Consider the following 218,347-nt stretch of genomic DNA (forward strand, 5'->3'; position numbering starts at 1 on the left):
GCGACTTTATCGCGAAATCCTTGCACCAACCGGCACGGTTGTAGAGCGCGATCGGCACCGGCCGCTCCTCATGCATGTGATGCAGCTCTGACGTCACCCATACGGTCGGGTCATGCATCAGCACCTCACCGCCCGACAGATCCTGCCATTCGAACACCACCGCCAGATCGAGCTCGCCAGCGGCGAGCGCCGCGATCTGCGCACCGGAATGCGCGTAGCGGACGGTGATGTCGACCTGAGGATGGCGCTTGGCAAAGGCGCCGAGCGCGCGCGACAGGATCGCGTGGCCATATTCCTCCGGGATACCGATGCGCACCGGCCCGCCAAGCGGCGCCGCGACCATCGATGCCGCCGTCTCGTCGAGCAGTGAAACGATGCGCCTGGCGTTGGCGATGAGCTCGCCGCCGCGCCGTGTCAGCGCCACACCGCGCGAGCCGCGCTCGAACAGGCTGTCGCCGATCATGCCTTCAAGCTTCTTCATCTGCATCGAGACCGCCGACTGGGTGCGCCCGGCCCGCTCCGCCGCCTTGGTGAAATTACCACTGTCGGCGACCGCCACGAAGGTTCGCAACAGGTCGCTGTCGAGATTGGGTCGCATGTGCCCGCCATAAGAAAATCTGATTGCTGGCATCATTCCAATTCGTTTGCAACATGTCAAACGGCGGACAATAGTTCGCCTTACCCATTGGATATGCGGCCGCGAAATCGGCCGCGGACCAATCAAAAGTCCTCACTCGTACCCGCTGCCCGAAATGGCGGCGGGTTCTTTTTACCCGGATGCAGGCCTGTGTTCGGCCGCGCACGCGGGGACAGGAGCGCCTATGCAGAATCGGCTTGTGCTCGGCATCCTCAGCCTCTGTCTCGGCGTACTGGTCTTTTCGCTGCAGGACCCGCTGGTCAAGGCGGTGTCGAGCCACTATCCGGTCACCGAGGTGATGGCGATCCGCTCGATCGTCGCCCTGCCGATCCTGGTTTTCCTCGTCCACGCCGATGTCGGATTGCAGGCAATCCTGTCGAAGCGGTTCGGCATGCTGACGATGCGCGCCTTCATCCAGTTCACCTCCTACACGGCCTACTATCTGGCAATCGCCGCCCTGCCGCTGGCTGACGCGGTGGCGCTCTATTTCATGGCGCCGCTGTTCATCATGGCGCTGGCCGGCCCCTATCTCGGCGAACGCGTGTCCTGGCAGGCGCTCGCCACCGTCCTGGTCGGCATGCTCGGCGTGCTGGTGATGGTGCGCCCAGGCGCCGGCTTGTTCGACTGGGCGGCGCTGCTGTCGCTAGGTTCGGCTCTGCTCTACGGTTTCTCGCAGCTGATGGCGCGCAAGATCGGCGACACCGAATCCTCGACCGTCATGGCGTTCTATCAGAACGGCGCCTATCTGGTCGGCGCGGCCTTGGTAGCGGCATTGTTTTGGCTGGCAGGCATTGACCACGCCGTGCATCCGAGCCTCGAGTTCCTCGTCCGGCCATGGGCCTGGCCGGCGACGCCGGATCTCCTCAAGATGGGGGCATGCGGCTTCGTTGCCTCGGCCGGAATGATCCTGTTGTCGCAGGCCTACCGGCTGGCGCCCGCCAACAGCGTCGCCACCTTCGAATACACCGGTATCATCTGGTCGCCGCTATGGGGTTTTCTGTTCTTTGCCGAAATGCCGCGACCAGCGACGGCGGCCGGCGCAGCCCTCATCATCGGCGCCGGGCTTTTTGCGCTCAATGCCGGCCGGCGCCGGAGCGGCGAGCCAGCCATTGCGGCGACCTGCGACCCTGCCTGAAGGCGGTTGACCTTGGGCTTTAGGCGAAGCAGGCGAGCGCCTGTTCGACGCGGGCGCGGATTTCAGCCAGCGCGAACGGTTTTTGCACGACGTCGAGAATAATGCCGTCCAATTCCTCGGCGCGCTCGCGTTGGTCGGCATAGCCGGTCATCAGCACGATCTTCACCGCCGGGAACAGCGCCGCTGCCGCCTTGGCCATCTCGATGCCGTCCATCTCCGGCATGCGGATGTCGGACAGCACAAGGTCGTAGCCCCCCTGCGCCGCCCCGATCAGAGAAAGACCGTGCGCGCCATCGGCGGCAACAGTGACATTATGCCCGGCGCGTTCGAGCGCACGGGCGGCGAGGCTGCGGACGGATTCATCGTCCTCGACGATCAGGAGCTTTGCCATGGGCAGGATATTTGGCGAGGAAAAGTTGATGTTTCCTGAAGGCGCTGAGGGTCGATGAGGCCTTTTCAGAATTCGCTCTGGCGAGTCAGATGGCGTGGTTTTCGAGAACCGGAGCGGAGCGGACTGTCGACTCCGAGAGCACCGGAAGCGCTCAAAACTGCGTCAGGTGGCCGCCGGAGTAGAATTATCAAAAGACCTCAAGCGTCGCCCTTGACGATGCCGACGAACGGCAATTCGCGAAACGCGTGGGCGACGTCCATGCCATAACCGACGACGAAATAATCGGGGCAGTCGAAGCCGACATAGTCGGCGTTGAGCGTGGTCTGGCGGCGCATGCGCTTGTCGAGCAGCACGGCGATGGCACAGCTCCTCGCGCCGCGCGACAGCATGAGGTCGCGGGTGAAACTCAGCGTTTTGCCGGATTCCAGAATGTCGTCGATGAGAAGCACGTCGCGGCCGGCGACCTCGTTGTCGATGTCGCGCAGCACCCTCACCTCACCGCTGGTCGTGCCGGCGCCATAGCTGGAGATGAAGATGAACTCGACCTCCGGCGACAGGCCGACATCGTGCATGGCACGGATAAGATCGGCGGCGAAGATGAATGATCCTTTCAGCACCGAGATTACCAGAAGGTCGTGGTAGTCGTGCCCGGCGATCTCCTTGGCAAGTTCCAGGTTCCGCCGCGCAATGGCGGACGCTGAAAACAGGACTTCGATGTCCTTGCCGCGCACGACTGGCATTGGCTGCCCTTCCAGAAATGATCGCCTTGTAGGCGAAGCCGACCGAAACGGTCTTCAACCCCGTTTCTAGGCATGTCGAGCCGGCTGGCAAGGCCAATCTTTCGCAGGACGCCCGCGAACGGTCGGATGCCCCAGCGCGTCGCGAATCGTTTACTTGGTGACCCGTTGATTTTCCGGCGCCGTTCTAACGAATCAGCGCATGGCCGCCCGACATCCAGAAGGCGGCAAAGGCGGCACCGACGCCGACAATCCAGAAGATCGGCCCACCGTGCACCCACAACGGCCGTTCGACGGCGGTTTCGGGCTTGCGCAACATGTCCATGCCTTCGATGGAAGGCGTGGAAATCATGCGGGCAGGCGGCGGCGCAAAGTCTGGACGTGTAAAATGGCGGGGCAGCACCTCATAGTCGGCATCGATGACGTCGGCGGTCACGTCATGCATGATGCGTTCCGGCCCGGCGGCCGGATCGGTCATGATTTCGCCGGAAACCGGGCGCGCGGTTCGATCCTCAGCCATCATGGCCTGACACTACAGCACCTGTTCGCTGTTCGTTTCTTTTGGGTAAACGGAAATGGTTAACGCTTCCCCACCGGAACCCCTGGGACTCGCTCGAAAAGCCGCCAAATTAACCGTCGGTTAACCATGCCGGCCGATGGTCTTACCACAGAAAGGGCTGGCATCTTGCCGCCAAGAATTTCAGGTCGTCGAAAGTGATCCGCTTCGAAAATGTCGGCCTCCGCTATGGCATGGGTCCGGAGATTCTCCGCGACATCTCCTTGCACATTCCGGAGCGCTCCTTTCAGTTCCTGAGCGGACCTTCAGGCGCCGGCAAGACGACGTTGCTGCGGCTTTTGTTCATGTCGCTGAAGCCGACGCGCGGCCTGATCACCATTTTCGGCAAGGACCGTTCGCGCATCTCGCGCACCGAATTGCCGCATCTGAGACGGCGCATCGGCGTGGTGTTCCAGGATTTTCGTCTGCTCGACCATATGACCACCTATGAGAACGTGGCCTTGCCGCTACGCGTACGCGGCCGCGAGGAAGCGACCTACCGCACCGACGTCACCGAGCTGCTGAAATGGGTCGGCCTCGGCGAGCGCATGCATGTGCTGCCGCCGGTGCTGTCTGGCGGCGAGAAGCAGCGCGCCGCCATCGCCCGCGCGTTGATCGAGCAGCCCGAGATCCTGCTCGCCGACGAGCCGACCGGCAATGTCGACCCGCCGCTGGCGCGACGCTTGCTGCGATTGTTCATCGAGCTCAACCGGCTGGGGACCGCCGTGGTGATCGCCACACACGACCTCGGCCTGATGGAACAGGTCGACGCACGGCGAATGATCCTGGCCGGCGGAAGGCTGGACATCTATGACTGAGCTCTCCGTCGAACATTTCGAGGGTCAGGACGCCGCGGCAGCAAAGCCCCGCGTCCAGCGCAAGATGGCGCCGATCGTGCCGGCGCAGAACATCGCCGGCCGGGCGCTGGTGCTGGTCATCGCCATCATGACGTTTCTGTCCTGCCTGACGTTTGGCGCAGTCACGCTGGTGCGTGACACCGCCTCCGTCTGGGAGAACCAGATCTCGCGCGAAGCGACCATCCAGATCAAGCCGGTCGATGGCCTCGACATGGAGGCCGCACTTGCGCTTGCCTCGCAGATCGCCGGCGAGTTCCCTGGCGTGAAAAGCGCCAGGATCGTCGATCGCGAAGCAACGGCCCGACTGCTCGAGCCTTGGCTGGGCTCGGGCCTGAACATCGATGAGCTGCCGGTGCCGCGCCTGATCATCATCACCATTGACGAGAACAGTCCGCCCGATTTCGCCGCACTGCGTGCGGCAATCACGCCGAAGCTGCCGAGCGCCTCGCTCGACGATCATCGCACCTGGGTCGACCGGCTGGTTGCTATGGCCCGCACCACGGTAACGATCGGTATCGCAGTGCTGGCGCTGATGCTGTCTGCGACGGTGCTGACCGTTGTATTCGCGACGCGCGGCGCCATGGCCGGCAACGGCCACATCATCGAGGTGCTGCATTTCGTCGGCGCCGAGGCGCGCTTCATCGCGCGCGAATTCCGCCGGCATTTTCTGGTCACCGGCATGAAGGGCGCCGCGGCAGGCGGCGCCGCGGCGATCCTCGTCTTCATCGTCTTCTCCTGGTGGTCGTCACGCAATATGGCGACACCGCAGGCCGACCAGGCGACCGCCCTGTTCGGCAATTTCGCCATCGGCTCGGCGGGTTATCTCGGGGTCGCTGTCATGGTGCTGGTGATCGGCGCGCTGACGGCGGCAACCTCCCATTTCACCGTGGTTACCTATCTCAGCGACATCGATATTCGCCAGCCGGACGCCGGCTAAAGGAAAGATCGATCACGGATGAAAACGCCTCGTCACGAAAATTGCATTTTTTTCCTACCAAAGGCCGTATTTCGGGATTAACCATTTCATGATGGACGTTCGGGACTCGACCGATACCGCTGGGTGCATGCCAGTGCTGGTTGCGCGTCCGCATGAATTCGCCGGGCCTGATGAATTTGCCAAGCCGGATCAATCCGCCAAACATGGGCGGCTGCTGGCAGCCCGCTCCTTGCGCCTCTCGGCTCTCCTTCTGCTCGCCCTTGTGGCGTTGTTTGTCGCCGGCTTCGGCTGGTTCGCCAATACCGTCAGCCGTCTGACGACGCCCGCCAATCCGGCAAGGGCCGACGCTATCATCGTGCTGACCGGCGGCCAGTCGCGACTCGACGCTGCTATGGGCCTGCTTGCGTCAGGCAAGGGCGAGCGGCTGCTGATCAGCGGCGTCCATCCTTCCGCCAGCCGCCGCCAGCTTCAAGCCGCGACCGGTGGCGACAAGAGGCTGTTTTCATGCTGCGTCGACATCGACCGCGCTGCGCTCGACACGATCGGCAATGCCGAGGAAAGCGCCAAATGGGTCGAGGACCATGCCTACGGCACCGTCATTCTCGTCACCAACAATTATCACATGCCGCGCAGCCTGCTGGAAATGGGCCGGCTGCTGCACGGCGCAAGGCTCGAGCCCTATCCGGTGGTCAACACCAACCTCGAGAATGGCGGCTGGCTGACCAAGCCGGAAGCGCTGCGTGTGCTGTTCACCGAATATAACAAATACCTGCTGGCGCTGGCGCGCGGCATCATGCCGGTGAAGCAAACCGAGAGCGTCGCGCTGGCCGACGCCGCAGGCGGAAGCTGAACGGCACCGGCACTTTTTATTCCCTAGCTCTTATTCCCTGGCTGCTGCATCCGATCGCAAGCGTGCGATCTCCTGTTCGAGCCGTTCGATGCGCTTGTCGCGTTCGCCCAGCGCCGCCGCCACGTCGGCCGCTTCGAAACGCTGCGGGATGTGCTGCGAGCAATTTGAATCCCAAGCCGAAACCGTAAACAGGATGACCTGCTCGGGTCGCGCCTTATAGTCTTGCGGCATCAGCTTTGCCGTCAGCTCGGCATCGCCCTCGACGACTTGCGCTTTGCCCCAGATCTTGATGCGCTGCCGGTGCGCATAATCGATCAGAAACAGGAAAGCCTGTGGGTTGTCGCTGAGGTTGCCCTGGGTGATGAACTGCCTGTTGCCGGAAAAATCGGCAAAGCCGATCGTCCGTTCGTCGAGCACCTTGAGGAAACCGGCAGGCCCGCCGCGATGCTGGATGTAAGGCTGCCCGTCCGCATTGGCGGTCGACAGAAAGACGCTGGTCTGCGCCTCGATGAAGGCGGCGAGATCGGGCGTGATTGCCGCCTGCCAGCCGCCACGCTCCTCGACACGGGCATAGGCCTGGCGCGAGCCCTTGCGGGCCTGGATCGCCTTCACCGTCGGGGTGAAGGCGACATCGCTGGTGTGAGCGTTCATGAAGATCTCCTTAGGCGCCGCGTTGCGCTGCATTGTTCGCCTACGAGAATAGGGCCTTCCGTCTTCGAGATGCAGACGCCATATGTGCAACCTATCCTTCCGTTTTTCGGAAGGGCAATTTTTCGGTAGAGCTATGGATCGCCTCCAGTCCATGTCGCTTTTCGTTGCCGCGGCGGAGACAGGCAGCCTCTCGGCTGCCGGGCGTCGCTTCGGCATTCCGCTGACGACGGTCAGCCGCAAGGTTTCGGACCTGGAAAAGCACCTGAAGGCACGGCTGTTGAACCGCTCGGCACGGCAGCTGTCGCTGACCGATGCAGGCCACGCCTATCTCGCCGCCTGTCGTCGCATTCTCGATGAGATCGGCGAGGCCGAGCGAATGGCCGCCGGCGAATACAGCGCCCCGACCGGCGAACTGATCGTCACTGCGCCGATAGTCTTCGGCCGCCTGCATGTGCTGCCGGTCGTCACCGGCTTCCTCTCCGTCTATCCCGAGGTAAGTGTGCGGCTTACACTCGCCGACCGGATAACCCAGCTGGTCGAAGAGCACGTCGACCTCGCCATCCGCATCGGCGAGCTTGCCGATTCGAGCCTGATCGCCACCCGCCTGGGTTCAATCCGCCGCGTCGTTTGCGCGAGCCCGGCCTATCTCGCCGAGCACGGCACACCGAAAACGCCGCAAGACCTTGCAGGACACAGTGCAATCACCTTCGAAGGGCTCACCGCCGCCAGTTGGAGCTTCGCCACCGGCAAGACTGAATTCAGCGTGCCGGTCCGCTCCAGGTTACGGGTCAACACGGCTGAGGCAGCAATCGATGCGGCGATTGCCGGCGTCGGCGTGACGAGGCTGCTTTCCTACCAGATCGCCCCCGCCGTCCGGTCGGGTACGCTGCGCCCGGTGTTGCAGGAGTTTGAGCCGGACCCATGGCCGGTGAGCCTCGTGCATGCCGGCCAGGGTCTGCTGCCAGTGAAACTGCGTGCGTTTCTCGATTTCGCCGCCCCGCGCCTGAAGGAGCGGCTGGCACAGTCGACGTGGTAAATCCAGAGCAAAGGAGCGGACACCGGCTCATTGCCCGCCTCGCAGCGTTTCCTTTTTGCCGGCGCTTGGTGTAACCAACGCACACCTCCTCACCGGGCACTTGCTGTATGCTCTATTTCCGCTCGCTGGCGTTCAATCTCGCCTTCTACCTCAACTTGATCGTCCAGATGATCCTCTGGACTCCGTATTATTTTCTGTCGCCGCGCCATCGCGCCTGGTTTGTGCCGAAATTCTGGTCGCGCACCAGCATGTGGCTCTACGACAAGGTCGCCGGCACCAGAAGTGAGATCACCGGCCAGGAAAACCTGCCTGAAGGCTCCTTCATCCTGGCGCCGAAGCATCAGTCCTTCTGGGACACGATCGCTTTCCTGTCGTATCTCGACGATCCCGTTTACATATTGAAGCGGGAGCTGACCTGGATCCCGTTCTTCGGTTGGTACATCTTGAAGATGCGGATGATTCCGGTCGATCGCGGCAGCCGCTCGAAGGCATTGAAGATGGTGATCGCCGCGACCAAACAGGAATTGGCGCGCAATCCGCGCCAGCTCATCATCTATCCCGAGGGCACGCGCCGTGCGCCGGGTGACGAACCGGTCTACAAATACGGCATCGTCGAACTTTATGCGCAACTTGGCATTCCAGTAGTGCCCGTCGCTCACGTCGCCGGCCTCTATTGGCCGCGCCGCAAATTCCTGCGCTATCCCGGTACGATCAAGGCGCGCTTCCTGCCGCCGATTCCGCCGGGCCTCGGCAAGGAAGAATTCATGCACCGGTTGATCGGGGAGACGGAAGCCGCCTGCGACCAGCTCCTCGTCGAGGCGTCGCAGACGCCGAACCCGCCGCCGATGCCGCCGACGGCGGTGAAAAGGCTTGGTGAGCTGGACGCGAAACGTGAATTGAAAGGCTGAGACACCCCGCCGCGAACGCCAGAAGGGCTCACGGTAAGGCAGCCAGGGCGGCTGTTGCAATCAGCGTCACGGCAAACACCAGATTGATGATCCGCGACGCCAGCGGTTTGCGCAGCAAACGTGCAAAAGCCGTGCCGGCGAGAAGCCACAAGAGATGAATGGCAACGATCATCAAGGCGAGGACCGCCAGCTTGGCTGAAATAGCAAGACCGCCGGTGCCGGGCGACGCGCCAGCAAACACGGCGGCAATCGCCACATAGGCTTTCGGATTGGCAATGGCCAGAAGGAACCCGCCAAGGAAAGTGGGAAGCGCTGCCCTACCGACGCGTGCCGCCAGTGGCGGCGCCGTCGCTATCTTGAACGCCAGATAGAGGATGTAGGCTGCCGAGGCGACCGCCAACAGCGCTGCGAGCTTCGGCAGCGCGGTGAGAACGGCCATGATGCCCGTCGCCACCACCAAAAGCACGAGGACCGTGCCGACAACGATTCCCGAGGCATAACGGAGCGAATCGCGCAGGCCGAACGCGGCGCCGATCGCGGTGACACTTATCGTCGCCGGCCCCGGACTGCCCATAACGATGGCCGATCCCAGCACAAGCGCCAGCAATTGCTGCCATAGCTGCTGATCGAGAAGACCCTGTCCGGCCATGCGACGTCCCTGCATCCTGTGACGATGCAGGGACGGTAGGGCAAGGCAGCGGCGCCGGTCTTGAACGATCGTGCGCGGCTATGCGCTGCCCTTGTCGAGCTCGGCGATATCGTCCGGGCTGAGCTGCAACGACGCGGCCCGCACCAGGCTGTCGAGCTGGTCGAGCGTCGTCGCGCTGGCGATCGGAGCGGTGACGCCGGGCCGCGCCATCACCCAAGCCAGCGCCACTTCCGCCGGCCTGGCCGAATGTCTGGCCGACACGGCATCGAGCGCTGAGAGGATGCGCATGCCGCGCGTGTTGAGATAGCCTTTCACACCGCCACCGCGCGGGCTTTTGCCGAGGTCGGACTCGCTGCGGTACTTGCCGCTCAAAAATCCCTTGGCGAGGCTGAAGTAGGTGATGACGCCGATGTCCTCGGCCACGCACAGATCGCGCAGCGGACCATCGAAGGACGAGCGGTCGTAGAGGTTGTATTCCGGCTGCAGCACCTCGTAGCGCGGCAGGCCGCGCAGGCTTGCTACGTCGAGTGCGGCGCGCAGTTGGGCGGCGTCGAGGTTGGAGACACCGGCATAGCGGATTTTGCCCTTGTCGAGCAGTTTCTGATAAGCGCCTAGCGTTTCCTCATACGGCGTCGCCGGGTCGGGCCAATGCGACAGATAGAGATCGACGGTATCGACCTGCAGCCGCTTCAGGGAGGCGTCGACGGCCTTTTCGATATAGGCGGCGGACAGGTCCCTCTTGCCCTGCCCCATGTCCGAACCGACCTTGGTGATGACGACGACCTTGTCGCGGTTGCCGCGGCTCTTCATCCATCTGCCGATGATGGTTTCGGATTCGCCGCCCTGGTGGCCGGCAATCCAGCGCGAATAGGAATCCGCCGTGTCGATGGCGTTGAAACCGGCCTCAATGAAGGCATCGAGCAGGTCGAACGAGGTTTTCTCATCAGCGGTCCAGCCAAACACATTGCCGCCCAGAACCAATGGCGCGATGGATAGGTCGGTGCGACCGAGACGACGTTTCTGCAAGACTGATCTCCATGGTGATTCATGCTGGGGCGGATGGGAGCCGCCGACTGGGCTAACCTATGTCGCGCCGTGGCAACGTCAAACGCATAGCTTCTTTGCCAACCCGCCGGCGCTTCACAAAGCCGCGACCCGCCGCGCCGTGTCCGGCCTCAAGGCGCTGGTCCGGATGTCCAAACCAGCAGCCTCTGAAGAAACGATCTGGCAAGTTTGGCACATAGATTGTCAAATCTGCCAATTCTGACTTTTGCCGGCCGACCGTAGGTTCCGCCGCGCCGACGCGGTCGGGCCGGGCGCAGACTGTTGGCCTGGGATCATTTGTTATGGAGAACGGCATGAAAGTAATCGTATTTGACGCCATCGGTTCGCCGCGCGACGTGCTCTACATGGACGACCTGCCGATGCCGCGCATCGGCGACGGCGAGGTGCTGGTCAGGATGGTCTCGGCCTCGATCAATCCGGGCGACTTCCTGTTTATCCAGGACCTCTATCCCGAACCGAAGAAGCCGCATTTTCCCCGGCAGATCGCGGGAAACCAGGTGCCGGCATCGTCGAAGCCGTTGGCGCGAATGTCTTGCTGGAACCGGGCACGCTTGTCGCGTTCAGCTATTATGGCAGCTGGGCCGAGTACGCGGCCATTCCCGCCGAATGGCTGATCCCGTTGCCTGCGGACTATCCGGTCGAACGCGCCGGGCAGATGGTGAACCCCATTACCGCGTGGGATCTGCTGACGGATTCCCGTGTGCAGCCCGGCCAGTGGCTGGTCACGGCCGGCTATTCGTCGATTTCAACAATGGTGATGCAGTTCGCCCAACGACGCGGCATCAACGTCATCGCGCTTGTGCGGCGCTCGCACCAGAGCTTCGACCTGAAGACGCTTGGCGCCTCTGCCATTCTTGACCTTTCGGACTTGAAGGCAAGTATCCGGGAAGCGGTGATGGATATCACCGGCGGCGCCGGATTGAACGGGATTGTCGACAATGTCGGCGGACCTGTCAGCGGCGAATTGATCCGCACCCTGGCGCTCGGCGGGCAGATGGTGATCAATGGCGGAATGGGTGCTGAGCGCTTCGAACTGCACAATTTCGATGTGCTGCTGAGCGGCGTCGAAATCAGGGCAAATATCTATCGCTACTTCTTTTCGCCGCCTGCCGAAGCCGACCGGCCTGTCCTACGCGAGATCATCGACATCTTTGGCCAGCCGGGCTTCCACGTTCCTGTCGGCGGTCTCCACGCGCTGACCGAGTTCAAGCTTGCGGTGGCAAACAGCCTGGATCGCGCCGATCTTGGTAAACAGATTTTCAGGATGTAGCCCGCGTCACGGCACCGAAAACATCATAATAACGATAAAAGGCGCTACGTCGCCACCCGTCTCGTCACGTCTTCCAGCCAATGATCGCTTATACCCAGTGCTTCGAGGTGCTCCAGCGTGCTGAGCACGTAATCCTCATTCCTCCCCGACTGACCGACGGCGCCGCGAACGACGGACGCCGCCTCGGCCGGGTCGAGCGCACCGGCATATTGTTCATGGCTGCGATCCACGACATAGGCGATGGCGTCGACCGTCTCGCCCCCATCCGTTTCACTCTTGTCGAGGCGAATGCTGAGCACACGTTCGAGATAGACGTTGGTGACCAGCTCGCGTTCGCGCAGATAGGTGATGACCTCGTTGCGCAGCTCGCCTGGAACCCGGAACGCCAGCCCGATGCAGGAGCCGCCGCGGTCGAGGCCGAGCACCAGGCCCGGCCGTTCGCGCGTGCCGCGATGCACGAAAGAATAGACGCAGAGCGAACGGCGGTAGCCATGCAGGCGGGCACGCCGCGTCTCGACATGCGCAAATCCCGGCCGCCAGATCAGTGAGCCGTAGCCAAAAACCCAAAAATCGCCCATATCGCCAAGCCTGATTGTAACGAACCACTCCACCGGTGGTGTTTCAGTCCGTCTACCTGTTGTTGCCGCAAGCGACAGCCCGCCCGTGCCACCCGCGTTAACGAAAGCCGCAGCATGACGTCAAGTGACGAGCGCCCGCCGCCCAGCCAGCGTCGCCGCCTGTTGTGGCTTGCCGCTTTCATTCTCTTGCTGTTCGGCATCTACAGCGCGGGCTGGTTCTACCTGGCGGATCTGGTCGAGAGCGCCGCCGACAAGGCGGTCGCCGATCTCGATGACAAGGGCATCAAGGCCGACTGTGCCAATCTCGCGGTCAGCGGCTATCCCTTCAGCTTCACCCTTTCCTGCGACAGTCTGGCTTACGAGGACGACAGCCGCAACGTCGCGGCATCGACAGGCAAGATCAACGCTGCCACCCAGATCACGCGGCTTCTGTCGCCTGCCGCCGAGCTCAGGGGGCCACTCAGGACCTCCGTTCCCGGCATGACCCCGCTCTGGATCGACTGGGATGATCTGCGGGCCGACATGAAGCTGTCCTGGCCACTGCCGAGACGCCTCTCGCTGCAGGCAGAAGGCCTGTCCGGCCAGACCGATCCGACAGACGATACCGATCCCGTCTCGCTGTTCAGCGCCGGAACTGCCAGCGGGCAATTGCGCCCAAACGGTCCGGCCATCGACTATGCCGGCAATTTCACCGATCTCGAAATCGACGCGGCGGCCATCGACGGGCGCGTCTTGCCGCCGCTCGATGGCAGCGGCGATGTGACCCTGAAGAACGGCGTGACGCTGATCAAGGCAAATCCGAAGAGCCTGCGCGGCCTCACGGCCGAAATCCACGAGCTCGACCTGTCGTCCGGAACTGCGCGCATCACCCTTTCCGGACCGCTGTCGGTCGATGGCGACGGTCTCATAAATGCCGACTTGATGATCAAGCTCAATGATCCAAAGGCCGTGGCGGCGATCCTTGCCACCGCCATCCCCGAGCAGAAGAAAGAGATCCAAACCGGCTTTGCCGGACTGGCGATGCTCGGCAACCAGCCGTCGATGCCGCTGAAGATCGTCAAGGGCAAGGCCTCGCTCGGCTTCATCCCGCTCGGCAAGATCAAGCCGCTCGACTAGAGTAATTCCAGGAAAAGTGTGAACGGTCTTCCGTCCGGAGTTGCGCAAAAAACAAAGAGACCGAGCGGTTCGGCGTTTCCGTGAAACGATAAACCGCTCCAAGCCTGTCTGGCCTGCGATCGGCCTGCCGCGGCTTATCCCTTCGGCGGGTGTTCGACTGCCTGGCGACCGAAATCCGGTACGTCGATGTCCTGGCCGGCCTCGATGATCGAGCGGCGGACGGCGCGGGTGCGGGTGAACAGGTCGAACAGCTTTTCGCCGTCGCCCCAGCGGATCGCCCGCTGCAGCGAGGACAGATCTTCCGAGAATCGCGCCAGCATTTCGAGGATGGCATCCTTGTTGTGCAGGCAGACGTCACGCCACATGGTCGGGTCGGACGCCGCGAGACGGGTGAAGTCGCGAAAGCCGGAAGCCGAGTATTTGATGACCTCGGACTTGGTCACCGACTCCAGATCGTCGGCGGTACCGACGATGTTATAGGCGATGATGTGCGGCAGGTGCGAAACGATGGCCAGCGTCATGTCGTGATGCTGGGGGTCCATCGTGTCGATGTTGGAGCCGCAGCGGCGCCAGAATTCGGATAGCTTTTCCAGCGCATCGGCATCGGTGCCGGGCAGCGGTGTGAAGATGCACCAGCGGTTCTCGAACAGTTCGGCAAAACCGGCATCCGGTCCCGACTTTTCGGTGCCGGCCAAAGGATGGCCGGGGATGAAGTGCACGCCATCAGGCACATGCGGCTGCATCTGCGCGATCACCGATGCCTTGGTCGAGCCGACATCGGTGAGGATGGCGCCCTTCCTCAGCGCCGGCGCGATCTCCGCGGCGACGGTACCCGAAGAGCCTACCGGCACCGAAACGACGACCAGATCGGCATCGCGAACCGCCTCTTTCGCATCCGTCGTGTAGGTGTCGCCGAGGGCGAGTAGGCTCGCCCGCGCCAGCGTCGCTTCGCTGCGCGTCGAAATCGCGACTTGGCCGGCGAGCCCCTCGCGGCGGATGACGCGGGCCAGCGACGAGCCTATCAGGCCGATGCCGACCAGCGCGATCTTTTCGAACATCGGTGAGGTCATGGCGTTCTAGCTTTTCAGGAATGTCGCGAGTGCGGCGACAACGCCGCGGTTGGCCTCTTCGGTGCCGATGCTCATGCGCAGCGCGTTCGGAAAACCGTAGCCGGAAACGCGCCGCAATATGTAGCCGCGCGCACTGAGGTAGTCGTCGGCGGCCGCCGCCGAATGCTTTTTCTCCTCGGGAAAGTGGATAAGGATGAAATTGCCGACACTCGGCGTCACCCGCAGCCCGAGCCCGCTTAATTGCTCGGTCAGCCATGCCAGCCAGGTCTCGTTATGCGCCACGCTGCGCTCGATATGGACGCGGTCGCGGATCGCCGCGATACCGGCCTCGATAGCAGTCGCATTGACGTTGAAAGGCCCGCGCACGCGGTTGATCGCGTCGATGATATGCATCGGCGCATACATCCAGCCGATCCGCGCCCCGCCCAGGCCCAATTTGGAGAAAGTGCGGGTCATGACCACGTTTTCCGCGCTGCCCACCAACTCGACGCCGGCTTCATAGTCGTTGCGCCGGACATATTCGGCGTAAGCGGCATCCAGCACCAGAAGCACGTTTCGCGGCAGGCCGGCATGCAGGCGGCGCACCTCCTGGAACGGCACGTAGGTGCCGGTTGGATTGTTGGGATTGGCAAGGAAGATGATCCTGGTACGCGGCGTCACCGCGGCAAGGATTGCATCGACATCGGCGCGTTCATCGGTCTCCTTGACCGTAACCGGGACGGCACCGGCCGACTGTATGTAGATCTTGTAGACCATGAAGCCGTGTTCGGTGATGATCGCTTCGTCGCCGGGTGCGAGGTAGGTCTGCGCCAGCAGGCCCAGAATCTCGTCGGAGCCGTTGGAACAGACGATGTTCGCCGGGTTGAGCCCGTGCACCTCGGCGATCGCTTCCCTCAGGCGCCTGGCGCTGCCGTCGGGATAGACCGCGAGCTTGTCGGCGACCGCGCGCGCGGCCTCTATCGCCTTTGGCGAAGGGCCGAGCGGGTTCTCGTTCGACGACAATTTATGGACCTTGGCGACACCTTCAGGCGCCGCGCTCTTGCCGGGCACATAGGCTTCGATGTCCATGATGCCGGCGCGGGGCCTTGGACGTGTCTGATCCGGTATCTGGCTCATTCCATGAAATCCGTCGAGATTGCCTCCATCCGGAGGCCGCAGCGGAAATACAAGCCGTGGCCCGGAATGTCGAGGGGCGGCAATTCGGGATCAAGAACTTGCCGTTGACGAAGCCATGCGTCGGTCCTAGAAGAGCAGCGAAAGTCCCGTGGTGATTTGGCCGGTCGGCTTGCAGCCACGTTAAACAACTTGCTAAAGGGCCGTTTGCATCTTGTAACCGGCTTTGCGAAGGCATGGCCGGTTTTTTGTTGCCTGGCTGGTTGTTGCCCAGACCGGCGGTGGACAACTGAAGGCCGGGCAAGGAGATGTGATGGTCGCTTTGCGCGCGCGAAAAACCAACAACGAGGCCGACCAGCCGTCGAGCCCGGTGTTGCGTTTCGGCGCCGACAAGCCGCTCAAGCTCGACGCCGGCACGCTGCTGTCGCCCTTCCAGATTGCCTACCAGACCTATGGCACGCTCAACGACGCGCGCTCCAACGCCATCCTCGTCTGCCATGCGCTGACCGGCGACCAGCATGTCGCCAACACCAATCCGGTGACCGGCAAGCCAGGCTGGTGGGAAGTGCTGATCGGCCCCGGCAAGATCATCGACACCGATCGTTTCTTCGTCATCTCGTCCAACGTCATCGGCGGCTGTCTCGGCTCCACCGGCCCCGCCTCGACCAATCCCGCCACCGCCAAGCCCTACGGGCTCGACCTGCCGATCATCACCATCCGCGACATGGTGCGCGCGCAGCTGATGCTGGTCGAGCATTTCGGTATCGAACAGCTGTTCAGCGTGCTGGGCGGCTCGATGGGCGGCATGCAGGTGCTGCAATGGGCCTCGAGCTATCCCGAGCGCGTCTTCTCGGCGCTGCCGATCGCCACCGGCGCCCGCCATTCTTCGCAGAACATCGCTTTCCACGAGGTCGGCAGGCAGGCAGTGATGGCCGACCCGGACTGGCATGGCGGCAAATACTTCGAGCACGGCAAGCGGCCGGAAAAGGGGCTGGCGGTGGCGCGCATGGCCGCTCACATCACCTATCTGTCGGAAGCAGCGCTGCACCGCAAGTTCGGCCGCAACCTTCAGGATCGCGAAGCCCTGACCTTCGGCTTCGATGCCGACTTCCAGATCGAGAGCTACCTGCGCCATCAGGGCATGACCTTCGTCGATCGCTTCGATGCCAACTCCTATCTCTACATGACCCGGGCGATGGACTATTTCGATCTCGCCGCCGACCATGGCGGCCGGTTGGCCGATGCCTTCGCCGGCACCAAGACGCGCTTCTGCCTGGTTTCGTTCACCAGCGACTGGCTGTTCCCGACCGAGGAGAGCCGCTCGGTCGTGCACGCGCTGAACGCGGCCGGCGCCTCGGTATCGTTCGTCGAGATCGAAACCGACCGTGGCCACGACGCCTTCCTGCTCGACGAGCCGGAACTGTTTGCCGCCATCAAAGGCTTCATCGCCTCGGCGGCGCGGGCCAGAGGGCTCGGCGCATGACCCCGAAAAGTTGCAGGCTTTTCGGATCAGGCTCATGCGCCAGGCAAGTGACGAGCCCATGAGCGTCAACCGCGCCCAGCGCGTCGACCTCGAGGTCGTCGCCGATCTCATCCCGCCGCAGTCGCGGGTGCTGGACGTCGGTTCCGGCGACGGCCTGCTGCTCGAATTGCTGCAGGCGACCAAGAAGGTCGACGGTCGCGGGCTGGAACTGTCGCAGCGCGGCGTCAACGAATGCGTGGCGCGCGGCCTGTCGGTCATCCAGGGCGATGCCGACAAGGATCTCCAATTCTATCCCGATAAGGGCTTCGACTTCGTCGTCTTGTCGCAGACCTTGCAGGCGACCCGCAATCCGAAATTGGTGCTCGACGAACTGCTCAGGATCGGCAACCGCGCCATCGTCTCATTCCCAAATTTCGGCCACTGGCGGGTGCGCTTTTCGCTACTGTTCAACGGCCGCATGCCGGTGACCAAGGACCTGCCCTATTCCTGGTATGACACCCCCAACATCCATTTCTGCACCATTCGCGATTTCGTCAATCTGTGCGACGAGCTTGGCGCGACGGTGGAAAAGGCGACCGCGCTCGACGCCAATGGCCAGCGGATCGGCTTCTCGATGCCGTGGTGGTTCTGGAATTTTTTCGGCCAGCAGGCGGTGTTTCTGCTGAAACGATAAGAGCCAATCGTCGCAGATCGTCCCCTTATTCGAGAACGTCGGTGGCCTTATGCGGGTGCTGGACGCCATCGACCAGGACCACGTCGGACTGAGAATTCTCGGTGCGCAGCGGCAAGATCTCCTGATAGGCGGGCGAGCGGTACCATGCGCGCGCCTGCTGCATGTCTGGAAATTCGATCATGACGAGGTGGCCCGGCCAGGTGTTTTCAACGACTTCCACCTCGCTGCCATGCACGATGAAGCGCCCGCCAAACGGCTCCAGCGTGGCATCGATCTTGTGCAGGTACTCGACGATCTGCGGCCCCGGCGTGACCTGGCGCATATGCGCGACGGCGTAGGCGGTCATGGCTGTACTCCCTGGTGGTCGAAGCCGGACAACCGGCTTGATGGGAGCAGTTTGCCGAGACCTTGCACGCAGGTCGATTACCCCCGAGGTAATGACACTGAATACAAAACCGACGCGCCTCTGCCGTTGCTGCTCCGAACAGGGCCGTGCGCGAGCCCTGCTGTCACCTGAAAAATATTTCCGCCTGGCGCCGATGATTTCCGCACGCCTGCGCTGTCCTTATCGATGAGCGCGCCTGGATGGTCCGGCGGCCGGGAACAGAGAGGTGATCCATGGGATCGTTGCAAGGTCAGAATGTTGTAGTCGTCGGAGGCAGCCGTGGGGTGGGCCGCTCCATCGCGGAGGCCGCCCTCAAGGAGAGAGCGACGGTGCTGGCCGTCGCCCGCGGAAAACAGGCCCTGGCGCAATTTGCCTGGGAGGTCTCGGGCGTGACGACGCTCGCGGTCGATGCGACGGTGGACTCCGCCCCCGATAAGGTCTTCGCCGCGCTGGAGCCGGACGTGCTGGTAATCTGCGCAGGCGCGCTGGCCCCTTCCGCGCCGGTGCACGAACAGAACTGGAAGGCGTTCTCGGCAAATTGGGACACGGACGTCAAGGCATCGTTCCTGTTTTGCCGGGCCGCTCTGCGGCGTCCGCTCAAGCCGGGAACCCGTATCGTTCTGATCTCCAGTGGCGCCGCCTTAACCGGCGGACCACCCAATACCGGCGGCTATGCCGGCGCAAAACGTATGCAGATGTTCCTGGCCGGTCATAGCCAGAAGGAAGCCGACCGGCTCGGGCTCGGCCTTCGCTTCATGGCGCTCGCGCCGATGCGCATCATGCCGGAAACCGGCGTGGGCAAGGCCGGCGTCGACAGCGTCGCTGCCTATATGGGCATCCAGCCGGCGGACTTCATCGCCGCCATGACCGACATGCAAACCCCGGCCGACGTCGGACGGGCGGTGGTCGCGCTCGCCACCGGCCAGCCGCAAGGCAGTTCCTTCATGGTCAGCGGTAGCGGGCTTGCACCGGCCGCCTGAGGCGCGCGTAATGCAAAGCTCACTCGTAACCGCACAGCCCGCATGACAGACGCTCAACCACCCCTGGAACCAGCACGCCAGCCGATCCTCGATCGGCTGGCCTTCGAGAAGGTCACGGCCGCCCATCGCCGCGAGCTCAAGCTGCATTGCTATCGCATGATGGGTTCGCTGCACGAGGCCGACGACCTCGTCCAGGACACGTTGCTTCGCGCCTGGCGTGCCAGGTCGGAGTTCGACGGGCGAGGTTCGGTTCGTGGTTGGCTCTACATGATCGCGACCAACGCTTGCCTCAACGCCATCAAGGCGAGGTCGAGGGCGCATCGCATTCTCCGGGAACCCGGACGGCCGCCCTCGCACGGGGCGGCCATAGGCGGGCCCGTAGCCGACATCGCCTGGCTGGAGCCCTACCCCGACGCCGAGCTTCCAGACATTGCCGGCAGCGAGCCAGGTCCGGAAGCCCGTTACGAGAGCCGCGAGGCCGTCCAGCTCGCCTTCGTCGCAGCGATCCAGGATCTGCCACCCAGGCAGCGCGCCGCGCTGCTGCTTGCCGACGTCCTGGGATGGTCGGCCGTCGAGACGGCGCGTTTGCTGGGCGGATCGACGGCTTCGATCAACAGCGCGTTGCAGCGCGCCCGCGCAACGCTGGCGGCGCGCTATCCCCAGGGACGGCCGGCCAGCCGATCACGGCCCAGCCCCCAAGAAGGCCTGCTGCTCGAACGCTACATGCAGGCATGGCAGGCCGCCAATCTCGACAGCTTGATCGAGCTGCTGCGTGAGGACGCCATCTATACAATGCCGCCTTGGCGCGAATGGTATCAAGGCCGCGAAGCGATCCGCGGTTTCTTCGAGACCGTCTGGCCGAGGTTTGGCGGCTTCCGCACGCTGGCCACTCGGGCCAATGCCCAGCCGACGGTCGGAGTTTATTCCCGCAGCCACGATGGCCCTGAATGGCGGGCCCATTCCCTGCACGTGTTCGACGCAGCCGAGGGCGGGATCGCTTCCTTGACGATCTTCATAGGGCCGCTCGGGCCATCTCTGTTCCCGGCCTTCGGCCTGCCACCGGCCTAACCTACCCCTGGGCCAGCCTTATCGATCAAGTTCCGGGAAATATGGGTCCGAGAAAAACCGCCGGTCGCGCTCGCCTTGCAGGCAGTCGATCGGTGCCTCGATGCGGATCGTCCTCGGATCCACCTTGGGATACTCGATGCCGCTGACCTCGAGGATCAGTTTGCGGCGAGTGGCGGTGGCGAATTCGGAAGCAGCATAGATCGGCAGCACGAACGAGCCCGGCCCGCCGGTGACGCATTCGGCATAGTACCGGTCGAGATGGCTGAAGGTGGGTGACGGGCTGATCAGGATCGGCAGCCCGTTGATGACGATGCCCTTCGCCAGCGCCGCATCGCGTGCCGTCGTGACCGGCAAGCCGGTGTTGTTTGGGCCGTCGCCCGAAACGTCGATGACGCGGCGTTTGCCCGTGAAGGCCGTGCCGTTGAAAAGCTCGGCGCCGAAAGCCACTGCACCGGAAATCGAGGTGCCGCGAAAGCTCCTGAACGGGCGGGCCGCGATCTTGTCGGCGAAAGCGTTGGCGCTCTCCTTGCTGTCGACGACCTGCCAGGCAATGACCGCGTCGTCGCGGATGGTGCCGGCCCATTCGAAATAGGCGATGGCGATGCGGCCGGAGGTGCCGGCACGCACGGCGTTGATGAAGTCGGGATGGCGCAGCGCCGCGACATAGCCGGCGCGCTGCAGGGCAAACTCCCTTTCATCCATCGACTGCGAGATGTCGACGGCCAGCACCAGCTCGACATCGACGGCAAGTGCATTGGCCGGCGCGGCCGCAGGTGCTGCGGGGGCGCAGGCAAGGCAGGCGAGCAGGGCGAGAGCGTCAAGCATGGCCGATCGAAACGTTCCCATCTGAAACGATCGCGACAGTTTTTCGCCGCGATCGCGGCGAAATAAAGCTTGGTTTCTATTTCTTTCGGCCAGCCGAGGCGATGGCCGGGGGCGGTTCGATGGCCCCTGCCCTGATACGGGCCGGCTTGAGGGCCGGTTGGCCGGCATCCTTGACGATCGTCAACGCCCGCCGGAAGAAGCGGCCATTGTGCTGGCCGCGGCCGATATTGAGGATCGCGGCGTCGGGAAGGCGCTTCTCCAGCATCGACAGCACTTGCCTCAGCGTCGGGCCGTCGAACGCGTCCAGCGCCTCGTCGATGATCACCCATTTCGGCCGTCGCAAGGCGAGCCTGGCAAAGGCCAGCAGACGCTGCTCGTCGTCGCTGAGTTCACGCTCCCAGCGCGCCGAGCGATCGAGCGAGGACGACAGGCGCTGCAGCCCGACATCGGCCAGCACCTCCGAGATCTCGGCATCGCTCGCCTCCGCCGCGCCGTCTGCATGGTTGAGCACCTCGCGCAGCCTGCCGAGCGGGAAATAGGGCGTTCGCGGAACAAAGATCGGCGCTTCTCCGGCCGGCATACCGATGCGGCCGCTGCCCCATGGCCACAGACCGGCAATGGCGCGGAAGAACAGCGTCTTGCCGGCGCCCGGATCTCCGGTGATCATGACGCGGTCGCCGGCGCGGATTTCGACATGCGGCTCGGCAAGCTTGGTGCATCCCTCCGGCGAGGCGACCTCGAGTTTCTCGAACGTCAGGCTGCCGTCCGGGTTTTCGCCGAACGAAATGCGCCTTTCCGTATGGTGCAGCGCGTCGGTGTCGCCAAGCGCGATGCGGAAGTCGGCGACCCGCATCAGCGTAGCGCGCCAATCGGCGATGCCGCCGATATTGTTGATGAACCAACGCAGCGAAGAATGGACCTGGTTGAAGGCGCCGACTGCCATCATCAGACCGCCAAAGCTGATATCGCCGGCGAAATAGACCGGTGAGGCGACCAGGATCGGCGCGACGACAGTGATCCAGCCGTAGGTGTCGGTGACCCAGGAAAGATTGATCTGGGCGCGGTAGATGTGCCGCATGGCGCCCAGCACCATGCCGAGATCGAATTCGAGGCGGCGCCTGGCATCGGCCTCGCCATGCGCCAGCGCGATGGCATCGACATTCTCGTTGACGCGAACCACCGAAGAACGCAGCTCCGCTTCACGCGTATAGCGATCGTTGTTGAAGCGGATCAGCGGCCGCCCGACCAACCAGCTCAACCAGGAGGCGGTGCCCGCATAAAGGATCGCCGCCCAGACCATGTAACCGGGTATGGCCAGCGAATGGCCGCCTATGTGGAAGACGAAGCCGGAAGACAGCGACCACAAGACGCCGACGAATGAGGCAAGCAGGATGCAGGACTGCAGCAGGCCGATGCCGAGGCCGGTGGAAAGATCCGAGAGATGCGCGACATCCTGCTGCAGGCGCTGGTCGGGATTGACGCCGATGGCGCCGGCATGGGCCAGCCGGAAGGCGCGCGCCGGCCGCATCCACTCGCCGATCAGGTCGAGCGTCAGCGCCTCGCGCAGCTTCAGGCGGATCATCTGGTCGAGCCAGGTCTGGCCCACGTTAAACAGAAGCAGCCCGCCGGCTATTGCCGCAAAGACCAGAAGCTGATGCAGGAAGGCCGGCATGTCGCGCCGCGCCAGCGCGTCGAAGAACGGCTGGTTCCAGCGATTGAGCAGAATCTGCCCGACCGAGGTTGCGACAATGACGGCGACGATGCCGATCGCGGCCCAAAACAATTGCTTTCGCACCGGCGAGGTGGTCAGCGCTATCTTGATTGTTGCCAGCTGCTCACCCAGGCTGCTGGCTTCGATCGAGGTGGCAAGCTTCTGGGCGCTGGCCTCGACATCCGGATGATCATCCATTGGTTAAATCCTTGCATTCGGAGCGATGCCGAACCGGTCATAGGGATCGGCCGCACGGCCTTCAATCGGACAGCAAACCCGATCGCGTCAGATAGGCGTGAAAAAGCCTGTCCGAGATCACGAACGCGTCATCCTGCCCGCGCCGGATGTTCGGCCCGCGACAGCCGGCCGAGCGTCGGGGCGCCATGCGGCGAGAGAACCGGCACGAAGACGCGGCGGGACGCGCGCTGGGCAACCGGCACGCCTTGATAGAGCCGCTTCTGCGCCTCGACGACGATGACGCCCGAAAAGATCGGCCAGAAGCGCCGGCCGGCGCGTTCCAGCACATTGTGGAACTGCATCATGAAACGTCGCGGCGACGGCGGGAAGAACAGCGCATCGGACCATGCCGCCGGCGTGAAATTCGCTTCGCGTAGCAATTCAGTGAGCTGGCCGCGCGAGAACGGCCGGCCATTGCCGAAAGGCGTATGCTCGAAGCGCGCCCAGACGCCGCGCCGGTTGGGCACAACGATGACGACACGGCCGGCCGGCGACAGCACCCGCCAGATCTCGTTCAGCGTCTCGCGCGGGTTCTCGACATGTTCGAGCGAATGGACGAGCAGCATGCGGTCGATGCAGGAATCGACCAGCGGCAGTTCCTCGTCGAAGACCAGCGCGGTCGCCGTCGGCCCCGTCGCCGGCCAGACCACCGCGCCCTGTGTTGCCGGCATGAAGGCAAACACACGCTCGGCATCGCTGCCGAAGCGTTCCAGCCACGGCAAGGTATAGCCGAGACCGACCAGCCGCTCGTTGGGCACTACGGCCCATATCGAGGACAGCGCCATAGTGATCGAGCGTTCGGCCAGGCGGCCGAGCGTGGTCGAATAAAACGAACGGAGATCGACAATGTCTGAATGCATGCGCGGAACGGTAGCTTCGAAGCAGTCCAAGTTCAACAAAGGCAGATGACATCGGCTGGCAGGCGCCCTATGTCTGCGGCAATAAAGGGAGAGATGCGATGCCGGTCGAGATCGAACAATTCATGTGCCGCAGCGACAATTTCGGCGTGCTGGTGCACGACCCGAAAAGCGGCCAGACGGCGCTCATCGATGCGCCCGAGGAGGCGCCCATCCTGGCGGCCATCAAGCGCACCGGCTGGACCCCGACGATGATCCTGACCACCCACCACCATCTCGACCACGTCGAGGCCAATCTGGCGCTGAAGGAGCGTTTCAAGCTGCGCATTGTCGGTCCGGAAGCCGAAAAGGCAAAGATTCCCGGCATCGACGAAACCGTCGAACAGGGCTCGGTTGTCCGCCTCGGCGACGAGCGGATCGAGGTCATCGCCACGCCCGGCCACACGGCGGGCCATGTCACCTATCATCTGCCGGCGTCGAAAGTAGCTTTCGCCGCCGACACGCTGTTTGCGCTCGGCTGCGGGCGGCTGCTCGAATGCAAGCCGCCGGTGATGTACGAATCCCTGAAGAAGCTCGCGGCGCTGCCGGCCCACACGGTCGTCTATTGCGGCCATGAATATACGCTGGCCAACGCCCGTTTCGCGCTGACCGTCGACCCGACCAATTCGGCGCTGAAAGAGCGCGCCGCCAAGGTCGAGGCGTTGCGCGCCGACGGCAAGCCGACGCTGCCGACGACGATCGGCGAGGAACTGTCGACCAATCCGTTCCTGCGCTGGCACGATCCGGCGATCCGCAGACATCTCGGCCTGGAGAAGGCCTCCGACGCCGAAGTGTTCGCCGAGATCCGCAAGCGCAAGGACAATTTCTGAGCGGCGCCAGGAGCTAGGGTCATGACCAGTTCCGCCGAAATCATCGCTCTGCTCGGCCTGAAGCCGCATCCGGAAGGCGGCTGGTATGCCGAGACCTTTCGCGACGGCTCGGCAGGCACGCGCGGCCATTCGACGGCGATCTATTTCCTCCTCGAGAAGGACCAATTGTCGGCTTGGCACCGGGTCAAGGACGCGGCCGAGGTCTGGCATTTCTATGACGGTGCGCCGCTGGCGCTGTCGATACATCGAGAAGGCGGTCCCGGCATCGAGGAGATCCTCGGTACCGGGCTCGCTGCAGGCGAGCGGCCGCAGATCGTCGTGCCGGCAGGCTGGTGGCAGTCGGCACGCAGCCTCGGCGAATGGACCTTGGTCGGCTGCACTGTGGCGCCGGGTTTCGATTTCGCCGCCTTCGAACTTGCCGAACCAGGCTGGCTGCCGGGAACCCCATAGGCACCTAGCCCAGCAGGAAACCCAGCGTGATCGCCAGCTGGCCGACGTAATACAGCGCCCATGCCGCATGGCGCACCCAAATGCGGTGCGGCGAGATGGCGGGCAGCAGGAACTTTTCCGCGGCATGCAGCCCGTCGGACAGGATGAGCAGGACGATGCCGCCAATGACCCCGACGCTGTTCAGGGTGAGCGCCGCAATGCCCATGGCAAGCAGTGCCGCGGCATGCACGCCAATCGGCAAACGCAAGGCGGGGCCGACGCGGCGCCGGAGCGCGAAAACCATCGCCAACACCAACACGGCCATCGCCAGCACGATCGCTGCTCGCCACGGCTCGGCCAAAAGCAGCCCGAGGCCGCCGCCGGCACGCAGGAACAGCACGACGTAAAGCACGTGCGCGGCAAGAAAACTGGTTGCGCCGCCAAGAAATGCCTTCTCGCCGTCGCGCGACAGGAGGGCGTCGCCGACGGCGCTGACGCCGAGTGCGGCGACGAGCAGCCATGGACCGCCCTGCTGCACGACCAGCACCGCAAGCATCGCCACCGCCAACGTCCTTGCCGCCGACCGCGAAAGGCGCGGCGGCATGCCGAGGCTGAACGCGTAAATCACCGCCGCCGCCAGCGAAAACACCAGCGTCGCATTGGCATTGGCATCGATGCCGCCGGGAAACGGCATCAAGCGTTTGCCTCGCTCGTAGCCCTCTTGCGCAGGAACAGCGATTTCGCCGCGAGTGCCGCGCCGCCGGTGATCAGCACGCAGGCGGCGAGGATGCGCCATGACGGCTGGGCGAAGCCGGCGGCGATCAGCACCAGGGTGGACAGCAGCGGCGCGGCATAGCTCGCCGCCCCCAGCACCTGGATGTTGCCGCGCTTGACGCCGATGTCCCAGGCATAGAACGCCGCCCCCACCGGCATCAGACCGAGGCCGAGCACGGCCAGCCACTGGCCGGCGCCGGCGGGCAGCACCGTCTGTTCAAGCAATAGGTGGCAGACCAGCGAAAGGACCGCGGTGGCGGCGCAGAACCAGGTAACGATGCTGGTCGGCACCGACGGGAAGCGCCGCGACAACAGCGAATAGGACGACCACAGCACCGCACAGACGCCGGCCATGGCGTAGCCGAAGGCATAACGCGCGTCGAAGGCAAGCCCGCCACCTTTGGTGACGATCAGGACCGTGCCGGCAAGGCCGAGCAGCGCGCCGGCGACGTGATTCCAGGCCAGCCGCTCGCCCGGCATCAGCGCCGACCCCAGCACGATCAGCAGCGGCCACAGATAGGCGATCAGGCTGGCCTCGACGGCCGGCGCATTGCGCAGCGCGGTGAAGTAGAAGAAGTGGTAGCCGAACAGGCCGGCAATGCCGATCACCCAGACCTGGCGCGGTATCTTCGCGGCGCCATCGGCTGCCGGCATCAACAGCCGGGCAACCAGCCCGACGCAAGTGCCGATCGTAAAGGTGATTGCCGAAAGCAGGAACGGCGGCACGGCGCCCGAAGCATCCGTAAGCAGCGCCAGCAGCGCCCACATGGCGACCGCGGAGAAGCCGATCAGTGTTGCGCGCGCCATACCCGTCGCCCCGTGCCCCGTTGGCGGCGCACCATCACGCCTATTCGTTTGCTTCGAACCGCTCCGCGCTGATCGTCAACGGACCGATTTGCGTGCTGACCGTGGCGCGGATCGGCGCATATACGCCGCTTTGGCCGACTGGTGCAAACGTCACCATGATGCGGCTGCGTTTCTTCAGGTAGTTCAGCGCTTTGCGGTTCTTGCGGTAACCGGCCACCGGCTCGAAGCCCAGCCTGCAAGTGACCGTATCGCCCTTGTAGCCGGCCACCGAAATCGACCCTTTGGACTCGTAGGTCAATTTGAGATCGGCCCGCATTTCGCCGTCATAGAGCTTCACCGTGCGCCCGCAGACCTGGTCGAGGCTGTCGGCATGGATGACGGTCGCGGCCATGGGGTCGAGGACCGATACGAGATCGCTGCCGGCCAGCGGTATCCAGTTGTTGGGATTGCGCTTCTTCGGCTCAGGCACGACCTTGGTCGAGGTGACGACGCCGTTGGCAAACCGGATGTCGATCATCGATGCCTTCTTGCCGGAGGTGTAGTCGGCGTGGAACGCTTGCGGCTGCAACCGCTTGCCCGAAATCTTGCCCTTCGACGAGATCGTACCTCGCGTATCGTCGAACAAAGTGGCGAGGCCGGCAGCGGAGACGCTGCCCTCGATCGAATAGGTGTCGCCCTCGTAATGGCTGGAGAATTTCGCTTTGGCCACGGAAAGGCCGAGGAACGATACCGAATACTCGCCCGTGAAGGATTGCGGCTCAGCGGCCGAAACCGTCGTCGACAGCGCGACGGCCATCAGCACGACCAGGGCATGGAGGAAAGAACGAGGCATGGCGGGTCCTTGGTTGTCGACCGGACGGGCGGCTCCGGTCTGGCATGTCCCTGTGCGACCGCTTATAGGCTGAATTCCGGCCTTAATGTGAAAGGCGGCGTCGGCAGGGAACGCTGGGGAGGGTCCAGGGCCAGAAAAAAACCCGCCTCGGCGGGCGGGTCGTCGGTGCGAATCAGCACCATACCTAAATTAGTAGCATAGCTGCCGGCACAAAGCAAGAACAAAATGCGGCCATCGACGAATTTGCGGATCTGCCTCGGCCCGGATGAGGGAAAGGGTTGCGGCTTCACTCCGGCTTGGGCTCCTCGCCCCACGAAAGTGGGGAGAGCGCAACCATCATGCGGTGGGCGAGGAACCCAGGTCTTGAGAGAACTGCGGGACAGCAATATCTCCTCCAGAAGAGGGCGATCAGCAGCTTCACTGACGACACCTACTCCGAAAGTGCGATTCCCCATCCCCGAAGCAACCCCCAAGCTTGACGCCTCGGCGAAATGCAACTATGGAACGCCAACTTTTTCCATGAGGCCGCCTGACCGAAACCGCGCGCCACCCGGCGCGGGTCGAATGTTTGGCCAGGACCGAGAACCGAAGGTTAGTATCATGTCCCGCACTTGCGAACTCACTGCCAAGGCAGTCATGTCCGGCAACAATGTGAGCCACGCCAACAACAAGACCAAGCGTCGCTTCCTGCCCAATCTCGTCAATGTGACGCTGATCTCGGAAGCGCTGAACCAGAATGTGCGCCTGCGCATTTCGGCCAACGCGCTGCGTTCGGTCGAGCATCGCGGCGGTCTCGATGCCTTCCTGGCCAAGGCCGATGCCAAGGAATTGTCGCAGCGCGCCCGCCTGTTGAAGAAGCAGATCGCCAAGAAGCTCGCCGAACAGCCGGCCGCCTGAGTTTTTCGGCGGCAGCCGCCTTCCAGGGCGTGACCCGGGTTCCGGATCGCGTTCCGCTGGTTCCATTACCCAGGATAAAAAAATGATCTTCCTCTCGCGGTACCTGCCCTTCGTGGCGGCCATGGCGCTCGTCGTCGTGGCCTCGAACATCCTCGTGCAGTTCCCGATGCAGGGTGCTATCGGCGGATTGTCGTTGGCCGACATCCTGACCTGGGGCGCCTTCACCTATCCGTTCTCATTCCTGGTCACCGATCTCGCCAATCGCCGTTATGGGCCGGCGGTGGCGCGCAGGATCGTCTTTATCGGCTTCATGACAGCGGTGATCTGCTCGATCGTCATCCCGCCGCTGCTGTTTCGCCACGGCCTGATCGAATTCGAGACCGCCGCCGACCGGCTGGTGCGCATTGCCGCGGCCTCGGGCGCCGCCTTCCTCACCGCGCAGTTGCTCGACGTCACCGTGTTCAACCGGTTGCGCCGGCAGAGTTGGTGGCGCGCGCCGATTGTCGGCACGCTGGTCGGCTCTGTCTTCGACACGGTGGTGTTTTTCACCGTCGCCTTTGCGGCGGCTTTCGCCTTCGCCGGACCGAACGACGGCTTTGCGTTGGAAACCGCGCCGCTGATGGGTGTGTTGCCGGTCGAGACGATGCGCTGGGTATCCTGGGCGCTCGGCGATCTCAGCGTCAAGCTGGTCATAGCGGTGGTGGCGCTGATCCCCTACCGGCTGCTTGCCGCCCGCTGGAGCCAGCCGGCACTGGCAGCATGATCCCGAAAAGTGGGAACCGGTTTTCGGACAAGATCATGCTCAAAGACTATCGAGCATGATCCCCTGGCTTCAACTGGACTCGGCAAAAACGCCTGACGGCGGACAGGAACTCCGCCTGAAGCGGCGCGGCGGCGAATTCTCGATCATGCTTGGCCCGAACGAGCTGATGAACAGCCGGCTCAGCGGTTCCGAAGAGGCGCTTGCGAAACTGTCCTGCCAAAGGATTGCCGGCCGCCGGACCCCAAACATCCTGATCGGCGGCCTCGGCATGGGCTTTACCTTGCGCGCGGCGCTGGCCGAGCTCGGCGACGGTGCGCAGGTCGCCGTTGCCGAACTGGTGCCGGCAGTCGTGATTTGGGCGCGCGGCCCGATGGCCGAGGTTTTCGACGGCTGCCTTGATGACCGGCGCGTCAGCATTCGCGAGGCCGATGTCGGTCAGCTCATCCGTTCGGAAGCATCGACCTGGGACGCGATCCTGCTCGATGTCGACAATGGCCCCGAGGGCATCGTCTACAAGGCCAACGATGCGCTCTACAGCGCAGCCGGCCTGATCAGCGCGAGAGCAGCTCTCAAGCCCGGCGGTGTGCTGGCGGTCTGGTCGCAGGGCCCTGACGCAGGTTTCACCCGAAGGCTCAAGCAGGGCGGCTTCACGGTCGAGGAGGTCAAGGTGCGGGCTCACGGCAAGCGCGGCGCCCGGCACATCGTCTGGCTCGCGACCAAGGGGCAATAGGCCACCTCGCAATCCGGGCGGGCCTTGTGGTCGCCGCCCGCCACGCCGACGAACCTCTACTTCGCCTTCTGAAGCTCGGCGGCGAGCGCCTGCAGCAGCCCGCGTGTGCCCTCCTCGCGCCCTTGCGCTGAATCGACGCCATCGAAGAACGCACCCTGTTCGGTATAGGTCAGGCGGGTGCCCTCGCCGGAAGGTGCAAGCTCGACCGTGGTGAGCGACGCCGACAGCGGCTGCGCCCCGACCGCCATCCGGTATGAAAATACGATGCGCCGGTCAGGGACGATGTCCTGGAACTGCGCATCGAGCCTGATCTCCGGGCCGCCCTGGTAGCTGAACCGCGAAACCTCGCCACCGCCGACACGGAAATCGAAGGTGAATTCGGCGATGGTGAACCCGTCGCCTTCGACGCGCCAGCGCCGCACCGTCGCCTTGTCGGCAAAGGCGAAGAAGACGCTCTCGGGCGATTGCGGATAGGTCCGCTCGATCGTGAAGGTCGAATGGATGACGGAGTGCTCGTCGTTAACCGGGGCAATCTGGTTCATTTCTTGTCGTCCTTTTCCTGCTCGTGGAGTGTTGCTTTCGGTTGGTCAGTCTCCGCCAGGATCTGGCCGAGACGGTCGAGCTGGCGTTCGGCGGGCGTACGGCGCGCGGCGATCCAGTCGGCGAGCGGGGCTAGCCCGCCGGGCTCGATCCGGCAGGTGCGCACGCGTCCGACCTTCTCGCTGCGGATCAGCCCGCACGCTTCCAGCGCCTGGAGGTGCTGGAGCACGGCGGCGAAGGTCATGCCGAACGGCTCCGCCAACTGGCTGACGGTGGCCGGCCCGCGGCTCAGCCTTTCCAGGATTGCCCGGCGCGTCGGCTCGGCAAGAGCCCGCAGGATGCTGTCGATCTCGGAATACTTAAGCATGGACTTGAGTATTTCGCCGATGACACCAACTGTCAAGTCACGACTAAAGTATTTTTGCAAATGGTGAGAGCCGGCTGGAAAACCCGCGACGCGGGTCATTGCCAGAGAAAATCGCCAGGCGAAATTGCAAGGGAAATTGCCTGCGCTGCAAAACGGCGCGGAAACGCCAGCGATGCTGTCAGCCAGCAGGCCGGTCGCGCGTCAATCCTCGTGCAGCACAAATTCCAGGTAAAGATTGCGCTGCAGGATCGAGTGGTTGTCATCGGACATCAGCGACACGATCAGCGCGCCATCGTCGCGGGTCCAGACGTCGAGCGCTTCCATGTTATCGATCTGGTAGCCCATGTCGGCTTCGAGCAGCACCGGCCCGTCGGCGACGGCGCCCTTCTCGACGCCTTCGCCATAGATGCGCCGCAGCCGCATCTTGACGCCGCCGGCCATCGAAAAACTGCGCTCCAGAAGCAACAGGTCGCCGTCCGGCAGGAAGGCGCCGTCGGTGATGTCGAAATCGCCATTGCGCTTGACGGTGAAGACGCCCTTGTGCGGCCCTTCGATGATCGCGGCAAAGATGTTGCCGGCCTTGTCGAGGCTCTTTTCCGACACCACGACCAGTCCGCCCGCGTGCTGCCCGTTGGGACTGGCGCGGGTGACGGTCTCAAAGCCGCGATTGCGGCGAAGTTCCCAGGCTGGGATCAGGAAGTCCAATTGCCTGAACGGCACCTTCATGCCGTCCGGATCGATCTTGAACTCTGCGATACGGTGATCGCCCTCGAAACCGACCGTGGCAATACCGTCCTTGACCGCGAGGCCTTCGGCATCGACCGCCCATTTCTCGTCGATCGGCTGGCCGGCCGCATCGACCATCTGCTGCATGCGAAAATTCTGGATGCCGGAAGGCCGCTTCTCGGCATCGTGGACGAGGGTGCCGAAGAACCAGAAGCCGGTGTCGGCAACGCCGATGAAATCGCTGCCGGGCTTGAGGAACCGAAGCGCCGAGAGCGCGCCGAAATCGCGCGTCGACGAGGTCATTTCGAGCCCGCCGACGAATTCGAGCGGCCCGAACTGTTTGTCCGGCCGGCCGATATGGAATTCGCTGATCGGCCGTGCCGAGATTTCGGCCGGCTCGACCGAGGCCATAGCCGGCGCCAAACTGATGCCTAACAACGCACTGGCGGCCAAAAGCTTCTGCCAAAAGCCGCCGCGGGAAAAAATCATCCGGCGCGCCGCATGCCGCCGCGCCGCGTGTCCCGCACGGTTTCCTCGGCGAACAGCGAGGCCAGCTGCTCGGTCATGGCGCCGGCCAGTTCTTCGGCATCGACGATGGTGACGGCGCGGCGATAGTAGCGGGTGACGTCGTGGCCGATGCCGATGGCCAAAAGCTCGACAGGCGAGCGCGTCTCGATGAGCTCGATGATGGCGCGCAGATGCCGCTCGAGATAATTGCCCGGATTGACCGACAGCGTCGAATCGTCGACCGGCGCCCCGTCCGAGATCATCATCAGGATCTTGCGCTGCTCCGGCCGCGCGATCAGCCGGTTGTGCGCCCACAGCAGCGCCTCGCCGTCGATGTTTTCCTTGAGCAGGCCCTCGCGCATCATCAGCCCGAGATTGCGGCGCGCCCGCCGCCACGGGTGGTCGGCGGATTTGTAGATGATGTGGCGCAGATCGTTGAGCCGGCCGGGGTTCGGCGGTTTGCCTTCCTTCAGCCATTTCTCGCGCGCCTGCCCGCCCTTCCAGGCGCGGGTGGTGAAGCCGAGGATTTCGACCGAGACGCCGCAGCGTTCCAGCGTGCGCGCCAGGATGTCGGCGCAGGTCGCGGCGACCGTGATCGGCCGGCCGCGCATCGAACCCGAATTGTCGAGCACCAGCGACACCACCGTGTCGCGGAATTTGGTATCGCGCTCCTGCTTGAAGGACAGAGGCTGCATCGGGTCGATGACGACGCGCACCAGCCGTGCCGGATCGAGATAGCCTTCTTCGAGGTCGAAATCCCAGGAGCGGTTCTGCTGCGCCATCAGGCGGCGCTGCAGCCGGTTGGCCAGCCGCCCGACGACGCCGGAAAGGTTGGCGAGCTGCTTGTCGAGGAAGGCGCGCAGTCGGTCGAGCTCCTCCTCCTCGCACAGTTCCTCCGCACCAACGGTCTCGTCGAAGGCCGTGGTGAAGACCTTGTAGTCGATCTCTTTCGGCAGATTGGTGAAGGGATTGTCGTTGCGGCGCGCCTCGCCGGGCGTCTCCGCATCGGCGTCGTCATCGTCGGAGAGATCCTCGGCGGTGGCGTCGGAGGCTTCCGTCTCGGCCGATTGCTCGTCGTCCGACGATGCCTCGGTATCCTCGGACTGCGACTGCTCGGAGCCCGAATCGTCTTCGCCGCCCTCCTCGCTCTGCTCCTCGCCTTGCGGCTGGTTTTCGTCGTTGTCCTCGGAGTCTTCCGTCTCCTGGTCGTCGCCGAGCTCCTCCGCCATTTCCATGGAGGCGAGCATCTCGCGCACGACGCGGGCGAACGCCTGCTGGTCGTCGAGCTTTGCCGACAGCCCGTCCAGATCGGCACTGGCTTTTTCCTCGACCCAGGGGCGCCAGAGATCGACCAGCCGTTCGCCGCTCTTCGGCACAGTGCGGCCGGTCAGCTTTTCGCGCACCATCAGCGCCAGCGCTTCCTCGATCGGCGCGTCGGCCTTGTCCTTGACGTCGACGAGGTTGGCCCTGGCGTATTTGTCCTCGAGCATCGAGCCGATATTGTCGGCGACGCCCTGCATGGCGCGGCTGCCGATCGCCTCGACCCGGGCCTGCTCGACCGCGTCGTAGATGGCGCGGGCCTGTTTGCCTTCCGGCGCCAGCCTGGTGTGGATGCGCGTATCATGGCAGGCGCGCTTCAGCGCCATGGAATCGCCGAGCCCGCGGGTAATGGCGATATCCGCCTTCGATGCCTTCTTCGGCAGTTCGGGCAGCCGGGCGCGACTGCCGGCCAGCGCCGGCCGGTCCTTGGCGAAACCGACCTCGAGATCCTTGTCGCCGGCGATGGCGCGCATGCAGACGGTAACCGCGCGCTTGAAGCTGTCGGCCTCAGCGCCGGTCTTGGATTTGTTTCGTGTGTTGTCGCCCGGACCCGCCATCGAGACTCTGCTTAGCCCAGCACCACATTCGCCGCCGATTCCGGCAAATCTTCGCCGAAGGCGCGCTGGTAGAACTCGGCGACCAGCGAGCGTTCCAGCTCGTCGCATTTATTGAGGAAGGTCAGCCGGAACGCCATGCCGATATTGCCGAAGATTTCGGCATTCTCGGCCCAGGTGATAACCGTGCGCGGGCTCATAACCGTCGACAAATCGCCGTTGATGAAGGCCGAGCGCGTCATGTCGGCGACACGAACCATCTTGTTGACGATCTCCTTGCCCTTGCCGTCGCGATAATGCTTGGCCTTGGCCAGCACGATGTTCACTTCATTGTCGTGCGGCAAATAGTTCAGCGTAGTGACGATCGACCAGCGGTCCATCTGCGCCTGGTTGATCTGCTGGGTGCCGTGGTAGAGGCCTGTGGTGTCGCCGAGCCCGACCGTATTCGCGGTCGAAAACAGCCGGAAGGCCGGATGCGGGCGGATAACCCGGCTCTGGTCGAGCAGCGTCAGCCGGCCCGACGATTCCAGCACGCGCTGGATGACGAACATCACGTCCGGGCGGCCGGCATCGTACTCGTCGAAGCACAGCGCGACATTGTGCTGATAGGCCCAGGGCAGGATGCCGTCGCGGAATTCGGTGATCTGCAGCCCTTCCTTGACGACGATGGCATCCTTGCCGACGAGATCGATACGGCTGACATGGCTGTCGAGATTGACACGCACGCAGGGCCAGTTGAGGCGGGCGGCGACCTGCTCGATATGCGTCGACTTGCCGGTCCCGTGATAGCCCGACACCATGACCCGACGGTTGTAGGCAAAGCCGGCGAGGATCGCCATCGTCGTGTTCTTGTCGAACAGGTAGTCCGGGTCGATGTCGGGGACATGCTCGCTCGTCACCGCATAGGCCGGCACCACCATCTTGGAGTCGAAGCCGAATGTCTCCTTCACCGACACCGTGGTGTCGGGCAGGTTGGCGATGTCGCGATCGACCTTGTTCATCTCTATCAACGTCTCCACAAGCGAAACGCCGCGTTTCGCCGGCAATCGATTTTGTTCGGGGGCGGTCTTAGAGCCTTTTCCAACCTTATGAAAGTTGGAAAGCGACACGAACCGTATGGTCGCTCAGCACAAACCTGCCTGCTTGAGCACGCGATACGCCTGGAGCACATCGCGGAACCGGTCTTCCGAACCTCTGTCGCCGCCATTCGCATCCGGATGGTGGCGTTTCACAAGTTCCTTATAGCGCGCCTTGATATCCTTGCCACTTGCCTTTGTATCAAGGCCAAGCGTTTCCAGTGCCTTGGCCTCAAGCGGCTTGGCCTTGCGCTCGCGTGCTTCGCGCGGGTCCTTCGGGCCTTTGAACAGGTCGAAGGGATCGCGCATGCGATTGTAGTAGCCGGCACGGCCGGAACGCGCCTGGGCGAAGTCGGGCGAGGAGCGTGTCGAGGCGCCGTTGACGCCCATTTTCCAGGTCGGCCGGTGGCCGGTCATGGCTTCCTTCTGGAAGCGCGCGATCTCGGTATCCGGAACGCCCGAGAAATAATTGAAGCCCTTGTTGTACTCGCGCACATGGTCGAAGCAGAACTGGAAATACTCGCCTTCCTTCATCCGCCCGACCGGCGCGCGGTGGGTACCGGCCTCCTTGCAGCCATCCCATTGGCAGATCGGCGAACGCGACTTCAGCTCCGCGTCCTTCTCCGGGCGGATGCGAATCTTCTCGAAATATTTTGGGTACGGCTTCATCTCACCCATTTATGGGCCGTTCGCGGATGCGAAACAAGAATTGACATTTTCGCGATGATCGCCCTAACCGCTGAATCGCGGCATAAAACCGGCGAATGGCGAATTTTGTGCGATGACATAGATGTGGTGAAGGGAAGCGACGATGTCCATACAGGCAACGATGGAAGATAAGCTGAAAAAGGCGTTTTCGCCGGAACGGCTGGACGTCATCAACGAAAGCCATCTCCATGCCGGTCATCATCACGCGGATTCCGGCCATCACGCTGCCTTCGACGGCGCCGGCGAGACGCATTTCCGCATCCGCATCGTCGCGCCAGCCTTTGCCGGCATGAGCCGCGTCGAGCGTCACCGCGCCGTCAACGATCTGCTGGCCGAGGAGTTGAAGTCCGGCGTGCATGCCCTGGCGATCGAGCCGGCGGCGCCCGGCGAAAAGACCCGCTGGTAGATCAGCCGACGCTCGACCTCAAGAAGGCCATCACCGCTGTGGTCAATGCATCGCCCTCGGTGCCGAAGTCGCGATTGATCGACATGTGCGAATAGGCGCTGCCGTCGAACAGCGTGACCCTGGTTCCGGTGGCGCGCAGACGCCCGGCGAAGGCCTGCGCGTCCGCCGCGCGGGCTTTCGCCCGTGAATGGGCGATGAAGGTCGGCGGGTGCTTGCGGCCTTCCAAATAGGTGACAGGCGACAGCGCGCGCCACTGCGCCGGATCGGGAAAGGCGCGGGCATAGACCCCTGCCATGCCGCCGCTCCTGGCCAATGCCTCCAGGTCGTAAGCCCTGGTGTCGTCGAGGATCAGCGCCGCGACCCCGGGCAGGCCGCCGCGCAGGCCGGTCAATGCGACGAGATGGCAGCCGGCCGAATGGCCCATCGCGACGATCCGGTCCGGATCGCCGCCATGCCTGGCGATGTTGGCGCGGACGTAGCGATAGGCCAGTTCGACATCCGCCGCCTGGGTGGCGACGTCGGCCTCGGGCAGCATCCGGTAGTCGATCGAGACGAAGCAGAAGCCATTGTCGAGCAGGAATTGCGGCTTGGCATTGACGTTGCCGCGACTGCCGACCCGCCAGGCGCCGCCATGGACGAAGAAGACGACCGGCAGGCCGCTCGCGCCGTCGCGGGAATAGATGTCGAGCTTGGCCGGCCCATAGTCGAAGGTTTCGGGCGACGGCGAACGCAGCTGCAATGCCGCCGCCTGCCCCGGCAACAGCGCCGCCATCGACACCAGAAGCAGGCTTCGCCGATCGATTGTCATAGACTCCTGACTGCCCACGGCTGCCACACGGTGCGCACTGTCATTCGCCAAGCATCGCCGGCTTGATCCTCAGCCGCGCGATACGGTTCTTGTCGCGCTTCATGACGACGAAGCGCTTGCCGTGAAACGTAAAGGCCTGCTTTTCATCCGGGATCGACTGCGCCTCGTGGATGACAAGGCCGGCAATGGTGGTGGCTTCCTCGTCCGGCAGGTTCCAGTCCAGCGCCCGGTTAAGGTCGCGGATCGGCACCGTCCCGTCGACGACGACGGAGCCGTCGGCCTCCTGCTTGACGCCCTGGATATCGATGTCGTGCTCGTCGGCGATCTCGCCGACGATCTCCTCGATGATGTCCTCCAGCGTCACCAGCCCTTCGACCTCGCCATATTCGTCGACGACGATGGCGAAATGCGCCTTGCGGCGCAGGAAGGCGTTGAGCTGCTCCTGCAGCGTCGTGGTGTCGGGCACGAACCACGGTTTAGACGCGATCTTCATCACGTCGATCCGGGAGAAATCGTTGCCGACCTCGTTCAGCGCGCGCAGCAGATCCTTCGCGTGCAGCACGCCAACAATGTTGTCGAGCGAACCCTTCCACAACGGCATGCGGGTGTGCGGGCTCTGCAGGATCTCGCGAACCACCGCTTCGGGCGGGTCATCGGCATTGACCGAGCGCATATTGGTGCGGTGGACCATCACGTCCGACACTTCGAGCTCCTCGAGGTCGAACAGGCCGCCGATGCGGGCGCGGTCCTCGCGCACCACCTGGCCGTCGCGGCGGAAATCGTCGACGGCGCCGCGCAGTTCCTCGCGCGCCGAGCGCTGCGGCTCGATGCGCTGCAGCTCATAGCCGAAGGCGGCGAGCAGGTGCCGGCGCAGGACGAAGCCCAGCAGGCCTAGGCCGGCGAGCACTGCAGCCGCGATCCAGCCGGCCTGACTCATCCCGGGCGGCTTTCCTGCCGACCCGGATGGTTCTCCCTGAGGAACGCCAGCACTTCCGAGGCCGGCACATCCCTGGCGATGAAGGCCTGTCCGACGCCGCGCGTCAGGATGAAGGTCAGCGCGCCGCGCGACACCTTCTTGTCCTGGGTGATGAAGGAGAACAGCTGCTCGGCGTCGGGCAATTCGCCCGGAATGTCGGCCATGCGCCAGGGTAGGCCGACGGCGCGAAGATGCGCCTCGACGCGCGCCGCATCGTCGGGGCTCGCCAAATTGAGCCTTGAGGAAAAGCGGTGCGCCAGCGCCATGCCGATGGCGACGCCTTCGCCATGCACGAGCCGTGCGCCGTCATAGCCGGTCGCCGCCTCCAGTGCATGGCCGAAGGTGTGGCCGAGATTGAGCAGGGCGCGGTCGCCGGTCTCGAACTCGTCGCGGGCAACGACGTCGGCCTTGGCACGACAGGCCTCGGCGATGGCCGCAGCCCGCTCCGGCCCGCCGGCAAACACTTGGCGCCAGTTTTCTTCCAGCCAGGCGAAGAACTCCGGCCGGTCGATCAGCCCGTATTTGGCCAGTTCGGCATAGCCGGCGCGAAACTCGCGGATCGGCAGCGTGTCGAGCACTTCGGTATCGGCCAGCACCAGCTTGGGCTGGTGGAACACCCCGACGAGGTTCTTGCCGCGCTTGCTGTTGATGCCGGTCTTGCCGCCGACGGAGGAATCGACCTGCGCCAGCAGCGAGGTCGGAACCTGCACGAAATTCATGCCGCGCCGCGCGATGCCGGCGGCAAAGCCGGCCAGGTCGCCGATGACGCCGCCGCCGAGCGCGATGACGACGTCGCCGCGCTCCAGCTTGGCGGCCAACACGCCATCGACCACCTCTTCGAGATGCGCAAAGCTCTTGGTCTTTTCGCCTGGCGGCAACGTGATGACGGCATGTTGGATGCCACCGCTTGCCAGGCCGGCCGCAAGCGTCGCGAGATGCGCGGCCGCGACGTTTTCGTCGGTGACGACCGCCGCCCGCGTCCCCGGCAGACGGCGCGAAATCTCGGCGCCGGCGCGTGACAGCAGGCCGGGACCGATCAAAATATCGTAGGCACGCTCGCCAAGCCCCACTTCGACAGAGACCGTTGCATCGGCGCTCACGTCCGCACCTCGTCAATGTCGGCAACGCCGAGATGGCCGCGCAGCGCGTCCACCACCTCGGCGGCAATGATCTCCTTGCGGTCGTCGCGGGTCGGCACGGTGACATCGGCCGCGGCGTAAACCGGGTAGCGTTCCGCCATCAGCCGTTCCAGCACGGCGCGCGGATCGGCGCTTTTCAGCAGCGGCCGGTTCTGTTTCTTGGAAACGCGCTCCATCAACAGATCGATTTCGGCCTTCAGCCATACCGAAACGCCATGGCTGGCGATCGCCTCGCGCGTCTGCGCGTTCATGAAGGCGCCGCCGCCGGTCGACAGCACCTGCGGCCCGTGCTCCAGCACACGCAGGATGACGCGCTGCTCCAGTGCTCGGAACTCCGCCTCGCCATAGCGCTCGAACAGGTCCGGGACGCTCATGCGCGAAACAGTTTCGATCTCCTGGTCGCTGTCGATGAAGGGTAGTGCCAGCATCGCCGCCACCTTGCGGCCGATCGCCGTCTTGCCGGCGCCCATCAGCCCGACAAAGACGATGGAACGGCCGCCCAGCCGGCCGAGCAGCGCGGCATGGCTCTCGCCCGGAGGATTTGCTGGTAGCGCGTTCATGCTTCTAGGGCCTCTTTGGCGGCGTATCGACATCAAAAGCCTGTTTGCGTCAAGCGCGGCGCAACCGGGACTATGGGCTTCACCCTTGAATTGGCCGGATTGGCGTCTCATAAGGGCACAGGGTTGGAAATGCAGAATAAGACGACGGGCGAAAATTAATGCCAACACTGTTTCGCTTTGTCGTGACGCTCGCGATTCTGGCCGGCATTGTCTATGGCGCGATGTTCGCCCTGGTCATGTTCGTCGAGCCGAGAAAGGCGGAAATGAGCGTGCGTATCCCTCCGGAAAAGCTCAATCCCAAAAAATGAACAGCGCCGCCCGCATCGAAGCCTTCCTGGAGATGATGAGCGCCGAGCGCGGCGCGGCCGAAAACACGCTTTCCTCCTACCGCCGCGACCTCGAAGACGCTTCCGCCGGGATCGGCGGTGGGCTTGCCGCTGCCACCAGCGCCGACATCCGTGCCTATCTCGACGACATCGCCGCGCGCGGCTTTGCCGCCAGCTCGCAGGCGCGCAAATTGTCGGCGATCCGGCAGTTCTTCCAGTTCCTCTACGCCGAAGGCCTGCGCGGTGACGATCCGACCGGCACGCTGGACAGTCCGAAGAAAGGCCGGCCGCTGCCTAAGACGATGAGCGAGGCCGATACCGGCCGGCTGCTCGACCGCGCGGCGCAGGAGGCGATGGACCCCTCCATGCATGACGGCGACAGGCTGGCGGCGCTGCGCCTGCACGCGCTGGTCGAGGTGCTCTACGCCACCGGCTTGCGCGTTTCGGAGCTGGTCGGCCTTCCCGTGACGGTGGCACAGCGCGACGACCGCTTCTTCATGGTCCGCGGCAAGGGCAACAAGGAGCGCATGGTGCCGCTGTCGGCCAAGGCGCGCACCGCGATGCGGACATGGCTTGCCGCACGGGGGGCGGTGCCGGCTCTTGCCGACAGCCCGTTCCTGTTTCCGGCTGCCTCCGACAGCGGCTATCTCTCGAGACAGGTCTTTGCCCGCGAGCTGAAAGGGCTTGGCGCTCGGGCCGGCATTGCCGCGGCGAAGATATCGCCGCATGTGCTGCGCCATGCTTTCGCCAGCCATCTCTTGCAGAACGGCGCTGATCTCAGGGCCGTGCAGCAGTTGCTCGGCCATGCCGATATTTCAACGACGCAGATCTACACGCATGTGCTGGAGGAGCGGCTGATGCGTCTGGTCAACGATCATCATCCGCTTGCCGACTAGGCGTCATGTCGCTATGTGAGAACGACGTTCCACCGCGCCCAGCCTGCATTTTCAGGCTTGCGTCAGTCATTGCCTTCCGACTTGCCGGTCCGCCCAAGAATGTACAATTACCTCGATTTCGAAAAGCCTGTACAGGATCTCGAAGGCAAGATCCTCGAGCTGAAGAAGCTTGCCGAGAACGGCGAGGCGGTCGATGTCGGCGATGAGATCGCCCGTCTCGAGAAGCGCTCGCGCGATGCGCTGCGCGACGCCTACAAGGCGCTGACGCCGTGGCAGAAGGTGCAGGTGGCGCGCCATCCGGACAGGCCGCACTGCATCGACTACATCAAGGGCCTGCTTACCGATTTCACGCCGCTCGCCGGCGACCGCAACTTCGGCGAGGACCAGGCGATCGTCGGCGGCTTCGCCCGGTTCCGTGGCGAGCCGGTGGCGATCATCGGCCAGGAGAAGGGTTCCGACACGGCAAGCCGGCTGAAGCATAATTTCGGCTCGGTGCGGCCGGAGGGCTACCGCAAGGCGGTGCGGCTGATGGAACTCGCCGACCGTTTCCAAATCCCGTTGCTGACGCTGGTCGATACGGCCGGCGCCTATCCCGGCGTCAACGCCGAAGAGCGCGGCCAGGCGGAGGCCATCGCCCGCTCGACTTCGGCCTGCCTTGGCCTGAAGGTGCCGTCGATCTCGGTGGTGATCGGCGAAGGCGGCTCGGGCGGCGCCATAGCGATCGCCACCGCCAACCGCGTCTACATGCTCGAACACGCCATCTATTCGGTGATCTCGCCGGAGGGCGCCGCCTCGATCCTGTGGCGCGACACCACGCGGTCCAAGGATGCGGCGACCAATATGAAGATCACGGCGCAGGACCTGCTGGAGCTGAAGATCATTGACGCCATCATCGCGGAGCCGCTCGGCGGTGCCCATCGCGCCCCCGAAACGGTGATCGCCGCCACCGGCGACCTCATCGCCAGGACGATGAAGGAATTCTCCGGCGCCAACACCGACTTCCGCGAGCATCGCCGCGAGAAATACCTGGCGATGGGCCGCAATCTGTAACCAACCCAGGCACTAGGCCTGAAATGTGGCGGCGCGAACCAGTTTCGCCACAAAAATGCCGCTGCATTCGGCTCAGTGGGCTTGCCGTAAGGGGACGCGCCGCATTCTTGCGGTAAGGAATTTTCAAGGTTAACGGGCTTAGAGTCCGTCAGTGGTCGGTTTAGCAGCTGCGGCATCCGCGGCGCAGAGATGAAGACGATAGCCATATCCATGTTTGCCAAGCTTGCCCGCACCGGAGTCCTAATCGCTGCGATCGGCGTCGCCGGCTGCAATGACGCTTCGATGAAGGATTTTGCGCCGCAAGCCAACAAGCCGCTGCCGGACAAGATCCTGGCCGAAATGAAAGCCAAGGGGATGGTCCGCACCTCCTCGGTGATGGCCCGCATCTTCAAGGAAGAAGGCAAGCTCGAAATCTGGAAGGCCAAGACCAACGGCCGCTACGACTTGGTCGCGAGCTACGACATCTGCAAATGGTCGGGCAAGCTCGGGCCGAAATTCACTGAAGGCGACCGGCAGGCGCCGGAAGGCTTTTACACGGTCCGCCCGGCCCAGATGAACCCGCGGTCGAATTACCACCTGTCCTTCAATATCGGCTACCCCAACGCCTATGACCGTGCCAATGGCCGCACCGGTTCCAACCTGATGGTCCATGGCGCCTGCTCGTCGTCTGGCTGCTATTCGATGACCGACGCGCAGATCGAGCAGATCTACGCTTTCGGACGCGACGCCTTCCAGGGCGGCCAGACCGAGTTCCAGATCCAGGCTTTTCCGTTCCGCATGACTGCAGCCAATATGGCGCGCTATCGCAACGACCCGAACTACGAATTCTGGAAGATGCTGAAGGTTGGCTACGACAATTTCGAGGTCACCAAGGTGCCGCCGAAAGTCGACGTCTGCGAGAAGCGCTACGTGTTCAACCAGGTTGCAGCCGACGGCTCGACCTTCAATCCGACCGGCCCCTGCCCGCCGACCACTCAGCCCGATTCGCTGAAAAGCGCCATCAACGCCTATCAGAGCACCTATGAGGCGGCCTTCAACGGCGCCATAAAGGCCAGCGTGCCGGCGCCCAAGCCGACCATCGCCGGGATCAAGGAAGCCAGCATCGTTTCCGACTGGTCGAAACGGCGTGCCCGCGGCGAACGCGTGCCGATCGAGCCGCCCTCGCTCAACCCGGACGGCACTGTGACCGAAACAGCGCGCATGGGCCGCGTCGATTCGCCGGCGGGCCGCAAGATGGCGGCGCTCGACGCCGAAAAGGCTGCCAAGCAGAAGGCCGAGGAACAGCGGCTTGCCGCGATAGAAGCGGCGAAGGCAGCGAAAGCGGCAGCCAAGGCGCAAGCCCTGGCCGAGAAGGAAGCCGCCAAGGCGCAAGCATTGGCCGAAAAGGATGCTGCCAAGGCAGCGGCCGAAGCGCCTGTCGCGACCGCAACCGTCGCGCCATCCGCGGAGGCCGTTCCGGTCGCCGAAACGCAGGCTGCGGACGCCGAAAGCACGGCGACAAGGCTGAAGAAGAAACTGCTCGGCATGTTTGGCGGCTGAGGTTCATGCTTGAACAGGAAGATGGGGGCCAGGAAGACAGGCCCTCAACCAGCCCCGCCGCCGTCTACGACCTCAAAGGCTTGAACTGCCCGTTGCCCGTGCTCAAGGCAAAAAAGCGCCTGGCCGCAATGCAGCCGGGCAGCCGCCTGTGGCTCGAAACCACCGACCCGCTCGCCGTCATCGACATTCCCGCCTTCTGCGCCGAGAGCGGCCATCGGCTGGTCGAGACAACGGCGATGGCAGGCGGCCACCGCTTCCTGGTCGAGCGCGGCTGAGCGCGTGATCTCCCCCCTCGAGGGGGAGATGTCGCCGAAGGCGACAGAGGGGGTTGCCTCGGCTGGCGCGACGCCATGTACGACCAAAGAGAAAGTTGGCGCTTCACGCGCGGCAACCCCCTCTGGCCTGCCGGCCATCTCCCCCTCGAGGGGGGAGATCAGCCGCTTCACCGCCCGGCGATGGCCAGCGGATTGCTCTCCAGTGCCGCCCGGTCCGGCGTGTCGATCGACGGCTGGTTGGTGAAGGCGGCGAACAGCCGGCGGACATAGTCTTCCGGCATGTCGAGCGTGATCAGCACCAGCCTGGTGCCGCGCTGGCTGTCCGGCCAGGCCGGCAGTTGCACCGGCGGATGCAGGATCTTCTGCACGCCATGGATAACCAGCGGCCGCGACGGGTCTTCTGCAAGCTCGATGACGCCCTTCATCCGCAACAGGCGCTCGCCATGCGCCGAGCGCAGCAGATCGAGGAACATCTCGATTGCCGAAAACGGCACCGGCCCGTCGTGAACCAACGAATGCGAACGCACGCGGGAATCGTGCCTATGGCCATGACCATGATCATGGTGATGGTGATCGCCACCGTCATGCCCGTCGTCATGATGCCCGTCGTCATCATGCCCGCTGTGGTCATGCCGGCTATGGTCATGGTCGTCGCCGGCTTCTTCGCCCAGCCAACGCTGCACATCGACCGATTTGGTGGCCGGATTGTAGAGGCCGCAATCGAACAGAGTCGCGGCGCTTGCCTGACTCGCGTCGAGCACCACGGCGCCCGGGTTGAGCTGCCTGAGCCGCGCCCGCAACGCCTCGACATCGCCTGCATCCGTGGCCAGGTCGGCCTTGCTGAGCACGATACGGTCGGCGACCGCCACCTGCTTCACCGCCTCGACATGGGCATCGAGCGCCGCATTGCCGTTGACGGCGTCGACCAGGGTGATGACGCCGTCGAGCCGGAAGGCCTGGACCAGGGCCGGATGCGCCATGATCGACTGCAGCACGGGGGCGGGATCGGCGAGCCCGGTGGTCTCGACGACGACGCGGGCAAGCCGGTCGATGCGGCCGGTCTGCAGGCGGTCGACGAGGTCAGCCAGCGTGTCGACCAGCTCGCCCCGCACCGTGCAGCAGAGACAGCCGTCGGAGAGCTGGATGATGCCGTCGGAGGCCTGCTCGACCAGGAGATGGTCGATCGCCACCTCGCCGAACTCGTTGATGATGACGGCGGTGTCGGCGAGCGCGGGATCCCGCAGCAGCCGGTTGAGCAGCGTCGTCTTGCCGGCACCGAGAAAGCCGGTGAGCACCGAAACGGGGATCGGGAAGCCGGCCATGCGGCTAGTTCAGCGCCTTGGCCGGCTGCTGGACCTGCGCGGCGGTGGCGGATCCGGCCACAACTGGCTCGGCGCCGGCCGGCGGCGCCCGGTCCGGCCGCCATGTCGGCAGCGGCACGTCGGCATATTCCTGCCCGGAGGCGTCGAGCATCGCCTTCGGCTTCGGTCCCGTGGCGCCGCCAAGGCCGACGGCGATCAGCGTCGGTACATGGTCGAGCTTTTCCTGATAGGGCGATTTCGGCACGTCCTTGCCCTTGTCGCCGACGGCGGGTGCGGTTTCCGACTGCTCATCGACCGGCTTCTTCTTGCAGATTTCGTCATTCATGTCGTTGGCCGACATGGTGTCGCCATAGGCGGGCAGCGCCGCTACCGTCAGCCAGCTCGGCGCCGGCGTTGCAAAGCCCTGGTCGAGCAATTTTGCCGCCGCCTCGGCGCGGGTGACGGCCGATTGCTCGCCGAGCACCACGGCGACCAGGGTGCGGCCGTTGCGGGTCGCCGAGCCGACCATGTTGAACCCGGACGAGCAGACGAAACCCGTCTTCATGCCGTCGGCACCCGGATAGCGGCCGATCAGCAGGTTGTAGTTGGAGATCGCCTTCTTGCCGACGGCAAGGCCTTCGATCGAGAACCAGGGGGCATATTGCGGAAATTCCTTGCGAATCGCCATCACCAGCAAAGCGAGATCGCGCGCTGTCGTATACTGGTCCGGCGAATAGAGCCCGTTCGGATTGACGAAATGGGACCCGCTCATGCCGAGCCTCTGCGCTTCGGCGTTCATGCGTTCGGCGAAAGCCGCTTGCGAACCGCCGATATTCTCGCCGACCGCCATGGCGATATCGTTGGCCGATTTGACCAGCATCATCTTCAGCGCATTGTCCAACCGCATCACCGAGCCCGGCTTGAAGCCCATCTTGCTCGGCGGCTCGCCGGCGGAATGTTTCGTCACCTTGATCGGCGAATCGAGCTGGACCTCACCCGCGGCAATCGCACGAAACGCCACATAGGCGGTCATCAGCTTTGTCAGCGAAGCCGGGTACCAGCGCCTGAACGCCTCCTGGTGCTGCAGGATCTTGCCGCTGTTCAGGTCGAACAGGATTGTCGGATTGGCCAAGGCAGGCCCGGCCAGCGACGCAAGCGCCACCGTGCCCGCCACCAACAGTTTGAGGAAATGCCTGTAGCGCATCATGAAAACCGAAATAGCCTCTTGCCGCAGTCCCACCTGGCTCCGTAAGATTTCGTTACACGATCGCCAGGATAATGGTCCGGCCCTCTGTTCCCGGACCACAGTCGCGGTGCTATTTACTCTATGTGACGTCAACATGGCAAAGTGCTGCCGATCACAATGTGGAAGCAGCAGCACAATGCAAAGCAGCGTGCATGGTTGCAAGGCAACAGGCACAATTGCAAAGCAGCAGGCCAAGACCGCCTGCTCCAACAGCGAAATGGAACCATCATGCCGATCCTGAACCGAGCCGCCGAAATGCAGGACGAGGTGGCCGGCTGGCGCCGCCATTTGCACCAGACGCCGGAGCTGAATTTCGACGTCTTCAAGACCGCCACTTTCGTCACCGAGAAGCTGAAGGCTTTCGGCTGCGACGACATCGTGACGGGTTTGGGCAAGACCGGCGTCGTCGGCATCATCCGCGGCCGCCACGGCGAAGGCTCGACCATCGGCCTGCGCGCCGACATGGATGCCCTGCCGCTCAACGAGATCACCGGCAAATCCTATGCCTCGACCGTCCCCGGCAAGATGCACGCCTGCGGTCATGACGGCCACACCGCGATGCTGTTGGGTGCCGCCAAATACCTCGCCGAAACGCGCAATTTCGCCGGCTCCGTCGCGGTCATCTTCCAGCCGGCCGAAGAGGGCGGCGGCGGCGGCAACGAGATGGTCAAGGACGGTATGATGGAGCGCTTCGGTATCTCCAAGGTTTTCGGCATGCACAACATGCCGGGCCTGCCGGTCGGCCAGTTCGCCATCAGGCCGGGCCCGATCATGGCGGCGACCGCCGAATTCACCATCACCGTCAAGGGCCGGGGCGGCCACGCGGCGATGCCGCACGGCACCATCGATCCGATCGTCATCACCAGCCAACTCGTCGGCGCATTGCAGACGATCGCCTCGCGCAGCACCGATCCGGTCGAGGCGGTGGTCGTCTCGGTGACGAAATTCCACGCCGGCGATGCCTATAACGTCATTCCCGAGACCGCCGAGATCGCCGGCACCGTACGCACGCTGAAGAAGGAGGTCGCCAAGAAGGCCGAAGAGCGCATCCGCGCGCTTTGCCAAGGCCTGGGCGCTGCCTTCGGCGCGACAATCGAGGTTGATTACAATGCCAATTACCCGGTCACCTTCAACCATCCGGAAGAGACGGTCTTTGCCAGCGACATCGCGGCCGACGTCGCCGGCGACAGCTATGTGCACCGCGCGATCCAGCCGGTGATGGGCGGCGAGGATTTCTCCTACATGCTTGAAGCGCGGCCGGGCGCCTTCATCTTCATCGGCAATGGCGATACCGCCGGCCTGCACAACCCAGCCTACGACTTCAACGACGAGGTCATCCCGCACGGCATGAGCTATTGGGTGAAGCTGGCGGAAACAGCGCTGGCGGCGTAGCCGTTCGGCATTGGCTTACGGCCCGCTCTTCGGATCCTCGACCTCCAGCGCTTCCATGACCGGCGCCAGCTCGTTGTCGTCGGCGGGTTGCGGTTCTTCGCCTGTCCTCGCCTTCTTCAGGGCTGCCTCGATCGCCTCCTGGATATTGCCGAGTTCGTCTTCGCGAACCTCGTGGCCATAGCCGGCAGCGTCGGCGTCCTGCTCGAATTGCTGCGCCAGAACGGCGACGCTCACCTCGCTCTCGGCAGGCAAATTGCCGACATTCTCCTGCAGCCACGTTTGAAAGAACTCTTTGGTGGCGCTCATGCGGTGTCTCCTTCGGGACACTAAAGCGCGCCGGCGTCCCGAAAGTTCCGCTATCCCGACCTCTTTGGGGCCTGCTCCCACATTCGGCCAGGCGGCGTTGGCGCCGCCTGGCTCGGCTGCTTACTGGCTGACAGCAGTCGTCGGTTCGCACGACACGTTCGGGTTCATATCCGCGAACGCGCCGGTCGGGTTGCCCTTCCAGGCCCAGACATGCAGCTCATAGAACGGACCGAGGCCATAGCGATTGGGCGCGCTGTTGAAGTTGAACAGATGCCCATCGAGCGAGGCCGGGCCTTTCGAGGTGATGTATTCGACCGCGATCAGTTTTAGCGTGCCGTCGGCCATCGGCTCGTACATCACCGCTTCCGGCTTGGCGACATCGACAGCGTCGTCCTTGAGGTAGCCGGGATTGACGTAGTGGATGCCCATGGCGCCGCCGGTGATGCCGCTGGCGCAGGGGATCGGCGCATAGCCCTCGGCGGTCGCCGCCGCCACATTCTCGAAGCGGCTGTTGGCGGCGCGTACCTTGTCGGCCAGCGGATTGGGACCGGACGCGGGCGCTGCCTGATGCGCCTGCGCCAACGCAGTGCAGGCCGACAGCAGCGCCGCGGCAGCGAGAAGTCTATTGCGAAAGTTGATTGTCATAGTCATTCCATTCTTCTTGAAAAGCACAGCCCGGCTGGCCGCCGGAGGTAAGGAGGTCCGGCAGGTGGGCGCTGTGGCTGTTGTTGCTGGGAGATCCCTATCCCGATGCGACGAATGCAGGGGAAGATCATCCCTTCGGCAGATACGGGATCGTCCCAGCCAGATCGGAGTTGTCGATCAGCTGGAAACGGCTGTCGCTGCCGCCCTGACGGGCCGAAACGAACGGTGCGTAGGCAGGATCGTCGGTGAAGGCGCGCGCCGCTGCCTCGGTCGGGAACGCCATCAAGGCAATCAGCGTCGTGTCGAGCGGCTTGCCTTCGAGTGTCTTCACATTGCCGCTGCGCGACAGATATCTGCCGCCGTGCTTGTGAACGAGGTCGTGGACCGACGCGGCATAGGCCGGCATCCACTTCGGGTCCCTCACCTTGATGTCTGCGATAACGTAAGCGGTCATGGGTCATGTCTCCTGGTCGTGCACAGGGGTATCCCGTGCAGCGGCAGAGGGGTCGCACGGCAAGGGTCGCGCCAGCCAGTCCGCGATCTGTACTGGTGTGGTACAGTTTCTGTACTCGCCGCGTCGCTGGGAAAGGCCTATGGTTCCGGCGGAGTTTGAGGGGAAGGCAACATCGTGACCCAGTCCGGATACAAACAGTTCTGCCCGTTATCGATGGCCGCGGAGGTGCTGTGCACCCGCTGGACCATGGTTCTGCTTCGCGAATTGGTGGCGGGCTCGACCCGTTTCAACGATCTGCGCCGCGGCGTCCCCAAAATGTCGCCGACCCTTCTGTCGCAACGCCTCAAGGAGCTCGAGCTGGCCGGGATCGTCGAGCGCAAGGAGGTGCGCGGCGAGAAAGGCATCTTCGAATACCGGATGACCGAGGCAGGCAAGGATCTGCGTTCCGTTGTCGAGGCGATGGGCTTTTGGGGGCAGAAATGGGTCGAGTCGCGGTTGTCGCTGAAGAACCTCGATCCGTCGCTGCTGATGTGGGACATGCGGCGCAACCTCAATGCGTCGCCGCTGCCCGATGGCCGCACGGTGATACAATTTCTGTACCAGGAGCTCCCCGCCTCGAAACGGTCGTGGTGGCTGATCGTCGAGAAGCACGGCGAGGTCGACCTCTGCTGGTACGACCCGGGCTTCGATGTCGATCTCTACGTCTCGACCGACCTGCACACCATGACCGAAATCTGGATGGGACTGATCACCGTCGAGAAGGCCGGGCCGAAAGTCATCTTGACTGGCGACCAGGATATCGCGCGCAAAATGCAGACCTGGCTCGGCCTGAGTCCGTTCGCGGTGGAGCCGAAGCGAGCGGCCTAACTGCCTCTTGGCGAAACGATCCGAAGCGGTTATGTGTCGGGCCGCGTGGTCCCGTAGCTCAGTAGGATAGAGCGGCAGATTCCTAATCTGTAGGTCACAGGTTCGATTCCTGTCGGGATCACCACTCGCAAACCCATACAGCACAAGGCTTTGCGGAGATTTGGTGGCTCTTAAAATCTGATGATTTTATGTTGCGCGCCTACCGGCTACTACCGCGCATTACCGCGGTTTTGCACGTGCTAGCTGCGCTTACATGCAACAAATCATGCAACACCGATTCGGACCGTAGTACCGCGAACTTTTACGCACTTGCACGCACTTGCGATAATTACGCGGGCCGCTATAGTTGCCCCACGCCCATCCCTTTTGGGCGCCCAGACAGTCATATGGCCCGCCTCGAGCAAGGCCGCGCAACCCAAGCGCTGACTGTCTCAAGCCAGAACTGTCAGTGCTCAATTTCGGAGTACCGACACATGGCAAATACCGACCTTGATATTATCTGGGGTGCGAAGGCGATTGCCGACCTCCTCAACTGCGACGAGCGCAAAGCTTTCTACCTGCTGGAGAGCGGTTCGATCCCTGGCGCTCGCAAGCTTGCTGGGCGCTGGTGCGTCGCCCGCCAAAAGCTGCACGACCTGTTCCTCGGAACGGAGGCGGCGTGATGGATACGCCCGCACCTTTCCAGATCGTAGAACGACGCGGCATGATCGAGGAGCCTTGGTTCGACATATCGGTCAACGCAAGCCCAGGGCAGTTCAGCATCACGGACAGTAATCTCTTGTCCTTCGACGCCTTCCAACTGGAGCTTCTTCGGCACCGGAACATCGTTCTTCCCGCGATGACGCCCGATGAATGGACAGCAGCCGTCCGAAAGGCACTGCTCGCCTACAACGCGATGCGCGCCTACTTCAAAGAAAACGCCGGCCTCGGGGAAGAAGGCCGGCGTTCTGGAGAAGCATGAGCACTTAAAAAAGCACGTCCCGAGCTTGGGCAATGCTCGCAAAACGCTACCCTACTTCAACCTTGCGTTGCAACAGATTTTATTGGGTAGGGTAATGACACAACAGCCACTTGCCGTGGATATCGACGAGGCTGAGCGCTTTCTGAATATCATTGATCCAGAGGCAACATTCTTCACCTTCCAGACAATCGACGACAGTCCAAAGAAAGACCCGAAACTGGGGCGGGTGCTGAACGGCTCACTCCGCCAGTGCGCCCCCGAATTAATCAAGCTCAACAAGCTGGGTGCCGGTGTCTTCGTTACCATCAACGAGACGAATGGCGAGGGGCGCAAAACGGAAGACATTGTCCGTGTCCGCGCTGTCTTTGTCGATCTGGATGGCGCGCCACTTGACCCAGTGCTGAAGGATGTCTGCCCGCCGCAGGTGGTGGTAACGACATCCGAGGGCAAATGGCACGCGTACTGGTGCGTCGAGGGAATGGAGCTTGACGAGTTCCCTGCCGCCCAGCGCAAGCTCATCGCAAAGTTTGATGGTGACGAGGTGGTGAAGGATTTGCCCCGCGTCATGCGTCTGCCTGGTTTCTACCACCAGAAGGGCGAGCCACAGCTTGTCCGCATCTACAGGACATGGCTTGTCGAGACATACCCAGCAAGGCAGTTCAGGGGCGATCCGCCTGCCGCAGCCATCCCGCAAGTTGTGGACGCGGCGGACGATGACAATGGCGCGGCCATGCAGCTGGTGGAGAGTGAGTGTGCCAAGGTGGCGGCAACGCCAGATGGCAGCAAGAAGCGCAACGACAACTTGAACAAAGCTGCCTTCACGATAGGTGGGCTAGTCGCGAACGGCTACATTGATGAAGAGGACGCTCGGAAGCGACTTGAAGCAGCGGCGGATGAATGTGGCCTCGCTCGGAAAGAGTCGAGCAAATCAATTCAATCCGGACTGTCAGCTGGCAAGCAGCGCCCCATCACCCCCCGCTTGATCCTAGATCCGACAGACCCGATGCGTAGCGCGAGGAGCATGGTGCTTGCGCGCTACACCGACGACAAGGGGCTGCGCACGCTACAGCGCCACCGCAGCACCTTCTGGGTATGGAATGGCTCGCACTATGCAATTGCCGACGACGAGCAGATCGAGGCTGATGCGTGGGGCTTCCTCGCCGTCGCCTTTCAACCGGGCAAAGAGGGACTAGCACCGTTCAAGCCAAACTCTGCCCGCGTGGCTGATGTAACCAAGGCGCTGCGCGCCGCCGCGCGCCTACGCAACGACATTTCAGCGCCTGCATGGATGGACGCTGATCCCGACAAGCCGGCGTCAGAATTTATGGCAGTGAAGAATGGACTGCTTCACGTCTCGAGCGGCGAGATGTGGCAACCAACTGCCAGCTTCTTCAACACCAGTTCATCGGAAGTGTCGTTCAATCCCGACGCCTCCGCACCCAGCAGATGGCTGGCATTCCTGAAGCAAGTGTTTGTCGATGATCAGGAGGCGATAGACGCACTGCAGGAGTGGTTTGGCTATACGCTTCTGCCTGACACATCGCAGCAGAAAATACTCCTCATAGTAGGTCCACGCCGCTCAGGCAAAGGCACTATTGCCCGCGTGCTGACGCAACTGCTGGGACGCGACTCGGTCGCCGGTCCGACTGCATCGGGTCTTGGCGATACATTCGGGCTTGAATCGCTCATACCAAAGCCCCTCGCCATCGTGCCTGACATGCGGATTGGCGCAAGGACGGACAAGTCCACAGTGGCGGAGCGACTGCTGTCCATCTCCGGCGAGGACACGCTTACCGTCAATCGCAAGTTCAAGGACGCGTGGATTGGACGACTGAATACCCGCATCATGATTCTGACAAACGAGGTGCCCGCGTTCTCCGATGGTGCAGGCGCCCTCGCCAGCCGCTTCCTTGTCCTGATGATGGAGGTGAGCTTCCTCGGCGAAGAGGACAGAGGGCTGTTCGACAAGCTCAAGACTGAAATGGCTGGCATCCTGAATTGGGCGATGGAGGGGTATGAGCGTCTGCGACAGCGTGGGCACTTCATCCAGCCGTCACGCAGCGAGGCGGTGGTGGACGAGATGGAGATGCTTGCGTCCCCTGCCCGCGCCTTCGTGAAGGATTGCTGTGAGGTTGGTCCGGGGTTTGAAGTCACCATCGACGACTTGTTCGACGAGTGGGAGGCGTGGTGCCAGCGCTCCAATATCGACAGGGCAGGCACAAAGAAGTGGTTTGGACGCAATCTGCGCACAGCAGTTCCCGGACTGGGCAGTGGCGACACTGGCACGGGCAATGAACGCACTACCATCTACAAGGGACTGAGACTGACAGATGCTGTCGTGGAACGGCGGCACAGTGCCCAGCAGGCGCGATTAAATCGGGACGCGGTTGACAGTGGGAGGGACCCCTTTCACCCAGATGGCTATGGGCGGTGACGGTACACACCTCACAAACCGGGACATTTACACACCCCGTTGCGGCTTGCGCTTTTTCCCCAGTGCAAAATTTCCCACTCTAGGATCGGTAAATGTTGGGTGTTGTGCCGTGAGATGAAAATCTGGTCACTTCGCGCTTTTTATTGCAGCACTGGGCTTGATGCAGCTGGGCTAAAAGCTCTTGCTCGACCTACAGTTTTTGTATCCGTAGTACACATGTAAGCGATTCAAACTATTGCGGAAAAAGGTTCATGTTGCGTCGATGTTACAGCGCGCCCTAAGCATTGCACTACTTCAATCCACAGGCAAACTACACGGCAGATGCATAGTGGGCACACCCTATCCAGTCCCTAAGAAGACAAAAGGCAAAAGCGGCGTCGCAAACGGCAGCGCCCTGTTGCCTGGGGTCGATGGCCGGACGGCATGGTCCAAGCGCCTGTATGACGTCATCGCGCAGCACGTGGCTGATCTGGGCGGCCCCGACGCTATCGCCCAGAGCCAGTACATTATCATCAAGAGTGCCGCGCACATTGCCCTCGCACTGGAACAGATGGAAGTGCAGTTCGCCAACGAGGGCACGGTCAACACTGATGACCTCATGAAGTACCAGACATCGGCCAACTCGCTTCGCCGCCTACTGGAGTCGCTGGGCCTGAAGCGAGCAGCCAAGCCGCCCAAGACCATCGAAGACCACTTGGCGTCCAAGCGGCAGGGCGCAGCATGAAGCCTCTCATCTCCATGCGCGAAGCCCTTGCCGACCCGGACCTGTTCGGGACCATCCTCGAAGGCGACAGCTGGCAGGCATGGCGGATGCTCCTGATCGCCCTGCTGGGCGAACCGCTCACGGACGAAGAACGATCACTCTTCACGCAGCTGACGAAGCGCCACCACGAACCGCTGTCCCCTGTCGAGGAGTTCTGGGGCATCGTCGGACGCCGTGGCGGCAAGACGAGGGCGATGAGCGTCCTGAGCACCTACCTAGCCGGACTCTGTGACTGGAGCGACAAGCTGGTTCCCGGTGAAACCGGCAAGCTCCTGTACATGGCCTATAACGCCAAACAGGCCGGCATCGCTTTCGGCTATGCGCGGTCGACCTTCACCGACCTACCCCTGTTCCGGGAGATGGTGGAGAACGTCAGCGCCGATGTCATCAAGCTCAAGACCGGCATTGAACTGGAAGTGCGCGCCGCGTCGTGGCGCGGGCTGCGCGGCGTCACCAGTATCGGCGCAATTTTCGACGAACTGGCGTTTTTCCAGTCCGAGGAAAATAGCGCGAACACCGATACGGAAATCTTGAATGCGGTGCGCCCTTCGCTCGCGACGACATCTGGACCGCTGATTGCGATTAGCTCGCCGCACGCAAAGTCGGGTGAAGTGTTCCAAGCGGTTGAGCGCGACTTCGGTCCAAACGGTGATCCCCTTATCCTGGTCGCGAGGGGCGCGAGCCGCACCTTCAATCCATCATTGGCGCAGCGTGTCGTTGATCGCGCGCTGGAAAAGGATGAAGCCAAAGCGCGCGCCGAATATTTGGGCGAATTCAGGAATGATCTTGAGGCCTTTGTGAGCCTTGAAACAGTGCAGGCCTGCGTAGTTGCGGCACTGGCGGTCATCCTGCCCAACGCCCTGCGGCAACCTTACAGGGCATTCTGTGACCCGAGCGGCGGGTCAAGTGACAGCTTCACGCTCGCAATCGGTCATGACGGCTTAGACGATCAGCAACTGGGCAAGGATCTGATTGTTTTGGATCGGCTTGAGGAAGCGAAGCCGCCGTTTAAGCCTGAAGAAGTTGTCGCCAAGTTTTCGGCTATCCTGAAATCCTACGGCTGCGACAGCGTCTATGGCGATGCTTACGGTGGTGAATGGGTGACGGCTGCTTTTGAGCGGCATGGCATCCGATACCTGCGGTCGCCAATGACCAAGACCGAACTATTCCTCAACTTCCTGCCGATGCTGAACAGCCACAGCATTCAATTGCTGGACCACGGGAAGATGGTCGCGCAGCTCGTCGGTCTTCAGCGCCGCGTGACCAGCGCGGGGCGCGAAACAATCGATCACAAAGCCGAAGCGCATGACGACGTGGCGAACGCCGTCGCTGGGTGCCTGGCAGTGATCGCACAGGCTCGGCGTCAGACGAAAACCACCACCATAGCAATTCCGATGTGAGGCAGAAATGCGTAGCGGCGACATCATAAAATCACGGCGCGGGCACAAGTGGATCATCGGCTATGCGGTCGAGGAAGGCGCCTACGAACGCGCTCTCGGCAAGGGCCGTCACTTTTTTCTGATTCGCGCTATCGAAAGCGACGCCGGCCCGGTCTTGTTGTTCACCCTGCGCCCCCAATGCGACATCCGGAAGGGTTGGCAGCGCAACGACTTTGAAGTCGGCTATTCGTCAGCTGGATACCTGAAAGGTTCGGTGAGCCTTGTGCGGCAGGACACGCTCTATTTCGCGGTGCCCGCTACGGCAGACGTTCACCCCTTCGCGGAGACGCATGACGGCAAGATGCTGGTCAAAGCGTCGGGCTTCAACGACCTGTTCGTCGCGGTGCAATATGATAGCGACAGCGGCGGCTCAGACCACCTCATTTTGTGGCGATGGCAATTCGCGCTGCTGATGCAGCGTGACCGCGACGGCAAGCCGCCCATCGACTTTTCGCAAGCGCAGGGCCGCATAGCGCGCGCGGAGGAAATCTGATGGTTGCTGTCGGCGACATCGTTGCCCTGTCCGTAGCAGGATCAGGACAGCTTCGCTGGGTCGTGAGCGGGTTTCTCAGTAACCCGAGCGGGAGACGTGAGGCAAAGTTGGTCCGCAAAAACATGTACGGAACATACAGCAGCTACCAGCGGAACACGGAAGGGCTAATCCCGATAGAAACACCTGTTTTCAATTCGGGCGACAAAGTGTGGGTCGATGGAAATCGCGGCGAGTACATGAGTCGTGATGGCGACATTGCGAGGGTCATGTTGGCACCGCGCAGACGGCAGTTTACCGGCGTCGGGTTCATCGAGATCACGCCGGCCATTGCGACGGTCAGCTACCACTTGCTCGTAGTCGAAAATAGAAAAGTGTGAAGGAGAAAATCCATGGCAGTCAATGCACCTGTGTCAGTCGATGAAAGGCTGATCGAACAGTTTCACGCTGTCGATCCTGTCAGCCGCGAAAAGGTCGAGGACGACGATCTGGATGACCTCGCCAACTCGATCAAAGCGGCTCGCGAGGCGGCGCAACGCATCGTGAAGTTCGCTGACGTGACAATGCGCGACAGAACGCAGGTGCCTGAAGTCGGGCTTCTGCAAGTTCGAAACCACGCGCTGTCGTCGTCCGCCGCCGTGGCAACGAAACTCGATGCCGCCCGGGCGAGAATCGCTGCCGGACTGGAACAGTTCGAGAAGGACACAGCGGCTCCGGCGTTGTCGCCGGTCACTGCATCCGTTGAAGCTGAGTTCCGCGCCGCGTTCAAGACGATGACGGAGGCCCAGCGCAAGGCGGCTATCAACGACGCGTTCAAGACGCAGAACAAGACAGTGCTGGGTGCCGTTCTGCGCTGGCCGCCCTATCTCTCGGGCCTGACACCCGGCTACATGGGAATTGTGCGGCATCGTTACCGGAGCCAGTTCTTCGCTGCCCAGTATGAGCGGTCACGTCGCCTGAAAAAGGCGCTGGCACTGGCTGAGGCGCAGGGCGATGCATTCGTTGGCTTCGTCGAACGCGTCGCGAACTCGCCAGCCATTACGCTTGCTGAAGCCGCGATGAAGGCGCGTGAGGAACTGCAAGCCCTCTACCGGGACGCGGCATAAGGGAGGACGACCATGGCAAAGCCGTACGTGGACGAACATGGCATGTTCAGCATGCCAGTGTTGGTCAACTCGATGGACGACGTGCCCGACGACTTCAAGGAAGCTTATCGCGTCCATCCCAAGTACCCAGACCGCTTCATCCTGAACGACGAAGGGCGCGAGCTGAAGGCATGGTATGAGGGGGAAATGGATCGCCTTTCAACCGAGATCGAACGCCTGTCCGCCGGGCATGCGAAAGCCAAGCGGGATAGGGAGATGGTAGAGCGCTCGCTCGCCGCTGAAATTGCCAAAGCAGGTATCAAGCCGGGGCTACAGGAAGGTGTGGCGGCACTGCTCCAGCAGCGGAACAAGTTTGTGGTGCAGGCGTCAGACGACGGCAGCGGCGCGGTCGTGATAGCTACGTCAGCCTACGGCGGGTTCCCGGTGGAGAGGGTCGTCGCTAGTTTTCTGGAATCCGATGATGGGGTGGGCTACCGGCAGAAGCGCAGCGCGCCAACGGCGGGCAAGTTCGCCCAGAGGATCAACAGGCTGCGAGGCTGACATCAGCAACGGGGGCGCGGAGCTGTCGCCCAGCGCCCCATCGTTATCCGAGTCAGTTGGCTTCGGCGATGATCAGCACATACGGTTCGAAGGCGTTGGCTTCCTGAAAGACAACCTGGGCCTCAGCCACGGAATGCGACCGCCACTTACTTCCCATGCGGACTTCAATGTCGCCGCCCTTCGCATCGCGAATGGCCGTCAGCGCTTCAATGAGTTGCTGAATCGTCATTCCTTCCCCTCCGATGGGGCAGCGCTGACAACAGCGCCCTTGCCAAAGGCGGCTGCTTTGGCCTTTCCGCGCTTTGCAGCAACCACGCTGTAGCGCATCACGTCGTCCTTGAGGGCACCGGCAATTTCAACGCCGCTGCGCTTCACGTCGCCGATCAGCGAATAGGCGGCCTGCTTGCTGATCGAAAGTGCGTCGGCAATCTCTGCGACGCTAACAGCACCGGCATTCAGCATTTCCAGCACCCGGGATTTCTTCGTCTGCGGTTTGGCGGCTGCTACGTCTTTGCTCTTGGGCATGTGATGTTCTCCTGTCTAACACGTCCTTGATGGACGAAAAGCAGACTAGGATAAAATTCCTATGTGGTAGAGCGAAATCCCGTTGTCTATGGAAAACGTGTCAAGCCCTTGGCTGTGCACAAGTTCGTTTGAGGTGTGAATAGTGGGTATCAATGTCAGTTTGGCCTAACACGGGACCGGTTCATGTAATGTTCCGCCGGAGGGTAACGTATGGTGAATCACTTTCAACAAGGATTCGCCCCAGATGACGCCAGTTCAAATTTCCTACGTGATGATCGCACTCTCGTATTTAGCAGCAGCCTATGCGCTTTACTCCTCGCACTAGGCCCCGCACAGCAGCGAGCTTTGTGCCGCGCGCGCACTTGGGGCGAAGCGCATGCTTGTCGCGCTACAGGCGAAGGCTTTGGCCGGCGTCCCGCTATTAACCGCGTTAGACCCGCCCCGTTGCTGACCAACGGATTTTCTGCAACATTGCTGCTCCAGACAGGAGCACAGAGACATGAGTATTCGTAAGCGCACGTGGACCACCAAGAAGGGGACGTCCGAAGCCTATCTCGTTGATTACACCGACCAGACCGGCCACCGGCAGGTTCGACAATTTACGCGCCGCAAGGATGCCGTGGCGTTTCGGGACCAGACGGGGGTGGAGGTACGAAACAACTCACACGTCCCGCTGTCCGCTGACATCACCGTAGAAAAAGCGGGAGAGTATTGGCTCAAGCGAGCGAGGGACGATCTGGAGACAAAAACGGCGGATCAATACGAGCAGCACCTCCGCCTCCATATCGTGCCGTTCATCGGCGATGAAAAAATCTCGTGCATCGGTATTCCAGAAGTGCGCAAGTTCATGGACAAGCTGAAGGAGGCAGGCCGTTCGGGCGCGATGGTCAAGTCCGTCCGCACAAGCCTAAGCGGGATCATTTCCGAGGCCCAGGAACGCGGCCATTCCGTGCGCAATGCGGTGCGTGAAATGTCACAGCGCCGCAAGGGCAAGGAGGCGCGGCACGCTGCACGCCGAAAGGCCAAGCTTAAGATCGGTGTTGATATCCCGAGCCCAGCGGAAGTCCAAAGCATACTGGTGGAACTCAGCAAGCCTAATGCCGCCTACCGGGAATTGATCATCACCGCCATTTTCACGGGTATGCGAGCGAGCGAGTTGCGGGGCCTGCGCTGGACTGATGTCGATCTCAAGCACAAGAAGATCCACGTCACGCAACGCGCCGACGCCAACAACGAGATTGGCCGTCCTAAGTCGGAGGCCGGCGAGCGGACTATCCCTATGTTTGACTACGTCGCCAACACATTGACCGATTGGAAGACACGCTGCCCGAAGGGTGAGCTTGGGCTCGTCTTCCCCACGCAGAACGGCACCGTGCAGCGCCACGAGAACATCGTGCGCCGCGGCCTTTGGGAGCCGCAGATCGCTGCCGGCCTGACAAAGCAGAAGGTGCTACGGACAAAGGGGCGCAAGCCGGTGCTTGATGAGAACGGAAAGCAACAATTCATCACGGTCGCGAAGTACGAGGGACTGCACGCGCTTCGACACTTCTTCGCTAGCTGGTCGATCAATTCCAAGTCGCGCGACGGAAGGGGCATGAACCCGAAGGAGGTGCAGGACGTGCTGGGCCATTCCACTCTCGCCCTGACAATGGACACCTATGGCCACCTGTTTCCGGCCACGGACGACGCAGCGGCTATGGCAGCAGCGGAAGCTGCGCTGCTTGGCCCCCTATCTGCAACAAAAGTGCAACAAATCAGCTAGCCCGCGCAAACGCTGGGGTTCCTACATCTTCCTAATCTGTAGGTCACAGGTTCAATCCCTGTCGGGATCACCACGTTTTCAACAGGTTACCAGACGGTTGCATCGGTGCTCGGCTGTGAACGCGCGAGGAAGTCGCGCACCAACGCAAGCGCCTCATCGAAATGGGTTTCCAATAGCCAGTGGCCGGCGCCATCGAGGAGATGGAGCTCTGCTTGCGGCAAGTCGCGCTTGTAGGCGCGGGCCGATGCGGCCGGCATATAGCCATCCTCAGGACCCCAGACGATCAGTGTCGGTGGTTGCCGTTCGCGCAGATAAGCCTGGTATTTCGGGAACCAGTTGAGGTTCGCCTCCAGCTTCTCCATCAGGCCGACCGCGAGCCGCCGACGGGGCGGCGTGTCCATCAGAGGCCAATGGAGTTTCCACAGATCCGGTGGCACGCGCTCGGCCACGGCCTCGCCAACCTCACCGATGAACTCGTGCCGGAAGCCCTCCTCGCTCACCGCTTCTTCCAGCGGGCGATGCTTGTCGGGCGTCTTGTCGTTCCAATACGCCTTGATGGCTGCGTATTTCGGGCCGAGCACGTCTTCGTAGATGTCGCCGTTCTGGATGATAAGCGCGGCAATGCGCTCCGGATAGGCGATGGCGTGGCGCAATCCGATCTGCGAGCCGTAATCGTGCAGCCAGAGCGCATAGTGGGACAGGCCGAGCGTGTCCGCGAAAGCCGCCAAAAACCCGGCATAGGTCTCGAAATCGTAGCCGAATGCAGCCATGTCGGGCGTAGCGCTATAGCCGAAGCCAGGAAAGTCCGGGGCGAACGTATGCCAGCGATCAGCCAGTCCGGGCATCAGCCTTCGAAACTGATAGGAGGAACAGGGATAGCCGTGCGGCAGCAGAAGCACGGGAGCGTCGGCCGGCCCTTCCTCGCGAAAGAAGACAGTAATTCCGTCAACTCTGATTTGGCGGTGTCGCAACTTTGCCTCCTCGATTGAAAGGCTCCGAAAATGACTGGTAACCTCCCGCATCCCGTTGTGAGCGCCTGGACCCGAAACTCATGATCAGGTCGAGGGTTCCCGGTCGCGGCCGGTGGAAGCGACCAAGGAACCCCGCCGCCGATCAGATCGTTTGGCGATATCAGGCCAGATCAACCTGAGGCAGATATTCCGCATGCTCGCAATCGCATGGAGCCGAACATCGGCAAAGTCTGCCGTGGATACGGGGCTTGGCGCAATGCTGCGTGACGTCGATTATGTCCTGCAAAAACTCGACTGGATGCGCGCCGAAGGCATCTGGCCCAACGGCTTGCGATATCTGTGGACCGATGCATTCGGGGTCGTGCTCTACGTCTCGCTTTATACGGAACTTGGCGAAGAGCGCTGGCTGGACGAGGCCGAGCGGCTGGTGGTGGATGTCGAGCGTGTGCTCGGCCGCCGGCGCGGATTGAGGATCGGCGAAGCGGCCGATCGCGACGGCCAGTATTTCCACTATCTGGCGATGTGGCTGTTTGCCCTGGCGCGTCTCGGCGATCTGAAGGCGGAATACCGCGAACGCGGCATTGCGCTGGCGCGGGACATTCACCCGGCGTTTGTGGTCCCCGGCCGCGGCGTGATCTGGAAGATGCAGGAGGATTTGAGCGGTCCTTACCCCGGCTACGGCCTCGGCAGCATGGATGCCTATGACGGCTACGTCTCTTATCGCATGCTCGACGAAGAGGAACTGGCGCCCGAGATCGCGCAGATGCGTGACCTGATGGAGCGCGATTGGCGCACACTCGACGTCGACCAGGACCTCGGCCTCGGCATGATGCTGTGGCTCGCCCATTTCTTTCCCGACGAGCCGTGGGCCGAGGCCCAGACGAGGCGTTCGCTGCGAACCCTGGAAACGATGTGGGTCGACCCGCCCGGTTATTTCAGCCGCGCGCCATGGCTGCGCGATACCAAGTTCGCCTTCACCAATTACGGCGTATCGCTCGGCCTGCAAGCCGCCGGCATCTGGCCGGGGCGTGTCGATAGGCTGAATGCCTTCTTCGAGGACTGGCGCTCCGGCGACGAATACGACCGCGAGGCGATCACCTGGGTGATGGCCTGCACCTCGCGCCTTCCCGGTGCTTTTCTGACCCGGGGTGGCGGGACAATGACTGAAAGAAGCAACCAAGCTCGGGAACGTTCCCCTGCCGGCGCGGTTGTCGATGGAAGACGCAAGGAGCGCGGTTGAAATGGCCATTCTCTTGGGAAAACCGGGAAGCTGTTGGGTAGCGGCAGCCAGATCCACGAACTATCCCCAGCTCGAAGGTTCGATCCGTGCGGACGCCGTTGTCGTGGGTGCTGGAATTGTCGGGCTGACGACGGCGCTTCGCCTTTGCGAGGCAGGCCGGTCGGTGGTCGTCGTTGAAGGCCTGCGCACGGGCGGACAGGTGACCGGCCGCTCGACGGCCAAGATCACCACGCAGCATGCACTGATCTATCGTCATCTCATCGACACTGTCGGCCGGGAGTTGGCGCAGGTCTACGCCGATGCGAATTCCGCCGGCGCCCGACAGATCCGCGATTGGGTTCGCGAGTACGCCATCGCCTGCGATCTCGAGAGCAAGGACGCCTACACCTACACCTGCGATGAAAGCCGGCGCGCGGAGGTCGCGGCCGAGGCGGAGGCCGCGCGCCAGGTCGGGCTGGAGGCCGAGATCCTCGACCACGCGCCGCTGCCTTTCGAAACGGCCGCCGCGCTACGGTTTTCTGACCAGGCGCAGTTCAATCCGGCGATGTATCTGGTTGGCCTGGCGGAAGCGGTGACGGCCCGTGGCGGTCGGATCTTCGAAAACAGCCGCGCCACCTCGATCGACGAGGCAAGCCGCTGGCGCATCGTCACCGATGGCGGCGCCGTTGATGCCGGGCATGTCGTCGTCGCCACCAACATGACGGTGAAGAGCCCCATCGGCATGGCGAACCGGACGCAGCCGCGCTGCCACACCGCCATGGCCTTTCGGATCGACGATCCCTTTACTGTCGACGGCATGTTCATCGGCATCGACGACCCGACGCATTCCATCCGCACGGGCCATGATGCCGAAGGGCCGCTGCTGGTCACGCTCGGCCCCAAGTTCAACACCGGCTGGGACGGCGACGTGGCCAAACGGTTTGTCGAACTGGAAAAATGGGCAAGAAAGAACCTTTCGGTCGGCGACGTCGCGTGGCGCTGGTGCAATGAGGATTATGATACGGCAGACAGAATTCCATATGCCGGCGAGCCCGATCCCACCAAGGCAGCCGGCTTCTACATTGCCACCGGCTTCAACGCCTGGGGCATCACCAACGGGACGGCCGTGGGCGCGATGATCGCCGACCTGATCTGCGGCCGCCCGAGCCCATGGCAAAAACTCTACGATCCGGCCCGGCCCTATCCTGAGGACTTCCACAAGAACGGCCGCAGTCAATCGATCGTCTCGAGCACCCACGACATTGCGCGTGGTATGGGGGGCGTGATCGTCAGGGGAGAGGAAAAGATTGCGGCGTGGAGAGACACCGAAGGCGCACTACAGGCGGTTTCGGCGACTTGCACCCATAAGGGCTGCACCGTAACCTGGAACACTGCGGACCACACCTGGGATTGTCCCTGCCACGGCTCGATCTTCGCGGCCGATGGTTCGGTCATCCACGGCCCTGCCCGAAAACCGCTTGCCCAGATTACGTTGTGAAGGCGGCGACCGACGTCGCCCGCGTCACGCCGGCCGTTCGTAGGTTCCGACCAACTCCGTCTCCTCCAATGCGTGTTTCTGGGCTTGCTTCCAGACCTGATGCACGCCCGCCTGTCCCGGTACGCTGAGGCTCGGCACATCAAGCGCGGCCAGCCGGAAATGGTAATGATGGACGCCATGCCCTACGGGCGGCTGCGGGCCATCGTAATAGGCATTGCCGAAATCGTTGGTGCCCTGCCTGAGTGCCGACGGACCGGGCTTGCCGTCTGCTGCCTCGGCGAGTTCGCCGGCATCGGGCGGGATGTTGAATACCGCCCAATGCCCGAAAGTCCCGCTTGGCGCATCGGGATCCAACACGACAAGAACAAGGCTCTTGGCACCATCCGGAACGCCGGACCACTTCAGTGGCGGCGAGACGTTCTGGCCGTCACGCGTATACCTTTCGGGAATTTTTCCGCCTGCCGGGAACGCCGGGCTGATAAGGGTGAGTGGCATTGCTGTTTCCCCAAGAAGATTGCGACCAAGAAACCCGCGCCGGCGCCGTTCACGCCGCTTGCTGAGCTTCGGCGACGCGTCTGATCTCTCCTGGCAGGGATTCCCAGACCTTGTGCATCTGTCCTTCTCCGACATGATGGGCAAGCACCTTGGACACGGCCCTGAATGCATCCTTGGAATCGACCGGACGGGTGAATTCAAGCTCCGCCTTGATCTTGGCCAGAAACTCGTCGAGCGACCGCACCTTCTCGGGAGCCTTGGAAGGTTGAAATTGGTCATAGAAGGCGCCACGCACCAGAATCGGCAGCTGCGAGCCGAGGTGGGCTGCAAGATCCGGCTGCATACGGTCGCGCAGGGCGTGTAGCACCGCTCCGAGAACGTGCCAGGCGACCTGCCGATCCGGTCCAATCTCGTCCATGATCTCGTCGAGCCAGATGTTCGTGGTCTGCAGTGTCTTGTCGAATACGTCGAGTCCAGTGGCGTTCATCGAATCCTCCTTCCGTTCAAATCCGATTACGGCGGATGTGACCAAACAGTCCTACCTGCCGGTTGTTCCCCGATGCGCATTCCGGGGTTTTTCGGACCGCCTTTCCCGGCCGGCGTGCGGAACATCCTCATGGGCGGACGAGTTTTATTTGCTGTCGCCGATCAGCCATCCCACGGGATGTAGCCGCAGGTTGGTGAAAGCACATCCACCGGGAAAACAGATGCACGCGGATTGAAGGTCATGGCCGTCATATTTTCAGATCGCCGCGAGGCCGGGCGGCAACTCGCCGGGGAGCTCGTTCGCTTTGCCGGCCGCGACGACGTGATCGTATTGGCGCTGCCCCGAGGCGGCGTGCCGGTCGGCTACGAGGTCGCGCAGGCACTCAAGGCACCGCTCGACGTCTTCGTCGTGCGCAAGCTCGGCGTCCCCGGCCACGAGGAACTGGCCATGGGGGCGATCGCGCCCTCCGGCGTACGTGTCCTGAACGACGAAATCGTCAGCGGTCTCGCGATCCCGCCATATGTCATCGACGCGGTCGCTGCAAAGGAGGAAAAAGAGCTTCTGCGCCGCGAGCACCTCTATAGGGCCGGGCGACCCCCACCGCAGTTGAATGGACGGACCATTATCCTCGTGGATGACGGGCTTGCGACCGGATCGACCATGCGGGCCGGAATCAAGGCGCTGCGAAAAAACCACGCCGCCCGTATCGTCGCGGCCGTTCCCGTCGGTAGCCCCGACACTTGCGACGCGATGCGGGCGGACGCCGACGAGGTCGTTTGCGCGACGACACCAGAGCCGTTGCTCGGTGTCGGGCGCTGGTACGTGGATTTCTCGCAGACGAGCGATGAAGAGGTCCGCGCGCTGCTCGCCAGGTCCGTGCCCAAGCCTGCAGCTTCCGACAAGCCTGCCGCTTCCGAAGAGGAGTTGGCTGGGCACGCGGGCGCGGGTCCGGCGCGCGGCACCAGATCGCCATAGCGGAGGTGGATATGGACCGGCATAGCGAGCACGTCGTTCATGTTCCCGCGGGGCCTGTCACGCTCGAGGGCAATCTTTCGTTGCCCCCGGATGCTCCTGGCCTCGTGCTCTTCGCCCATGGCAGCGGCAGCAGCCGCCACAGCCCGCGCAACCGCTACGTGGCCGCAAGGCTGAACGAGGCGAACCTCGCCACCTTCCTCGTCGACCTGTTGACGGCCGAAGAGGAGCGGATCGACCAGGTCACGGCCGAGTTGCGCTTCAATATCGGACTGCTCGCCGATCGGCTGGTTGGCGTCACGGATTGGCTCGGCGCCTCGCCGGACACGTCGGGGTTGCGTCTTGGCTATTTCGGCGCGAGCACGGGCGCCGGTGCCGCCCTCGTGGCGGCGGCCGAGCGGCCCGACCAGGCCGCGGCCGTGGTTTCGCGTGGTGGCCGGCCCGATCTCGCAGCGCTCGCCCTGCCGCGCGTCCGGGCGCCGACCTTGCTCGTCGTCGGAGGCGCGGACACGCAAGTGATCGCACTCAACCGCTCGGCGCTGGTGGCGCTCCGCGGCGAGAAGGAGCTCGCCATCGTCCCTGGCGCGACACATCTGTTCGAGGAGCCCGGCGCCCTGGACGAAGTCGCGGATCTCGCTACTCAATGGTTCTTGCGCCATCTGATTTCGGACGGATCGGCGTCGACGTCCTGACAGCCGGGGCTTGGATCACCAGTCCCGGGATCATTTGCGTCCTCAACGCGTTATGATCCTCATAAGACCGCGCGCAGCGGCAACCCGAAAGGCTGTCGCAACCCGTATGTGGGAGAAAGACAATGCCGGACAAGAAAACCATCGAGAAGGCCCGAAAGGACAAGCGCGAGGGCAAATCGCCGAGCACCCAGGCCGGCGAGTTCGTGCACGAGGAGATCGATAAAATCCGCCGCGGCGAGCACGGCGCGCGGTCGACCCAGCAGGCTATCGCCATCGGGCTTTCCGAGGCGAGGCGCGCAGGCGTAGACCTGCCCCCGCCCAAAAAGGCCAAGGTGAAGGAGAGCACGCGCAAGAGCGCCGAATACGCCTATGAGGCCGGCCAGGGCGAGCGCACGCCGAAACGCCGCCCGCGGGTCTCGAAGGCCGTTTCCAAGGTGCTCGAGCACGAGCCGAAGAGCACGGCGTCGCACGAGGCGCTCTCGCAGCAGGCCAAGCGTGCGGCCTCGCGCCGGACGGCTGAGGAGCGCTCGGCCGCCGCCAAGAAGGCCGCCGAGACGAAAGGCGCCAGCGGAAGGAAGGCGGCGGCGCAGAAGGCCGCCAGAACGCGGGCACAGCACGCATAGTTCAGGACGGCAGTTCGCCTCCTGGAAACCCGATATGGCCCAAACGACCGGCGAGATCGCCAGTCATAAACGCTTATCCCCGCCACACCCCTTCCCGGCGCAGATCGTCCATCGTGCGCGAAATACCTTGGCGCAGGATCGACACCATGTCGTCGATCTGCTCGCGCGTGATGATCAGCGCCGGGACATGACGCACATATTGATCAGCGGCCTGACCAGCAGGCCGAGCTCGCGGCAATGCGTGTCGATCCCGCTCCGCAGCTTGATCCGCCTCGCTTATGGCCCCGAGGCTCTGCTGTCGATGGCCGACTGAATAATTTTTCGGGCAGCAATGCGGCCGGCGACGATGGCGCCCTCGACATAGCCCGGAAATGACGGCGACAGCTCCGACGAGGCAAAATGGACCAGCGGAGCGCCCGCACGGATAATGCGTTCGGCATCAGTTGCCGTCGCATCGACGATCAGATCGCTGTAACCGCCGCCGCTCCAGCGATCCCCGGTCCAGTCGCGATAACTGAGATCGATAATGCCGGCCGCCTCGATACCGAGCGCCTCTTCCAGCTTTGACGTCACCTTTGCGCGTAACGCCGCGTCGTCCATATCCCGCCAGCGCTGCGCCAGCGGCCCGCCGATGAAGACGACAAGTGCTGCATGATCCTCGTCCCTGCTGGCATCGCAGGCAAAAAGCCCGTGCGGGTCGCGCCACATCACCATGCCGCTCAAGCCCCTGTCGCGCCAGAAAGCCTTGGGGTAGCGCACCAGCATCTTGATCACCGCGCCGCTTTGCCAGACGCTGAGGGCCCTCTTCAGCACAGCCGGCAGCGGCGGCACGAAATCCACTCTCGAGGCCATCATCGGCGGTACGGCGACCAGTACCGCTCGTGCCTCGATCGCGCCGGCAGGCGAAACGACGCGAACCCCTCCCGGGCCGTGCTCAATGGCCTCGACAGCTGTACTCAGCCGCAGTCGATCGCCGAGATCCCGCGCAAGATCATCCGCCAGCGAATGCATGGTTTCGCCCACGAAATACTGCAGCTCCGACACCTCGTTGGTGATGCGGCGATCATTGTCGATCAAGTACCACAGCGGCAGCCTTTCCATTGCCAGGCACCACAGGCCCTCGATCATCGACCGAAAGGCGGCCTTCGCATCGTCGGGATCGGCCTGGCGATCGAGCCATGCCGCGACCGTCAAGCCGGCAATGGTCGGGTCTGTCGGTGCGATCGCGTTCATCCGCTCGCGCATTCGCATCGCGGTGCCGTAAGTGCGCACGGCTTGCGCCTCGCTCATTCGCGGCTGCGTGACGAATTCGCCTGCGACATGGGTCTCGACCAATGTCTTGCCGCGCGCTCGCACCAACGCCATTAATTCCGGCATGTCTTCGCACAGGAACTGTCCGCCGCTGTCGATCCGCTCGCCGAGCCCGTTCTGCACGGCTTCGGCGCGGCCGCCGACACGGTCGCGGGCCTCGAGCAGCACGACATCGATGCCGGCGTGGTCCAATTCATGCGCGGCCGACAGGCCGGTGAAGCCGGCGCCGACGATCGCCACATCGGCTCGTTCGATCTTGAACTTCATTAGCCGGCCTTGATCTTCTCGAATGTCAGGGGCCGGATCATTGTCTTCATTGCTGGTCCCACCCTCTTTTTGATGGTTCACGCCGGCCTGGCACCGCGGGCTGCGGAGTTCGGATAGTGCTTGGGGAATGCCGCAGACAGGAACTCGTTCGCGGCCTGCAGCGCCGTCTCGCGTGTGGCGTCCTCGGTGCCCATCATCAAATGCAGCCACAGACCATCCAGCATGGCGCTGAGCGCCAGCGCCATGACTTGCGGCTCATAGGCATAGAAGCCGCTCTGCTTGAGCGCCGCGCAAAGATCGATGAAGATGTTCTGGTAGACGGCATCGCGTGCGCTGCTCAGCGCCTGATATTTCGGTCGCGATTTGGCCTCGCCCCAGAAGGCACACCAGGCAGCCAGCTTCCGCTTGTTGCAGATCGAGCGGTCGAAATCGGCCGCCACCAATGCCTGCAGCTGGCGGGCGGGATCATCGCCGGCACTTTGCAAGGCGCTGCGCCAATGCGCCGAATACTCGTCATGCATGTACCGCAAAGTGGCGACGAGCAGCTTCTCCTTGCTCTCGAAATGGAAATTGACGATGCCGCGCGACAGGCCGGCGCCGTCGGCGACGTCGGCCATAGTCGTTTCCGAATAGCCGCGCTTGGCCAATGAATCGATAGTCGCTTCGATCAGTTGAACCTGCCTTGTCTGCTTCGACGCTTTGCGGCCGCGCTTATCGGAATCGCTTTTTCGCGCCGGTTCGAGGAGGGCTTCGCGCGCCTCTGTTGTCTTCATCGGGTAACGGTCTCCAGCATCGCCGGCTAGCCGACCGGCTTCGGCCGCGAAGATCAGTGGGACGGTGTTTGGCACTGTCAAGCACCTTCTGCATGGCTGCCCATATTCGAATGTTCTCGTCGAGACTGCACCCTTATAGAAAACGACGTCGAAGGCGCCATCGGCGAAAGGCAGCGATCCCGGCACGCGGACCAGATCAGCGCCGCCGAGTCCGCCTGCAGCGGATCTTGAGTCGAGATCTACGCCAGGCGCGAGCTGCAATATCAAAAGCTGCTGAAGCGTGCCAAACTGGTGCCGCGGCTGGTCATCAAGCTCGGCCGCCGCACTGCCAATCGCCTGCGGATTTCTGAATATGGCCGACGACATCGACAGTCACGAAATCGACGCCGAAGCCGCCGAACAGTGGCAGCTGGTCAACACGCCGCTCGGCGAAAAATGGTCGGGCCGCACCCGCTATGCCGCGGCCATGTTCTTCTACAAGCGCGGCGAGATGAGCGCTGAAACGCTGGAGGTCTACCGCATTTGTGCGAGGCTGGATTCGACCGATCCGCTGCCGATCATCCGCGACCGCGGCATTGGCCAGGACTGGCTTAAACGCATGAGGTTCGAATAGTCCGCCTCCAAACTGTGTTCCGGACAAGCCGGCATCACCCGCTTAGCCGATGGTCTTTTCCAAGATGCCGAGCCAGTTGCGATAGGCGATCTTCTCGATCAGCGCGCGCCCGAAGCCGCGCGCCGCGAAAGCGTCGAGCAATCTTGGCAGGCCGGCAACGTCGCCTATCACGGCCGGGATCATGGCGCCGTCGAAATCCGAGCCCAGGCCGACGCCGTCTTCGCCCAGCGCCTGCAGCAGCGAATCGACATGGCGCACCATGATGTCGAGGCTGGTGTCGGCGTTCATCCTGCCGTCCTCACGCAGGAACCCGGTGGCGAAATTCAGCCCGACCATGCCGCCGGACTCGCGGATCGCGCCGAGCTGCCATTCGGTGAGGTTGCGCGAATGGCCGCAGATCGCGTGCACGTTTGAATGGGTCGCGACCAGCGGTGCGTCACTGATCTCGACGACGTCGCGGAAACCTTTTTCGTTGAGATGCGAAAGATCGATCATGATCTTCAGCTGGTTGCAGGCTTTCACCAGCGCCTTGCCGGCATCGGTCAGCCCCGGCCCTGTGTCGGGCGACGAGGGGAAGCGGAACGGCACGCCGTGGCCGAAGGCGTTGGGACGGCTCCAGACGATGCCGAGCGAGCGCAGGCCGGCTGCGTGGAGAACGTCGAGCAGGGTGAGCTCAGGGTCGATCGCCTCGACCCCTTCGATATGAAACACCGCCGCAATCGAGCCTTGCGCCATCGCCTTCCTCACATCGCCGGCGCTGCGGCAGACGGTAAGCGCCGAAGCCCGCTCCAGCCTGAACAGGATCGAGGCCATCGCTACGGTAGAGTTGAGCGCATCGGCGCGCGGAACCTCGGGCGGCAAGGGCTCGCTGTCGCTCGGCGCCAGCGGCACCGTACCGCGTTTGGATTTCTCGGCAGGCGGCGGGAAGATCGCGAACATGCCGCCGGCAAATCCGCCTTTCTTCGCGCGCGGCAGGTCGATATGGCCACCCGGCGTCCCCTCGACGAACAGCTTTTCGACGTCCGCATCCTTCGACTGGTAGAGCCTGAGCAGCGTGTCGTTGTGGCCGTCGAAGACGGGAACGAGATCGGATTCGGTCATGGGGGCCATTCGGTTGAAGTGGTCGGTCCGCAGAAGGCGAGCCGGTTGTTGCCAATACTTAGGCAAGACGGGCGCTCTGCGCAAATCCCGCATGTTTGCCTTGTGTTTGTACGCCGCCAGTGGTTGAAGGGGCACGCGGTAAAGCCGCGCACCCTTTCTCCTGTCATTCACCGAGGGGCTGCCTCTTACCGCTTCAGCACGTCCGCCCATTCCGGATGGCGGCGGAACTGAGCATTGGCGAACGGGCAAAGCGGGATGATCGTCTTGCCCGCCGCACGCGCATCCTCGACGGCACGGGTGACCAGGCGAAGTCCCGCGCCCTGGCCGCGAAACGCATCCGGCACTTCTGTATGGTCGATGATGATCTGGTGCTCGCCGATCTTGGTGAAGGTCATCTCCGCCTCGGCGCCGCCCGGCCCACGCAGCAAGTAGCGGCCCTTCGAGCCGCGGTCCTCCAGTTCAATCTCCGGCAATAGGTCAGACATGGCTTGCGGTCCTTTCATCCGACGCCACGGCGAACAGCTGCCGCGCCGCCTCGATCTCGCCCGGCCGCACCTCATGGCCGCCGTCATGCCACTCGACTGTGACATCGGCGCCATCGGCGCGCAAATAGGCTTCGAGCCGCGCCGTCAAATTAGGCGGACAGATCGGGTCTCGCCTGCCGGCGGTGACCAGGATGCGGCTGCCGCCAAGGCTGCCCTTGACCTCCGGCGCGAACGGGATCAGCGGATGCATCAGCACCGTTGCGTCGAACAGCGACGGCTCGGCAAACAGCACCGAGGCCAGGATGTTGGCGCCGTTGGAATAACCGAGGCCTAGCACCGAAGATGGCTTTGCCGCCTCGACATGCGCCTTGACGAAGCCGGCCATCTTGTCCGTCGCTCGCGTGAGGTCGCCCATGTCGTAAACGCCCTCGCCGGTACGACGAAAAAAGCGTGCGGCGCCTTGTTCCGAGACATCGCCCCGCGGGGCAACGATCGTTGCTTGCGGCGCAAGATCGCGCCCAAGCGACAGAAGCTGATCCTCGTCGCCGCCAGTGCCATGGAAGACGAAGAGCAACGGTCCGCCCGGCGAACCGGGCAGCACCTTGTGAATATACGAATCCTTGCTCATAACCTTGCCCTCAGTCTTCCAGTTTCTGCAGATGCTGTTCGAGATAGGGCCGCAAATGCTGGTGTTGCGACGGCAGTTTCAGCGCCTCGCCGAGATGGGCGGTATCCTCGTCGCGGTCGAAGCCCGGCTCGTTGGTGGCGACTTCGAACAGCACGCCGCCCGGTGTGCGGAAGTAGATCGCCCAGAAATAATCGCGGTCGATCACTGGCGTCACCTGATAACCTGTATCGAGCAGCGCCTTGCGCACTTCGAGCTGCTTGGCGCGGTTCTCGACGGCGAAAGCGACATGGTGGACCGAGCCGGCGCCGAGATTGGCGAAGCCGGCCCCTGGCAGCGATTCGATATCGACCACATCGGCGCCGTTGCCGTTCTTCACCGCCAGCCGCCTGACGTTGCCGGATTTGTCGACCTCCTCATAACCCATGAATTTCAGCAGCTCTTCGGTGGCGCCGCCATCTTTCAGCCTGAGCGACACCGAGTGGAAGCCGCGGATCGCCTCGTCGGTGGGGATGCCACCCTTGGCCCATGGCGCACGGCTGTCCGCTCTGTCCTCGACCAGCGCAAACCCGTCGCCGTCGGGACCGGCAAACGCAAGACGCTTCTCGCCGAACGTCTCCTCGCGTGACAGCCCGGTGACACCTTGCTCGGCAAACCGTTTCTCCCAATAGCCGAGCGTGCCCTCGGGCACCGAATAAGCGGTGGTGCCGACTTCGCCGACTCCATGGCGGCCTTTGCCGATTTTCGGGAACGGGAAGTAGGTCATCACCGAGCCGGGCGTGCCGACCTCGTCGCCGTAATAGAGGTGGTAGACGTCGGGTGCGTCGAAATTGACGGTTTTCTTGACCCGCCGCAGGCCGAGCGTCCCGGTGAAGAATTCATTGTTCTGGCGCGCATCGCTGGCCATCGAGGTGACGTGATGCAGGCCCTTGACCTGGTCGAGCATGTCTGTTGCTCCTTTCCTTGTGTCGGTGCGGCCCTTGCCGCTGTCCACCCGAATATGAGCATCCGCCTCCTGGCCGCAAAGGCGGCAAACACAGAATGGACTGTGCTGTTAAAGTGAACGATGAAGCAGGTTTTGTTCACCATTTGGCAAACTGGACCGGCTTGCATACTCGCCGAAATTGCGCTCCATGAGCGACGCATGTAGCCAGCATGAGGATACAGCGGTTGAGTGGAAAACGCCCCAACATTCTCCTGATCACCTGCGACCAATGGCGCGGCGGCTGTCTGTCAGCTGCTGGGCACAAGGTGGTAAGGACGCCGAATGCCGACGCGCTGGCTGCCGAGGGCGTTTTGTTCCGGAAGCACTATGGCGCCGCCGCACCTTGCTCGCCGGCGCGCGCCTGCCTCTACACCGGCCTTTACCAGATGAACAATCGTGTCTGCCGCAACGGCACACCGCTCGACGCCCGCCACGGCAACATAGCGCTCTGGGCGCGCGCCCTCGGCTACGATCCGACGCTGTTCGGTTATACCGACACCGCGCGCGACCCGCGCACGCTGGCGCCTGGCGACCCGCAGCTGAAGAGTTATGAAGGCGTGCTGCCGGGCTTTACCGTGCGCCAGCTTCTGCCCGAGCACCAGAGGCCCTGGCTGTCATGGCTCAAGGCGCGCGGCGTCGATGCCGGCGCCGGCTCCCCCGACATCCACCGCCCGGCGGGCGAAATCCTGGAAAACGACGGCGAGATCAGCAACGCCCCGCCAGCCTTTTCGAAGGACGAGACGCCGTCGGCCTTCCTGGCTGGCGAATTCATCCGCTGGCTCGGCGAGCAGGAGCACGATGCGCCGTGGTTCGCGCACCTTTCCTTCATCAGCCCCCATCCGCCCTTCATCGTGCCGGCGCCTTACAACACCATGTACGATCCGGCCGTCGGCCCAGCTTTTGACCGCGCCGAAAGCTGGCAGGCCGAAGCAGCAAGCCACCCCTATCTCGCCTATGAATTAGACCGGCAGGAACGGTCGAAATTCCGCCCCGGCTCGGAGGGTAAGGTGCGCGACTGGAGCGACGATAGTTTTCGGCGCATCCGGGCGCTCTATCACGGCATGATCTCGGAGGTCGACGCGCAGCTTGGCCGTGTCTGGCAAGCGGTCAAGGCGGCCGATGCATGGGACGACACCGTCATCGTGCTGACCTCGGACCACGCCGAGATGATGGGCGATCATTTCATGCTGGGCAAGGGCGGCTTCTTCGACTGCAGCTTCCATATTCCGCTGATCATTCGCGATCCGCGCCGCCGCAAGGCTGCCGGCAGCAGCGTCGACCGCTTCACCGAGGCGGCCGATTTGGCACCGACCTTGCTCGAGCTCACCAGCGGCGAAGTGCTGCCGCATCTCGACGGCCGCTCGCTGGCGCCTTTCCTAGACGCAACGGAGCCGGACGATTGGCGCGATGCGGCACATTGGGAGTTCGATTTCCGCTCGATCGCCGATGGTGATGCAGAACGCTATTTCGGTATCGGTCCGCGTCAGTGCAATCTCGCCGTCATCCGCACGCAAAAGTTCAAATATGTGAATTTCGGGGGCGGCCTGCCGCCCTTGCTCTTCGACCTGGAAAAAGATGCCGGCGAGCTGGCCAACGTCGCTGACGACCCAGCCTATCTGCCGGTGCGGTTGGAACTTGCCGAAAGGCTGCTTGCCTGGCGGGCCGAGCATCTCGACCAATCTCTGGCGCTCGCCGAATTGACGGACAATGGCGTTGCCGGCCATGTCGCCGGCTTTCCCTCGCCATAAACAAAGCCCGCGCCGTTGCGGGCGCGGGCTTCTATCGACCTGTGTGCTGCTTAGCGCATGATCATGCGCTGTTTGTCGCGGTTTTGCGCATAGCTGGCCTTGTCATAGGGGGCCTGCGCTTCGAGCTGCTCCTTGGTGAAGTTCGTGTAGAGATAGCGCTTGCCGTTCTTGTCGGTCATGAATTTCAGGTTGTCCATGCCGACCGCCACCTCCTTCTCGCCGACACCGAGGAACCCGCCGACATCGATAATGACTGCATCGACCTTTTTATCGGCGCCCAGCACGATATCGCCGATCTCGCCGACGTTGACATCGTTGGCGCCGTAAACGGTCGTTCCAACCAGATCCTCGGCCCGGATCTGGCCGATCGGCATTTCAGTCAACGTCGACTTGTCGATCGACCCGGTTTTGGTCTGGTCGGCCGTTGCGGGCGCTGGGGCGTTTTGAGCCGTCTTGCCGGCCTGGTCAGCGTTATTGGTCGTCGCAGTGTTGTTGGTCGACGCGGTGTTGCTGGCCATCACGGTAGGCGTGACGGTGGCAGGCGCATTGGCATCGTTCGAAGCAGTGGATGCCGGCGCCGGATCATAGGCCTTGCGGTTGAAGTCCGGCTGCGCCTGCAGCTCTTCCTTGGTGGTTTGCGCGACCAGCCAGCGATCGCCGTTCCTCTCGGCCCACTGCGCCTTGTCGAAATCATAGGCGACGTTCTTTTCGCCGATGCCGAGGAAGCCGCCGACGCCGATGATCAGCGATTGCGCTTTGGCTTCCTTGTTGATGACGATGTCGTTTACGTCACCGATGTTTTGGGCGTCGTCGCCGGTGCCGTTATAGACGGTCTCGCCGATGATATTGGTGGCGAGATTGCCTTCGGCGCGCTTCACTGGCTCAGCCGGCGCGGCAGGCGCTGGCGTTGTATTTTGCGCGCTGGTGGAAGCCGAAGGGGCGGCGGGTGCCGCATTATCGGCCGAAGCTGGCGGCGGAGGCGGATCGTAAGGCTTCCGGTCGAAATCCGGCTGAGCCGTCAACTCATCCTTCGTCGTCTGAGCTATCAGCCAGCGGTCGCCGTTCTTTTCTGCCCATTGCATCTTGCCGTAGTCGAAGGCGACATTCTTGGTTCCGATGCCCAGGAATCCGCCGACGCCGATGACGACGGATTTTACCTTGCCGCGCTCGTCGAAGACGATGTCGCTGACGTTGCCGATATTCTGGGCATCGGCGCCGGTGCCGTTATAGACGGATTCGCCGATGATGTTGGTAGCAAGGCTGCCCTCGGCCCGTTGCACCGGAGCGGCTGGAGCGGGGTTCTCTACTGCGGGTGGCTGCGCCGGCGCCGGGGTCGTCGCCGACTGCGCAAAGGCACCCGTCGCAATCAATGTTGCGACTGCTGTCGTGGTTAAAAGGGTGCGGATCATCTTAGTGTCTCCTCGTCGGTGATTTCGTGCACGCCCTGCCCGCCTGGCGTCACTGCGGGCGCAGCGTCTTCTGCATGTTCACAACGTTGTGACCACACTGTTGTTCCGAAAAAAGCCGTGGTGCACCCGGTACGATGTCAATGGTTCTCGGATTCACTGCGCTGGTCGAAAGGAACATTTTCTCGGCCGCGCCGTTCCACTCCCGGCTGGGACCCCGTCCCGGCCGGATAGGTGCTGGAAAAAATGGAACGGCCATGCGGTTTGCAGCGGTGCTGAACAAGGACGGCGGCACCCTGCGCACCATCGATCTTGAGGCCTTCGCCAGTCGGATGCGCAGCACGCTTGAGACTGCCGGCCACTCGATCGATATCGAAATCGTTGCCGGCAAGGATATCGTCGCCACACTGGACGGCGTAGCTTCCAGGCGCGGCATCGACGCCGTGCTGGCCGGCGGCGGCGACGGCACCATTTCGGCCGCGGCAGCCCGTTTGATGAATGGGGAGAAGGCACTGGCAATTCTGCCGGCTGGCACAATGAACCTTTTTGCGCGCGGCCTCGGCATTCCGCAGACCCTCGATGCGGCGCTGAAATCGTTTGCCGACGGCGAGGTGATGGCGATTGACATTGCAACAGCCAACGGCCGGCCTTTCGTGCATCAATTCTCGATCGGCATGCATGCCAGGATGGTGCAACTGCGCCAGAAGATGGAATTCGGCTCGCGGCTGGGGAAAATGCGTGCCTCGGTGCGAGCCGCTTGGGCAACGATCAACAACCCGCCGGCGATGAACGTAACGCTGACGATCGGCGAGGCCGAGATCAAAACCCGGATCACCGGTATCGGCATCACCAACAATCTGTTTGGCGAGGGCCACCTGCCCTATGCCGATGATCCGGCAGGCGGCGTGCTGGGCATCTATGTCACCGTAGCACGGCGGCGCGGCGAATTGATCAGGTTCCTCTTTGACGTCGCCCGTGGGAAATGGCGCGGCAACGAACATGTCGAAATCCATCAGGCAAACCGCGCCGTTTTGAAAATCCATTCGACGAACAGGAAAGTTCAGGCCGTCATGGACGGCGAACTGGTAAAGCTCGATCGCGAGACGACCGTCGAAATCCATCCGCGCGCGTTGAATGTTCTCGTCCCGGCGCGCGCCGCCGAGGCAAAGGTTGCCTGACGTGGGATGCCTGATGTGGGGCTGCGTGATGCGAGCTGGCACGAGCGATGGGGAGAACCTAGCCGCTGGGCGTGTTGCCCTGTTCGGTCTTCGGCGTCTCGATCATCCAGCCGTAGATTTCGGCGACGCCCCAGGCGATAAAGGCCAGCAGCAGCGCGGCGATCAGGATACGAAGGACATGCCGACCCCGCCGCCCTTGACGGGCTTTGTTTTCAGGAATGGTTTTTGGCATTGTCTGGCTCCATATTTGGCGCCGGCAGGCGTAACTGGCGGGGCGTTGGCTGGTAACGGTCCCCCGCAGCGAAAGTTCCGGCTCTGCAAGGCGGCAAACGGGCCGGTTGGCCTGATCAATCAGCGGAGCCGGCCACTGGGGGCATAGTGGACGACAATAGCCAGAACACGCCGGGTCTGCCGGCCGATATTCGCCGTGTGGTGGGCGCCGCGGACCGTCTTGCCGTGCTGCACGGCCTCGACGCGCTGGACAGGGCTGCCGACCCTGATTTCGATCGCATTGGCGGTCTTGCCGCTTCGGCGATGCAAACGCCTGTCGCACTGATCACGCTGCTCGACGCCGAGCGGCAGTGGTTCAAGTCCTGTATCGGCCTCGACCAGACCGAAACCGCGACCGAGACATCGTTCTGTGCCTATGCCATCGCAGCCGGCAACGTGCCGATGGTGGTGGCCGACGCGGCGGCCGATCCGCGGTTCAAAGCCAATCCGCTGGTCACCGGCGAGCATCATATCCGCTTTTACGCAGGCGTGCCGATCATGATCGACGGCGCGCTGATCGGCACGCTGTGCGTGCTCGACCGGAAGCCGCACGCGCATCCCTCCTCTGTCCAGCTCGACCAGTTGTCGGCGCTGGCTGGACTCGCCGCCAGCCTGTTCACGCTGAAGGATGCAACCCGCAGCGCGGCGATCGCCAAGGCCGCATTGGTTCGAGAGGAAAAGCGGCGCGCTATCGCGCTCGACGCGGCTTCGCTTGCCAGCTGGGCATGGGATATCCGCAGCGACATGATCGACTGCGACGTCCTGCTGCCCGAATTGTTCAACCTGCCGAAGTCGAACAGGCTGAGGGCGCGCGACATCCTGACCGCCATCGACCCGCGCGACGTTCACCAGACCGAAACACGCTTTCGCGACGCGCTGACCGGCAGCGATGACTATTTTGGCGAATACCGTGTCAGAGGCCTCGATCCGCCACGATGGGTCGCAACGCGCGGCCGCGTCATAGAGCGCGACGGCGAGGGCAAGCCGACGCTGATCTTCGGCGTCAATTACGACATCACTGAACGCAAGCTAGGCGACGAACGCCAACGGCTGTTGCTGCGCGAGCTCAATCATCGCGTCAAGAACACGTTGGCAACTGTACAGGCGCTGGCCACGCAGACCGTTCGCCATGCCCGCCAGCCAAGCGAATTCCTCGGCGCCTTCAGCGCCAGGCTGCAGGCACTGGGCGTTGCGCACAGCCTGCTGTCGGACCGCGAGTGGCGCGGCATCGGCATCCGCGAGCTGGTGCAGATCGAGGTAAAGCCGTTCCAAGCCGCCGGACAATCGCGGATGGCGATCTCCGGCGCCGATGTCTTGCTCTCACCCGACCAGGCAGTCGGACTCGGGCTGATCCTGCATGAACTGGCAAGCAACGCACTGCAATACGGGTCGCTCTCGGTTTCTTCCGGAAAGGTCGATCTCGATTGGAAGGTACAAGGCAGGAAGGGTGCACGGCGTCTGTTGCTGGCCTGGCGCGAAAGCGGCGGCCCGCGGGTTGCGCCGCCCGAACGCCATGGCTTCGGCTCGATCCTGATCCGCCGCAGCCTGGCCAAGGTCATTTCCAGCGAGGTGACCCATGAATTCCGGCCGGATGGCGTGGTCGCGGAAATATCGATTCCGCTCGAAGATTTGTAACGCCGGCATTTTGCGACCGGCGCCAGAACCGTTTGCCCTGAACTATCCCCTCCGAACTATTCGGGTTTGCCGGTATCCGGATTATCCGAGCCGCGCTTCACATTCTCGCGGTAGATGGCGTAGGCAGCGAGTGCTATCGCCGGGCCGAGAATGGCGCCCAACCCGCCCTTCGCCAGGCCACCTTTGCCCTTGAGCAGCGCCGGCAGCACGGCGAGTGCCGCAGTGATGCCGATAGCCTTCATGTCGGCGTTGCGTCGCTTCGCCCGGCGCCTGGCGCGCGAGCCGGCCGACATCCGGTAGACGAGCAGGATGAGACCGGCGATTGCCAGAAAGCCGATCCCGAAGCTCAGGCAAGCTGCCATCGGCCCATAGCGGGCCGCCGCCCAGATATAGGCCGCCCCGACGAGGAACCCGAGGCCGCACAGCGCCGCGAGCGCTGCGACCGAATAGACAATCGCAGCGACGCGCACGCGTTGCACCGCCGCAATGGTTTCGCCCGAGGCAAGGCCCGAGATCAGCGATGCAAGCATTCCCATGCGTGCAGAACTAGCGGCGCGCGAGAAGCGCGAAGAGGAATCCGACGCCTGCGGCGATCGCCAGCGAAGTCACCGGTTTTTCGCGCATATGCGCTATCATCTGCGCCTCGATGTCCCTGGCGTTGGCGCGCAAGCTATCGAAAGCTGCCTCGCCTTGGGTTCGCAACTGCTCGACGCCTTCGGCGGCGGCTCGCCGCGCTGCCCCGTAGCCATGTTCGCCAGTTTTGGCCAACAGCTTGGTAAGTTGATCGATGTCGGCCTTCAATTGTGCGATGTCGGCCTCAATATCGGAATTCGTGCGGGCTTCGTTCCCGGCCTTACCTGCGGCAGTCGCCATTGCTTCACTCTCCATGATTTTGCTCGGTCGAAACGCCCGACAGACCCCAAGGTTCCGGCGCGAACCTCTTCTAACCCTATCTCCGGCAGCGCGCGTTGCAAATGCCTTGCATGGGCCGAGGCCGACGCATCCGCGCCGGCACGTCTTTTTTAAATGACAGCATGCCAAATAACGATCATGACTTCCCTCGTTTCACGATACGCATTCAAGGAGATATTGCTGCGTGCGCGCATCACTTGACGGTTTGCGGATTCTTATCCTGGAAGATGAGTTCCTGATTGCCATGGATATCGAGCAGCTTTGCCGCGACTACGGCGCGCTCAATGTGGTCATCGCCCGTGATCTGACTGAGATCGAACAGCAAGACGTTGCCGCGCAGTTCGATGTCGCCATCGTCGACCTCATGCTGAGCGGCGTTTCGACGCTCCAATTTGCTTCGCGGCTGCGTGAAGCGGGCATCCCGTTCGTCTTCGCCTCGGGCTATTCGGATACCGATGAGATCAAGAAATCCTTTCCCGGCGTCAGGCTGGTCACCAAGCCCTATTCGGGAGACGATCTCCTCGAGGCAGTGGCGGCGGCCTGCAGGCGAACGCCTCTCCGCTGAGGCGCGGAGCGGTTCGAACACGCCGCGCCTCACGCAGCCGTCGACCCGGTTACCTGAGCCGAAATTGCGTCCGGGCCATACTCGTCTTCACCGGAGATCTTCAGGATTTCCTGCAGCCGTGTGCGGGCGCGGCTGACGCGGCTCTTGATCGTTCCGACGGCGCAGCCGCAGATCTCGGCCGCTTCCTCGTAGGAGAAGCCGGACGCGCCGATGAGGATAATGGCTTCGCGCTGGTCTTCTGGCAGCAATTCGAGCGCGCCGCGAAAGTCCTCGAGGTCAAGCTGGCCGTGCTGGGCCGGGTGAACGGCAAGCCTGGCCGTCATGACGCCATCGCTGTCCTGCACCTCGCGGCCGCGCTTGCGCATCTGCGAATAGAATTCGTTGCGCAAGATCGTGAACAGCCATGCCTTCAGATTGGTGCCGGGCTGGAAGCTTTCATGCTTGTCCCAGGCCTTGACCAATGTTTCCTGCACCAGGTCGTCGGCCTTGTCGGCGTTTTGCGTCAGCGACACGGCAAAAGCCCGCAGGCTCGGGATCGAGCCGAGCAAGTCGGTCTTGAAGCCCTGGGAGACGGCCGCCATGCCTCAGTCCTTCTTTTGTACAGGTTCGGCCTTTTCCAACTGGCTGAGCAGTTGGGCGAAGCGATCCGGCACATTGTCGGAGACCAGCTCGTCGTAGTATTGTTTGAGTTTGCGGCCGATTTCCGAGTTCGGCCCAAGCGGGTCGCGGGAAGCAGCCCGGCGCCCGTTGCCAACGCCACCCATGGTAGCTTTCGTCATGTTCTTCATTCGCCCTTTTGTCCCAGCCTTAAGCCGCCCTTCAACACATAACGCAAGGCAAGCGGCAGCCTCGTCTGGTTGCCCAACCCGCCCTTAAACGCCAGCCCATATACTTAGTTCCGCATGATCGGAACTTTTTCGCAGAACCTGCGTTTTCACCCTTGGGCCCTGCGAACCGTTTTTAGCTGTAACATGCATCACGTCATATGAGGGAGACGTCCAATATGAGCCTATCAGCAACCATCGCTCCGCACCTGCCGTTCCTGCGTCGCTTCTCGCGCGCTGTATCCGGATCGCAGGAGAGCGGCGACGCGCTGGTCGCCGCAATGCTCGAGGCCATCATTGCCGATGTCGACATCTTTCCGAACGCATCGAACGACCGCATCGCGCTCTACAAGGTCTTTGCCAAGCTCTTCACCTCAGTGGCCATTCGCGTTCCGCAGGAGCATGCCCAGTCGGCATGGGAACAGCGTGCCGCGGCCAATCTGAATGCAATTGCGCCTCGTCCCCGCCAAGCCTTTCTGCTGGTCGCGGTTGAAGGCTTCAGCGAAGACGAGGCGGCGGAGATTCTCGACGTCGACGAACAGGAATTCTCCGAACTTCTCGCGCAGGCGAGCAACGAGATCTCCCGCCAGGTGGCAACCGATGTGCTGATCATCGAGGATGAGCCGCTGATCGCCATGGATATCGAGGAAATGGTCGAAAGCCTCGGCCACCGCGTCGTCGGAACGGCGCGCACCCACGCCGAGGCGGTGGCGATGTTCGGCAAGACGCGGCCAAAGATGGTGCTTGCCGATATTCAGCTTGCCGACGGCAGTTCGGGCATCGCGGCCGTCAATGAGATCCTGTCGTCCACCTCGGTGCCGGTGATCTTCATCACCGCCTTTCCCGAGCGCCTGCTCACCGGCGAGCGGCCGGAACCGGCTTTCCTCGTCACCAAGCCGTTCAACCCGGATATGGTCAAGGCTCTTATCAGCCAGGCCCTGTTCTTTGACCGGCACGCGAAAGCCGCGGCATGAACAGCGGGCGGCCGAGTTGCCGCCGCCAGGGTGTGGGATAGCCACTCTTCTTGGACCCGAGGGGGCGTGACGCCGGCTTAACATACGCAGCCAACTGCTGCCGAACCTGACGAGGACCTTTTCGCACACATCGCAGCAATTCGGGCCGTAACGATTTTCAGCATCGTCTTTTTCGGGAAATGGTGGAACAAACGGAGGCGAATCACGTTTTCACCGCAGCATTGGAAGGAGATGGATCATGCTTTACTGGGCGCTCGTATTTCTAGTCGTGGCGATCATCGCCGGTGCGCTTGGTTTCGGCGGCATCGCTGGCACTTCGGCCGGCATAGCGCAGATATTGTTCTTCATCTTTCTCGCCTTCCTGATCATATCGCTAATTGCCGGCCTGATCAGACGGGCGTGAATGCCAGCGGCCATTCAAGCGAACACTGGAAGCCGCACCCCTCAAACGGTTTCCAGCCACCGCCGGGCAGTGTCCTCCAACGGGATGCCGCTCGGCGGACCGCTTTTAGGGCTTGATCCGCAGCTCCTCCTTTTGGAACCCATTTTTCCGTGAGCCGTTCAGCCTGACGTGGGTTGAGCAAAATTGACCGATGCGTTCCAGAGTCGGAAAAATGAAAGACCGCGGCCGGAGTGATGAGATCATCGCTTTGCATCCCGGAATGCAGCTTGGCCGGGTCCTTCTCCATGCACTGCACAATACCGGGATTTCCGTTCTATACCAGGATCGCGAGATGAAAACTGTGTGGGCGCGCAACATGCGCGCACCATGGAATTCCGATGCCTCCGACAACAACGGCATCTTGCCACCGGCGCAGGCAGAGCGTATCGGCGCCGCCAAGCACGACGTCATCGTCTCCGGCAATCCTCAACATCTCGAACTCAGCGTGCCGGCCGATGATGGCGCCCGCTGGTTTCAGGTGTGGATCGACGCCGACCGCAGCGACACCGGCGCGGTGCAGGGCGTCGTGACCACCATGGTCGAAACAGCCGAGCAGAAACGCCGGGAGCAGACGCTGAAGGCGCTGCTGCGTGAAGTCAGTCATCGCTCCAAGAACCTTTTGGCCATCATCCAGAGCATCGCCACCCAGACAGGCCGTTATTCCGGCAGCATTGATGATTTCCTGACGCGTTTCCGTGGCCGATTGCAGTCGCTGGCCTCCTCGCAGGACCTAGTCACGTCATCCAACTGGCGGGGCGCAGCGCTGCGCGAGCTGGTTTCCGGTCAGGTCGGCAGGTACGGCGCGGACCCTTTACACAGCCTGCGTTTCCGCGGCGCAAATCCATATCTCAACCCCAATGCCGCCTTGCACATCGGCTTGGCCATGCATGAGCTCGCCGTCAATTCGGTCAGCTATGGCGCGCTGTCGCGCAGCGACGGTTTCGTCGAGGTGACGGCCGATCTGACGGCAGCTTCCGCTGGCGAGCCTGCGCTGTCGCTGACATGGGCAGAAGCGATCGGAGCCAACGACAATCAGCGCAGCGAGAAGCGTTTTGGCAGCGTCGCGCTTGAACGCGTCGTACCCACATCGTTGAATGGAACGGCGACACTTGAGATCACCGGGAACCGCCTCGAATACCGCCTTCTTGTTCCTCACGGCAATTTCGAGACGGATTGAACGAACGGCGGCCGCCGCGAGAAGGGTTCTGCGCATCGCCAACTTTAACCGACTGTTCACCATAAAGTCCGATCCTGTCCGACGTGTCGATCCATCGATTGAGTTTGGCACAAAATGAAAGGAATGGGCCTTGACGGCTGCCGACTTGAACAGACTGGAACAGGCCGCTCGTGTCTCGATGGGCGGTTTTCAGGATCCCGAAGCGTCCGCAGCGCCCGCGCCTCGTGCTTCGCCCCTCCGCTTCGCCGCCGTCGCGCTTATGGCCGCGATCGTCCTGACCGCAGCGTCCCAGTTGATCTGATCGAGTTCGCCTCTGCTTGATCGCTTTGAAACCACTGCCCGAGTACTGGCCGTGCCCATTCGCGGTCACCGACCTGCAAGGCCAGGCCCAACATCTCGTCGCCAAATGCCTTGCCGTCGATCCGGCGCTCGAGGACGACTATGACAGGATCGTCTGGAACGTGCGTCCCGACGGCACGCTCGATGCGTCCTTGGAGATTTCCGGGTTCGTGGTAGCATCGAACGGCGCACGCCCCGAAAAAGACTATCTTAATCAACAATGAAATCGTGCGGGCAAAGGCCGTACTTTCATGCTAAATGGCGGCTGGAGCTTATTAAAGTGAGGACAAAAGTGAGGATGACTTCATGCGGAAGATGATTATTGCCATGGTTGCCGTGGTTGCGGTCAGCGGCTGCACCACCACGGAAGAGAACGTGGGTATCGGCACTGTGGGCGGCGCGCTCATTGGTGGCGCTGTCGGCGGCGGCAAGGGCGCTTTGATCGGCGCTGGCGCTGGTGCGATTGGCGGTCTGCTGGTTCGCCGTCTGCAAAATGGCTACTGCCAATACAGAGATCGTCACGGCCGGATTTACACAGCTCGCTGCAACTAGTTTCGAGCTCCAGGCGAATAGCAAACGCGGAGGCAGGCCACCTGTCTTCGCGTTTGCCCTTTGAAGCGCTGTTGCGACGCGGCCCGCGAGAGGCGTTTCAGGCCGGCAGCGGAACCCTGATTTCCACGTTCAAACCATCTTCGCGAAAATCGCGCCTGATTGTGCCACGCAATTCGCGTGTGATGTTGAGATCGATCAGTCTGGTGCCAAAACCGCTCTTTGCCGGTGTCGCGAGCTTCTTCTGACCGGCCTCGCGCCAGTTGAGGGCCAATGTCCGGGCGCCGCTACGGCCTTCGAGCGACCAGTCGACCTTCAGCGCACCGACTGAATTGCCGGCTTCGCCATGCTTCAGCGCGTTAGTCGCCAGTTCGTGAAAGACGAGGCCGAGTGCCTGCGTCGTCTTTTCATCGAGAAGAACCTGCGGTCCCGACAGCAGCCCTTCAGGAAGCTCACTGCCGAACACCTGGCCTAGCTCGATGCGCAGCAGGTCGCCGAGATCGGCTTTCTGCCAGCGTGAGCGCGTCAGCATGTCCTGGGAAGCCGCCATCGCCTGCAGCCGGGCCGAGAAAGAAGCCGAGAATTCCTGGACGTCGGTAGTGTGCGATGCTGTCTGGCGCGCGATTGCCAGCACCCGCGTGATCGAGTTCTTGATGCGATGCTTCATCTCCTGCAGCATCAGGTCTTTTTCCAGCAGGCTCTTTTCGGTCGTTTCGTGAAGCAGCGAGATCGCCTCATAGGCCCGCTCCTGATAGCGGGCCACCAGCGCGATGGCGCCCGCAAGCAGCAGTCCGAACAATCCGAGCATCACCGGGATGGCGCGCGAGGAAGGTTGCGAGAAAGCACTTGTCGGCCTGAACAGGACGACCCACGGCCGGCCGGCGACGGTGATCTTGCGGGTGACCAGCAGCCTGTCGCCGAGGCTCGAAACAGGCGGCGTTTCCGATTGGAACAGCAGGTTGTCGCTGTCAACTGTGCCGTCATAGATCTCGGTGTTGACCGGCAGCAATGGTGCCCGACTGAGCGCAGCCTGGAACAGGTCACGGGCGCGGAAGGCCGCATAAAGGAAGCCGGCAGTCGAGGATCTCGTCGCGTTCACGGCGTCCGGCGCGGTTTCGACATTGAGCCGGACGAAGACGAGGAACCCGGTAAAGGTCTGCGCGGCACCCGTATCCTTGCCGAGCTGCACGAGCCCGCTGGCGTGCTGCTGATCGTCGGCCATCGCCTTTTCGATCGCCTCGCGCCGCGCCGGCCCGGTGAACATGTCGTAGCCGATGCTGGATTGGTTGGACGGATCCAGCGGTTCGAACAGCACGATGGGCGTACGCCACGGTAAGTTCGTGTCGGGGTAGATCGGATGGCTTGCGCCGTGATCGTGCAGGATGTCGCGCTCGACCGCCGCCTCGTTGCCAGTTTTCGCCAGGCGGAGGAAACCGATGCCGCGCAGGCCGGCGAAATTATTGTCGCTGTCGAGCGCGTTGAAGAAAGCCTTGAACTCGCCTTGCGAGATACCGCCATTGCGAGCGTCGAACAGCGCTCGCGTTGAGCGCAGCAGCGACAGGTCCAGGTCGATGCGGCTTTCGATCCGGTTAAGCGCGTCGTCCGCCGTCGCCTCGAATTTTATGCGGGCCGCCTCCTGGGTGGCAAAATAGGCAAAGCCCGCCATCGTCAGGCTGATCAGCGCGACGGCGATAAAAGCGACGGTCGGAAACAGCTTCTTCAATTGCTGATACGTCCCGTGGACGGTTCGGCATCTTTTATGGGCAAGTCCCGACGCCAACACAATGCCCAGGCCAAAGCATGGTGACGGCTGGCACATTTTGGCGGCTTGTGATTAGCCGGCTAATTCTCGTTCATGCGGCGATCTTCAGCGCGCCCGGCCCCGGAATGGCGCCGGGTGGGCACTTGCCGAGGATGATCATGCCGAGCACTTCGTCCTGGGTGACGTCGGTTGTGCGCGCCGTGCCGACAACCCGACCGTTCTTCATGACGCAGACACGGTCGGCAAGCTCGAACACGTCGTGAATATCATGGCTGATCAGGAAGATGCCGATGCCGTCGGCCTTGAGCTGCTTGACCAGTTCGCCGACCTGCGCCGTCTCTTGCGGCCCGAGTGCCGCCGTCGGCTCGTCCATGATCAGAATGCGAGCATTGAACAGGATGGCGCGGGCGATCGCCACCGACTGCCGCTGCCCGCCCGAAAGCTTTACCACCGGCTCCTTGAAGCGTTGGAAACGCGGATTGAGCCTGCCCATCACCTTGCGCGCCTCGGCCTCCATGGCGACGTCGTCGAGCGTACCCCAGCCGGTCATCAGCTCGCGGCCGAGAAAAAGGTTGGCGGCCGCATCGACATTGTCGGCCAGCGCCAGCGTCTGATAGATCGTCTCGATGCCGTACTTCTTGGCGTCGCGAGGGTTGGAGATCGAAGCCTCCTCGCCGTTGACGAAAATCTGGCCCGCATCGCGCTTGTAGGCGCCGGACAGGATTTTTATCAACGTCGATTTGCCGGCACCGTTGTGGCCGAGCAAAGCCATCACCTCGCCCGGGAAAAGATCGACCGAGGCATCGTCGACGGCGCGAATGCCGCCGAAGGCGATCGAGATGTTGCGCATGTCGATCAGCGGCGTGCCCGTGGGAGCGGTCTTGTCGGCCATGATCGTTCCTCCTCCCTAAACGCGTTTGCGATAGACGGTATCGAGCCAGACCGCGAGCACCAGCACGGCACCGACGACGATGCTCTGCAGCGGTGAATCGATGCCGAGCAGCACCATGCCGGATTGCAGCGACTGCATCAAAAGGGCGCCGAGCATGGCGCCGAGCACCGTGCCGGAGCCGCCTGCAAGTGACGTGCCGCCGATGACCGCGGCGGCGATGACCAGCAGTTCGTCTAGCGTGCCCAGCGCATTGGTCGACGAGTTCTGCCTGGCTGACGAGATCGCCGCGGCGATCGTTGCCAGCACGCCCATGATCATGAACACCTTCATGGTCACCCAACGCGTGTTGATACCGGCAAGGTTGGCGGCTTCCGGATTGCCGCCGATAGCGAAGACATAGCGGCCGAAACGGGTACGCTTGGTGATGAAGGTCATGATCAGCCCGACCGCCACAGCCATCAGCACGGGTATGGCGATGCCATGGGCGATGAACAGCCCGCCTTCGGGAACTGTTATATTGTTGGCCGCCGCGTATCTGTTCACGATGCCGACCGGCCAAGGATAGGAATTGGCGAGCCATATGGCGCCCATGATGACAGCGCAGGTGAGGACACCGAGGAACGTCTCGGCCCAGATCGGGCGCAACGGAAAGCGGAACCGCTTGCGCTGCACCCGTCCGTTGAGCAGCATGAACACAACCGCCAGGCACGCGATAATTCCGACGATCCAGCTCCATCGCGCGCCGATCGAACCCGCCGGCCCACCGCCCATCAGCTGGAACGTGGCATCAAGCGGCGCAATCGTCTGACCGCTGGCGACCCACCATGCGGCACCCCGCCAGACCAGAAGGCCGCCCAGCGTCACGATGAAGGCCGGCACCTCGAGATAAGCGATGATGTATCCCTGGAACGCTCCGATCAGAAGGCCGAGCGCCAGGCCAATGGCCAGCGCCAGGATCCAGATCCAGGGGTTGCCGAGTTGCAGACCGATCATTCGCACCAGGAAATGCACCTGCGCAAAGCCCATGACCACGCCGATCAGGCCTTCGGCGGAACCGACCGACAGGTCGATATTGCGCATGACGATAACCAGCACCATTCCGGCGGCCATTATGGCCACGGCGGAAGTCTGCACCGAGAGGTTCCAGAGATTGCGTGGCGTCAGGAAGGTCCGGCTGTCGAAGTCGAACGGATTGACGCCGAGCCGTACGCTGGAAACGACATGCAGGCCGATCCAGATGACCAACAGCGCGCCGACCATGCCGAGCATGCGGGTGTCGATCTCGGTTGCCTTGAGAAATCGGGCAACGATGCCGAGCTCGGATTCCCGCGCCCGGTCTGCCGTGCTGTCGACCGGCGTGTTGGAAGTCGTGTCGGTCATGATGTTTCTCCCGCCGGGTTGCCGTCTGCCGCGGATGCCGGAAGCAGCCTAGAAGTTATCCGCCGGAAGCGGAAAAACAATTCTTTTTGAAAAAACGCCGCGGCGAGCGGCCGCGGCGTTCGGGCTTCTCGGAAACGTCGGCTCAGTTGCAGACCGCAACAGTGCCAGCCGCCACGCCGGCGCAGACCTCTTCTTTCTTGATCCAGCCGGCGTCGATGACGACGTTGAGGTTATCCTTGGTGATGGCGACCGGAGTCAGGAACAGCGACTTGACCGTGTTGCCGCCGGGCGTGGTGAAATCCTTCACGCCGGCAATGTCGGTCATCTGCTTGCCGTCGGCAAGCTGCGAGGCGATCTCGGCGGCGTTCTTACCGAGCTCGCGCGCGTCCTTCCACACCGACACGGTCTGTGTGCCAAGCGCGATGCGGTTCAGTGCGGCGTGGTCGCCGTCCTGGCCCGAGACCGGAACCGATCCGGCCAGCCCTTGCGCCGTCAGCGCGGCGACGACGCCACCGGCGGTGCCGTCATTGGCCGCGACCACGGCATCGACCTTGTTGTCGTTGGCGGTCAGGAACTGTTCCATGTTCTTCTGAGCGTTGGCCGGCAGCCAGCCGTCCGTATAGGCCTCGCCGACATTCTTGATCTTGCCGCTGTCGATGGCCTCCTTCAGCACCTCCATCGAACCGGCAAACAGGAAATCGGCATTCGGATCGGAACCCGAACCCTTGATGAAGACGTAGTTGCCTTCCGGCTTCACCTTGAAGACTTCGCGGGCCTGCATGCGGCCGACTTCCTTGTTGTCGAAGGTCAGATAGAACACGTCCTTGTTCTCGATCAGCCGGTCATAGCCGACGACCGGGATGCCTTCGTCCAGTGCCTTCTGCACGGCCGGCCCGATGGCCGAGGCATCCTGTGCCAGGATGATCAGCGCATTGGCACCCTGCGAGATCAGGCTCTCGACGTCGGTGAGCTGCTTGCCGGGGTTGGACTGTGCGTCGGCGGAAATATACTTGTCGCCGGCGGCCTCGATGGCCGCCTTCATTGCGGCCTCGTCGGTCTTCCAGCGCTCTTCCTGGAAGTTCGACCAGGAAACGCCGATGACCTTGTCTTTCGCCTGCGCCACCGACGCCAGCGCCAGCGTCATGGCGACACCCGCCAGAATGGCGGTCGTGAATTTCTTCATCATATCCTCCCTGCGCCGCGTACGGCGTGACCAATTGGCTCAAAGACCAGCTTAGAAGCTCTAATTTTTTCGAGCCTCGAAAAAATACTGGCCCGATCTCCGGCTGCTGTCAACATCGATTCTGATGGATTTTGATGACTGTGCGAGTTTTTTCGAGCGTCGGAATAAACGATGACAGCGCCACCTGCATCTGACACTATTTGCCGCATCCGACACTATTTGTCGGACATTACCGACGGCTTCCGGTTCATGAGCGGCCGCGGCAACCGGGAGGAAAGCAAAACGATGTCGGTCGGAATCCGCCATGACGATTTGCGCCGGCGCAACCGGGCGATGGTGATCTCGGCGGTGCGCCGGGCCGGCCAGCCATCGCGTACGGAGATCGCAGCCACCACCGGCCTCAGTCATTCAACCATATCGGCGATCTCCTCCGACCTGATACGGGAAGGCATCCTCGCCGAGAGCAAGGCAAGTGAGCCCGTTTCGTTGAAACGCGGTCGTCCACAGGTCGGCCTCGCCCTCAACCCGGAAGCGGCGGCGGTGCTGACCGTGGTGTTGTCACTGAATTTCCTGTCGGCCGCCATTATCGACTATGCGGGACAGGTGGTCGCCGAGGAACAGCGCCGGCTGGACACGCTGACCATGCCGCGCGACGAGCTGATCCGCGAATGCATGGCCATCGTCCGGCGCCGGCTTGAGGACCCAGACCTTGACGTCCGCAGTGTCGCCCGCATCGCCCTGGCGATTCAGGGCATTACCGACTCCCCTGCACGCGCCATGCTGTGGTCGCCGATCACGCCGCAGACCGACATCGCCTTTGCCGACATGCTGGAGGACGAATTCGGCATCCCGGCCACGGTGGAGAACGACTGCAATATGATGGCGGTGGCTTTGCGCTGGCGCAATCCGGATCGCTATCGCGACGACTTCATCGCCATCCTGCTTTCGCATGGCATCGGTATGGGGCTTGTGCTGAAGGGCGAACTGTTCACCGGGACGCATTCCTCGGGCGGCGAATTTGGCCACATGATCCATCGTCCGGGCGGCGCGCTCTGCCGTTGCGGGCGGCGCGGCTGCATCGAAGCCTATGCCGGCAACTATGCCATCTGGCGCAACGCCAGGCAGATGAGCGAAGACAGCGAACCTATCGCCGACGTCAGCGACGCCGACATGCGCGCGCTGGCCGCCCGCGCGCGCGAGAAGGATGGGCCGGAACGCGAGGCCTACCGCAAGGCCGGCGAAGCGCTGGGTTTCGGTCTCGGCTCGCTGTTCGCGCTGATCGATCCGGCACCGGTCGCGATGGTCGGCGCCAGTGCCGCTGCCTTCGATCTGATCGAGCCGGCCTTGCGCAAGGCAATCGCCCAGACCGCCGGCGGCCAGCACTCGGGCTCGATCTCCTTCGATACCGAGCCGAACGAATTGCCGCTGATCCGCGAAGGCTGCGCGATGCGGGCGTTAAGCTTCGTCGACCAGGAGATTTTCGCGCCGGGCGCGCAAATGAGGCCCGGCGTCAGAAAGAACGTCGCCTGACCAGGCGGGTCAATCTTCCCTGATCGCATAGCCGGCACCGCGGATGGTGCGGATGACATCCGGCATGCGGCCGTTATTGACGGCTTTGCGCAGCCGCCCGACATGGACGTCGACGGTGCGTTCGTCGATGTAGATCGTCTCGCCCCAGACATTATCGAGCAACTGGCTACGCGAGAAGACGCGGCCCGGATGCCGCATCATGAACTCGAGCAGTCGGAATTCGGTCGGCCCGAGCCGGATCTCGCTCTTCTTGCGATAGACCCTGTGCGATTCGCGATCGAGCACGATGTCGCCGACCTTCAACACGCTGGACAGCACTTCCGGCTTGGCGCGCCGCAGCAGCGCCTTGACCCTGGCCATGAATTCCGGCGTCGAAAACGGTTTGACCAGATAGTCGTCGGCGCCGGTCGAAAGACCGCGCACCCGGTCGCTCTCCTCGCCGCGCGCGGTCAGCATGATGATCGGCAGCCGCTCGGTTTCGGGGCGCACGCGCAACCTGCGGCAGAGCTCGATGCCGGAAACCGCCGGTATCATCCAGTCGAGCACCAGAAGGTCGGGCACATTTTCCTGCAAACGGATCTCGGCTTCGTCGCCGCGTGTCACCACCTCGACCTGGTAGCCTTCGGATTCGAGATTGTAGCGGAGCAGCACGCCCAACGGCTCCTCGTCCTCCACCACCATTATGCGTGGTGCGATCATCGGCTGGGCACCCCCATCATGTCACCGGCGCGGACATTGTCGTTTCGTCCTGCTTCGGACGATTGACGGGCAATTGCTCGCCGGTCAGCACATAATACGCATTCTCGGCGATGTTGGTGACATGGTCGCCGATCCGCTCGAGATTCTTGGCGCAGAACAGCAGATGCGTGCAAGCGGTGATGTTGCGCGGATCTTCCATCATGTAGGTTAACAGCTCGCGGAACACGGACGTGTATTTGACGTCGATACGCTCGTCGGCGGCGCGCAGCTTGGCCAACGCGGCCGCATCGCCTGCGGCATATTCCTCGATGACGCCCTGCACTTGGATGAGCACCAGCTGCGCCATCGCATCGATGGAATGCGATAGGTCGCGCGGCGTGACGCTGAGGCCGACCGCGCTCACACGCTTGGCGATATTCTTGGCAAGGTCGCCGATGCGTTCGAGGTCGCCGGCCATGCGGATCGCTCCGACGACATGGCGCAGATCGTGAGCCATTGGCTGGCGCTTGGCGATCAGGGTGATGGCGCGATCGTCCAGTTCGCGTTGACGCGCGTCCATGATGGCGTCGTCGGAGACGACGCGCTGCGCCAGCACGTTGTCGGAATTCAACAGGGCCTTGGTCGCCCCGCCGACCATCGAACCGGCGAGGTCGGCCATGTCGCGGATCAGCTTACTGATCTGCTCGAGATCCTCGTCGAAAGAAGCGACTGTGTGTTCGCCCATGGTCCTGTCCTCATATGCATGATCGGAACGGCTCAGCCGAAGCGGCCGGTGATGTAGTCCTGCGTGCGCTTCTCGCGGGGCGATGTGAAGATCTTCTCAGTCCGGTCGAACTCGACCAGTTCACCCAGATACATGAAGGCGGTCTGGCGCGACACGCGCGCCGCTTGCTGCATGTTGTGGGTGACGATGACGATCGTGTAGTCGGCTTGCAACTCGTCGATCAGTTCCTCGATCTTGGCCGTCGACAGCGGGTCGAGGGCCGAAGCCGGTTCGTCGAGCAGAATGACTTCCGGCTTCACTGCCACGGTGCGCGCGATGCAGAGCCGCTGCTGCTGGCCACCGGACAGGCTCAACCCGCTGGCGTTTAGCTTGTCCTTGACCTCGCTCCACAGCGCGGCCCGCTTCAACGCTTGCTCGACGCGGCCGTCCATCTCGGACTTGCCGAGATTCTCGTAGAGCCTGACGCCGAATGCTATGTTCTCGTAGATCGACATCGGGAACGGCGTCGGCTTCTGGAACACCATGCCGATCTTTGTCCTGAGGAGGTTGAGATCCTGCGACCGGTCGAGAATGTTCTTGCCGTCGAGCAGCACCTGGCCCTCGGCGGTCTGTTTCGGGTAGAGCTCGTAGATGCGGTTGAAGACGCGCAGCAGCGTCGATTTCCCGCAACCCGAAGGGCCGATGAAGGCTGTGACGCTGCGCTCGGGCAGCGACAGGCTGATGTCCTTCAGCGCCTTACTCTGGCCGTAGTAGAAGTTGAGGTTCTTGACCTCGATCTTCGTCTTCTCGGTGACCGTTTCGGTCATCGTCATGTCTGGGGACAACATCTGTGTCATCTGTCCTCTCTGCGTCCGGTAAGGCTGCGGGCGAGGATGCTCAAGCCCAGAACCGTCAGGGTGATTATGAGTGCGCCGGTCCACGCCAGTTGCTGCCATTCCTCGTAAGGGCTGAGAGCGAACTGGAAGATGGTCACCGGCAGGCTGGCCATCGGCGCGTTGATATTGCTGCTCCAGAACTGGTTGTTGAGCGCGGTGAAAAGCAGCGGCGCCGTCTCGCCGGAAATGCGTGCTATCGCCAGCAATATGCCGGTGACGATGCCGGACAATGCGGCGCGGTAGGCGACCGAACGGATCACCACCCAGCGTGGCGCGCCGATCGCGGCACCGGCTTCACGCAACGCGTTCGGCACCAGGTTGAGCATGTCTTCAGTGGTGCGCACGACCACCGGAATGACCAGGATGGCAAGCGCCACGGCGCCGGCAATGGCCGAGAAATGTCCCATTGGCCGCACCATCAATTCATAGACGAACAAGCCGATGATGATCGACGGCGCCGACAACAGGATGTCGTTGATGAAGCGGACGACGGTGGTGATGCGCGAAAAGCGTCCATACTCGGCCATGTAGGTTCCCGCCAGCACGCCGATCGGCGTGCCGACGACAACGGCGATGATCGTCATCAGCAGGCTGCCCGCGATGGCATTGAGCAGGCCGCCGGCTTCGCCCGGTGGTGGCGTCATCTCGGTGAAGACCGCGAACGAAAGCCCGGCTGTGCCCTTATAGACCAACGCACCGAGAATGAGCGCCAGCCAGGCAAGTCCGATGCCGGCGGCGACGACGCAAAGCGCCATCATCACCGAATTCCTGGCTTTGCGGCGGCTGTGGAGCGATGAGGATGTCGACATCGGTCAGGCTCCCGTACGGGCGTCGATCCGCATCAGCATATAGCGGGCGGCGGCAAGGATCAGGAAGGTGATGACGAACAGGATCAGGCCGAGCGCGACCAGCGAGGAGGTGTAGAGGTCGCCGTCGGCCTCGGTAAATTCATTGGCGATGGTCGCCGAGATCGTCGTGCCCGGTGCGAACAGGGAGGCACTGATGCGATGCGCGTTGCCGATGACGAAAGTCACCGCCATGGTTTCGCCGAGTGCCCGGCCGAGGCCAAGCATGACGCCGCCCATGATGCCGATGCGGGTATAGGGAATGACCACGCGCCGGGTCACTTCCCAGGTCGTGCAACCGATGCCGTAGGCCGATTCCTTCAGCACCGCCGGCACCGTATCGAAGACATCCTTGGTGATCGAGGTGATGAAGGGCAACACCATTATGGCGAGGATCAGCGCCGAGGTCAGAAGGCCGATGCCGTAAGGAGGGCCGGCGAAAAGGCTGGATAGTCCCGGCACGCCGTGGAAGATGTTGATGATGAAGGGCTGTATCGTCGTCTGCAGGAATGGCGCGAACACGAACAGGCCCCAGATACCATAGATGATCGAGGGAATGCCGGCCAATAGCTCGACCGCTATGCCGATCGGGCGCCTGAGCGGGCGCGGGCAGAGCTCGGTGAGAAAGATCGCAATGCCGATGCCGATCGGAACCGCGATCAGGATGGCGATGGCCGCCGTCACCAGGGTGCCGTAGATCGGCGCCAGTGCGCCAAATTTTTCCGTGACCGGATTCCAGCTCTCAGTCGTCAGGAAAGAAAAGCCGAAGGACGACAGCGCCTGCCATGAGCCGGCAAACAGCGAGATCGCGACACCGCCGAGGATGACCAGCACAAGGATTGCGGAAGCGCGGGTGAGTCCGCGAAATATGGCATCTGTGAGCGCGAAGCGCCGCACCGTAGCGTCCCTGGCCCGGGCTGCTGCAGATGATGGCATGGCATCGGAAGCGATGGTCATTGGGTCCTCGCGATTAAAGGCAACAGGGAGGGCGCCGTCGACGCCCTCCCTGGAGGAGATTACATAGCCGAGTAGAGCGGCTTGCCATCGTCGCCGACGACTTCCTTGGCCCACATGGCCTTGACGCTCTCAACCACCTTGTCGGGCATCGGAACGTAGTCCAGCTCGCCGGCCATCTCGTCGCCCTTGTCATACGCCCAGGCGAAGAATTTGAGCGCTTCGCCGGTGGTCGCGGCGTCGTCCGGCTTCTTATACAGGAGGATCCACGTCGCCGCCGTCATCGGCCAGGACTCGGCGCCCGGCTCATTGGCGAGGATCACCCCATAGCCCGGCTGCGAGCTCCAGTCGGCATTGGCCGCTGCCGCCGAGAACGCGGCTGCGGTGGGCTCGACCTTCTTGCCGTCCTTGTTGATCATGTCGGTGTGGGTGAGCTTGTTCTGCTTGGCGTAGGCGTATTCGACATAACCGATCGCGCCGCCGGTCTGGGAGACGTTGTTGGCAACGCCCTCATTGCCTTTGGCGCCGATGCCGACCGGCCATTCCACGGCCTTGTCGACGCCGACCTTTTCTTTCCAGTCCGCGCTGACGTCGCCGAGGTAGTATGTGAAGTTGAACGTCGTGCCCGAACCATCGGAACGGTGAACGACCGCGATCGCCTGCGAAGGCAGCTTGACGTCGGGATTGAGCTTCTTGATCGCCTCGTCATCCCAGCTCGTGATCTTGCCGAGGAAGATGTCGGCCAGCGTCGGGCCGTCGAGAACCAACTCGCCCGGCTTGAGGCCTTCGAGGTTGACGACCGGAACGATGCCGCCCATCACCATCGGGAACTGAGCCAGTCCGGACGCTTCAAGCTCGTCGCCCTTGAGCGGCGCATCCGAAGCGCCGAAGGTAACGGTCTTGGCCTTGATCTGCTTGATGCCGCCGCCGGAACCGATCGACTGGTAGTTGAGGCCAACGCCGGTGTCTTTCTTGTAGGTGTCGGCCCACTTCGCATAGATCGGGTAGGGGAAGGTGGCGCCGGCGCCGGAGATGTCCGCGGCGAGCGCGGCGGACAGGGTGAGGGTGGTCGTCGCCGCCATTGCAATCGCAACGGCCGCCGAGCGGATGAAATGTCTCATGTGGCCTGCTCCTGTTCGGAATATGGTCTCTCGGCGCCATTCCTCCGGCGCCCGCTGAGGCCAATAGCCCCCGATTATTACAGTCGCATGACAGTTTCATGTCGCTCCGGTAACGTCGTCCAGCCGGGTTAAGAAGGAGCGGCCGCGGGCTTTGTCGGCATGGGCCGCGGTTTGCCGCTGGAATCAGCAGCTTGCGTGATTTCCGGCCGGCATCGTCGGCTCGGCGATCGCAGCCACCGGCTTTAAAAGAAAAAAACCGGACGGGAGCGCGTTGCATGCAGCCAGAACGTGTCATGGCCGCGCCATCGCCGAAACAGGTCCGTTGGGGTAAATCTGACCCTGTTTCTTGCCGGCGGTCGCTGCTCCCGCCCGTAACTGGAGGAGCGGAACTTCGAACATCCCATTGTCGCCACTGAGCGCGGCTTTGGTATGGTGCGATCGCACCATGGCCTTACGCTGGAAGCGTTGACGAATCGCAAGTTTCTAACTCGCGCTGGATCCCCATTCGCGCCCGACTCGGCGCTCGATCTTCGAGCAAGGCCTTCGACGGGAAGCGCGACGACTTCTACTTCACGGTATCTACTCCCTTCGCCCTATTCCGCCGGTTGTCGGTTAGGCCGAAGCGGCGTTATAAGCTTGCAGGGGTATTGCTGATGTCTCGACGGATTCTGCCTGTCTTCCTGTGCCTGGCGCTGCCTCTGGGAAGCGGCTGCGCTCGCAGCTATGACGGCACCGTGATCATTCCCAAGCCGCTCGATGTTCGCCGGTTCTGGGACCGGCCTTCGCCGCAGGCGCAAGCCGAACAGTCGCAACTGGAGACCGACGTCTTTCCAGTGGCGCCGCAAACGACGAAAAGGCCGGCGATGCGCAGGAATGCAGCTTCCGTTGCAGCGCCACGGAGGAGGGCCACCAACAACCCACCCGTGCTGTCGCCGGAGCCGACGAAGGCGCTAACTTGCAGGAACGTCAGCGAGCCCGGCAAACGTGCCCGCATGGTCTGCGAATAACCAGCCGACGTCGGTCGACGGCCCTACGCCTCGAAGCGGCTATCCGGTCAAAAGTTCGCCGTCTCGGAACATCGCCCGCCTGAATCAGTCCGCCGGGAAAAAGGCCGGCCCGACCACTCTCACCGGCCGCGCGCCGATCGCCGTTTCGATCGGCTGATGCTGGGCGGCGCCTTGCACCTCGGCAACAGGCGTTTTTGCCTCTGCGGGAACGGCACCGGCGGTTTCGATCCCGGATTCAGGAATTTCCGCGACGATGCCAAAATCCGGCTTTGCCGTCGGCAAGGGAATGATGGCGTTGGTCATGTTGGCCGGTGTCACGGTTCGTGCCCTGAGTTCGGCGACGCGCCGATAATAGCGCTTGACGTCGCAGGCCTTGAAGTTCGCGTCGTCGCGGTACCGGAACGCGGCAGGTAGCTCCACATAGGGTTTTCCCGACTGGAGCGCGACCATCTCTTCAGTCTCGCGAGTGGCGTCGCTCAGCGTGTAGAGGTCGACGCCGGCATCGTCGCAGATATAGCGGCACTGATCGACCGTTTCCTTCAGATCGTCGCTCTTGGCGAACTGCGATTTTGGCGCGGGGAAGAAATATCCGTCCGACAAGCGAACGCAAAACAGCATCCGATTGCCGCCCATTATTGTGCCTGCGAACTGGGGTTTGGGTGCTGTGCGCTGCTGCGCCGGCTGTTTCTTGGCAGCGGGGGCGGCGCAGCCCAGCGCGACAAACCTGGCCTTCAATCCGGACGTGTCCCTGCCCGAATTCGACAGTCTGGCGATCTGGCGTTGCACCTCCGCCTTGCTGGCGACCAGGTCGGCGCAGGGGTTGAAGAAGAAGCCGGCCGTTTTTGCCGTGCATCGGCGTTGTCTCTCCAGCTTTTGAAGCGCGGCGAGTTGCCGGCGCAGTCGGGCAAGCTCGGGGCTGGTCCCGCCGCTGCGCCCCGCCGAAAACAATTGGCTCCTGATAGCACCGCAGCTATCCGCGTAGGAGAAGGATGTCCCGAGCGCAATGGCTATTGCCGACACCAGCATCAGAATCGTGAGGAACCAGAAGCGTGTCATTGGAACGACCATTGTCCTTGTTGCACCGAGAACAGGATTTCTTTGTCGACTATGGATAAGTGCTGGCTAAATCAGTTATACCTAATTGAAGTAGACCACAACACCATCGGAGACTTCAGTTCTAGTGTAGTAAATCCACTCGCGTGAATTCAATATTACATTTTTATTTCAAGATTGAGACGAACCGGCAGCAACGACGCCCGCCACGGCGAAATTTGAAGCGCGCGGCTGGTTCCGCACCGCGATCAATCCGGCGTTGCCGGCCGGCCGTTGCTGAAACCTTAGCCCCAGGTTCGGCGTTGAGCGGCCAAAGGAGGAGACCGAAGATGTCGATCCACTTCACTGTCGCGGGGCTGACCAGGAATCTGTTCCATTCACTTGGGCTGGACCATGAACGCGCACCAAGGCCACTCGATCACGAGCAGAGGCTTTTGCTGGAGTGCTATCTCGCCGGCCAGATTCCGGAATCGGCCTGGAGCGACTATGTCTTCGAGATGCCGGAACTGGCGCGACATGTCGAGGCCAGACGAAGCCGCCACTAGATCCCGAAAAGTGGAATCCGGTTTTTGGAAAAGATCAAGGCGAAGCCTTCACTCGCGGTGCAGCCTGTTCTTGTTTGGGCGAGTTGAATTGCAGAGTGAACACCTTGCCCGGGATGCCTTGAGCCAGCGCCGGTGAAAAGCTCAACGGCAGGCAATGGTCCACGGCCGCGACCGCCGCGTCGACAAAAGCTTGGCGCGCCTTCTCCTCGCCGGCGACGCGGATGGCGGTCGGCTTGGGCCGGCCGATCAGCGTGCCATCGCGCCTGAAGCTGAAGCTCAGGGTGACGGTGGAATTCCCGGCATTCGCCGGAGGGGTCCAGCACGCTTGGATGGCAGCCCCGACCTCGGGCATGGTGTTGAGCGTCGCTGCATTCGATTGACCGGTTGCGCCCACCAGCATGGCGCCTGCAATCACGATCATTCCAGCAATGCTTTTCATGGCAGGGCCTCTGTCCTTGAACCGCCCTCGAGGACGGGACGAACTTCGATGGTAGGGCCGACGGCGGCGATGACAAGATGGCGGCGACGCGTTTCATCAGCCATGCAGGCGTCGTGAAACGCCGTCTGGCGCAACTTCGGCAGGGGCTGAAATAAGCAAAAGGCCGGCGCGCAGCCGACCTTTGCTTCCCATCCGCGCCAGTACATCCGTGGTCGCGGGCTGGAGGTGGATTCAGTAGAAAGGGTTTAGGTTAACGAAACCTTAAGCTCCCCACATCGTGCAAACAGGGGAGATTAAAAAAATCCCCAATTCATTACCGGCTCCTGCAGACGTGCGGACGACCGCTATTGGCATGTGCCTCAGGCGTTGGCCTGCGACCTCACATAGGCGATATAGCCGCGCACGTCGCCGGCCGGCTCGGCATAGGCCTTGCCGAGCTTCTTCTCGATCGCCGCCATATAGTCTTTTGCCCATTGGGGCAACGCATAGTCGATGACGGCGAGGAACTCGAGCGTCGCCGCCAGACGGATGTCGGCGATCGACGGGTCCTTGCCGCCGATGAACGGCTTGCCGTTCCTGAAGAAGGAGTGAAACACCTCCAGCGGCTCGGCTATCGCTTCTATAGCGGCCTTCTGGGCTTCCGACTTCTTGTCGGGATGAGCGTCGCTGTGCCCGACCTCGCCGGCATATTGCGGGAAATTCAGTGCAGGATAGGTGGCGCGCGCCACATAGGGGTAGAGCGTCCCGATCAGGTAGAACATGGCACTGTCGATCATTGCCCGCTTGGCCGGCGCCTTGGGATATAGTTTCTCCAGGCCGTGCTTGTTGGCGAGGTACTGCATGATGGCGCAGCTTTCCCACAAGACACCTCTCGGCAGGCCCTTGTCCTCGATCATCGGCGTCAAATGGGCCGGGTTTCGCGCCATGTATTCGGGCGAGCGCGTGAGGCCCCATACGTCGGTCTCGGAATGGTCGAGCCCGGCGGCGCGTGCAAACACCCGAACGCTCATATTGTTGACGCTCGGCTTCAGCATGCTGAGCGTGAGCGCCGGCTTTTTCGCCGGTTTCGCCTTGGCCTTCGCGGTCTTTTTGGTGGAGACTTTCGTCGCCGGCTTTGCCACTTTCGCCGCTGACTTGGCGGCGGCTTTGGCCGCCGGCTTCGCTCCTGGCCTGGCTGCCTTGGCCGCGGGCTTCTTTGCACTCATGGTTGCTGTCTTTGCCATTATATCCTCCCTTTGTTCGGCGTGCCGTCAGTACGGATTTTTCGGTGCGCGATCCTCCGACAAGGTCGTGCGCGAACGCTCGACCAGCGCCTGGATCGCATCGGCAAGGTGCACTTCGGCGATGTTGTAGTCGCCGCGCGCGACACGCAGCTTGTGCGCCTGCATCAGCACGTCGGCATGGCTGAAGCCGGCCGGCGGCTCGAAGCGGTAGGAGGCGAGCTCGATCAGCAGGCCGAGCGGATCCTCGAAATAGATCGAGTCCATGAAGCCGCGATCCTTGACGCCACTGTGCTTGATGCCGCGCTCGTCGAGCCGGGCGACCGCCTGCAGGAAGGTGACGCGCGACACCGCAAACGCGATGTGATGCACGCAGCCCGTATCGGTCGGCGTGCGCCGTTTCTCCGGCGTGCGGCTCTCGTCGGTGAAGACGGTGATCAGCCGGCCATCGCCCGGATCGAAATAGAGATGGCTTTCGGTGGCTTTGTCGAGGTTGGGCTGCTCGAAGATGAAAGGCATGCCGAGCACGCCCTCCCAGAAATCGATCGAGGTCTGACGCCCGGCGCCGACCAGCGTGATGTGATGAACGCCTTGTGACTGCAGCTTCTGCATCTGACTCCTCCCGGCCACGCCGTCTTGCCGCCGAACGGAAGTTCGGATGCCCAGTCGCGCTTGGATCGGCGCCCGGCATGTGACCGCGCCCGGCCTCGCGCGCCTGCGCTCCGCATTCCGCATCCTGCAGGAGTTCGGCCGGAGCTTTGATGAACGGATGCTAATTCAATCCGAGGCGTTGCGCCAGAAGCGCTGAGTTTTAAGAACTCCACGCAGGCGCCAAGAGCAGCACCGGGATCGCGGACGCCTTCGCCGAGCTCGCTGAAACGATCCGTCGCCGGCAGCTGTAATGGTGCGGCGGCCCGCAGGTCGCTGGGTTTCCCGAGCGGCCGGTTTGGCGACTGCAGGTCAAAGGGGCCTCGTTGACGCATGCCGCGCCTGGTTCGGATTACGGGCATCCGCGGCCCTTAGATGAAATCACATATTCTTCATCGGCACGTCGGGGCCGACATGTCCCCCATCGGCAGTGATCTTCAGCCTTGAGAGGTAGTGCTCCCATCCCCTTCGGTGGCTGTCACGCTCCTTTGCGTTCGGCAGTCCGCTGTGCGTGAAGCGGATCAGTGTCCCCGCATCCCTCGCGATCAGGTCGATCTCGACATGACTGGAGCCGGGCGGCACGGTCTCGTTGTCTTCCCAGCCAAAACTGTAGGCAAGACGGTGGACCGGGATCACCTCGGTGAACTCACCGCGCGCCATATGGCGACCACCGACATTGACGAGGAACAGACCGCCCGGCGTTGCATCCAAATTCGCTTCGGTCCCGATCCATCGCACGATCTGGTCCAGATCCGTCAAAAGCGCGAACACGGTCGCTTGTGGCGCGGCGACCTCAATCTCTGTGTAAACCGATTCCGCCATAGCTCACTCCAGGTCACATCCGCATCGAATACCGTGCTATTTAAGCGAATATGGGGAGTTGCAAGAAGATGTTCGAGGCGTAAGCATAAGCCGGTGCCGAGTGACCTTCTACCGATGCTTCTCGCAAAGTCGCTTTCATTCCTTCTGGACGACGCCGCGCATATTGGCGACGGTGGGCGACTTCTATTGCAGCTCTCAACGCATTTGATGGAAGACGGCTTGCCGATCATCGCCGGCGCGCTGGCGCAGGATGCTCCCGACCCAATCATTTCACGCCGTATCTGGCTCTGGCGAGCGCCTGGGGGTGAAGTGGTCGAGGCTTTGGGAATAGGCGCCGACCGTCAGAATGCCGATCCCCGGCTCGTGCTGCGGGAGTGGCTTGGCACGACGCGGGCGATCATGTTCGACGAGCGAGCGGGCGGTGTCGCACCGACTTTGGTGTGGGCCTTCGATCATACTCCGGATGAGGCGCAGTCAGAGCTGCTGCGGCAAATCTCCCGGTTTGCTGCGGCTCCGATGACCGCACTCGCAGAACGGTCCGCGAAACGCGCATTGCTCGAAGCATATTTGGGAAAGCGCAGTGCAGCACATGTACTCAACGGTCATTCTCGTCGAGTAAAGGGAGAGACGATACGGGCTGCGCTTCTGTGCGCGGACCTTCGAGGTTTCACTGATCTATCCGAGGTTTATGATGCAGACGAGATCGTATTGGTACTTGATGCCTGGTTCGATTGCGTCGCCGGCGCGGTGCACGCATTTGGTGGTGAGGTTCTCAAGTTTATAGGTGATGGCGTCCTCGCGATTTTCCCGATTGGCGAGCGCGATGCAAATGCCGCATGTGACGCTGCGGTCCGAGCCGTGAAGGCTACGCGCGCCGGGATAGATCATCTCAACCAAACTCGGCGCCGCAATGGCGGCCCTGAGCTCGGATATGGCATTGGCCTGCATGTCGGCGAGATACTCTGGGGGAATATCGGCACTGCCGGCAGGTTGGACTTCACCGCGATCGGCAAGGCTGTAAATCTTGTCAGCCGCATCGAAGGGTTGTGCAAGCCGTTGGGACGGACGGTGCTCGCGTCGACAGTGTTCGAAGCAGAAACTACCGAGCCGATGATCGCCATGGGCAGTCATCCGCTCGGAGGAATAGCAGGCGCGCAAACACTTTTCGGCTTGCCGGAATAGATCGAATGGTTGAGCGCGCCGTGGATGTGTCGTTCGCAGCACATCTTGGTATCGTGCGAAACCATGAGAGAAGTTCGAACGGCAAAGAAACTACGATACTGCAACTGGAGTATGGCGCGTTTAGAGCCCAGCCATGCGCGTCGCGCGCAGCTTCGCTGGCCGGTGCTAAGGGCCGAGTATTCCCGGCATCCACCCTTCAAGGGAGAGGCGCCTTCGCCGAGCTCGCCAAAACGATCCGCCGCCGGCCGCTGTAGCTCAGGTCGGCTCCAGGCAGTGCCGACCAGCGTGATGGACGCCTGGCGATTGTAGTTTCTATATCTGGCTCCTCCCCGCGTGGCATCGACTGCCCTGTTCAGCGCGACGTTCTGCGCGCCGCTAATTCTGTGCCGCAAGACCCATGATGCAATACTAATGCAATCGGCTCCGCTGCGTCAGAAGCGGCAATGAGCCAAATCCGCCGCGACCTAGGCGATGGATCGGATTGATGGTTTGCCGCGAGCTTGGAGAGACTTGGTACGCCCAAGGGGAATCGAACCCCTGTTCCCGCCGTGAGAGGGCGGTGTCCTGACCGCTAGACGATGGGCGCGTTCAAGAACCGGCGATATAGGCTGACGGCTGGGAAAAAGCAACTAGGCTCAGGGCCACTGCTCGCACAGACGAAAAATCCGTTGCAAGCCTATCGTTTTGGCTCGATCAGGTCCCAGAGATTTCCATAAAGGTCGGCGAAGACCGCGACCGTGCCATAAGCCTCATGGCGTGGCGCTTCGCGGAACTCGACGCCTTTTTCGAGCATCAGCGTATGGTCGCGGGCAAAATCGTCGGTTTCGAGGAACAAAAAGACCCGCCCGCCGGTCTGGTTGCCGACGGCGTGCCTTTGCGCATCGCCGGATGCTTCGGCGAGAAGCAGCCGCGCGCCCTGCCCTTTGCCCGGCGTGATCGTGACCCAGCGTTTGCCGCCGCCGAGATCGATATCTTCGGTGAGCACAAAACCCAGCCGGTCGACATACCAGGAAATCGCCTCGTCATAATTTGCGACGACAAGCGCGACCGTGGCAATGCTGCGGTGTTCGGCAAAACCGGTCATTTGTTCCTGATCGAAAAACGGCCGACGATGCGGCGCTCGGTAATGTCATAGACGAAGATGGCGCGGCTGCCGTCGGGCAGCTCGGCGTCGATCGAAAGGTGATTGCCGGAGAGCGATTGGCTGACCACCCTGGCGCCGACCGGCAGCACGATGTCGCCGTTGACCGGCTCGCCTGCCGGCACCTGGAAGTCACTGGTCAACGGCGGGGCGGCAGGCGGCGCGTTGCGCGCTTTGTAGACAAGTGCTGCTATCACCACCATAAGGGCGAGGAACAGCAGGCCGAGATTGATGGCGACGAAGCGAACGAGCTTCGTCCGCACCTTTTCGACCTCGGGGTCGAGTGGCTTTTCCTCGTCTTCGTCGGCAAGCGGCCGGGCCATGGCAGCAGATTCCGGAACTGTTTTCGATGAGCGCTCATAACGAAGAGGTCAGACAATTAATAGGGGCCGGACCGATCGTGCTGGAGGCGGGCGCCGATGCCGCCGGCCAGCGGCTCGACCAATGGCTGGCGGCCAGGCTCGGCCCCGACATGTCGCGCAGCCGGGTGCAGATGCTGATAAAGCAAGGCGCGGTCAGGATCGGCGGAAGGCAGGTCGAAGAGACGAAGCGCAAGATGGCACAAGGTGACAGCGTGTCGGTCGACATGCCGGAGCCTGAACCGGCGGCGCCGCAAGGCGAAGATATTGCGCTGGACGTCCTCTACGAGGACAACGCGCTAATCGTCATCAACAAGCCGGCCGGGCTGGTCGTGCATCCCGGCGCCGGCAACTGGACCGGTACACTGGTCAACGCGCTGATCCATCATTGCGGCGACAGCCTGTCCGGCATCGGCGGCGTGAGACGGCCGGGCATCGTCCACCGCCTCGACAAGGAGACCAGCGGCGTCATGGTCGTCGCCAAGACCGACCGCGCCCATAAGGCGTTGTCGGAGGCCTTTGCCGACCACGGCCTGACCGGCGATCTCGAGCGCGCCTATCTGGCGTTGGTCTGGGGCATACCGGCAAGGCCGACCGGGACGGTCGACGCGCCGCTCGGCCGCGCCGCCGACCGGGTACGCCGTGCCGTGGTGCCGCAAGGCCGCGACGATGCGCGCCATGCCATAACGCATTTCACCGTCGTCGAGCGCTTTGGCGAGCAGGAGCAGGAATTCGCCACGGCGAGCCTGGTCGAATGCCGGCTGGAGACCGGTCGCACCCACCAGATACGCGTCCACCTGGCCCATATCGGCCATCCGGTGATCGGCGACCCCGAATACGGCCAGGCTTTCCGCACCAAGGCCAACCGGTTACCCGAGCCGCTAAGGAGCAAGGTAAAGGCGTTTCCGCGACAAGCTTTGCACGCCCGCCTCCTTGCATTTCGCCATCCCGATACCCATCTAACGATGAGGTTCGAAGCACCGATACCGTGGGACATGGAGGAACTCGTCGACGGCTTCCGCAAGCTCTGAACCAACACCTGAAAACCTGACCGGCGTTGTTCACTTCAGCGTGACACACTGTTTCGTGTTGAACAAATGCCTGTCTTTCTGGTTTTGTTCCTATATATGTCGGTTGGCGCGAATGTGCCTTTGGCATTCGTGCCACATGCCCGCCGCGTTTCGGGGGCATCACTCCAATAGAGAGGGGGCGCTATCATGGCCCAGTCATTACCCAGTATCGTTTCCGGCGAAGGCGGTCTCAGCCGCTACCTGGAAGAAATCCGCCGCTTTCCGATGCTTCAGCCGCAGGAAGAGTACATGCTCGCCAAGCGCTACGCCGAGCATGAGGACACCACGGCTGCGCACAAGCTCGTCACTAGCCACCTTCGGCTCGTCGCCAAGATCGCCATGGGCTATCGCGGCTACGGCCTGCCGATTGGCGAGGTGATCTCGGAAGGCAATGTTGGCCTGATGCAGGCCGTCAAGAAATTCGAACCGGAGCGCGGCTTCCGTCTCGCCACCTATGCGATGTGGTGGATCAAGGCCTCGATCCAGGAATACATCCTGCGCTCGTGGAGTCTGGTCAAGATGGGCACCACCGCCAACCAGAAGCGCCTGTTCTTCAACCTGCGCAAGGTGAAGGGCAAGATCCAGGCGCTCGATGAAGGCGATTTGAAGCCCGACCAGATCACCGAGATTGCCACCCGGCTGAACGTCTCGGAAGCGGAAGTCGTGTCGATGAACCGCCGTCTGTCGGGCGACGCCTCGCTCAATGCGCCCATCCGGGCCAGTGAAGGCGAGTCCGGCGAATGGCAGGACTGGCTGGTCGACGACCACGAAAGCCAGGAAGAGATGCTGATCGAGCAGGACGAGCTGGAAAACCGGCGCGGCATGCTGTCCGGCGCTCTTGCCGTGCTCAACGACCGCGAACGTCGCATCTTCGAGGCGCGCCGCCTCGCCGATGAGCCGTTGACGCTGGAAGAGCTGTCGGCCGAGTTCGATATCAGCCGCGAGCGCGTGCGGCAGATCGAGGTGCGTGCCTTCGAGAAGGTGCAGGACGCGGTCAAGGCCGCGGCCAAGCGCCAGACGCAGGCGTTGCGCACGATTGAGGCGCAGCCGGCGGCGTAAGGCCTCCAAGAGAACCAAAAAACGGCGGCGTCAGGTAACTGGCGCCGCCGTTTTTCTGGAGGGTTGCCGGTTCCGCGGCGCGCGGATGTCCGATCCGCTGGCATAGCTGCTCAGTAGCGTTGCCATGGCGTCCGCAGACGATCCCACTGATAGCGGCATTACCGCAATTTTCCCCAAGCCCTGAAAACCGTAACGTTGCAAGCTGTGGCGGCAATGTTCCGGCGCCGACCGCGGCATTCCACAAACCGGCGCTCGCGGCAGGCGGCGCGATAACTAGCCTGTGGGGCTGCCTCAGGCAGTTGGAGCTCGTCTGTTGGAAACGAAAGGCAGTATGACGATGACGATTTCCCCGTTTCTGACCGCTCTTGGATCCGAAGGTCCCCCAGCCGATCGGGCGAAAGACATGGCCCTCTATGGATGGCTAATTGGAAGCTGGGAAATGGACTCGGTCCACTATCTCGACGACGGCACAATCCAGAAATGGGATGGCGAATGCCATTTTGGCTGGGTGGTCGAAGGCCGCGCGATTCAGGACGTTTGGATCAGGCCCAAGCGCCCTGCGCCGTCCACGATGTACGGCACGACCCTGCGCATCTTCGACCCTGGGATCGATGGCTGGCACATCATATGGAACGACCCGCTCAACCGGGATCACTCGCGCCAGATCGGCCGAGCCGAGGGTAAGGACATTGTCCAGCTCGGCGATGACTCGCGCGGCCTGAAAACTCGTTGGCGTTTCACAGAGATCACTGCCAACAACTTCCATTGGATCGGCGAGGAAAGATCTTCCGAGAGCGACCCTTGGCAAATCACGTATGAACATTTAGCCCGCCGAACAAAACCCTGACGCCGAGTAAACACCTGGCTGAGGTCTGCGCTGCTCCTCATCCGGCTGCCGCCACCGTCTTCCCGCATGGCCTATCGGATTCAAACATCGCAAAAATCGAATCAGGATCAATAAGGATCAATAACTTGAATGACCGTCGCAGAACGATGAGGGCGGCGCCAAGTTTGGATGGCACTGTAGTGCCAGCGACCCATCTCCTCACAGGCAATCGAGCGGAAACTTCAGATAGCGCCGTCCGTTGGATTCCGGTTCCGGCAGGCGTCCGCCGTTCATGTTCACCTGCAGCGCGTGCAGGATCAGCCGCGGCATCGGCAACGTCCTGTCGCGGGCTTGGCGGAGCGCGACGAAGTCGGCTTCCGTCTTGCCGCCGGCAACATGGATGTTGCTGGCTTTCTGCTCCGCGACCGTGCTTTCCCAGCGCGCTTCGCGACCGCCCGGCTGGTAGTCGTGACCGACGAACAGACGTGTCTCGTCCGGCAGCGCCAGGATGTCCTCGATCGAACGCCAGAGCCGCTCGGCACTGCCGCCCGGAAAGTCTGTCCTGGCGGTGCCGCTATCCGGCATGAACAACGTGTCGTGGATGAAGGCGGCGTCGCCAATGACGTAACTGATCGAGGCCAGTGTGTGGCCCGGCGAGAACAGCACTCTCGCCGGAAGGCCGCCGACCGAAAAAGTTGCGCCGTCGGCGAATAGCCTATCCCATTGCGAACCGTCGGGGGAGAATTCCGACCAGTTGTAGATCACCTTCCACAATTTCTGGACGTCGATGACCTTTTCGCCGATTGCCGTCGGCGCTCCGGTTCTCCCCCTCAAATAATGGGCGGCGGAGAAATGATCGGCATGCGGATGCGTGTCGAGGATCCACTCGACCTCCAGCCCGCTTTCCCTGACGAAGTCGAGCAGGGCGTCGGCGTTCTTCGTTGCCGTTGCACCGGACCTTTCGTCGAAGTCGAGCACCGGATCGATGATGGCGCATTTGCGGGTCGCCATGTCGGCGACCACATACTGGACGGACCCGCTCGGCTCGTCATAGAAGCCGGTGACCTGCGACCTGGCCGATAATGCGTCCAATCCCAGCCTCCTTCGCCCCTCACCACGGCAGGAAGGATTTTCTCTGCCACGGCAAATGAAAGGCATGGTTGTCCGTCAACCAGGCGCCGTCAAGCACCCCATGCTCATAGGGTCAGGAAAACCGAAAATTTCTCCGTGCCGCCCCTGCCTGCTCAGGCGGAAGGCTGCTTGGTCTTCCTGAGATATGGCAGGATCGTCTCATAGGCGCCGAAGCGCTTGATGGCATCCTCATTCGAGACGGCAGCGGTGATGATGACGTCCTCGCCCTGCTTCCAGTTCGCCGGCGTCGCCACCTGGTGCTTGGCGGTCAGCTGCATGGAATCGATGGCGCGCAGGATTTCGTCGAAGTTGCGGCCGGTCGTCATCGGATAGGTGAGAACCAGCTTGATCTTCTTGTCGGGCCCGATGACGTAAACCGAACGCACCGTGGCATTGTCGGCGGGCGTGCGGCCTTCCGAGCTCTCGCCGGCACCCGCCGGCAGCATCTCGTAAAGCTTGGCGACCTTGAGATCCTTGTCGCCGATCAGCGGGTAGTTCACCGAATGACCGGTCGCGGTCTTGATGTCGTTCTGCCACTTTTCATGGCTTTGGACGGGATCGACCGAGATGCCGATGATCTTGACGTTGCGCTTCCTGAACTCGCCTTCGAGCCCGGCCATTGTGCCGAGTTCGGTCGTGCAAACCGGCGTAAAGTTCTTCGGATGGCTGAACAATACTGCCCAGCCGTCGCCGATCCATTCATGGAAGCTGATCGGTCCTTGCGTGGTCTCAGCGGTGAAGTCCGGTGCGATATCGTTGATACGAAGGCTCATGGCGTGTCCCTACCCTGTGAGTGCAGATCGCAGCCGGCGTTGACCGGCGCTGCTTTTGCCTTTCTATCACTCCGGCGTCATCCTTCAAATGCCTGTTGCGCCGGCATCAAGGCCGGCGGCGAAATATTTTCATTGCTTCTCGGCAAATGCCGCAGGAATTTTCGCTGCGCTGGCTCAGGCCTTGTTCACTGCCAGCGTCGTCGCCAGGTCTTCCATGCGCTGGGCCAGCGCGCCGAGCGCCCCGGTCAGCGCGGAATCGTTCTTGTCGGCCTTGGTCAGTGCGTCGTCGCGCGTCTTGCGCAGCGTCAGCACTTCGCTTTCCATGCCCTTGACCCGCTTTTGCAGTTCCGAAAGCTCGTCCATGACCATGATGCCGGCCATCACGGTCAGCCGCTGGTCGCCAATCTCGCCAAAAGAATCCTTCAGATGCGAAACATAGCGGTCGAAGCGCTCGGCAAGATCGATCAGATGCTCTTCCTGGCCCTCGTCGCAGGCCATCCGATACTGCTTGCCGTCGATGGAAACCGTGACTTGTGCCATTAGCCTACCTGTCCAGTACCGCGCGGATGGTTTCCATGGCTGTCACCAGCCTTCGCGACACTTCTTTGTTGGCATCTTCCAGCCGTTCGGCGCGAGCTTCGGAATTGTCGAGCTCCTGCGCCAGCCGCGAGCGGTCGGCGTTCATCCGCTGCACTTCGGCCTCGGCTTCCGAATAGTCCCGCTCATGCTCGAGCTTGGCCGCGACGGCGTTTTCCAGCCCGTCGATGGCCTTACCCAGCCTGGCAATGACTTCCTTGAGGGTCGTTTCCCCGGTCATGGCTTTCGTCCTGCGCCCTGCCCATCACCGAATCATCCACGTTCAGAACGCGTTATCCCTGAAACATTACGCATCGTGTGAACCGCACGTCAATAAAGCTGTCGCGACTGTCCCCTGCTAACGCTAATGTAAGTCGCGCATGGCCATCACAAGACCGGCAAAAGCACACCGATTTGTTGACTAAAAGGCCGCGCCTGCTATGTGTCGCGCACCCTTTTCAAGGGCTTTCCCAAGGCCCAAACCCCCATTTTGGAGGAAGCATGACTTCGCGCGAACAACATGACCGGATGGCCAATGCGATCCGTTTTCTCGCCATGGACGCTGTGGAGAAGGCAAACTCCGGCCATCCCGGATTGCCCATGGGCTGCGCCGACATCGCCACGGTGCTGTTCACCCGCTTTCTCAAATACGATCCGAAGAACCCGCATTGGCCGGACCGCGATCGCTTTATCCTGTCGGCCGGCCACGGCTCGATGCTGCTTTACTCGCTGCTCTATCTGACCGGCTACGAAGACATCACCATCGACCAGATCAAGCAGTTCCGCCAATTGGGGTCGAGGACCGCGGGCCACCCGGAATACGGCCATGCCGCCGGCATCGAGACGACGACAGGCCCACTCGGCCAGGGCCTTGCCAATTCGGTCGGCTTCGCACTCGGCGAGCGCATCATGAATGCCGCTTTCGGCAATGATCTCGTCGACCACTACACCTATGTGCTGGCCGGTGACGGCTGCCTGATGGAAGGCGTATCCCAGGAAGCCATTGCGCTTGCCGGACATCTGAAGCTGAACAAGCTGATCGTCTTCTGGGACAACAACAACATCTCGATCGATGGCCCGGTGTCGCTGGCCGACAACACCGACCAGGTCGCCCGCTTCCAGGCGTCCGGCTGGAATGCCAGCCATATCGACGGCCAGGACCCGGAAGCGATCGCCTATGCCATCGAAGCGGCCCGCCACTCCGACAAGCCGACGATGATTGCCTGCAAGACGACGATCGGCTTCGGCGCGCCGACCAAGGCCGGCACCAACAAGGCACATGGCTCGCCGCTCGGCACCGAGGAAATCGCCGGCGCCAGAAAATTCTTCGGCTGGGATTCGCCGCCCTTCGAGGTCCCGGCCGACAGCCTCGACGCATGGCGTACCGCCGGGCGGACCAGCGTCAAGGCGCGCACCGACTGGGAGAGCCGGCTTGCCAAGGCCGATGCCAAATTGCGCGCAGAGTTCGAACGCCGCATCAGTGGCACGCTGCCAGCCAACTTCGACGCCGTCATTGGCGATTACAAGAAGAAGCTCGCCGCCGACAAGCCGAAGGTCGCCACCCGTAAGTCATCGGAAATGGCGCTGGAGGTCATCAACGGCGCCGTGCCCGAAACCATCGGCGGCTCGGCCGATTTGACCGGCTCCAACAACACCAAGACCAGCCAGACCAAGAACATCACCGCCGACGATTACGGCCAGCGCTACGTTCATTACGGCGTTCGCGAGCACGGCATGGCGGCCGCGCTCAACGGGCTGACATTGCATGGCGGCATTATCGCCTATGGCGGCACTTTCATGTGCTTTTCCGATTATGCCCGTCCGGCGATGCGGCTTGCTTCGCTGATGGGCATCCGCTCGATCTTCGTCATGACCCATGATTCCATCGGCCTTGGCGAAGACGGCCCGACCCATCAGCCGGTCGAGCATCTGGCAGCACTTCGCGCCATTCCGAACCACAATGTCTTCCGCCCGGCCGACGCGGTGGAAACCGCGGAATGCTGGCAGTTGGCCATTGAGTCGGAAAAGACGCCTTCGACATTGGCGCTGACCCGGCAGAACCTGCCGACGGTACGCAACGACTTCGTTGCGGAAAACCTCTCCAGCCGCGGCGCCTATGAACTTGCCGCCGCCAGTGGCGAGGCGGCGGTGACGATCTTCGCTTCGGGCTCCGAGGTCGAGATCGCGCTGGCCGCCCGCCAGGCCTTGGAAAAGCACGGCCACGCGACCCGCGTCGTCTCGGTGCCGTGCTTCGAATTGTTCGACAAGCAGAGCGCCGATTATCGCAGCAGGACGATCGGCAATGCGCCGCTCAAGATTGCCATCGAAGCCGGCATCCGTCAGGGCTGGGATCACTTCATCGGCACCGACGGCATCTTTGTCGGCATGACCGGCTTCGGCGCCTCCGGCACCATCGAACAGCTCTACCCGCATTTCGGCATCACAGCCGAAGCAACGGTGAAGGCGGCGGAAGCCCGTCTGCATGGCAAATGAAAGTGAGCCCCGCCCGGCAAAGGCTGGCATAGCGGTTTTGCCGGGCGGTGGAGCACTAATCGATTTAAATCCACGCCTCGGCGGCTGGATTCTTTGCCCGTCCGCCGTTATGAAGCTGCGGACTTGATCTTCGGCCTCCAACTCCCAGGGAGAGAACAATGACCGTCAGAGTTGCCATCAACGGATTCGGCCGCATCGGCCGCAACATCCTGCGCGCCATCCATGAATCCGGCCGCAAGGATATCGACGTCGTCGCGGTCAACGATCTCGGCCCGGTCGAGACCAACGCGCATCTGCTGCGCTTCGACAGCGTGCATGGCCGCTTTCCGCATGAGGTGACGGTTGACGGCGACCAGATCATCGTCGGCAAGGAAAAATTCAAGGTCACCGCGATCAAGGATCCGACACAACTGCCCTGGAAGGAGCTTGGCATCGACATCGCGCTCGAATGCACCGGCATCTTCACCGCCCGCGACAAGGCCGTCGCCCATCTGACCGCCGGTGCCAAGCGCGTTCTCGTCTCCGCTCCGGCAGAGGGCGCCGATCTCACCGTCGTCTATGGCATCAATCATGACAAGCTGACCAAGGACCACATCGTCATCTCGAACGCCTCCTGCACCACCAACTGCCTGGCGCCGCTGGCGGCCGTGCTGAATGAGGCGGTCGGCATCGAGAAGGGCATGATGACGACGATCCATTCCTACACCGGCGACCAGCCGACGCTGGACACCATGCACAAGGACCTCTACCGCGCCCGCGCCGCCGCGCTGTCGCAGATTCCGACCTCGACCGGTGCTGCCAAGGCCATCGGCCTGGTACTGCCCGAACTCAAGGGCAAGCTCGACGGCATCTCCATCCGCGTGCCGACCCCGAACGTCTCGCTCGTCGATTTCAAGTTCATCGCCAAGCGGCCGACCACCGTCCAGGAGATCAATGACGCGGTGATCGCCGCCTCGAACGGCAAGCTGAAGGGCATCCTCGCCGTTACCCGTCACCCCAATGTTTCGATCGATTTCAACCATGATCCGCATTCCTCGATCGTGGCGCTCGACCAGACCAAGGTCATGGACGGCAACTTCGTTTCGGTGCTGTCGTGGTACGACAATGAGTGGGGCTTTTCCAACCGCATGGGCGATACCGCCGTCGCCTTCGGCAAGACCATCGCCTGATCGCAGAGCCAGCTTCTCGACCTGGAAGACGCCCGGCTCAGTCCGGGCGTTTTTCGTTGCAGCACGAACCGCCAACGCACGCTCTGCTGCTCGGGGATGCCAAAACTTTCGACGATCGGCAGCGTGGGGCAAAAAGCCACGCTGCTGCCTTGCAGCGGCCATGTCTTCGCCTCACTCTCCCGTGATGCCGGAGCATATCGACTAGGGGCGACCAACGAATGGAGCATGGTATCTATCTGGTGACGCTTGTTGGAGCAGCACTTGTCGTTGCCGCCGCGTTTTCGAGCTTGATCGCCTTCCGTTTCGGCGCCCCTCTCCTGCTGCTGTTTCTCTGCATCGGCCTCGCTACCGGAACCGACGGTCTCGGCATCCACTTCGACAACGCCCGAGTTGCTTATTTTGCCGGCTCATTGGCGCTGGCGGTCATCCTTTTCGATTCCGGCTTCGGTACGCCGCTCAACGCCTTACGGCAGGCGGCCGGGCCGGCGCTGTCGCTGGCGACATTCGGCGTCCTTTTGACCACCGGCCTGTTCGGCGCCGCCGCCTATTATCTGCTCGACCTGACCTGGCTGGAATCCTTCCTGCTCGGTGCCGCCGTCGCCTCGACCGACGCTGCGGCGGTGTTCTTCCTGCTACGCGCCGGCGAGATCAATTTGCGCGAGCGCGTGCGGTCCACGCTCGAGGTGGAATCCGGCACCAATGACCCGATCGCCATCTTCCTGACCATCACGCTGGTCGAGGTCATCGCCGCCAACATCCACCCCGAGGCAAAGGTGCTGGTTACCGATCTTGCCGTCGGTTTCCTGGTCAACATGGGCCTCGGTGCGGTCATCGGCATTCTCGGCGGCATGGCCATTGTGCGTCTTGTCGATCGCCTCAATCTCGATCACGGCCTGTTGCCGATCTTCGTGCTGACGCTGTCGCTGATGGTGTTTGCTGCCGCCGGCGCCGTCGGCGGGTCCGGCTTCCTGGCGGTCTATCTCGCAGGCCTGATTGCCGGCAATTCCGATATTCGGGCCGTCACCATCCTCAAGCGCTTCCAGGACGGCATGTCGTGGCTGGCGCAGATCATCATGTTCCTGATCCTCGGCCTGTTCGCGACGCCTTCGCAATTTCCGGCGATCCTGATGCCGGCAGTGCTGCTCGGCCTGTTCCTGATATTTGTGGCACGGCCAATCGCGGTCTGGCTGTGCCTGGTGCCGTTCCGCCTGCCACGCCCGGAAGTCGCCTTTGTCTCATGGGTTGGCCTGCGTGGCGCCGTGTCGATACTGCTTGCCATCACGCCGCTGCTCGGCGGCCTGGACAACGGCCGCCTCATCTTCAACACCGCCTTCATCATCGTGCTGGTCTCGCTGATCATCCAGGGATGGACCGTCGGGCCGCTGGCGCGCCGCCTCGGCCTTATCGTGCCGGCCCGCCTGGGACCGCTCGACAAGGTCGAATTGGAACTGCCGGGCTCCGCCCATCATGAGCTTCTCGCCTACCGCGTGGCACCCGGCAGCCCGGTGGCGCGTGGCGAACGCATTCCGCGCTGGGCGCGGCCATCGCTTGTGTTGCGCGACGGACGCTCGATGCGCTTCCAGGATATGGGCCGCCTGGCGGCCGGCGACCATGTCTACATCTTCGTACCGGACCGCTATCCGCGCCTGCTCGACAAGCTGTTCGCCAGCCGTGCCGTGGTCGATCCCGAGGATGCGGACTTCTTCGGCGCCTTCGCTGTCGATCCGTCACGCTCCGCCGAGGAACTGGAGACCGCCTATGCGCCGGGCCTGACCGAGGCGGAACGCAAGCTCAGCATCGGCGACCTGGTCACTACGCGGCTCGGCGGCCACGCCGAATACGCCGACCGCGTGCTGCTCGGTCCGATCGAGTTGATCGTTCGCGACGTCGACGACAAGGGCAGGATCACCGGCCTTGGCCTGTCCTTCGAGCCGACCGCGCCGGTGGCGCGCGTTCCGGTGTTCCTCAGCGCCGGCGAAATCCGCGACCGCATCGCCGCCTTCATCCGCAACCGGCGCAAGCCGGCCGAAGCGCAGGCGGTCGAGGCGGCGGCCGAGCTGGAACCGGTTCCGCAGCCCGTGGCGGAAAAGACAACTGGCGAAGGCTGACCGCTGTCGACGCTAGCCGCGGAACCCTGCCGCCGAGGGTTGAAGAATGGCCCGGCAACTGGCGTGGCGAGCCATATGGTCCGACATCGCCGGAGTCCCGATCGGCTGCTCCAAGGCATCTGCCCGAACAGTCGGCAATTCTCCGTGACTGTACGGCGCCATGGGGAGCGCTTTTAATTGTTGCGGGCCGCTACGAACTGCGCCGCTTGTTTCAGAAGCGCGGCTTGTTGGCCATAGGGCTCGAGCAGCGCATGAGCCTGGTCGACGAGGCCCTGGAGCTGATCCCGCGCCCAGCCCGGTCCGTGCAGCGCGACCAGCGTCGCCTTGCCGGCCGCGGCATCTTTGCCCGTGGCCTTGCCCATCTGATGCGCGTCGGCGGTCAGGTCGAGCAGATCGTCGGCAAGTTGAAAGGCAAGCCCAATCGCCGAACCAAATTCGGCCAGCCTTTCGCGGTCGCCCGACGGCGCGCCGGCAAGGATGGCGCCCGCTTCGCAGGCAAAGCGGATCAGCGCACCGGTTTTCATCGCCTGAAGCCGGATGATGCCGGCCTCGTCCGGCCGGCTTTGTTCGGCCTCGAGATCGAGCATCTGGCCGCCGACCATGCTTCCCGCCCCGGCGGCACGGGCCAGTGCCAGCACCAGCGCTGCCCTGCGCTCGGCCGGCAGCATTGTCGCCTCGTCGGCAAGGATGTCGAAGGTAAGTGTCAGCAAGGCGTCGCCGGCAAGAATGGCGGTCGCCTCATCGAAAGCCCTGTGCACGGTCGGCTGGCCGCGGCGCAAATCGTCGTCGTCCATGGCCGGCAGATCGTCATGGATGAGCGAATAGCAGTGCACGCATTCGAGCGCCGCCGCCACGCGCAGCGCCGCCTCGCCATCGGCTGAAAACAGTGCAGCACTTTCCATAACCAGGAAGGGACGCAGTCGTTTGCCGCCGTTCAGCACGCCATGTCGCATTGCCGCCATCAGGCGTTCGGGCCGCGCGACCTCGCCCGAAAGCGTGCGTCCGTCGAGCAACCGTCTCAGCAGCGCCTCGAGCGGAACTGCCCGGGCAATAAGTGCGGCTTCGAACGCCATTTGGTCGTCTTTCGTCATGGTCGGGAGCGGTAGCCGACACTCAGACGTTGCGCAAGAAGCCAAGCGCCATTATGCCGGGGGCAGGGAGTAGCGCGGACTGGGTGGCTTGGCGGAACCGATCGTCGATCACGAAACCGAAGGGTTGGACATGGCAAGACCGAGACGCGGCAGCCGCATCGGTCTTCAACGCTGGGTCCGGCGCGGCATCGCCGTCGCCGTCGTGCTGGCGTTGGTGCCGGTGCTGCTGACCTTCCTGTACCTGCCGTCATTCGTGCATCCGGTGTCGACATTGATGCTGAAGGACCTGGCGACGTTTTCCGGCTACGATCGGCGCTGGGTTTCCATCGACGAGGTCGCGCCGGTGCTGGCATATTCGGTCATCATGTCGGAGGACGGGCAGTTCTGTTTCCATCGCGGCGTCGATCTGGGCGAGCTGCGCGGCGTCGTCGACGATGCGCTCGCAGGCGAGATGACACGTGGCGCCTCGACCATCACCATGCAGACGGTAAAGAACCTTTATCTATGGTCGCGGCCGTTGGGCTCGGTCCGTAAGGTCGTCGAACTGCCGCTGGCCGTCTATTTCGATGCGGTGCTGTCGAAACGGCGGATCATGGAGATCTACCTCAACATCGCCGAATGGGGACCGGGCGTCTACGGCATCGAGGCCGCCGCCCAGCATCATTTCGGCGTCTCGGCAAAACAGCTGTCGCGCCGGCAGGCAGCGCTGCTTGCCGTCACCTTGCCGAACCCGATCGTGCGCAATCCAGCGAAGCCCGGGCCGGGACTGAGGCGGCTTGCCGCGTTGATCGAGCGGCGCGCGGGCCGCGCCGGCGCCTATGTCGGTTGCCTGCGATAGTGTCAAAAAAAAACACGGCGACGCTGGCCAAAACGCCATCGGGCGTGTATAGGCAGCCGACTTTCTCAGATTCCGGCCCCTGATGTGGCCCTTTCACGAGGGCCGGCGGGGCGTTTTGACCATGTAGTGGAGCATATCCATGGCCGTTCCGAAACGAAAAACCTCTCCGTCGAAGCGCGGCATGCGCCGTTCCGCCGACGCACTGAAGGCCCCGACCTATGTCGAGGACAAGAACTCCGGCGAGATGCGCCGTCCGCACCATATCGACCTAAAGACCGGCATGTATCGCGGTCGCCAGGTTCTGGAGCCGAAGGAAAGCTGAGAGAGCTTTCGACGGTTTACAGGTTGCGAAACGACCGGCCATTGGCCGGTCTTTTTGCGTTTGCGACAACTGATCGTATCAGCCGGGCCTGACATTGTTGTTTCACGCCGTCTTTGTCCGTGTTTATCGGTCGCACGAAAATTCTTGACGGCGAACGCCGGGCGCACTCTACAAAGATCAGTCCAACCGGAGCCGCCACATGTTCGGTGCCATCCCGCTGCTGATCGTGCCTTTCATCCTCTACAATCTCGGGCTTCTAGGAATATTCGGCAGCGGCGACGATCCGTGGGCGACCGAAATGTTTTCGGTCCGGATGATGTCGGGTGGCGTTTTCTCGATGACCCTCGGCGATCTTATCGTGCTGATCGCACTGATCTTCTTGTTCGTCGAAGTGGTGAAGTCGACGCGTACGACAAATGCCTCGATCATGGACCACCTTTTGTCGACCTTCGTCTTTGTGGCCTATCTGGTCGAGTTCCTGCTGGTGAAGGGCGCCGCCCATTCTGTTTTCTTCACACTGATGATCATAGCGCTGATCGACGTGCTAGCCGGCTTTTCGGTGTCGATGCGGTCGGCCAGCCGCGACATCAACATGAATTAAGGATCTCGGCTCAGCCCGGGTCGGCCCGAAAGCCAGCCGCCTCGATGCCGGCGATGGCTGCCGTTTCGTCATTGTCGGACGTGTCGCCGGAAATGCCGACGGCGCCGATGATCGTGCCAGCCTCGTCGCGGATCAGCACGCCGCCGACGACCGGCAGGACGCGCCCGCCCGACACGTCGGAGACGCCGGCGATCAGATGCGGGCGCTCCTTGGCGAAGGCTTCCACCCGGCGCGAGCCCATGCCGATAGCGAGCGCGCCATAGGCCTTGCCGGCCGACATTTGCGGACGCAGGAACGACGCGCCGTCCTGACGCTGGAACGCGACCAGATGGGCGCCGGCATCGAGCACCGAGACGCCAAGCGGCCTGAGCTTGAGCTCGGCACCCTTGGCAAAGGCGGCGGCGATGATTTCAAGGGCTTTGTCGAGCGTCAGTGCGGTCATGGCCGTGTCCTAAACGCGCCAGTTATCAACCGGCAGAACAGATCGCGGTGAAACTGTTTCGCGTACGAAAGGAAGCAGTGGGATCCAGGGAGCGCCGGCTTATTTCTTCTTGGCGCGAGGCTTCTTCACCGGCGCCGGAGGCGCATTGGCCAGGTCTTCCGCTTCCTTGGCAAGGCGCAGCGCCCGCAGCTTGTTGGTTTTGGCTTGGCGGGCGTCGCTCTCGGCGACATATTCCGCCATCGCCTTCTGGCGCACCGTGGCTGCCTCTTCCTGTTTCTTGAAACGCAAATCGGCCCGCGCACGGGCAGTGTCCTTAGAGTTCTCGACCAAGAGCGTTATCCAATCCCGTAAATTATCTTCAGTCCCTTGATAGCAGAGCCAGCCCGCAATTGGGAAAATAAGTTGGTCATGGCGCCGGATCGCAGCCGACGCGCTCCGCGTTGCGGGCGACCACCGCATCGTATTCGGCCTGCAAGATCGCGCGGACAGCGGGTCCAGTTGGCGCGGGAGATGTGCCCAGATGCTCGTAGCGCAACTCGTTCATGAACTGCTCCCACATCGGCGGGCCGCCTTTTTCCAGAAGCTCGGCACGGATCGAGAGCTCGTCGCTGACCGGCAGCCAGACGCGGCCCCAGGCGCCGAGATGGGCCAGGATCGGCACCAGCGTAATCGCCATTTCGGTCAGGCTGTAGATCGCCTTTTGCTTGTGGGAGGGATCGCCCGTCTTGGTCAGCATGCCGAGCTCCATCAGCCGCTTCAGTCGGTCGGCGAGGATGTTGGAGGCGATGCCCTCCATCGAGCCGTTGAGCAGTTCGCGAAAGTGGCGTCTGCCGCCGAAGATGATATCGCGAAGGATGATCAGGCTCCACCGGTCGCCGAACACTTCGAGCGACAGGTTGATGGGGCATCCGGACCGACGATCGATGTTCATGCGAATCTCCAAAACCGGTTGCATTATTGTATCGGTTTTAGTATCGTGCAACTGATTGCAAATTGCAATCAGATCGGAAGCCCACGGAGGAAAACCATGAAAAGCGCCGGACACCCCGAAATCGTATCGCAGACCTTCGGCGACCCGGCCCATCCGGCGGTGTTGTTGATCATGGGCGCGATGGCTTCCATGCTTTGGTGGCCCGAAGCGTTTTGCCGGAAGCTGGCCGGCGAGGGTCGCTTCGTGATCCGCTATGACAATCGCGATACCGGCCGTTCGACCAAATACGCGCCGGGCGAGCCGCCTTATACATTCGACGACATGGCGGACGATACTATCCGCGTCCTTGACGACCATGGAATCCGAAAGGCGCATATGGTCGGCATGTCGATGGGCGGCATGATCGCGCAGCTCGTGGCGTTGAAATACCCGTCGCGTGTCACTTCGCTGACGGTGATCAGCAGCTCGCCCTTAGGCATCGATACGTCGCATCTGCCCGGAACCACCGAGGCCTATAGGAGACATTCGGCCGAAGGCGCGAAGGTCGACTGCGCGGACCGGGGCCAAGTGGTCGATTTCATCGTTAAGGACGCGCATGCGCTCACCGGTGCGGCGCACTCTTTCGACGAGCAGCGAACACGGGCTTTCGTCGAACAGGATTATGACCGGTCCGGCGGTTTTCTAAGTGCGACCAATCATTTCATGCTCAAGAGTGGCGAAGATAGGAGCGGCGAGGACTGGACGGGTCGGCTGCGCGACATGAAAATCCCACTCCTTGTTATCCACGGCACCGACGATCCCATCTTTCCAGTCGAGCATGGCGCCGCTCTTGCCGACGCGGTCGCCGGTGCAAGGCTGCTCCGGATCGAGGGCGGCGGCCACGAGCTGCATCCCGACGACTGGGCCGCGATCATCGATGCCATCGTCGCCCACAGCCAGGCCAGATAGTTATCCGACCCCGACACCGCGAGACAGACCACCCAAGGAACGACAAACAATGTCCCTGATTATGCACCTTCATCCACTGGCCTCCTTCTGCTGGAAACCGCTGATCGCGCTCTATGAGAACGGCACGCCATTCACATCCGTCGTTGTCGATCTCGGCAATGAACAGTCGCGCGCGGCGTTTCTGAAATTGTGGCCGCTCGGCAAGATGCCGGTGCTGCGCGATGAAGCGCTGGACCGGACCGTGCCGGAATCGACGATCGTCATCGAATATCTCAACGCGTATTATCCTGGACCGGTCGAACTGATCCCCGCCGATTTTGATCTCGCTCGCCAGACCCGGCTCGCCGACCGCTTCTATGACTTCTACGTCCAGGAACCGATGCAGAAGATCGTTGGCGACCGGCTGCGGCCGGAGGGCAAGACCGATCCGTTCGGCGTCGAGCAGGCCCGCGCCCAGCTGCGCAGCTCCTACGCCATCATTGAACAGGACATGCAGTCGAGGATATGGGCGGCGGGCGCGAGCTTCACCATGGCCGACTGCGCTGCCGCCCCCGCGCTGTTCTACGCCAACAAGGTCGAGCCGTTCGGAGACGAATATCCTGCGGTCAGGCGCTATCACGACCGGTTGCTGCAACGCCCCTCGGTTGCCCGTGTGATCGAGGAAGCGCAGCCTTATTTCAAGCTCTTCCCCTACAACAATGGCTAGAGTGGTTCATCGTTTCATGGAAACGCCGGACCGCTCTATCTCTTTGTTTTTGCGCAATTCCGGACGGAAAACCGTTTCACACTTTTCCTGGAATTGCTTAAGGCCTGAAGCTGCATAGTTGCCGACGTGCTGACGACGCCCTCAGCTTCCGGATGAACCGAGCTGCTCCGCATCCCAGAACTGGTCGAGCCAGATGTTGAGCTTCAGGAAGCCGGCATTGCTGACCGTATAGACGCGCCTGGTGCCTTCCGGCTTGGCGTTGACCAACCCCGCATCAAGCAGCACCTTCAGGTGCTGCGAAACGGCCGGGCGGGATACCGGCAAGCCGGATGCCAATTCGTTGACGGTCTTCGGTCCGCGCCGGAGCTCTTCCAAGAGATGGCGCCGGTTGGGATCGGCAATCGCCATGAAGGCGTCGGAAAGCATCATGCCTTATTTGTGGGGCAAAGCGCCTCGAATCTCAACTGTCGGCTTCAGCTTTTCTGCGCGGGTCGAGCCGCAACGCTTCCGGCGTCACCGAGCGATCGGCGGGCTGGGTCTTGAAGGCATCGCGGCCTTCGATCGGCACCGGCGCGCGACGGCTGATGCGCAGCAGCGTATAGCCAGCCAGGCTGAGATGCGCGAGCGCAGTGGCCAGGAACAGCCCCTCAGGGCGCATCCAGCCCATCAGGCCGGCGGCCACCAGCGGACCGATCATCGTGCCGAAGCCATAAAGCAGCAGCAGGCCGCCCGACACTTTGACGAAGTCCTCCGATCGCGCATGGTCATTGGCATGCGCCACCGCGATCGAATAGAGCGTGTAGGCGAAGGCGCCGTAGGCGGCGGTGCAGACGATGACGAAGACGCCGGAGCGCGGTTCGAACAGGAAGATGGCGATGGCAAACAGCGCAGCGCCGAAGGCCGCGCCCGCCAGCACGAAACGACGGTCCGTCGTGTCGGAGAGCCGCCCGGCCGGAAGCTGCATGGCAGCGCCGGCGATGACCACGAGGCTCATCATCAGCGCGATCTCGGCTGTCGAGATGCCGATGCGCGCTCCATAGACGGCACCAAGTGTACCCCAGGCGCCGTTGGCGATGCCGATCAGCACGCAAGCGATCGCCGACACCGGCGAATTGACGTAGAGCCCCTTGACGTCAAGCGACACGTCCTGCAGCGGCTTGGGGTGAGACGCCGTCGAGACCGCCGTCGGGATCAGCGACAGGCAGAACAGAATGCCGGTGATCATGAACAGCGACGCCGATCTCACATCGCCGCCGGCAACGATCATCTGACCGCCCATGATCGAGGCATAGGTGACCATCATGTAGAGGCCGAAGACGGTGCCGCGGTTTTCGTTGGTGGCCTTCTCGTTGAGCCAGCTTTCGATGACCATGAAGGCGCCGGCCATGGTGAAGCCGGTGAAGGCGCGCAGCAGGATCCAGGTATATTCGTCGATGATCAGGCCGGTGAGCAGTGCGACGATCGCTCCCGATGCGGCAAAGGCGCCGAAAGCCCTGACATGACCGGCGCGGCGCACGATGCGTGGCGCAAAGAAGCAGCCGGTGACGAAGCCGCCGGCCCAAGCCGTGCCCATCAGGCCGAGCGATGCCGTCGAGAAGCCCTCCACCTGGCCGCGCAGCGGCAACAGCAGACCGTGCAGTCCGGATGCCGCCAACAGGAACGCGGTGCCGCGCAGCAGCGAGAGGATCGGTCTGTAGCTTGCGAACATTTTTCAATCCGGCTGGGGTTTAGGGCACAAGTCTGGAGACAGCGGCATTCGGGCTTTTCGGCGGCGTGCCCGAGCTTTTGGAATTACCCGCAGTAACTACCCACGGCGAAACAGCGCCTCTGCCGCCGACTTGGTCGAGCCCTTGGTCTTGAGCTCGGCTTCCAGCCGGGCGATCTCGTCGCGCAGGATGCCGATCCGTTCGGACAATTCATCGACGGAAAGCAGCGACAGATCCTGCCCGATCTCGTGCGGGCGCGCTTTCTTCTTGGGTTCGTCGTCGAAGATCGCCATCGTCGCTCCTCCGTGATTGCCCATTTGCCTGATTTGCCAATGAGCATACATAGGGCAAGGGTATGGATGCAAATGGCGGGCAAGAGCTGGCACGAGAAACCGGCGGAGCACGACGGGAAAATTCATGGCGAACGCACAGAAAATTCCGGCGAAGATGATGGCGATCGCCATATCGGAACCGGGCGGGCCGCGGGTGCTGAAAGCGGAAACCCGCGACGTACCGGTTCCCGGTCCCGGCGAGATCCTGATCCGGGTGCGGGCCGCCGGCGTCAACCGGCCGGACGTGCAACAGCGCAAGGGCGCCTATCCGCCACCGCCGGGAGCGTCGGATCTGCCGGGCCTGGAAGCAGCAGGCGAAGTCGCTGCCCTTGGTGATGAGATATCGCGCTGGCGCGTCGGCGATCGGGTCTGTGCGCTGACGGCGGGCGGCGGCTATGCCGAATATGTCAGAGTGCACGCCGGCAGCGTGCTGCCGCTGCCCGCCGGCTTTACCTACACCGAAGCGGCGGCGTTGCCGGAGAACTACTTCACTGTTTGGCACAATGTCTTCGAGCGCGGCGGCCTGAAGAGCGGCGAGACCCTGCTCGTGCATGGCGGCTCGTCGGGTATCGGCACCACGGCGATCCAGCTTGCTGCCGCTTTCGGCGCCTATGTCGTCACCACCGCCGGCAGCAAGGAGAAATGCGACGCCTGCCTCAAGCTCGGCGCCGACCGGGCGATCAACTACCGCGAGGAGGACTTCGTCGCCGCAGTCAAGGAGGCAACCGGCGGCAAGGGCGCCAATGTCATCCTCGACATGGTCGGCGGCGACTATGTGGCGCGGAACTATGAGGCTGCAGCCATGGAAGGCCGCATCGTCCAGATCGCGACGCAGGGCGGAGCGGTGGCGAGCGCCGATTTCTTCAAGATCATGGCAAAGCGGCTCGTGCACACGGGATCGCTGCTCCGGCCACGCACCGTGGAGTTCAAGGCGGCAGTCGCGGCGGCACTGGAGGCGCAGGTTTGGCCGCTGCTCGGCACGCGCAAGGTTGCGCCGGTGATGGACACGATCTTCCCGCTCAAGGAAGCCTGGCGGGCGCATGAGCGGATGGAGGAGGGTGAGCACATCGGCAAGATTGTGCTCGATGTCGCCTGACGACCGGCAAACAGACTGAACGAAAGCTTAATGGTGCAATGCAACAAACGCATTGCGGCCATGCAAAAGCGTCTGTTCAATTTTTCATCGCCGATGCCTACTTACGCGGCATCGAAACGATGGAGGACTACCATGAACCCGATCCGCGCTTTCCGTAACTGGCGCATGTACAACGAAACCGTGCGCGAACTGAACCGGCTGAACGCTCGTCAGCTCAACGACCTCGGCATCAACCGCGGCGACATCGAGAGAATCGCCCGCCAAGGGCTTTGATCTCGAGCACGATCCCGCCCGAAGACCGGGCGTTGCTTTTCCGCAACGCCGAGCCGCGGTTCGGGATCAAGCTTTAGAAGCCAGAGCCGCAGCAGACGGATTTCCGTCGCCGGTTCCGAGCCCGCCCGACCTTGGTCTGGCGGGCTTTGTCTTTTTGAAGCTTTCGACTGCATGGCGTCATCTGCCGACCCTTCGCGGTCTGCTGGTCGCGCTGCCGTGCCGTCCTTGACGCGCGCCTGCCAAAAACATTGCGAAACGGCGAGCGAGCGGTTATATAGACCGCGATTTTCCCATTTGGTGGCTCTAAACCACCGCCCGCGCGGGAACGCGGGCGAACGAGAAGGATTTTTGTAATGGCCAATACGCTGCTGATGCCAAAGGCGACCGCCGTCTGGCTGGTTGACAACACAGCGCTTTCCTTCGAGCAGATCGCGCAGTTCTGCGGACTGCATCCGCTTGAGGTCAAGGCGATCGCCGACGGCGAGTCGGCGCAAGGCATCAAGGGCATGGACCCGATCATGACCGGCCAGCTCACTCGCGACGAGATCGCGCGCGCCGAGAAGGACGCCAACCACCGGCTGAAGCTCTCCGATCCCAAGGTGCGGGTGCCGGAATCCAAACGCAAGGGTCCGCGCTACACGCCGCTGTCGAAGCGCCAGGACCGGCCCAACGCCATCCTCTGGCTGGTGCGCAACCATCCCGAGCTCAAGGATGCGCAGATTGCCCGCCTTGTCGGCACAACGAAGTCGACGATCGACCAGATCCGCGACAGAAAGCACTGGAACTCCGCCAATCTCCAGCCGATGGATCCAGTGACACTCGGCCTGACGTCGCAGATCGACCTCGATATGGAAATCAACCGCGCCTCGCGCGGCCGTGAGCAGGCGCAGCCGGTCGGCGATACGCTGCTGCCGGCCGCCTTGACCGAACGACTGGTGCCGGCGCCGGAAAAGCCGAAAGACGAGGACCGGGAACTCGACGCCAACGCCGTCTTCGCCAAGCTTTCGGCGCTAAAGTCGAAGGACAAGGATGCCGACGAAGAGGAGTAGGCATTTCGCATCCAAAACAAAACGCCCGCTTTCAAGCCGGCCGAATCGGCGGGGTTTGTCAGCGGTCTGAGACCGCTTTCAAGCGGGCTTTTTTGTGATCTTCCGTGTCAGCTTCGCGCCGCCCGGTCCGGCGCCATGCCGTAATCCTCGCTGCGCTCCACCGCGCGATAGAAATCGGCGAGCTGCTTGCCGCGCTCCGGCTTGAAGGTGCGGCCGGCGATGACCACCGAGGCGATGCGGTCGATGCGGAAGGCGCGGAAATCGCCGCGCATCTCACACCAGGCGACCAAGGTCCACACCTTGCCCCAGAACCACAGGCCGAGCGGGCGGATGTCGCGCGCGGTGCTGCGGCCGGCCTCATCCGAATAGTCGATGGTCAGCACCTGACGTTTCTCGATGGACCGCTCGATCAGGTCGATGGCTTCGCGGGCGGCATCGCTTACCACCCACATCGGCGTGTGGATCTCGGTACGGGCGATGCGGTCCTTTTCGGCGTCGGGCAACACGGCGCCTATCTTGACCAGCGCCTCGTCGGCGGCTCGCGCCATGGCCGCGCCGCCAAAGGCGCGCACCATGCGGGCGCCGGCGACCAGCGCGACGATCTCGTCACGCGTGAACATCAGCGGCGGAAGGTCGAAACCCTCCCTCATCATGTAGCCGACACCGGCCTCGCCGTCGATCGGCACGCCGGTCGACTGCAGGTCTGCGATGTCGCGATAGATCGTCCGCTCGGAAACCTCGAGCCACGTGCCCAGCTTCTGGGCGGTGACCAGACGACCACCACGCAGATGCTGCACGATCTGGAAGAGCCTGTCGGCGCGGCGCATCGTATGGTCCCTCGGCGTCTATCGTTCCAGCCCTTCGCGCTTGCGCTGCGCGGCGACGAAGGCCGCGCCGAAGGACAGTTTCTTCGTTGTCGGCGTGCTTGCGTCGACCACCCGCCAGAACGGCGCAACGTCGCCCAGCGCCATACCACGCTCAAGATCCTCGTTGGCGGCCTCGGCGACGGTGCGCAGATGATAGCCGATGGTGACCGGACATGCCATCTCGGCATCGTGCTCGATGGCGAGAGCGGTGCGCAAAGCGCGGATATCCACGTCCATGCCTTCGGGGATGGAGCGGATGAATGCATGGACCTGGCGAGCTGTAGGAACCAGCATCGGCTGGCCTTCGACGACGTCGCCGATGGTGCGTGGCGACGGTCTTATGCCGTTGAGGCCAGGCGTGTTCAGCCTGTCGTTCCAGCTTTTCATCGATCGTCCTCTCGGCCATCCGGCTTCGGCGGCCATCGCACTATGGCACGAGCCTCCTGACACCATACTGTCAGGAGGCTTCAGCATGCCCATTTCAGCTCGTCGCCAGGTCGCATCCAAACGCCACGCAGAAAGCTTGCCTCAATTGCTGCCATTGCGGCGGTCGCCATACATGTCCGGCCAACCAATATCCTTGCGGATGTCCGCCGGCAGGGTGTTCATGAATCGCTGGGTGCGGATCTCATTGCGGATCGTCCGGATCTTGCCGACATAGTGCTGCACGCTACGCAGAATGGTAATGCCGTTCATGGCTGGTCTCCTCTCTTTCGATGCAGGCACTATCGCACACCCCTGCTGACAGCAGTCTGTCAGGAGGGTGCGGCTCTCATGACCGGCGTTCCGATTTATCCATCGAAGTGACAAGGCAGTGCTGAAAAGAGGCCTGCCGCACTGGAAAGACGGCGATCGCGGAGCCGCTTTGACAGCCAGCCGCGATGCTGATCAAAGGCTGCATGTCGAAACTTCTCGCGCTCGTCATCATCGCCATGATGGTCATCCAGCTCATCAAGCCGCTCGGCTGGCCCGGACTGAAGCGGCGCAGCGATTTCTGGAAGCTGGCGCTGCTGGCGATGGCGGCGATTTCGATTACGGCGGTGCTCGGGCACTGGACGTGATGCATGTCGCGCAAACGTGTGCAGCGGTTTTGCGACAACGACATGCATGGAAACAGTACCTGAAGCGCGTCGGATGAGGCCAATCGAACGCGACGCGCTTTAGTGCCGGCGGCCCGCTACGCGACGCCCGGTTCGTTGCCGAGCACCAGGCTGACCAGATGTTCCGCCCAGGCTCGGTAGCCGGCTTCCGAAGCATGAAATCCATCCGACGCAAAGCCGGCCTCGGCATCGGTGATCGGCAGGCGGGGCGCCGGTATGGCGCCGCGCTCGAGGCAAAGGCGCGCGCCCATCCGGTTCATTTCGACGGCACGGATTTCGAGAATCTTGCCGAGCAGCGGCGGCATTGCCGGCGCCCGGGTGAACTCCAGCACCGGCGACCACACGACGCGCGCCTCCGGCCATTTGGCGCGCAGCGCGTAAAGCAGGCCGCCAAACTCGCGCTTGAACCGCGGTACCGAATGAAAATTCTTGGTGTCGTTGGTGCCGATGGCCAGCACGATATGCGTCCACGGATCGGCCGATAGATTGGGCAGCACATGATCGCGGATCTGGCCGGAGGTTGCCGAGTTGAAGCCGGCTGACCGCCAGCGCACGATGCGGCCGGTGCGTTGCGCAATCAGAACGGCCAGTTGCGCGGCCAATCCGTTTTCGGAATTGCCGATGCCTACCGAGGCGGCGGAGGAATCGCCAAGCACCAGAACCGAGATTGCTGGCGTCAGGCCAGATGTCTCGTGCATGACCGGACCTTGTGCCGGCAGCATGCGGGTGGTGCGGCGACGCACGCCAAGTCCTTGCCAGACATAGACCGGAAAGGCGAGCCAGGTGAGAAGGGTCGGAAAGCGCCGCATGGCAAGTCCCTTTTAGGGCGTAGCGAACAGCACTTAGCGCATGTTGCATTGGAGGTGAACGACCTTACAGTGGCACCCTTGTCGCCTCAATGGCAGCAGTCATGTGTCCCGGATTGATCTTCGTACTCGTCATGCAGCCGCACCCAGTCGACGAGGCTATGATGCGGGCCGGTTTCGTTGCGACCCTTCGGCGTCAGGTCGAGATAATGATAGGCGCCGATCAGCGGATCGCCGCCTCGGGAGCGCAAGACGAAGGTCAGGAAGATGTCGCCCTTCTCGTCGCGATAGAATACGCTGGCGCCAGGAAGGTCTTTCGAGTTTCGCGCACGCCGCTCGAAATTGTAGGTCGTATCGCCGGCCGCGATCTGCTTGTCCGTGAATGACACCTGCATATCGAAGTTGAAGTCCGAGGCGTAGGACGACACCCAGTCGAATTTCCATCCCATACGCTGCTTGTAGGGCAGCAATTCGGCCAATGGCGCCCGCGCTACCACGACAAGTGAGACATCGTGGTGCCTGAGATGCTGGTTGGCGCCGTCGATATGATCGGCAAGGAATGAGCAGCCTTCGCAGCGATAATCGGCGCCCGGCCCGAACATGAAATGGTAGACGATCAGCTGGCTGTTGCCGCCAAACAGGTCGGGCAGTTTCTTTGGCCCTTGCTCGGTCTCGAAGACGTAGTCCTTGCGGATCTTCAGCCACGGCAATTCGCGGCGTTCGGCGGCGACACGATCGCGAAAGCGCGTCAATTCCTTTTCGCGCGCCAGATGCGCCTTGTGCGCCTGAAACCAGTCTTCCTGCGAAACGATCTTGTTGTTTGGCATAGGTCTGCTCCTCTTTTCACGGAGGACGTTCGGCAGCGAGCAATACCGACACCGGGCTGCATTTCAGTTGCAGGAAAATTGCAGCCCTTGCTGCTTTCAAACAAAAACCCGGGCACGTGGCCCGGGTCGGGAGAAACGCAAGATGTCTTCGGTCAGGCGGCTTGCTCAAGCTTCGGCTGCCATTGTCCAAGCGCTGCCAGATGATTCATGTGGGCGCGATGGGCGAAGGCGGCCTGCGCGGCGGCGACGTTCGCTGCCTTGCCGCCCCAGGCCTTCTGCGGAGCGGCCTGCAAGGCGCGGCCATAGGAGAAGGTCAGCTTCCACGGATGCGGGCCGATGGCGTTGATGGCATTGAGGTTGGCGGTCGCCTCCTCGTCCGATTGTCCGCCCGAAAGGAAGGCGATGCCTCCAATCGCCGCCGGCACCGTCTCGCGGAACAGTTTTATGGTCCTTTCGGCAACTTCCTCCGGGCTGCTGACCTTGCCCGATTTCTTGCCGGCGAGGACCATGTTCGGTTTCAGGATGGTGCCTTCGAGCGCGACGCGGGCCGCATAGAGCTCGGTGTACAACTTTGTCAGTGTCGCCTTGCTGATCTCGTAGCACGTGTCGATGTCGTGGGCACCGTCCATCAGCACCTCCGGCTCGACGATCGGCACGATGCCGGCTTCCTGGCAAAGTGCGGCGTAACGGGCGAGCGCATGGGCGTTCGAGCCGATCGAGGTGGCGGAAGGCACGCCCTTGGAAACATCGATGTCGATCACCGCGCGCCATTTGGCAAAGCGGGCGCCGAGCTTGTAATAGTCGGCGAGGCGTTCGCGCAGGCCGTCCAGGCCTTCGGTGATGGTGTCGCCGGGAAAGCCGGCCAGAGGCTTGGCGCCGGCGTCGACCTTGATGCCGGGGATGGCGCCTGATGCCTTGATGATGTCGACCAGCGGCGTGCCGTCGGCGGCCTTCTGGTGGATGGTCTCGTCATAGAGGATGACGCCGGAAATGTATTTGGTCATTGCCTCGCTGGCGCGGAACATCATCTCGCGATAGTCGCGCCGGCTGTCGGCGGTCGACTCGACGCCGATGACGTCGAAGCGTTTCTTGATGGTGCCGGAGCTTTCGTCGGCCGCCAGCAAGCCTTTGCCGTCGGCCACCATCGCGGCGGCAATGTCCTCGAGACGTTCGTTCATCGTGCTTCTCCTGAAAGAATTGATCCGCGCCCAGCAGACCACCAGAGCCACGCAGGTTCAAGTCGAACCATTTCGTCAAACAAGCGCGAATCGATTGAAAGGCGCGGGCGCACTCCTTCGCCCTGCTCTTGCGGTCGCGCTCAGCGCTTCAAGACGTCGACGCCGGGCAACGGCTTGCCTTCCATCCATTCGAGGAAAGCGCCGCCGGCCGTCGATACATAAGTAAAATCATCGCTGACGCCGGCATGGTTGAGCGCCGCCACCGTGTCGCCGCCGCCAGCGACCGAGACCAGTCTGCCGGCCTTGGTGCGCGCTGCCGCGTGCCTGGCCGTCGCCACCGTTGCGTGGTCGAATGGCTCGATTTCGAAGGCGCCGAGCGGCCCGTTCCAGACCAGCGTCGCGGCGCGGTCGATCCATTCGGCAATGGTCTTCACGGTTTTTGCGCCGACATCGAGGATCATGCCGTCGGCCGGCACGTCTGCTATGGCGACGGTCTCGTTGGCGGCGCCGGCCCTGAACTCCCTGGCGACGACGCCGTCGGCGGGCAGGATGATGGCGCAGCCGGCCTCGGCCGCCTCGATCATGATCTGCTTGGCGGTGGTCGCGAGATCATGCTCGCACAAGGATTTCCCGACGTCGGTGCCGCGCGCCGCTAGAAACGTATTGGCCATGCCGCCGCCGATGACCAGCGCGTCGACCTTCTTCACCAGGTTCATCAACAGGTCGATCTTGGTCGAGACTTTGGCGCCGCCGACGATGGCGACAACCGGGCGGGCGGGATTGCCAAGCCCCTTTTCCAGCGCATCGAGTTCGGCCTGCATGGTGCGCCCAGCGAAGGCCGGCAGCACATGCGCCAGCCCTTCTGTCGACGAATGGGCACGGTGCGCAGCAGAGAAGGCGTCGTTGACGAAGATGTCGCCGTTAGCAGCGAGCTTTTCGGTGAAGGCCGGGTCGTTCTTCTCCTCGCCCTTGTGGAAGCGGGTGTTCTCGAGCAGCAGCACGTCGCCGCCGTTCATGGCAGCAACGGCATTTGCGGCCTTGTCGCCGATGCAGTCGGCGGCAAAGCCGACGGGGCGGCCGAGCACGTCCGCCGTCGCCCTGGCAATCGGCTCGAGCGAGAATTCGGGCACCGGTCCATCCTTGGGCCGGCCGAAATGGGCAAGCAGGATGACCTTGGCGCCCTTGCCGGAAAGCTCGGCGATGGTCGGTGCAATGCGCTCGATACGGGTGGCGTCGGTGACCTTGCCCTCGGTGACGGGAACGTTGAGGTCGACACGCACCAGCACACGCTTGCCGCTGATATTGCCGATGTCGTCCAGTGTCTTGAAGCCGGCCATGCTGATCCCTTTCGCGAAAAATCGCGGGGACCTTACCCCGCATCGACGACGATGCAAGACCTGGCTAACGGTTCGCCGAAAATATGATTCACGTGTCGAGGACGAAGTGCCCACGGGGAGCAAGATGGCAGCAATGGCGAGAAACGCACCGACATATGGCCTTACCGGTTGCGCACCACGATGCAGGCGCCGCCGACGCTTTGCAGCTTGTCGCAAATCGTGTCGGCCTTGGCTCTGCTATCGGCGCCGATCCGCACGGCATAGATGCCGCGCCTGCCGATCGGGGTACGCACCCGGCTGACCACCGGATCGTGGCCGGCAAGCAGTGCCGGGAACCGGCTTTTCACTCTCAGCCACTGATTGAGCGCCGCGGCGCGACGGAAATTGCCGGCCACCTGCACGCCCCACGGCTTGATGTTGATCGACGACATCGGCACGGTCCTGGACATGATCACCGGCAGCTCGCGGCAAGCGGCAGCGAAACTCGCCTTCTTGTCGAGCGGCCGGATGACGCCGGCGTAGGCGGCATCGGTGAACCTGTCGGCCGGCTCGCCCATGACGTCCAGGACGTAGCTTTCGGTCTCCATCGGGAGGAATCCGCCGGAATTCAGCCAGCGCGTCACCCGGCTCTCGCCGGCATTGTATGCAGCTGCGGCGAGGCCCAGATTGCCAAAGCCGGTCTTCATTTCGGCGAGATATTTTGCCGAGGCCGGGATAGCCTGCTCGATATCGAACGAATTGGCGAGCCCGCGCATCTTGGCGGTACCCGGCATGAATTGGGCGATACCCTCCGCGCCGACGGGGCTGACCGCGTTGGGATCGAAACGACTCTCCTTCCAGATCAGCCGGGCAAAGAAATCCCGGGGCAGACCGTTCTGGTCGGCATGCGTCTCGATAAGATCGCAAACTCGATCGATCAGCTTCTGCTTGGCGGGCCGCGGCGGATCGGCCTGGACGGCCGCCGCCCAGCCTAGCCCGGAAATGACAACCAGCGTCGCCCCAAGCAAACGCCGCATCGAACTACTCCGCCGCGGCTTTGCCGTGTTGCCCAAACCGCCGTTCGATGTAGTCGGAAACCATTTTCTCGAAATCCGCGGCGATCGACGGGCCGCGCAGGGTCGCCGCCTTCTTGCCGTCGACGAACACCGGGGCGGTCGGCGTCTCACCGGTGCCGGGCAGCGAAATGCCGATATCGGCGTGTTTGGATTCGCCCGGACCGTTGACGATGCAACCCATCACCGCGACCTTGAGGTTCTCGACGCCGGGATATTGTTCGCGCCACACCGGCATGTTCTTGCGCAGGTCGGCCTGGATGTTCTGGGCAAGCTCCTGGAACACGGTCGAAGTTGTGCGCCCGCAGCCCGGGCAGGCGGCGACGATCGGCACGAACTGCCGGAAGCCCATGGTCTGCAACAGCTCCTGCGACACCTGCACCTCGCGCGTGCGGTCGCCGTTTGGCTCCGGCGTCAGCGAGATGCGGATGGTGTCGCCAATGCCCTGCTGAAGCAGGATACCCATGGCCGCGGACGAGGCGACGATGCCTTTCGAGCCCATGCCCGCCTCCGTCAAGCCGAGGTGCAGCGCATGGTCGGAACGGGTGGCAAGCTCGGTGTAGACGGCGATCAGATCCTGCACGCCGCTGACCTTGGCTGACAGGATGATTTTCTCGCGGGCAAGGCCGATCTCTTCAGCCGTTTCGGCCGACAGGATTGCCGACCGCACGATTGCCTCGCGCGTCACTTCCTGGGCGGTCAGCGGAAAGCCCTGGGCCTGGTTGTCGTCCATCAGCCGGGTCAGCAGCTCCTGGTCGAGCGAACCCCAATTGACGCCGATGCGCACCGGTTTGTCGTATCGGATCGCCATCTCGACGATCGCGGCGAACTGCCGGTCTTTCTTGTCCTTGAAGCCGACATTGCCGGGATTGATGCGGTATTTAGCCAGTGCCTCGGCGCAGGCCGGGTGGTCGGCCAGGAGCTTGTGGCCGATATAATGGAAATCGCCGACCAGCGGCACGTCGATGCCGAGTCGTTCCAGCCGCTCGCGGATGGCCGGCACGGCGGCAGCGCTTTCGTCGCGATCGACGGTTATGCGCACGATCTCGGAGCCGGCGCGATGCAGCGCCGCCACCTGTGCGACCGTCTGATCGACATCGGCCGTGTCGGTGTTGGTCATTGACTGGACGACGACCGGCGCGCCGCCGCCGACAATCACGCCGCCGACATCGACACCGACCGACCTGCGGCGTGGGAAGGGTGAGGAAAAATATCCGGTCATGCCGGCTGCCTTTAATCTTGAAGGTCCGGGCATGAGGTGGAGGAGCAAAGATGGCTTGTCAATGGCGACTGGCGCGCAGGCCTAGCAAATCGGAAAATGACAAGACGGCAGCTTGCCGCAAATCCACGAGCGTTTCCGGCAGCATAGCGATAGGCCACCGGAAAGAGACGCGCGCCGGGCGGCGCGCGCTTCTAGTCCTGGAAGGGCTTCAGTGCGTCGTCGGTTTCGCCTTCAGTTTTTCAATCTCGTCCTTGAGCGCCAGCTTGCGCCGCTTGAGATTCACGATTTCGAGGTCGTCTACCGATGGATGGGCCATCGCATCGTCGATTTCCCGTTCGATGTCGCCGTGTTTCCGCTGCAGCTCATCAAGATGGGATGCAAGAGACATGATTGGTTCTCCCTTTCATGGTTTCCTCGATTGCAGCCGCCAAGGCACGTCCACCGCAGGCTCGCTTCTGTGACGGCATAATGACAGTGTGCCACCATCGAGCACCGATGTCGAATGCTGCGTGGTAGCATTCCACGACAATGTGAAATGTGGTATGGGCTGCGCGCCGGTGCAAGAAGGCCCCGGTCCCGCCCAATCAGGCCCAGTGTTTGGGCGCCGCAGACGTGCAGACGGTAAAAATGTCCGATCAGGAACAGGCGGATATCCGCCTCGAATATTCCCGGCTGAAGCAGGAACACGCCGATTTCGACGCGGCCATCAATGCGATGATCGCCATGAATTGCGACCCGCTGCAGATCCAGCGCATGAAGAAAAAGAAGCTTTTCCTGAAGGACAGGCTGATGGCGCTGGAAGACAAGATCATTCCAGACATTATTGCTTGAACGAATGCCGGCGACGGCCTGCTGGAAAAGCGCTATGCCGCGATCGAAAGCCGTGCGGCGCGCTCGCGCAACAGCGCTATCAGATCGTCGGTCTTTTCCCTCGAAGTATCGATCGGAACCACCAGGCACATCGTCGCCTCGACCCTGCCCGGCGCTGAAAAAACCGGCGCGGCCAGGCATTTCGTATAGGCATCGACAAGGCCCGAGGTGACGCAGTAGCCGGCCGACTTGGCGACGGCGATGTCGGCTATGAAATCGTCGAGCCGCAACCTGCGGCCGTCCGGCAGCACGAGATCGTCTTCCGAGACCATATCCTCGATCGCCGCCCTGTCGAATCCGGCGAGGAGCAGCCGCCCGGAAGCTGTCCAGGGAAGCGGTATTTGCAGACCCGTCGCCGAACTGATCCTGAATGGCCTCGTTCCCGGGCTTGAATGGACGATGGTGTAGCGGCCGCTTTGCAGCATGCACAGCTCCGAGGTCTCGCCGGTCTCGCGCGACAGATGGTCGACTTCCTGGCGCCCTCGCCTGAGCAGGTCGTTGCCCCGCACATAGTCCATTCCGTAGAGATAAAGCTTCTTTCCGAAATAGACCCGATTGCCGTCTCCGGCCATCTCAAGCAGGCCTGCGTCGACCAGCGAGCGCACCAGCGTATAAGTCGTCGAACGCGGCGCGTTCACTCCTTTGGCAAGGTCGCCAACGCCGATCGCGCGCTGGGTCGTGTGGAGAAACTCCAAAATCTGGAGAACCCGGTTGAGACCCTTCTCCCGAGAGCCCGAGGTCTTGTCTTCGTCCAGTCCGACGTCCGGTCGAGCGGCCAATGCATTGCCATCTTGCATTATCGATCCCTGATGTTAATCTGTCTTGTACAGAGTACAGGCGTCTCTTGTAAGAGACAATTACATCAGTTGCAACCGATGCCTGTATCGCTGGTCCAAAGGGGAACACAACACGAAAGGAGGTCGCCGTGAACGACACATCCAAAAGACGTGAATTTCTGAAACTGGGAATGGCCGGGCTTGCAACGGCCGGAGTGATGAGCGCCGCTACCGCGGTCGACGTTCAGAAAGCGACGGCCCAGGCAGCGCCGGACAGCCTGCTGCGCACCGTCCTCGAGCGCGGCAAGGTGATCGTCGGCACCGGCAGCACCAATGCGCCCTGGCATTTCGAGAACGACGCCGGCGAACTGGTGGGCATGGACATCACCATGGGTCGCATTCTCGCCAAGGGGCTCTTCGACGACCCGACCAAAGTCGAATTCGTCATGCAGGATCCGGCTCAGCGCATTCCGAACGTGACCACCAACAAGGTCGACATCACCATCCAGTTCATGACCATGACCGCCCAGCGCTCGCAGCTGATCCACTTCTCCAGGCCCTACTACGTCGAAGGCATCGCCTTGCTGACCCTTCCGAACGCCGAAAACAAGACCTTCGACAAGCTGCTTGCCGCCGGTTCGGCGACCCGGATTTCCATCCTGCAAAACGTCGATGCCGAGGCAAATGTGCATATCGTGCTGCCGGAGTCGCAGGTGATGCAGATAGACACGCAGGCCAACGTGCTGCAGGCCCTGGAATCCAAGCGCGTCGACGCTGCCGCGGTTGATCTGTCAACGGTCCGCTGGCTCGCCTCGCGCAATCCGGACAAATACTTCGATGCCGGCAAGAGCTGGTTCTCGATGCTTTATGGCGCCGCACTGCGGCAGGGCGACCTCGACTGGCTGACCTTCGTCAACCAGACCTTCACCATCGCCATGTTCGGCCATGAAACGGCACTCTACGACGCTGCGTTCAAGGATTATTTCGGACAGGAGCCGCCGGCCCGCCATCCCGGTTTCCCGGTCATCTGATGCAAGCAGGCGGAAGGACAAACGTCCTTCCGCCCCCCTCTCATCACAGCCCTCTATGACGGGGATGCATGGGTTATACCCTCAACTTCAACCTGATCTGGCGGCATTTCGACAAGCTCTGGGGCGGACTGCTGTTAAGCCTCGAACTGGCCGTCATCTCGATCGCGATCGGCATCGTCATCGGGCTCGTTCTGGCGGTCTGGTACGTATCGGCCGGACGTGCGGTGCGGACCATCATCGCGGCCTATGTCGAGTTCATCCGCAACGTGCCGCTGATCCTGCTCGTCTATCTGGTCTTCTACGGCCTGCCGACGGTGGTCGACATTGCCTACAGTGCGCAAACCTCATTTGTTGCCACGCTATCGCTATACAGCGGCGCCTACCTGGTCGAGGTGTTTCGCTCGGGGCTCGAGGCGGTGCCGCGCGGACAGCTCGACGCCGGCAAGGCAATCGGCCTGACGCCATGGCAAAGGCTGCTCCACGTGCGCCTGCCGACGATGCTGCGCATAACCCTGCCGGCGCTTTCCAACACATTCATATCGCTCTTCAAGGACACGTCCGTGGCATCGGTCATCTCGGTACCCGAGCTCACCTACGGCGCCCAGTGGATCAACTTCAACACGTTCCGCATTGTCGAGGTCTATCTGGTGGTGACGGCGATGTACCTGCTGACCGGCTATGCGCTGCTTTTCGCGTTGCGGCTGGTCGAGCGCCGGTTCAAGGCGGCGCGCTGAGATGCTGAGCCAGATCATTTACGCCTTGCCGTTCCTCGCCGAAGGCTTTGCCGTGACCTTGTGGGTGTCGCTGCTGGTCGTGGTGCTATCGCTCATCGCCGGCGTGCTGATGGGCGTCGGCCTTGTCTACGGTCCGGCTCCGCTGCGCTGGGCAGTGCGCATCTTCAGCGACACCATACGCGGCATTCCGATCCTGGTGCTGATCTTCTTCGTCTATTACGGCCTGCCCGCGGTGGGGCTGCATCTGGAATCCTTTTGGGCGGCCGTACTCGCCCTCACCCTCTTCAAGACCGCACAAGTGGTCGAATATCTGAGGGGCGCCGTCGGCTCGATTCCCAAGGGTCAGTCCGAGGCGGCGATGGCGATCGGACTGACCTTTCGTCAGCGGCTGGCCTACGTCATTTTTCCGCAGGCGTTCAGGCGGTTCCTGCCACCCTGGATCAATGGCGTGACCGACGCGGTGAAGGGCAGCGCGCTGGTCTCGCTGCTCGGCATCACCGACCTGATGCAGGCAATCAACCAGGTCATCGGCCGCACCTATGAGGCGATGCCGCTCTACATTCTCGGTGCGCTCGTCTACTTCGCCGTCAACTACGCCCTCTCCTTGGCCAGCCGGCGGCTGGAGCAGCGTTTCTCCTTCATCCGGGAATAGCAAGATGTCCAATGCCTCGCACCAGAATCCGGCACTTCTCGATGTCTCCGACGTTTCCAAAGCCTTTGGATCCGTCGAGGTCCTGCGCTCGGTCAGTCTCAAGGTGACACGCGGCGAGGTGGTGACTGTCATCGGCCCTTCCGGCAGCGGCAAGACCACGCTGCTGCGCTGCGTCAACTTCCTGGAGAGCTACGACAGCGGCTCGATCCGTATCGATGGCAAGGAGGTCGGCTATCGCGAGACGGGAACACGCCAGCGACGCAGCGAGCGCGACCTGGCGGCGATGCGAGCCGAGACCGGAATGGTGTTCCAGAGCTTCAATCTGTTTCCGCATTTGACTGCCGCCGGCAACATCATGCTTGGCCTGCGCAAGGTGCGCGGCAAGAGCAATGCCGAGGCCCGCACCATTGCCGAGCACTGGCTCGGCCGGGTCGGCCTCGCCCACAAGGCCGATAGCCTGCCGGCCGAGTTGTCCGGCGGCCAACAGCAGCGCGTCGGCATCGCCCGCGCCGTGGCGATGGAGCCGAAGATACTGCTTCTCGACGAGATAACTTCGGCGCTCGACCCCGAACTGGTTGGCGAGGTGCTCGAGGTCGTTCGCAGCCTCGCCGAAGACGGCATGACGATGCTGATGGTCACGCATGAGATGGCTTTTGCACGCGATGCATCGAGCCGCATCGTTTTCATGGCGGACGGCGGCGTCAGCGCCGTCGGACCACCCGCCGAGATTCTGGCGGCGGGCTTCGACAATGAACGCCTTCGCAGCTTCCTGGCGCGATTTCGCGCCTCGCATTTTTGACATCGGACGGCGAAAGCTGTCGCAAGGAGCTTTTATGACGCCTTACATCCGGCTCGCGGAATTGGGCCTGACACTGCCCGAGCCGCCGAAGCCCATCGCCAACTTCGTCACCTATGCCGAGAGCGGACGGCTGATCTTCCTCTCCGGCCAGGGGCCGTTGCGCGCCGATGGCGCGCTCTGCACCGGCAAGGTCGGCGACGACGTCAGCGTTGAAGAGGCCTATGATCATGCGCGTCTGACCGGCCTGAACCTGCTCGCGGTCATGCATGCGGCGGCCGGCGACCTCGGCCGCGTCGTGCGCGTCGTCAAGCTGCTTGGCTTTGTCAATGCGACGCCGACATTCAGCGAGCACCCCAAGGTGGTGAATGGCTGTTCCGATCTTTTCGCGGCCGTCTTTGATAAGATCGGCGGACATGCCCGCTCGGCAATCGGTGTCGGCTCGCTGCCGGGCAACATCACAGTTGAAATCGAGGCGGTCGTCGAGATCGCCTGAAATCGTTCGAACAGGATCTGCAGAGATGACGACCTATGCCGCTGACCGTTCCAACACGACAATCCGCGAACGGCTTGGCCTTCGCCCGATCATCAACGTTTCCGGTACGATGACGGCGCTCGGCGCTTCGATCATCGTGCCAGAAGCGATTGCCGCAATGTCGGAAATCGCCTCGCAATGGGTCGAGATGGACGATCTGCAGCGCGCCGCAAGTACTGTGATTGCACGCCTCACCGGCGGCGAGGCCGGCTTCATCACCGCGTGCTGCGCCAGCGGCATAACCATGGCGATTGCCGGCGCGATGACCGGAACCAGCCTTCTTGCGATCGAGCGGCTGCCGGACGACACTGAGGGCCTCAAGTCGGAGGTCATCGTCCAGCTCGGTCACATCGTCAATTACGGCGCGCCGATCGACCAGTCGATCCGGTTGGCCGGGGCGAAGACGATACCCGCCGGCACGGTCAGCGTGACGCAGGATTATCATGTGCGCGACGCGATCCGCGACCGCACCGCGGCCGGCCTCTACGTAGTTGCGCATCACACGGTGCAATACGGCATGCTTTCGCTCGAGGAGTTCTGCGAGATCTGCCACGCCAAGGGCGTGCCGGTGATCGTCGACGCCGCCTCCGAATACGACCTGCGCGGCTTTCTCGCACGCGGCGCCGATATCGTCGTCTATAGCGGGCACAAGTTCCTCAGCGGACCGACAAGCGGCATCGTGACGGGGCGCAAGGATCTGGTGCGGGCCGCCTATCTCCAGAATCGTGGCGTTGCGCGGGCGATGAAGGTGGGCAAGGAAAGCATTGCCGGCACCATGGCGGCCCTGGAAGCCTGGGAGCGGCGCGACCATGCCGGCATCCGTCAGCGGGAGGAAGCCGCCCTGCATCTGTGGAAAGACGCATTGCAAGGACTGCCTGGTATCGCCGCGCATATCATTCCCGATCCGACCGCCAATCCGCTCGACCGCCTGCAGGTGTTTGTTACGCCTGAAAGCAGGTTCACCGCCGCCGGCCTTGCCTCGGCGCTGGCGGCGGGCTCGCCCCCCATCATCGTGCGCAACCACGAGGTCGAGCGCGGTCACTTCTTCCTCGACCCATGCAATCTTCATCCCGGCGAGGCGGAGATCGTCGCCGAAAGCCTGCGGGCGGTGCTGAGTGCTGCCGATCGGCCCGCGGATGCGATGAAACCCGCTCGCAAGCAGTCCGCCGGGGCCTTGCGCTGGCCGGACTAGATATCGCCAGAACGTGGTCGAGCCAGTGCCTTCCAGCGCCGGCTTGGCATCGGGCCATTGCGCCATCACGGCACTGTGAATGACTTTTTGGTCGTCGGGCGGAATAAACCACCCCGCCCATTGGTCTCCCAAGCAGACGCCATTTCCGGCGTTGCAGGAGACCGGTATGACCTACCACCACGACAATGAAGCTGACGGCATCAGCCGCCGTCATGCACTGGAATGCATGATCTGGGCCGGCACGGGAGTGCTGTGGACGATTTCGGCCGGCGTGCCGGTTTCGCTGAGCCTGCTCGGCGCGGCGCAAGCCGCAGAGGCCTTGGCCACCGGCTTCACTTTCCTTCAGATCTCCGACAGCCACATCGGCTTCGACAAGGCTGCCAACCCGCACGCCATCGACACGCTGAAGGAGGCCATCGGCAAGATCCAGGCGTTGCCGCAAAAGCCCGCTTTCATGATCCACACCGGCGACATCACCCATTTGTCGAAAGCCGCGCAGTTCGACAACGCTGCCCAGATCATCGGCGGCGCAGGCTTCGACGTACATTATGTGCCCGGTGAGCACGACCTGATCGATGACGGCAATGGCCAGGCCTATCTCGACCGCTACGGCAAAGGCACCAAGGGCGCTGGCTGGTATTCGTTCGACCAGAACGGCGTCCATTTCATCGGGCTGGTCAACGTCGTCAACCTGAAGGCTGGAGGACTGGGCAATCTCGGCGCCGACCAGTTGGCATGGTTGGCCGATGATCTGAAGGCGGTCACCGCCTCGACGCCAATCGTCGTCTTTGCCCACATCCCGCTATGGGCTGTTTATCCCGAATGGGGCTGGGGCACCGACGACGCGGCGCAGGCCTTGGCCCTGCTCAAGCGCTTCGGCTCTGTCACCATACTCAACGGCCATATCCACCAGATCATGCAGAAGGTCGAAGGCACCGTTACCTTTCATACCGCGCGCTCGACCGCTTTCCCGCAACCGGCGCCGGGCACCGCAGCCTCACCCGGGCCGATGACGGTGCCTGCCGGCCAGTTGCGCAGCCTGCTCGGCACAAGCAGCGTGACAGTCAAGCAAGGCGGGCAGGACCTCGCCATCATCGACAGCACGCTGGCTTGAGGGGAAATGCGATGATCTGCTTCCCGTCCCGCGTCTTGGTCGTATCCCCTGTCACGTTCGGTGTGGCGGCGATCCTGATAATGGTTGCCATGCCACTGAACGCAGCAGACCAGCCAATGGTCAAGATCGAGAACTTTGCCTTCACACCGGCGGTGCTGACGATAAAGCAGGGCACTACCGTAACCTTCGAGAATGACGACGACATCCCGCATCTGGTGGTCGCCAACGATGCCTCGTTTCGCTCCAAGGCGCTTGACACCGGTGACACATATGCCTTCACCTTCACCAAAGTGGGCGACTATGCCTATTTCTGCGGGCTTCACCCGCACATGCAGGGCAGGATCACCGTCGCTCCGTGAGGATTTTCGGAAGGTTCTGCCCGGGATGCCGGGCGATGCGACGGTGTTGAACCAAGAGGCCGCGACCGGGCGCTTTCGCGAGGTGGTTCTGCCCCATCTCGCGGATGCGCTTGCGCTTGCCCGCTGGCTGACGGGCAACGCAGCCGATGCGGAGGATGTGGTGCAGGAGGCCTGTTTGAAGGCGCATACGGGCATCGCCGGCTATGCCGGCGGCAATGCACGCGCCTGGCTGCTGGCGATCGTGCGCAACGCCTCTTACTCCTGGCTGGCGCGCAACCGGCCGCGCAGTATCGTCGCCGTCGGCGACCTGAGCGACCTCGATGACATGACGGCTGCATATGGCGCCGGCCTGCCGGATACGGACAATCCTGAGGCAAGCCTGATCGCCAAGGCCGACACGGCCTCACTCGAGGCGGCGATCGCCGCGCTGCCGCACCAATTTCGCGAGACTGTGGTGCTGCGCGACGTCAACGGCCTCAGCTATCGCGAGATCGCGACGCTGCTTGGCGTGCCGCTAGGCACGGTGATGTCGCGGCTGGCGAGGGCGCGCGGTCTGCTGATATCCCAACTTGGGAGGGCGCCATGAGCGCGCACAACGATGGACTGCCCGATGACCCGGCGGGCGTGGCGCTGATGATCCATGCCTTGGTCGATGGCGAGCTCGACGCAGCAGCAGCATTGGCTGTCGAGCGACGCATCGCGGCCGACCCGGCGCTCGCCGCCGAGCATGCCCGCATCGTTGCGCTGCAGACGGTCGTCAGCGGGCTGCCGAGGCTCGATGTCCGTGAGGATTTCAAGGCTCGCATCGCTGCAATCGGGACAGCCGGTACGGAGAAAGTGCTGCCGGCGCCGGCGCCCGCCGCTCGAGTGCCGCCGGCACACAGAGCCGTGCACCGATTTGGCGCGTTCGACTGGCGCGCGCTGGCGGCGTCGATCGTCGTTACCGCCGTGCTGGCCAGCGGCGCGACGCAATGGATGATGCTGAGCAGGGCGCCCGACAGCTTTGCTGCCGCGGTCGCCAGCGGCCACCGTCGCAGCCTGCTGGCAGCCAGCCCGGTGGACGTCGTCTCGTCGGACCGGCACACGGTCAAACCCTGGCTGGATGGCAGGGTCGGCCTGTCGCCGCCGGCACCTGACCTTGCCAGTGACGGCTTCGCGTTGCTCGGCGGCCGAGTCGAGGTAATCGCCGACCAGCCAGTGCCGGCACTGGTCTACAGGCACCGCGAGCACCTGATCACTCTCGTCGCCGCGCCCGAGGAAACCGGCTCGACAGCCGGACCGGTCGATCTTTCTGCTGGTGGCTTCTCGCTGGTCCACTGGAGCGACAGCGCCTTTTCCTACTGGGCGATTTCCGATACCGAACGGCCTGAACTTGACGACTTCGTCAACCGCTTCCGAGCAGCGGCCGCCCGATGACAGACCGCCCAAGTCCATGTGCGTAGCCACGCAGACGGCACAAGCGGCTTTGCCGTTTCCGGCCATCCTTGCGGCTCCCCTCGATTTCCGCTAATGCGCGCCTTTGCCGCCGGAGAGCAGAAGCTTGGACGATCACCGCGCCGACGTCGCCATCATCATGGGCAGCCAGTCCGACTGGGCGACGATGCGCCACGCCGCCGAAACGCTTGAGGCGCTTGGCATTTCGCACAAGCGGCTGATTGTCTCGGCCCACCGCACGCCCGACCGGCTCTATGAGTTCGCCAAGGGCGCCAAGGCGGCCGGCTACAAGGTGATCATCGCCGGTGCCGGGGGTGCGGCGCATCTGCCCGGCATGACGGCGGCGATGACGCCGCTGCCGGTGCTCGGCGTGCCGGTGGAATCAAAGACGCTGTCGGGCCAGGATTCGCTGCTATCAATCGTGCAGATGCCGGCCGGCATTCCGGTCGGCACTTTGGCCATCGGCAAGGCCGGCGCTGCCAACGCTGCCCTTCTCGCCGCCGCGGTGCTGGCGCTGAGCGACGAAAAGCTCGCCGCCCGGCTGGATAGCTGGCGCGCCGCGCAGACCGCCAAGGTGGCCGCCGAGCCCACGGACGCGCCGTGAGCCTGCCGGCGGGATCGAGCATCGGCATCATCGGCGGCGGCCAGCTCGGCCGCATGCTGGCGATGGCCGCGGCCCGCCTCGGCTATCGCATCGTCGTGCTGGAGCCGCAGCCGGATTGCCCGGCGGCACAGGTCGCCAACCGGCAGATCGTCGCCGCCTACGACGACGCGGCCGCGCTTGGCGAGCTGGCTGCGGCCAGTGCCGTCGTTACTTATGAATTCGAGAACGTTCCGGTCGCGGCTGCCGCGGCACTTGCCTCTACGGTGCCGGTCTATCCGCCGGCACGCGCACTGGAAGTGGCGCAGGACCGGCTGGCGGAAAAGAAATTCCTCAACGGTATCGGCATACCGACCGCGGATTTCAGTCCCGTCGACAATGACGAGGAACTGACGGCTGCGCTGAAACAGTTCAACGGCAGCGGCATATTGAAGACGCGCCGCATGGGCTATGACGGCAAGGGCCAGCGTGTCTTCCGCAACATGGAAACAGGCGGCTTTGCCGGCACTTGCGAGGCGATGGGCAACGTGCCGTTGATCCTGGAATCCTTCGTCACCTTCGAGCGCGAGATTTCGGTGATCGCCGCGCGCGGCAGCGACGGCTCGCTCGCCGCCTACGATCCAGCGTGGAATGTCCATCGCAACGGTATTCTGCACAGCTCGACGCTGCCGGCCGGAGTAAAATCCGAGACGGCTGCTGCGGCTCAAACGGCGGCGGCAGAGATCCTTGCAGCGCTCGACTATGTCGGCGTCATCGGCGTCGAATTCTTTGTCCTTGCCGACGGTTCACTGTTGGTCAACGAGATAGCGCCGCGCGTCCACAATTCCGGCCACTGGACGGAGGCCGCCTGCACCATCTCGCAATTCGAGCAGCACATCCGCGCCGTCGCCGGCCTGCCGCTGGGAAATCCCGCCCGGCAGTTCGACTGCGTCATGGAAAACCTGATCGGCGACGACATCCGGCGCGTTGCTGAGCTGCTCGCCGAGCCCGATCTGATGCTGCACCTCTATGGCAAGGCCGAGGCGCGGCCCGGCCGCAAGATGGGCCATTTTACGCGCGTGAGCCGCCGCAGCTAGAGCATGATCCCGAACCGAAGGTCCGCGCTAGCGAAAAGTGGAATCCGGTTTCGGAAAAGATCATGCTCAAACACAAAGTTAGAACCTACGCTTACTGGATGTCGCCGCTCTCATCCTCGTCGGGGCTGGCGCAGCTCACATCGCCTTCCGCGCAGGTCGAATCGGCGGTGAACTGCTTAGTGCGATCGTCGGTCAGCCGCGTCAGGCATTCCGATATCAGCATCGGATAGATCGAGCCGCCTTCGCTGTCCGCGGCGGATAGCTGCATTCCGCGTCGCGAAAAGCGATCCAGGCGCGCTGCGCCGTCTGCAACAGCTTCCTGGCTTTTGCGTCACTTCCGCCGATGAGATCCTGGTAGGCCTTGTTGAGCTTGGCGTCGGCGGATTTGTAGTCCGCGTCGGCGCAGATGTTCATCATCTGCTGGCTGTCGTCGTTGCGGTCGCATTCCTGCGCATGGGCAACAGAGCCTGCCGCGAGGACGACAAGACAGGCGGACACAAGAATTCGGCGCATGACGATCTCCAATTCGCAACCGCATCATTCCAGCCGTCGCAAGCCTGCGCAATGCCGCAAGGCGCCAGTGGCGGATATTTGATGATACGAAACGGTCCGTATCGTTTAGGCAACGCGCTTGCGGTTGACACGGGCAACGCTCCTCGTCTATGAGCCACGCACAGTTCAAAGGCGCGTCTGTGGGCGCGCCTTAATAATTCGGCCCGTGACCGGGCCCAGACCGACGGGCAAGACCATGAAAATCAAGAATTCGCTCAAGGCGTTGAAGGCGCGTCACCGCGACAACCAGCTGGTTCGTCGCAAGGGCCGCATCTACATCATCAACAAGACCGCGCCGCGCTACAAGGCGCGCCAGGGTTGAGTTTTCGACGGAGGCTGCGCGCCTCCGTTCGCATGATACGACACTCACGCTAAATTCAGTTTGACGATCCGGCGTCGGGGGCTAGATTCCCGCGATGCGGATTCTTTTTGCATTTTTCACGGCTTTCCTCGTTTCCGGCGCTGTCTCGCTGCCGGCGTGGGCTGAAGATCCGACCACAACTCCGCCGACAGCACCTCCGGTCGTCAAGACGAAACAGGCGCGGCTCGATCAGCTGTTTGCCGATCTCAAGCGCGAACGCAATGAAAAGGCGGCCGAGCGCATCGCCGGACGGATCGGCAGCGAGTGGTCCCAGTCGGGCAGCGCCTCTATCGACCTGATGATGCAATGGTCGCAGAAGGCAATCGAAAATCAGAAATTCGATGTCGCGCTCGATTTTCTCGATCAGGCGGTGACTTTGCAGCCGACCTATGCGGAAGGCTGGAACCGGCGCGCCACTGTTCATTTCATGATGAAGAACTACGGGAAGTCGATGGCGGACATCGACCGCACCCTGCAGCTCGAACCACGCCATTTCGGCGCGCTTTCGGGCCTGGCTCAGATCATGGCCGAAACCGGCCACAAGCAGTCGGCACTTGAAGCCTGGCAGCGCGTTCTCGGCATCTACCCGATGATGCGCAGCGCCCAGGATCAGGTCGCCGCACTTTCCGAGGAGCTTGCCGGCGAAGGCATTTGAAGCCAGTAGGGCAATAGGGGAGTAAGGCAGTATGTGAGGTGTAGATTGCACTGCGGAACGCATGCCCCCTACTCCCCTACTCCCCTACTCCCCTACTCCCCTACTCCCCTACTCCCCTACTCCCCTACTCCCCTACTCCCCTACTCCCCTACTCCCCTATAGGCCCGATCTACGCCGCTTGCTTCCGTGACGAGTTTCTCCACAAGCGCGGCGGCCGGCATCTGCCGCAGCTTCGCAACGCCCTGCCCGGCCCAAATGGGCAAGAAGTCAGCCCGCTTGCTTTCATCCTTCGCCATCGAAAGCGGCATGACCAGACTCGCCTGTAGCGGAAACGCCAGCGCAGCATCTTCCTCACCAGCCATTTCCATCACAAACCGGTTGCGCACCACGCGCGCTGGGCGGCCAGTGAAGCAGCGAGTCACCGACGTGCTCTCGTCGTTGGCCGAGCGCAATGCTGCGCGATAGACTGGCTGCACATTGGCTTCAGGACAGGCCAGGAAAGCCGTGCCGATCTGCACACCAGATGCACCAAGTGCAAAGCTGGCGGCAATGCCGCGACCGTCGAAGATACCGCCGGCGGCAATTACAGGCACCCGCACGGCATCAACAATCTGCGGTACGAGGGCCATGGTGCCGGCTGTGCCGATAGCAGGGTCGCCAGTGAATGTGCCGCGATGCCCACCGGCCTCGTATCCCTGGGCGATAATGGCGTCCACCCCTCCTGCCTCAAGCTGGCGCGCTTCCGAGACGGTGGTAGCCGAACACAAGACAGTACAGCCGGCCGCTTTCAACTGCTGCACAATTGCGGTGTCGGGTAGGCCGAAGTGGAAGCTGACCACCTTCGGGCGCAGCTCGAGCACAATTTCGAGACGCTCACGATCGAAGGTGGGGAAGGGCTCGCCCGGCTCGGGCACCGGTCCGAGGCCGACCTCCTCATAGCAGCCGCGAAGGCGGTCTCGCATGCTTTGGGCTGCCGCATCATCGCGTGCCGGCGGCGGGTGCGCAAAGAAGTTGACGTTGATCGGACGATTGGTCGCGTGCTGCGTCGCCGTGAGTTGCTCGCGGATAGCCGCCGCAGGCAGAATGCCGCATCCGAGCGAGCCAAGCGCCCCGGCATTGCTGACTGCCGCCGCCAGTTCCGGCGTGGTGATGCCGCTCATCGGCGCCTGGATTATCGGGTGCTCAATGCCGAGGAGTTCCAGAAGATCAGTGCGCATCCACATTGGATCACCCTCCTCTTTCTCCCAGGAGAGATTTTACCCTAACTGACCTCCAGCTCAAGTCGGATGGGGCCTCCGAACCGGCTCGCGGCCGGCCACAGGCTGATGCACGCGGGCGGGAGTTCGGCGTCGACCCTGATCTACCTGCCGTCGATGCGTCGGGCTGGCGCCGCGTTTACGACGCGCCATGCAGCCGGCCCATCCGGCAGCCGCCGCCGACATTAGCGGCCGACTTCCGATCCGACATAGGCGATGCGCAGCATGTTGGTCGAGCCGGGCGTCCTCAGCGGAACGCCGGCCGTGATGATGACGCGGTCGCCGGGCTTGCCGAATCCTTCGTCCAAAGCGATGCGGCAGGCGCGATCGACCATGTCGTCGAGGTCGATGGCATCGGGAGAAACGACGCAATGCGTGCCCCACAACAGCGACAGTCGCCGCGCCGTGTTGAGGATCGGCGACAGCGCCACGATCGGCACTTGCGGCCGCTCGCGCGCGGCGCGCAGGCCGGTTGTACCCGAGGCCGTGTAGGTGATGATGGCCGACAGCTTCAGCGTCTCAGCGATCTCGCGGGCAGCAAGCGAAATGGCGTCGGCGCCGGTCGCTTCCGGTTCCGAGCGCTGCGCGTTGATGATGCCGGCATAGGTCGGGTCGGTTTCGACCTTGGTGGCGATCCGGTTCATCATCGCCACCGCTTCGACCGGGTAGGCGCCGGCGGCGGACTCCGCCGAAAGCATGATCGCGTCGGCGCCTTCAAACACGGCGATCGAGACGTCCGAGACTTCGGCGCGGGTCGGCACCGGCGCGGTGATCATCGATTCCAGCATCTGCGTGGCAACCACCACAGGCTTGCCGGCGCGGCGGGCGGCGCGGGTGATCTGCTTCTGAATGCCAGGCACGGCTTCGAGCGGCATCTCGACGCCGAGATCGCCGCGGGCGACCATCAGCGCATCCGAAAGCTCGATGATCTCGGCCAGCCGGGCGACGGCCTGCGGCTTTTCGATCTTGGCCATGATCAGCGCCCGGCCGCGCGCGATCTTGCGCGCTTCGGCCAGGTCCTCGGGCCGCTGCACGAAGGACAGCGCCACCCAGTCGACGCCGGTCGCCAGAACTGCGTCAAGATCCCGGCGGTCCTTTTCCGTCAGCGCGCCGACCGGCAGGTCGGTGTCGGGCAGGCTGACGCCCTTCTTGTCGGAAATGGTGGTGCCGGCGACGACGGTGCAGACGATCGACTGGCCGTTGCTGCTGACCGCCTTGAGCTCGAGCTTGCCGTCGTCGATCAGCAGGCGATGACCGGCCTCGACCGAACGCAGGATTTCGGGATGCGGCAGGTAGACCCTCTTCGAATTGCCGGGCTCGGGATTGTCGTCGAGCGTGAAGGTCTGGCCGACGGTCAGCACTTCTTTGCCGTTGGCGAACTTACCGACGCGCAGCTTTGGCCCTTGCAGGTCGGCGAGAACGCCGATCGGCCGGCCGACCGCCTCCTCGACGGCACGAATGCGGCCGACAAGCGTCCGCATCAATTCATGGTCGGTGTGGCTCATATTGATCCGGAACACGTCGGCGCCGGCTTCGAACAGCTTCTTCAGCATCTCCTCGGACGAGGAGGCCGGACCGATGGTGGCGAGGATCTTGACCTTGCGGCTGCGTCTCATTGACTGTTTGTTCCCGGGGCGGCTGCAGCGCCATCCGTTGCGGGCTCGTCAGTCAGCTGGACCATCCAGCTTGCCTGCTCGCCCGTGTCATATTCCTGAAATCCGGCGCGCTGAAAGCCCCGGGCGACGCAGTCGGTAACGCCGGCGATCTTGAACTCTTTTTCGGCCACGCACATGTTGATCGGGCCATCCCAGCGTCCGCCGCGCTCGGCGTCTTCTGCATAAAGATAGTAAAACCTTGATGACAACGGTCCCTCGATCAGCGTCTTGCAGCTCGATCCTTCGATGTGCCACCAGCCTTCGGTGATCCAGCCGGCCTTGGCCCGATAGCCGATGCCGACGCCTACCAGATTCTGCGTGGCGTTGCAGACCCGGAAATCGGCCCGTGCCGGCGAGGCCGTGATCACCGCGAAAAGGCCCATTGCCGGTATCAGGAGCGGCATGGCCAAGGCATGGCGCACACGCAGCCTGCCGGCGAAACCCATCCTGAAACCCCTCAAGAACCACATTTGCATCTCTCAACGCCCCTTTTCGGAAAAGTCCGTACGCATGTCAACGCGCCGATCTGTCCAATTCCAATCGATTTAGAAGGCTCCGGCGCGCTTGCGGTCGCCCCCGCTCAGTTTTTTGCAGAAACCGTGGCTAAACAACGGCATTGCGCAAGCGTTCTCTTCGTGGAATGACGATACCACCCTCCCAGGAAGCCCGCGAACAGACCTTTCCCGCCGATGACCCGATCCACAGTTTTCGCGCCTTTCGACATCGTCGAAGGCGACCGCAAGCGCGGCATGGTGCTTTTGGCCGATCACGCTCGCCGCGACCTGCCGGAGGAATATGGCAGCCTTGGCCTGCCAGCGGCGGAGTTCGACCGCCATATCGCCTACGACATCGGCGTAGAGACTGTAACCCGCGAACTCGCAAGTCTGCTCGGCGTTCCGGCGGTGCTTGCCAATTTTTCACGGCTGCTGATCGATCCCAATCGCGGCGAGGACGATCCAACGCTGATTCGCCAGCTCTATGACGGCACCATCATCCCGGGAAATTATCCCATGGCGCCGGAGGAACGCGAAAGACGTCTGGACCGTTTTTACCGCCCCTATCATGATGCCGTCGGCGCCATGATCGCCTCGGTGGCGCAAGCGTCCGCGCAGGCACCTTTCATCTTTTCGGTGCATTCCTTCACGCCGACCATGCAGGGCTTCGTGCGGCCGTGGCACGTCGGCATATTATGGGATCTCGACGATCGCGTTGCGCGGCCGCTGATCGACATGCTCGCCAAGGACAAGAGCCTCGTCGTCGGCGACAACGAACCCTATGACGGCGCACTGCGCGGCGATACCATGTTCAGGCACGCCATCGTCAACGGATTTGCCCATGCGCTGCTCGAGATCCGCCAGGACCTGATCGCCGACCTTAAGGGTGCCCTCGACTGGGCCGAACGGCTGGCGCCGATCGTTGACGCGATCGATCGACGTGCCGATATACATGCGGTGAAAATATTCGGCTCGCGCACCGGACCGGTGTGACGGAAGGCCCAAGGGACGCCAAAGACATGACCGAACTCAGCGACGAACAAAAGCGCGATTTCGAAGCCGCTGCCTTCCGCCGGCTGGTTGCGCATCTGCGCGAGCGTTCCGACGTGCAGAACATCGACCTGATGAACCTCGCCGGCTTCTGCCGCAACTGCCTGTCCAACTGGTACCGCGATGCGGCGCAGGCCGAGGGTGTCGAACTCAGCAAGGAACAGTCGCGCGAGATCATCTACGGCATGCCCTATGCCGAGTGGCAGGCACTGAACCAGATCGAAACCTCCGATGCCAAGAAGGCCGAGTTCGAGGCAAGGCGCCCCAGGGATCACTAGGGAGGACGCCGTGCCTAAGATTGACGTTGCCGACGTGCCCGGACGCAAGGGCTCATCCTATCCACCGCCGTTCGATGCACCCTGTGCCGAACGCGTGCGGCAGCGGCTGGGCAACGCAGGCGGGCTCACCGACTTCGGTATCAATCTCATGCGCCTGCCGCCGGGCAACTGGTCGAGCCAGCGCCACTGGCATTCGCACGAAGACGAATTCGTCTACGTGCTTGAAGGCGAGCTCACGCTCGTCGAAGATGCCGGTGAGACGGTGCTGCGCGCCGGTGACTGCGCGGCCTTTCCGAAAGGATCAGGCAACGGCCATCACATGATCAACAAATCGGGCGCGATGGCGATTTATCTCGAAGCCGGTTCGCGCTGGCCCGACGACGTCGCCACCTGCTCCGACATCGACATGATGAGCACCAACGCTGATGGCCGGTTTGTGCACAAGGATGGCGCGCCTTATCCCGAGCCGTAAGGATTTCGGAGTGGACCGCCGAGATGGTTGGCCGACGCGAGAGGAGGTCGCGTCTGGTCCAAGCACTTTCGGCAAAGAGCGCTTGACTGTGAATTGAATCGATCTAATTTGCCGCGCGAAGCCATTTCCGGACCGGATTCTACCCGATGGACGCGCAGAAAATGACGCAGACCGCGATTCGTGGACGCTGGGCAGTGGCCGGCATCTTCCTCGCCAATGGCTTCCTGACCGGGAGCTGGGCGCCGCAGATCCCGGTGTTCCTCACCCGGCTGGACATCAGCAAATTCACGCTCGGCCTGTTGATTCTGTTGTTCGGGGCAGGGGCCGTAACCGCCATGACCTGGTGCGGCCATCTGATCTCGAAGCATGGCTCGCGCACTGTGCTGCGCTGGTTCGGACTTGCCGGCAGCTTCGGCCTGTTGGTCGTGGCTCTGGCCCCCAACGTGCCCTTGGCGGCAATCGCCATGTTCATCTTCGGCGGTTCGATCGGCGGCATGGACGTCGCCATGAATGCCAATGCAGTGGCAGTCGAACGGCGGCTGTCCCGTGCCATCATGTCGTCCTCGCACGGCTTCTGGAGCCTTGGCGGTTTCGCTGGCGGCGCTTTGGGCGGTTTCGCCATCCAGAACTACGGTCACCTCGCCCATGCGACGGTGGTGACGGCTCTTGCCTTTGCCGTCATCGCCGTAGCGATCCGCTACCTGATCGCCGAGGACAAGCACCCAGTCGCCGAGCACCACAAATTCGCGCTGCCGGCAAACCCGCTGGTCTATCTGGTTGGGCTGATGGCACTGCTGACGATGATCTCCGAAGGTGCGGTGCTCGACTGGGCGGCGCTGTATCTCAGGCAGGAGCTCGGCGCCGATCTTGCCATCGCAGGCCTGGCCTACGCCGCCTTTTCCGGTGTCATGGCCGTCATGCGCTTCCTTGGTGATGGCGTCCGCAACCGTTTCGGGGCCGTTACGACGTTGCGCGCCTCGGCTCTTGCCGCTGCTGCCGGCATGCTGGTGGCCGGGCTGGCTCCCTCGCCGTGGCTCGCCATTGCCGCCTTCGCCTTTTGCGGCCTCGGCATTGCCAACATGGTGCCGATCATCTTTTCGGCCGGCGGCAACCAGGAGGGCATGGCGTCCGGCACCGGTATGAGCGTCGTCACCACAATGGGTTACTCAGGCATTCTGGTGGCGCCGTCGGCGATCGGCTTCATCGCCGAACACTCGAGCTTCGGCCCGATCTTCGTCGCTCTGTCCGGGCTGCTGATCGTCGTGCTGTTGATGGCCGGCCTCGCTCACCGCGCTGAATTTGCCGCCGAGCCAGCACCGGCTGAATAGCGCTTGAGCTCTTCGTAGAGGAAATCCGCGACGCGGCGGATGCGGACGCTTGTACGCACGTCGCGGTGCATGGCGAGCCACACCGGCAGCGTCGGCAGCGGGAGACCCGGCAGCACTGTCTCGACCAGCGGATCACGGTCGGCGAGCGGCTCCTGGCCAAAGCCGATGCCGTTTCCCGACCGCACCGCTTCCCACAGCACGATCTGATTATCGGTCCTGAAGCGGAAGGCATTGCGGGCGAGCGGGACGCCGAACTGGGCAAAGCCGCGAATGATCTCATCGCTGCGATCGAAGCCGACCAGATCATGGCCGGCGAGATCCCGGGCCTCGCGCGGACGGCCACGCCGGTCGAGATAGGATTTTGCCGCGCAGGCGCGGAGCGGAATGTCGGTCACCTTGCGCGCGACCAGTTCATTCTGCGCCGGCTTGACCATGCGAATGGCGATATCGGCATCGCGACGCAGCAGATTCTCGACCTGGTTCGAGGCGACGATCTCGACCTCGATGCCCGGCTCCTCGAAACCAAGCCTCGCCATCATTTCCGGCAGCACATAGGCGGCCACCACTTCGCTGGCGGCAATGCGCACCGTACCCTCTATCGCCTCGACCGATCCCAGCGCCAGCAGCGAAAAGGCGCTCGCCTGCTCGCTCACCGCGCGACCCTGTTCAAAGAGCGTGCTGCCTGCTTCCGTGAGCGCATAGCCACGCCGCCCACGCCGGAACAGGGTGACGCCGAGCGCCTGTTCCAGCTCGGCGATGTGGCGGCCGAGCGTCGGCTGGCTTGCGGCAAGTTTTCGCGCGGCGGCAGACAGGCTGCCGGTCTCCGCCACCGTGACGAAACTCTTGATCAGGTTCCAATCGATATCCATTCAAAATTGAATATCAGAACGCCAGCCTTAGTCAATTTTCATTCGCTTGCGAAGAGGCCACAACAGGGTCGCAACACAAACACGGAGACGAACAATGACCAAGATCGCAATTCTCGGCGCCAACGGCCGGCTCGGCCGTGCGGTGGCCAAGGCCTTCCTCGATGCCGGCTACGATGTCCGCGCCGTCACCCGCGGCGGCAAGGTGCCGGCCGAGCTCAAAGGCGCCACGGCAATCGCCGGCGACGCGCTCGACCGCAACGCGCTGATCCGCGCCACCGAAGGCGTCGACATCATCTTCAACGGCCTCAACCCGCTCTACACCGACTGGGGCAAGTGTCTGCCGATGGCGGAGAACGTCATGGCTGCCTGCCGGGCGAACGGCGCACTGCATCTCTTCCCGGGCACCGTCTACAATTACGGCTCGCCGATGCCGGCGGTGATCGCCGAAGACACGCCGTTTCGCCCGACGACGGAAAAGGGCCGCATCCGCGTCGCCATGGAAGATCTGTTTCGCCGCGAGGCGGACGCGGGTCGGGTGCGCACGATCCTGCTGCGCGCCGGTGATTTCTTCGGCGGCACCGGCAGCGGATCGTGGTTCGATCTGGTTGTCGCCGCCAAGATGACCAAGGGTATCTATACGGCACCGGGACCGGTCGATCTCGTGCATGAATGGGCCTATCTGCCCGACCTGGCCAAGACCTTCGTCGGGCTGGCTGACAATCTCGACAAGCTCGGCTCATACGAGGCGCTGAATTTTCCTGGCCATGCGGTGACCGATCTGGACATCAAGGCGGCCGCGGAGAAGGCGCTCGGGCACGCGCTGAAGCTGACGAAGATGCCGTGGTGGGTGCTGCGCGCCGGCAGCCCGTTCGTGGCGATGTGGCGCGAGATCGTTTCGATGTCCTATCTCCGCTTCGAGCCGCACCGGCTGGCTTCAGCCCGGCTGGAAGGCATTATCGGTACGATCCCGCACACGCCGCTGGAAGATGCAGTATCGGAAGCGCTTGAGGATATCGGCGTCGCCACAACCAAGCCGGTGCAGCAAGCTGCCCAATAAGGAAGTTGAAAAAGACGGATGGTCTGACGGTCATCCGCCGCTTGTCCGGACCAATGATTGCGCTCAGATCCGGCCCATCAACAGCAGCACCAAGACAACGATCAGGATGACGCCGACGATGCCCGATGGGCCGTAACCCCAGGACCGAGAATGCGGCCACGCCGGAACCGCGCCGATCAGGATAAGAATAAGAATAATGATGAGAATGGTGCTGATCGTCATCAGAAAATCCTCGCTTTGAGGTTGCAATGACGAAACAATGCAGAAGGCCGCCCATTGTTCCCGGGCGGCCTTTGCTTGATCAGGGCAGCAATCGGACTCTATTCGGCGGCCTTCGGGAAGGCGATCGCCGGCTCGGCGCCCAGATCGGCGTCCAGGCCTTTCGACGGGATGTCGGCCTTGCGACGCCCCAACAGGCTACTGAACCAGCCACGGCGCGCACCGGGTTTGACCTTGGCGCGCGTGAACACCATCAGCATCGACGGCGTCACCACCAGCGTCAGCACGGTGGCGAAGGACAGCCCGAAGACGATAGCCGAAGACAGCGAAATCCACCATTGCGTCGACGGCGCGTTGATCGTCGTCTCGTGGTGGAAGATTTCGAGGCCGAGGCCGAAAGCGATCGGCAGCACGCCGAGGATCGCCGACACTGCCGTCAGCACCACCGGGCGGGCACGTTCGCGGCAGGTCTGCAGAACGGCTTCGTATTTGTCCCAGCCCTCTTCGCGCAACCGGTCATAGGTGTCGATCAGCACGATGTTGTTGTTCACCACCACGCCGGCCAGCGCAATGACACCGATGCCCGACATGACGATGCCGAATGCCTCTCCCGTCAGCAGCAGCCCGAGGAACACGCCGATCGTCGCCATGACCACGCAGGACAGCACCAGCCAGACGCTGGTGAACTTGTTGAACTGCGCCAGAAGCACGATGAAGATCAGGAAGATCGCCGCACCGAAGGCTTTGCTGAGGAAGGCCCCGGCCTCCGCACTGTCCTCATTCGAACCGGCAAGCTTCCAGCGAATGCCGCTGCCGAGGTTCATGTCGGCGACAGCTTTGGTGACCTCCTGCTGGACGGCAGCCACCTGGGCGCCGGCAGCGACGTTGGCCTGGACGACCACCGTTCGCGCGCCGTCGATGCGGTTGAGGATACCGACCGTCGGCTCCGGCTTGCGCACGACGAAGTTCGAGATCGGCACCGAGCCTTGCGCGGTCTGCACCCTGAGTTCGTCGAGCGTCGACAGCGTGCGCCGATCCTCGGGCAGGCGCAGCCTGATGTCCACCGCATCGTCGGCGCCGGCTGGCCGGTACTCGCTGAGCTTCAGCCCGTTGGTCACCAATTGCACGACCGTCCCGACCGCGGTCGGACTGATGCCGTACTGCGCCGCCTTGGCGCGATCGACCTCGAGCGCCCAGTCGACCCCGGGCGGCGCCAGACCATCGGAAATATCGATGACGCCGGGCACCTTGGCAATGCGCGCGGCGACGGCGCGGGCCTTGTCGTCAAGGCCCTTCGGATCGACGGCCGAAAGCCTGATCTGGATCGGCTTGCCGGTGGGCGGGCCGGCTTCCGGCACGCGAACCTCGACGTCGACACCGGGAATGCCGGCCATCACGCCGCGCAGTTCGTCCAGGATTGAGTTCGCCGATTTGCGCTCGCGCCAGTCGACGAATTCGTACTGGATCACGCCGACCACGTCTTCCGGAACGTCCTGGCCGCCGCCCTGCGTCTTGCCGACACGCGTATAGACGGACTTCACGCCCGGCCAACCGAGCAGCCGATTTTCCGCCGTCTTGGTGGCCGCGTCCATTTCGGCAAGCGAAAGATTGCCGCGGGCGTGGACATAGAGCAGGCCGTAGTCAGGCTCGACATTCGGGAAGAATTCGACGCCGGCGCCGAATTTCGAATAGGCGTAGCCGACGCCGAACAACAGCGCCACAGTGAGGACAAGCACGGTGATGGGATAGTGCACCGCCTGCTTGACCACGGCCATGTACCAGCCGTCGCGATTGTCGTCGGGGTGATGGGCCGGCGCCTTGGCAAATATCGCGCCCAGCGTCGGCGCGAAGACCAGCGCATAGAGCATCGAGGCCGAGAGCGTCACGATCAGAGTGATCGGCATATATTTCATGAAGTCGCCGATGATGCCCGGCCAGAACAACAGCGGCGAGAAGGCGGCAATGCGCGTCATCGTCGCCGCGATGACCGGGCCGGCCATGCGCTTGGCGGCAAGCGCGAACGCCTCTTGCTTCGGCATGCCCTCGCTCATGCGACGCTCGGCGAATTCGGTGACGATAATGGCGTCGTCGACCAGCATGCCGACCGCCAGGATCAGGCTGAACAGCACGATCATGTTGATCGTGTAGCCCATCATTGCCAGCAACAGGATACCGATCAGGAAGGATGAGGGGATGGCCAGTCCGATCAGCAGCGAGGCACGGCCGGACAGCGCGTAGAGGATAACGATGAACACCAGGATGACGGCGATCATCACGTGGTTCTGCAGGTCGCCGAGCAACTGGTTCACGAAAACGGACTTGTCTTGCGTGTAGGTGACGTGCATGCCCTCCGGCATCGTCTTGATGAAGGCGTCGGACACCTCCCTGACCTTGCCAATCGTATCGATCAGGTTGGAGCCGATGCGCTTCTTCACCTCGATGGCAATCGCCGGCTTGCCGTCGAGGCGGGTAACCGTCTCGGCGTCCTTGAAGGTCGAGCGGATGGTGGCGATATCCTTGGCCTGCACCACGGCATTGGGGCCGGCGACGACCGGAAGCGCCGCCACATCCTCTGGCGTCTCGATAAGCGACGGCACCTTGACTGCGTATTTGCCCTCGGACCCTTCGATATTGCCGGCGGCGACAAGACTGTTGGAAGCGCCGACCGCACCGATCAACTGGTCGAGCTGCAGCCCGTAGGAAGACAGCTTCATCGGATCGATGACCACTTCGACGAGGTCGTCGCGCGCACCCTGCAGCGAGCCCTCGAGCACACCAGGCACTTCCTCGATGCGGTCGCGCAACTCGCGCGCCGCCGCCGTCAGCACGCGCTCGGGCACCTCGCCCGACAGCGTCACGACCAGGACGGGGAACTCGGAGATGTTGACCTCTGAGACCACGGGCTCCTCGGCCGCTTGCGGCAGGTCGGCCTTGCCGTCCTGCACCTTGCTGCGCGTGTCCTGCAGCGCGGTGGCGAGATCCGTCTGTGGCTGGAATTCGACCAGCACATAGCCGCCGCCCTGGAAGGCGGCCGAGCGCATCTCCTTGAGGCCCTTCAGGCTCTTCAGCTTGGCTTCCATCGGCCGCAGCAAGAGGCGCTCGGAATCTTCCGGCGAGATGCCTTGGTAGATCAGGCTGATATACATCATCGGAATCGGAACGTCCGGTTCCGCTTCCTTCGGCGTCGACTGGTAAGCGACCGCACCGGCAAGGATGAGAAAGACCAGGACCGATATGGTCAGCCGGGCATTGCTGATTGCAAGTTTGACGATGTCCATGATTACTGCGTCCCGGTCGTCGCTTCGCCCAACAGCTTTTGGATGGTCGCCTGGTCCGCTTCGACCGGCTTGACCACTTCGCCTTCCTTCACCAGCTCCTGGCCGGCGACGATGATGCGGGCGTCGGTCGGAATGCCGCCAAGCACCAGGCCGGTCGGCGTGTCGTCGACCAGGTCGATCGGGAAGAACACGACCTTGTCGTCCTTGCCGACGGCGCGGATGCCGAGGTCGCCCTTGTCGCCGAGCGTCACCACCGAGCGCGGCAGCATGACGGCATCGGTCGGCTGGGCGCTGAGCGCGATTTCGGCCGTCATGCCGGCCGGTACGGAACCATCTGCATTCGGGATGGCGACTTCGACCCGGAAGGTACGGGTTGCCGATGATGCATCCCGGCTGATGTAGCGCACGATGCCCTCGACGTTCTGGCCGCTGACCAGACGCACATTCGCCTTGTCACCGATCTTCAGATAGCCGAGATCGCGTTCGCTGACCTCGCCGCGCGCAATCACCGGGTCGAGGCTGAGAATAGTAGCCACCTCGCCGCCCTGCATCACGGAACTGCCAAGCTCCACCGGCACCCGGTCGATAACGCCGTCGAAGGGCGCCTTCACCTCATTGCGGTCGAGTTCGGCTTGCGCTGCGTCCAGTTGCGACTTGGCCAGCGTCAGGTTGGAGCGGGCTGTATCGAGCTGCAACTTGGGCAGATTGCCGGTTTTCATAAGCCGCAGGGCAGCAGCCAGCTCTGCCTCCCGCTGCACGACAAGCTGCTTGGCATTGTCGACCGCCGAGATTTTTTCCTCGGCGGCAAGCATCAGGATCAGGTCGCCGGTCTTGACGTGCTGACCCTGCTTGACCGGCAGCTTGTCGATGACGCCGGCGACGCGTGTCGCCAGGACGGCGCGCTTGTCGGCTTCGGTCAGTCCGGAAATGCGGATAGCGCGTGCATAGGTGCGCCGCGGCGGGGTTATGACCGCGACCGTACGTAACGGCGCCTTGGGCTGTTCCGCCTCGGCAGTCCCCGGCTTGGCAGCCCCCTCTTCGCCAGTTTGGGGCTTGCCTGCGTCGGCTGTCTTGGGCTGCTCGACCTCTCCTGCCTTGGGCTTGTTATCGGCGGACGCGCTGCCGACGGACGAGAACTCGCCTGTCACCATCCAGCCGGCGAAACCGATGAGCACAACAATGGCAGCAAGCTTGTGAAACCTGAATTTCGGCATCGTTATTTTTCCAGTGCGCGGGGTTCGGCCAAGCCGCATCTTCTACTTGGGGCGCGTCGCCGATATGGGTGCGCGCGAGGCCGTATTCAAATTGCCGTGATCGGCGAAGCGCGCTTCTACCGCAAAGTTGCGGCGCAATATAGTCAGAAAAGTTGATGGATTGTTGCTTTGTCCGCAAAGATGCGGCTGCAGCATCGGCTGTTGATCGCCAAAACAGCGGTATGGCAGCAAGTGTCAGGATGATTGGACAGATTGCGACGTCATCTGCTTTGCGGAGGAGCGAGAGCAATTCCAGGAAAATGTGAAACGGTTTCCGTCCGGAATTGCGTCAAAACAAAAAGAAAAAGATAGAGCGGTTCGGCGTTTCCGAAACGATTAACCGTTCTAGGCCGGACGGCGGGCGGCCTCGGGCTGCTTGCGCGCCGCAAGAAACTCCTTGACCCGCCGGCCCGGCGCGGGCCCGCGTACCGGCTTCAGGCCGTCATCGAGCTCGCCGGACAGATCGATCGTCGGCCGCTTGCCGACGGCGTCGTAGTTTTCTTCCAGCCAGTCACTGGCCGCGGTGCGGCCGAGGTCGCGCAGATAGGCAAGGAACGCCCATTCGGCATTGACCTTGGACGATGCCGACAAATCCTTGAACGCTTCGTCGGCGTCGATGCGGTGCATGCGTATGTCGCGATATTCGCCGTGCGGCAGTCGGCCGGCGGCGATCAATTCCTTGACGAAGGCGATCGAGCGGAATTCGCGCAACAGCCCGGCATTGAAGGTGATCTCGTCGATGCGGTTTTGAATCTCATTGGCGCTCTTCGGCGTCCCCTCGCGGACCACCGGATTGATCTGAACCAAAAGCACGTCCTCGGTGGCCGCCGTCTTGAAGAACGGGAACAGTGCCGGGTTGCCGCCATAACCGCCATCCCAATAGGGCACGCCCTTGATCTCGACGGCACGGAACAATTGCGGCAAGCAGGCCGACGCCATCACCGTGTCGAGGTCGATCTCGCCGTCAGAGAAGACCCGCAACTGGCCGGTCTCGACATTGGTAGCGGAAATGAACAGTTCAATCGACTTGCAGGCGCGCACATTGTCGAAATCGATCTCACGTTCGACCACGTCGCGCAGCGGATTGATGGCGAGCGGATTGGCGACATAGGGCGAAAATACCCGAGACATCGTATCGAACAGGAAATAGCCGGGCGTGTTCTCGATCGACCAATTGCCCCAGGCGACGTCCCAAGGCATGCGCTGCACCGGGCTGAAGCGGCCCTTTGCCGCCACCGCACGCCAGAAATCGTCGAGCTTGCGCCGCGCACCCTCGACGCCGCCGCGGACAAAGCCGTCGGCCAGCGCCACAGCATTCATGGCACCGGCGCTGGTGCCCGAAACCGCCGTTATGTCGAGGCGCCCGTCCTCCAGCAGCCGATCGAGCACGCCCCAGGAAAACGCCCCGTGCGAGCCGCCGCCTTGCAGCGCGATGTTGATCTTCTTTGGCTCTTCCACCTTGCCGTTCTTCGGCATGGCGTGGCCCTTGACCGCTGGATGGCTCACTGAGCGGTCCAGCCGCCATCGACAGAGATGTGCGTGCCGTTGATCTGCGCCGCCGCATCCGAGCATAGGAACACTGCCACCGCCGCAACCTGCTCGACGGTAACGAACTCCTTGGTCGGCTGCTTTTCGAGCATGACCTCGCGGACCACCGTCTCGCGGTCCATCTTGTTGGCCTTCATCTGGTCGGGGATCTGCGCCTCGACCAGCGGCGTCAGCACATAGCCCGGACAAATGGCATTGCAGGTGATCTTGTCGCGCGCCAGCTCCAGGGCGACAGTCTTGGTCAAGCCCATAATGCCATGCTTGGCCGAGACATAGGCCGACTTGAACGGCGACGCGACTAAGCCGTGGGCCGAGGCGACGTTGACGATCCGGCCGCCACCGGCCTGTTTCATCAACGGAATGGCGGCGGCGATGGTGTGGAAGGCCGATGACAGGTTGATGGCGATGATCGCATCCCACTTCTCGATCGGGAAGCTTTCCACCGGCGCGACATGCTGGATGCCGGCATTGTTGATCAGGATGTCGACCGAGCCGAATGCCTCGGCTGCCTTCGCCACCAAAGCCCGGCACTCGGCCGGCTTCGACATGTCGGCTTTGACATAGGCGGTCCTCACCTTGTGGTGCTTCGCGATCGCGTCTGCGATGGCGTGGTCGTCTGCGGTATCGGAAAAGGAATTGACGACGAGGTTGCAGCCTTCGGCCGCGAGCGCGTGGGCAATGGCCAGGCCGATGCCCGAGGTAGAACCCGTGACGATGGCGGTTTTTCTGGTAGTCAAGGCTGGCTATTCCTTTGAAGTGGGTTCCCGCGGAACCATGTTGCACTGCAGCATATAGGTTCTCTGCCATCCAAGAACAGCGGATGTGTGGGGCAATGACATGAAATTTTTGTCATGAGGACCTCTCTTATCTCGACGAGAGAGGTGTCCAGCACCGGCTATTGCGACCGGCTTCCGCAAGTATGCGAGGGAAAAATCCTCAAGCGACGAGGTCTGGGACCGGCCCGATATAGCGCGACTGCGGCCGGATCAGCCGTCCGCTCGTCTGCTGCTCGCGCGCATGGGCAATCCAGCCGGCGACGCGCCCGGCAGCAAAGACATTGGTGAACGCCTCTTTCGGAAAGCCCGCCGCTTCCAGCAGAAGTGCTGTGAAGAACTCGACATTGGTCTGGAGCGAGCGCGACGGCTTGGCGATGCGAAGCACTTCGAGCGCCGCTTGCTCCACGCTCTCGGCAAACGCCAGCCGGTGGCCGGCTTCACCCTTGGCGCCGAGTTGCCGCACCACCGCTTTCAGCACGTCGGCACGCGGATCGCGCACGCGGTAGATGCGATGCCCGAAGCCCATGATGCGGCGGCCGCGCCCGATCTCGTCACGCAGCCAGCCGGCGGCGTCGTCATGCGCCTCGATCGCATCCAGCATCTCGATCACCGGACCTGGGGCGCCGCCATGCAGCGGCCCCTTGAGCGCTCCGAGCCCGGCCAGCACCGCCGAAGTAAGCCCGGCCTGCGTCGAAGCGACCACGCGCGTGGCGAAGGTCGATGCGTTGAGGCCATGGTCGCAAACCGTCACGAGATAGGCATCGAGTGCCTTCGCCAACTTCGGCGAGGCCGCAATGCCGGTCAGCATCCGCAGCATGTCGGCGGCATGATCGGCCTTGCTATCGGGCGCAATCGGGCTTTCGTCGCGCTGCAAGCGCAGCAAGGCCGGCGTCAGCACGGCAGGCGCCGCAACCAGCCGCAGCGCGTCCGGCAATTTGCCGCCGTCCGGCAGCAGCGCAATGCCGGCGCGCATCGCGCTGTAGATATCGAGGGATGCGAGAAACGGCAGCAAGGGTTCGATCTGCCCGAACACTTCGCTGCGCGCCCGACCGATCGCGTTCGCCAGCTCCTTGTCGCCGGGAAAATCGTCAAAAAAGCCGTCGAACAGCAGATGGACCACCTCGGCGTATTTCCAGCGGCCTGCCAGTTCGGGCAACGAATGGCCCCGGATGGTCAGGCGGCCGCCAAGACCGTCAACATCGGAGAGCACCGTTTCCGCCGCCACCACATCATCGAGCCCATTCGCCATTGGTTTTCTCCTTGACCCTTTCCGCGCGGTAGATAAGGGTTGGCGACTGGATCATCAATCTTGATCAACAGAATCAACATGACAGGACTGACATGACGGAGTGGCTGACGCGGGACGAGGCCCTGGAGCGTCTCAAGGTGCGCGCCCAGACGCTCTATGCCTATGTCAGCCGCGGGCGCATCGGCATGCGGCCGGATGGGGCGGATCCACGCCGTAGCCAGTATCGCGCCGACGACATCGCGGCGCTGGCGAGCCGCCGGGCGCGCGGCCGAAATCCTCAGGCCATCGCCGAAAGTGCAATTGCCTGGGGCGAGCCGGCGATAGCCACCACGATCTCGACCGTTTTGCACGGCCGCCTCGTCTATCGCGGCCAGGATGCGGTTGCACTCTGCGAGGCTGCCACGCTGGAGCAGACGGCAAACCTGCTTTGGGCGTCTGACGCACCAGTGTCGTTTGTCTCGGCGAGCCGCCATGGCAACGGCGCAACTGGCCGGCCGGCCGCCTTCGCGGGATTGGCCGCGTTGGCGGCCAAGGGCCGGCCTTCGCTCGGCCGCCGATCAGCTTCGCTCAACCACGATGCGGCCGGCGCCATCGCCGCCTTGGCCCAGGCGCTCGGCGCGATTCCCGGAACCGGTGCCGTGCACGAAAGGCTGGCGCGGCGATGGTCGCTCGATGCGGCCGGCGCAGACTTGATCCGCCGCTCGCTCGTACTGTTGGCCGATCACGAATTGAACGCATCGACCTTCGCCGCACGGGTCGCCGCGTCCACCGGCGCACCTGTTTCGGCCTGCCTGCTTGCCGGCCTCGCCACGCTCTCCGGTCCGCGCCATGGCGCCGCCGCGGAGGCCGTCATGATATTGGGTGAGGATGCGCAGAGATTGGGGCCGGATGCGGCCGTCGGACGCTGGCTCGGTCACGACATGCCACTGCCCGGATTTGGCCATCCGCTTTATCCCGACGGCGATCCGCGCGCCGAACCTTTGCTGGCCGCTATCGATGTCGATGACGGGCTGCTGCGGCTTTGGGATGCGGCCTTTGCGGCAACGGGCATGCGCCCGAACGTCGATTTCGCCTTGGCTGCCCTGACGCGCAGCCTCCGCTTGCCGTCCGATGCGCCGTTCCGTCTGTTTGCGCTCGGCCGCAGCGTCGGCTGGGCCGCGCACGCGGTGGAACAGGTGACAAGCAACGGCCTGATCCGGCCACGCGCCCGCTACCAGGGACCGCTGCCGGAGTTCCATTAGCTGGTGGCGCAATCCCGGTCCCTTTTTTGGGTGCTGGCGGATTTAAGCTTTAGATGGAATGGTCATACGGTTCATGAAAAGTCGGAGAGCCCGCTGCGCGGCCAGGGCTGGCGGCTCGGACGGATGCCATTCCCGGAAATGACCATCGAGCGCCATACGTGCCAACCCATACACGAGTGCACGCGCGGCAAGCACAAGATGATCAAAGTCGGTGTCGGGAGCAAGCCGACCGTGTTGTTGCGCTTGCGTCAGCAAGTCGATCATCCTCCGCCGAATAGCCTCATTCTGATGACGAAGGCTGTCCGACGCTTCAAAATCAATTAGGGTTCTGGAACTGATGATCTGGAAATGCGTGGGGTTGGTAATTGCCCATTCCAGATAGCCTTGTCCGATTGCTTCGAAAGCCTCAATGGGATCTGCGCTGCCGATTTTCGACTGCGCCTTGGCAACAGCCTCTGTCAGCCGATCCATGGCCTGTTCGGCGACCGCGGTTAGCAACGCTGTTTTCGATCGAAAATGCCGGAATGGTGCGCCGGGTGAAACGCCGGCACGTTTTGCGGCTTCGCGTACGGAGACATGCTCGGCTCCCCGTTCCTCGATGATCTCCACGGTTGCCGTGATCAAGGCCTCGACAAGATTGCCGTGATGGTATCGCTTGGCATGTCCGGCTTCGTCGGAATCAGTAGTCTTGGTCATCTCAGCCAAATAGCACGAGAGCGGAATGTAATCGCTGATTATTTCCCTTGTGTTCGAGCACTGCATATGTAATCAGTGTTTACATCGCAACGGAGGTTATCATGTTTCGCATCATCGCAACGACTGCCCTCGCTTTTTCCTTATTGTCGCTCGTGTCTGCCGAGGCCGAGGATCGGCCCACCCTGGAAATCGCCTGGCCGACCGCAGGTTCAGTTGTCGAACTGGGCAATGCTCCTGAGAAGGCGATAGGCGTCGTCGTCAGGAGCAACTTCAGGCTGCTCGCTGCGGGTGAGTGCGGGGAAATCAGCCAATGCGGCCACGTGCATATGAAGATCGATTCCGACGGAGACACCTGCAACATCCCCGGCAAGCCGTACAACAGCATGAACAGCGACTTTGGCGGTGACCTTATCAAGGCCCGTTTCGGCCATTGCCCGAATGCCGCCGGCAGACACGTAATCGGCGTGCTTCTTGCCGATGATCATCACCGGCCCATTCTAGTAGACGGCAAACCTGTTACCGCTCTGGTGACGGTGACCACGAAATAGAGCATGCCACGATGCATAGCATGGATGACATCTCCGCCTTTCGAGACGAAGATGTTTATCACACGGTCTGCTGAAGGAAGTTTCGGCCGGCACTTCGCCAGCCGGCAGTCAGGACATCGTGTCGAGCTTGCGCTGCATCGCGGCGATCTGCTCCTTCAGTTCCTGAAGGTCGTCGGGTTTTTCCGGTGTTTCCTTCCTGGCCGGTTCGGCTGGGGCTGCTGCCGGCGCAGAGCCCGCAGGCGGGAACGGTGTGAACAGCCGCATGGCGTTCTGGAACATTTCCATGTTGCGCCGCGTCTGCTCCTCCAGCACCTTGATCGGCGTGGCGATCTTCATCATGTCCATCGGCGACTTGCCGAGCGCATCTTTCATCTGCTCGCGAAAGCGTTCCTGCTCCTTAGAGAACGCCAGCATTGACTGCTCGAGAAAGCTCGGCACGATCATCTGCATCTGGTCGCCGTAATAGGCGATGAGCTGACGCAGGAACGGGATCGGCAGCATGTTCTGCCCGTCCTTGTTCTCCAGCTCGAAGATGATCTGGGTCAGCACCGGATGCGTGATGTCGTCACCGGTCTTGGCGTCCTGGACAGTAAAGTCCTCGCCTTTTTTGACCATTTCAGCGAGATCCTCAAGCGTCACATAGGTGCTGGTGCCCGTATTGTAGAGACGGCGATTGGCATATTTCTTGATAACAATAGGTTCGTCTTTTGCGGCCATCTGCATCCTCCCCGGACACCGGGCAGCTTAAGTAAGCCGCCGGTAACGATTGCGCCTTTTTAAAGGATATGCGCAAAAGCGTCATGAATCCAAGCAGTTTGTGCAGTGCGGGAACATTTTATGCTGCGCAGCACGGACGGGCCGCCGTTGCAGCGACGTGCTGCATGCTTGCGGCAGTCGGACGCCATGCCCATTTCGGGTTTGACTCGGGTTGTGGAAAGGGCAAGAAAAGTCCCCGACGGCACCCGAAATCGTTCCCCGAAAGCCTGGAGAAGAACATGTCCGCTTCCAACGCCATCGTTGTCGCCAGTGCAGCGCGCACGCCTGTCGGCTCCTTCAACGGCGCCTTCGCCAACACGCCAGCCCATGAATTGGGTGCGGTCGCCGTCAGGGAAGCGCTTGTCCGTGCCGGCGTCGAGGGCAAGGAGGTGGACGAGGTCATTCTCGGCCAGATCCTGACCGCGGCCCAAGGGCAGAACCCGGCGCGGCAGGCGGCTATGGCCGCCGGCGTGCCGCAGGAGGCTACCTCCTGGGGCCTGAACCAGCTCTGCGGCTCGGGCTTGCGCGCCATCGCGCTCGGCATGCAGCAGATCGCCCAGGGCGACGCGAGGATCATCGTTGCCGGCGGCCAGGAATCGATGTCGATGGCTCCGCATGCGCAACATCTGCGCGGTGGCGTCAAGATGGGCGACTTCAAGCTGATCGACACCATGATCAAGGACGGCCTGACCGATGCGTTCTACGGCTATCATATGGGCAACACCGCGGAGAACGTCGCTCGCCAGTTCCAGATCACCCGCGACGACCAGGACCAGTTCGCACTGGCTTCCCAGAACAAGGCCGAGGCCGCGCAGAAAGCCGGAAAATTCAAGGACGAGATAGTTGCCTTCACAGTCAAGGGCAGGAAGGGCGACACCGTAGTCGACCAGGATGAATACATCCGCCACGGCGCGACAATCGATGCCATGACCAAGCTCAAGCCGGCCTTCGACAAGGAAGGCACGGTGACGGCAGCTAATGCCTCCGGCATCAACGACGGCGCCGCAGCTGTGGTGCTGATGACCGAAGCGGAAGCCGCAAGGCGCGGCATCACACCTCTGGTGCGTATCGTTTCCTGGGCGACCGCCGGCGTCGACCCGCAGATCATGGGGACGGGACCGATCCCCTCTTCGCGCAAGGCGCTGGCCAAGGCCGGCTGGTCGGTCGGCGACCTCGATCTGGTCGAAGCCAACGAGGCCTTCGCCGCGCAGGCCTGCGCCGTCAACAAGGACATGGGCTGGGACCCGGCGATCGTCAACGTCAATGGCGGCGCCATCGCCATCGGCCATCCGGTCGGTGCCTCGGGCGCCCGCATCTTCAACACGCTGGTCTACGAGATGCGCCGCAGAAGTGCCAAGAAAGGTCTTGCCACGCTGTGCATCGGCGGCGGTATGGGCGTTGCCATGTGCGTGGAAGCATTGTGATGAGATAGGCGATACGAGTAGGATGCTGGTGCAAAGCGAGTAGGGAATAGAGGGCAAACCCCACCGCTTCAACGCGCAGCCATCTGCATTTCCCGGGAGGACACATGACAAAGGTTGCAATCGTCACAGGCGGGTCGCGCGGCATCGGCGCGGCGATATCGGTCGCCTTGAAGAGCGCCGGCTATTCGGTGGCCGCAAACTACGCGGGCAACGAGGATGCGGCGGCAAAGTTCAAGGCAGCGACCGGCATCCCGGTCTATAAATGGTCGGTCGCCGACTATGAAGCCTGCACTGCCGGCATCAAACAGATAGAGGCCGATCTCGGTCCCGTCTCGGTGCTGGTCAACAATGCCGGCATCACCCGCGACGCGATGTTCCACAAGATGACGCGCGAGCAATGGAAAGAGGTCCTCGACACCAATCTTTCCGGCGTCTTCAACATGACGCATCCGTTGTGGGGTGGAATGCGCGACCGCAAGTTCGGCCGCATCATCACCATCTCCTCGATCAACGGCCAGAAAGGCCAGGTCGGCCAGGTCAATTATTCGGCTTCGAAGGCCGGCGACATCGGCTTCACCAAGGCACTGGCCCAGGAAGGCGCGCGCGCCGGCATCACCGTCAACGTCATCTGCCCCGGCTATATCGCCACCGAGATGGTCAAGGCGATGGACGAGAAGGTGCTCAACGAGCGTGTCATCCCGCACATCCCGGTCGGCCGTCTCGGCGAGCCGGAGGAGATCGCGCGCTGCGTCGTCTTCCTCGCATCTGACGACGCCGGTTTCATCACCGGCTCGACCATTTCAGCCAATGGCGGCCAGTACATTAGCTGAGGCTTGGGATGTCGCGGATGCCCCCGTACCGGCCCGACGGCAGGTACGGGCAGATAACCGGGCTGTCACGCGGCAAGCTTCAGCGCTGGGCTGGCTTCAGGCTGGGTTCGGGTAATTGAACCTGCCTTGCACGCGGGTGCCGGCAGACGGGCAAGCGGCGCCCGACTGAGGCCCGACAGCTTCAATGCGATGCGGCGCTTCAGGAATGGTGTGAGGTTCAGCACCGACAGCACGAGGTTGCGAACGAACCGCTTCACCGGACTGCGGGCAAGCGCCATGCCGGTCATCATGCCAGCCAGGTCAAGCACCTCTTGGGCTGCCGGGCGTCGCAGCGTTTCATAGAGTTCGAGCTCCGCTTCGGGGCGCACGCCGTTCACCACGTCGCCAAGCAATTGGCCAAGCACGACCGCGTCGACGATGCCGGTATTCATGCCTTGCCCTCCCGCCGGACTGTGCACGTGCGCGGCATCGCCCATCAGGAACAACCGGCCCTTGCGGTATGACCGGACCAGGCGGTGATGCACGCGAAACCGCGAGCTCCACGACAGGTCGAGCACGCGGGTTCTTTCTTTGGTCGGCCCACGGCTGTCGAGCAGCACCTGTATGTCTGCGACTGCGGGTTTTTCCGGTGCATCGTCCATTGTCGCGACGACGCGGTACGATCCGTCTGGGAGCGGCGCCACCACCACCAGTCCGGCTGGCGCAAAGAACAGCGACACTTCGGTTGGCCCAACCGGCCAGTCGAGACGAACGTCGGCGAGAACGAACGACGCCTCATAGGCCGCGCCGTCGAACTCTATGCTGGCCGAGTTGCGCACCAGGCTGTGCATGCCGTCGCCGCCAACGACGTAACGTGTCGATATGATCTTCTCGCGGCCGTTTTCGACCACCGTCACGCGCGCACCGTCAGTGTCCTGAAGCACCGCTTTGGCCTCGACCATGCGGTGGATCACGCCGCCCAGGGCCGTAATCCGCTCGGCAAACACCTGCTCGGTGAGATTCTGAGGCAGCATCATCAGATAGGGATGCCTCGACGGAAGCTTTCCGAAATCGAGCTTGAGCAGTGCCCGGCTGCGATCTCGGATGGCGAAATTCTGCAGCTTCAGGGCAAGTTCGCTCAGCCGCTGCGTGACGCCCAGAGGCTCCAGCGCTTCCAGCGTCTGAGCGTGGATGACGCCGGCCCGCGAGGTCTGAAGGCCCTCCCCAAGCCTGTCGATCAGAACATGGTCGACCCCGGCCTGGTGCAGCACGATGGACAGCGCCAAGCCGGTCGGGCCGGCGCCGATAATCAGGACTTCCGTTGTATCTGGCAACATTTTCTCTCTCCATTTATCAACACATGTTGACTTTCTAGTCGAAGCCATTGCATTTGTCAACAACCGTTGGCATAGGGATTTCATGAGCGAGAATCAGCAGAAGAAAACCAGCAAGTCGGACCGCACCCGCGCCCAGATCCTCGAAGCCGCGAGGCTGCTGTTCGCCAGGCACGGCTATGACGGCGCCTCCATCCGCGACGTCGCGGCCCACGCCTCGATCGATCCGGCCATGGTGATCCGCTATTTCCGCAGCAAGGACGAGCTATTCGCCAGAGCGGCGGTCGTCGACCTGAGATTGCCGGCACTGCGGGTGATCGATCGAACCGCCATCGGCAAGACACTGATCAGGCGATTTCTCGAAATCTGGGAAGATCCGGCCAACGGTACCGGCATGGCAATTCTGCTGCGGTCGGCGACGTCGAACGAATTCGCCGCCGAAAAGTTGCGCGATGTATTTGCCAACCAGGTGAGGCCACTGGTTGCGGCGGTCGCTGATCCCGCCGATGCGGGCCGGCGGGCCGGGCTCATTTCCAGCCAGCTGCTGGGTTTGGCGATGTGCCGTTACCTGCTGCGCCTACCACCGGTCGTCGCCCTGTCTCACGAAGAAATCATCCAGACCGTCGGCCCTACATTGCAGCGCTATGCCGTCGGAGAGGATGTGCCTTGAACAAGCCGTTCAGCGTGGGGCCGAGTCTGAGCCTCATGCGGCAAGTGCGCCGACCGATGGCCATGACGCCGGTGTGTGCCGAACCAGCACGCAAAGGTTAATGGCCGCTGCGCAGCCTGTGCACAATCCGTCCCGCAGCCTGTGGATTCTCGGTGGAGAAGCTGTTCACAACACAACATGTTGCGGTGAACAAACCAAGAAACTTCAGCTATCGCTGATTCGTCGCCGATTCGTTCCGGCTTTGAGCGGAGGGTTAACGGCGAGAGCTGAAAACACCTGCGAAATGATTAAAGCGCGTTAGGAAACATCAATAGTTTCATAATGTTGTGCGAAGCAGATTGGCCAGCCACGACCATTCACCGGCAAAGGTTAACGGACGTGCTCGCTTGGATGATGCTTGCATGAATCGGGCCAGTTTCCGTGATTCAGCATGTGGTGAGATACGCCGGCAGAAAACCCAGATGTAGCCGTGAACAAAACCTGAATCAGCGCGAGTCAGTGATTCGTCGCTGATTCGTTCCAGACTCGTTCCAACTGTTAATCGGGAACAGATTTTCTGGCTTTGAACCAACCAATCGGCCTGCCCTCGGCATATTCCGCTTTCGCTTCGCGCCCGAAATCCCTATGTGTCGCCTGTCATACGCGGCCAATATGGGCGCGCTCCCGACAATGCGAGGCAGAGAGCCTTATTTCCAGGCCGATGAACATCCATCCGAAACACACTGAACCGCTGATCCTGTCGGGTCGAGACGTGACGGCCGTGCTCGGCCCGACCAACACCGGCAAGACCCATCTCGCTATCGAGCGCATGGTGGCGCATGAAAGCGGCGTCATCGGCCTGCCGCTCAGGCTGCTTGCCCGCGAGGTCTATACGCGCGTCTGCGAGAAGGTCGGCGCCCATAAGGTTGCGCTCATCACCGGCGAGGAAAAGATCCAGCCGGCTGGCGCGAAATACTCGGTCTGCACCGTGGAAGCGATGCCGCGCGAGACCGACGCCGCCTTCGTTGCCATCGACGAGGTCCAGCTCGCCGGCGATCTCGAACGCGGACACATCTTTACCGATCGCATCCTGCATCTGCGCGGCCGGCAGGAGACGCTGCTGCTGGGCGCGGCCACCATGCACGGCATCCTGCAGCGCCTGCTGCGGGGCGTGTCGGTGGTGACCCGGCCACGCCTGTCGCACCTTGCCTATGCCGGCTCGAAGAAGCTGACCCGCCTGCCGCGGCGCACGGCGATCGTCGCCTTTTCGGCCGACGAGGTCTATGCCATCGCCGAGCTGATCCGCCGCCAGCAGGGCGGTGCCGCCGTCGTGCTCGGCGCACTCAGCCCGCGCACCCGCAACGCCCAGGTGGCGCTGTTCCAGTCGGGCGACGTCGACTACCTCGTCGCCACCGACGCCATCGGCATGGGCCTCAACCTCGACCTCGACCACGTCGCCTTCGCCCAGAACCGTAAATTCGACGGCTACCAGTACCGCAACCTGACGGCGGCCGAGCTCGGCCAGATTGCCGGCCGCGCCGGCCGGCATCTGCGCGACGGCACCTTCGGCGTCACCGGCCAGGTCGATCCGCTGGATGATGAACTGGTCAACAAAATCGAGGCGCATGATTTCGACCCGGTGAAAGTACTGCAGTGGCGCACCGCGCATTTCGATTTCGCCAACCTCGATGCGCTGAAGCGCTCGATTGAGACCAACGCCCCGGTCGAAGGCCTGACGCGGGCGCTGCCGGCAGTAGACGCGCAGGCGCTCGAGCATCTGTCGCGCGACGAGGACGTGCGGGCACTCACCACCGATGCCAGGCGCGTGGCGCTGCTGTGGGAAGCCTGCGCGCTGCCCGACTACAGGAAGATCGCGCCGGCCCAGCACGCCGACTTGATCGCCTCCATCTACATGGACCTTGCCAGGCACGGCCATGTCGACGAGAACTACATGGCCGAGCAGGTGCGCCGTGCCGACACCACCGAAGGCGACATCGACACGCTGTCGCACAGGATTGCCCAGATCCGCACATGGACCTTCGTTTCCAACCGGCCCGGCTGGCTGGCCGATCGGGCACACTGGCAGGAAAAGACGCGCGAAATCGAAGACAGATTGTCGGATGCGCTGCATGAGCGGTTGACGAAACGTTTTGTAGACCGCAGGACTTCCGTCCTCATGCGGCGCCTTAGAGAAAACACGATGCCTGAAGCCGAAATCAGCCCAACCGGAACCGTCCTCGTCGAAGGCCATCACGTCGGCGAGTTGCAAGGTTTCCGCTTCACCGCCGACCAGAGCGCCGGCGGCGAGGATGCCAAGGCGGTGCGGGCGGCGGCGCAGAAGGCGCTTGCCGCCGAGTTCGAGGCGCGGGCCGAGCGCTTCGGCGCCTCGGCCAATGGCGACATCGCGCTGGGTTCGGATGGCACGCTTCGCTGGATCGGCGCGCCGATCGGCACGCTGGTCGCCGGCGAAGACGCTTTGAAGCCGCGTCTGGTTCTGCTGGCCGACGAGCAACTCACCGGCCCGGCCCGCGACAAGGTTGCGGCGCGCGCCGAGCGCTTCGTCAATTTCCAGATCGAATCCCTGCTGAAGCCGCTGGTCGACCTCAAGAATGCCGAGCAGATCACCGGCATCGGCCGCGGCATTGCTTTCCAGCTCGTCGAGCATTTCGGCCTCATCAACCGTCGCGATATCGCCGACGAGATGAAATCCCTCGACCAGGAAGGCCGCGCGGCGCTTCGCCGTCTCGGCGTGCGCTTCGGCGCCTACCATGTCTTCGTGCCGGCGCTGATCAAACCGGCGCCGGCCGGGCTGATAACGCTGCTGTGGGCGCTGAGAAACGACGGCAAGGACAAGCCCGGTTTCGGCGATGTCGTTCACGCACTGGCCTCCGGCCGCACCTCGGTGGTCATCGATCCGACCTTCGACAAGACCTTCTACAAGCTTGCCGGCTACCGCAATCTTGGCCGGCGTGCTGTACGCGTCGATATTCTCGAACGGCTGGCCGACCTGATCCGGCCGGCGACCAACTGGAAGCCGGGCCTCGGGCCTCGCCCCGACGGCGCCTATGACGGCCAGTCCTTCATGGTGACGCCGCCGATGATGTCGATTCTCGGCGCCACCGCCGACGACATGGAAGAAATCCTGAAGGGACTCGGCTACCGCGCCGATGCCAAACCGGCGGCCGAGGTCAAGGCGCGGCTCGAAGCACAGGACAATGCCGCGCCTGAAGCTGCCGCTGCAAAGCAGGCGGCGGAAGAGACTGCGCGCGTCGAGCAGGCGAGGATGGCGGAAGCATCTGCCGCGGCAGAGCCGCCGGCGGAGGCTTCGGAACCTGTGTCGGATGCGGCTCCTGTTGCGGAGGCGGCGGCCGAAGCTGTGACCGAAGCGACGGCAGCGCCTGTCGCGGAAGCTCCAGCCCCTGAAGCTGCGGCAGAAGTCACGCAAGAGACCCGGCCCGCCGCGGAGGCGACTGCTGAAGCGCCTGCGGAACCAGCGGCCGAGCCAAGGGCGGAACCTGGGGCGGAACCTGAGGCTGCGGCACCGGCAGAACCGCCGGTTTCCGACACTACGGAAGCATCGCCGGCCGAACCTGCAGCGACGGCAGGAGCCATCGCCGGCGAAGCTGCTCCAGAAGCCGAGGAGCTAAAACCCATCCTGTTATGGCGGCAGGGTCGTTTCGACCAGCGCCCGCGTCATCGCCAGCATGACAACCGCCCCCGGGACAATCATCGGGACCATCGCGCGCGCAATGGTCAAGCTGCGCCGGACAGCCGCAGCGATGCGCCGACAGATGCCGGCGGGCAACCGACGCCGGGCGACCGGCCCGCCCGTCAGGGGCGCCACGACCAGCGCGACGGCGCCGGCAAGCCGCGCTTCGATCGCAGCAAGTTCCAGCCCAGGCCGCAAGGCGAGGCGGCAGAGCAGCGCGCCGGCAAGCCGCAAGGTGAACGCCCGGACCGGCGCGAAAACCGGCCCGACTGGAAGGCTGGCCGGCAGGACGGCAAAGGCGGCGCCCAAGGCGCAAAACCCGCCTTCCAGCCAAAGCCGCGTGAGGAACGCCCCGTCCGCTTCGACCCGGACTCGCCCTTCGCCAAGCTCGCCGCGTTGCGCGACCAGCTGAAGAAGTAAGCTGCTCGTCCAATGGTCACTGATGCCCGCCAGCGCATCGACAAGTGGTTGTTCTTCTCGCGCGCGGTAAAATCGCGCACGCTGGCAGCCAAGCTGGTCGTCGCCGGACGCGTCCGCATCAATCGCGACAAAGCAGCGCAGGCCTCCGACACGGTCCGGCCGGGCGACGTTTTGACCATCACGCTGGAGCGGCGGATCTTCGTCTGGAAAGTCCTTGGCACCGGCGTACGGCGTGGCCCGGCCGAAGAGGCCCGCCTGCTCTACGAGGACATGTCGCCGCCCCCCGCGCCCAAGGGCGAGGCGCTTCCGGATGCGGTGCCGCCGTTGCGCGAGGCCGGCAGCGGTCGCCCGACGAAGAAGGAACGCCGCCAGACCGACCACCTGCTCGGCGACGATTGAGCAAGGTCGAACGCCCGCTTTGCCGGCCTTCCGGAATTCCATTCCGGAAACCGCGGCACCGCTGACAGGGGCCGCCCTTGCCACCAGCGGACAAAGGCGTTACCTCACCAAAAAAGCCCAACAAAATGGGACGTCCCGGAGCCGACCAATGACCTATGTCGTGACCGACAATTGCATAAAATGCAAATACATGGACTGCATCGAGGTCTGTCCGGTCGACTGCTTCTACGAAGGTGAGAACATGCTCGTCATCCACCCGGACGAGTGCATCGATTGCGGCGTCTGCGAACCGGAATGCCCGGCCGACGCAATCAAGCCCGACACCGAGTCGGGTCTCGACAAATGGCTGCAGATCAACACCGAATATGCCGAGAAATGGCCCAACATCACCGCCAAGAAGGAGCCGCCGGCCGACGCTAAAAATTTCGATGGCGAAACTGGCAAGTTCGAGAAATATTTCTCCCCGGAGCCCGGCGAAGGCGACTGACGAGCCTGCCGGCTGCGGTGGCCTGACGCCGCGTAACAGACGTGATACATTAACTGCCTTGACAGGCGGCGACGGCGCGCGGCCTTCGCGCGTGCAGCAAAACCTTGATTCTTCCGACTTTTTGTGCTATATGAGCCAAACATGCCGGTGACACAACGTCGATTTATGGCGCAAACGCCCCAAATCACTGAAAGGTGAATTTCTCAATCCGGACCAGAGCGATCTGGGGCAGGCGGTCGCAATGTTGCGATTTGCCGGTCCTGGCCTTTCCGGTGAGTTCATCGTTGTGTGGCTAAGGACCGGTCACCCCGGTCGTACGAGTTCGGGCCGGCACGATGCCGGTACCACAACAAGGAGTTCAGGGCGTAATGGCAACGATCACCCCGCAGAAGAAGTCCACCGCAGCGCGCCACGGTTTCAAGACCGGCGAATACATCGTTTATCCGGCGCATGGTGTCGGCCAGATCGTCTCGATTGATGAGCAGGAAGTCGCGGGCCACAAGCTGGAGCTGTTCGTCATCGACTTCCAGAAGGACAAGATGCGCCTCAAGGTGCCGGTCGCCAAGGCGACCTCGATCGGCATGCGCAAGCTGTCGGAAGAGGATTATGTCGAGCGCGCGCTGAAGGTCGTGCAGGGCCGCGCCCGCGTCAAGCGCACCATGTGGTCACGCCGTGCCCAGGAATATGATGCCAAGATCAACTCCGGCGATCTGATCTCGATCTCGGAAGTGGTGCGCGACCTTTACCGCGCCGATAACCAGCCGGAGCAGTCCTATTCCGAGCGCCAGCTCTACGAGGCGGCCCTCGACCGCATGGCCCGCGAGATCGCGGCCGTCAACCGCATGTCGGAGACCGAAGCGGTCCGCCTCATCGAGGTGAACCTCAACAAGGGCCCGAAGCGCGGCGCTAAGGCCGACAACGAGGAAGCCGAGCAGGAAGAAGCCGCCTGAGCTTTTCTCGTCTTCGAATTCAGAAAAACCCGGCCTCGCGCCGGGTTTTTTGTTTTGGCTGACCGGCGACGGGCATATCTAACCTTCGCCGCCCTCCCTTTCCGCCTCGTGCTTCAGTGTGGCGATGAACCGCTTGGTCCGCTGGCGTTCCGGGTTGCTGAACAGCACCGCGGCCGGGCCTTGTTCGACGATGTTGCCGGCATCGAGGAACACCACTTCCCGCGCGATCTTGGAGGCGAGCCGCAGATCATGCGTCGCCATCACCATGGTCGTGCCCTCGCTGGCGAGCTTGCCGAGCACGTCGACCACCTCCTGCGCCAGTTCCGGATCGAGTGCAGAGGTCGGCTCGTCGCAGAGCAGGACTTTCGGCGAAGGCGCCAGAGCCCGGGCAATCGCCACGCGCTGCTGCTGGCCACCTGACAGCGTCGCCGGCCAGGCATCGGCCTTGTGCGCCATGCCGACCTTTTCGAGCAGGGCCAGCGCCCGTTCGCGCGCCCTCTCCTTGGGCCATTTCAGCACCGTCACCAGCCCCTCCATGATGTTCCCGATCGCGGTGCGATGCGGAAACAGCTGGAAATTCTGGAACACCATGCCGGTCTGCAGCCGCAGCCGCTGGATATCCCTGGTCGAGACCCTGCCGCCGGGGCGGAATTTAAGTGCATCGTCGCCGATCCGTACCGTGCCTGAAGTCGGGAGCTCGAGCAGGTTGATGCAGCGCAAAAGCGTGCTCTTCCCTCCGCCCGACGGTCCGACAAGCGCCGTAACGCTGCCTTCCTCGATGGTGACGGTCACGCCCTTCAGCACAAGATTGTCGCCGAAACGCTTTTCGATGTTGGTGAGGCCGATCATGCGCGCGCCTCCAGGAAGCCGCCATAACGGTTTAGCCGCGTTTCCAGCCGCGCCTGCAAGGCCGACAGCACGGAGCTCATGATCAGATAGAGGGCCGCTGCCTCGACATAGAGGATCAGCGGCTCATAGGTGGTGGCGACGATGCGCTGCGCTGCCTGGAACATCTCCGGCACCGTGATGGCGGCGGCGAGCGAAGTGTCCTTGACCAGCGAGATGAAGGTGTTGGACAGCGGCGGCACGGCGACGCGCCCCGCCTGTGGAAGAATGGTGCGCCGCATTGCCTGGGCCCAGGTCATGCCGATCGAATAGGCCGCTTCCCACTGGCCCTTGGGCACCGAACCGATGACGGCGCGGATTATTTCCGACGAATAAGCACCGATGTTCAAGGTGAAGCCGATCAGTGCTGCCGGAAAGGCGTCGAGCAGGATGCCGACCGATGGCAGGCCGTAGAAGATAAGGAACAGTTGCACGAGAAGCGGCGTGCCGCGGAATATCCAGACGTAGAAGCGGACCACGGCGACCAGCGGTTTGGGACCGAACAGCCGGACAAGCGCCACAACCAGGCCTAGTACAAGACGAATGCAAACGACAGCAGCGTCAGCGGCACGGTGAAGATCAGTGCAGCCCATAGCAGCGTAGGCAGGGATTCCAGCATCAATTGCAGCCAGTGCGGCACGAAGGCTCCTCCTTGCCAGATTGCCGTCGCTCATATCACGCGAAAGCGGCGGGCCGTCAAAAGACAGCTCGCCGCGATATGAACGACGTGGGCCGGCGTTCGGCCCACACGAGAAAGCCGTTTTACTTCGAAACGTCCTGGCCGAAATAGGTGTCGGCGATTTTCTTGTAGGTGCCGTCGGCCTTGATGTCGGCCAGCGCCTTATTGATGGCGGCCACCAGTTCCGGATCGCCCTTGCGCACGATGACGCCGGAATAGTCGGCGTTTTCTTCCTGGGCGGCAATCTTCACATTGGCGTCGGGCTTGTGCTTCTTGAAGTCGAGGAAGGACAGGCTGTCGTTGATGGTGGCGTCGGCGCGGCCCGTAAGAAGCAGCTGGATCGACTGGTCGAAGCCGTCGGTGCCAACGAGTTCGGCTCCGTTGGTTTCAGCCAGCTTGCCGAAGTTCGAAGTCAGTGATTGCGCCGCCTTCTTGCCCTTGAGATCGGCGAAGCTCTTGATATCGGTGTTGTCGCCGCGCACGATCAGCACCGCCTTGGAGGCGATGTAGGGATCCGAAAAGTCATATTTGGCCTTGCGCGCCTCGGTGATGCCGACCTCGTTGATGACGGCATCGTAGCGGTTGGCATCGAGACCGGCGATCAGCCCGTCCCATTTGCCTTCGAGGAACTGGGCTTTGACGCCGAGGCGCTCGGCGATGGCCCGCGCGATCTCGACGTCGAAGCCGACCAGCGCGCCGGAAGCATCATGATAGGTGAAGGGCGCATAGGTTCCTTCTGTGCCGACCTTGAAGACGCCGGACTGCTTGATCTGGTCGAGATTGGCGCCGGCGTGACCGGCGGCGATGGCCAGAACCTGCAGCGTTCCGGCGATGATGAGCGATTTGAGCCATTTCATTTTTCTGTGATCCGTCCTTGGCCGGTATCCGGCGTCATTGCGAGTGCCGGAAAATGACAGATGCGCGATGCCAGAATAAGAAACTGAATTTCAAAAATCCCGCGCCCTTGAAATCCAATTCTCAACCAGCATCTCCCGGCGCCATCCGGCTGAGTCAAGGCCGGCGGCGAATCGCCTGGAACAGCGCAATCGACATGACAGTCCGGGGGAACATTCCCCCGCATGGCACGTTCTTCGCTGTTGTAGGGCGCGGCGCCGCCATTTCAACCATCGGCGCCAACTCACGATTCGATCGCACCGCAACGCCTGAAGCAGGAGCGCGGCATGATGGAAGACAGTGCAGGACGGACCATGGTTCGCGCGGCGATGAAAGCCCCTTATCTGGAACGTGACGAAGAGCATCTCCTGGCGCTGCGCTGGAAGGAAAACAATGACCAGCACGCGCTGCACCGCATCACCGTCGCGCATATGCGGCTGGTCATTTCCATGGCGTCGCGGTTTCGCCACTACGGCCTTCCGCTGGGCGACCTGATCCAGGAAGGCCATGTCGGGCTGCTGGAGGCCGCGGCCCGTTTCGAACCCGAGCGCGAGGTGCGGTTCTCGACCTACGCGACTTGGTGGATTCGCGCCTCGATGCAGGACTATATCCTGCGCAACTGGTCGATCGTGCGCGGCGGCACCAGCTCGGCGCAAAAGGCGCTGTTCTTCAACCTGCGGCGTCTGCGCGCCCGCCTGGCAAACGGCGCCGAGCAGACGTCGAATGCCACGCTCTACCGCGAAGTGTCGGCGGCTCTCGGGGTATCGGAAGCCGATGTGGCGATGATGGATTCCCGCCTTTCGGCGCCGGACAGCTCGCTCAACACGCCGCTAGCCGACGATGCGGGCGCAACCGAGCGGATGGAGTTCCTGGTTTCGGATGACCCGCTGCCCGATGAGGTCGTCGGCGATACGATCGACGTCGAACGCCGCTCGGTGTGGCTGAAGACGGCACTCGGCGCTCTCAATGCGCGCGAGCTCAGGATTATCGAGGAACGCCGGCTGAGCGACGAGGGCGCGACGCTCGAAGCGCTCGGCGAGACGCTCGGCATCTCCAAGGAACGTGTCCGGCAGATCGAGGCGCGCGCCATGGAAAAGCTCAAGGCGGCGCTGGTAAAGCAGAATCCGGAATTTCTCGCAGCCTGAATCGCGTCGGCTGCTATTTGTCGGTGACGATCTTGACCTTGTCGCCGGCCGAAACCGCGGCGCCCGGCGACAGCGCGTTGAGCACCCTGAACAAATCCAGCTTGCGGTCGACGCCGACCATCTGTGCGGCCAGGGAGCCCATCGTCTGGCCGGGCTGCACCGTGACGATGCGGATACGCAGTGGCTTCAGTGCTGCCTTCTCGGCAGCACTCAGGATGCGGAACGAGCCGCTGACCGAGCGCGCCACCGTGCTCAGCGAGGTGCTGGCCGACGGTGCAGCAGTCAGCAAGCGGTAGACCTGGCCGCCGGCGCGGATCACCGCAATGTCGAATTGCCAGCCATCGGCGCCGGCATGCGCGGTTGCCGCTTCGTTGCCGTTGATCGTCTCCTGGCGCACGCTGCTGTCGTCGAGGCCGGCAACCCAGCCGCTGCGGATGTAGTCGGTCAGCGAGCGGTCCTTGTCGATCGAAACGCCATCGAAGCGGATTGCCATGTCGCCCGGGCCTGTGGCGGTCACCGCCGCCGCCGAATTGTCGATGATGAAGCCGTTGGGCACCGAGAACGACACGCCGAGGCCAGGATGCAGGAAGGTTTCGCCGCGCACATAGCCTTCCTCGGGCGTGTCGCCGTAAAGCAGCCCGTCTACGCCGGCAAGGAATGAATCGCGGTCGCGCGACCCGACGCCGGGCGCGCCGAACTGGCGGGCGTGGCGCTGCGCGAGATCGATACGCTGCGGCGTGTTGGGGTGCGTCGCCAGGAAGTCGAGGCTGGCGTCGGTGGCGCCGCTGATCGAGCGGAAATCGGTATAGGCCGACATCGACTGCAGGAAGCGGCCGGCGGCGTAGGGGTCGAAACCGGCTTCACCGATCGACTTGATGCCGATGGCGTCCGCTTCCAGCTCCTGATTGCGCGAGAACTGGGCCAGCCTCAGCTTGCCGCGGATCAGCGCCGCCTTGGCCGTCGGGTTGTCGCCGAGCACATCCGAAACAACCTTGGTCGCCAACCCCTCCTCGGCTTCCAGCTGCTGGCGCTGCAGGCCGTGGTTGGCTGTAACGTGGCCCATCTCATGCGCAATGACGGCGGCCAGCTCGGCGGAATCGTTGGCCAGCGCCAGCAGCCCGCGGGTGATGTAGAGATAACCGCCCGGCAGCGCGAAGGCATTGACGTTGGGCGAGTTGAGGATGGTGATGCGGTAGGTCTGGGTCGGGTTGGCCGACACCACGGTCAGTCTGCCGACGACCTTGGCCACCATGCGCTCGAGCTTGGGGTCGGAATACTCGCCGCCATAGGTGGCGAGGATGCGCGGGTGTTGCGCCTTCGCCAGTTGGGCGAGCTTGCTGTTGGCGGCGACATTGTCGACCGTGATCGGCTTGTCGGAGGGCTGGAAGCCCGATTCCTGCACGTCGGGAGGCGTGAACATCTGGCAGCTTGCCAGCGCCACGGCAAGACCGGCCAGCGCCAGAAAGCGCGCCAGCGGTTTCACCCTCCGATTGTCGATGCCGGTCGGCAGATCGGCTTCCTTTCAAGTCCTGGCACGTGACCGCGAAAATCGGGCGCGATTTCCGAAAAGCATCACGCGCAAAGTCAAGTGCTATGGCGTCCTTCGTGCGTCCGACAGATACGAGGCAGCAAGGGCAAATCACGGTCTAGGCCGGACCAGCTCCTGGCGGACCTAGCCACACTACCTCGACCATGGCAAGCAAGCGCCGCTTCGCCTTCCGCCGGTTTGACCATAAATTTATGTCCGCTTCCGGGCAACATCTCGTGATCCAGCCGCAAACGGACCCGAGCCGATATAGCGTCGGAATGCCTCCGGTCCAGCCCCGACGAAAAAATCGGCGGCGGTGCCGGTCGCGGCAACCGTGCCACCATCCAGGAAAACCATGTTTTGGCCGATACGGCGCGCATCGTCCGGCTGGTGCGTGACGAATAGCACCGTCATGCGCTGCTCCGAATGAACGTCGGCCACCAGATCGAGCATGTCGTCGCGCAGTGCCGGTCCGAGCGAAGCGAACGGCTCGTCGAGCAACAGCACCGGCCGGTCGCGCACCAGGACCCGGGCGAGCGCGACACGCTGCCGCTCGCCGCCGGAGAGTTCGCGCGGCAGCCGGCTTTCCTTGCCGGCAAGACCGACGCGCTTCAGCGCTGCGGCGATTGCGGCGCGGTCAGCCTCGCTCAGCCTGAGCGAAGGCGAGCGGCCGAGCCCGACATTCTGCTCGATCGACAGATGGGCAAACAGGTTGTTTTCCTGGAACACCATCGATACCGGCCGCGCTGATGGCGGCGCAGTGCTGACGTCGGCGCCGCCGATCAGCACGCGGCCCGACCGCGGCGTCTCGAAACCGGCCACCAGATTGAGCAGCGTCGACTTTCCCGAACCGCTCGGCCCCATGATGGCGGTGATTTCCGACGCCCGGAAATCGACATCGAACATAAGCGGCGTTTCACCATAGCTGAACGAGACATTATCGAGCCGCACGGCCGCGCCTTTTTCCACCGAAATGGACCGTTCCGGGCTGATCGGCATCATGATTTCTCCCTCCTTCCCAGCCAGTCCGCGGCCAACACCAGCGCCAGGCAGACAAGGCCGAGCAGCAGCGCCAGGCCGGCGGCATCCTCGGTGCGGTAACTGCCCATGCGCGCCAGCAACAGATAGGGCAAGGTCTGCACGGAATCGCTGCCGAACAGCGCAATGACGCCGAGATCGCCGAGCGACAGCGCCATGGCGAACGCGAAGCCGGTGGCGAGCGGCCGCCGCAGCGACGGCCAGTCGACCAGCCGCAACCGGTTCCAGCCCGAGATGCCAAGCTGTGCGCAGAGCCGTTCGTGGCGTTCGCTCGCCGCGTCATAGGCAGGGCGGATGGCGCGGATGGCGAACGGCATCGCCATCACCGCATTGACCGCAACGACCATGACAGGGGCGATCGCAAAGACATCGCCGACGGTGCGCAGGAGCAAGAACCAGCCGGCACCGATGACGATGGGCGGCACCACCAGGACGAACCCCGCACCGGTGTCGGCCAGGTGTTCGAGCAGCGTCCTCCTGCCGCTCCGCCGGGTGAGCGCCAGCGCCCGGCGCGCCATGACCAGCGACAGCGACAACGCCACAGAGAGCAGCGCCGACAGGAGGGAGAGCACGGCACTGGTCGCCGTCGCTTGCCGCACCGCGCTCTCGCCGGCCAGGCGGCCGAGATCGGCGCCAAGCCCGGCTGCCAGCGTGGCCGCCATCGGCCCGGCGACAAACAACAGTGCGAGCCCGATCGCCAATGCGTTCAGCACGGTCTCGGCCGCACCGGCTGAAAAATACCGGCGCGGCGCCACCGGCAGATTGGCATCCCCGACCATATTGGCGCCGAGCCGCGTCAAGGCCAGCACGACGACGAAGGTCAGGGCAATCTGCAGCAGGGTCAGCGTCACAGCCCGGGCCGGGTCGAAGTCGAAACGCAGCGCCTGGTAGATGGCAACCTCGAGCGTCGTCGCGCGCGGCCCGCCACCGAGCGTAAGCACGATGGTGAAGGAGGTGATGCACAGCATGAAAACGAGCCCGGCAACGCCCGGCAAGGCCGCACGCAGCGGCGGCCATTCGATCAGCCGGAAGGCCGGCGCAGCCCCCATGCCAAGCTGGCTCGCCAGCCGCCATTGGTTAGCCGGCACGGTCTGCAACGCCTCCAGGAACAGCCGCGTCGCCAGCGGCAGGTTGAAGAAGACATGGGCGACGAGTATGCCCGACAAGCCATAGATGCCGGGCCAGCTCTGGCCGCCTAGCGCGCCCAGCGTGCCGGCGAAATAGCCGGCGCGGCCATAGAGCGCCAAGACACCGAGGGCGGCAACAATGGCCGGCAGCGCCAGCGGCACGGCGAAAAGCTGCAAGATAAAGCCTCGCCCGAAAAAACGCGGATGCCGCGACAGGGCACGCGCGACGAACAGGGCCGGTGCAACGGAGAGCAGGGTCGACAGCAGAGCCTGCCAGAGCGTGAAACGGACGACGCGCAAGAGATAGGAATCGAAAGCGGCGGCGGCGCCGGACAGGTCGCGTGTGGCTTCGACGACGAGCCCGGCGAATGCACCGCCGATCAGCAGCGCGATGGCGGCGAGCGCGACGATGCCGGCAGTGACGCGGGGATCGGCCGGATGACGCGTAGGCATGTCGCGCTACCCGACACTACGACAGGCGTAGATCGAAGGAAATACCTGGCAAAGGCCGAGCCCACCCCTCTCTGGCCTGCCGGCCATCTCCCCCTCAAGGGGGGAGATTGCGCACTCAGCCGCCTTCGCCAATCTCACAAGTGGCAGGACGAGGAGAGGCGACAAAGCTGCCGATCTCCCCCTTGAGGGCAGGGCTATCGCATTTGGATTCTTACGAAGTTGGACCCCCACCCTAACCCTCCCCACAAGGGGGAGGGAACGCTGCCGCATGCCCTTACTTCCCCTTTTGGCGCCGAAAGGCAGACAATTTGCCGAGGTCAGTGCCAACGGAAGTCTCCCTCCCCCTTGTGGGGAGGGGTTAGGGGTGGGGGTACGTCGTAGAGCGAAAGCCTCGGCGTTCCATCTGCGATAGCCGTGCCCTTGAGGGGGAGATGGCCGGCAGGCCGGAGGGGGGTGGCTTGGCGCAAACATCCGACGAGGCTTGAGCCCTACCTGCTCATCGCCGCAAGCCACTCATCGACCCAGGCCTTGCGGTTGGCCGCGACGTCTTCCGGGCTGAACAGCAAGGTCTTGGTCGGCTTGACCAGCTTGTCGAACGCCGGGTTGAGCGGCTTGTCGGTTTTGCCGGCCGGGAACATCCAGTTGGTTTCGGGAATGACATCCTGGAATTTCGGTCCGGTCATGAAGGCAATGAACTTTTCCGCCAGCGGGTTCTTCGCGCCCTTGGTGGTGATCCCCGCAACCTCGATCTGCAGATATTCGCCCTCCTCGAAGGACGCCGCCTGGTAGCGCTCGGTGTTTTCGGCGACCATGTGGTAGGCCGGCGAGGTGGTGTAGGACAGCACCATCGGCGCCTCGCCCTTGGTGAACAGGCCGTAGGCCTCGCTCCAGCCCGGCGTTACCGTCAGCACCTTCGCCTTGAGTTTGGCCCAGGCTTCCGGCGCCTTGTCGCCATAGACCGACTTGACCCACAGCAGCAGGCCAAGGCCCGGCGTCGAGGTGCGCGGATCCTGGATGACGATCTTCTCTCCGGCATCGCCCTCGACCAATTCCCTGAGGCTCTTCGGCGGGCTCTTCAGTTTTTCGGTATCGTAGACGACGGCGAAATAGCCATAGTCGAACGGCACGAAAATATCGTCGCTCCAGCCGCCCGGCACATTGACGCCCGAGACGGCGCCGTGCGGCGAAAACAGGCCGGTTGCCTTGGCGTCGGCGGTTAAGTTGGTATCGAGGCCAAGTACGATATCGGCCTTGGTCGCGGCGCCTTCCAGCTTCACACGGTTGAGCAGCGCCACGCCGTCGGCGACCGAGACGAATTCGACGACGCAACTGCATTCGGCCTCGAAGGCCTTCTTCACTGCCGGTCCCGGACCCCAATCGGCGGTGAAGCTTTCATAGGTATAGACCGTCAGTCTATCCTGTGCCGATGCCTGCCCTGGCAGGGCGAGCGCGGATGCCGCAAGCAGGACAATTGAGACAAGAGAGTGGAAAAAACTGCGCATCGGCGCCTCCTTCGTTCGCGTTGAAAGGAATTGAGGCGTCGGGCTGTCCGAAACGTCTAATCCCTCCGCCGGTACAAACCGGATCAGGTTCAGCGGGTTGGCAGTCTTGCCTCTCAGCCGGTCCGCGAAGATCGCGTCCGGCACCCCGTTAGAGCGTTGCGACACATAGGCCCGGCCGAAGTGCTGCGCAAGCGGAAGTTTGCCGGGCATCCAAAGCCCAGCCTTCCGTGTCGTCTGCCGTTTCATCTTCCGTTTCATTCTTCCGTTTCTGGGGCAGGGCTGGTAAGGGCCACGAGATATGAGCAAATTCACCATCCTGCTTGGCGGCGATCTCATCCGCACGCCGCTGCTCGACCGCCAGGTCGAAGGCTCGCGCGTCATCGCTGCCGATGCCGGCATCGGCCATGCCCGTATGCTGGGCCTGTGGCCGGAACTCTGGGTCGGCGATTTCGATTCCGTGCCTGCCGAGTTGCCGGAGGATCTGGCCGCCGTGCCACGGCAGGTGTTTCCCGCCGAAAAGGACAAGACCGACGGTGAACTCGCTATCGCCGCCGCGCTCGAACGCGGTGCGACCAGCCTTGTGCTCGCAGGTGCTTTCGGCGGCAAACGCACCGACCACATCTTCCTGCATCTGGCGCTGAGCGTCCGGCTGGCGGAAGGCGGGACGGACGTGCTTTTGACCAGCGGCGCACAGGAAGGCATTCCCTTGCTGCCCGGAAAGACTGGCTTCGACTATGCCGACGGCACGCTGTTTTCGGTGCTCGGCTTCTCCGATCTCGCCGGCCTGAGCGTCACCGGTGCCAAATGGCCGCTCGACCATGTCGAGGTTGCGTTCGGCTCGTCGCTGACCATTTCCAACGAGGTCAGGGGCCGGTTGGAAATCGCGCTGGCCAGCGGCCGCGCGCTGCTGCTCGCGCATCCCTACCCTCTTCCGGAAAGCTGAGCCCAGAAAGCTGACATGGCGCCGCCGCTTCTCAATCTCGACGGGATAAAGCTGACCTTTGGCGGCACGCCGCTGCTCGACGGTGCCGCCCTGACGGCCTCAGCTGGCGACAAGATCGCCTTGGTCGGCCGCAACGGTTCGGGCAAGTCGACGCTGCTCAAGATCGCCGCCGGGCTGATCGAGCCGCAGGACGGCGAAGTCTTCCGCCAGCCTTCGGCAACCGTGCGCTACTTGCCGCAAATGCCCGACATGGACGGTTTTGCGACCGTCCGCGCCTATGTCGAGGCGGGGCTCGGGCCCGCCGACGATCCCTATCGCGCCACCTATCTGATGGAGCATCTCGGCCTGACCGGCGAAGAACGGCCGAACGACCTCTCCGGCGGCGAGGCGAGGCGTGCGGCACTCGCCCGCGTCATGGCGCCGGAGCCCGACATTCTCCTCCTCGATGAGCCGACAAACCATCTTGACCTGTCGGTCATCGAATGGCTGGAGGAGGAGCTTGCCCGCACCTCCTCGGCACTGGTCGTCATCTCGCATGACCGCCGTTTTCTCGAGCGCGTGTCACGCGCCACAATCTGGCTCGACCGCGGGCAGACCCGCCGTCTCGACAAGGGCTTTGGCTATTTCGAGGAATGGCGCGACACGGTGCTGGAGGAGGAAGAGCGCGAGCAGCATAAGCTCGGTCGCCAGATCGTGCGCGAGGAGCACTGGCTGCGCTATGGCGTGACAGCGCGGCGCAAGCGCAACATGCGCCGGCTCGGTGAGTTGCAGACCATGCGCCAGCGCTTTCGCGGTCATCGCGGCGCCGAGGGTGCGGCGACGATGACAGCCAGCGACGCTGCCGAATCCGGCAAGCTGGTGATCGAAGCCAAGAACATCGAGAAGAGCTTTGGCGATCTGACCGTGGTCAAGGGATTTTCGACCCGCATCCAGCGCGGCGATCGCGTTGGCTTGGTCGGGCCGAACGGCGCTGGCAAGACGACACTGTTGAAGATGCTGATCGGCGAATTGAAGCCGGACGCAGGCACGGTGCGGCTCGGCACCAATCTGGAGATCGCCACGCTCGACCAGAAGCGCGAGGCCGTCGATCCACAGGAGACACTGGCGCAGTATCTCACCGACGGGCGCGGCGAGAACCTCGTCATCAATGGCGAACAGCGCCACGTCGTCTCTTACATGAAAGACTTCCTGTTCAAGCCGGAACAGGCGCGCACGCCGGTGCGCGAGCTTTCGGGCGGCGAGCGGGCACGGCTGATCCTCGCCCGCGTTTTGGCGCGGCCGGCAAACCTGCTTGTGCTCGACGAGCCGACCAACGACCTCGACATGGAGACGCTGGAGTTGCTGCAGGAATTGGTCGCCGGCTTTGCCGGCACGGTGATCCTGGTCAGCCACGATCGCGATTTCCTCGACCGCACCATGACCAGCATCATCGCGCCGGATGGTGACGGCCGCTGGATCGAATATGCCGGCGGCTATTCCGACATGCTGGCGCAGCGCGGCGGCACCAGGCTGGACGACCGCAAGGCGCGGCCGAAGGCAGAGACCGGCGAGGCGACGGCTGCACGTAGGAGCGACGCGGCCGCTCCCAAGGGCCCGGCAAAGAAACTGTCGTTCAAGCAGAAATTCGCGCTGGAAACCTTACCCAGGAAGATCGAGGCGGTGTCGGCCTCGATCTCGCGGCTGGAGAACAATATCGCCGATCCGGCCTATTACGAGCGCGACCCGGCCTCGTTCCAGAAGACGATTGCCGCGCTCGACAAGGAGCGCGTCACACTGGCAGCGCTCGAGGAGGAATGGCTGGAACTTGAGATGCTGCGCGAGGAAATGGAGGGGTAATTCGCGAGTTCAAGCACCTTGTCGTTGCGACTGGACGGGAGTGCGCATATATTATGCGCATGCTGCGGAGGTGATCATGCGCAAGATAGCTGTGAATGCGGTTCGTCAGCCGGCAAATCTGTCGATCGACTCAAAGCTCATGAAGGAAGCCAAGGGGCTCGATGTGAATGTCTCGCGCGCCGCTGAAGCCGGCATCGCAGAGGCAGTGGCCGCCGAAAAGACGCGGCTGTGGAAGCTTGAGAACCGCGCGACGATAGATGCGTGGAACGAATATATCGAAAAACACGGTATTCCGCTGGCAGAACATCGGCAATTCTGATGGCGCGCTACGACGTCTTCGCGGGTAGCATCGAAGGCGGCTATCTCCTCGACGTCCAGGCCGATCTGCTCGACCATTTCAAGACCCGGGTGGTCGTCCCGCTGCTGCCGGTTGCGATGGCGCCATCACCAATGCGAAGGCTCCATCCCGTTTTCGAGATCAATGGTCGGAAATTGGTCATGACCACCCATTTGATCGCCACGGTTGCGGCGACGGAACTGGGCGAGAGCCGACTGAATCTGACCAGGCATCACGAAGACATCGTGAGCGCGCTCGACATGCTGTTCCAGGGCTTCTGAGCCAAGGAGGCGTTGTCGGCCTCACCCCGCCGTCTTTGTCTGCCAGGCCTTCAGCGCCTCGTCGAACACCTTCTCGCCGGGAATTCCCTTTTCCATGGTGAGCAGCGCCCGCCGCCCGGTCTTGTAGACGACCGGCACGTCAATCCAGTCCTGACCTCTGAGCAAGGTCAGATTGGCGTCTTCATCCGCCTTGGTGTCGTTGAGCGCAACCAGGAAGAAGCCATCGGCGATCTTGGCCGGGATGCCGATCAGCGGGCTGCCGGCATCCTGCTCGGAGCCCTTCATGGCGACACGCAAGATGTTGTCGACACCGCCGCCCTCGAAGCCATTAGGCGTCAGGAAGATCATCTCGATGATGTGGCTGGCCGGCAGAGTCTGGTCGGTGTTGCGACGGATCGTCATGCGCAACTGGATATCCTTGCCTGGAATGGTCGCCTCGGCACGGATCGCCGGCTCGGGCGGCAGGTCGCCGCCGGGCGATTCCTGCACCAGCGACCAGACGATGTTGCCGGGCTCGGCCGAGCCTTGAGCGGTGCTGGTGCGCTCCTCGTAGAAGATCGCCTTCTGGCCGACGGCCAACGCGGCTTGCGGCGGAACTGCCGTCGGTGCCGCTGCCGTCGCGGGCGGTGGGGCGGCCGTTGCAGGGGCTGGCGGAGCAGCTGCAGCATCGGGCGGCGTTGCGGGCGTTGGCGCAGCCGACCCATTGACTGCTGGAGCATTGGCCGTGGCTTGCGTGTCGGCGGGTGCCGCCGGTGCCGGCGCGGCGGGTGCCGGGGTGGTCGGCGCTTGAGCGGCCGATGGCGGCGTGGTCAGTGCGGCGACGGATTCGCCTTCGCCGATGCCCGCCTGCCCGGCCGCGGGGCCGGGATCGACTTCGTGGCCCTCGGGCGTAAGGCGCTGCGTAAACTTCGCGCCCTCGCCGGCCTCCGTCGGAGGCGCGGCGGCCGGTACGGCCGCATCGGCCACCGGCTTGGCCGGGGCTGGTTTTACCAGCGGTTCGGTGGCGACGGCTTTGGTCTCGTCGAGGCCGAGCATGCTGCCGAACGCATCCTTGTTCAGCCAGATGCCATAACCGCCACCGGCAATGACCAGCAGGGCAATGGCGGCGGCGATCACGCCGCCATAGCTGCGCCTGCGCTCGGCAGGATGGAGTCGCTGGAACCTGTCCTCCGCGGGGCCGCCGTCGTTGGAAAAGTCGTCGCCCCGAAAAACGCTGTCTTGGTCATCGGCCGTCGGAAGATCCATATCGGACGGCGGCGGACCAGCGCGCTCTTGAGGAAGAGCGACGGGCTGCGGCTTTTGCCAGTTCGGCACCGCCTTGGCGGGCGTGGACTGCCATGCCGGCCCAGTCTGGGCCGGCCCGGTCTTTGCTGGCCTGGTCGTTGCTGGCTCGGTCTTTGCCGGCTGCCGGACATGGCTGGGCTGGTTCTTGTTGCGGTCGATGGAGGAGAAGATGTCCTCCAGTTCCGCCAGCGGATCGGATGCCGGTGCCGGTTTAGCATATTCTCGCTCAACGCTTGCGATGGCGTCTTCGAGTGCGCGCTTCTGCCTGGCGACATCCGACGGCGCAAACGGCGGATCGCGTTCGGCAATTTTCTTCGCGATCATCGAACGCGCCATGTCATAAACCTTGGCGCGCACTTCCGCCGACGGCCTATCAAGCTTGTCTAGGGTCTTTTTCAGGGCACCAACAAAATCTACCATGCTTCAGTCGACCTGCATTTGTTTCTGGGCCGGCCCCCGCAAATCAGCCGCAATGCCCGGAAAGGCTGAGAAACTAGTCTTGAAACGGATCGGTCACAAGTATCGTGTCATCCCGTTCAGGGCTGGTGGAAAGGAGTGCGACCGGCGCGCCGATCAGCTCTTCGATGTGGCGGACGTACTTCACCGCCTGGGCCGGCAGATCGTTCCAGCTGCGCGCGCCGGCGGTGGTGCCTTTCCACCCTTCCAGCGTCTCGTAGACCGGTTCGACGCGGGCCTGCGCACCTTGGCTGGCCGGCAGGTAATCTATCGCCTCGCCGTCGAGTCGGTAGCCGGTACAGACCTTGATCTCGTCCAGCCCATCGAGCACATCGAGCTTGGTCAGCGCAATGCCCTTGATGCCGTTGACGGCGACAGCCTGGCGGACCAGCACGGCATCGAACCAGCCGCAGCGGCGCTTGCGACCGGTGACGACGCCGAATTCATGGCCACGCGTGCCCAGGAACTCGCCGATCTCGTTCTTCTGCTCGGTCGGAAACGGGCCTTCGCCAACACGCGTGGTATAGGCCTTGGTGATGCCGAGCACATAGCCGATGGCGCCCGGGCCGACACCGGACCCGGCAGCGGCCTGGCCGGCAACGGTATTGGACGAGGTGACGAACGGATAGGTACCATGATCGATGTCGAGCAACGTGCCTTGCGCGCCCTCGAACAGGATGCGCTCGCCGGCGCGGCGCTTGTCGTCGAGGATTTTCCAGACGCGGTCCATATAGGGCAGGATCTCGTCAGCGACGGAAATCAGCTCGCTCATGATCGCCTCATGCGTGACTTCGCCATGGCCAAGCCCGCGCCGCAGCGCATTGTGGTGCGTCAGCAGCCTGTCGACCTTCAAGGGTAGCGTTTCCAAATCCGCCAAATCCATCACCCTGACCGCGCGCCGGCCCACCTTGTCTTCGTAGGCGGGACCGATACCGCGGCGGGTCGTGCCGATCTTCGTTCCGGAATTGGACGCGGCGTCCTCGCGGAATCCGTCCAGCTCCCGGTGCAAGGACAGGATAAGCGCGGTGTTTTCGGCTATTTTCAGGCGGTCTGGCGTCACCTCGACGCCCTGCCCCTTCAATTTCGCAACCTCCGCGACGAAAGCGTGCGGATCGAAGACGACGCCATTGCCGATGATGGACAGCTTGCCTTGCCGCACCACGCCGGACGGCAGCAGCGACAGCTTGTAGACCTTGCCGTCGACGACCAGCGTGTGGCCGGCATTGTGGCCGCCTTGGAAGCGCACGACAACGTCGGCGCGCTCCGACAGCCAGTCTACGATCTTGCCTTTGCCCTCATCGCCCCATTGCGAGCCGACGACCACCACATTGGCCATATTTCTTTTCCCTTGAGACGCCGCACGAGCAGCTTGAAAACAGTTCGAAACGACAGGCCTCTATCGCATCGGCCCCCAAAATCGGAATCGATTTTCGGAAAAGCACGACGCGAGGATTAGAGCCTTCCGACGCGTACTTGTAGCGTCCAATCGCACGCACGTCGCTCTATAGCGTCAAGACCCGGCGAGCGCGACCACTCTTTGCCACCCAAAACGCTCCGAGGCACAACAATTTTCGCCTTTGACATCATTTACTTGGGCTGGCGGTCGCAATAGGGCCACACCGACGTCGAATTCCCACTGCCTGGCCGGAATGTCACGATGCATCGAGCCGCCTACCTATTCCTGCTGTTCACCACCTTGCTGTGGGGCGGCAACTCCGTGGCCGGCAAGCTGGCCGTCGACCACATTTCACCGATGACGCTGGTCTTCCTGCGCTGGATTCTGGCCGTTCTGATCCTGCTGCCGATCGGCTGGCGAACGCTGCATCAGGACTGGCCAGTGGTGCGTCGGCACTGGTTGCTGCTTGGCGGGCTCGGCGCTTGCGGCTTCGCCTTTTTCAATGCGATCTTCTACACGGCGCTCAACTACACGACGGCGATCAACGTCTCGATCGAGCAGGCGGCGATACCGATCGTGATCATCATCGCCAATTTCGTGCTGTTTCGCCTGCGGGTGAACCGGGTGCAGATCGCTGGCGTCGTGCTGACCATCATCGGCGTCGCGGTGACGGCGAGCCATGGCGACCTGCGCCAGCTTCTCAAGCTGGATCTCAACTTCGGCGACGCGATCATGCTGGTCGCCGTGCTTTGCTACTCCTTCTATTCGGTGGGGTTGCGGCTGAAGCCGGTCATCCGCTGGCAGAGCCTGATGCTGGCGCTGTCGGTTGCCGCACTCATCACATCGCTGCCTTTCTTCCTGTGGGAGATTGCCGCCGGCAAGGTCATCGTCCCCGACGCCCGCGGCTGGGCTGTCGCGTTCTATACTGCCATCGGTGCTTCGGTCATCTCGCAGATCTTCTATATCAGAGGCAACGAGCTGATCGGCGCCAACCGGGCCGGCCTGTTCATCAATCTGGTGCCGATCTTCGGTACGCTGCTGTCGGTGCTGATTGTCGGTGAGACATTCCAGCTTTATCAGGCGCTGGCTCTCGCGCTGGTGCTGGGCGGCATCAGCCTCGCCGAATACAGCGGACGGAAGATGGCGGTATCCGCTGCTCAATGAAGTCGCTTGCCGCGACGGTTCACTGCGGTCCGTCAACGACCATGGAAGCGCCCCGCGTGCTGCTGCACACGGGGTGATCGAATTTCAGGCCGCGCCGACGTCGAAATGCAGCCGCTTGGCCGAGTCGATCGATTTGTGCGAGCGCACCTGCGCCAACACGTCTTCCGGGAACGGCGCATCGAGATAGAGCAACGCAATGGCATCGCCGCCCGGCCGGTTGCGGCCGAGCTGGAAATTGGCGATGTTGACGCCGTTCTCGCCGCACACCGTGCCGAGCAGGCCGATGATGCCGGGCGCGTCGGCATTGGTCGTGTAGAGCATGTGCTGACCGACCTCGGCGTCGAGATTGATGCCCTTGATCTGGATGAAGCGCGGCTTGCCGTCCGAAAAACAGGTGCCGGCGATCGAGCGCGTCCTGTGCTCGGTCTTGACCGTTAGCTTGATATAGCCGTCGAACACGCCCGACTTGTCGCGCTTGACCTCGGCGACGATGATGCCGCGCTCCTTCACCATGATCGGCGCCGACACCATGTTGACGTCGGCGACCTGCGGCCGGATCAGCCCGGCAAGAGTAGCGCTGATCAGCGCCCGCGTATTCATCGTCGCGGTCGAGCCGTCGAACAGGATCTCGACCTCCTTGATCGGATCCTCGGTGACCTGTCCGACAAAGGCGCCGAGCACTTCGGCGAGCTTGACGAAAGGTTTCAGCCGCGGCGCTTCCTCGGCGGTGATCGACGGCATGTTGATGGCATTGGAAACGGCGCCCTTGATCAGATAGTCCGACATCTGCTCGGCGACCTGTAGCGCGACGTTCTCCTGCGCCTCCATCGTCGAGGCACCGAGATGCGGCGTCGCCACCACATTCTCCATGCCGAACAGCGCGTTGTTCTCCGCCGGTTCGACCTCGAACACGTCGATGCCGGCGCCGGCCACCTTGCCGCTCTTCAAGGCCGCGATCAGGTCGGCCTCGACGATCAGCCCGCCACGGGCGCAGTTGATGATACGCACGCCGGTCTTCATCTTTGCGATCGCCGCGGCGTCGATGATGTTGCGCGTCTTGTCGGTAAGCGGGGTGTGCAGCGTGATGAAGTCGGCACGGGCGAACAGCTCGTCGAGCTCGACCTTTTCGACACCGAGTTCCTCGGCGCGGCTGTCCGACAGGAACGGGTCGAAGGCGACGACGTGCATCTTCAGGCCGACGCCGCGCGTAGCGACGATCGAGCCGATATTGCCGCAACCGATGATGCCGAGCGTCTTGCCGGTGATCTCGACGCCCATGAAGCGGTTCTTTTCCCATTTGCCGGCATGGGTTGAGGCGTTGGCCTCCGGTATCTGGCGGGCCAGCGCGAAGATCATGGCGACGGCATGCTCGGCGGTGGTGATCGAATTGCCGAAAGGCGTGTTCATCACGATGATGCCCTTGCGGCTCGCCGCCGGGATGTCGACATTGTCGACGCCGATGCCGGCGCGGCCCACGACCTTCAGCCTGGTCGCGGCGTTGATCAGCTTCTCCGTGACCTTTGTCGCCGAGCGGATGGCCAGCCCATCATACTGGCCGATCACTTCGAGCAGTTTTTCCTTGTCCTTGCCGAGATCCGGCAAATAGTCGACCTCGATGCCGCGATCCCTGAAGATCTGCACGGCGGTGGTGGAAAGTTTGTCTGAGACGAGAACGCGGGGCATTGGCTTGGTCCTTTGCGATTGGCGTCCCTTCCCTTGAGGGGAGGGTCGGCGCGAAGCGCCGAAGTGGGGTCATTGCGGCCGGATGCGGCCAAATCTTTTTTCTTTCTGGATGGCGGATCATTGAGCGGGTGGAGGCGACCTTACCCGGCCTTTCGGGCCACCCTCGCTTCGAGGGAGAGGGAGTCAGGCGGCTGCCTTCAGCGACGCCTTTTGCGCGGCAAAGGCCCAGTCGAGCCAGGGCAGCAGCGCTTCGAGATCGGAGGTCTCGACTGTCGCGCCGCACCAGATGCGCAGGCCGGGCGGTGCATCGCGGTAGGCGCCGATGTCGTAGGCGACGCCTTCCTTGTCGAGCGCCGAGACGATTGCCTTGGCGAACGCAGCCTGTCCATCGGCGTCGAGTGCAGCGACATCCGGATCGGTGAAGGAAAGGCAGACCGATGTGTTCGAGCGCGTCGCCGGGTTGACGGCAAGATGGCCGAGCCAGGAAGATTTTCCGACAAAGCGATCCAGAACAGCGGCATTGGCATCCGCTCTGGTGACCAGCGCGTCGAGGCCGCCGATCGACTGCGCCCAACGCAGCGCGTCGCGATAGTCCTCCACGCACAGCATTGACGGCGTGTTGATGGTCTCGCCCTTGAAGATGCCTTCGATCAGCTTGCCGCCCGAGGTGAGACGGAAGATCTTCGGCAGCGGCCAGGCCGGCTTGTAGCTTTCCAGCCGTTCGACGGCGCGCGGGCTGAGGATCAGCATACCGTGCGCGCCTTCACCGCCCAGGACCTTCTGCCAGGAGAAGGTGACGACGTCGAGTTTCTGAAAATCGAGCTTTTGCGCAAAGGCCGCCGAAGTGGCGTCGCAGATGGTCAGGCCCTTGCGGGTGGCCGGGATGAAATCGCCGTTCGGCACGCGCACGCCCGACGTCGTGCCGTTCCAGGTGAAGACCACGTCGCGGTCGAAATCTATTTTGGTCAGGTCGGGCAGCGCGCCGTAGTCCGCCTCTAACCTGCGCACATCGGCGAGCCTCAGCTGCTTGACCACATCGGTGACCCAGCCGGAGCCGAAGCTCTCCCAGGCGACCATGTCGACGCCGCGTTCGCCGAGCAGCGACCACAGCGCCATTTCGACCGCGCCGGTATCCGAGGCCGGCACGATGCCGATGCGGTAATCCGCCGGAACCTGGAGGATTTCCCGCGTCAGCTCGATTGCTTGTTCAAGCTTGGTCTTGCCGATCTTGGCACGGTGCGAGCGCCCGAGCGCGGCATTTTTGAGCGCCTCGACCGACCAGCCGGGGCGTTTTGCACAGGGACCTGAGGAAAAATTGGGATTTGCCGGACGGAATTCGGGCTTCGTATGCGTCGTCATCGTGGTCTATCCTTCCAGATAGTGGCCCCTCGTTGGGGAGGGGTGGCCCACGGACGGCGATATGCGTTCAGGCTTTCGGCGTCAAGGGGAAAGTTTTTGTCGCTGTCGGGATACCGGCTGCCTTTGGAAAAAAAGTGCCACAACGCAAACGGCGGGCCAAAGACCCGCCATTGTTCACGCCTCAGCTTCGATCGAGCCTACCAGAGGTCGTATCGCAGTCCGACTTTGACCTGGTGATTATTGATCCCTTTGCGGATCGGATAAGAAGTCAGGCTTTCGGCCGTCACATATTCGGCGTCGGGTGCGGAGAAATACTGATACCCCACATCGACTGAGACATTCTTGGACACTTGGTAGGCAAGGCCGGCATTCAGCGTGTAGGCGAAGGAGTATTGGGTCTTGTTGTCACGCAGGACGAAATCGTCGGTGGGGTCGGCGTTGGCGGTGAAGTAGCTCGCCGACAGGCGGCGCTTGCTCTGGAGGATACCGACACCAGCGCCGAGATAAGGCGTGATTCCGACATAGGTGCCAAGGTCGACATAGCCATTGAGTATGCCTGAGAAGGCATAGTTCTTCAGGGTCGCCGATGCCACGGTCGTTCCGTTGTTATAGCCGACCTCGATCTTGTTGCCGGGCAGATAGCCGGCATTGAGATCGGCGCGCAAATAGTCGTTGAAATGGTAGCCGAAGCCAATGCTGGCGAAGATGGGATCTTCCTTTTCGTCGAAGCTCGCGGGCGTGAAGGCGAAATCCTCATCCCTGAAGCTCTTCTGCACCAGATAGGAGACATCGCCGCGCAGATACCATCCCGAGCCAACCTCGACCGGTACATAATCGGGCGCCTGGTCGACATAGACCGGCGGTTCGTAATCGGCACCAAGCGCCGGCGTCAGCGGCAACACGACGACTGCTGCTAGCGCCAGTGCTACAGGCGATTTGGATGTCATGGTTCTCGGCTCCCGAACTTGGCGCATTCGCAATCGCGCGCCGTTTCAGACAGCATTGTTAACCATAGTGGTTAAGTGCGGGTTAAGGATAACAAGGCGTTAGCAATTGATTTGATCCGCTTTCGCTTCTCAAGTTGGGCGGTGTTCCCGAGCGCCGCAGCATCTTAGGCAGCCAAAACGAAACCGCCCGGCATCAGCCGGGCGGTCGACGAATTCCTGGATTTCAGAAACAACTACTTGGTGTAGACGGGCTCGGGTTCTGGAACGTAGGGCTCCGGCGGCGCGCAGTCCGACCTGCCGAACTGGTAGCGCAGGCCGCCACGCACTTCGTGCACGTTGATGCCTTTGTCATAGCCTGGGCCGACATTGGGGAGGGAGGCATAGTCGAACATCTTACCGCCATTGATGTGGCTGAAGCGGTAGCCGACATCGAGTTTGACGCGATCGGTCAGGCAGTAGGATGCGCCCGCCATGGCAGCATAGGCAAAACGCCAGCCCTTGCCACCGCTATGATCAAATGAACCGTCGCTGTCCACGTTGTGCAGTTCATCCCACTTGACCCAGGCACCGCCGATGCCGGCGCCGACATAAGGCGTGATCCCATGCCAGGTGCCGATGTCGACATAGGCGTTGGCCAAGAGCAGCAGCGCCGAATAGGACGAGGTATCGACGGACGTGCAAGGCGTTTGCTGCGGGCCGCAGAAGCCGTCGGTCGAGCCGCGGAATTTGGACTTGCTCATCCAGTCCAAGGTGAGATCGGTGCGGAAATGCTCGTCGATCTGGTAACCAACACCGCCGCCGGCCGAGAAGGCGCCGTCCAGCTTGCCTGTATCGAACTTGCCGGGATTCTGGGGCGCTACACCGTACGTGATGTAGTCGCCGCCACGAAACTTCGACCAGTGATAGTCGATGTCGCCACGGATATACCAGCCGCCGAATTCGGCCGGCTGCTCGTAGGCAACCGGTGGTGGCGCCTCCTCGACTACGGGCGGCTCGACGAAATCGGCGGCGAATGCCGGCCCGGCGCCGGCAAACAGCGCGGCCAGGAGGGCCATTCTTGCTGTGTTGAACATGCTTATCACTCCTGAGAACCCTCGAACGGCGAACGCGCCCGAAACGTGATTGACCTCAGTTGTGGATAATGAATCGGAAAGGTTAAAAGGCGTTTAACCGTATTGATTAACCACGAATCTCCAAAAGTCGAGCAATCTGGCGGCCGTTGCTGCAGGCGGAATTGGCGACTCAATAAAAAGCCCGCCGGCAAGGCGGGCTTTGAACCGATGTTGGAGGGAGATCAGGCGGCGCTGCGCGTTTCCGAAATGACCTCGACGATGTCGTTGACGACCGACTCGACAAGTTGTGGGTCGTCGCCTTCCGCCATGACGCGGATGAGCGGCTCCGTGCCGGATGGCCGGATGACCAGGCGCCCGGCCTTGCCGAGGCGATTGCGCGCATCTTCGATCGCTGCCTTGACCGGCGCCTCCTCGAGCGGCTTGCCGCCGGAAATATGCACATTCTTCAACAGCTGCGGCACCGGCTCGAACTTCTTCGACAGTTCGCTCACCGGCCGGTTCTGCCGCTTGATGCAGGCGAGCACCTGCAGCGCCGAGACAAGGCCGTCGCCGGTGGTCGAAAAGTCGGACAGCACGATGTGACCCGACTGTTCGCCGCCGACATTGAGCCCATGGGCACGCATGTGCTCGACGACATAGCGGTCGCCGACCTTGGTGCGATGCAACTGCAGGTTCATGTCGCCGAGGAAGCGTTCGAGGCCGAGATTGGACATTACCGTCGAGACGACACCGCCGCCGGCCAGCCGCCCGCTCTGGTGCCAGGACTCGGCAATCAGCGCCATGATCTGGTCGCCATCGACGATCGCGCCGTTCTCGTCGACGATGACGACGCGGTCGGCATCGCCGTCGAGCGCAATGCCGATATCGGCGCGCACTTCGTGCACCTTCTTTTGCAAGCCGGCTGGATGAGTCGAGCCGCATTCCTTGTTGATGTTGAAGCCGTTGGGCTCGACATTGATGGCAACGACCTCGGCGCCGAGTTCCCATAGCGCGTCGGGCGCCACCTTGTAGGCGGCGCCATTGGCACAATCGACGACGATGCGCAGGCCCGACAGCGACATCGAGCGCGGCAGCGTGCGCTTGGCGAATTCGATATAGCGGTCATGCACGCCGTCCACGCGTTTGGCGCGGCCGAGCCCATCGGAATCAGCGAGCGCCAATTCGATATCCTTGTCGAGCATCCCCTCGATACGCTCCTCGATCTCATCGGACAGCTTGTAGCCATCGGGGCCGAACAGCTTGATGCCGTTGTCGTAATAGGGGTTGTGCGAGGCAGAAATCATCACCCCGATATCGGCGCGCAGCGAGCGCACCAGCATGGCAACAGCGGGCGTCGGGATAGGGCCGAGCAGGAAGACATCCATGCCGGCGGCGCACAGGCCGGATACCATCGCGTTCTCGATCATGTAGCCGGAAAGCCTGGTATCCTTGCCGAGCACGACGCGGTGGCGGTGGCTGCCGCGCTGGAACGAGAGGCCGGCGGCCATGCCGACCCGCATGGCGACCTCCGCCGTCATTGGAAACTTGTTGGCTCGCCCACGAATGCCGTCCGTACCGAAATAATGTCCTGCCATGTTCGCCAGCTTCCCGATGGTTCTTTCCGAGCATCTCATGCCATAAAATGGCCCAAGCCCCGTCATCACATTGTATGATTATGGACGACCAATCCTTAGAAAATTGTTGTTTTGTGTGTTTTGCGTCACGCTAGTGTGTTGATTTTCAAGTTCCGAGCCCTTGTTGCGGCAGCAGCATCAGAAACGTCAACTCAAACTCCTCTGGATCCTTTGGTCTGTGGCAGTGTGGCCTTGAACCCGAGTCCGCATCGTGCGGCTCCAGACAGCGGTAGGCTCAGGTCCTCCGCACCCGCCGATCTGACTGGCTGTCATGTGACGCAGTGGCCTCGCTGGGACCCAGCCATATGCGCGCTCTCCGTGCAATGCACCCGGACGAACTTGGCTGGGAGACGGTCCCGGCAACGAATTCATCACCTTAAAGAAAAGAATGCACTTCTAAATTTGACTCTACGCTACTTAGCATCTGGCGCAACCAGCCGTTGAGCGCTATTGCTGCACTGGGACATATCATGAACTGCCACAGGGAGAAAACGCATGCTCATCCACCGACTTGCCACTTTGACGGGTCTTGCCGTCGCGACCTTGTTCCTGGCGGCGCCTGCCAATGCGCTGACCATGGCCGAGTGCAGCACCAAGTACAACGCGGCGAAGGATGCGGGAACGCTTGGCGGGCAGAACTGGAACCAGTTCCGCAAGGCGCAATGCGGCACCGATGCCACCGCCGCTACGACCGACACCGCCCCGGCCAAGGCCACTGACACCACCAAGGCAGCCGCCGGCGACGATGCGGCCCCGGGCCTGACGGCGAAGGAGTGCAGCACCAAGTACCAGGCGGCAAAAGCCGCCGGCACGCTGAACGGCATGAAGTGGAACGATTTCCGCAAGACCCAGTGCGCCGCCGACGCGACCGCAGCCGCACAACCCGCCGCCACGACCAAGGCTGCGGCAGCCGCCGACGACGACGCTGCGCCGGGCCTGACGGCCAAGGAATGCAGCACCAAATACCAGGCCGCCAAGGCTGCCGGCACGCTCAACGGCATGAAATGGAACGACTTCCGCAAGAGTGAATGCGCCGCCGGCGCAACTGCAGCGGCACAACCTGCCGCGGCACCTGCCGAGGCGGCGACAGCCGCGGCGACCGATTCCGGCAAAGGCCTCAGCATGGCGGATTGCAGCGCCAAATATCAGGCTGCCAAGGCCGGCAACACGCTGAACGGCATGAAGTGGAACGACTTCCGCAAGAGCCAATGCGGCGCCGGCGCAGCCGACGACGACACCCTGCCGGCTCCTGATGCCAAGTATACCGGCGATCCGCAGCCGCCGACCATCACCGCCCCCCAGGGCGTGAAATTCCCGACGGCGATCTCCAAGAAGTATGCAACCGAGACCCCGGCCAAGGGCCGCATGCACACCTGCCTCGACCTCTATTACGCCAACAAGGACGCCAATACGCTGGGCGGCCTCAGGTGGATCCAGAAGGGCGGCGGCTTCTACAGCCTCTGCAACGCCAAGCTGAAGAGCTGACCGGCGCCAACATCCGACGATAGGAGCCCGCGAGCCGCAAGGTTCGCGGGCTTTTTGTTGGCCGACTCCAACGAGAGGCCCGGCGTTGGAAGGTTGGCAGCGTCGACTACGCTGCCAATCTCCCCCCTGGTGGGGGAGATGCCCGGCAGAGCAGAGGGGAGTGCGAAGGATCGCAAACCTTTAAATTTGTTTTCTCTGATTGAGATCAGATCAGTTGTGGCGTGTCTGCGATACGTTGGCAGGTCGGCGGGACAGCGCCCCCCTCTGTCCTGCCGGACATCTCCCCCACAAGGGGGGAGATTAGCCATCATGCCGGCTTTCGCCAATCGCCAACGTTGGCGCAAGGTTGCGGATAGCTCCCCAGTCGAAAGATGCCTGAAACGAAAAAACCCGCCTCGACGGGCGGGTCTTCGGGGCCAATTGCCACCATACCCAAATTAGTAGCATAGCTGCCGGCACAAAGCAAGAACAAAATGTGGTGCCCTCGCAAAAATACGGATTTGCTTCCCCCCCCCGCGCCTTGCCGATCTTCCCGAAGTCGTCATCGAGGACGATAGAAGGCCACGTTCCTTCGCGGGGGGATTGGCCGTCATCTCACTTTCGCATTCCCCAAAAGAAAACGCCGCGGTCAAGGCCGCGGCGCTTCGAAAGTCGATCTGTCTCGGGCCGGAGCCTAGCTTGACGGCTGGGGTTCCATGCCACCTTCGGGCTCGGGACCCTTCTTGCGGCGGCCGGACTTTGGTACGGCCGAGCCACGGCTCGGCGGCGTGTCATCGCCGAGGTCGCGTGCGGGCTTATTGCCGGCGATCAGCTGCTTGATCTCCTCGCCCGACAGCGTCTCGTATTCGAGCAGGCCTTGCGCCAGCGCGATCCATTCCTTCTTTTTCTTGGTCAGGATTGACCTTGCCGTCGAATAAGCCTCGTCGATCAGCCGGCGCACTTCGGCGTCGATGATCTGCGCCGTCTCTTCCGAGATGTTCTGCGTGCGCGCCACCGAATGGCCGAGGAACACCTCCTCCTGGTTGTCGCCATAGGCGACATGGCCGAGCTTGTCGGAGAAGCCCCAGCGCGTCACCATGGCGCGCGCCAGCTTGGTCGCCTGCTCGATATCGGAGGAGGCGCCCGAGGTGATGTTCTCCTTGCCGAACTTGAACTCCTCGGCGACACGGCCGCCCATCATGATGGCGAGGCGCGAGATCATGTATTTGTAGCTCATCGAATAGCGGTCGCCTTCCGGCAGCTGCATGACCATGCCGAGTGCCCGGCCGCGCGGAATGATGGTCGCCTTGTGCAGCGGATCGGCGGACGGCACGTTGAGCGCCAGAATGGCGTGGCCGGCCTCGTGATAGGCGGTCAGCTCCTTCTCGGCCTGCGTCATCGCCGACGAGCGGCGCTCGGCGCCCATCATGATCTTGTCCTTGGCGTCCTCGAATTCGGCCATGGTGACGAGGCGCTTGTTGCGCCGTGCCGCCATCAGGGCGGACTCGTTGACCAGGTTCATCAGGTCGGCGCCGGAAAAGCCCGGCGTGCCGCGCGCGATCACCTTGAGGTCGACATTGGGCGCCAGCGGCACGTTGCGCACATGCACCTTCAGGATCTTTTCGCGGCCGACGATGTCGGGGTTCGGCACCACCACCTGGCGATCGAAGCGGCCCGGCCTGAGCAGCGCCGGATCGAGTACGTCGGGCCGGTTGGTGGCGGCGATCAGGATGATGCTTTCGTTGGATTCGAAGCCATCCATCTCGACCAGCAGCTGGTTCAGCGTCTGCTCGCGTTCGTCATTGCCTCCGCCGAGGCCGGCACCGCGATGGCGGCCGACCGCGTCGATTTCGTCGATGAAGATGATACAAGGCGCATTCTTCTTGGCCTGGTCGAACATGTCGCGGACGCGGCTTGCGCCGACGCCGACGAACATCTCGACAAAGTCCGAGCCCGAAATGGTGAAGAACGGCACGTTGGCTTCACCGGCGACCGAGCGGGCGAGCAGCGTCTTGCCGGTTCCGGGAGGACCGACGAGCAGCACGCCGCGCGGGATCTTGCCGCCGAGCCGCTGGAATTTCTGCGGGTCGCGCAGGAACTCGACGATCTCTTCCAGATCTTGCTTGGCTTCGTCGACGCCAGCGACGTCCTGAAAGGTGACGCGGCCATGCGCTTCGGTCAACAGCTTGGCCTTCGACTTGCCGAAGCCCATGGCACGGCCGGAACCGGACTGCATCTGGCGCATGAAGAATATCCAGACGCCGAGGATGAGGATCATCGGCAGCCAGGAGATCAGGGTGCCGAACAGCGAATTGGAGCCGTCGGATTCAGGACGCGCATTGATGGTGACGTTCTTGTCCTGCAGACGCGAAACCAGTGACGGGTCCCCAGGCGAATAGGTCTGGAAACCGTTGGAGCTGTCCGTGTAATTGCCGGAGATACGGGCGCCGGCGATGGTCACCGACTTGATCCGTCCGGCGGCGACTTCCTGCAGGAACTGCGAATAGGGGACATCGCTCGAGGCCCCACGCGTCTGCGGCGTCTGGAAAAGATTGAAGAGAGCGATGAGCAGGACCGCTATGATCGCCCAGAGCGCGAGGTTGCGATAATTCGGATTCATCAATTGTCCCGTTGGCGCCGCTGGGCGGACACGCGTCGTGAGAGGAAACTTGGCCCTAACATAGGGAGAGCGTCTCCCCTTGCCAAGCATAACAGCAGGTCTCGGTTAAGCTTTCGCCCGTGGTAGGCCGGCACTGTGGCCGCCGAATGGCGAGGCTGGAACCGGCGCCGCGCCAAGCAAGGCGGCGACGGCATCGGCCGGCGCCAGATCGAAGGACGGCAGGAAACGGGCGAAGGGCGCGACTGCCGGATATGCGGCGACAGCAGCCGGCATCGGGCCTTCCCCGGGCAAACCCGGGCCTTCCCCAGGCAGACCAAGGCATTCGCCATCCCGCCATAGCGCCGGCTCGGCGGCCAGGGCCGCGCGTACAAGGCTTGCCGGCGTGCCATGCCCGGCAATTGCCCGCTTTGCGGCAAGAGCCGCCCCGAGCGGTGCTACCAACAGCGGCGCGATCAACAATGCACCTGAACTGTCGCCCAATGTGATCCGTCTGCGGCCGTCCCAAAGGGCATTGTCGGAAACCTCGACAGCGGGCGGCAGATCGCGCAATTCGCGATGCAAAAAGATACCGGTACGCCGGGCATCGATCACGGTCCGCGACAATGTGGCACAAAGCGGCCCGGTGCGGAGCCGGCCGAAAAGGGCTTCGCTGCGGGCCTGGTCGGGAAGGAAAGCTGTGCCGCCGGTCGCCGCCAGCAGAATGCGCAGCGCATAAATAGCCGCCCCGCTGTCGCTTTCAGTCGCAAAATCCCGGTCGAGGCGGACGAGGCCGGCGGCTGGCCTGGAGGCCAAGCTGCGGATCAGCATGGCCGCGCGGCGTCCCAGTTGCTCACGCTCGGCCGCCACCTTTCTGGCCAGCGCTATCGCTTCAGCCACACGAGGCGCACCATCGCCTTCGGCAAGTGCTGCGCGGACGCGCGGCCGCTCGAAAGCGGTGTCGGCATTGGTCGGATCTTCGATCCAGGCAACCTGTTCACGCCGCAGGAATTCGCGCAGTGCCTCACGCCTTACGCCGAGCAGTGGCCGCACGATCCAGTGCCGCCAGTCGTAGAGGGTTGCCGGCGCCATCCCGGCAAGACCCCGCCCTTCCTCGCGCCGCCCGTCGTCGCTTTGCCCGCCATCACTTGGCCGCTCGTCACTTGGCCGCTCGTCAGTTGGCCGCTCGTCACGCGCCCACTCGTCCCGCGTTTGCCGCATCAGCACGGTCTCGGCCTGGTCGTCGGCGGTGTGGCCAGTCAGGATCAGGCCGATGCCTGCCGCTTCGGCGGCCTCGGCGAGCAGCCGGTGTCGGGCTTTGCGCGCGGCGGCGGGGAGGCCGGTCGATGGTTTGCGCCCCGACCAGGCGAGAACGCGATGGGCAATACCGCGCGCCGCGCACAGCCTGGCCACGGCTTGCGCTTCCGCTGCCGCTTGCGGCCGCAATCGATGATCGATCGTTACCGCCAGCAATTTCGTTGCCGGGGCGTTACGGTCGAGATGGGCTTTGAGGAGGAGGAGAAGGGCGGTCGAGTCGCTGCCGCCGGACACGGCCGCAACAGCGCCGTTGGAAAAGTCGATCCGCGAAAAATCCGAAAGGTCAGGCCCGGTGTCGAGCGTCATGCATGTCGCCCAAGCGTGGGCCCGGTTTTGCGGCAGCGACACGCAACGGAAAAACTAGCACGCCGCGAGTGCCCTTTCCTGCTTGACCCGCTCCTTGAGCGCGCCGGAAATATCAGGGTAGCGCTTGCCGATCTCGCTGAAAGTGGCACAGGCCACGTCGCGCTGTTTCAGCCCGACCAGTGAAACGCCGAGCTTCAGCAGCATGTCGGGCGCCTTCTTGGCCTTGGGATAGTCCTTGCTGGCAGCGAGGAAAATCTCGGCCGCATCGCGGTATTTCTGCTGGCCGAGCAGCGATTCACCGAGCCAGTAATGCGCATCCGCCGCTTTGGCGTCCCGGGGAAAACGGGCGATGTGATCGCGGAAACCCTGTTCGGCGGTGCTGTAGTCGCCCGACAGGATGAACTGGTAAGAGTTGCGGTAAAGCTCCTCCGGGTCGTTGGTCGATGGGAGTGCCGCGACCACCGTGTCGTCGGATTTACCGGCCTTGTTGCCGGCCGCGCTGGCGCCGTTGGCTGGGGCCGTATTCTGCGACGGCGCGTTCGCCTGCGCATTGCCATCGGCTTCGACGACATTGCCGTTTTTGTCGACGGTGATGGTGCCGAACGTCTTGGGCGGCGCGCCGGGGATCAGCTTGCCGGGATCGCCGTTGGGCGATTCGATGATGACGTCTTCGACGCTTTTGCCGCCGTCTGCTGCCTTGCCCGCGTCGGCCGGAGCCTGCGTTGCCGGGACCTCCGCCACGTTACCGTCGCTGCTGGGCGCGGCCTCGGACTTCTTCTGTCCGGCCGGCTGCTGCGCGCCTTGCGGACCGCCTTCCAACTGCTGGAAACGGAATTCGTTGTCTTCCTGCTGCTTGCGGATCTGCTCCTGCATCTGCAGAACCTGGAAATTGAGTTCCTCGATCTTGCCGTTCATCTGCCGGAGCTGTTCCTCCAGCGCCGGAGTGCCGGTGCCATCCTGTTGTGCGAATTGAACCTGATCCGGCTTTTTCCTTTCGCCGAAAATGGCGGGCAGTTTGATCGTCGGCAGATGGAAGGAAAAACCGCTTTCCGATGACTGCTCGGTGGCGTTTGCCCCGATACCGTCAGCAAGTGCCGCGATACTTGATACGAGCAGCAGCGCAAGCGTGCCGCTCAAGACCGATCTGAAATGCATGTGCCTCTCGCCGTGAAACCATTGTTGCGCGCCTCTCACTCGAAGTAGACCAGCCAACTGGGGACTGGCCAGACGCTCTCGGCTCTTAACAGGACGTGAGACTTCGGCCAAATTTTGTTTGGAGCGAGCAGATACGAAAAAGGCGGCCCTGCGGCCGCCTTTCGCACTAAGTGTTGCATTTTTGCCGATCAGGAGCCGGCGCCGCTCAGGGTGGTCACGGCGCGGCGGTTCTGCGACCAGCAGGAGATGTCGTCGCAAACCGCGACCGGACGCTCCTTGCCGTAGGAAATGGTCTTCAGGCGCTGCGCCGAAACACCCTTGGCGACCAGGAAGTCGCGGGTGGCGGCAGCACGGCGGGCGCCGAGCGCCAGATTGTATTCGCGCGTGCCGCGCTCGTCGGCATGGCCTTCGATGACGATGGCATACTGCTTGTACTGGTTCAGCCACTGCGCCTGGCGCGACAGCGTCGTCTGCGCATCGGCGCGGATCGAGGAAGAATCGGTATCGAAGAAGATGCGGTCGCCGATATTGACGGTAAAGTCCTGGGCCGACCCGGGCGTTGCCGCGCCGGCGCCGTTGAGGCCGAGATCGGCGGCGCTGTTCGGCGTCTTCTTCGAGGCGCAACCGGTGATCGCGAGCATCGCGACGAGCGCGATCATGACCGGGTTTGTGGTAAGTGCTGCGATACGGCCCATGCCGCCTCTCCTTCGCAATTCGAGTGATTTCATTGATCGTCCAGTAACCACGTTTGGGTTAACCGACGCTCAAGAAACACGGTTAAAATTTGGTTTCGGCTGCCGTCCGCAACCGTTCTGCCGAGGGCTACTCAAGGGCGACAATGAGCGCGGACCGTAGGCGGAAATGCGGCCAAAACATGAAAAGAGGGAATTGAGGAGTTGAGGAATTGAGGAATTGAGGAATTGAGGAAGAGATCACCTCAGCTTCTCTCTGAGATTGACCAGCATTCCATAGACGCGGGCATAGGATTGCAACCAATCGTCGCGTTGCGCCTGTGTGATGTACTCGAGGTCGAACGCATACGAAATCCAGGTCTCCACTTCACTGCACGATCCTATGGCCATCGAAGTGAACCGTGCGAATTCGGGCTTGGAGTGGGTCTGTTTGGCAAAGCCTTCGGCCAAATTGGCGCAGATCGCCTTGCTGGAACGACGTAGTTGATCGGCGAGCGCGTATTGCTCCATTTTCGGAAAGGCAAGCGTGGCTCTGTGTACCCCAAGGGAAACCGCATAGGCACGCTTATAGACTTCTAAATCCCTCGCGTGCTCGATGTGACCTCTGCCTTCTCCATTCTTCAGTTCTTCAACTCTTCAGTTCTTCAACTCGTCAGTTCGTCAGTTCTTCAATTCCTCTTCCCGCCTATTCCAGCAGCGGCGACCAGGCCGGATCCGAGGCGAAGTTCGCCGTCGGGATCGGCTGTTCGTTGCGGCCGGTGAGATCGACCGAAACAAGTTTTGGTCCGCCATTGGAATCACGGAAGAACATCAGCACCCGGCCGTTGGGTGCCCAGGTCGGCCCTTCCTGCTGAAAGCCGGTAGACAGGATGCGCTCACCCGAACCGTCGGTGCGCATGACGCCGATCTGGAATTCGCCGCCGGTCTGCTTGGTGAAGGCGATGAGATCGCCGCGCGGCGACCATACCGGCGTCGAATAGACGCCGTCGCCGAACGAGATGCGGGTCTGGCCCGAGCCGTCGGCGCCCATCACATAGATCTGCGCGCGGCCGCCGCGATCCGAGGTGAACACCACCTTGCTGCCGTCAGGCGAGTAGGACGGTGAGGTGTCGATGGCGGTCGAGTTGGTAAGCCTGGTCGTCGAGCGGCTTCTCAGGTCCATGGCGAAGATGTTGGAATTGCCGTCATCGCGCAGCAGGCTCATGATCACCTTCTGGCCGTCGGGCGAAAAGCGCGGCGCAAACGTCATGCCGGGGAAATTGCCGACCAGCTCGCGCTGCCCCGTCTCGATCTGCAGCAGGTACACCCGCGGCTGACCGCTTTCATAGGACATGTAGGTGATTTCCTGCCGGTTCGGCGAGAAGCGCGGCGTCAGCACGATCGATTTGCCGTTCGAGAGATAGCGGACGTTGGCGCCGTCCTGGTCCATGATGGCAAGCCGCTTCTTGCGCGCATTCTTGGCACCGGACTCGTCGATGAAGACAACGCGCGTGTCGAAATAGCCCTTCTCGCCGGTCAGCCGCTCGTAGATCGCATCGGCGATGATATGGGCGACGCGCCTGGTATTGGCGTCGTTGGCGAAGAACTGCTCGCCCGACATCTGCTGGCCGGCAAACGTGTCCCACAACCGGTACTGGGCGCGAATGCGGCCGTCAGCCTCCTTGCCGACACTGCCGGTGACCAGCGCCTGCGCATTGATCACCTTCCAGTCTTCGAAGCGCGGCGTGGCATCCGGGCTCGAGATCTTTTCAATGAAAGCGCTTTTGTCGATCGGCGCGAACAGGCCGGAGCGTTTCAGGTCGGCACTGACGATGCCGGAAATCTCGGCGCCGAGCGCATCGCCGCCCTGGAAGTCCGTGATGGCGATCGGCAACGGCTCGACATTGCCCTTATTGACGTTGAGCTCAACGAGCGCCCGCGCCGGCAGGGTGACGGCAACGGTCATACCCAGCGCCATCGCTGCGATCGTCAGGAGCGGCTTGAGGATGGATTTCATGTCTTCTCGCTTCTTTCGCTGATTCTGTGAGCGCCGGGCCTAAAGGCCGAGCATCTCCCTAGGGTCAAAAGTGACCCGAACGTCGGACCAGATGTCTTGCTTGCCCGCCGGAACCTGCAGGCCGGCCATGTCGCATTTCTGAACCGCGCGCACTGCACTTTCGTCAAACGGGCGGTTTCCGCTCGATTTTTCGACAGTAGGCCGGCCATCCAGCTTGCCGGAGGCGTCCAGGTTGAACTGGATCACAGCCACGAAATTCTCCGAACCCTCGAGCCCTACCGGCAGGGTCCAGCAATTACTAAGCTGGGCCTCCAATGCCCCCTGCTCCGATTTCGAAAGCTTCTGGCCCTGATCCTTGTCGCCGCCGAGCGATGCTTGCTGGGTCGAGCGCTTGGCGCCGCCGCCGGACGGCTTCCGCTTGTCGAGCAGAGCCGAAATCTCGTCGGCGTTGAACTGCTTGTCTTCAGATTTCGGCCTGGACGAGGCTTCCTTGACCGGCTTGTCGGCATCCTTGCGCTCGGGCGCCTTGGCGCTTTCGGCCTGGGCCGGCTGCGGCTTCGGCCGAGCCTCGGGTGCTGGCGCCGAGTCCGGAAGCTGCGCCTCCTCGGTCGGCGGTTGCTTGGCAATCGCCTCGGCGACGGCATCCGGCTTGACCTCGGGCTGCGGATCGATCGCGGCGGTCTTGTCCTGCGGTGGCGTGGGCGTCGGCTCCGTGGCCGGCGTCGGCTTGGGCTCGGTCTGCTTGACCGGCTCGGGCTTGACCTCTTCCTTCGGCTGCGGCACCGGCGCGACCTCCGTAGCGGGAATAGGCTTCGGCTCTTCCTTCGGCTTCGGCACGTCCTCGGGTTTGGGCTTTTCGACCGGCGTCGGCGCGGGTGGCGGAGCCGCCGTCATGTCGACTGGCTGGGGCTTGGGCTCAGGTGTCGGCGGCTTGTCGGTATCGACGCTGTTATCGCCGACTTTCTGGGCATCGGGAACGATGTCGGGACGCTGTGTCGGCAGCGGCGCCGGCTTGTCATGCATCACAGACTTCTTGTCGCCTTGCAGGACCTGTGCCGTCGCTTCCATCGGCACGATCTCGACCGACACCGATTCCGCATCGGACGCAGGCATCGCGGGCGGCGAGGACAAGGTGAACAGCCCGAAGGCAATCGCCACCGTATGCAAGATCACCGATGTGGTGAGGCCGGTCCTCATCTTGCGTCTACTGATCCTGTTCCTGCAGTGAAACCAGGCCGATATTCTTGTAGCCGGCAGCCGAGATGCGGGCCATCACCTTCATGGCCGTGCCGTAATCCGTCGCCTTGTCACCCCTGATGAAAATGCGCTCGTCATAGCCCGTCTTCGAGATCGCCTGCAGCTTCGCCACCAGCTCCTCGACAGGGATCTCGGTTTCCTGGAGGTAAATCTGACCGGCCGGGTTGATGGACACGGTTATAGGCTGCGTATCGGCGTTCATCGCCTTGGCCTGCGTATCCGGCAGGTCGATCGGCACGCCGACCGTCAGCAAGGGTGCTGCGACCATGAAGATGATCAGCAGCACCAGCATCACGTCGACCATCGGCGTGACGTTGATCTCCGATATCAAGGCGTGATGGCGGCCGCGCCGCCTGTGGCCGCGCCCGCCGCGTCCTCCGCCACCTGCGCTTACGGACATTCCCATGATCGTTCCTCAGGCCTTCTGCGCGACTTTTTCATCGATTTGGCGCGAGAGTATGGCGGAGAACTCATCCGCAAACCCTTCCATGCGCACCGCGATCTTGCTCGCGTCCGACGACAGCTTGTTGTAGGCGATGACGGCCGGGATGGCGGCGAGCAGGCCGATGGCTGTCGCCAGCAGCGCTTCGGCGATGCCGGGCGCGACCACCGACAGGCTGGTGTTCTTCGAGGCGGCGATCGCCTGGAACGAGGTCATGATGCCGATCACGGTGCCGAACAGGCCGATGAAGGGCGCCGCCGAGCCGGTGGTGGCGAGAAACCCGAGCCGCCCTTCCAGCTTTTCCATTTCGCGGGTCAACGCCAGATCCATCGCCTTGTCGATGCGGGTCTGCAGGCCGAGCGGCGATTTCGCGCCCTTCTCGAAGCTTTTCTTCCATTCGCGCATGGCGGCGACGAAGATCGCGCTCATGCCGGTCGTCTTGCGGTCGGCGAGCGTGCGGTAAAGCTCTTCCAGCGATTGTCCCGACCAGAACACCTGCTCGAAGCGGTTGAGCGCCAGCCGCATGCGGGCATAGGCGACGAGCTTGTCGACGATGATCGCCCAGGTCCAGATCGAGGCGCAGAGCAAGCCGATCATGACCAGCTTGACCACCCAACCGGCCTGCATGAACAAGGCCCAAATCGATAAATGCGCGCCCGGGTCGGCGAGAGCGATGTTTTCCATGTTACGTCCTTAAAGATTTTCGGGGCGTGGCTGGCGGCTGGCCCATGGGCATCCCTTGTGGTCCGTTCGCGTTAAGCTTGCGGAATAACCCCAAATGCACCGTTGGCGGCCTTTTCGGGGCAAATATTGGTGAAAGGAAGGCGCTTGGATTCTTCCAATCTTAACCAATCCCTTCATGGACCGTTATGGTTAAGGATGGGTTAGGACGTACAGCGCGGCGCATTGCCGCGCCCCGACGACCAGCCCGGCGATCCTCGCCCGGACGGGAGCTCCGGATCTTCCGCCTCTGAACTCTTATTTGCGCGTTCCGGGCATGAAGGCTGCCACCCAATCCTTGGGAAAGCGCCGCGGCCGGCCGTTCTCGCCGACGATCGCCGCTTCGACCCGCGCCTCGACCAGCACTTCGCTGCCGCGTTTCAACTGCTGCGCCATGACGATGCGGGCGCCGGAAATGTCTTCGGTGCGCGTATCGATGGTCAGGATGTCATCCATGCGGGCCGAACCGCGGAAATCGATCTCCATGCGCCGCACCACCCAGACTATTTTCTCGCCATGCTTGCCGTCGGCAAGCTCGGTGTGGTGGACGCCGGCCAGCCGCAGATAGTCGGACCGGCCGCGCTCGAAGAATTCGAGATAGCGCGCGTGGTAGACGACGCCGGAAAAATCGGTGTCGGCATAATAGACCCGCGCCATCAGTCGATGGCCGAATTCCGTCAGCGCGCCGGAAAGTCCGGCGGACAATGCCGATTCACCGTGATCGTCCATTGCGCTGTCCTTTTGGCCCGACAGGCCCTGTTTCAAGCAACACCTGTTTTGCGCATAGACCGGCGATGATCAAGACCTGGAGGGCTGGGCCGGGGACTGCCAGCACCGAAGCCATAAGCAGCGGAACCTAGGGTTCTTCCTGGAACAGGCTGATCTGCTGCTGCGCCAGGTCCTTTGGCGCGTCGAGGCCGAGATGCCGCCAGGCATTGGCCGCCAGCACGCGGCCGCGCGGGGTACGCATGATGAAGCCTTGCTGGATCAGAAAGGGTTCGATGATGTCCTCGATGGCATCGCGTGGCTCGGAAAGCCCGGCCGCGATGGTCTCGATGCCGACCGGCCCGCCGCCGAAATTCCGGGCGATCATCGACAGATAACGGCGGTCGAGCGCGTCGAGGCCGAGCCCGTCGACCTCCAGCCGCGTCAGCGCCTCGTCGGCGACCTTGCGGTCGACATGACCGTCGCCGGCAACGCTGGCGAAGTCGCGCACCCGGCGCAACAGCCGGCCGGCGATACGCGGCGTGCCGCGCGCCCGCCGGGCGATCTCCAAGGCACCGTCGTCGCCGAGCGGCATGGCAAGGATGCGGGCGCCACGCCGCACGATCTGCTCGAGTTCCTCGACCGAGTAGAAATTGAGCCGCACCGGAATGCCGAAGCGGTCGCGCAGCGGGTTGGTCAAAAGGCCGAGCCGGGTGGTGGCGGCGACAAGCGTGAAGCGGGCCAGGTCGATCTTGACCGAGCGCGCCGCCGGCCCCTCGCCGATGATCAGGTCGAGCTGGAAATCCTCCATCGCCGGATAGAGGATTTCCTCGACCGCCGGGTTGAGCCGGTGGATCTCGTCGATGAACAGCACGTCGCGGTCTTCGAGGTTGGTGAGCAGCGCCGCGAGATCACCGGCCTTGGCGATGACCGGACCCGAGGTCGAGCGGAAATTGACGCCGAGCTCGCGCGCCATGATCTGCGCCAGCGTCGTCTTGCCGAGGCCGGGCGGGCCGACGAACAGCACATGGTCGAGCGCTTCGCTGCGGCCCTTGGCGGCCTCGATGAACACTTTGAGATTGGCCCGCACCGCCGCCTGGCCGACGAAGTCGCCGAGCGTCTGCGGCCGCAAGGTCTGCTCGGCGTCCTCGCCGCGTCTGTCGGGAGCAATGAGGCGTGGCGAAAGGCTCATGCCGCCTTCCTTGCATATGGCAAGGGACCGGACAAGCAACGTCTCACCGTGCCAGCTCCTTCAGCCCGAAGCGGATCAGCTTCGAGGCGTCCACCTCCTCGCCTGCCGTCTTCAGCGCTGCCGCCACCGCATTGGCGGCGGTGTCGCGCGAATAGCCGAGATTGACCAGTGCCGAGACGGCGTCGGTAATCGGCGCCGAGGCAACGCCCTCACCGAGCTCCTGCTTCAGGCCGATGGTGCCGGAGGCAGTGCCCGCATAGGCCGGCGCCTTGTTCTTCAATTCGGTGACGATGCGCTCGGCGACCTTCTTGCCGACGCCGGGCGCGCGGCTGACCATGGCGATATCGCGCAGCGCAATCGCATTGGCGAGGTCGGCCGGCGCCAGCGTCGACAGGATGGCCAGCGCCACCTTGGCGCCGACGCCCTGCACATTGTTCATCAGCAGCCGGAACCACTCGCGCTCCAGCACCGACTGGAACCCATAGAGCCGCAGCATGTCCTCGCGCACATAGGTCTCGATGAACAGCACCACCGCCTCGCCGGGCGGCGGCAACGCGGCAAGCGTGCGCGCCGAGCAATAGGCGACGTAGCCGACGCCATGCACGTCAACGACGCAGAAATCCTCGTCGATCTCGTCCAGCGTGCCTTTTAGCTTGCCGATCATTTGAGCTTGCCGATCATGCCGGGTGGGTTTCCGGAGAGATGATATCGAGATCCGGGAAGTAGCTGCGATAGCGCGCGGCATCGCGCGTCAGCAGCCGATGCCCGGCGACAACCGCATGGGCGCCGATAAAGAAATCCGGCAGCGTTCGTTCGCCAATGCCGCCGGCGCGGCGATAGCGGGAATGCGTGACACCAGCGAGGAAGGCTGCTTCCCACGGCAGGAATTCGCGATCCATCTTGAGCATGTCGACTGCTTGGCGAAGGGCCTGTTCGGTCGCAATCAACGGCGCGAGCTCGGACCAGACGATTGCATTGATTACGAGTGCGCCGTCGCGCCGGCATGCGGTAATCGCGGATGCCGACCATTTCGTCTCCCGTCCGGCAGGACCCCAAACGTCGATCAGGACATTTGTGTCAATCAATGTCGAGATCTTCACGTGGGCCCCTCAGCCATTCCATATATTCGTTCGCCGTCATGCCTCCCAGATCCAGCGTACCGGCCATACGGCCGAGCATCTGGCTGAATCTGCGCGAGGCTTCCTCCTCCGACATGTTTTCGTCGACGGCTATGACACGAGCCCCGTCCTCGGTGGGGACGAACTCCACCTCCGAGCCCGGGCCGATACCCAGATGATCCCGTATTTCCTTCGGGATAGTCACTTGGCCCTTGGTGGTAACGCGCATGGTAATACCTCGTTGGTATTACTTATTGCCCACTGGAGAACAAGTCAAGAACAACCTTATCCGGCCAGCGCCACCATCCTGTAGGCGATGCTCTGCCGGTGATGCGCGTGACAGATGGCGATAGCCAGCGCGTCGGCGGCGTCATCGCTGTCGAACGTCGCCTTCGGCATCAGCACCTTGACCATCATGTGGATCTGCTTCTTGTCGCCATGGCCGACGCCGATCACCGCCTTTTTGACGGCGTTTGGCGCATATTCGGCAACGACAAGGCCGGCACGCGCCGGCACCAGCATGGCGATGCCGCGTGCCTGGCCGAGTTTCAGCGTCGCTGCGGCGTCCTTGTTGACGAAAGTTTGCTCGACCGCCGCCTCCTGCGGCATCGCGGCATGCAGGACCTCGGCGAGCCCGTCATACAACTGGCAAAGACGCACCGCCAGGGCGGCCTTGTCGTCGGACCGCACCGTGCCGGAAGCGACGAAGCGCAGCGAATTGCCGAGGCTCTCGACGATGCCCCAGCCGGTGCGCCTCAGCCCCGGATCGATGCCGATGATGCGAATCGCTTCCCCCATCCGTCAAATCTACCTTCGGGGGACAGCGATGCCAGCGAAATGTGAAACAAACCAGAAACAGCAAGCCGAGTCTGTTTAGAGAATGTTTGAGAATCGCTCTGGCGAGACAGATAGCGTGGTTTTCGAGACCGGAGCGGAGCGTACATAAGTACGCGAGCACCGGAAGCGCGGAAAGCTGCGCTAGTCTTGTCGTTTGAATAACTGTTGGCGCGAGCGACAGACGGTCCTCTGATCCTTTGGCGGATGTGACAGCCATCTCGGTTTCAACCGCGCAATGCTGCCGCAACGACGCTCTCCAGTGGCGTTGTCGGTCGACCGATCAGCCGGCTCATGGCGCCGCCGTCATCGAACAACGCTCCGCGTGAGGCTGCAATGTCGGCATCGGCCAGGATAGCGGCGAGATCGGCGGGCAGCCCGGCGCCTGTCAACACGCCCTCATAGGCCGCCCCGGCAAGATCGTTGTAGGCGATCGCCTTGCCCGATTGCCGCGAGACCTTCGCCGCAAGCTCGGCGAGCGTGAACGCTCGGTCCGCGGCGAGCTCGTAAATCCTCCCTGCTTGATCCTCGCTTGTCAGCACCACGGCCGCGGCCTCGGCATAATCCTGCCGCGCCGCGGACGAGAAGCGCCCCTCATTTGCGGCGCCGATGAAGGCGCCGTGCTCCAGAGCCGCCGGGAGCGCCATCAGATGGTTCTCGGTG

Annotated in this window: 239 protein-coding genes, 2 tRNA genes, 3 pseudogenes and 2 riboswitches (2 of these 246 only partly in view); of the genes and pseudogenes, 109 read left to right on the top strand and 135 right to left on the bottom strand. The window is 62.9% G+C overall.

The genetic code is table 11. From position 1 onward, the window contains the following. A protein-coding gene (locus tag NKJ13_RS12275) for a LysR family transcriptional regulator (protein ID WP_352649318.1) crosses the window boundary here: on the bottom strand, positions 1 to 598 show its 5' portion. The gene continues 260 nt to the left of window position 1, outside the view; the window shows 598 of its 858 coding nt (coding positions 1-598); it begins with the start codon at positions 596 to 598; its stop codon lies off the left edge, out of view. A 223-nt stretch (positions 599 to 821) separates the two neighbouring features. Between NKJ13_RS12275 and NKJ13_RS12280 the strand changes: the two genes are divergently transcribed. Next, positions 822 to 1,772, top strand: a complete 951-nt coding sequence (locus NKJ13_RS12280; RefSeq protein WP_352737919.1) for a DMT family transporter — start codon at positions 822 to 824, stop codon at positions 1,770 to 1,772. 19 nt (positions 1,773 to 1,791) lie between these two features. Here NKJ13_RS12280 and NKJ13_RS12285 read toward each other — a convergent pair whose 3' ends face one another. The 3 genes from NKJ13_RS12285 to NKJ13_RS12295 all read right to left on the bottom strand — a co-directional run bounded on the left by NKJ13_RS12285 (position 1,792) and on the right by NKJ13_RS12295 (position 3,378). Then, positions 1,792 to 2,163 carry a response regulator gene (locus NKJ13_RS12285; protein ID WP_352505095.1) on the bottom strand — a complete coding sequence of 124 codons (372 nt, stop codon included), beginning with the start codon at positions 2,161 to 2,163 and terminating at the stop codon, positions 1,792 to 1,794. Between the two features lie 197 nt (positions 2,164 to 2,360). After that, entirely contained in the window at positions 2,361 to 2,903 is a 543-nt protein-coding gene (gene hpt, locus NKJ13_RS12290; RefSeq protein WP_254816654.1) for a hypoxanthine phosphoribosyltransferase, read from the bottom strand. 184 nt (positions 2,904 to 3,087) lie between these two features. Further along, positions 3,088 to 3,378, bottom strand: a complete 291-nt coding sequence (locus NKJ13_RS12295; protein ID WP_352737921.1) for a hypothetical protein — start codon at positions 3,376 to 3,378, stop codon at positions 3,088 to 3,090. Between the two features lie 236 nt (positions 3,379 to 3,614). Between NKJ13_RS12295 and ftsE the strand changes: the two genes are divergently transcribed. The 3 genes from ftsE to NKJ13_RS12310 all read left to right on the top strand — a co-directional run bounded on the left by ftsE (position 3,615) and on the right by NKJ13_RS12310 (position 6,100). Further along, a complete protein-coding gene (ftsE, locus tag NKJ13_RS12300; protein ID WP_023677923.1) occupies positions 3,615 to 4,274 on the top strand; it encodes a cell division ATP-binding protein FtsE in 660 nt (219 codons plus the stop codon). Further along, the gene (locus tag NKJ13_RS12305) at positions 4,267 to 5,250 is read left to right on the top strand and encodes a cell division protein FtsX (protein ID WP_352505094.1); all 984 of its coding nucleotides are present in this window, start codon (positions 4,267 to 4,269) and stop codon (positions 5,248 to 5,250) included. Before ftsE ends, NKJ13_RS12305 begins: the two co-directional genes overlap by 8 nt. 88 nt (positions 5,251 to 5,338) lie before the next feature. Continuing rightward, positions 5,339 to 6,100 carry a YdcF family protein gene (locus tag NKJ13_RS12310; RefSeq protein WP_352704391.1) on the top strand — a complete coding sequence of 254 codons (762 nt, stop codon included), beginning with the start codon at positions 5,339 to 5,341 and terminating at the stop codon, positions 6,098 to 6,100. A gap of 30 nt (positions 6,101 to 6,130) precedes the next feature. Here the strand turns inward: NKJ13_RS12310 and NKJ13_RS12315 are convergent, their stop codons facing one another. Then, the gene (locus NKJ13_RS12315; protein ID WP_023677920.1) at positions 6,131 to 6,751 is read right to left on the bottom strand and encodes a pyridoxamine 5'-phosphate oxidase family protein; all 621 of its coding nucleotides are present in this window, start codon (positions 6,749 to 6,751) and stop codon (positions 6,131 to 6,133) included. A gap of 133 nt (positions 6,752 to 6,884) precedes the next feature. Here NKJ13_RS12315 and NKJ13_RS12320 point away from each other — a divergent pair, with 133 nt between their 5' ends. Both NKJ13_RS12320 and NKJ13_RS12325 read left to right on the top strand, forming a co-directional pair. Then, positions 6,885 to 7,787 carry a LysR family transcriptional regulator gene (locus NKJ13_RS12320; RefSeq protein WP_352737922.1) on the top strand — a complete coding sequence of 301 codons (903 nt, stop codon included), beginning with the start codon at positions 6,885 to 6,887 and terminating at the stop codon, positions 7,785 to 7,787. 107 nt (positions 7,788 to 7,894) lie between these two features. Beyond that, on the top strand, positions 7,895 to 8,695 hold the full coding sequence (locus tag NKJ13_RS12325) for a lysophospholipid acyltransferase family protein (protein WP_352737923.1): 801 nt from the start codon (positions 7,895 to 7,897) through the stop codon (positions 8,693 to 8,695). A 28-nt stretch (positions 8,696 to 8,723) separates the two neighbouring features. Here NKJ13_RS12325 and NKJ13_RS12330 read toward each other — a convergent pair whose 3' ends face one another. Both NKJ13_RS12330 and NKJ13_RS12335 read right to left on the bottom strand, forming a co-directional pair. After that, a complete protein-coding gene (locus NKJ13_RS12330; RefSeq protein ID WP_352737925.1) occupies positions 8,724 to 9,344 on the bottom strand; it encodes a LysE family translocator in 621 nt (206 codons plus the stop codon). Between the two features lie 78 nt (positions 9,345 to 9,422). Beyond that, positions 9,423 to 10,370, bottom strand: coding sequence for an aldo/keto reductase (locus NKJ13_RS12335; protein WP_352777821.1), 948 nt, complete (start codon positions 10,368 to 10,370; stop codon positions 9,423 to 9,425). Positions 10,371 to 10,702: 332 nt separating this feature from the next. On the opposite strand from NKJ13_RS12335, the gene NKJ13_RS12340 reads away from it, so the two are divergent. Together NKJ13_RS12340 and NKJ13_RS12345 are read left to right on the top strand one after the other, a co-directional pair. Beyond that, the gene (locus NKJ13_RS12340; RefSeq protein WP_352737928.1) at positions 10,703 to 11,023 is read left to right on the top strand and encodes a hypothetical protein; all 321 of its coding nucleotides are present in this window, start codon (positions 10,703 to 10,705) and stop codon (positions 11,021 to 11,023) included. Next, positions 10,942 to 11,679 (top strand): zinc-binding dehydrogenase, encoded by a 738-nt coding sequence (locus tag NKJ13_RS12345; RefSeq protein WP_352737930.1) that lies wholly within the window; start codon positions 10,942 to 10,944, stop codon positions 11,677 to 11,679. The genes NKJ13_RS12340 and NKJ13_RS12345 overlap by 82 nt, the downstream gene beginning before the upstream one ends. A 44-nt stretch (positions 11,680 to 11,723) precedes the next feature. Here NKJ13_RS12345 and NKJ13_RS12350 read toward each other — a convergent pair whose 3' ends face one another. After that, positions 11,724 to 12,257: a gamma-glutamylcyclotransferase gene (locus NKJ13_RS12350; RefSeq protein ID WP_352737931.1), complete on the bottom strand. Its 534-nt coding sequence runs from the start codon at positions 12,255 to 12,257 to the stop codon at positions 11,724 to 11,726. Positions 12,258 to 12,371: 114 nt separating this feature from the next. On the opposite strand from NKJ13_RS12350, the gene NKJ13_RS12355 reads away from it, so the two are divergent. Continuing rightward, complete coding sequence (locus tag NKJ13_RS12355; protein WP_352737932.1) at positions 12,372 to 13,373, top strand: DUF2125 domain-containing protein; 1,002 nt, start codon at positions 12,372 to 12,374, stop codon at positions 13,371 to 13,373. 134 nt (positions 13,374 to 13,507) lie between these two features. On the opposite strand, the gene NKJ13_RS12360 is transcribed toward NKJ13_RS12355, so the two are convergent. Further along, positions 13,508 to 14,443 carry a prephenate/arogenate dehydrogenase family protein gene (locus NKJ13_RS12360; protein WP_352737933.1) on the bottom strand — a complete coding sequence of 312 codons (936 nt, stop codon included), beginning with the start codon at positions 14,441 to 14,443 and terminating at the stop codon, positions 13,508 to 13,510. Between the two features lie 6 nt (positions 14,444 to 14,449). Then, a complete protein-coding gene (hisC, locus tag NKJ13_RS12365) occupies positions 14,450 to 15,559 on the bottom strand; it encodes a histidinol-phosphate transaminase (RefSeq protein WP_352737934.1) in 1,110 nt (369 codons plus the stop codon). 138 nt (positions 15,560 to 15,697) lie between these two features. Beyond that, positions 15,698 to 15,775, top strand: a riboswitch (SAM riboswitch). 94 nt (positions 15,776 to 15,869) lie between these two features. On the opposite strand from hisC, the gene metX reads away from it, so the two are divergent. Together metX and metW are read left to right on the top strand one after the other, a co-directional pair. Continuing rightward, positions 15,870 to 17,039, top strand: a complete 1,170-nt coding sequence (metX, locus tag NKJ13_RS12370) for a homoserine O-acetyltransferase MetX (protein ID WP_292661143.1) — start codon at positions 15,870 to 15,872, stop codon at positions 17,037 to 17,039. 58 nt (positions 17,040 to 17,097) lie between these two features. Next, the gene (gene metW, locus NKJ13_RS12375; RefSeq protein ID WP_254817066.1) at positions 17,098 to 17,712 is read left to right on the top strand and encodes a methionine biosynthesis protein MetW; all 615 of its coding nucleotides are present in this window, start codon (positions 17,098 to 17,100) and stop codon (positions 17,710 to 17,712) included. A 25-nt stretch (positions 17,713 to 17,737) separates the two neighbouring features. Here the strand turns inward: metW and NKJ13_RS12380 are convergent, their stop codons facing one another. Then, a complete protein-coding gene (locus NKJ13_RS12380; protein ID WP_352649306.1) occupies positions 17,738 to 18,058 on the bottom strand; it encodes a DUF1330 domain-containing protein in 321 nt (106 codons plus the stop codon). A gap of 272 nt (positions 18,059 to 18,330) precedes the next feature. Between NKJ13_RS12380 and NKJ13_RS12385 the strand changes: the two genes are divergently transcribed. Together NKJ13_RS12385 and NKJ13_RS12390 are read left to right on the top strand one after the other, a co-directional pair. Then, complete coding sequence (locus NKJ13_RS12385; RefSeq protein ID WP_352649305.1) at positions 18,331 to 19,077, top strand: SDR family NAD(P)-dependent oxidoreductase; 747 nt, start codon at positions 18,331 to 18,333, stop codon at positions 19,075 to 19,077. A gap of 42 nt (positions 19,078 to 19,119) precedes the next feature. After that, the gene (locus NKJ13_RS12390; RefSeq protein ID WP_352737936.1) at positions 19,120 to 20,145 is read left to right on the top strand and encodes an RNA polymerase subunit sigma-70; all 1,026 of its coding nucleotides are present in this window, start codon (positions 19,120 to 19,122) and stop codon (positions 20,143 to 20,145) included. A gap of 18 nt (positions 20,146 to 20,163) precedes the next feature. Here NKJ13_RS12390 and NKJ13_RS12395 read toward each other — a convergent pair whose 3' ends face one another. The 3 genes from NKJ13_RS12395 to NKJ13_RS12405 form a co-directional block, all read right to left on the bottom strand. Then, the gene (locus tag NKJ13_RS12395; RefSeq protein ID WP_352737937.1) at positions 20,164 to 20,970 is read right to left on the bottom strand and encodes a DUF1194 domain-containing protein; all 807 of its coding nucleotides are present in this window, start codon (positions 20,968 to 20,970) and stop codon (positions 20,164 to 20,166) included. A 76-nt stretch (positions 20,971 to 21,046) separates the two neighbouring features. Then, positions 21,047 to 22,879: an ABC transporter ATP-binding protein/permease gene (locus NKJ13_RS12400; RefSeq protein ID WP_352737938.1), complete on the bottom strand. Its 1,833-nt coding sequence runs from the start codon at positions 22,877 to 22,879 to the stop codon at positions 21,047 to 21,049. Positions 22,880 to 23,007: 128 nt separating this feature from the next. Next, positions 23,008 to 23,778, bottom strand: coding sequence for a class I SAM-dependent methyltransferase (locus tag NKJ13_RS12405; protein WP_352737939.1), 771 nt, complete (start codon positions 23,776 to 23,778; stop codon positions 23,008 to 23,010). 98 nt (positions 23,779 to 23,876) lie between these two features. On the opposite strand from NKJ13_RS12405, the gene gloB reads away from it, so the two are divergent. Both gloB and NKJ13_RS12415 read left to right on the top strand, forming a co-directional pair. Next, positions 23,877 to 24,644, top strand: coding sequence for a hydroxyacylglutathione hydrolase (gloB, locus tag NKJ13_RS12410; RefSeq protein WP_352737940.1), 768 nt, complete (start codon positions 23,877 to 23,879; stop codon positions 24,642 to 24,644). A 21-nt stretch (positions 24,645 to 24,665) separates the two neighbouring features. Continuing rightward, the gene (locus NKJ13_RS12415; RefSeq protein WP_352737942.1) at positions 24,666 to 25,094 is read left to right on the top strand and encodes a cupin domain-containing protein; all 429 of its coding nucleotides are present in this window, start codon (positions 24,666 to 24,668) and stop codon (positions 25,092 to 25,094) included. 4 nt (positions 25,095 to 25,098) lie between these two features. On the opposite strand, the gene NKJ13_RS12420 is transcribed toward NKJ13_RS12415, so the two are convergent. From NKJ13_RS12420 to NKJ13_RS12430, 3 genes are read right to left on the bottom strand one after another with little or no spacing between them, the layout of a single operon-like run. Next, the gene (locus tag NKJ13_RS12420; protein WP_352737943.1) at positions 25,099 to 25,767 is read right to left on the bottom strand and encodes a lysoplasmalogenase family protein; all 669 of its coding nucleotides are present in this window, start codon (positions 25,765 to 25,767) and stop codon (positions 25,099 to 25,101) included. Beyond that, a complete protein-coding gene (yddG, locus tag NKJ13_RS12425) occupies positions 25,767 to 26,654 on the bottom strand; it encodes an aromatic amino acid exporter YddG (protein WP_254816632.1) in 888 nt (295 codons plus the stop codon). The genes NKJ13_RS12420 and yddG overlap by 1 nt, the downstream gene beginning before the upstream one ends. Before the next feature lie 40 nt (positions 26,655 to 26,694). Next, positions 26,695 to 27,486, bottom strand: coding sequence for a DUF3108 domain-containing protein (locus NKJ13_RS12430; protein ID WP_352649297.1), 792 nt, complete (start codon positions 27,484 to 27,486; stop codon positions 26,695 to 26,697). Positions 27,487 to 28,086: 600 nt separating this feature from the next. Between NKJ13_RS12430 and rpmB the strand changes: the two genes are divergently transcribed. From rpmB to NKJ13_RS12445, 3 genes are all read left to right on the top strand, one after another. Next, on the top strand, positions 28,087 to 28,383 hold the full coding sequence (rpmB, locus tag NKJ13_RS12435) for a 50S ribosomal protein L28 (RefSeq protein WP_006328411.1): 297 nt from the start codon (positions 28,087 to 28,089) through the stop codon (positions 28,381 to 28,383). Between the two features lie 82 nt (positions 28,384 to 28,465). After that, positions 28,466 to 29,146: a queuosine precursor transporter gene (locus NKJ13_RS12440; protein WP_254816630.1), complete on the top strand. Its 681-nt coding sequence runs from the start codon at positions 28,466 to 28,468 to the stop codon at positions 29,144 to 29,146. A gap of 55 nt (positions 29,147 to 29,201) precedes the next feature. Continuing rightward, complete coding sequence (locus NKJ13_RS12445; RefSeq protein ID WP_352687360.1) at positions 29,202 to 29,876, top strand: polyamine aminopropyltransferase; 675 nt, start codon at positions 29,202 to 29,204, stop codon at positions 29,874 to 29,876. A gap of 56 nt (positions 29,877 to 29,932) precedes the next feature. Here the strand turns inward: NKJ13_RS12445 and NKJ13_RS12450 are convergent, their stop codons facing one another. From NKJ13_RS12450 to NKJ13_RS12475, 6 genes are all read right to left on the bottom strand, one after another. Next, positions 29,933 to 30,418 carry an SRPBCC family protein gene (locus NKJ13_RS12450; RefSeq protein ID WP_352687358.1) on the bottom strand — a complete coding sequence of 162 codons (486 nt, stop codon included), beginning with the start codon at positions 30,416 to 30,418 and terminating at the stop codon, positions 29,933 to 29,935. Next, entirely contained in the window at positions 30,415 to 30,783 is a 369-nt protein-coding gene (locus NKJ13_RS12455) for an ArsR/SmtB family transcription factor (RefSeq protein ID WP_352687410.1), read from the bottom strand. Before NKJ13_RS12455 ends, NKJ13_RS12450 begins: the two co-directional genes overlap by 4 nt. A 201-nt stretch (positions 30,784 to 30,984) precedes the next feature. After that, the gene (locus NKJ13_RS12460; RefSeq protein WP_352777822.1) at positions 30,985 to 31,998 is read right to left on the bottom strand and encodes an esterase-like activity of phytase family protein; all 1,014 of its coding nucleotides are present in this window, start codon (positions 31,996 to 31,998) and stop codon (positions 30,985 to 30,987) included. Further along, positions 31,995 to 33,893 carry a cobaltochelatase subunit CobT gene (gene cobT, locus NKJ13_RS12465; RefSeq protein WP_352777824.1) on the bottom strand — a complete coding sequence of 633 codons (1,899 nt, stop codon included), beginning with the start codon at positions 33,891 to 33,893 and terminating at the stop codon, positions 31,995 to 31,997. The genes NKJ13_RS12460 and cobT overlap by 4 nt, the downstream gene beginning before the upstream one ends. An 11-nt stretch (positions 33,894 to 33,904) precedes the next feature. Beyond that, positions 33,905 to 34,891, bottom strand: coding sequence for a cobaltochelatase subunit CobS (cobS, locus tag NKJ13_RS12470; protein ID WP_352777825.1), 987 nt, complete (start codon positions 34,889 to 34,891; stop codon positions 33,905 to 33,907). A gap of 123 nt (positions 34,892 to 35,014) precedes the next feature. Further along, positions 35,015 to 35,644, bottom strand: a complete 630-nt coding sequence (locus tag NKJ13_RS12475; RefSeq protein WP_254816626.1) for a J domain-containing protein — start codon at positions 35,642 to 35,644, stop codon at positions 35,015 to 35,017. Positions 35,645 to 35,777: 133 nt separating this feature from the next. Between NKJ13_RS12475 and NKJ13_RS12480 the strand changes: the two genes are divergently transcribed. Beyond that, positions 35,778 to 36,080 carry a BolA family protein gene (locus NKJ13_RS12480; RefSeq protein WP_352687354.1) on the top strand — a complete coding sequence of 101 codons (303 nt, stop codon included), beginning with the start codon at positions 35,778 to 35,780 and terminating at the stop codon, positions 36,078 to 36,080. Position 36,081: 1 nt separating this feature from the next. Here NKJ13_RS12480 and NKJ13_RS12485 read toward each other — a convergent pair whose 3' ends face one another. Genes NKJ13_RS12485 through NKJ13_RS12500 form a run of 4 tightly spaced genes read right to left on the bottom strand, consistent with a single transcriptional unit; the run spans position 36,082 to position 39,563 of the window. Continuing rightward, the gene (locus NKJ13_RS12485) at positions 36,082 to 36,888 is read right to left on the bottom strand and encodes an alpha/beta hydrolase (protein ID WP_352777826.1); all 807 of its coding nucleotides are present in this window, start codon (positions 36,886 to 36,888) and stop codon (positions 36,082 to 36,084) included. Between the two features lie 40 nt (positions 36,889 to 36,928). After that, positions 36,929 to 37,825, bottom strand: coding sequence for an HlyC/CorC family transporter (locus tag NKJ13_RS12490; protein WP_352476244.1), 897 nt, complete (start codon positions 37,823 to 37,825; stop codon positions 36,929 to 36,931). Beyond that, positions 37,822 to 38,964: a 3-dehydroquinate synthase gene (gene aroB, locus NKJ13_RS12495; RefSeq protein ID WP_352476243.1), complete on the bottom strand. Its 1,143-nt coding sequence runs from the start codon at positions 38,962 to 38,964 to the stop codon at positions 37,822 to 37,824. Before aroB ends, NKJ13_RS12490 begins: the two co-directional genes overlap by 4 nt. Beyond that, on the bottom strand, positions 38,961 to 39,563 hold the full coding sequence (locus NKJ13_RS12500) for a shikimate kinase (RefSeq protein ID WP_352777827.1): 603 nt from the start codon (positions 39,561 to 39,563) through the stop codon (positions 38,961 to 38,963). The genes aroB and NKJ13_RS12500 overlap by 4 nt, the downstream gene beginning before the upstream one ends. Before the next feature lie 158 nt (positions 39,564 to 39,721). Here NKJ13_RS12500 and NKJ13_RS12505 point away from each other — a divergent pair, with 158 nt between their 5' ends. The 5 genes from NKJ13_RS12505 to NKJ13_RS12525 all read left to right on the top strand — a co-directional run bounded on the left by NKJ13_RS12505 (position 39,722) and on the right by NKJ13_RS12525 (position 43,649). Beyond that, entirely contained in the window at positions 39,722 to 39,871 is a 150-nt protein-coding gene (locus NKJ13_RS12505) for a hypothetical protein (RefSeq protein WP_023677884.1), read from the top strand. Then, on the top strand, positions 39,868 to 40,785 hold the full coding sequence (locus NKJ13_RS12510) for a site-specific tyrosine recombinase XerD (protein ID WP_352737946.1): 918 nt from the start codon (positions 39,868 to 39,870) through the stop codon (positions 40,783 to 40,785). Before NKJ13_RS12505 ends, NKJ13_RS12510 begins: the two co-directional genes overlap by 4 nt. Before the next feature lie 99 nt (positions 40,786 to 40,884). Continuing rightward, the gene (locus tag NKJ13_RS12515; RefSeq protein WP_352471457.1) at positions 40,885 to 41,835 is read left to right on the top strand and encodes an acetyl-CoA carboxylase carboxyltransferase subunit alpha; all 951 of its coding nucleotides are present in this window, start codon (positions 40,885 to 40,887) and stop codon (positions 41,833 to 41,835) included. Between the two features lie 210 nt (positions 41,836 to 42,045). Then, positions 42,046 to 43,374: a L,D-transpeptidase family protein gene (locus tag NKJ13_RS12520; RefSeq protein ID WP_254817064.1), complete on the top strand. Its 1,329-nt coding sequence runs from the start codon at positions 42,046 to 42,048 to the stop codon at positions 43,372 to 43,374. Positions 43,375 to 43,379: 5 nt separating this feature from the next. Continuing rightward, the gene (locus tag NKJ13_RS12525; RefSeq protein ID WP_352737949.1) at positions 43,380 to 43,649 is read left to right on the top strand and encodes a sulfurtransferase TusA family protein; all 270 of its coding nucleotides are present in this window, start codon (positions 43,380 to 43,382) and stop codon (positions 43,647 to 43,649) included. A 167-nt stretch (positions 43,650 to 43,816) separates the two neighbouring features. Here NKJ13_RS12525 and NKJ13_RS12530 read toward each other — a convergent pair whose 3' ends face one another. Further along, entirely contained in the window at positions 43,817 to 44,971 is a 1,155-nt protein-coding gene (locus NKJ13_RS12530) for a CobW family GTP-binding protein (RefSeq protein WP_352505062.1), read from the bottom strand. Between the two features lie 4 nt (positions 44,972 to 44,975). Further along, positions 44,976 to 46,154 carry a D-alanyl-D-alanine carboxypeptidase family protein gene (locus NKJ13_RS12535; RefSeq protein WP_352505154.1) on the bottom strand — a complete coding sequence of 393 codons (1,179 nt, stop codon included), beginning with the start codon at positions 46,152 to 46,154 and terminating at the stop codon, positions 44,976 to 44,978. Between the two features lie 270 nt (positions 46,155 to 46,424). On the opposite strand from NKJ13_RS12535, the gene NKJ13_RS12540 reads away from it, so the two are divergent. Next, complete coding sequence (locus NKJ13_RS12540; protein ID WP_352505061.1) at positions 46,425 to 47,588, top strand: M20 aminoacylase family protein; 1,164 nt, start codon at positions 46,425 to 46,427, stop codon at positions 47,586 to 47,588. Positions 47,589 to 47,603: 15 nt separating this feature from the next. Here NKJ13_RS12540 and NKJ13_RS12545 read toward each other — a convergent pair whose 3' ends face one another. The 3 genes from NKJ13_RS12545 to NKJ13_RS12555 all read right to left on the bottom strand — a co-directional run bounded on the left by NKJ13_RS12545 (position 47,604) and on the right by NKJ13_RS12555 (position 48,993). After that, complete coding sequence (locus NKJ13_RS12545) at positions 47,604 to 47,894, bottom strand: hypothetical protein (RefSeq protein WP_352505060.1); 291 nt, start codon at positions 47,892 to 47,894, stop codon at positions 47,604 to 47,606. 120 nt (positions 47,895 to 48,014) lie between these two features. Further along, positions 48,015 to 48,545: a hypothetical protein gene (locus tag NKJ13_RS12550; RefSeq protein ID WP_352574899.1), complete on the bottom strand. Its 531-nt coding sequence runs from the start codon at positions 48,543 to 48,545 to the stop codon at positions 48,015 to 48,017. Positions 48,546 to 48,666: 121 nt separating this feature from the next. Beyond that, positions 48,667 to 48,993 (bottom strand): DUF1330 domain-containing protein, encoded by a 327-nt coding sequence (locus tag NKJ13_RS12555; RefSeq protein WP_023677873.1) that lies wholly within the window; start codon positions 48,991 to 48,993, stop codon positions 48,667 to 48,669. A 174-nt stretch (positions 48,994 to 49,167) separates the two neighbouring features. Here NKJ13_RS12555 and NKJ13_RS12560 point away from each other — a divergent pair, with 174 nt between their 5' ends. From NKJ13_RS12560 to NKJ13_RS12610, 11 genes are all read left to right on the top strand, one after another. Continuing rightward, positions 49,168 to 49,860: a winged helix-turn-helix transcriptional regulator gene (locus tag NKJ13_RS12560; protein WP_352505059.1), complete on the top strand. Its 693-nt coding sequence runs from the start codon at positions 49,168 to 49,170 to the stop codon at positions 49,858 to 49,860. A gap of 47 nt (positions 49,861 to 49,907) precedes the next feature. Then, positions 49,908 to 49,984: transfer RNA gene (locus tag NKJ13_RS12565), tRNA-Arg, on the top strand. A 349-nt stretch (positions 49,985 to 50,333) separates the two neighbouring features. Further along, positions 50,334 to 50,522: a DNA-binding protein gene (locus NKJ13_RS12570; RefSeq protein ID WP_352505058.1), complete on the top strand. Its 189-nt coding sequence runs from the start codon at positions 50,334 to 50,336 to the stop codon at positions 50,520 to 50,522. Then, complete coding sequence (locus NKJ13_RS12575; RefSeq protein ID WP_352737951.1) at positions 50,522 to 50,821, top strand: hypothetical protein; 300 nt, start codon at positions 50,522 to 50,524, stop codon at positions 50,819 to 50,821. Before NKJ13_RS12570 ends, NKJ13_RS12575 begins: the two co-directional genes overlap by 1 nt. Before the next feature lie 94 nt (positions 50,822 to 50,915). After that, a complete protein-coding gene (locus tag NKJ13_RS12580; RefSeq protein WP_352737953.1) occupies positions 50,916 to 53,255 on the top strand; it encodes a phage/plasmid primase, P4 family in 2,340 nt (779 codons plus the stop codon). A 328-nt stretch (positions 53,256 to 53,583) separates the two neighbouring features. Further along, positions 53,584 to 53,979, top strand: coding sequence for a hypothetical protein (locus NKJ13_RS12585; RefSeq protein WP_352449269.1), 396 nt, complete (start codon positions 53,584 to 53,586; stop codon positions 53,977 to 53,979). Continuing rightward, on the top strand, positions 53,976 to 55,418 hold the full coding sequence (locus NKJ13_RS12590; RefSeq protein ID WP_352737955.1) for a terminase large subunit domain-containing protein: 1,443 nt from the start codon (positions 53,976 to 53,978) through the stop codon (positions 55,416 to 55,418). Before NKJ13_RS12585 ends, NKJ13_RS12590 begins: the two co-directional genes overlap by 4 nt. 7 nt (positions 55,419 to 55,425) lie before the next feature. Further along, a complete protein-coding gene (locus NKJ13_RS12595) occupies positions 55,426 to 55,950 on the top strand; it encodes a hypothetical protein (protein ID WP_352737956.1) in 525 nt (174 codons plus the stop codon). Continuing rightward, positions 55,950 to 56,327 carry a hypothetical protein gene (locus tag NKJ13_RS12600; protein ID WP_352737958.1) on the top strand — a complete coding sequence of 126 codons (378 nt, stop codon included), beginning with the start codon at positions 55,950 to 55,952 and terminating at the stop codon, positions 56,325 to 56,327. Before NKJ13_RS12595 ends, NKJ13_RS12600 begins: the two co-directional genes overlap by 1 nt. A 12-nt stretch (positions 56,328 to 56,339) precedes the next feature. Continuing rightward, positions 56,340 to 57,053, top strand: a complete 714-nt coding sequence (locus NKJ13_RS12605) for a hypothetical protein (protein ID WP_352737959.1) — start codon at positions 56,340 to 56,342, stop codon at positions 57,051 to 57,053. Positions 57,054 to 57,065: 12 nt separating this feature from the next. After that, the gene (locus NKJ13_RS12610; RefSeq protein ID WP_352737961.1) at positions 57,066 to 57,593 is read left to right on the top strand and encodes a hypothetical protein; all 528 of its coding nucleotides are present in this window, start codon (positions 57,066 to 57,068) and stop codon (positions 57,591 to 57,593) included. Between the two features lie 52 nt (positions 57,594 to 57,645). Here NKJ13_RS12610 and NKJ13_RS12615 read toward each other — a convergent pair whose 3' ends face one another. Next, on the bottom strand, positions 57,646 to 57,822 hold the full coding sequence (locus NKJ13_RS12615) for a hypothetical protein (protein WP_352737962.1): 177 nt from the start codon (positions 57,820 to 57,822) through the stop codon (positions 57,646 to 57,648). Beyond that, a complete protein-coding gene (locus NKJ13_RS12620) occupies positions 57,819 to 58,118 on the bottom strand; it encodes an HTH domain-containing protein (RefSeq protein WP_352737963.1) in 300 nt (99 codons plus the stop codon). Before NKJ13_RS12620 ends, NKJ13_RS12615 begins: the two co-directional genes overlap by 4 nt. A gap of 499 nt (positions 58,119 to 58,617) precedes the next feature. Here NKJ13_RS12620 and NKJ13_RS12625 point away from each other — a divergent pair, with 499 nt between their 5' ends. Then, entirely contained in the window at positions 58,618 to 59,880 is a 1,263-nt protein-coding gene (locus NKJ13_RS12625) for a tyrosine-type recombinase/integrase (RefSeq protein WP_352737965.1), read from the top strand. Positions 59,881 to 59,966: 86 nt separating this feature from the next. On the opposite strand, the gene NKJ13_RS12630 is transcribed toward NKJ13_RS12625, so the two are convergent. Next, positions 59,967 to 60,902, bottom strand: coding sequence for an alpha/beta fold hydrolase (locus NKJ13_RS12630; protein WP_352704354.1), 936 nt, complete (start codon positions 60,900 to 60,902; stop codon positions 59,967 to 59,969). A 142-nt stretch (positions 60,903 to 61,044) separates the two neighbouring features. Between NKJ13_RS12630 and NKJ13_RS12635 the strand changes: the two genes are divergently transcribed. Together NKJ13_RS12635 and NKJ13_RS12640 are read left to right on the top strand one after the other, a co-directional pair. Beyond that, positions 61,045 to 62,091: a hypothetical protein gene (locus NKJ13_RS12635; protein ID WP_352704352.1), complete on the top strand. Its 1,047-nt coding sequence runs from the start codon at positions 61,045 to 61,047 to the stop codon at positions 62,089 to 62,091. A 1-nt stretch (position 62,092) separates the two neighbouring features. After that, the gene (locus NKJ13_RS12640; RefSeq protein WP_352704350.1) at positions 62,093 to 63,568 is read left to right on the top strand and encodes an FAD-dependent oxidoreductase; all 1,476 of its coding nucleotides are present in this window, start codon (positions 62,093 to 62,095) and stop codon (positions 63,566 to 63,568) included. Between the two features lie 24 nt (positions 63,569 to 63,592). Here NKJ13_RS12640 and NKJ13_RS12645 read toward each other — a convergent pair whose 3' ends face one another. Continuing rightward, entirely contained in the window at positions 63,593 to 64,063 is a 471-nt protein-coding gene (locus NKJ13_RS12645) for a YbhB/YbcL family Raf kinase inhibitor-like protein (protein WP_352505044.1), read from the bottom strand. 49 nt (positions 64,064 to 64,112) lie between these two features. Then, on the bottom strand, positions 64,113 to 64,550 hold the full coding sequence (locus NKJ13_RS12650; protein WP_352704348.1) for a DUF2267 domain-containing protein: 438 nt from the start codon (positions 64,548 to 64,550) through the stop codon (positions 64,113 to 64,115). Positions 64,551 to 64,790: 240 nt separating this feature from the next. On the opposite strand from NKJ13_RS12650, the gene NKJ13_RS12655 reads away from it, so the two are divergent. The 3 genes from NKJ13_RS12655 (at position 64,791) to NKJ13_RS12665 (ending at position 66,837) form a co-directional block, all read left to right on the top strand. Beyond that, positions 64,791 to 65,525: a phosphoribosyltransferase gene (locus NKJ13_RS12655; protein ID WP_352751184.1), complete on the top strand. Its 735-nt coding sequence runs from the start codon at positions 64,791 to 64,793 to the stop codon at positions 65,523 to 65,525. Between the two features lie 11 nt (positions 65,526 to 65,536). Then, positions 65,537 to 66,214 carry a dienelactone hydrolase family protein gene (locus NKJ13_RS12660; RefSeq protein ID WP_352737978.1) on the top strand — a complete coding sequence of 226 codons (678 nt, stop codon included), beginning with the start codon at positions 65,537 to 65,539 and terminating at the stop codon, positions 66,212 to 66,214. A 122-nt stretch (positions 66,215 to 66,336) separates the two neighbouring features. Further along, positions 66,337 to 66,837, top strand: coding sequence for a DUF6496 domain-containing protein (locus NKJ13_RS12665; protein WP_352737980.1), 501 nt, complete (start codon positions 66,337 to 66,339; stop codon positions 66,835 to 66,837). Between the two features lie 73 nt (positions 66,838 to 66,910). On the opposite strand, the pseudogene NKJ13_RS12670 reads toward NKJ13_RS12665, so the two are convergent. The 3 genes and pseudogenes from NKJ13_RS12670 to betI all read right to left on the bottom strand — a co-directional run. Further along, positions 66,911 to 67,086, bottom strand: a pseudogene (locus tag NKJ13_RS12670) (aspartate aminotransferase family protein); the annotation flags it as partial. A 27-nt stretch (positions 67,087 to 67,113) separates the two neighbouring features. After that, positions 67,114 to 68,415, bottom strand: coding sequence for a flavin monoamine oxidase family protein (locus tag NKJ13_RS12675; protein ID WP_352737982.1), 1,302 nt, complete (start codon positions 68,413 to 68,415; stop codon positions 67,114 to 67,116). A gap of 77 nt (positions 68,416 to 68,492) precedes the next feature. Continuing rightward, entirely contained in the window at positions 68,493 to 69,188 is a 696-nt protein-coding gene (betI, locus tag NKJ13_RS12680; protein WP_352737995.1) for a transcriptional regulator BetI, read from the bottom strand. 352 nt (positions 69,189 to 69,540) lie between these two features. On the opposite strand from betI, the gene NKJ13_RS12685 reads away from it, so the two are divergent. Beyond that, on the top strand, positions 69,541 to 69,801 hold the full coding sequence (locus NKJ13_RS12685) for a hypothetical protein (RefSeq protein WP_352737984.1): 261 nt from the start codon (positions 69,541 to 69,543) through the stop codon (positions 69,799 to 69,801). 42 nt (positions 69,802 to 69,843) lie between these two features. On the opposite strand, the gene NKJ13_RS12690 is transcribed toward NKJ13_RS12685, so the two are convergent. The 4 genes from NKJ13_RS12690 to NKJ13_RS12705 all read right to left on the bottom strand — a co-directional run bounded on the left by NKJ13_RS12690 (position 69,844) and on the right by NKJ13_RS12705 (position 72,958). After that, on the bottom strand, positions 69,844 to 70,902 hold the full coding sequence (locus NKJ13_RS12690) for a dipeptidase (RefSeq protein WP_352737986.1): 1,059 nt from the start codon (positions 70,900 to 70,902) through the stop codon (positions 69,844 to 69,846). 185 nt (positions 70,903 to 71,087) lie between these two features. Continuing rightward, positions 71,088 to 71,387: a GNAT family N-acetyltransferase gene (locus NKJ13_RS12695; protein ID WP_352476216.1), complete on the bottom strand. Its 300-nt coding sequence runs from the start codon at positions 71,385 to 71,387 to the stop codon at positions 71,088 to 71,090. Further along, positions 71,380 to 72,015: an alpha/beta hydrolase gene (locus NKJ13_RS12700; RefSeq protein ID WP_352777830.1), complete on the bottom strand. Its 636-nt coding sequence runs from the start codon at positions 72,013 to 72,015 to the stop codon at positions 71,380 to 71,382. The genes NKJ13_RS12695 and NKJ13_RS12700 overlap by 8 nt, the downstream gene beginning before the upstream one ends. Before the next feature lie 10 nt (positions 72,016 to 72,025). Next, positions 72,026 to 72,958: a VOC family protein gene (locus NKJ13_RS12705; protein WP_352737989.1), complete on the bottom strand. Its 933-nt coding sequence runs from the start codon at positions 72,956 to 72,958 to the stop codon at positions 72,026 to 72,028. A 209-nt stretch (positions 72,959 to 73,167) separates the two neighbouring features. Here NKJ13_RS12705 and NKJ13_RS12710 point away from each other — a divergent pair, with 209 nt between their 5' ends. After that, complete coding sequence (locus NKJ13_RS12710) at positions 73,168 to 74,745, top strand: alkaline phosphatase family protein (RefSeq protein WP_352737991.1); 1,578 nt, start codon at positions 73,168 to 73,170, stop codon at positions 74,743 to 74,745. Positions 74,746 to 74,795: 50 nt separating this feature from the next. Here the strand turns inward: NKJ13_RS12710 and NKJ13_RS12715 are convergent, their stop codons facing one another. Then, positions 74,796 to 76,154: a PRC-barrel domain-containing protein gene (locus tag NKJ13_RS12715; RefSeq protein WP_352704338.1), complete on the bottom strand. Its 1,359-nt coding sequence runs from the start codon at positions 76,152 to 76,154 to the stop codon at positions 74,796 to 74,798. 254 nt (positions 76,155 to 76,408) lie between these two features. Here NKJ13_RS12715 and NKJ13_RS12720 point away from each other — a divergent pair, with 254 nt between their 5' ends. Next, positions 76,409 to 77,329 (top strand): diacylglycerol/lipid kinase family protein, encoded by a 921-nt coding sequence (locus NKJ13_RS12720; protein ID WP_352704336.1) that lies wholly within the window; start codon positions 76,409 to 76,411, stop codon positions 77,327 to 77,329. 58 nt (positions 77,330 to 77,387) lie between these two features. Here NKJ13_RS12720 and NKJ13_RS12725 read toward each other — a convergent pair whose 3' ends face one another. Then, positions 77,388 to 77,561: a hypothetical protein gene (locus tag NKJ13_RS12725; protein ID WP_292659198.1), complete on the bottom strand. Its 174-nt coding sequence runs from the start codon at positions 77,559 to 77,561 to the stop codon at positions 77,388 to 77,390. Positions 77,562 to 77,707: 146 nt separating this feature from the next. Here NKJ13_RS12725 and NKJ13_RS12730 point away from each other — a divergent pair, with 146 nt between their 5' ends. Next, positions 77,708 to 79,234, top strand: a complete 1,527-nt coding sequence (locus tag NKJ13_RS12730) for a sensor histidine kinase (RefSeq protein ID WP_352505032.1) — start codon at positions 77,708 to 77,710, stop codon at positions 79,232 to 79,234. Positions 79,235 to 79,290: 56 nt separating this feature from the next. Here NKJ13_RS12730 and NKJ13_RS12735 read toward each other — a convergent pair whose 3' ends face one another. Further along, on the bottom strand, positions 79,291 to 79,770 hold the full coding sequence (locus NKJ13_RS12735; RefSeq protein WP_352505031.1) for a hypothetical protein: 480 nt from the start codon (positions 79,768 to 79,770) through the stop codon (positions 79,291 to 79,293). A 10-nt stretch (positions 79,771 to 79,780) separates the two neighbouring features. Continuing rightward, positions 79,781 to 80,107, bottom strand: a complete 327-nt coding sequence (locus tag NKJ13_RS12740) for an ElaB/YgaM/YqjD family protein (protein ID WP_352505030.1) — start codon at positions 80,105 to 80,107, stop codon at positions 79,781 to 79,783. Positions 80,108 to 80,390: 283 nt separating this feature from the next. On the opposite strand from NKJ13_RS12740, the gene NKJ13_RS12745 reads away from it, so the two are divergent. After that, positions 80,391 to 80,711 carry a response regulator gene (locus tag NKJ13_RS12745; RefSeq protein WP_502896068.1) on the top strand — a complete coding sequence of 107 codons (321 nt, stop codon included), beginning with the start codon at positions 80,391 to 80,393 and terminating at the stop codon, positions 80,709 to 80,711. Between the two features lie 29 nt (positions 80,712 to 80,740). Here the strand turns inward: NKJ13_RS12745 and NKJ13_RS12750 are convergent, their stop codons facing one another. Beyond that, a complete protein-coding gene (locus tag NKJ13_RS12750) occupies positions 80,741 to 81,292 on the bottom strand; it encodes a sigma-70 family RNA polymerase sigma factor (protein WP_023678544.1) in 552 nt (183 codons plus the stop codon). Between the two features lie 3 nt (positions 81,293 to 81,295). Beyond that, positions 81,296 to 81,499 (bottom strand): NepR family anti-sigma factor, encoded by a 204-nt coding sequence (locus tag NKJ13_RS12755; RefSeq protein WP_023678543.1) that lies wholly within the window; start codon positions 81,497 to 81,499, stop codon positions 81,296 to 81,298. Between the two features lie 215 nt (positions 81,500 to 81,714). Between NKJ13_RS12755 and NKJ13_RS12760 the strand changes: the two genes are divergently transcribed. From NKJ13_RS12760 to NKJ13_RS12785, 6 genes and pseudogenes are all read left to right on the top strand, one after another. Continuing rightward, positions 81,715 to 82,509, top strand: a complete 795-nt coding sequence (locus tag NKJ13_RS12760; protein ID WP_352476204.1) for a response regulator — start codon at positions 81,715 to 81,717, stop codon at positions 82,507 to 82,509. Positions 82,510 to 82,747: 238 nt separating this feature from the next. Continuing rightward, on the top strand, positions 82,748 to 82,912 hold the full coding sequence (locus NKJ13_RS12765; protein ID WP_023678541.1) for a DUF1328 domain-containing protein: 165 nt from the start codon (positions 82,748 to 82,750) through the stop codon (positions 82,910 to 82,912). 190 nt (positions 82,913 to 83,102) lie between these two features. After that, positions 83,103 to 84,128, top strand: coding sequence for a sensor histidine kinase (locus NKJ13_RS12770; protein ID WP_352777832.1), 1,026 nt, complete (start codon positions 83,103 to 83,105; stop codon positions 84,126 to 84,128). A 130-nt stretch (positions 84,129 to 84,258) separates the two neighbouring features. Further along, positions 84,259 to 84,429: a hypothetical protein gene (locus NKJ13_RS12775; protein ID WP_352476202.1), complete on the top strand. Its 171-nt coding sequence runs from the start codon at positions 84,259 to 84,261 to the stop codon at positions 84,427 to 84,429. A 55-nt stretch (positions 84,430 to 84,484) separates the two neighbouring features. Beyond that, positions 84,485 to 84,691, top strand: a pseudogene (locus NKJ13_RS12780) (hypothetical protein); the annotation flags it as partial. Between the two features lie 82 nt (positions 84,692 to 84,773). Continuing rightward, on the top strand, positions 84,774 to 85,019 hold the full coding sequence (locus NKJ13_RS12785) for a YMGG-like glycine zipper-containing protein (RefSeq protein WP_006328050.1): 246 nt from the start codon (positions 84,774 to 84,776) through the stop codon (positions 85,017 to 85,019). 97 nt (positions 85,020 to 85,116) lie between these two features. On the opposite strand, the gene NKJ13_RS12790 is transcribed toward NKJ13_RS12785, so the two are convergent. The 4 genes from NKJ13_RS12790 to xylF form a co-directional block, all read right to left on the bottom strand. Further along, complete coding sequence (locus NKJ13_RS12790) at positions 85,117 to 86,739, bottom strand: CHASE domain-containing protein (protein ID WP_352739575.1); 1,623 nt, start codon at positions 86,737 to 86,739, stop codon at positions 85,117 to 85,119. Between the two features lie 130 nt (positions 86,740 to 86,869). After that, entirely contained in the window at positions 86,870 to 87,670 is an 801-nt protein-coding gene (locus NKJ13_RS12795) for an ATP-binding cassette domain-containing protein (protein WP_254816576.1), read from the bottom strand. 15 nt (positions 87,671 to 87,685) lie between these two features. After that, the gene (locus NKJ13_RS12800; protein ID WP_352476199.1) at positions 87,686 to 89,050 is read right to left on the bottom strand and encodes a sugar ABC transporter permease; all 1,365 of its coding nucleotides are present in this window, start codon (positions 89,048 to 89,050) and stop codon (positions 87,686 to 87,688) included. A gap of 142 nt (positions 89,051 to 89,192) precedes the next feature. Beyond that, positions 89,193 to 90,233, bottom strand: a complete 1,041-nt coding sequence (xylF, locus tag NKJ13_RS12805) for a D-xylose ABC transporter substrate-binding protein (RefSeq protein ID WP_352505024.1) — start codon at positions 90,231 to 90,233, stop codon at positions 89,193 to 89,195. Between the two features lie 285 nt (positions 90,234 to 90,518). Between xylF and NKJ13_RS12810 the strand changes: the two genes are divergently transcribed. Continuing rightward, a complete protein-coding gene (locus NKJ13_RS12810) occupies positions 90,519 to 91,763 on the top strand; it encodes an ROK family protein (RefSeq protein ID WP_352739577.1) in 1,245 nt (414 codons plus the stop codon). A 9-nt stretch (positions 91,764 to 91,772) separates the two neighbouring features. On the opposite strand, the gene phoB is transcribed toward NKJ13_RS12810, so the two are convergent. Genes phoB through pstS form a run of 6 tightly spaced genes read right to left on the bottom strand, consistent with a single transcriptional unit; the run spans position 91,773 to position 96,981 of the window. Beyond that, complete coding sequence (gene phoB / locus NKJ13_RS12815) at positions 91,773 to 92,462, bottom strand: phosphate regulon transcriptional regulator PhoB (protein WP_031212149.1); 690 nt, start codon at positions 92,460 to 92,462, stop codon at positions 91,773 to 91,775. A 16-nt stretch (positions 92,463 to 92,478) separates the two neighbouring features. Beyond that, positions 92,479 to 93,186, bottom strand: a complete 708-nt coding sequence (phoU, locus tag NKJ13_RS12820; protein ID WP_254816572.1) for a phosphate signaling complex protein PhoU — start codon at positions 93,184 to 93,186, stop codon at positions 92,479 to 92,481. A 32-nt stretch (positions 93,187 to 93,218) separates the two neighbouring features. After that, positions 93,219 to 94,022 (bottom strand): phosphate ABC transporter ATP-binding protein PstB, encoded by an 804-nt coding sequence (gene pstB / locus NKJ13_RS12825; protein ID WP_254816571.1) that lies wholly within the window; start codon positions 94,020 to 94,022, stop codon positions 93,219 to 93,221. Beyond that, positions 94,019 to 94,870: a phosphate ABC transporter permease PstA gene (pstA, locus tag NKJ13_RS12830; protein ID WP_023720929.1), complete on the bottom strand. Its 852-nt coding sequence runs from the start codon at positions 94,868 to 94,870 to the stop codon at positions 94,019 to 94,021. The genes pstB and pstA overlap by 4 nt, the downstream gene beginning before the upstream one ends. A 3-nt stretch (positions 94,871 to 94,873) precedes the next feature. Beyond that, the gene (pstC, locus tag NKJ13_RS12835; protein ID WP_254816570.1) at positions 94,874 to 95,863 is read right to left on the bottom strand and encodes a phosphate ABC transporter permease subunit PstC; all 990 of its coding nucleotides are present in this window, start codon (positions 95,861 to 95,863) and stop codon (positions 94,874 to 94,876) included. A 59-nt stretch (positions 95,864 to 95,922) separates the two neighbouring features. After that, on the bottom strand, positions 95,923 to 96,981 hold the full coding sequence (gene pstS, locus NKJ13_RS12840; protein ID WP_352704327.1) for a phosphate ABC transporter substrate-binding protein PstS: 1,059 nt from the start codon (positions 96,979 to 96,981) through the stop codon (positions 95,923 to 95,925). Between the two features lie 653 nt (positions 96,982 to 97,634). Between pstS and NKJ13_RS12845 the strand changes: the two genes are divergently transcribed. After that, on the top strand, positions 97,635 to 97,988 hold the full coding sequence (locus NKJ13_RS12845; protein ID WP_254816568.1) for a hypothetical protein: 354 nt from the start codon (positions 97,635 to 97,637) through the stop codon (positions 97,986 to 97,988). Between the two features lie 84 nt (positions 97,989 to 98,072). Here the strand turns inward: NKJ13_RS12845 and NKJ13_RS12850 are convergent, their stop codons facing one another. Beyond that, positions 98,073 to 99,044, bottom strand: coding sequence for a DUF2865 domain-containing protein (locus tag NKJ13_RS12850; protein WP_352687312.1), 972 nt, complete (start codon positions 99,042 to 99,044; stop codon positions 98,073 to 98,075). Between the two features lie 326 nt (positions 99,045 to 99,370). Here NKJ13_RS12850 and NKJ13_RS12855 point away from each other — a divergent pair, with 326 nt between their 5' ends. Then, positions 99,371 to 99,586, top strand: a complete 216-nt coding sequence (locus NKJ13_RS12855) for a hypothetical protein (protein ID WP_254816566.1) — start codon at positions 99,371 to 99,373, stop codon at positions 99,584 to 99,586. Positions 99,587 to 99,620: 34 nt separating this feature from the next. Here the strand turns inward: NKJ13_RS12855 and tolA (NKJ13_RS12860) are convergent, their stop codons facing one another. The 4 genes from tolA (NKJ13_RS12860) to NKJ13_RS12875 form a co-directional block, all read right to left on the bottom strand. After that, positions 99,621 to 100,025 carry a cell envelope integrity protein TolA gene (gene tolA, locus NKJ13_RS12860; protein WP_254816565.1) on the bottom strand — a complete coding sequence of 135 codons (405 nt, stop codon included), beginning with the start codon at positions 100,023 to 100,025 and terminating at the stop codon, positions 99,621 to 99,623. A 359-nt stretch (positions 100,026 to 100,384) separates the two neighbouring features. Further along, entirely contained in the window at positions 100,385 to 101,248 is an 864-nt protein-coding gene (locus NKJ13_RS12865) for a glutathione S-transferase family protein (RefSeq protein ID WP_352687310.1), read from the bottom strand. Between the two features lie 27 nt (positions 101,249 to 101,275). Then, positions 101,276 to 101,857 (bottom strand): VOC family protein, encoded by a 582-nt coding sequence (locus tag NKJ13_RS12870; RefSeq protein ID WP_352687308.1) that lies wholly within the window; start codon positions 101,855 to 101,857, stop codon positions 101,276 to 101,278. A 417-nt stretch (positions 101,858 to 102,274) separates the two neighbouring features. After that, positions 102,275 to 102,715: an SRPBCC family protein gene (locus NKJ13_RS12875; protein WP_352739579.1), complete on the bottom strand. Its 441-nt coding sequence runs from the start codon at positions 102,713 to 102,715 to the stop codon at positions 102,275 to 102,277. A 114-nt stretch (positions 102,716 to 102,829) separates the two neighbouring features. Between NKJ13_RS12875 and NKJ13_RS12880 the strand changes: the two genes are divergently transcribed. Next, positions 102,830 to 103,897 carry an adenylate/guanylate cyclase domain-containing protein gene (locus NKJ13_RS12880; RefSeq protein ID WP_352739581.1) on the top strand — a complete coding sequence of 356 codons (1,068 nt, stop codon included), beginning with the start codon at positions 102,830 to 102,832 and terminating at the stop codon, positions 103,895 to 103,897. Positions 103,898 to 104,408: 511 nt separating this feature from the next. On the opposite strand, the gene NKJ13_RS12885 is transcribed toward NKJ13_RS12880, so the two are convergent. The 3 genes from NKJ13_RS12885 to NKJ13_RS12895 form a co-directional block, all read right to left on the bottom strand. Next, positions 104,409 to 104,483 (bottom strand) — tRNA-Glu (locus tag NKJ13_RS12885). A gap of 90 nt (positions 104,484 to 104,573) precedes the next feature. Then, positions 104,574 to 104,981 carry a VOC family protein gene (locus NKJ13_RS12890; RefSeq protein WP_352505017.1) on the bottom strand — a complete coding sequence of 136 codons (408 nt, stop codon included), beginning with the start codon at positions 104,979 to 104,981 and terminating at the stop codon, positions 104,574 to 104,576. Further along, positions 104,978 to 105,361 (bottom strand): fimbrial protein, encoded by a 384-nt coding sequence (locus tag NKJ13_RS12895; protein WP_352505016.1) that lies wholly within the window; start codon positions 105,359 to 105,361, stop codon positions 104,978 to 104,980. Before NKJ13_RS12895 ends, NKJ13_RS12890 begins: the two co-directional genes overlap by 4 nt. Positions 105,362 to 105,387: 26 nt before the next feature. On the opposite strand from NKJ13_RS12895, the gene NKJ13_RS12900 reads away from it, so the two are divergent. From NKJ13_RS12900 to NKJ13_RS12910, 3 genes are all read left to right on the top strand, one after another. Next, positions 105,388 to 106,428: an RluA family pseudouridine synthase gene (locus NKJ13_RS12900; RefSeq protein ID WP_352739583.1), complete on the top strand. Its 1,041-nt coding sequence runs from the start codon at positions 105,388 to 105,390 to the stop codon at positions 106,426 to 106,428. Positions 106,429 to 106,614: 186 nt separating this feature from the next. Continuing rightward, positions 106,615 to 107,526, top strand: a complete 912-nt coding sequence (rpoH, locus tag NKJ13_RS12905) for an RNA polymerase sigma factor RpoH (RefSeq protein WP_023678514.1) — start codon at positions 106,615 to 106,617, stop codon at positions 107,524 to 107,526. 313 nt (positions 107,527 to 107,839) lie between these two features. Beyond that, on the top strand, positions 107,840 to 108,373 hold the full coding sequence (locus NKJ13_RS12910; protein WP_352777834.1) for a hypothetical protein: 534 nt from the start codon (positions 107,840 to 107,842) through the stop codon (positions 108,371 to 108,373). Positions 108,374 to 108,571: 198 nt separating this feature from the next. Here NKJ13_RS12910 and NKJ13_RS12915 read toward each other — a convergent pair whose 3' ends face one another. The 4 genes from NKJ13_RS12915 to NKJ13_RS12930 all read right to left on the bottom strand — a co-directional run bounded on the left by NKJ13_RS12915 (position 108,572) and on the right by NKJ13_RS12930 (position 111,073). Continuing rightward, the gene (locus NKJ13_RS12915; protein ID WP_352739586.1) at positions 108,572 to 109,444 is read right to left on the bottom strand and encodes an MBL fold metallo-hydrolase; all 873 of its coding nucleotides are present in this window, start codon (positions 109,442 to 109,444) and stop codon (positions 108,572 to 108,574) included. A 152-nt stretch (positions 109,445 to 109,596) separates the two neighbouring features. Continuing rightward, positions 109,597 to 110,256: a peroxiredoxin gene (locus NKJ13_RS12920; RefSeq protein WP_023678511.1), complete on the bottom strand. Its 660-nt coding sequence runs from the start codon at positions 110,254 to 110,256 to the stop codon at positions 109,597 to 109,599. A 174-nt stretch (positions 110,257 to 110,430) separates the two neighbouring features. Continuing rightward, complete coding sequence (locus NKJ13_RS12925) at positions 110,431 to 110,796, bottom strand: cell division protein ZapA (protein ID WP_023678510.1); 366 nt, start codon at positions 110,794 to 110,796, stop codon at positions 110,431 to 110,433. Between the two features lie 4 nt (positions 110,797 to 110,800). Further along, positions 110,801 to 111,073, bottom strand: coding sequence for a DUF4164 domain-containing protein (locus tag NKJ13_RS12930; RefSeq protein ID WP_023678509.1), 273 nt, complete (start codon positions 111,071 to 111,073; stop codon positions 110,801 to 110,803). 260 nt (positions 111,074 to 111,333) lie between these two features. Here NKJ13_RS12930 and tkt point away from each other — a divergent pair, with 260 nt between their 5' ends. The 3 genes from tkt (at position 111,334) to NKJ13_RS12945 (ending at position 116,602) form a co-directional block, all read left to right on the top strand. Continuing rightward, on the top strand, positions 111,334 to 113,325 hold the full coding sequence (gene tkt / locus NKJ13_RS12935; protein ID WP_352739588.1) for a transketolase: 1,992 nt from the start codon (positions 111,334 to 111,336) through the stop codon (positions 113,323 to 113,325). A 158-nt stretch (positions 113,326 to 113,483) separates the two neighbouring features. Continuing rightward, on the top strand, positions 113,484 to 114,494 hold the full coding sequence (gene gap, locus NKJ13_RS12940) for a type I glyceraldehyde-3-phosphate dehydrogenase (protein ID WP_023678507.1): 1,011 nt from the start codon (positions 113,484 to 113,486) through the stop codon (positions 114,492 to 114,494). A gap of 218 nt (positions 114,495 to 114,712) precedes the next feature. Beyond that, complete coding sequence (locus NKJ13_RS12945; protein ID WP_352739590.1) at positions 114,713 to 116,602, top strand: potassium/proton antiporter; 1,890 nt, start codon at positions 114,713 to 114,715, stop codon at positions 116,600 to 116,602. A gap of 173 nt (positions 116,603 to 116,775) precedes the next feature. Here NKJ13_RS12945 and NKJ13_RS12950 read toward each other — a convergent pair whose 3' ends face one another. Next, positions 116,776 to 117,693, bottom strand: coding sequence for a polyprenyl synthetase family protein (locus tag NKJ13_RS12950; protein WP_352739592.1), 918 nt, complete (start codon positions 117,691 to 117,693; stop codon positions 116,776 to 116,778). 79 nt (positions 117,694 to 117,772) lie between these two features. Here NKJ13_RS12950 and NKJ13_RS12955 point away from each other — a divergent pair, with 79 nt between their 5' ends. The 3 genes from NKJ13_RS12955 (at position 117,773) to NKJ13_RS12965 (ending at position 119,454) form a co-directional block, all read left to right on the top strand. Continuing rightward, positions 117,773 to 118,531, top strand: a complete 759-nt coding sequence (locus NKJ13_RS12955) for a biosynthetic peptidoglycan transglycosylase (RefSeq protein ID WP_352505152.1) — start codon at positions 117,773 to 117,775, stop codon at positions 118,529 to 118,531. A 139-nt stretch (positions 118,532 to 118,670) separates the two neighbouring features. Continuing rightward, complete coding sequence (gene rpmF / locus NKJ13_RS12960; RefSeq protein ID WP_006203806.1) at positions 118,671 to 118,853, top strand: 50S ribosomal protein L32; 183 nt, start codon at positions 118,671 to 118,673, stop codon at positions 118,851 to 118,853. Positions 118,854 to 119,052: 199 nt separating this feature from the next. Further along, entirely contained in the window at positions 119,053 to 119,454 is a 402-nt protein-coding gene (locus NKJ13_RS12965; RefSeq protein ID WP_254816550.1) for a hypothetical protein, read from the top strand. 10 nt (positions 119,455 to 119,464) lie between these two features. Here the strand turns inward: NKJ13_RS12965 and NKJ13_RS12970 are convergent, their stop codons facing one another. The 3 genes from NKJ13_RS12970 to NKJ13_RS12980 form a co-directional block, all read right to left on the bottom strand. Continuing rightward, on the bottom strand, positions 119,465 to 119,896 hold the full coding sequence (locus NKJ13_RS12970; RefSeq protein ID WP_352739594.1) for a GlcG/HbpS family heme-binding protein: 432 nt from the start codon (positions 119,894 to 119,896) through the stop codon (positions 119,465 to 119,467). Between the two features lie 99 nt (positions 119,897 to 119,995). Continuing rightward, on the bottom strand, positions 119,996 to 120,226 hold the full coding sequence (locus NKJ13_RS12975) for a hypothetical protein (RefSeq protein ID WP_023678501.1): 231 nt from the start codon (positions 120,224 to 120,226) through the stop codon (positions 119,996 to 119,998). Between the two features lie 76 nt (positions 120,227 to 120,302). Further along, positions 120,303 to 120,827, bottom strand: a complete 525-nt coding sequence (locus NKJ13_RS12980) for a winged helix-turn-helix transcriptional regulator (RefSeq protein ID WP_352739595.1) — start codon at positions 120,825 to 120,827, stop codon at positions 120,303 to 120,305. Between the two features lie 96 nt (positions 120,828 to 120,923). On the opposite strand from NKJ13_RS12980, the gene NKJ13_RS12985 reads away from it, so the two are divergent. Together NKJ13_RS12985 and NKJ13_RS12990 are read left to right on the top strand one after the other, a co-directional pair. After that, complete coding sequence (locus NKJ13_RS12985) at positions 120,924 to 121,775, top strand: alpha/beta fold hydrolase (RefSeq protein ID WP_352739597.1); 852 nt, start codon at positions 120,924 to 120,926, stop codon at positions 121,773 to 121,775. 49 nt (positions 121,776 to 121,824) lie between these two features. Then, positions 121,825 to 122,481, top strand: a complete 657-nt coding sequence (locus tag NKJ13_RS12990; RefSeq protein ID WP_352739598.1) for a glutathione S-transferase family protein — start codon at positions 121,825 to 121,827, stop codon at positions 122,479 to 122,481. A gap of 141 nt (positions 122,482 to 122,622) precedes the next feature. Here the strand turns inward: NKJ13_RS12990 and NKJ13_RS12995 are convergent, their stop codons facing one another. The 3 genes from NKJ13_RS12995 to NKJ13_RS13005 all read right to left on the bottom strand — a co-directional run bounded on the left by NKJ13_RS12995 (position 122,623) and on the right by NKJ13_RS13005 (position 124,480). Beyond that, positions 122,623 to 122,910 (bottom strand): ArsR/SmtB family transcription factor, encoded by a 288-nt coding sequence (locus tag NKJ13_RS12995; protein WP_254816544.1) that lies wholly within the window; start codon positions 122,908 to 122,910, stop codon positions 122,623 to 122,625. A 31-nt stretch (positions 122,911 to 122,941) separates the two neighbouring features. Next, complete coding sequence (locus tag NKJ13_RS13000) at positions 122,942 to 124,189, bottom strand: MFS transporter (protein WP_023678496.1); 1,248 nt, start codon at positions 124,187 to 124,189, stop codon at positions 122,942 to 122,944. 96 nt (positions 124,190 to 124,285) lie between these two features. Further along, the gene (locus NKJ13_RS13005; RefSeq protein WP_023678495.1) at positions 124,286 to 124,480 is read right to left on the bottom strand and encodes a DUF1192 domain-containing protein; all 195 of its coding nucleotides are present in this window, start codon (positions 124,478 to 124,480) and stop codon (positions 124,286 to 124,288) included. A 124-nt stretch (positions 124,481 to 124,604) separates the two neighbouring features. On the opposite strand from NKJ13_RS13005, the gene NKJ13_RS13010 reads away from it, so the two are divergent. The 3 genes from NKJ13_RS13010 (at position 124,605) to NKJ13_RS13020 (ending at position 126,937) form a co-directional block, all read left to right on the top strand. After that, the gene (locus NKJ13_RS13010) at positions 124,605 to 125,615 is read left to right on the top strand and encodes an NAD(P)H-quinone oxidoreductase (protein WP_352452476.1); all 1,011 of its coding nucleotides are present in this window, start codon (positions 124,605 to 124,607) and stop codon (positions 125,613 to 125,615) included. Positions 125,616 to 125,747: 132 nt separating this feature from the next. After that, positions 125,748 to 125,888 carry a DUF1127 domain-containing protein gene (locus NKJ13_RS13015; protein WP_023720976.1) on the top strand — a complete coding sequence of 47 codons (141 nt, stop codon included), beginning with the start codon at positions 125,748 to 125,750 and terminating at the stop codon, positions 125,886 to 125,888. 353 nt (positions 125,889 to 126,241) lie between these two features. Next, positions 126,242 to 126,937: a DUF1013 domain-containing protein gene (locus NKJ13_RS13020; protein ID WP_023678492.1), complete on the top strand. Its 696-nt coding sequence runs from the start codon at positions 126,242 to 126,244 to the stop codon at positions 126,935 to 126,937. A gap of 107 nt (positions 126,938 to 127,044) precedes the next feature. Here NKJ13_RS13020 and NKJ13_RS13025 read toward each other — a convergent pair whose 3' ends face one another. From NKJ13_RS13025 to NKJ13_RS13035, 3 genes are all read right to left on the bottom strand, one after another. Further along, complete coding sequence (locus tag NKJ13_RS13025) at positions 127,045 to 127,764, bottom strand: helix-turn-helix transcriptional regulator (RefSeq protein WP_023678491.1); 720 nt, start codon at positions 127,762 to 127,764, stop codon at positions 127,045 to 127,047. A gap of 18 nt (positions 127,765 to 127,782) precedes the next feature. Then, entirely contained in the window at positions 127,783 to 128,190 is a 408-nt protein-coding gene (locus NKJ13_RS13030; RefSeq protein ID WP_352505003.1) for a hypothetical protein, read from the bottom strand. Between the two features lie 141 nt (positions 128,191 to 128,331). Next, positions 128,332 to 128,499, bottom strand: a complete 168-nt coding sequence (locus NKJ13_RS13035) for a hypothetical protein (protein ID WP_352505002.1) — start codon at positions 128,497 to 128,499, stop codon at positions 128,332 to 128,334. Between the two features lie 203 nt (positions 128,500 to 128,702). Here NKJ13_RS13035 and NKJ13_RS13040 point away from each other — a divergent pair, with 203 nt between their 5' ends. Next, a complete protein-coding gene (locus tag NKJ13_RS13040; RefSeq protein ID WP_008873884.1) occupies positions 128,703 to 128,864 on the top strand; it encodes a hypothetical protein in 162 nt (53 codons plus the stop codon). 116 nt (positions 128,865 to 128,980) lie between these two features. Here the strand turns inward: NKJ13_RS13040 and NKJ13_RS13045 are convergent, their stop codons facing one another. The 7 genes from NKJ13_RS13045 to NKJ13_RS13075 form a co-directional block, all read right to left on the bottom strand. Then, positions 128,981 to 129,712, bottom strand: a complete 732-nt coding sequence (locus tag NKJ13_RS13045; protein WP_352739600.1) for an SGNH/GDSL hydrolase family protein — start codon at positions 129,710 to 129,712, stop codon at positions 128,981 to 128,983. 86 nt (positions 129,713 to 129,798) lie between these two features. After that, positions 129,799 to 130,536 (bottom strand): DUF899 domain-containing protein, encoded by a 738-nt coding sequence (locus tag NKJ13_RS13050; RefSeq protein ID WP_254816535.1) that lies wholly within the window; start codon positions 130,534 to 130,536, stop codon positions 129,799 to 129,801. A 152-nt stretch (positions 130,537 to 130,688) separates the two neighbouring features. Next, positions 130,689 to 131,714, bottom strand: a complete 1,026-nt coding sequence (locus NKJ13_RS13055) for a class I fructose-bisphosphate aldolase (protein WP_352739602.1) — start codon at positions 131,712 to 131,714, stop codon at positions 130,689 to 130,691. A gap of 140 nt (positions 131,715 to 131,854) precedes the next feature. After that, a complete protein-coding gene (locus tag NKJ13_RS13060; RefSeq protein WP_352777835.1) occupies positions 131,855 to 133,051 on the bottom strand; it encodes a phosphoglycerate kinase in 1,197 nt (398 codons plus the stop codon). 161 nt (positions 133,052 to 133,212) lie between these two features. Beyond that, positions 133,213 to 134,067, bottom strand: a complete 855-nt coding sequence (locus NKJ13_RS13065; RefSeq protein ID WP_352739605.1) for a transglycosylase SLT domain-containing protein — start codon at positions 134,065 to 134,067, stop codon at positions 133,213 to 133,215. Between the two features lie 4 nt (positions 134,068 to 134,071). Then, positions 134,072 to 135,325, bottom strand: a complete 1,254-nt coding sequence (gene ispG, locus NKJ13_RS13070) for a flavodoxin-dependent (E)-4-hydroxy-3-methylbut-2-enyl-diphosphate synthase (RefSeq protein WP_352739607.1) — start codon at positions 135,323 to 135,325, stop codon at positions 134,072 to 134,074. Positions 135,326 to 135,533: 208 nt separating this feature from the next. Then, positions 135,534 to 135,713: a YdcH family protein gene (locus tag NKJ13_RS13075; protein ID WP_254816530.1), complete on the bottom strand. Its 180-nt coding sequence runs from the start codon at positions 135,711 to 135,713 to the stop codon at positions 135,534 to 135,536. A 239-nt stretch (positions 135,714 to 135,952) separates the two neighbouring features. Here NKJ13_RS13075 and NKJ13_RS13080 point away from each other — a divergent pair, with 239 nt between their 5' ends. Next, entirely contained in the window at positions 135,953 to 136,156 is a 204-nt protein-coding gene (locus tag NKJ13_RS13080; RefSeq protein WP_023678480.1) for a YdcH family protein, read from the top strand. Between the two features lie 32 nt (positions 136,157 to 136,188). Here the strand turns inward: NKJ13_RS13080 and NKJ13_RS13085 are convergent, their stop codons facing one another. After that, complete coding sequence (locus NKJ13_RS13085; protein ID WP_352704297.1) at positions 136,189 to 136,992, bottom strand: IclR family transcriptional regulator; 804 nt, start codon at positions 136,990 to 136,992, stop codon at positions 136,189 to 136,191. Positions 136,993 to 137,120: 128 nt separating this feature from the next. Between NKJ13_RS13085 and NKJ13_RS13090 the strand changes: the two genes are divergently transcribed. The 12 genes from NKJ13_RS13090 (at position 137,121) to NKJ13_RS13145 (ending at position 146,495) form a co-directional block, all read left to right on the top strand. Further along, positions 137,121 to 138,002 (top strand): transporter substrate-binding protein, encoded by an 882-nt coding sequence (locus tag NKJ13_RS13090; protein WP_352739609.1) that lies wholly within the window; start codon positions 137,121 to 137,123, stop codon positions 138,000 to 138,002. A gap of 68 nt (positions 138,003 to 138,070) precedes the next feature. Further along, a complete protein-coding gene (locus tag NKJ13_RS13095) occupies positions 138,071 to 138,736 on the top strand; it encodes an amino acid ABC transporter permease (RefSeq protein ID WP_254816527.1) in 666 nt (221 codons plus the stop codon). A gap of 1 nt (position 138,737) precedes the next feature. Then, on the top strand, positions 138,738 to 139,388 hold the full coding sequence (locus NKJ13_RS13100) for an amino acid ABC transporter permease (protein ID WP_254816526.1): 651 nt from the start codon (positions 138,738 to 138,740) through the stop codon (positions 139,386 to 139,388). Between the two features lie 4 nt (positions 139,389 to 139,392). Beyond that, a complete protein-coding gene (locus tag NKJ13_RS13105) occupies positions 139,393 to 140,187 on the top strand; it encodes an amino acid ABC transporter ATP-binding protein (RefSeq protein WP_352739611.1) in 795 nt (264 codons plus the stop codon). Positions 140,188 to 140,221: 34 nt separating this feature from the next. Next, positions 140,222 to 140,680 carry a RidA family protein gene (locus NKJ13_RS13110; protein ID WP_352704295.1) on the top strand — a complete coding sequence of 153 codons (459 nt, stop codon included), beginning with the start codon at positions 140,222 to 140,224 and terminating at the stop codon, positions 140,678 to 140,680. Positions 140,681 to 140,705: 25 nt separating this feature from the next. Beyond that, entirely contained in the window at positions 140,706 to 141,911 is a 1,206-nt protein-coding gene (locus NKJ13_RS13115) for an aminotransferase class V-fold PLP-dependent enzyme (protein WP_352739613.1), read from the top strand. 166 nt (positions 141,912 to 142,077) lie between these two features. Next, positions 142,078 to 143,025 (top strand): metallophosphoesterase family protein, encoded by a 948-nt coding sequence (locus tag NKJ13_RS13120; RefSeq protein WP_352739615.1) that lies wholly within the window; start codon positions 142,078 to 142,080, stop codon positions 143,023 to 143,025. A gap of 11 nt (positions 143,026 to 143,036) precedes the next feature. Beyond that, entirely contained in the window at positions 143,037 to 143,384 is a 348-nt protein-coding gene (locus NKJ13_RS13125; RefSeq protein ID WP_352739617.1) for a cupredoxin domain-containing protein, read from the top strand. Between the two features lie 46 nt (positions 143,385 to 143,430). Next, complete coding sequence (locus tag NKJ13_RS13130) at positions 143,431 to 143,970, top strand: sigma-70 family RNA polymerase sigma factor (protein ID WP_352739621.1); 540 nt, start codon at positions 143,431 to 143,433, stop codon at positions 143,968 to 143,970. Further along, positions 143,967 to 144,800: an anti-sigma factor family protein gene (locus NKJ13_RS13135; protein ID WP_352739619.1), complete on the top strand. Its 834-nt coding sequence runs from the start codon at positions 143,967 to 143,969 to the stop codon at positions 144,798 to 144,800. The genes NKJ13_RS13130 and NKJ13_RS13135 overlap by 4 nt, the downstream gene beginning before the upstream one ends. A 124-nt stretch (positions 144,801 to 144,924) precedes the next feature. Continuing rightward, positions 144,925 to 145,422 carry a 5-(carboxyamino)imidazole ribonucleotide mutase gene (gene purE, locus NKJ13_RS13140; RefSeq protein WP_352504988.1) on the top strand — a complete coding sequence of 166 codons (498 nt, stop codon included), beginning with the start codon at positions 144,925 to 144,927 and terminating at the stop codon, positions 145,420 to 145,422. Continuing rightward, positions 145,419 to 146,495 (top strand): 5-(carboxyamino)imidazole ribonucleotide synthase, encoded by a 1,077-nt coding sequence (locus tag NKJ13_RS13145; RefSeq protein ID WP_352476149.1) that lies wholly within the window; start codon positions 145,419 to 145,421, stop codon positions 146,493 to 146,495. The genes purE and NKJ13_RS13145 overlap by 4 nt, the downstream gene beginning before the upstream one ends. 91 nt (positions 146,496 to 146,586) lie before the next feature. Here the strand turns inward: NKJ13_RS13145 and NKJ13_RS13150 are convergent, their stop codons facing one another. Both NKJ13_RS13150 and NKJ13_RS13155 read right to left on the bottom strand, forming a co-directional pair. Next, positions 146,587 to 146,718 carry a hypothetical protein gene (locus NKJ13_RS13150; protein ID WP_352739623.1) on the bottom strand — a complete coding sequence of 44 codons (132 nt, stop codon included), beginning with the start codon at positions 146,716 to 146,718 and terminating at the stop codon, positions 146,587 to 146,589. After that, on the bottom strand, positions 146,712 to 147,008 hold the full coding sequence (locus NKJ13_RS13155; RefSeq protein ID WP_502899820.1) for a lysozyme inhibitor LprI family protein: 297 nt from the start codon (positions 147,006 to 147,008) through the stop codon (positions 146,712 to 146,714). The genes NKJ13_RS13150 and NKJ13_RS13155 overlap by 7 nt, the downstream gene beginning before the upstream one ends. A gap of 235 nt (positions 147,009 to 147,243) precedes the next feature. On the opposite strand from NKJ13_RS13155, the gene ykgO reads away from it, so the two are divergent. Both ykgO and NKJ13_RS13165 read left to right on the top strand, forming a co-directional pair. Further along, positions 147,244 to 147,369: a type B 50S ribosomal protein L36 gene (ykgO, locus tag NKJ13_RS13160; protein WP_006203764.1), complete on the top strand. Its 126-nt coding sequence runs from the start codon at positions 147,244 to 147,246 to the stop codon at positions 147,367 to 147,369. Between the two features lie 94 nt (positions 147,370 to 147,463). After that, a complete protein-coding gene (locus tag NKJ13_RS13165) occupies positions 147,464 to 148,063 on the top strand; it encodes a tetratricopeptide repeat protein (RefSeq protein ID WP_352687263.1) in 600 nt (199 codons plus the stop codon). 140 nt (positions 148,064 to 148,203) lie between these two features. Here the strand turns inward: NKJ13_RS13165 and NKJ13_RS13170 are convergent, their stop codons facing one another. The 3 genes from NKJ13_RS13170 to NKJ13_RS13180 form a co-directional block, all read right to left on the bottom strand. Beyond that, a complete protein-coding gene (locus NKJ13_RS13170) occupies positions 148,204 to 149,286 on the bottom strand; it encodes an NAD(P)H-dependent flavin oxidoreductase (RefSeq protein ID WP_352687260.1) in 1,083 nt (360 codons plus the stop codon). A gap of 218 nt (positions 149,287 to 149,504) precedes the next feature. Then, positions 149,505 to 150,935 carry a pyruvate kinase gene (gene pyk / locus NKJ13_RS13175; protein ID WP_352737764.1) on the bottom strand — a complete coding sequence of 477 codons (1,431 nt, stop codon included), beginning with the start codon at positions 150,933 to 150,935 and terminating at the stop codon, positions 149,505 to 149,507. After that, positions 150,932 to 151,396, bottom strand: coding sequence for a DUF1036 domain-containing protein (locus NKJ13_RS13180; protein WP_502894192.1), 465 nt, complete (start codon positions 151,394 to 151,396; stop codon positions 150,932 to 150,934). The genes pyk and NKJ13_RS13180 overlap by 4 nt, the downstream gene beginning before the upstream one ends. Here NKJ13_RS13180 and NKJ13_RS13185 point away from each other — a divergent pair. The 5 genes from NKJ13_RS13185 to NKJ13_RS13205 all read left to right on the top strand — a co-directional run bounded on the left by NKJ13_RS13185 (position 151,388) and on the right by NKJ13_RS13205 (position 154,596). Then, positions 151,388 to 151,618 (top strand): hypothetical protein, encoded by a 231-nt coding sequence (locus NKJ13_RS13185; protein ID WP_352737829.1) that lies wholly within the window; start codon positions 151,388 to 151,390, stop codon positions 151,616 to 151,618. The two genes, NKJ13_RS13180 and NKJ13_RS13185, sit on opposite strands and share 9 nt — an antisense overlap. A gap of 45 nt (positions 151,619 to 151,663) precedes the next feature. Then, positions 151,664 to 152,461, top strand: a complete 798-nt coding sequence (locus tag NKJ13_RS13190) for an N-formylglutamate amidohydrolase (RefSeq protein WP_352737765.1) — start codon at positions 151,664 to 151,666, stop codon at positions 152,459 to 152,461. A 26-nt stretch (positions 152,462 to 152,487) separates the two neighbouring features. Beyond that, complete coding sequence (locus NKJ13_RS13195; protein WP_352737766.1) at positions 152,488 to 152,796, top strand: DUF1244 domain-containing protein; 309 nt, start codon at positions 152,488 to 152,490, stop codon at positions 152,794 to 152,796. A 10-nt stretch (positions 152,797 to 152,806) separates the two neighbouring features. Continuing rightward, positions 152,807 to 153,268 carry a cupin domain-containing protein gene (locus NKJ13_RS13200; protein ID WP_352737767.1) on the top strand — a complete coding sequence of 154 codons (462 nt, stop codon included), beginning with the start codon at positions 152,807 to 152,809 and terminating at the stop codon, positions 153,266 to 153,268. A gap of 146 nt (positions 153,269 to 153,414) precedes the next feature. Next, positions 153,415 to 154,596, top strand: a complete 1,182-nt coding sequence (locus NKJ13_RS13205; RefSeq protein WP_352737768.1) for an MFS transporter — start codon at positions 153,415 to 153,417, stop codon at positions 154,594 to 154,596. Here the strand turns inward: NKJ13_RS13205 and NKJ13_RS13210 are convergent. Beyond that, complete coding sequence (locus tag NKJ13_RS13210; protein ID WP_352650941.1) at positions 154,554 to 155,465, bottom strand: LysR family transcriptional regulator; 912 nt, start codon at positions 155,463 to 155,465, stop codon at positions 154,554 to 154,556. The two genes, NKJ13_RS13205 and NKJ13_RS13210, sit on opposite strands and share 43 nt — an antisense overlap. Before the next feature lie 94 nt (positions 155,466 to 155,559). Between NKJ13_RS13210 and NKJ13_RS13215 the strand changes: the two genes are divergently transcribed. Further along, a complete protein-coding gene (locus NKJ13_RS13215; protein WP_352650943.1) occupies positions 155,560 to 156,522 on the top strand; it encodes an SDR family oxidoreductase in 963 nt (320 codons plus the stop codon). A 63-nt stretch (positions 156,523 to 156,585) separates the two neighbouring features. On the opposite strand, the gene NKJ13_RS13220 is transcribed toward NKJ13_RS13215, so the two are convergent. From NKJ13_RS13220 to NKJ13_RS13245, 6 genes are all read right to left on the bottom strand, one after another. Next, positions 156,586 to 156,744 (bottom strand): DUF3309 family protein, encoded by a 159-nt coding sequence (locus tag NKJ13_RS13220; RefSeq protein WP_023678456.1) that lies wholly within the window; start codon positions 156,742 to 156,744, stop codon positions 156,586 to 156,588. A gap of 98 nt (positions 156,745 to 156,842) precedes the next feature. Beyond that, the gene (locus NKJ13_RS13225; protein ID WP_352687248.1) at positions 156,843 to 160,019 is read right to left on the bottom strand and encodes an efflux RND transporter permease subunit; all 3,177 of its coding nucleotides are present in this window, start codon (positions 160,017 to 160,019) and stop codon (positions 156,843 to 156,845) included. A gap of 2 nt (positions 160,020 to 160,021) precedes the next feature. Further along, positions 160,022 to 161,233: an efflux RND transporter periplasmic adaptor subunit gene (locus tag NKJ13_RS13230; RefSeq protein ID WP_352687245.1), complete on the bottom strand. Its 1,212-nt coding sequence runs from the start codon at positions 161,231 to 161,233 to the stop codon at positions 160,022 to 160,024. Between the two features lie 384 nt (positions 161,234 to 161,617). Further along, positions 161,618 to 162,748, bottom strand: coding sequence for a patatin-like phospholipase family protein (locus NKJ13_RS13235; protein ID WP_352476433.1), 1,131 nt, complete (start codon positions 162,746 to 162,748; stop codon positions 161,618 to 161,620). Between the two features lie 26 nt (positions 162,749 to 162,774). Then, entirely contained in the window at positions 162,775 to 163,557 is a 783-nt protein-coding gene (locus NKJ13_RS13240) for a 3-hydroxybutyrate dehydrogenase (RefSeq protein ID WP_352687242.1), read from the bottom strand. 199 nt (positions 163,558 to 163,756) lie between these two features. After that, complete coding sequence (locus NKJ13_RS13245; protein ID WP_352737769.1) at positions 163,757 to 164,845, bottom strand: citrate synthase/methylcitrate synthase; 1,089 nt, start codon at positions 164,843 to 164,845, stop codon at positions 163,757 to 163,759. Between the two features lie 92 nt (positions 164,846 to 164,937). Here NKJ13_RS13245 and NKJ13_RS13250 point away from each other — a divergent pair, with 92 nt between their 5' ends. Beyond that, positions 164,938 to 166,086, top strand: coding sequence for a citrate/2-methylcitrate synthase (locus tag NKJ13_RS13250; RefSeq protein ID WP_352504977.1), 1,149 nt, complete (start codon positions 164,938 to 164,940; stop codon positions 166,084 to 166,086). 42 nt (positions 166,087 to 166,128) lie between these two features. On the opposite strand, the gene NKJ13_RS13255 is transcribed toward NKJ13_RS13250, so the two are convergent. Beyond that, a complete protein-coding gene (locus tag NKJ13_RS13255; RefSeq protein WP_352504976.1) occupies positions 166,129 to 166,782 on the bottom strand; it encodes a TetR/AcrR family transcriptional regulator in 654 nt (217 codons plus the stop codon). A 101-nt stretch (positions 166,783 to 166,883) separates the two neighbouring features. Here NKJ13_RS13255 and NKJ13_RS13260 point away from each other — a divergent pair, with 101 nt between their 5' ends. Then, positions 166,884 to 167,330 (top strand): hypothetical protein, encoded by a 447-nt coding sequence (locus NKJ13_RS13260; protein WP_352737771.1) that lies wholly within the window; start codon positions 166,884 to 166,886, stop codon positions 167,328 to 167,330. A 108-nt stretch (positions 167,331 to 167,438) separates the two neighbouring features. On the opposite strand, the gene phaR is transcribed toward NKJ13_RS13260, so the two are convergent. Then, on the bottom strand, positions 167,439 to 168,047 hold the full coding sequence (gene phaR, locus NKJ13_RS13265; RefSeq protein ID WP_254816501.1) for a polyhydroxyalkanoate synthesis repressor PhaR: 609 nt from the start codon (positions 168,045 to 168,047) through the stop codon (positions 167,439 to 167,441). Between the two features lie 278 nt (positions 168,048 to 168,325). Here phaR and NKJ13_RS13270 point away from each other — a divergent pair, with 278 nt between their 5' ends. Then, positions 168,326 to 169,510: an acetyl-CoA C-acetyltransferase gene (locus tag NKJ13_RS13270; RefSeq protein WP_254816500.1), complete on the top strand. Its 1,185-nt coding sequence runs from the start codon at positions 168,326 to 168,328 to the stop codon at positions 169,508 to 169,510. Between the two features lie 104 nt (positions 169,511 to 169,614). Then, positions 169,615 to 170,340, top strand: a complete 726-nt coding sequence (phbB, locus tag NKJ13_RS13275) for an acetoacetyl-CoA reductase (protein ID WP_352504974.1) — start codon at positions 169,615 to 169,617, stop codon at positions 170,338 to 170,340. 65 nt (positions 170,341 to 170,405) lie between these two features. Here the strand turns inward: phbB and NKJ13_RS13280 are convergent, their stop codons facing one another. Then, complete coding sequence (locus NKJ13_RS13280) at positions 170,406 to 171,656, bottom strand: FAD-dependent oxidoreductase (protein WP_352737773.1); 1,251 nt, start codon at positions 171,654 to 171,656, stop codon at positions 170,406 to 170,408. On the opposite strand from NKJ13_RS13280, the gene NKJ13_RS13285 reads away from it, so the two are divergent. The 5 genes from NKJ13_RS13285 (at position 171,592) to NKJ13_RS13305 (ending at position 178,267) form a co-directional block, all read left to right on the top strand. Continuing rightward, positions 171,592 to 172,323 carry a TetR/AcrR family transcriptional regulator gene (locus NKJ13_RS13285; RefSeq protein ID WP_352701379.1) on the top strand — a complete coding sequence of 244 codons (732 nt, stop codon included), beginning with the start codon at positions 171,592 to 171,594 and terminating at the stop codon, positions 172,321 to 172,323. The genes NKJ13_RS13280 and NKJ13_RS13285 overlap by 65 nt on opposite strands. 700 nt (positions 172,324 to 173,023) lie before the next feature. Next, positions 173,024 to 176,431 carry a helicase-related protein gene (locus NKJ13_RS13290; RefSeq protein ID WP_352737774.1) on the top strand — a complete coding sequence of 1,136 codons (3,408 nt, stop codon included), beginning with the start codon at positions 173,024 to 173,026 and terminating at the stop codon, positions 176,429 to 176,431. Between the two features lie 12 nt (positions 176,432 to 176,443). Continuing rightward, a complete protein-coding gene (locus NKJ13_RS13295) occupies positions 176,444 to 176,830 on the top strand; it encodes an RNA-binding S4 domain-containing protein (RefSeq protein WP_023680553.1) in 387 nt (128 codons plus the stop codon). Between the two features lie 148 nt (positions 176,831 to 176,978). Beyond that, positions 176,979 to 177,317 carry a ferredoxin FdxA gene (fdxA, locus tag NKJ13_RS13300; RefSeq protein ID WP_292664799.1) on the top strand — a complete coding sequence of 113 codons (339 nt, stop codon included), beginning with the start codon at positions 176,979 to 176,981 and terminating at the stop codon, positions 177,315 to 177,317. A 368-nt stretch (positions 177,318 to 177,685) separates the two neighbouring features. Continuing rightward, the gene (locus NKJ13_RS13305; RefSeq protein ID WP_006327799.1) at positions 177,686 to 178,267 is read left to right on the top strand and encodes a CarD family transcriptional regulator; all 582 of its coding nucleotides are present in this window, start codon (positions 177,686 to 177,688) and stop codon (positions 178,265 to 178,267) included. Positions 178,268 to 178,345: 78 nt separating this feature from the next. Here the strand turns inward: NKJ13_RS13305 and NKJ13_RS13310 are convergent, their stop codons facing one another. From NKJ13_RS13310 to NKJ13_RS13320, 3 genes and pseudogenes are all read right to left on the bottom strand, one after another. After that, the gene (locus tag NKJ13_RS13310; RefSeq protein WP_352777837.1) at positions 178,346 to 179,116 is read right to left on the bottom strand and encodes an amino acid ABC transporter ATP-binding protein; all 771 of its coding nucleotides are present in this window, start codon (positions 179,114 to 179,116) and stop codon (positions 178,346 to 178,348) included. Then, a pseudogene (locus NKJ13_RS13315) lies at positions 179,113 to 179,792 on the bottom strand (ABC transporter permease subunit). Before NKJ13_RS13315 ends, NKJ13_RS13310 begins: the two are co-directional and overlap by 4 nt. A 122-nt stretch (positions 179,793 to 179,914) precedes the next feature. After that, a complete protein-coding gene (locus NKJ13_RS13320; RefSeq protein ID WP_352454874.1) occupies positions 179,915 to 180,688 on the bottom strand; it encodes an amino acid ABC transporter substrate-binding protein in 774 nt (257 codons plus the stop codon). A 324-nt stretch (positions 180,689 to 181,012) separates the two neighbouring features. On the opposite strand from NKJ13_RS13320, the gene NKJ13_RS13325 reads away from it, so the two are divergent. Then, a complete protein-coding gene (locus NKJ13_RS13325) occupies positions 181,013 to 181,870 on the top strand; it encodes an RNA polymerase factor sigma-32 (protein ID WP_254816490.1) in 858 nt (285 codons plus the stop codon). 13 nt (positions 181,871 to 181,883) lie between these two features. Here NKJ13_RS13325 and NKJ13_RS13330 read toward each other — a convergent pair whose 3' ends face one another. From NKJ13_RS13330 to thiB, 4 genes are all read right to left on the bottom strand, one after another. Next, positions 181,884 to 183,353 carry a M48 family metalloprotease gene (locus tag NKJ13_RS13330; protein ID WP_352737777.1) on the bottom strand — a complete coding sequence of 490 codons (1,470 nt, stop codon included), beginning with the start codon at positions 183,351 to 183,353 and terminating at the stop codon, positions 181,884 to 181,886. A gap of 255 nt (positions 183,354 to 183,608) precedes the next feature. After that, entirely contained in the window at positions 183,609 to 184,400 is a 792-nt protein-coding gene (gene thiQ / locus NKJ13_RS13335) for a thiamine ABC transporter ATP-binding protein (RefSeq protein ID WP_352737778.1), read from the bottom strand. Then, positions 184,397 to 186,016, bottom strand: a complete 1,620-nt coding sequence (thiP, locus tag NKJ13_RS13340) for a thiamine/thiamine pyrophosphate ABC transporter permease (RefSeq protein WP_352737779.1) — start codon at positions 186,014 to 186,016, stop codon at positions 184,397 to 184,399. Before thiP ends, thiQ begins: the two co-directional genes overlap by 4 nt. 488 nt (positions 186,017 to 186,504) lie before the next feature. Beyond that, positions 186,505 to 187,518 carry a thiamine ABC transporter substrate binding subunit gene (thiB, locus tag NKJ13_RS13345; protein WP_352683378.1) on the bottom strand — a complete coding sequence of 338 codons (1,014 nt, stop codon included), beginning with the start codon at positions 187,516 to 187,518 and terminating at the stop codon, positions 186,505 to 186,507. Between the two features lie 43 nt (positions 187,519 to 187,561). Then, positions 187,562 to 187,676: riboswitch (TPP riboswitch) on the bottom strand. Positions 187,677 to 187,816: 140 nt separating this feature from the next. Here thiB and NKJ13_RS13350 point away from each other — a divergent pair. From NKJ13_RS13350 to NKJ13_RS13365, 4 genes are all read left to right on the top strand, one after another. Continuing rightward, entirely contained in the window at positions 187,817 to 188,461 is a 645-nt protein-coding gene (locus tag NKJ13_RS13350; protein ID WP_352737780.1) for a thiamine diphosphokinase, read from the top strand. A 15-nt stretch (positions 188,462 to 188,476) separates the two neighbouring features. Further along, positions 188,477 to 190,297 (top strand): ABC-F family ATP-binding cassette domain-containing protein, encoded by a 1,821-nt coding sequence (locus tag NKJ13_RS13355; RefSeq protein ID WP_352737781.1) that lies wholly within the window; start codon positions 188,477 to 188,479, stop codon positions 190,295 to 190,297. Between the two features lie 76 nt (positions 190,298 to 190,373). Next, entirely contained in the window at positions 190,374 to 190,616 is a 243-nt protein-coding gene (locus NKJ13_RS13360) for a type II toxin-antitoxin system CcdA family antitoxin (protein WP_097573514.1), read from the top strand. Continuing rightward, entirely contained in the window at positions 190,616 to 190,915 is a 300-nt protein-coding gene (locus NKJ13_RS13365; protein ID WP_352737782.1) for a CcdB family protein, read from the top strand. The genes NKJ13_RS13360 and NKJ13_RS13365 overlap by 1 nt, the downstream gene beginning before the upstream one ends. Positions 190,916 to 190,936: 21 nt before the next feature. Here the strand turns inward: NKJ13_RS13365 and NKJ13_RS13370 are convergent, their stop codons facing one another. Next, on the bottom strand, positions 190,937 to 192,619 hold the full coding sequence (locus tag NKJ13_RS13370) for a hypothetical protein (protein ID WP_352751218.1): 1,683 nt from the start codon (positions 192,617 to 192,619) through the stop codon (positions 190,937 to 190,939). Between the two features lie 73 nt (positions 192,620 to 192,692). After that, complete coding sequence (locus tag NKJ13_RS13375; RefSeq protein ID WP_254816481.1) at positions 192,693 to 193,991, bottom strand: adenylosuccinate synthase; 1,299 nt, start codon at positions 193,989 to 193,991, stop codon at positions 192,693 to 192,695. A gap of 321 nt (positions 193,992 to 194,312) precedes the next feature. On the opposite strand from NKJ13_RS13375, the gene NKJ13_RS13380 reads away from it, so the two are divergent. Then, positions 194,313 to 195,215, top strand: coding sequence for a DMT family transporter (locus tag NKJ13_RS13380; protein WP_352737784.1), 903 nt, complete (start codon positions 194,313 to 194,315; stop codon positions 195,213 to 195,215). Between the two features lie 84 nt (positions 195,216 to 195,299). On the opposite strand, the gene serA is transcribed toward NKJ13_RS13380, so the two are convergent. The 5 genes from serA to glmM all read right to left on the bottom strand — a co-directional run bounded on the left by serA (position 195,300) and on the right by glmM (position 201,851). Then, positions 195,300 to 196,898, bottom strand: a complete 1,599-nt coding sequence (gene serA / locus NKJ13_RS13385) for a phosphoglycerate dehydrogenase (protein WP_352476115.1) — start codon at positions 196,896 to 196,898, stop codon at positions 195,300 to 195,302. A gap of 183 nt (positions 196,899 to 197,081) precedes the next feature. After that, the gene (locus tag NKJ13_RS13390; protein ID WP_352737785.1) at positions 197,082 to 198,257 is read right to left on the bottom strand and encodes a phosphoserine transaminase; all 1,176 of its coding nucleotides are present in this window, start codon (positions 198,255 to 198,257) and stop codon (positions 197,082 to 197,084) included. A gap of 197 nt (positions 198,258 to 198,454) precedes the next feature. Continuing rightward, positions 198,455 to 199,204, bottom strand: coding sequence for an outer membrane protein (locus NKJ13_RS13395; protein WP_352504959.1), 750 nt, complete (start codon positions 199,202 to 199,204; stop codon positions 198,455 to 198,457). Between the two features lie 233 nt (positions 199,205 to 199,437). Continuing rightward, on the bottom strand, positions 199,438 to 200,277 hold the full coding sequence (locus NKJ13_RS13400) for an outer membrane protein (RefSeq protein ID WP_352737786.1): 840 nt from the start codon (positions 200,275 to 200,277) through the stop codon (positions 199,438 to 199,440). Positions 200,278 to 200,498: 221 nt separating this feature from the next. Next, complete coding sequence (gene glmM / locus NKJ13_RS13405) at positions 200,499 to 201,851, bottom strand: phosphoglucosamine mutase (protein WP_292664754.1); 1,353 nt, start codon at positions 201,849 to 201,851, stop codon at positions 200,499 to 200,501. Positions 201,852 to 202,385: 534 nt separating this feature from the next. Between glmM and NKJ13_RS13410 the strand changes: the two genes are divergently transcribed. After that, entirely contained in the window at positions 202,386 to 203,375 is a 990-nt protein-coding gene (locus tag NKJ13_RS13410; protein ID WP_352737787.1) for a hypothetical protein, read from the top strand. A gap of 673 nt (positions 203,376 to 204,048) precedes the next feature. On the opposite strand, the gene ftsH is transcribed toward NKJ13_RS13410, so the two are convergent. The 16 genes from ftsH to NKJ13_RS13490 all read right to left on the bottom strand — a co-directional run. Beyond that, the gene (gene ftsH / locus NKJ13_RS13415) at positions 204,049 to 205,974 is read right to left on the bottom strand and encodes an ATP-dependent zinc metalloprotease FtsH (RefSeq protein ID WP_352476109.1); all 1,926 of its coding nucleotides are present in this window, start codon (positions 205,972 to 205,974) and stop codon (positions 204,049 to 204,051) included. Between the two features lie 105 nt (positions 205,975 to 206,079). Further along, positions 206,080 to 207,573, bottom strand: coding sequence for a tRNA lysidine(34) synthetase TilS (gene tilS / locus NKJ13_RS13420; RefSeq protein ID WP_352737788.1), 1,494 nt, complete (start codon positions 207,571 to 207,573; stop codon positions 206,080 to 206,082). A gap of 54 nt (positions 207,574 to 207,627) precedes the next feature. Next, complete coding sequence (gene ybgF / locus NKJ13_RS13425; RefSeq protein ID WP_352504954.1) at positions 207,628 to 208,728, bottom strand: tol-pal system protein YbgF; 1,101 nt, start codon at positions 208,726 to 208,728, stop codon at positions 207,628 to 207,630. Positions 208,729 to 208,916: 188 nt separating this feature from the next. Beyond that, entirely contained in the window at positions 208,917 to 209,423 is a 507-nt protein-coding gene (gene pal, locus NKJ13_RS13430) for a peptidoglycan-associated lipoprotein Pal (RefSeq protein ID WP_352504953.1), read from the bottom strand. 237 nt (positions 209,424 to 209,660) lie between these two features. Further along, entirely contained in the window at positions 209,661 to 210,044 is a 384-nt protein-coding gene (locus NKJ13_RS13435; RefSeq protein ID WP_352737828.1) for a four helix bundle protein, read from the bottom strand. A gap of 61 nt (positions 210,045 to 210,105) precedes the next feature. Further along, the gene (gene tolB, locus NKJ13_RS13440) at positions 210,106 to 211,377 is read right to left on the bottom strand and encodes a Tol-Pal system beta propeller repeat protein TolB (RefSeq protein WP_502896067.1); all 1,272 of its coding nucleotides are present in this window, start codon (positions 211,375 to 211,377) and stop codon (positions 210,106 to 210,108) included. Positions 211,378 to 211,455: 78 nt separating this feature from the next. Further along, complete coding sequence (tolA, locus tag NKJ13_RS13445) at positions 211,456 to 212,613, bottom strand: cell envelope integrity protein TolA (protein WP_352687204.1); 1,158 nt, start codon at positions 212,611 to 212,613, stop codon at positions 211,456 to 211,458. Positions 212,614 to 212,620: 7 nt separating this feature from the next. Next, entirely contained in the window at positions 212,621 to 213,079 is a 459-nt protein-coding gene (tolR, locus tag NKJ13_RS13450; RefSeq protein WP_352504951.1) for a protein TolR, read from the bottom strand. Positions 213,080 to 213,088: 9 nt separating this feature from the next. Further along, a complete protein-coding gene (gene tolQ / locus NKJ13_RS13455) occupies positions 213,089 to 213,799 on the bottom strand; it encodes a protein TolQ (RefSeq protein WP_352489260.1) in 711 nt (236 codons plus the stop codon). 294 nt (positions 213,800 to 214,093) lie between these two features. Next, positions 214,094 to 214,564 carry a tol-pal system-associated acyl-CoA thioesterase gene (gene ybgC / locus NKJ13_RS13460; RefSeq protein WP_352471199.1) on the bottom strand — a complete coding sequence of 157 codons (471 nt, stop codon included), beginning with the start codon at positions 214,562 to 214,564 and terminating at the stop codon, positions 214,094 to 214,096. A 127-nt stretch (positions 214,565 to 214,691) separates the two neighbouring features. Next, the gene (gene ruvB / locus NKJ13_RS13465; RefSeq protein WP_023677999.1) at positions 214,692 to 215,732 is read right to left on the bottom strand and encodes a Holliday junction branch migration DNA helicase RuvB; all 1,041 of its coding nucleotides are present in this window, start codon (positions 215,730 to 215,732) and stop codon (positions 214,692 to 214,694) included. A gap of 43 nt (positions 215,733 to 215,775) precedes the next feature. Next, positions 215,776 to 216,396, bottom strand: coding sequence for a Holliday junction branch migration protein RuvA (gene ruvA / locus NKJ13_RS13470; protein WP_352737790.1), 621 nt, complete (start codon positions 216,394 to 216,396; stop codon positions 215,776 to 215,778). Between the two features lie 13 nt (positions 216,397 to 216,409). Next, positions 216,410 to 216,832: a type II toxin-antitoxin system VapC family toxin gene (locus tag NKJ13_RS13475; protein WP_352471201.1), complete on the bottom strand. Its 423-nt coding sequence runs from the start codon at positions 216,830 to 216,832 to the stop codon at positions 216,410 to 216,412. Next, positions 216,810 to 217,079 carry an AbrB/MazE/SpoVT family DNA-binding domain-containing protein gene (locus NKJ13_RS13480; protein WP_352471202.1) on the bottom strand — a complete coding sequence of 90 codons (270 nt, stop codon included), beginning with the start codon at positions 217,077 to 217,079 and terminating at the stop codon, positions 216,810 to 216,812. The genes NKJ13_RS13475 and NKJ13_RS13480 overlap by 23 nt, the downstream gene beginning before the upstream one ends. Before the next feature lie 56 nt (positions 217,080 to 217,135). Then, positions 217,136 to 217,648, bottom strand: coding sequence for a crossover junction endodeoxyribonuclease RuvC (gene ruvC / locus NKJ13_RS13485; RefSeq protein ID WP_352737791.1), 513 nt, complete (start codon positions 217,646 to 217,648; stop codon positions 217,136 to 217,138). A gap of 263 nt (positions 217,649 to 217,911) precedes the next feature. After that, positions 217,912 to 218,347, bottom strand: partial view of an SDR family oxidoreductase gene (locus tag NKJ13_RS13490; RefSeq protein ID WP_352737792.1) — the 3' portion only. It continues 419 nt past the right edge of the window; only the last 436 of its 855 coding nucleotides appear in the window; its start codon lies beyond the right edge, outside the window; its stop codon occupies positions 217,912 to 217,914.

The sequence above is a fragment of the Mesorhizobium sp. M0174 genome (assembly GCF_040322275.1).
In the GTDB taxonomy this organism is placed as follows: Bacteria; Pseudomonadota; Alphaproteobacteria; order Rhizobiales; family Rhizobiaceae; genus Mesorhizobium.

Coding starts and splice junctions, on each gene's coding strand:
- NKJ13_RS12645 (WP_352505044.1), bottom strand. CDS start 64,063: ATGCCACTCACCCTTATCAGCCCGGCGTTCCCGGCAGGCGGAAAAATT.
- NKJ13_RS13150 (WP_352739623.1), bottom strand. CDS start 146,718: ATGCTGATATCGGAATGCCTGACGCGGCTGACCGACGATCGCACTAAG.
- NKJ13_RS12510 (WP_352737946.1), top strand. CDS start 39,868: ATGAACAGCGCCGCCCGCATCGAAGCCTTCCTGGAGATGATGAGCGCC.
- NKJ13_RS13075 (WP_254816530.1), bottom strand. CDS start 135,713: ATGTCTCTTGCATCCCATCTTGATGAGCTGCAGCGGAAACACGGCGAC.
- phaR (WP_254816501.1), bottom strand. CDS start 168,047: ATGGCCGCAAAAGACGAACCTATTGTTATCAAGAAATATGCCAATCGC.
- NKJ13_RS13320 (WP_352454874.1), bottom strand. CDS start 180,688: ATGAAATGGCTCAAATCGCTCATCATCGCCGGAACGCTGCAGGTTCTG.
- NKJ13_RS13015 (WP_023720976.1), top strand. CDS start 125,748: ATGAACCCGATCCGCGCTTTCCGTAACTGGCGCATGTACAACGAAACC.
- NKJ13_RS12400 (WP_352737938.1), bottom strand. CDS start 22,879: ATGGATGATCATCCGGATGTCGAGGCCAGCGCCCAGAAGCTTGCCACC.
- metW (WP_254817066.1), top strand. CDS start 17,098: ATGAGCGTCAACCGCGCCCAGCGCGTCGACCTCGAGGTCGTCGCCGAT.
- NKJ13_RS13155 (WP_502899820.1), bottom strand. CDS start 147,008: ATGCGCCGAATTCTTGTGTCCGCCTGTCTTGTCGTCCTCGCGGCAGGC.
- NKJ13_RS12845 (WP_254816568.1), top strand. CDS start 97,635: ATGTCTCGACGGATTCTGCCTGTCTTCCTGTGCCTGGCGCTGCCTCTG.
- NKJ13_RS12760 (WP_352476204.1), top strand. CDS start 81,715: ATGAGCCTATCAGCAACCATCGCTCCGCACCTGCCGTTCCTGCGTCGC.
- NKJ13_RS12810 (WP_352739577.1), top strand. CDS start 90,519: ATGTCGGTCGGAATCCGCCATGACGATTTGCGCCGGCGCAACCGGGCG.
- NKJ13_RS12925 (WP_023678510.1), bottom strand. CDS start 110,796: ATGGCACAAGTCACGGTTTCCATCGACGGCAAGCAGTATCGGATGGCC.
- NKJ13_RS12690 (WP_352737986.1), bottom strand. CDS start 70,902: ATGACCGAATCCGATCTCGTTCCCGTCTTCGACGGCCACAACGACACG.
- NKJ13_RS13195 (WP_352737766.1), top strand. CDS start 152,488: ATGACCGAACTCAGCGACGAACAAAAGCGCGATTTCGAAGCCGCTGCC.
- NKJ13_RS12305 (WP_352505094.1), top strand. CDS start 4,267: ATGACTGAGCTCTCCGTCGAACATTTCGAGGGTCAGGACGCCGCGGCA.
- NKJ13_RS12500 (WP_352777827.1), bottom strand. CDS start 39,563: ATGAACGCGCTACCAGCAAATCCTCCGGGCGAGAGCCATGCCGCGCTG.
- NKJ13_RS13285 (WP_352701379.1), top strand. CDS start 171,592: ATGGACAGCGCCAAGCCGGTCGGGCCGGCGCCGATAATCAGGACTTCC.
- NKJ13_RS12390 (WP_352737936.1), top strand. CDS start 19,120: ATGACAGACGCTCAACCACCCCTGGAACCAGCACGCCAGCCGATCCTC.
- NKJ13_RS12340 (WP_352737928.1), top strand. CDS start 10,703: ATGAAAGTAATCGTATTTGACGCCATCGGTTCGCCGCGCGACGTGCTC.
- NKJ13_RS12715 (WP_352704338.1), bottom strand. CDS start 76,154: ATGATCCGCACCCTTTTAACCACGACAGCAGTCGCAACATTGATTGCG.
- NKJ13_RS12950 (WP_352739592.1), bottom strand. CDS start 117,693: ATGACGAAAGACGACCAAATGGCGTTCGAAGCCGCACTTATTGCCCGG.
- NKJ13_RS12315 (WP_023677920.1), bottom strand. CDS start 6,751: ATGAACGCTCACACCAGCGATGTCGCCTTCACCCCGACGGTGAAGGCG.
- tolA (WP_352687204.1), bottom strand. CDS start 212,613: ATGAGGACCGGCCTCACCACATCGGTGATCTTGCATACGGTGGCGATT.
- tolB (WP_502896067.1), bottom strand. CDS start 211,377: ATGGCGCTGGGTATGACCGTTGCCGTCACCCTGCCGGCGCGGGCGCTC.
- NKJ13_RS12685 (WP_352737984.1), top strand. CDS start 69,541: ATGGCCGACGACATCGACAGTCACGAAATCGACGCCGAAGCCGCCGAA.
- NKJ13_RS13115 (WP_352739613.1), top strand. CDS start 140,706: ATGACGACCTATGCCGCTGACCGTTCCAACACGACAATCCGCGAACGG.
- NKJ13_RS12675 (WP_352737982.1), bottom strand. CDS start 68,415: ATGAAGTTCAAGATCGAACGAGCCGATGTGGCGATCGTCGGCGCCGGC.
- yddG (WP_254816632.1), bottom strand. CDS start 26,654: ATGGCGCGCGCAACACTGATCGGCTTCTCCGCGGTCGCCATGTGGGCG.
- NKJ13_RS12850 (WP_352687312.1), bottom strand. CDS start 99,044: ATGACACGCTTCTGGTTCCTCACGATTCTGATGCTGGTGTCGGCAATA.
- NKJ13_RS12600 (WP_352737958.1), top strand. CDS start 55,950: ATGGTTGCTGTCGGCGACATCGTTGCCCTGTCCGTAGCAGGATCAGGA.
- NKJ13_RS12535 (WP_352505154.1), bottom strand. CDS start 46,154: ATGCGCTACAGGCATTTCCTCAAACTGTTGGTGGCGGGCACGGTGGCG.
- hisC (WP_352737934.1), bottom strand. CDS start 15,559: ATGAGCCAGATACCGGATCAGACACGTCCAAGGCCCCGCGCCGGCATC.
- NKJ13_RS12395 (WP_352737937.1), bottom strand. CDS start 20,970: ATGCTTGACGCTCTCGCCCTGCTCGCCTGCCTTGCCTGCGCCCCCGCA.
- NKJ13_RS13215 (WP_352650943.1), top strand. CDS start 155,560: ATGACCAAGATCGCAATTCTCGGCGCCAACGGCCGGCTCGGCCGTGCG.
- NKJ13_RS12865 (WP_352687310.1), bottom strand. CDS start 101,248: ATGGCAAAGACAGCAACCATGAGTGCAAAGAAGCCCGCGGCCAAGGCA.
- gloB (WP_352737940.1), top strand. CDS start 23,877: ATGCCGGTCGAGATCGAACAATTCATGTGCCGCAGCGACAATTTCGGC.
- pstS (WP_352704327.1), bottom strand. CDS start 96,981: ATGAGACATTTCATCCGCTCGGCGGCCGTTGCGATTGCAATGGCGGCG.
- NKJ13_RS12380 (WP_352649306.1), bottom strand. CDS start 18,058: ATGACCGCCTACGCCGTCGCGCATATGCGCCAGGTCACGCCGGGGCCG.
- NKJ13_RS12295 (WP_352737921.1), bottom strand. CDS start 3,378: ATGACCGATCCGGCCGCCGGGCCGGAACGCATCATGCATGACGTGACC.
- NKJ13_RS12740 (WP_352505030.1), bottom strand. CDS start 80,107: ATGGCGACTGCCGCAGGTAAGGCCGGGAACGAAGCCCGCACGAATTCC.
- NKJ13_RS12485 (WP_352777826.1), bottom strand. CDS start 36,888: ATGACAATCGATCGGCGAAGCCTGCTTCTGGTGTCGATGGCGGCGCTG.
- thiB (WP_352683378.1), bottom strand. CDS start 187,518: ATGCGCAGTTTTTTCCACTCTCTTGTCTCAATTGTCCTGCTTGCGGCA.
- NKJ13_RS12735 (WP_352505031.1), bottom strand. CDS start 79,770: ATGGGAATGCTTGCATCGCTGATCTCGGGCCTTGCCTCGGGCGAAACC.
- NKJ13_RS12635 (WP_352704352.1), top strand. CDS start 61,045: ATGCTCGCAATCGCATGGAGCCGAACATCGGCAAAGTCTGCCGTGGAT.
- tolA (WP_254816565.1), bottom strand. CDS start 100,025: ATGAAAAGCATTGCTGGAATGATCGTGATTGCAGGCGCCATGCTGGTG.
- glmM (WP_292664754.1), bottom strand. CDS start 201,851: ATGGCAGGACATTATTTCGGTACGGACGGCATTCGTGGGCGAGCCAAC.
- NKJ13_RS13370 (WP_352751218.1), bottom strand. CDS start 192,619: ATGGTAGATTTTGTTGGTGCCCTGAAAAAGACCCTAGACAAGCTTGAT.
- NKJ13_RS12455 (WP_352687410.1), bottom strand. CDS start 30,783: ATGCTTAAGTATTCCGAGATCGACAGCATCCTGCGGGCTCTTGCCGAG.
- NKJ13_RS12980 (WP_352739595.1), bottom strand. CDS start 120,827: ATGAACATCGATCGTCGGTCCGGATGCCCCATCAACCTGTCGCTCGAA.
- NKJ13_RS13120 (WP_352739615.1), top strand. CDS start 142,078: ATGACCTACCACCACGACAATGAAGCTGACGGCATCAGCCGCCGTCAT.
- NKJ13_RS12330 (WP_352737925.1), bottom strand. CDS start 9,344: ATGGCCGGACAGGGTCTTCTCGATCAGCAGCTATGGCAGCAATTGCTG.
- rpmF (WP_006203806.1), top strand. CDS start 118,671: ATGGCCGTTCCGAAACGAAAAACCTCTCCGTCGAAGCGCGGCATGCGC.
- NKJ13_RS12620 (WP_352737963.1), bottom strand. CDS start 58,118: ATGCCCAAGAGCAAAGACGTAGCAGCCGCCAAACCGCAGACGAAGAAA.
- NKJ13_RS12550 (WP_352574899.1), bottom strand. CDS start 48,545: ATGACTATGACAATCAACTTTCGCAATAGACTTCTCGCTGCCGCGGCG.
- NKJ13_RS12480 (WP_352687354.1), top strand. CDS start 35,778: ATGTCCATACAGGCAACGATGGAAGATAAGCTGAAAAAGGCGTTTTCG.
- NKJ13_RS12545 (WP_352505060.1), bottom strand. CDS start 47,894: ATGAGCGCCACCAAAGAGTTCTTTCAAACGTGGCTGCAGGAGAATGTC.
- NKJ13_RS12430 (WP_352649297.1), bottom strand. CDS start 27,486: ATGCCTCGTTCTTTCCTCCATGCCCTGGTCGTGCTGATGGCCGTCGCG.
- NKJ13_RS12795 (WP_254816576.1), bottom strand. CDS start 87,670: ATGGCCGACAAGACCGCTCCCACGGGCACGCCGCTGATCGACATGCGC.
- NKJ13_RS13125 (WP_352739617.1), top strand. CDS start 143,037: ATGATCTGCTTCCCGTCCCGCGTCTTGGTCGTATCCCCTGTCACGTTC.
- NKJ13_RS12415 (WP_352737942.1), top strand. CDS start 24,666: ATGACCAGTTCCGCCGAAATCATCGCTCTGCTCGGCCTGAAGCCGCAT.
- tolR (WP_352504951.1), bottom strand. CDS start 213,079: ATGGGAATGTCCGTAAGCGCAGGTGGCGGAGGACGCGGCGGGCGCGGC.
- NKJ13_RS13060 (WP_352777835.1), bottom strand. CDS start 133,051: ATGGCCGGCTTCAAGACACTGGACGACATCGGCAATATCAGCGGCAAG.
- pyk (WP_352737764.1), bottom strand. CDS start 150,935: ATGAGACGCAGCCGCAAGGTCAAGATCCTCGCCACCATCGGTCCGGCC.
- NKJ13_RS12460 (WP_352777822.1), bottom strand. CDS start 31,998: ATGATTTTTTCCCGCGGCGGCTTTTGGCAGAAGCTTTTGGCCGCCAGT.
- NKJ13_RS13185 (WP_352737829.1), top strand. CDS start 151,388: ATGGCGCACACGCAGCCTGCCGGCGAAACCCATCCTGAAACCCCTCAA.
- cobS (WP_352777825.1), bottom strand. CDS start 34,891: ATGAACAAGGTCGATCGCGACATCGCCAACCTGCCCGACACCACGGTG.
- NKJ13_RS12420 (WP_352737943.1), bottom strand. CDS start 25,767: ATGCCGTTTCCCGGCGGCATCGATGCCAATGCCAATGCGACGCTGGTG.
- NKJ13_RS12490 (WP_352476244.1), bottom strand. CDS start 37,825: ATGAGTCAGGCCGGCTGGATCGCGGCTGCAGTGCTCGCCGGCCTAGGC.
- NKJ13_RS12765 (WP_023678541.1), top strand. CDS start 82,748: ATGCTTTACTGGGCGCTCGTATTTCTAGTCGTGGCGATCATCGCCGGT.
- NKJ13_RS12525 (WP_352737949.1), top strand. CDS start 43,380: ATGCTTGAACAGGAAGATGGGGGCCAGGAAGACAGGCCCTCAACCAGC.
- NKJ13_RS12590 (WP_352737955.1), top strand. CDS start 53,976: ATGAAGCCTCTCATCTCCATGCGCGAAGCCCTTGCCGACCCGGACCTG.
- NKJ13_RS13110 (WP_352704295.1), top strand. CDS start 140,222: ATGACGCCTTACATCCGGCTCGCGGAATTGGGCCTGACACTGCCCGAG.
- ruvA (WP_352737790.1), bottom strand. CDS start 216,396: ATGATCGGCAAGCTAAAAGGCACGCTGGACGAGATCGACGAGGATTTC.
- NKJ13_RS12385 (WP_352649305.1), top strand. CDS start 18,331: ATGGGATCGTTGCAAGGTCAGAATGTTGTAGTCGTCGGAGGCAGCCGT.
- NKJ13_RS13480 (WP_352471202.1), bottom strand. CDS start 217,079: ATGCGCGTTACCACCAAGGGCCAAGTGACTATCCCGAAGGAAATACGG.
- NKJ13_RS13100 (WP_254816526.1), top strand. CDS start 138,738: ATGCTGAGCCAGATCATTTACGCCTTGCCGTTCCTCGCCGAAGGCTTT.
- NKJ13_RS12605 (WP_352737959.1), top strand. CDS start 56,340: ATGGCAGTCAATGCACCTGTGTCAGTCGATGAAAGGCTGATCGAACAG.
- ruvB (WP_023677999.1), bottom strand. CDS start 215,732: ATGAGCCTTTCGCCACGCCTCATTGCTCCCGACAGACGCGGCGAGGAC.
- hpt (WP_254816654.1), bottom strand. CDS start 2,903: ATGCCAGTCGTGCGCGGCAAGGACATCGAAGTCCTGTTTTCAGCGTCC.
- NKJ13_RS12555 (WP_023677873.1), bottom strand. CDS start 48,993: ATGACCGCTTACGTTATCGCAGACATCAAGGTGAGGGACCCGAAGTGG.
- NKJ13_RS12890 (WP_352505017.1), bottom strand. CDS start 104,981: ATGACCGGTTTTGCCGAACACCGCAGCATTGCCACGGTCGCGCTTGTC.
- NKJ13_RS13050 (WP_254816535.1), bottom strand. CDS start 130,536: ATGCCAAACAACAAGATCGTTTCGCAGGAAGACTGGTTTCAGGCGCAC.
- NKJ13_RS13105 (WP_352739611.1), top strand. CDS start 139,393: ATGTCCAATGCCTCGCACCAGAATCCGGCACTTCTCGATGTCTCCGAC.
- NKJ13_RS12755 (WP_023678543.1), bottom strand. CDS start 81,499: ATGAAGAACATGACGAAAGCTACCATGGGTGGCGTTGGCAACGGGCGC.
- rpmB (WP_006328411.1), top strand. CDS start 28,087: ATGTCCCGCACTTGCGAACTCACTGCCAAGGCAGTCATGTCCGGCAAC.
- NKJ13_RS13305 (WP_006327799.1), top strand. CDS start 177,686: ATGGCAACGATCACCCCGCAGAAGAAGTCCACCGCAGCGCGCCACGGT.
- NKJ13_RS13270 (WP_254816500.1), top strand. CDS start 168,326: ATGTCCGCTTCCAACGCCATCGTTGTCGCCAGTGCAGCGCGCACGCCT.
- cobT (WP_352777824.1), bottom strand. CDS start 33,893: ATGGCGGGTCCGGGCGACAACACACGAAACAAATCCAAGACCGGCGCT.
- tolQ (WP_352489260.1), bottom strand. CDS start 213,799: ATGGAAAACATCGCTCTCGCCGACCCGGGCGCGCATTTATCGATTTGG.
- NKJ13_RS12475 (WP_254816626.1), bottom strand. CDS start 35,644: ATGGGTGAGATGAAGCCGTACCCAAAATATTTCGAGAAGATTCGCATC.
- NKJ13_RS12895 (WP_352505016.1), bottom strand. CDS start 105,361: ATGGCCCGGCCGCTTGCCGACGAAGACGAGGAAAAGCCACTCGACCCC.
- pal (WP_352504953.1), bottom strand. CDS start 209,423: ATGGGCCGTATCGCAGCACTTACCACAAACCCGGTCATGATCGCGCTC.
- NKJ13_RS13360 (WP_097573514.1), top strand. CDS start 190,374: ATGCGCAAGATAGCTGTGAATGCGGTTCGTCAGCCGGCAAATCTGTCG.
- NKJ13_RS13220 (WP_023678456.1), bottom strand. CDS start 156,744: ATGACGATCAGCACCATTCTCATCATTATTCTTATTCTTATCCTGATC.
- NKJ13_RS13375 (WP_254816481.1), bottom strand. CDS start 193,991: ATGGCCAATGTGGTGGTCGTCGGCTCGCAATGGGGCGATGAGGGCAAA.
- NKJ13_RS13245 (WP_352737769.1), bottom strand. CDS start 164,845: ATGGCGAATGGGCTCGATGATGTGGTGGCGGCGGAAACGGTGCTCTCC.
- NKJ13_RS13365 (WP_352737782.1), top strand. CDS start 190,616: ATGGCGCGCTACGACGTCTTCGCGGGTAGCATCGAAGGCGGCTATCTC.
- fdxA (WP_292664799.1), top strand. CDS start 176,979: ATGACCTATGTCGTGACCGACAATTGCATAAAATGCAAATACATGGAC.
- NKJ13_RS13280 (WP_352737773.1), bottom strand. CDS start 171,656: ATGTTGCCAGATACAACGGAAGTCCTGATTATCGGCGCCGGCCCGACC.
- NKJ13_RS12580 (WP_352737953.1), top strand. CDS start 50,916: ATGACACAACAGCCACTTGCCGTGGATATCGACGAGGCTGAGCGCTTT.
- NKJ13_RS12650 (WP_352704348.1), bottom strand. CDS start 64,550: ATGAACGCCACTGGACTCGACGTATTCGACAAGACACTGCAGACCACG.
- NKJ13_RS13395 (WP_352504959.1), bottom strand. CDS start 199,204: ATGACATCCAAATCGCCTGTAGCACTGGCGCTAGCAGCAGTCGTCGTG.
- betI (WP_352737995.1), bottom strand. CDS start 69,188: ATGAAGACAACAGAGGCGCGCGAAGCCCTCCTCGAACCGGCGCGAAAA.
- NKJ13_RS13295 (WP_023680553.1), top strand. CDS start 176,444: ATGGTCACTGATGCCCGCCAGCGCATCGACAAGTGGTTGTTCTTCTCG.
- NKJ13_RS12995 (WP_254816544.1), bottom strand. CDS start 122,910: ATGATGCTTTCCGACGCCTTCATGGCGATTGCCGATCCCAACCGGCGC.
- NKJ13_RS12750 (WP_023678544.1), bottom strand. CDS start 81,292: ATGGCGGCCGTCTCCCAGGGCTTCAAGACCGACTTGCTCGGCTCGATC.
- NKJ13_RS12280 (WP_352737919.1), top strand. CDS start 822: ATGCAGAATCGGCTTGTGCTCGGCATCCTCAGCCTCTGTCTCGGCGTA.
- NKJ13_RS13135 (WP_352739619.1), top strand. CDS start 143,967: ATGAGCGCGCACAACGATGGACTGCCCGATGACCCGGCGGGCGTGGCG.
- NKJ13_RS12990 (WP_352739598.1), top strand. CDS start 121,825: ATGTCCCTGATTATGCACCTTCATCCACTGGCCTCCTTCTGCTGGAAA.
- NKJ13_RS13005 (WP_023678495.1), bottom strand. CDS start 124,480: ATGGCGATCTTCGACGACGAACCCAAGAAGAAAGCGCGCCCGCACGAG.
- NKJ13_RS13095 (WP_254816527.1), top strand. CDS start 138,071: ATGGGTTATACCCTCAACTTCAACCTGATCTGGCGGCATTTCGACAAG.
- ykgO (WP_006203764.1), top strand. CDS start 147,244: ATGAAAATCAAGAATTCGCTCAAGGCGTTGAAGGCGCGTCACCGCGAC.
- NKJ13_RS12785 (WP_006328050.1), top strand. CDS start 84,774: ATGCGGAAGATGATTATTGCCATGGTTGCCGTGGTTGCGGTCAGCGGC.
- pstA (WP_023720929.1), bottom strand. CDS start 94,870: ATGTCGACATCCTCATCGCTCCACAGCCGCCGCAAAGCCAGGAATTCG.
- thiP (WP_352737779.1), bottom strand. CDS start 186,016: ATGCCTACGCGTCATCCGGCCGATCCCCGCGTCACTGCCGGCATCGTC.
- NKJ13_RS13170 (WP_352687260.1), bottom strand. CDS start 149,286: ATGTGGATGCGCACTGATCTTCTGGAACTCCTCGGCATTGAGCACCCG.
- serA (WP_352476115.1), bottom strand. CDS start 196,898: ATGCCCCGCGTTCTCGTCTCAGACAAACTTTCCACCACCGCCGTGCAG.
- NKJ13_RS13045 (WP_352739600.1), bottom strand. CDS start 129,712: ATGCGGCGCTTTCCGACCCTTCTCACCTGGCTCGCCTTTCCGGTCTAT.
- NKJ13_RS13250 (WP_352504977.1), top strand. CDS start 164,938: ATGACGGAGTGGCTGACGCGGGACGAGGCCCTGGAGCGTCTCAAGGTG.
- NKJ13_RS13165 (WP_352687263.1), top strand. CDS start 147,464: ATGCGGATTCTTTTTGCATTTTTCACGGCTTTCCTCGTTTCCGGCGCT.
- NKJ13_RS13350 (WP_352737780.1), top strand. CDS start 187,817: ATGAGCAAATTCACCATCCTGCTTGGCGGCGATCTCATCCGCACGCCG.
- NKJ13_RS13205 (WP_352737768.1), top strand. CDS start 153,415: ATGGACGCGCAGAAAATGACGCAGACCGCGATTCGTGGACGCTGGGCA.
- NKJ13_RS12920 (WP_023678511.1), bottom strand. CDS start 110,256: ATGAGCCTTCGTATCAACGATATCGCACCGGACTTCACCGCTGAGACC.
- NKJ13_RS12875 (WP_352739579.1), bottom strand. CDS start 102,715: ATGGCGGAATCGGTTTACACAGAGATTGAGGTCGCCGCGCCACAAGCG.
- NKJ13_RS12870 (WP_352687308.1), bottom strand. CDS start 101,857: ATGCAGAAGCTGCAGTCACAAGGCGTTCATCACATCACGCTGGTCGGC.
- ybgF (WP_352504954.1), bottom strand. CDS start 208,728: ATGCATTTCAGATCGGTCTTGAGCGGCACGCTTGCGCTGCTGCTCGTA.
- NKJ13_RS12695 (WP_352476216.1), bottom strand. CDS start 71,387: ATGTCTGACCTATTGCCGGAGATTGAACTGGAGGACCGCGGCTCGAAG.
- NKJ13_RS12660 (WP_352737978.1), top strand. CDS start 65,537: ATGGACCGGCATAGCGAGCACGTCGTTCATGTTCCCGCGGGGCCTGTC.
- NKJ13_RS13260 (WP_352737771.1), top strand. CDS start 166,884: ATGTTTCGCATCATCGCAACGACTGCCCTCGCTTTTTCCTTATTGTCG.
- NKJ13_RS12450 (WP_352687358.1), bottom strand. CDS start 30,418: ATGAACCAGATTGCCCCGGTTAACGACGAGCACTCCGTCATCCATTCG.
- NKJ13_RS13025 (WP_023678491.1), bottom strand. CDS start 127,764: ATGCGCCGCGCCGACAGGCTCTTCCAGATCGTGCAGCATCTGCGTGGT.
- NKJ13_RS13210 (WP_352650941.1), bottom strand. CDS start 155,465: ATGGATATCGATTGGAACCTGATCAAGAGTTTCGTCACGGTGGCGGAG.
- NKJ13_RS12515 (WP_352471457.1), top strand. CDS start 40,885: ATGTACAATTACCTCGATTTCGAAAAGCCTGTACAGGATCTCGAAGGC.
- NKJ13_RS12630 (WP_352704354.1), bottom strand. CDS start 60,902: ATGCGGGAGGTTACCAGTCATTTTCGGAGCCTTTCAATCGAGGAGGCA.
- phoB (WP_031212149.1), bottom strand. CDS start 92,462: ATGATCGCACCACGCATAATGGTGGTGGAGGACGAGGAGCCGTTGGGC.
- NKJ13_RS13380 (WP_352737784.1), top strand. CDS start 194,313: ATGCATCGAGCCGCCTACCTATTCCTGCTGTTCACCACCTTGCTGTGG.
- xylF (WP_352505024.1), bottom strand. CDS start 90,233: ATGAAGAAATTCACGACCGCCATTCTGGCGGGTGTCGCCATGACGCTG.
- NKJ13_RS12770 (WP_352777832.1), top strand. CDS start 83,103: ATGCGTTCCAGAGTCGGAAAAATGAAAGACCGCGGCCGGAGTGATGAG.
- gap (WP_023678507.1), top strand. CDS start 113,484: ATGACCGTCAGAGTTGCCATCAACGGATTCGGCCGCATCGGCCGCAAC.
- NKJ13_RS12405 (WP_352737939.1), bottom strand. CDS start 23,778: ATGCATTCAGACATTGTCGATCTCCGTTCGTTTTATTCGACCACGCTC.
- NKJ13_RS12900 (WP_352739583.1), top strand. CDS start 105,388: ATGAGCGCTCATAACGAAGAGGTCAGACAATTAATAGGGGCCGGACCG.
- NKJ13_RS12595 (WP_352737956.1), top strand. CDS start 55,426: ATGCGTAGCGGCGACATCATAAAATCACGGCGCGGGCACAAGTGGATC.
- NKJ13_RS12325 (WP_352737923.1), top strand. CDS start 7,895: ATGCTCTATTTCCGCTCGCTGGCGTTCAATCTCGCCTTCTACCTCAAC.
- NKJ13_RS13310 (WP_352777837.1), bottom strand. CDS start 179,116: ATGATCGGCCTCACCAACATCGAAAAGCGTTTCGGCGACAATCTTGTG.
- NKJ13_RS12570 (WP_352505058.1), top strand. CDS start 50,334: ATGGCAAATACCGACCTTGATATTATCTGGGGTGCGAAGGCGATTGCC.
- NKJ13_RS12615 (WP_352737962.1), bottom strand. CDS start 57,822: ATGACGATTCAGCAACTCATTGAAGCGCTGACGGCCATTCGCGATGCG.
- rpoH (WP_023678514.1), top strand. CDS start 106,615: ATGGCCCAGTCATTACCCAGTATCGTTTCCGGCGAAGGCGGTCTCAGC.
- NKJ13_RS12700 (WP_352777830.1), bottom strand. CDS start 72,015: ATGAGCAAGGATTCGTATATTCACAAGGTGCTGCCCGGTTCGCCGGGC.
- ftsH (WP_352476109.1), bottom strand. CDS start 205,974: ATGAATCCGAATTATCGCAACCTCGCGCTCTGGGCGATCATAGCGGTC.
- NKJ13_RS12540 (WP_352505061.1), top strand. CDS start 46,425: ATGCCGATCCTGAACCGAGCCGCCGAAATGCAGGACGAGGTGGCCGGC.
- pstC (WP_254816570.1), bottom strand. CDS start 95,863: ATGACCATCGCTTCCGATGCCATGCCATCATCTGCAGCAGCCCGGGCC.
- NKJ13_RS13325 (WP_254816490.1), top strand. CDS start 181,013: ATGATGGAAGACAGTGCAGGACGGACCATGGTTCGCGCGGCGATGAAA.
- NKJ13_RS12965 (WP_254816550.1), top strand. CDS start 119,053: ATGTTCGGTGCCATCCCGCTGCTGATCGTGCCTTTCATCCTCTACAAT.
- NKJ13_RS12320 (WP_352737922.1), top strand. CDS start 6,885: ATGGATCGCCTCCAGTCCATGTCGCTTTTCGTTGCCGCGGCGGAGACA.
- NKJ13_RS13255 (WP_352504976.1), bottom strand. CDS start 166,782: ATGACCAAGACTACTGATTCCGACGAAGCCGGACATGCCAAGCGATAC.
- NKJ13_RS12350 (WP_352737931.1), bottom strand. CDS start 12,257: ATGGGCGATTTTTGGGTTTTTGGCTACGGCTCACTGATCTGGCGGCCG.
- NKJ13_RS13080 (WP_023678480.1), top strand. CDS start 135,953: ATGTCCGATCAGGAACAGGCGGATATCCGCCTCGAATATTCCCGGCTG.
- NKJ13_RS13030 (WP_352505003.1), bottom strand. CDS start 128,190: ATGAAAAGCTGGAACGACAGGCTGAACACGCCTGGCCTCAACGGCATA.
- NKJ13_RS12575 (WP_352737951.1), top strand. CDS start 50,522: ATGGATACGCCCGCACCTTTCCAGATCGTAGAACGACGCGGCATGATC.
- NKJ13_RS12970 (WP_352739594.1), bottom strand. CDS start 119,896: ATGACCGCACTGACGCTCGACAAAGCCCTTGAAATCATCGCCGCCGCC.
- thiQ (WP_352737778.1), bottom strand. CDS start 184,400: ATGATGCCGATCAGCCCGGAACGGTCCATTTCGGTGGAAAAAGGCGCG.
- NKJ13_RS13085 (WP_352704297.1), bottom strand. CDS start 136,992: ATGCAAGATGGCAATGCATTGGCCGCTCGACCGGACGTCGGACTGGAC.
- NKJ13_RS13040 (WP_008873884.1), top strand. CDS start 128,703: ATGTCGAAACTTCTCGCGCTCGTCATCATCGCCATGATGGTCATCCAG.
- NKJ13_RS12360 (WP_352737933.1), bottom strand. CDS start 14,443: ATGACCTCACCGATGTTCGAAAAGATCGCGCTGGTCGGCATCGGCCTG.
- NKJ13_RS12655 (WP_352751184.1), top strand. CDS start 64,791: ATGGCCGTCATATTTTCAGATCGCCGCGAGGCCGGGCGGCAACTCGCC.
- NKJ13_RS13290 (WP_352737774.1), top strand. CDS start 173,024: ATGAACATCCATCCGAAACACACTGAACCGCTGATCCTGTCGGGTCGA.
- NKJ13_RS12530 (WP_352505062.1), bottom strand. CDS start 44,971: ATGGCCGGCTTCCCGATCCCCGTTTCGGTGCTCACCGGCTTTCTCGGT.
- NKJ13_RS13010 (WP_352452476.1), top strand. CDS start 124,605: ATGGCGAACGCACAGAAAATTCCGGCGAAGATGATGGCGATCGCCATA.
- NKJ13_RS12640 (WP_352704350.1), top strand. CDS start 62,093: ATGGCCATTCTCTTGGGAAAACCGGGAAGCTGTTGGGTAGCGGCAGCC.
- NKJ13_RS12505 (WP_023677884.1), top strand. CDS start 39,722: ATGCCAACACTGTTTCGCTTTGTCGTGACGCTCGCGATTCTGGCCGGC.
- NKJ13_RS13035 (WP_352505002.1), bottom strand. CDS start 128,499: ATGAACGGCATTACCATTCTGCGTAGCGTGCAGCACTATGTCGGCAAG.
- NKJ13_RS12745 (WP_502896068.1), top strand. CDS start 80,391: ATGGATATCGAGCAGCTTTGCCGCGACTACGGCGCGCTCAATGTGGTC.
- NKJ13_RS13000 (WP_023678496.1), bottom strand. CDS start 124,189: ATGTTCGCAAGCTACAGACCGATCCTCTCGCTGCTGCGCGGCACCGCG.
- NKJ13_RS12285 (WP_352505095.1), bottom strand. CDS start 2,163: ATGGCAAAGCTCCTGATCGTCGAGGACGATGAATCCGTCCGCAGCCTC.
- NKJ13_RS13390 (WP_352737785.1), bottom strand. CDS start 198,257: ATGACGACGCATACGAAGCCCGAATTCCGTCCGGCAAATCCCAATTTT.
- NKJ13_RS12665 (WP_352737980.1), top strand. CDS start 66,337: ATGCCGGACAAGAAAACCATCGAGAAGGCCCGAAAGGACAAGCGCGAG.
- NKJ13_RS13065 (WP_352739605.1), bottom strand. CDS start 134,067: ATGCGGCGTTTGCTTGGGGCGACGCTGGTTGTCATTTCCGGGCTAGGC.
- NKJ13_RS13055 (WP_352739602.1), bottom strand. CDS start 131,714: ATGAACGAACGTCTCGAGGACATTGCCGCCGCGATGGTGGCCGACGGC.
- phoU (WP_254816572.1), bottom strand. CDS start 93,186: ATGGGCGAACACACAGTCGCTTCTTTCGACGAGGATCTCGAGCAGATC.
- NKJ13_RS13225 (WP_352687248.1), bottom strand. CDS start 160,019: ATGGACATCGTCAAACTTGCAATCAGCAATGCCCGGCTGACCATATCG.
- NKJ13_RS13230 (WP_352687245.1), bottom strand. CDS start 161,233: ATGCCGAAATTCAGGTTTCACAAGCTTGCTGCCATTGTTGTGCTCATC.
- NKJ13_RS12440 (WP_254816630.1), top strand. CDS start 28,466: ATGATCTTCCTCTCGCGGTACCTGCCCTTCGTGGCGGCCATGGCGCTC.
- NKJ13_RS12985 (WP_352739597.1), top strand. CDS start 120,924: ATGAAAAGCGCCGGACACCCCGAAATCGTATCGCAGACCTTCGGCGAC.
- NKJ13_RS12855 (WP_254816566.1), top strand. CDS start 99,371: ATGTCGATCCACTTCACTGTCGCGGGGCTGACCAGGAATCTGTTCCAT.
- NKJ13_RS12930 (WP_023678509.1), bottom strand. CDS start 111,073: ATGACCGGGGAAACGACCCTCAAGGAAGTCATTGCCAGGCTGGGTAAG.
- metX (WP_292661143.1), top strand. CDS start 15,870: ATGGTCGCTTTGCGCGCGCGAAAAACCAACAACGAGGCCGACCAGCCG.
- ybgC (WP_352471199.1), bottom strand. CDS start 214,564: ATGGACGATCACGGTGAATCGGCATTGTCCGCCGGACTTTCCGGCGCG.
- pstB (WP_254816571.1), bottom strand. CDS start 94,022: ATGACACAGATGTTGTCCCCAGACATGACGATGACCGAAACGGTCACC.
- ispG (WP_352739607.1), bottom strand. CDS start 135,325: ATGACCGGATATTTTTCCTCACCCTTCCCACGCCGCAGGTCGGTCGGT.
- NKJ13_RS12720 (WP_352704336.1), top strand. CDS start 76,409: ATGCGGTTTGCAGCGGTGCTGAACAAGGACGGCGGCACCCTGCGCACC.
- NKJ13_RS12445 (WP_352687360.1), top strand. CDS start 29,202: ATGATCCCCTGGCTTCAACTGGACTCGGCAAAAACGCCTGACGGCGGA.
- NKJ13_RS13235 (WP_352476433.1), bottom strand. CDS start 162,748: ATGCCGAAGAACGGCAAGGTGGAAGAGCCAAAGAAGATCAACATCGCG.
- tkt (WP_352739588.1), top strand. CDS start 111,334: ATGACTTCGCGCGAACAACATGACCGGATGGCCAATGCGATCCGTTTT.
- NKJ13_RS12880 (WP_352739581.1), top strand. CDS start 102,830: ATGCTTCTCGCAAAGTCGCTTTCATTCCTTCTGGACGACGCCGCGCAT.
- tilS (WP_352737788.1), bottom strand. CDS start 207,573: ATGACGCTCGACACCGGGCCTGACCTTTCGGATTTTTCGCGGATCGAC.
- NKJ13_RS12945 (WP_352739590.1), top strand. CDS start 114,713: ATGGAGCATGGTATCTATCTGGTGACGCTTGTTGGAGCAGCACTTGTC.
- ruvC (WP_352737791.1), bottom strand. CDS start 217,648: ATGGGGGAAGCGATTCGCATCATCGGCATCGATCCGGGGCTGAGGCGC.
- NKJ13_RS12520 (WP_254817064.1), top strand. CDS start 42,046: ATGTTTGCCAAGCTTGCCCGCACCGGAGTCCTAATCGCTGCGATCGGC.
- NKJ13_RS12725 (WP_292659198.1), bottom strand. CDS start 77,561: ATGCCAAAAACCATTCCTGAAAACAAAGCCCGTCAAGGGCGGCGGGGT.
- phbB (WP_352504974.1), top strand. CDS start 169,615: ATGACAAAGGTTGCAATCGTCACAGGCGGGTCGCGCGGCATCGGCGCG.
- NKJ13_RS13355 (WP_352737781.1), top strand. CDS start 188,477: ATGGCGCCGCCGCTTCTCAATCTCGACGGGATAAAGCTGACCTTTGGC.
- NKJ13_RS12705 (WP_352737989.1), bottom strand. CDS start 72,958: ATGCTCGACCAGGTCAAGGGCCTGCATCACGTCACCTCGATGGCCAGC.
- NKJ13_RS13400 (WP_352737786.1), bottom strand. CDS start 200,277: ATGTTCAACACAGCAAGAATGGCCCTCCTGGCCGCGCTGTTTGCCGGC.
- NKJ13_RS13190 (WP_352737765.1), top strand. CDS start 151,664: ATGACCCGATCCACAGTTTTCGCGCCTTTCGACATCGTCGAAGGCGAC.
- NKJ13_RS12625 (WP_352737965.1), top strand. CDS start 58,618: ATGAGTATTCGTAAGCGCACGTGGACCACCAAGAAGGGGACGTCCGAA.
- NKJ13_RS12355 (WP_352737932.1), top strand. CDS start 12,372: ATGACGTCAAGTGACGAGCGCCCGCCGCCCAGCCAGCGTCGCCGCCTG.
- NKJ13_RS12800 (WP_352476199.1), bottom strand. CDS start 89,050: ATGACCGACACGACTTCCAACACGCCGGTCGACAGCACGGCAGACCGG.
- NKJ13_RS12610 (WP_352737961.1), top strand. CDS start 57,066: ATGGCAAAGCCGTACGTGGACGAACATGGCATGTTCAGCATGCCAGTG.
- NKJ13_RS13410 (WP_352737787.1), top strand. CDS start 202,386: ATGCTCATCCACCGACTTGCCACTTTGACGGGTCTTGCCGTCGCGACC.
- NKJ13_RS12310 (WP_352704391.1), top strand. CDS start 5,339: ATGATGGACGTTCGGGACTCGACCGATACCGCTGGGTGCATGCCAGTG.
- NKJ13_RS12710 (WP_352737991.1), top strand. CDS start 73,168: ATGAGGATACAGCGGTTGAGTGGAAAACGCCCCAACATTCTCCTGATC.
- NKJ13_RS13020 (WP_023678492.1), top strand. CDS start 126,242: ATGGCCAATACGCTGCTGATGCCAAAGGCGACCGCCGTCTGGCTGGTT.